General features: G+C 54.5%; 222 protein-coding genes, 3 tRNA genes and 1 riboswitch (2 of these 226 only partly in view). Of the genes, 124 read left to right on the forward strand and 101 right to left on the reverse strand.

What is annotated here, in order from left to right; genetic code table 11:
* The 3 genes from GG681_RS03825 to pnp form a co-directional block, all read left to right on the forward strand.
* Positions 1–467 carry the end of a GTP-binding protein gene (locus GG681_RS03825; RefSeq protein WP_153545291.1) on the forward strand. Its footprint begins 742 nt before the window's first position, so only the last 467 of its 1,209 coding nucleotides appear in the window; the start codon falls outside the window, past its left edge; the stop codon is at positions 465–467.
* Positions 468–469: 2 nt separating this feature from the next.
* Positions 470–778, forward strand: a complete 309-nt coding sequence (locus GG681_RS03830; protein WP_153545293.1) for a DUF6525 family protein — start codon at positions 470–472, stop codon at positions 776–778.
* Between the two features lie 231 nt (positions 779–1,009).
* The gene (pnp, locus tag GG681_RS03835; protein ID WP_153545295.1) at positions 1,010–3,142 is read left to right on the forward strand and encodes a polyribonucleotide nucleotidyltransferase; all 2,133 of its coding nucleotides are present in this window, start codon (positions 1,010–1,012) and stop codon (positions 3,140–3,142) included.
* Positions 3,143–3,231: 89 nt separating this feature from the next.
* Here pnp and GG681_RS03840 read toward each other — a convergent pair whose 3' ends face one another.
* Both GG681_RS03840 and GG681_RS03845 read right to left on the reverse strand, forming a co-directional pair.
* Positions 3,232–4,239, reverse strand: a complete 1,008-nt coding sequence (locus tag GG681_RS03840) for a polysaccharide pyruvyl transferase family protein (RefSeq protein WP_153545297.1) — start codon at positions 4,237–4,239, stop codon at positions 3,232–3,234.
* Positions 4,240–4,306: 67 nt separating this feature from the next.
* Positions 4,307–4,987, reverse strand: a complete 681-nt coding sequence (locus GG681_RS03845) for a hypothetical protein (protein WP_153545299.1) — start codon at positions 4,985–4,987, stop codon at positions 4,307–4,309.
* Between the two features lie 233 nt (positions 4,988–5,220).
* Here GG681_RS03845 and GG681_RS03850 point away from each other — a divergent pair, with 233 nt between their 5' ends.
* The gene (locus GG681_RS03850; protein ID WP_153545301.1) at positions 5,221–6,018 is read left to right on the forward strand and encodes a hypothetical protein; all 798 of its coding nucleotides are present in this window, start codon (positions 5,221–5,223) and stop codon (positions 6,016–6,018) included.
* Between the two features lie 341 nt (positions 6,019–6,359).
* Positions 6,360–6,866 carry a hypothetical protein gene (locus GG681_RS17865; protein ID WP_235899723.1) on the forward strand — a complete coding sequence of 169 codons (507 nt, stop codon included), beginning with the start codon at positions 6,360–6,362 and terminating at the stop codon, positions 6,864–6,866.
* A 38-nt stretch (positions 6,867–6,904) separates the two neighbouring features.
* On the opposite strand, the gene GG681_RS03860 is transcribed toward GG681_RS17865, so the two are convergent.
* Positions 6,905–7,555 (reverse strand): peroxiredoxin, encoded by a 651-nt coding sequence (locus GG681_RS03860; protein ID WP_153545305.1) that lies wholly within the window; start codon positions 7,553–7,555, stop codon positions 6,905–6,907.
* Between the two features lie 217 nt (positions 7,556–7,772).
* Here GG681_RS03860 and GG681_RS03865 point away from each other — a divergent pair, with 217 nt between their 5' ends.
* Positions 7,773–9,212 carry an aldehyde dehydrogenase family protein gene (locus tag GG681_RS03865; protein ID WP_153545307.1) on the forward strand — a complete coding sequence of 480 codons (1,440 nt, stop codon included), beginning with the start codon at positions 7,773–7,775 and terminating at the stop codon, positions 9,210–9,212.
* 50 nt (positions 9,213–9,262) lie between these two features.
* Here GG681_RS03865 and GG681_RS03870 read toward each other — a convergent pair whose 3' ends face one another.
* The 4 genes from GG681_RS03870 to GG681_RS03885 all read right to left on the reverse strand — a co-directional run bounded on the left by GG681_RS03870 (position 9,263) and on the right by GG681_RS03885 (position 13,524).
* The gene (locus GG681_RS03870) at positions 9,263–9,916 is read right to left on the reverse strand and encodes an RluA family pseudouridine synthase (RefSeq protein ID WP_153545308.1); all 654 of its coding nucleotides are present in this window, start codon (positions 9,914–9,916) and stop codon (positions 9,263–9,265) included.
* 44 nt (positions 9,917–9,960) lie between these two features.
* Entirely contained in the window at positions 9,961–10,854 is an 894-nt protein-coding gene (gene rarD, locus GG681_RS03875) for an EamA family transporter RarD (protein WP_153545310.1), read from the reverse strand.
* Positions 10,855–11,106: 252 nt separating this feature from the next.
* Positions 11,107–12,075, reverse strand: coding sequence for a GlxA family transcriptional regulator (locus GG681_RS03880; protein WP_153545312.1), 969 nt, complete (start codon positions 12,073–12,075; stop codon positions 11,107–11,109).
* A 276-nt stretch (positions 12,076–12,351) separates the two neighbouring features.
* The gene (locus tag GG681_RS03885) at positions 12,352–13,524 is read right to left on the reverse strand and encodes a thiolase family protein (RefSeq protein WP_153545314.1); all 1,173 of its coding nucleotides are present in this window, start codon (positions 13,522–13,524) and stop codon (positions 12,352–12,354) included.
* Positions 13,525–13,618: 94 nt separating this feature from the next.
* On the opposite strand from GG681_RS03885, the gene GG681_RS03890 reads away from it, so the two are divergent.
* The 3 genes from GG681_RS03890 (at position 13,619) to ggt (ending at position 16,139) form a co-directional block, all read left to right on the forward strand.
* Positions 13,619–13,963: an STAS domain-containing protein gene (locus tag GG681_RS03890; protein ID WP_153545316.1), complete on the forward strand. Its 345-nt coding sequence runs from the start codon at positions 13,619–13,621 to the stop codon at positions 13,961–13,963.
* 37 nt (positions 13,964–14,000) lie between these two features.
* Positions 14,001–14,438, forward strand: coding sequence for an ATP-binding protein (locus tag GG681_RS03895; RefSeq protein WP_153545318.1), 438 nt, complete (start codon positions 14,001–14,003; stop codon positions 14,436–14,438).
* A gap of 123 nt (positions 14,439–14,561) precedes the next feature.
* On the forward strand, positions 14,562–16,139 hold the full coding sequence (gene ggt, locus GG681_RS03900; protein ID WP_153545320.1) for a gamma-glutamyltransferase: 1,578 nt from the start codon (positions 14,562–14,564) through the stop codon (positions 16,137–16,139).
* Between the two features lie 40 nt (positions 16,140–16,179).
* Here the strand turns inward: ggt and hspQ are convergent, their stop codons facing one another.
* Complete coding sequence (hspQ, locus tag GG681_RS03905) at positions 16,180–16,506, reverse strand: heat shock protein HspQ (RefSeq protein WP_153545322.1); 327 nt, start codon at positions 16,504–16,506, stop codon at positions 16,180–16,182.
* 213 nt (positions 16,507–16,719) lie between these two features.
* Between hspQ and GG681_RS03910 the strand changes: the two genes are divergently transcribed.
* Positions 16,720–17,304 (forward strand): transglycosylase SLT domain-containing protein, encoded by a 585-nt coding sequence (locus GG681_RS03910; RefSeq protein ID WP_153545324.1) that lies wholly within the window; start codon positions 16,720–16,722, stop codon positions 17,302–17,304.
* 46 nt (positions 17,305–17,350) lie between these two features.
* Here the strand turns inward: GG681_RS03910 and GG681_RS03915 are convergent, their stop codons facing one another.
* The 4 genes from GG681_RS03915 to GG681_RS03930 all read right to left on the reverse strand — a co-directional run bounded on the left by GG681_RS03915 (position 17,351) and on the right by GG681_RS03930 (position 23,643).
* A complete protein-coding gene (locus GG681_RS03915; protein ID WP_153545326.1) occupies positions 17,351–17,941 on the reverse strand; it encodes a LolA family protein in 591 nt (196 codons plus the stop codon).
* Positions 17,942–18,018: 77 nt separating this feature from the next.
* Positions 18,019–20,919: a DNA translocase FtsK gene (locus GG681_RS03920; RefSeq protein ID WP_153545328.1), complete on the reverse strand. Its 2,901-nt coding sequence runs from the start codon at positions 20,917–20,919 to the stop codon at positions 18,019–18,021.
* Between the two features lie 109 nt (positions 20,920–21,028).
* Positions 21,029–22,210, reverse strand: coding sequence for an aminotransferase class I/II-fold pyridoxal phosphate-dependent enzyme (locus GG681_RS03925; protein WP_153545330.1), 1,182 nt, complete (start codon positions 22,208–22,210; stop codon positions 21,029–21,031).
* 104 nt (positions 22,211–22,314) lie between these two features.
* Positions 22,315–23,643, reverse strand: a complete 1,329-nt coding sequence (locus GG681_RS03930; protein ID WP_153545332.1) for an amidase — start codon at positions 23,641–23,643, stop codon at positions 22,315–22,317.
* 92 nt (positions 23,644–23,735) lie between these two features.
* On the opposite strand from GG681_RS03930, the gene GG681_RS03935 reads away from it, so the two are divergent.
* Positions 23,736–24,962, forward strand: a complete 1,227-nt coding sequence (locus GG681_RS03935; protein WP_153545334.1) for a UbiH/UbiF/VisC/COQ6 family ubiquinone biosynthesis hydroxylase — start codon at positions 23,736–23,738, stop codon at positions 24,960–24,962.
* A gap of 30 nt (positions 24,963–24,992) precedes the next feature.
* Here the strand turns inward: GG681_RS03935 and GG681_RS03940 are convergent, their stop codons facing one another.
* From GG681_RS03940 to GG681_RS03950, 3 genes are read right to left on the reverse strand one after another with little or no spacing between them, the layout of a single operon-like run.
* Positions 24,993–25,184 (reverse strand): Trm112 family protein, encoded by a 192-nt coding sequence (locus tag GG681_RS03940; protein ID WP_153545336.1) that lies wholly within the window; start codon positions 25,182–25,184, stop codon positions 24,993–24,995.
* A complete protein-coding gene (locus tag GG681_RS03945) occupies positions 25,181–25,822 on the reverse strand; it encodes an LON peptidase substrate-binding domain-containing protein (protein WP_153545338.1) in 642 nt (213 codons plus the stop codon). The genes GG681_RS03940 and GG681_RS03945 overlap by 4 nt, the downstream gene beginning before the upstream one ends.
* Before the next feature lie 30 nt (positions 25,823–25,852).
* Complete coding sequence (locus tag GG681_RS03950; protein ID WP_153545340.1) at positions 25,853–26,779, reverse strand: thioredoxin family protein; 927 nt, start codon at positions 26,777–26,779, stop codon at positions 25,853–25,855.
* A gap of 73 nt (positions 26,780–26,852) precedes the next feature.
* Here GG681_RS03950 and GG681_RS03955 point away from each other — a divergent pair, with 73 nt between their 5' ends.
* The gene (locus GG681_RS03955) at positions 26,853–27,374 is read left to right on the forward strand and encodes a DUF6653 family protein (RefSeq protein ID WP_153545342.1); all 522 of its coding nucleotides are present in this window, start codon (positions 26,853–26,855) and stop codon (positions 27,372–27,374) included.
* A gap of 79 nt (positions 27,375–27,453) precedes the next feature.
* Here GG681_RS03955 and xth read toward each other — a convergent pair whose 3' ends face one another.
* Positions 27,454–28,242 carry an exodeoxyribonuclease III gene (xth, locus tag GG681_RS03960; protein WP_153545344.1) on the reverse strand — a complete coding sequence of 263 codons (789 nt, stop codon included), beginning with the start codon at positions 28,240–28,242 and terminating at the stop codon, positions 27,454–27,456.
* 142 nt (positions 28,243–28,384) lie between these two features.
* Positions 28,385–29,071: a response regulator transcription factor gene (locus GG681_RS03965; RefSeq protein ID WP_153545345.1), complete on the reverse strand. Its 687-nt coding sequence runs from the start codon at positions 29,069–29,071 to the stop codon at positions 28,385–28,387.
* 170 nt (positions 29,072–29,241) lie between these two features.
* Between GG681_RS03965 and ribA the strand changes: the two genes are divergently transcribed.
* Both ribA and GG681_RS03975 read left to right on the forward strand, forming a co-directional pair.
* Positions 29,242–30,330, forward strand: coding sequence for a GTP cyclohydrolase II (gene ribA, locus GG681_RS03970; protein ID WP_153545347.1), 1,089 nt, complete (start codon positions 29,242–29,244; stop codon positions 30,328–30,330).
* The gene (locus tag GG681_RS03975) at positions 30,327–30,827 is read left to right on the forward strand and encodes a L,D-transpeptidase family protein (protein ID WP_328593255.1); all 501 of its coding nucleotides are present in this window, start codon (positions 30,327–30,329) and stop codon (positions 30,825–30,827) included. The genes ribA and GG681_RS03975 overlap by 4 nt, the downstream gene beginning before the upstream one ends.
* Here GG681_RS03975 and GG681_RS03980 read toward each other — a convergent pair.
* From GG681_RS03980 to GG681_RS03990, 3 genes are all read right to left on the reverse strand, one after another.
* Positions 30,811–31,470, reverse strand: coding sequence for a YggS family pyridoxal phosphate-dependent enzyme (locus GG681_RS03980; protein WP_153545349.1), 660 nt, complete (start codon positions 31,468–31,470; stop codon positions 30,811–30,813). The two genes, GG681_RS03975 and GG681_RS03980, sit on opposite strands and share 17 nt — an antisense overlap.
* 105 nt (positions 31,471–31,575) lie before the next feature.
* Positions 31,576–32,541: a porin gene (locus GG681_RS03985; protein WP_153545351.1), complete on the reverse strand. Its 966-nt coding sequence runs from the start codon at positions 32,539–32,541 to the stop codon at positions 31,576–31,578.
* Positions 32,542–33,120: 579 nt separating this feature from the next.
* On the reverse strand, positions 33,121–34,065 hold the full coding sequence (locus GG681_RS03990; protein ID WP_153545353.1) for a porin: 945 nt from the start codon (positions 34,063–34,065) through the stop codon (positions 33,121–33,123).
* Between the two features lie 592 nt (positions 34,066–34,657).
* Here GG681_RS03990 and GG681_RS03995 point away from each other — a divergent pair.
* The 5 genes from GG681_RS03995 (at position 34,658) to GG681_RS04015 (ending at position 39,999) form a co-directional block, all read left to right on the forward strand.
* The gene (locus GG681_RS03995) at positions 34,658–35,161 is read left to right on the forward strand and encodes a DUF3576 domain-containing protein (RefSeq protein WP_153545355.1); all 504 of its coding nucleotides are present in this window, start codon (positions 34,658–34,660) and stop codon (positions 35,159–35,161) included.
* Positions 35,162–35,260: 99 nt separating this feature from the next.
* Positions 35,261–37,816: a leucine--tRNA ligase gene (gene leuS / locus GG681_RS04000; protein WP_153545357.1), complete on the forward strand. Its 2,556-nt coding sequence runs from the start codon at positions 35,261–35,263 to the stop codon at positions 37,814–37,816.
* Positions 37,803–38,312: an LPS assembly lipoprotein LptE gene (lptE, locus tag GG681_RS04005; protein WP_153545359.1), complete on the forward strand. Its 510-nt coding sequence runs from the start codon at positions 37,803–37,805 to the stop codon at positions 38,310–38,312. Before leuS ends, lptE begins: the two co-directional genes overlap by 14 nt.
* On the forward strand, positions 38,309–39,337 hold the full coding sequence (gene holA / locus GG681_RS04010) for a DNA polymerase III subunit delta (RefSeq protein WP_153545361.1): 1,029 nt from the start codon (positions 38,309–38,311) through the stop codon (positions 39,335–39,337). Before lptE ends, holA begins: the two co-directional genes overlap by 4 nt.
* Before the next feature lie 71 nt (positions 39,338–39,408).
* On the forward strand, positions 39,409–39,999 hold the full coding sequence (locus GG681_RS04015) for a glutathione S-transferase family protein (RefSeq protein WP_153545363.1): 591 nt from the start codon (positions 39,409–39,411) through the stop codon (positions 39,997–39,999).
* Here the strand turns inward: GG681_RS04015 and GG681_RS04020 are convergent.
* Positions 39,972–41,186 carry a TIGR03862 family flavoprotein gene (locus GG681_RS04020; protein WP_235899724.1) on the reverse strand — a complete coding sequence of 405 codons (1,215 nt, stop codon included), beginning with the start codon at positions 41,184–41,186 and terminating at the stop codon, positions 39,972–39,974. The two genes, GG681_RS04015 and GG681_RS04020, sit on opposite strands and share 28 nt — an antisense overlap.
* Positions 41,187–41,238: 52 nt before the next feature.
* Here GG681_RS04020 and GG681_RS04025 point away from each other — a divergent pair, with 52 nt between their 5' ends.
* Entirely contained in the window at positions 41,239–41,532 is a 294-nt protein-coding gene (locus GG681_RS04025) for an HNH endonuclease (protein WP_153546117.1), read from the forward strand.
* On the opposite strand, the gene GG681_RS04030 is transcribed toward GG681_RS04025, so the two are convergent.
* The gene (locus GG681_RS04030; protein WP_153545365.1) at positions 41,529–42,140 is read right to left on the reverse strand and encodes an enoyl-CoA hydratase/isomerase family protein; all 612 of its coding nucleotides are present in this window, start codon (positions 42,138–42,140) and stop codon (positions 41,529–41,531) included. The genes GG681_RS04025 and GG681_RS04030 overlap by 4 nt on opposite strands.
* Entirely contained in the window at positions 42,137–42,886 is a 750-nt protein-coding gene (locus tag GG681_RS04035) for an SDR family oxidoreductase (protein WP_153545367.1), read from the reverse strand. The genes GG681_RS04030 and GG681_RS04035 overlap by 4 nt, the downstream gene beginning before the upstream one ends.
* A 129-nt stretch (positions 42,887–43,015) precedes the next feature.
* Between GG681_RS04035 and GG681_RS04040 the strand changes: the two genes are divergently transcribed.
* From GG681_RS04040 to lpxK, 5 genes are all read left to right on the forward strand, one after another.
* Positions 43,016–44,542 carry a DUF2125 domain-containing protein gene (locus GG681_RS04040; protein WP_153545369.1) on the forward strand — a complete coding sequence of 509 codons (1,527 nt, stop codon included), beginning with the start codon at positions 43,016–43,018 and terminating at the stop codon, positions 44,540–44,542.
* Positions 44,543–44,660: 118 nt separating this feature from the next.
* Positions 44,661–46,007, forward strand: coding sequence for a TldD/PmbA family protein (locus GG681_RS04045; protein WP_153545371.1), 1,347 nt, complete (start codon positions 44,661–44,663; stop codon positions 46,005–46,007).
* The gene (locus tag GG681_RS04050; protein ID WP_153545373.1) at positions 45,994–46,776 is read left to right on the forward strand and encodes an inositol monophosphatase family protein; all 783 of its coding nucleotides are present in this window, start codon (positions 45,994–45,996) and stop codon (positions 46,774–46,776) included. Before GG681_RS04045 ends, GG681_RS04050 begins: the two co-directional genes overlap by 14 nt.
* A gap of 39 nt (positions 46,777–46,815) precedes the next feature.
* Positions 46,816–48,009: a 3-deoxy-D-manno-octulosonic acid transferase gene (locus tag GG681_RS04055; RefSeq protein WP_153545375.1), complete on the forward strand. Its 1,194-nt coding sequence runs from the start codon at positions 46,816–46,818 to the stop codon at positions 48,007–48,009.
* On the forward strand, positions 47,996–48,997 hold the full coding sequence (gene lpxK / locus GG681_RS04060; protein WP_153545377.1) for a tetraacyldisaccharide 4'-kinase: 1,002 nt from the start codon (positions 47,996–47,998) through the stop codon (positions 48,995–48,997). Before GG681_RS04055 ends, lpxK begins: the two co-directional genes overlap by 14 nt.
* A gap of 19 nt (positions 48,998–49,016) precedes the next feature.
* Here the strand turns inward: lpxK and GG681_RS04065 are convergent, their stop codons facing one another.
* Positions 49,017–49,682: a DsbA family protein gene (locus GG681_RS04065; RefSeq protein WP_153545379.1), complete on the reverse strand. Its 666-nt coding sequence runs from the start codon at positions 49,680–49,682 to the stop codon at positions 49,017–49,019.
* A 1-nt stretch (position 49,683) separates the two neighbouring features.
* Positions 49,684–50,205: a DUF721 domain-containing protein gene (locus GG681_RS04070; protein WP_153545381.1), complete on the reverse strand. Its 522-nt coding sequence runs from the start codon at positions 50,203–50,205 to the stop codon at positions 49,684–49,686.
* A gap of 84 nt (positions 50,206–50,289) precedes the next feature.
* Here GG681_RS04070 and mutY point away from each other — a divergent pair, with 84 nt between their 5' ends.
* Both mutY and GG681_RS04080 read left to right on the forward strand, forming a co-directional pair.
* Positions 50,290–51,369 (forward strand): A/G-specific adenine glycosylase, encoded by a 1,080-nt coding sequence (mutY, locus tag GG681_RS04075; protein ID WP_153545383.1) that lies wholly within the window; start codon positions 50,290–50,292, stop codon positions 51,367–51,369.
* A 54-nt stretch (positions 51,370–51,423) separates the two neighbouring features.
* A complete protein-coding gene (locus tag GG681_RS04080; protein WP_153545385.1) occupies positions 51,424–52,566 on the forward strand; it encodes an alkane 1-monooxygenase in 1,143 nt (380 codons plus the stop codon).
* 88 nt (positions 52,567–52,654) lie between these two features.
* Here the strand turns inward: GG681_RS04080 and GG681_RS04085 are convergent, their stop codons facing one another.
* From GG681_RS04085 to GG681_RS04095, 3 genes are all read right to left on the reverse strand, one after another.
* The gene (locus tag GG681_RS04085) at positions 52,655–53,758 is read right to left on the reverse strand and encodes a site-specific DNA-methyltransferase (protein ID WP_153545387.1); all 1,104 of its coding nucleotides are present in this window, start codon (positions 53,756–53,758) and stop codon (positions 52,655–52,657) included.
* Positions 53,759–53,866: 108 nt separating this feature from the next.
* On the reverse strand, positions 53,867–54,484 hold the full coding sequence (locus GG681_RS04090) for a ribonuclease HII (RefSeq protein WP_153545389.1): 618 nt from the start codon (positions 54,482–54,484) through the stop codon (positions 53,867–53,869).
* A 106-nt stretch (positions 54,485–54,590) separates the two neighbouring features.
* The gene (locus GG681_RS04095; protein ID WP_153545391.1) at positions 54,591–55,073 is read right to left on the reverse strand and encodes a hypothetical protein; all 483 of its coding nucleotides are present in this window, start codon (positions 55,071–55,073) and stop codon (positions 54,591–54,593) included.
* A gap of 182 nt (positions 55,074–55,255) precedes the next feature.
* Between GG681_RS04095 and GG681_RS04100 the strand changes: the two genes are divergently transcribed.
* From GG681_RS04100 to GG681_RS04140, 9 genes are all read left to right on the forward strand, one after another.
* Positions 55,256–55,549: a hypothetical protein gene (locus tag GG681_RS04100; RefSeq protein ID WP_153546119.1), complete on the forward strand. Its 294-nt coding sequence runs from the start codon at positions 55,256–55,258 to the stop codon at positions 55,547–55,549.
* Positions 55,521–56,222, forward strand: coding sequence for a winged helix-turn-helix domain-containing protein (locus tag GG681_RS04105; protein ID WP_153545393.1), 702 nt, complete (start codon positions 55,521–55,523; stop codon positions 56,220–56,222). Before GG681_RS04100 ends, GG681_RS04105 begins: the two co-directional genes overlap by 29 nt.
* A gap of 82 nt (positions 56,223–56,304) precedes the next feature.
* A complete protein-coding gene (locus tag GG681_RS04110; RefSeq protein WP_153545395.1) occupies positions 56,305–57,876 on the forward strand; it encodes a DUF427 domain-containing protein in 1,572 nt (523 codons plus the stop codon).
* A gap of 122 nt (positions 57,877–57,998) precedes the next feature.
* Positions 57,999–58,085: transfer RNA gene (locus GG681_RS04115), tRNA-Leu, on the forward strand.
* 165 nt (positions 58,086–58,250) lie between these two features.
* Complete coding sequence (locus GG681_RS04120; protein ID WP_153545397.1) at positions 58,251–59,090, forward strand: flagellar motor protein MotB; 840 nt, start codon at positions 58,251–58,253, stop codon at positions 59,088–59,090.
* Between the two features lie 111 nt (positions 59,091–59,201).
* Positions 59,202–60,530: a flagellar hook protein FlgE gene (locus tag GG681_RS04125; protein ID WP_194287136.1), complete on the forward strand. Its 1,329-nt coding sequence runs from the start codon at positions 59,202–59,204 to the stop codon at positions 60,528–60,530.
* Positions 60,531–60,568: 38 nt separating this feature from the next.
* Positions 60,569–62,017, forward strand: coding sequence for a flagellar hook-associated protein FlgK (flgK, locus tag GG681_RS04130; RefSeq protein WP_153545398.1), 1,449 nt, complete (start codon positions 60,569–60,571; stop codon positions 62,015–62,017).
* Positions 62,018–62,020: 3 nt separating this feature from the next.
* On the forward strand, positions 62,021–63,028 hold the full coding sequence (locus GG681_RS04135) for a flagellin (RefSeq protein WP_153545401.1): 1,008 nt from the start codon (positions 62,021–62,023) through the stop codon (positions 63,026–63,028).
* A complete protein-coding gene (locus GG681_RS04140; RefSeq protein ID WP_153545403.1) occupies positions 63,025–64,128 on the forward strand; it encodes a flagellar basal body P-ring protein FlgI in 1,104 nt (367 codons plus the stop codon). Before GG681_RS04135 ends, GG681_RS04140 begins: the two co-directional genes overlap by 4 nt.
* Before the next feature lie 44 nt (positions 64,129–64,172).
* Here GG681_RS04140 and GG681_RS04145 read toward each other — a convergent pair whose 3' ends face one another.
* From GG681_RS04145 to GG681_RS04160, 4 genes are all read right to left on the reverse strand, one after another.
* On the reverse strand, positions 64,173–65,198 hold the full coding sequence (locus GG681_RS04145) for a LacI family DNA-binding transcriptional regulator (RefSeq protein WP_328593256.1): 1,026 nt from the start codon (positions 65,196–65,198) through the stop codon (positions 64,173–64,175).
* 518 nt (positions 65,199–65,716) lie between these two features.
* Positions 65,717–67,222 (reverse strand): heme biosynthesis protein HemY, encoded by a 1,506-nt coding sequence (locus GG681_RS04150; RefSeq protein WP_153545405.1) that lies wholly within the window; start codon positions 67,220–67,222, stop codon positions 65,717–65,719.
* A gap of 11 nt (positions 67,223–67,233) precedes the next feature.
* Positions 67,234–68,514, reverse strand: coding sequence for a COG4223 family protein (locus GG681_RS04155; RefSeq protein ID WP_153545407.1), 1,281 nt, complete (start codon positions 68,512–68,514; stop codon positions 67,234–67,236).
* Between the two features lie 57 nt (positions 68,515–68,571).
* Complete coding sequence (locus GG681_RS04160) at positions 68,572–69,297, reverse strand: uroporphyrinogen-III synthase (protein ID WP_268968981.1); 726 nt, start codon at positions 69,295–69,297, stop codon at positions 68,572–68,574.
* A 73-nt stretch (positions 69,298–69,370) separates the two neighbouring features.
* Between GG681_RS04160 and tsaD the strand changes: the two genes are divergently transcribed.
* The 5 genes from tsaD to GG681_RS04185 all read left to right on the forward strand — a co-directional run bounded on the left by tsaD (position 69,371) and on the right by GG681_RS04185 (position 72,577).
* Positions 69,371–70,468, forward strand: coding sequence for a tRNA (adenosine(37)-N6)-threonylcarbamoyltransferase complex transferase subunit TsaD (tsaD, locus tag GG681_RS04165; protein ID WP_153545411.1), 1,098 nt, complete (start codon positions 69,371–69,373; stop codon positions 70,466–70,468).
* Positions 70,465–71,421 carry an NAD(P)H-dependent glycerol-3-phosphate dehydrogenase gene (locus tag GG681_RS04170; RefSeq protein WP_153545413.1) on the forward strand — a complete coding sequence of 319 codons (957 nt, stop codon included), beginning with the start codon at positions 70,465–70,467 and terminating at the stop codon, positions 71,419–71,421. Before tsaD ends, GG681_RS04170 begins: the two co-directional genes overlap by 4 nt.
* A gap of 1 nt (position 71,422) precedes the next feature.
* Positions 71,423–71,695: a YciI family protein gene (locus GG681_RS04175; RefSeq protein WP_153545415.1), complete on the forward strand. Its 273-nt coding sequence runs from the start codon at positions 71,423–71,425 to the stop codon at positions 71,693–71,695.
* Positions 71,695–72,117, forward strand: coding sequence for an EVE domain-containing protein (locus tag GG681_RS04180; RefSeq protein ID WP_153545417.1), 423 nt, complete (start codon positions 71,695–71,697; stop codon positions 72,115–72,117). Before GG681_RS04175 ends, GG681_RS04180 begins: the two co-directional genes overlap by 1 nt.
* Before the next feature lie 61 nt (positions 72,118–72,178).
* Complete coding sequence (locus GG681_RS04185; protein WP_153545419.1) at positions 72,179–72,577, forward strand: DUF1761 domain-containing protein; 399 nt, start codon at positions 72,179–72,181, stop codon at positions 72,575–72,577.
* Positions 72,578–72,844: 267 nt separating this feature from the next.
* Here GG681_RS04185 and GG681_RS04190 read toward each other — a convergent pair whose 3' ends face one another.
* From GG681_RS04190 to GG681_RS04200, 3 genes are all read right to left on the reverse strand, one after another.
* Entirely contained in the window at positions 72,845–73,186 is a 342-nt protein-coding gene (locus GG681_RS04190) for a DUF2853 family protein (protein WP_153545421.1), read from the reverse strand.
* A 172-nt stretch (positions 73,187–73,358) separates the two neighbouring features.
* Positions 73,359–74,744 (reverse strand): adenosylhomocysteinase, encoded by a 1,386-nt coding sequence (gene ahcY / locus GG681_RS04195; RefSeq protein ID WP_153545423.1) that lies wholly within the window; start codon positions 74,742–74,744, stop codon positions 73,359–73,361.
* 98 nt (positions 74,745–74,842) lie between these two features.
* Positions 74,843–75,157 carry a hypothetical protein gene (locus tag GG681_RS04200; RefSeq protein ID WP_153545425.1) on the reverse strand — a complete coding sequence of 105 codons (315 nt, stop codon included), beginning with the start codon at positions 75,155–75,157 and terminating at the stop codon, positions 74,843–74,845.
* A 200-nt stretch (positions 75,158–75,357) separates the two neighbouring features.
* Here GG681_RS04200 and GG681_RS04205 point away from each other — a divergent pair, with 200 nt between their 5' ends.
* Positions 75,358–75,951 carry an HD domain-containing protein gene (locus tag GG681_RS04205; RefSeq protein WP_153545427.1) on the forward strand — a complete coding sequence of 198 codons (594 nt, stop codon included), beginning with the start codon at positions 75,358–75,360 and terminating at the stop codon, positions 75,949–75,951.
* Here GG681_RS04205 and GG681_RS04210 read toward each other — a convergent pair.
* From GG681_RS04210 to GG681_RS04220, 3 genes are all read right to left on the reverse strand, one after another.
* The gene (locus GG681_RS04210; RefSeq protein WP_328593257.1) at positions 75,948–77,105 is read right to left on the reverse strand and encodes a glycosyltransferase family 61 protein; all 1,158 of its coding nucleotides are present in this window, start codon (positions 77,103–77,105) and stop codon (positions 75,948–75,950) included. The two genes, GG681_RS04205 and GG681_RS04210, sit on opposite strands and share 4 nt — an antisense overlap.
* Before the next feature lie 9 nt (positions 77,106–77,114).
* Positions 77,115–77,669 (reverse strand): ActR/PrrA/RegA family redox response regulator transcription factor, encoded by a 555-nt coding sequence (locus GG681_RS04215; protein ID WP_153545431.1) that lies wholly within the window; start codon positions 77,667–77,669, stop codon positions 77,115–77,117.
* A gap of 85 nt (positions 77,670–77,754) precedes the next feature.
* Positions 77,755–78,372 carry an SCO family protein gene (locus GG681_RS04220; protein WP_153545433.1) on the reverse strand — a complete coding sequence of 206 codons (618 nt, stop codon included), beginning with the start codon at positions 78,370–78,372 and terminating at the stop codon, positions 77,755–77,757.
* Between the two features lie 95 nt (positions 78,373–78,467).
* On the opposite strand from GG681_RS04220, the gene regB reads away from it, so the two are divergent.
* The 8 genes from regB to trxA all read left to right on the forward strand — a co-directional run bounded on the left by regB (position 78,468) and on the right by trxA (position 90,343).
* A complete protein-coding gene (gene regB, locus GG681_RS04225) occupies positions 78,468–79,865 on the forward strand; it encodes a sensor histidine kinase RegB (protein ID WP_153545435.1) in 1,398 nt (465 codons plus the stop codon).
* A gap of 86 nt (positions 79,866–79,951) precedes the next feature.
* The gene (locus GG681_RS04230) at positions 79,952–81,502 is read left to right on the forward strand and encodes a PAS-domain containing protein (protein WP_153545437.1); all 1,551 of its coding nucleotides are present in this window, start codon (positions 79,952–79,954) and stop codon (positions 81,500–81,502) included.
* 45 nt (positions 81,503–81,547) lie between these two features.
* Positions 81,548–82,033: a tRNA (adenosine(37)-N6)-threonylcarbamoyltransferase complex ATPase subunit type 1 TsaE gene (gene tsaE / locus GG681_RS04235; RefSeq protein WP_153545439.1), complete on the forward strand. Its 486-nt coding sequence runs from the start codon at positions 81,548–81,550 to the stop codon at positions 82,031–82,033.
* The gene (locus tag GG681_RS04240) at positions 82,020–83,015 is read left to right on the forward strand and encodes an aminoglycoside phosphotransferase family protein (RefSeq protein WP_153545441.1); all 996 of its coding nucleotides are present in this window, start codon (positions 82,020–82,022) and stop codon (positions 83,013–83,015) included. Before tsaE ends, GG681_RS04240 begins: the two co-directional genes overlap by 14 nt.
* Positions 83,012–83,695, forward strand: coding sequence for a nucleotidyltransferase family protein (locus GG681_RS04245; protein WP_235899726.1), 684 nt, complete (start codon positions 83,012–83,014; stop codon positions 83,693–83,695). The genes GG681_RS04240 and GG681_RS04245 overlap by 4 nt, the downstream gene beginning before the upstream one ends.
* Entirely contained in the window at positions 83,688–86,618 is a 2,931-nt protein-coding gene (gene addB, locus GG681_RS04250) for a double-strand break repair protein AddB (RefSeq protein ID WP_153545443.1), read from the forward strand. Before GG681_RS04245 ends, addB begins: the two co-directional genes overlap by 8 nt.
* Entirely contained in the window at positions 86,615–89,962 is a 3,348-nt protein-coding gene (addA, locus tag GG681_RS04255; protein ID WP_153545445.1) for a double-strand break repair helicase AddA, read from the forward strand. The genes addB and addA overlap by 4 nt, the downstream gene beginning before the upstream one ends.
* Positions 89,963–90,022: 60 nt before the next feature.
* Entirely contained in the window at positions 90,023–90,343 is a 321-nt protein-coding gene (gene trxA / locus GG681_RS04260; protein WP_153545447.1) for a thioredoxin, read from the forward strand.
* Between the two features lie 124 nt (positions 90,344–90,467).
* Here the strand turns inward: trxA and GG681_RS04265 are convergent, their stop codons facing one another.
* A complete protein-coding gene (locus GG681_RS04265; protein WP_153545449.1) occupies positions 90,468–90,662 on the reverse strand; it encodes a DUF1127 domain-containing protein in 195 nt (64 codons plus the stop codon).
* 276 nt (positions 90,663–90,938) lie between these two features.
* Here GG681_RS04265 and hslV point away from each other — a divergent pair, with 276 nt between their 5' ends.
* The 4 genes from hslV (at position 90,939) to GG681_RS04285 (ending at position 95,095) form a co-directional block, all read left to right on the forward strand.
* Positions 90,939–91,496 carry an ATP-dependent protease subunit HslV gene (hslV, locus tag GG681_RS04270; protein ID WP_153545451.1) on the forward strand — a complete coding sequence of 186 codons (558 nt, stop codon included), beginning with the start codon at positions 90,939–90,941 and terminating at the stop codon, positions 91,494–91,496.
* Entirely contained in the window at positions 91,493–92,560 is a 1,068-nt protein-coding gene (locus GG681_RS04275; RefSeq protein ID WP_153545453.1) for a hypothetical protein, read from the forward strand. Before hslV ends, GG681_RS04275 begins: the two co-directional genes overlap by 4 nt.
* Before the next feature lie 12 nt (positions 92,561–92,572).
* Positions 92,573–93,883: an ATP-dependent protease ATPase subunit HslU gene (gene hslU / locus GG681_RS04280; RefSeq protein ID WP_153545455.1), complete on the forward strand. Its 1,311-nt coding sequence runs from the start codon at positions 92,573–92,575 to the stop codon at positions 93,881–93,883.
* Between the two features lie 81 nt (positions 93,884–93,964).
* Positions 93,965–95,095, forward strand: coding sequence for an alpha/beta hydrolase (locus GG681_RS04285; RefSeq protein ID WP_153545457.1), 1,131 nt, complete (start codon positions 93,965–93,967; stop codon positions 95,093–95,095).
* On the opposite strand, the gene GG681_RS04290 is transcribed toward GG681_RS04285, so the two are convergent.
* From GG681_RS04290 to GG681_RS04300, 3 genes are read right to left on the reverse strand one after another with little or no spacing between them, the layout of a single operon-like run.
* Positions 95,087–95,674 (reverse strand): Smr/MutS family protein, encoded by a 588-nt coding sequence (locus GG681_RS04290; RefSeq protein ID WP_153545459.1) that lies wholly within the window; start codon positions 95,672–95,674, stop codon positions 95,087–95,089. The two genes, GG681_RS04285 and GG681_RS04290, sit on opposite strands and share 9 nt — an antisense overlap.
* Entirely contained in the window at positions 95,674–96,726 is a 1,053-nt protein-coding gene (gene mltA / locus GG681_RS04295; RefSeq protein ID WP_153545461.1) for a murein transglycosylase A, read from the reverse strand. The genes GG681_RS04290 and mltA overlap by 1 nt, the downstream gene beginning before the upstream one ends.
* Entirely contained in the window at positions 96,723–97,379 is a 657-nt protein-coding gene (locus GG681_RS04300; protein ID WP_153545463.1) for a Tim44/TimA family putative adaptor protein, read from the reverse strand. The genes mltA and GG681_RS04300 overlap by 4 nt, the downstream gene beginning before the upstream one ends.
* 113 nt (positions 97,380–97,492) lie before the next feature.
* Between GG681_RS04300 and GG681_RS04305 the strand changes: the two genes are divergently transcribed.
* A complete protein-coding gene (locus tag GG681_RS04305; RefSeq protein WP_153545465.1) occupies positions 97,493–98,002 on the forward strand; it encodes an FxsA family protein in 510 nt (169 codons plus the stop codon).
* Between the two features lie 80 nt (positions 98,003–98,082).
* Positions 98,083–98,580: a protein-export chaperone SecB gene (secB, locus tag GG681_RS04310; protein WP_153545467.1), complete on the forward strand. Its 498-nt coding sequence runs from the start codon at positions 98,083–98,085 to the stop codon at positions 98,578–98,580.
* Between the two features lie 51 nt (positions 98,581–98,631).
* Here the strand turns inward: secB and dnaQ are convergent, their stop codons facing one another.
* The 4 genes from dnaQ to GG681_RS04330 are packed head-to-tail and all read right to left on the reverse strand — an operon-like array spanning position 98,632 to position 101,375.
* The gene (gene dnaQ / locus GG681_RS04315; protein ID WP_153545469.1) at positions 98,632–99,363 is read right to left on the reverse strand and encodes a DNA polymerase III subunit epsilon; all 732 of its coding nucleotides are present in this window, start codon (positions 99,361–99,363) and stop codon (positions 98,632–98,634) included.
* On the reverse strand, positions 99,356–99,949 hold the full coding sequence (gene coaE / locus GG681_RS04320; protein ID WP_153545471.1) for a dephospho-CoA kinase: 594 nt from the start codon (positions 99,947–99,949) through the stop codon (positions 99,356–99,358). Before coaE ends, dnaQ begins: the two co-directional genes overlap by 8 nt.
* On the reverse strand, positions 99,946–100,779 hold the full coding sequence (locus tag GG681_RS04325) for a shikimate dehydrogenase (RefSeq protein WP_153545473.1): 834 nt from the start codon (positions 100,777–100,779) through the stop codon (positions 99,946–99,948). The genes coaE and GG681_RS04325 overlap by 4 nt, the downstream gene beginning before the upstream one ends.
* A complete protein-coding gene (locus tag GG681_RS04330; RefSeq protein WP_153545475.1) occupies positions 100,776–101,375 on the reverse strand; it encodes a Maf family protein in 600 nt (199 codons plus the stop codon). Before GG681_RS04330 ends, GG681_RS04325 begins: the two co-directional genes overlap by 4 nt.
* Before the next feature lie 407 nt (positions 101,376–101,782).
* On the opposite strand from GG681_RS04330, the gene GG681_RS04335 reads away from it, so the two are divergent.
* From GG681_RS04335 to GG681_RS04365, 7 genes are all read left to right on the forward strand, one after another.
* Positions 101,783–102,238 carry a CopD family protein gene (locus GG681_RS04335; protein ID WP_153545477.1) on the forward strand — a complete coding sequence of 152 codons (456 nt, stop codon included), beginning with the start codon at positions 101,783–101,785 and terminating at the stop codon, positions 102,236–102,238.
* Positions 102,239–102,364: 126 nt separating this feature from the next.
* On the forward strand, positions 102,365–103,636 hold the full coding sequence (gene rho, locus GG681_RS04340) for a transcription termination factor Rho (protein ID WP_153545479.1): 1,272 nt from the start codon (positions 102,365–102,367) through the stop codon (positions 103,634–103,636).
* Positions 103,637–103,667: 31 nt separating this feature from the next.
* On the forward strand, positions 103,668–104,951 hold the full coding sequence (gene mnmE / locus GG681_RS04345) for a tRNA uridine-5-carboxymethylaminomethyl(34) synthesis GTPase MnmE (RefSeq protein WP_153545481.1): 1,284 nt from the start codon (positions 103,668–103,670) through the stop codon (positions 104,949–104,951).
* A gap of 12 nt (positions 104,952–104,963) precedes the next feature.
* Entirely contained in the window at positions 104,964–106,844 is a 1,881-nt protein-coding gene (mnmG, locus tag GG681_RS04350) for a tRNA uridine-5-carboxymethylaminomethyl(34) synthesis enzyme MnmG (protein ID WP_328593259.1), read from the forward strand.
* The gene (rsmG, locus tag GG681_RS04355; RefSeq protein WP_153545483.1) at positions 106,837–107,454 is read left to right on the forward strand and encodes a 16S rRNA (guanine(527)-N(7))-methyltransferase RsmG; all 618 of its coding nucleotides are present in this window, start codon (positions 106,837–106,839) and stop codon (positions 107,452–107,454) included. Before mnmG ends, rsmG begins: the two co-directional genes overlap by 8 nt.
* A complete protein-coding gene (locus tag GG681_RS04360; RefSeq protein WP_328593260.1) occupies positions 107,447–108,256 on the forward strand; it encodes a ParA family protein in 810 nt (269 codons plus the stop codon). The genes rsmG and GG681_RS04360 overlap by 8 nt, the downstream gene beginning before the upstream one ends.
* A gap of 20 nt (positions 108,257–108,276) precedes the next feature.
* On the forward strand, positions 108,277–109,170 hold the full coding sequence (locus GG681_RS04365) for a ParB/RepB/Spo0J family partition protein (RefSeq protein ID WP_153545487.1): 894 nt from the start codon (positions 108,277–108,279) through the stop codon (positions 109,168–109,170).
* Here GG681_RS04365 and GG681_RS04370 read toward each other — a convergent pair.
* Genes GG681_RS04370 through rph form a run of 4 tightly spaced genes read right to left on the reverse strand, consistent with a single transcriptional unit; the run spans position 109,160 to position 111,986 of the window.
* The gene (locus GG681_RS04370; RefSeq protein WP_153545489.1) at positions 109,160–109,513 is read right to left on the reverse strand and encodes a YbaN family protein; all 354 of its coding nucleotides are present in this window, start codon (positions 109,511–109,513) and stop codon (positions 109,160–109,162) included. The genes GG681_RS04365 and GG681_RS04370 overlap by 11 nt on opposite strands.
* A gap of 1 nt (position 109,514) precedes the next feature.
* The gene (gene hemW, locus GG681_RS04375) at positions 109,515–110,669 is read right to left on the reverse strand and encodes a radical SAM family heme chaperone HemW (protein WP_328593261.1); all 1,155 of its coding nucleotides are present in this window, start codon (positions 110,667–110,669) and stop codon (positions 109,515–109,517) included.
* Entirely contained in the window at positions 110,662–111,276 is a 615-nt protein-coding gene (rdgB, locus tag GG681_RS04380; RefSeq protein ID WP_153545493.1) for an RdgB/HAM1 family non-canonical purine NTP pyrophosphatase, read from the reverse strand. Before rdgB ends, hemW begins: the two co-directional genes overlap by 8 nt.
* On the reverse strand, positions 111,273–111,986 hold the full coding sequence (rph, locus tag GG681_RS04385; RefSeq protein WP_153545495.1) for a ribonuclease PH: 714 nt from the start codon (positions 111,984–111,986) through the stop codon (positions 111,273–111,275). Before rph ends, rdgB begins: the two co-directional genes overlap by 4 nt.
* Positions 111,987–112,139: 153 nt before the next feature.
* On the opposite strand from rph, the gene hrcA reads away from it, so the two are divergent.
* Positions 112,140–113,204, forward strand: a complete 1,065-nt coding sequence (gene hrcA, locus GG681_RS04390) for a heat-inducible transcriptional repressor HrcA (RefSeq protein WP_153545497.1) — start codon at positions 112,140–112,142, stop codon at positions 113,202–113,204.
* 9 nt (positions 113,205–113,213) lie between these two features.
* Positions 113,214–113,774 carry a nucleotide exchange factor GrpE gene (locus GG681_RS04395; RefSeq protein ID WP_153545499.1) on the forward strand — a complete coding sequence of 187 codons (561 nt, stop codon included), beginning with the start codon at positions 113,214–113,216 and terminating at the stop codon, positions 113,772–113,774.
* Between the two features lie 105 nt (positions 113,775–113,879).
* Here GG681_RS04395 and mutS read toward each other — a convergent pair whose 3' ends face one another.
* A complete protein-coding gene (gene mutS / locus GG681_RS04400) occupies positions 113,880–116,513 on the reverse strand; it encodes a DNA mismatch repair protein MutS (RefSeq protein WP_153545501.1) in 2,634 nt (877 codons plus the stop codon).
* 83 nt (positions 116,514–116,596) lie between these two features.
* Positions 116,597–117,442, reverse strand: a complete 846-nt coding sequence (locus GG681_RS04405) for a flagellin N-terminal helical domain-containing protein (protein WP_153545503.1) — start codon at positions 117,440–117,442, stop codon at positions 116,597–116,599.
* Positions 117,443–117,779: 337 nt separating this feature from the next.
* Between GG681_RS04405 and GG681_RS04410 the strand changes: the two genes are divergently transcribed.
* Complete coding sequence (locus GG681_RS04410) at positions 117,780–120,035, forward strand: NADP-dependent malic enzyme (protein WP_153545505.1); 2,256 nt, start codon at positions 117,780–117,782, stop codon at positions 120,033–120,035.
* A 5-nt stretch (positions 120,036–120,040) separates the two neighbouring features.
* Complete coding sequence (locus GG681_RS04415) at positions 120,041–120,919, forward strand: ribokinase (protein WP_153545507.1); 879 nt, start codon at positions 120,041–120,043, stop codon at positions 120,917–120,919.
* 17 nt (positions 120,920–120,936) lie between these two features.
* Here GG681_RS04415 and msrA (GG681_RS04420) read toward each other — a convergent pair whose 3' ends face one another.
* The 4 genes from msrA (GG681_RS04420) to GG681_RS04435 form a co-directional block, all read right to left on the reverse strand.
* Complete coding sequence (msrA, locus tag GG681_RS04420) at positions 120,937–121,602, reverse strand: peptide-methionine (S)-S-oxide reductase MsrA (protein ID WP_153545509.1); 666 nt, start codon at positions 121,600–121,602, stop codon at positions 120,937–120,939.
* A gap of 119 nt (positions 121,603–121,721) precedes the next feature.
* Positions 121,722–122,516 carry a M48 family metallopeptidase gene (locus GG681_RS04425; RefSeq protein ID WP_194287138.1) on the reverse strand — a complete coding sequence of 265 codons (795 nt, stop codon included), beginning with the start codon at positions 122,514–122,516 and terminating at the stop codon, positions 121,722–121,724.
* A 234-nt stretch (positions 122,517–122,750) separates the two neighbouring features.
* Positions 122,751–123,794: a YjgN family protein gene (locus GG681_RS04430; protein ID WP_153545513.1), complete on the reverse strand. Its 1,044-nt coding sequence runs from the start codon at positions 123,792–123,794 to the stop codon at positions 122,751–122,753.
* A 134-nt stretch (positions 123,795–123,928) separates the two neighbouring features.
* Entirely contained in the window at positions 123,929–125,155 is a 1,227-nt protein-coding gene (locus GG681_RS04435; protein ID WP_153545515.1) for an argininosuccinate synthase, read from the reverse strand.
* Between the two features lie 136 nt (positions 125,156–125,291).
* On the opposite strand from GG681_RS04435, the gene GG681_RS04440 reads away from it, so the two are divergent.
* A complete protein-coding gene (locus tag GG681_RS04440) occupies positions 125,292–126,050 on the forward strand; it encodes a hypothetical protein (RefSeq protein ID WP_153545517.1) in 759 nt (252 codons plus the stop codon).
* 66 nt (positions 126,051–126,116) lie between these two features.
* Positions 126,117–127,343: a threonine ammonia-lyase IlvA gene (gene ilvA / locus GG681_RS04445; RefSeq protein WP_153545519.1), complete on the forward strand. Its 1,227-nt coding sequence runs from the start codon at positions 126,117–126,119 to the stop codon at positions 127,341–127,343.
* A gap of 4 nt (positions 127,344–127,347) precedes the next feature.
* On the opposite strand, the gene GG681_RS04450 is transcribed toward ilvA, so the two are convergent.
* Positions 127,348–127,671 (reverse strand): Hpt domain-containing protein, encoded by a 324-nt coding sequence (locus GG681_RS04450; RefSeq protein ID WP_153545521.1) that lies wholly within the window; start codon positions 127,669–127,671, stop codon positions 127,348–127,350.
* A gap of 221 nt (positions 127,672–127,892) precedes the next feature.
* On the opposite strand from GG681_RS04450, the gene GG681_RS04455 reads away from it, so the two are divergent.
* Positions 127,893–129,125 carry a fused response regulator/phosphatase gene (locus GG681_RS04455; protein ID WP_153545523.1) on the forward strand — a complete coding sequence of 411 codons (1,233 nt, stop codon included), beginning with the start codon at positions 127,893–127,895 and terminating at the stop codon, positions 129,123–129,125.
* A gap of 3 nt (positions 129,126–129,128) precedes the next feature.
* On the opposite strand, the gene GG681_RS04460 is transcribed toward GG681_RS04455, so the two are convergent.
* Positions 129,129–129,572 carry an NUDIX domain-containing protein gene (locus GG681_RS04460; protein WP_153545525.1) on the reverse strand — a complete coding sequence of 148 codons (444 nt, stop codon included), beginning with the start codon at positions 129,570–129,572 and terminating at the stop codon, positions 129,129–129,131.
* 77 nt (positions 129,573–129,649) lie between these two features.
* On the opposite strand from GG681_RS04460, the gene hslO reads away from it, so the two are divergent.
* The 8 genes from hslO to GG681_RS04500 all read left to right on the forward strand — a co-directional run bounded on the left by hslO (position 129,650) and on the right by GG681_RS04500 (position 138,891).
* Positions 129,650–130,636 (forward strand): Hsp33 family molecular chaperone HslO, encoded by a 987-nt coding sequence (gene hslO, locus GG681_RS04465; RefSeq protein ID WP_153545527.1) that lies wholly within the window; start codon positions 129,650–129,652, stop codon positions 130,634–130,636.
* Positions 130,629–131,219, forward strand: a complete 591-nt coding sequence (locus tag GG681_RS04470) for a CoA pyrophosphatase (RefSeq protein WP_328593262.1) — start codon at positions 130,629–130,631, stop codon at positions 131,217–131,219. Before hslO ends, GG681_RS04470 begins: the two co-directional genes overlap by 8 nt.
* Positions 131,219–132,382 carry a CCA tRNA nucleotidyltransferase gene (locus GG681_RS04475; protein WP_153545531.1) on the forward strand — a complete coding sequence of 388 codons (1,164 nt, stop codon included), beginning with the start codon at positions 131,219–131,221 and terminating at the stop codon, positions 132,380–132,382. The genes GG681_RS04470 and GG681_RS04475 overlap by 1 nt, the downstream gene beginning before the upstream one ends.
* Positions 132,383–132,542: 160 nt before the next feature.
* The gene (locus GG681_RS04480) at positions 132,543–134,381 is read left to right on the forward strand and encodes an ABC transporter ATP-binding protein (protein ID WP_153545533.1); all 1,839 of its coding nucleotides are present in this window, start codon (positions 132,543–132,545) and stop codon (positions 134,379–134,381) included.
* Positions 134,378–136,216, forward strand: coding sequence for an ABC transporter ATP-binding protein (locus GG681_RS04485; RefSeq protein ID WP_153545535.1), 1,839 nt, complete (start codon positions 134,378–134,380; stop codon positions 136,214–136,216). Before GG681_RS04480 ends, GG681_RS04485 begins: the two co-directional genes overlap by 4 nt.
* Before the next feature lie 38 nt (positions 136,217–136,254).
* Entirely contained in the window at positions 136,255–137,496 is a 1,242-nt protein-coding gene (locus GG681_RS04490) for a class I SAM-dependent RNA methyltransferase (RefSeq protein WP_153545537.1), read from the forward strand.
* A gap of 26 nt (positions 137,497–137,522) precedes the next feature.
* Entirely contained in the window at positions 137,523–138,311 is a 789-nt protein-coding gene (locus GG681_RS04495; RefSeq protein ID WP_153545539.1) for an ion transporter, read from the forward strand.
* A 58-nt stretch (positions 138,312–138,369) separates the two neighbouring features.
* A complete protein-coding gene (locus tag GG681_RS04500) occupies positions 138,370–138,891 on the forward strand; it encodes a L,D-transpeptidase family protein (RefSeq protein WP_153545541.1) in 522 nt (173 codons plus the stop codon).
* Between the two features lie 76 nt (positions 138,892–138,967).
* Here the strand turns inward: GG681_RS04500 and dalA are convergent, their stop codons facing one another.
* Positions 138,968–139,462 carry a divisome-associated lipoprotein DalA gene (gene dalA, locus GG681_RS04505; protein WP_153545543.1) on the reverse strand — a complete coding sequence of 165 codons (495 nt, stop codon included), beginning with the start codon at positions 139,460–139,462 and terminating at the stop codon, positions 138,968–138,970.
* A gap of 148 nt (positions 139,463–139,610) precedes the next feature.
* Here dalA and GG681_RS04510 point away from each other — a divergent pair, with 148 nt between their 5' ends.
* Positions 139,611–140,249 carry a L,D-transpeptidase gene (locus GG681_RS04510; protein ID WP_408057651.1) on the forward strand — a complete coding sequence of 213 codons (639 nt, stop codon included), beginning with the start codon at positions 139,611–139,613 and terminating at the stop codon, positions 140,247–140,249.
* Between the two features lie 132 nt (positions 140,250–140,381).
* Positions 140,382–140,564 carry a hypothetical protein gene (locus GG681_RS04515; protein WP_153545545.1) on the forward strand — a complete coding sequence of 61 codons (183 nt, stop codon included), beginning with the start codon at positions 140,382–140,384 and terminating at the stop codon, positions 140,562–140,564.
* 69 nt (positions 140,565–140,633) lie between these two features.
* Here GG681_RS04515 and hemH read toward each other — a convergent pair whose 3' ends face one another.
* Together hemH and GG681_RS04525 are read right to left on the reverse strand one after the other, a co-directional pair.
* On the reverse strand, positions 140,634–141,695 hold the full coding sequence (hemH, locus tag GG681_RS04520) for a ferrochelatase (protein ID WP_153545547.1): 1,062 nt from the start codon (positions 141,693–141,695) through the stop codon (positions 140,634–140,636).
* Between the two features lie 96 nt (positions 141,696–141,791).
* Positions 141,792–142,625: a methyltransferase domain-containing protein gene (locus GG681_RS04525; RefSeq protein WP_153545549.1), complete on the reverse strand. Its 834-nt coding sequence runs from the start codon at positions 142,623–142,625 to the stop codon at positions 141,792–141,794.
* Positions 142,626–142,639: 14 nt separating this feature from the next.
* Here GG681_RS04525 and GG681_RS04530 point away from each other — a divergent pair, with 14 nt between their 5' ends.
* From GG681_RS04530 to GG681_RS04545, 4 genes are all read left to right on the forward strand, one after another.
* Positions 142,640–143,380 (forward strand): ComF family protein, encoded by a 741-nt coding sequence (locus tag GG681_RS04530; protein WP_153545551.1) that lies wholly within the window; start codon positions 142,640–142,642, stop codon positions 143,378–143,380.
* 87 nt (positions 143,381–143,467) lie between these two features.
* Positions 143,468–143,725 (forward strand): glutaredoxin 3, encoded by a 258-nt coding sequence (grxC, locus tag GG681_RS04535; protein ID WP_153545553.1) that lies wholly within the window; start codon positions 143,468–143,470, stop codon positions 143,723–143,725.
* 16 nt (positions 143,726–143,741) lie between these two features.
* A complete protein-coding gene (locus GG681_RS04540; RefSeq protein ID WP_153545555.1) occupies positions 143,742–144,572 on the forward strand; it encodes a carbon-nitrogen hydrolase family protein in 831 nt (276 codons plus the stop codon).
* Positions 144,572–145,012, forward strand: a complete 441-nt coding sequence (locus GG681_RS04545; protein WP_153545557.1) for a MarR family winged helix-turn-helix transcriptional regulator — start codon at positions 144,572–144,574, stop codon at positions 145,010–145,012. The genes GG681_RS04540 and GG681_RS04545 overlap by 1 nt, the downstream gene beginning before the upstream one ends.
* A 245-nt stretch (positions 145,013–145,257) precedes the next feature.
* Here the strand turns inward: GG681_RS04545 and ubiG are convergent, their stop codons facing one another.
* Positions 145,258–146,007: a bifunctional 2-polyprenyl-6-hydroxyphenol methylase/3-demethylubiquinol 3-O-methyltransferase UbiG gene (gene ubiG, locus GG681_RS04550; protein WP_153545559.1), complete on the reverse strand. Its 750-nt coding sequence runs from the start codon at positions 146,005–146,007 to the stop codon at positions 145,258–145,260.
* Between the two features lie 49 nt (positions 146,008–146,056).
* On the opposite strand from ubiG, the gene pip reads away from it, so the two are divergent.
* From pip to infB, 6 genes are all read left to right on the forward strand, one after another.
* A complete protein-coding gene (gene pip, locus GG681_RS04555; protein WP_153545561.1) occupies positions 146,057–147,037 on the forward strand; it encodes a prolyl aminopeptidase in 981 nt (326 codons plus the stop codon).
* Complete coding sequence (locus tag GG681_RS04560; RefSeq protein ID WP_153545563.1) at positions 147,034–147,861, forward strand: ABC transporter substrate-binding protein; 828 nt, start codon at positions 147,034–147,036, stop codon at positions 147,859–147,861. Before pip ends, GG681_RS04560 begins: the two co-directional genes overlap by 4 nt.
* A gap of 161 nt (positions 147,862–148,022) precedes the next feature.
* Entirely contained in the window at positions 148,023–148,616 is a 594-nt protein-coding gene (gene rimP / locus GG681_RS04565; RefSeq protein WP_153545565.1) for a ribosome maturation factor RimP, read from the forward strand.
* The gene (gene nusA, locus GG681_RS04570) at positions 148,616–150,229 is read left to right on the forward strand and encodes a transcription termination factor NusA (protein ID WP_153545567.1); all 1,614 of its coding nucleotides are present in this window, start codon (positions 148,616–148,618) and stop codon (positions 150,227–150,229) included. The genes rimP and nusA overlap by 1 nt, the downstream gene beginning before the upstream one ends.
* Before the next feature lie 23 nt (positions 150,230–150,252).
* Positions 150,253–150,873, forward strand: a complete 621-nt coding sequence (locus tag GG681_RS04575) for an RNA-binding protein (RefSeq protein WP_153545569.1) — start codon at positions 150,253–150,255, stop codon at positions 150,871–150,873.
* Positions 150,874–150,881: 8 nt separating this feature from the next.
* On the forward strand, positions 150,882–153,365 hold the full coding sequence (gene infB / locus GG681_RS04580) for a translation initiation factor IF-2 (protein WP_153545571.1): 2,484 nt from the start codon (positions 150,882–150,884) through the stop codon (positions 153,363–153,365).
* Between the two features lie 445 nt (positions 153,366–153,810).
* On the opposite strand, the gene mutT is transcribed toward infB, so the two are convergent.
* Genes mutT through GG681_RS04595 form a run of 3 tightly spaced genes read right to left on the reverse strand, consistent with a single transcriptional unit; the run spans position 153,811 to position 156,286 of the window.
* Positions 153,811–154,209 carry an 8-oxo-dGTP diphosphatase MutT gene (mutT, locus tag GG681_RS04585; protein ID WP_153545573.1) on the reverse strand — a complete coding sequence of 133 codons (399 nt, stop codon included), beginning with the start codon at positions 154,207–154,209 and terminating at the stop codon, positions 153,811–153,813.
* Positions 154,206–155,432 carry a bifunctional glutamate N-acetyltransferase/amino-acid acetyltransferase ArgJ gene (argJ, locus tag GG681_RS04590; RefSeq protein ID WP_153545575.1) on the reverse strand — a complete coding sequence of 409 codons (1,227 nt, stop codon included), beginning with the start codon at positions 155,430–155,432 and terminating at the stop codon, positions 154,206–154,208. The genes mutT and argJ overlap by 4 nt, the downstream gene beginning before the upstream one ends.
* Positions 155,433–155,434: 2 nt before the next feature.
* Positions 155,435–156,286 (reverse strand): peptidylprolyl isomerase, encoded by an 852-nt coding sequence (locus tag GG681_RS04595; protein WP_153545577.1) that lies wholly within the window; start codon positions 156,284–156,286, stop codon positions 155,435–155,437.
* Between the two features lie 178 nt (positions 156,287–156,464).
* Here GG681_RS04595 and secA point away from each other — a divergent pair, with 178 nt between their 5' ends.
* The 3 genes from secA (at position 156,465) to GG681_RS04610 (ending at position 161,696) form a co-directional block, all read left to right on the forward strand.
* Positions 156,465–159,152, forward strand: coding sequence for a preprotein translocase subunit SecA (gene secA, locus GG681_RS04600; protein ID WP_153545579.1), 2,688 nt, complete (start codon positions 156,465–156,467; stop codon positions 159,150–159,152).
* 101 nt (positions 159,153–159,253) lie between these two features.
* A complete protein-coding gene (locus GG681_RS04605; protein WP_153545581.1) occupies positions 159,254–160,123 on the forward strand; it encodes a hypothetical protein in 870 nt (289 codons plus the stop codon).
* A 22-nt stretch (positions 160,124–160,145) separates the two neighbouring features.
* On the forward strand, positions 160,146–161,696 hold the full coding sequence (locus GG681_RS04610) for a phosphate ABC transporter substrate-binding/OmpA family protein (RefSeq protein WP_153545583.1): 1,551 nt from the start codon (positions 160,146–160,148) through the stop codon (positions 161,694–161,696).
* Here GG681_RS04610 and radC read toward each other — a convergent pair.
* From radC to dnaK, 3 genes are all read right to left on the reverse strand, one after another.
* Positions 161,693–162,451, reverse strand: coding sequence for a RadC family protein (gene radC / locus GG681_RS04615; protein ID WP_153545585.1), 759 nt, complete (start codon positions 162,449–162,451; stop codon positions 161,693–161,695). The two genes, GG681_RS04610 and radC, sit on opposite strands and share 4 nt — an antisense overlap.
* A gap of 113 nt (positions 162,452–162,564) precedes the next feature.
* Positions 162,565–163,734: a molecular chaperone DnaJ gene (dnaJ, locus tag GG681_RS04620; RefSeq protein WP_153545587.1), complete on the reverse strand. Its 1,170-nt coding sequence runs from the start codon at positions 163,732–163,734 to the stop codon at positions 162,565–162,567.
* Positions 163,735–163,809: 75 nt separating this feature from the next.
* On the reverse strand, positions 163,810–165,732 hold the full coding sequence (gene dnaK / locus GG681_RS04625; RefSeq protein WP_153545590.1) for a molecular chaperone DnaK: 1,923 nt from the start codon (positions 165,730–165,732) through the stop codon (positions 163,810–163,812).
* A gap of 210 nt (positions 165,733–165,942) precedes the next feature.
* On the opposite strand from dnaK, the gene GG681_RS04630 reads away from it, so the two are divergent.
* Positions 165,943–166,545, forward strand: a complete 603-nt coding sequence (locus tag GG681_RS04630) for an alpha-ketoglutarate-dependent dioxygenase AlkB family protein (RefSeq protein ID WP_153545592.1) — start codon at positions 165,943–165,945, stop codon at positions 166,543–166,545.
* On the opposite strand, the gene GG681_RS04635 is transcribed toward GG681_RS04630, so the two are convergent.
* A complete protein-coding gene (locus tag GG681_RS04635) occupies positions 166,542–167,366 on the reverse strand; it encodes an ABC transporter permease (protein ID WP_153545601.1) in 825 nt (274 codons plus the stop codon). The genes GG681_RS04630 and GG681_RS04635 overlap by 4 nt on opposite strands.
* Before the next feature lie 121 nt (positions 167,367–167,487).
* Between GG681_RS04635 and cysQ the strand changes: the two genes are divergently transcribed.
* From cysQ to GG681_RS04670, 7 genes are all read left to right on the forward strand, one after another.
* The gene (cysQ, locus tag GG681_RS04640; protein WP_328593263.1) at positions 167,488–168,285 is read left to right on the forward strand and encodes a 3'(2'),5'-bisphosphate nucleotidase CysQ; all 798 of its coding nucleotides are present in this window, start codon (positions 167,488–167,490) and stop codon (positions 168,283–168,285) included.
* 353 nt (positions 168,286–168,638) lie between these two features.
* Entirely contained in the window at positions 168,639–169,532 is an 894-nt protein-coding gene (gene galU, locus GG681_RS04645; RefSeq protein ID WP_153545605.1) for a UTP--glucose-1-phosphate uridylyltransferase GalU, read from the forward strand.
* Positions 169,533–169,577: 45 nt separating this feature from the next.
* The gene (gene galE, locus GG681_RS04650; protein WP_153545607.1) at positions 169,578–170,561 is read left to right on the forward strand and encodes a UDP-glucose 4-epimerase GalE; all 984 of its coding nucleotides are present in this window, start codon (positions 169,578–169,580) and stop codon (positions 170,559–170,561) included.
* Positions 170,561–171,598, forward strand: a complete 1,038-nt coding sequence (locus tag GG681_RS04655) for a glycosyltransferase family 2 protein (protein ID WP_153545609.1) — start codon at positions 170,561–170,563, stop codon at positions 171,596–171,598. The genes galE and GG681_RS04655 overlap by 1 nt, the downstream gene beginning before the upstream one ends.
* 172 nt (positions 171,599–171,770) lie before the next feature.
* Positions 171,771–172,760, forward strand: coding sequence for a glycosyltransferase family 2 protein (locus GG681_RS04660; protein WP_153545611.1), 990 nt, complete (start codon positions 171,771–171,773; stop codon positions 172,758–172,760).
* Positions 172,757–174,457, forward strand: a complete 1,701-nt coding sequence (locus GG681_RS04665) for a DUF5927 domain-containing protein (RefSeq protein ID WP_328593264.1) — start codon at positions 172,757–172,759, stop codon at positions 174,455–174,457. Before GG681_RS04660 ends, GG681_RS04665 begins: the two co-directional genes overlap by 4 nt.
* A complete protein-coding gene (locus GG681_RS04670) occupies positions 174,454–175,869 on the forward strand; it encodes a sulfotransferase family 2 domain-containing protein (protein WP_153545613.1) in 1,416 nt (471 codons plus the stop codon). Before GG681_RS04665 ends, GG681_RS04670 begins: the two co-directional genes overlap by 4 nt.
* A 5-nt stretch (positions 175,870–175,874) precedes the next feature.
* Here the strand turns inward: GG681_RS04670 and GG681_RS04675 are convergent, their stop codons facing one another.
* The 6 genes from GG681_RS04675 to GG681_RS04700 form a co-directional block, all read right to left on the reverse strand.
* Positions 175,875–176,339 carry a PTS sugar transporter subunit IIA gene (locus GG681_RS04675; RefSeq protein ID WP_153545615.1) on the reverse strand — a complete coding sequence of 155 codons (465 nt, stop codon included), beginning with the start codon at positions 176,337–176,339 and terminating at the stop codon, positions 175,875–175,877.
* Between the two features lie 43 nt (positions 176,340–176,382).
* On the reverse strand, positions 176,383–176,946 hold the full coding sequence (gene hpf, locus GG681_RS04680; protein WP_153545617.1) for a ribosome hibernation-promoting factor, HPF/YfiA family: 564 nt from the start codon (positions 176,944–176,946) through the stop codon (positions 176,383–176,385).
* Positions 176,947–177,218: 272 nt separating this feature from the next.
* Positions 177,219–177,977 carry an LPS export ABC transporter ATP-binding protein gene (gene lptB, locus GG681_RS04685; RefSeq protein ID WP_153545619.1) on the reverse strand — a complete coding sequence of 253 codons (759 nt, stop codon included), beginning with the start codon at positions 177,975–177,977 and terminating at the stop codon, positions 177,219–177,221.
* The gene (locus GG681_RS04690) at positions 177,977–178,480 is read right to left on the reverse strand and encodes an LptA/OstA family protein (protein WP_235899753.1); all 504 of its coding nucleotides are present in this window, start codon (positions 178,478–178,480) and stop codon (positions 177,977–177,979) included. Before GG681_RS04690 ends, lptB begins: the two co-directional genes overlap by 1 nt.
* Before the next feature lie 12 nt (positions 178,481–178,492).
* Positions 178,493–179,092: an LPS export ABC transporter periplasmic protein LptC gene (gene lptC, locus GG681_RS04695; protein WP_153545621.1), complete on the reverse strand. Its 600-nt coding sequence runs from the start codon at positions 179,090–179,092 to the stop codon at positions 178,493–178,495.
* A 21-nt stretch (positions 179,093–179,113) separates the two neighbouring features.
* Positions 179,114–179,728, reverse strand: coding sequence for a ribonuclease D (locus GG681_RS04700; RefSeq protein WP_153545623.1), 615 nt, complete (start codon positions 179,726–179,728; stop codon positions 179,114–179,116).
* Between the two features lie 608 nt (positions 179,729–180,336).
* On the opposite strand from GG681_RS04700, the gene GG681_RS04705 reads away from it, so the two are divergent.
* A complete protein-coding gene (locus GG681_RS04705; protein WP_235899727.1) occupies positions 180,337–181,104 on the forward strand; it encodes a helix-turn-helix domain-containing protein in 768 nt (255 codons plus the stop codon).
* Between the two features lie 7 nt (positions 181,105–181,111).
* Here GG681_RS04705 and GG681_RS04710 read toward each other — a convergent pair whose 3' ends face one another.
* From GG681_RS04710 to GG681_RS04720, 3 genes are read right to left on the reverse strand one after another with little or no spacing between them, the layout of a single operon-like run.
* Positions 181,112–184,237: an efflux RND transporter permease subunit gene (locus GG681_RS04710; RefSeq protein WP_153545624.1), complete on the reverse strand. Its 3,126-nt coding sequence runs from the start codon at positions 184,235–184,237 to the stop codon at positions 181,112–181,114.
* A 7-nt stretch (positions 184,238–184,244) separates the two neighbouring features.
* Positions 184,245–185,477: an efflux RND transporter periplasmic adaptor subunit gene (locus GG681_RS04715; protein ID WP_153545626.1), complete on the reverse strand. Its 1,233-nt coding sequence runs from the start codon at positions 185,475–185,477 to the stop codon at positions 184,245–184,247.
* Positions 185,474–186,052 (reverse strand): hypothetical protein, encoded by a 579-nt coding sequence (locus GG681_RS04720; protein ID WP_153545628.1) that lies wholly within the window; start codon positions 186,050–186,052, stop codon positions 185,474–185,476. Before GG681_RS04720 ends, GG681_RS04715 begins: the two co-directional genes overlap by 4 nt.
* 326 nt (positions 186,053–186,378) lie before the next feature.
* On the opposite strand from GG681_RS04720, the gene GG681_RS04725 reads away from it, so the two are divergent.
* A complete protein-coding gene (locus GG681_RS04725; RefSeq protein ID WP_153545630.1) occupies positions 186,379–187,236 on the forward strand; it encodes a MipA/OmpV family protein in 858 nt (285 codons plus the stop codon).
* Positions 187,237–187,413: 177 nt separating this feature from the next.
* Here the strand turns inward: GG681_RS04725 and GG681_RS04730 are convergent.
* A tRNA-Leu gene (locus GG681_RS04730) sits at positions 187,414–187,500 on the reverse strand.
* A gap of 207 nt (positions 187,501–187,707) precedes the next feature.
* Here GG681_RS04730 and GG681_RS04735 point away from each other — a divergent pair.
* On the forward strand, positions 187,708–188,697 hold the full coding sequence (locus tag GG681_RS04735) for a complex I NDUFA9 subunit family protein (RefSeq protein WP_153545632.1): 990 nt from the start codon (positions 187,708–187,710) through the stop codon (positions 188,695–188,697).
* Between the two features lie 53 nt (positions 188,698–188,750).
* On the opposite strand, the gene GG681_RS04740 is transcribed toward GG681_RS04735, so the two are convergent.
* The gene (locus GG681_RS04740; protein WP_153545634.1) at positions 188,751–189,554 is read right to left on the reverse strand and encodes an undecaprenyl-diphosphate phosphatase; all 804 of its coding nucleotides are present in this window, start codon (positions 189,552–189,554) and stop codon (positions 188,751–188,753) included.
* A 230-nt stretch (positions 189,555–189,784) separates the two neighbouring features.
* Between GG681_RS04740 and GG681_RS04745 the strand changes: the two genes are divergently transcribed.
* The 5 genes from GG681_RS04745 to queG all read left to right on the forward strand — a co-directional run bounded on the left by GG681_RS04745 (position 189,785) and on the right by queG (position 198,536).
* Complete coding sequence (locus GG681_RS04745) at positions 189,785–191,227, forward strand: NAD(P)-dependent oxidoreductase (RefSeq protein ID WP_328593265.1); 1,443 nt, start codon at positions 189,785–189,787, stop codon at positions 191,225–191,227.
* 70 nt (positions 191,228–191,297) lie between these two features.
* Positions 191,298–195,830 carry a glutamate synthase large subunit gene (gene gltB, locus GG681_RS04750; protein ID WP_153545638.1) on the forward strand — a complete coding sequence of 1,511 codons (4,533 nt, stop codon included), beginning with the start codon at positions 191,298–191,300 and terminating at the stop codon, positions 195,828–195,830.
* Positions 195,831–195,938: 108 nt separating this feature from the next.
* Positions 195,939–196,667, forward strand: coding sequence for a monofunctional biosynthetic peptidoglycan transglycosylase (gene mtgA, locus GG681_RS04755; protein ID WP_153545640.1), 729 nt, complete (start codon positions 195,939–195,941; stop codon positions 196,665–196,667).
* A 64-nt stretch (positions 196,668–196,731) separates the two neighbouring features.
* Positions 196,732–197,397 carry an FtsZ-binding protein FzlA gene (gene fzlA / locus GG681_RS04760; protein ID WP_328593266.1) on the forward strand — a complete coding sequence of 222 codons (666 nt, stop codon included), beginning with the start codon at positions 196,732–196,734 and terminating at the stop codon, positions 197,395–197,397.
* Between the two features lie 71 nt (positions 197,398–197,468).
* The gene (gene queG / locus GG681_RS04765; protein ID WP_153545641.1) at positions 197,469–198,536 is read left to right on the forward strand and encodes a tRNA epoxyqueuosine(34) reductase QueG; all 1,068 of its coding nucleotides are present in this window, start codon (positions 197,469–197,471) and stop codon (positions 198,534–198,536) included.
* 9 nt (positions 198,537–198,545) lie between these two features.
* Here the strand turns inward: queG and msrA (GG681_RS04770) are convergent, their stop codons facing one another.
* The 5 genes from msrA (GG681_RS04770) to ade all read right to left on the reverse strand — a co-directional run bounded on the left by msrA (GG681_RS04770) (position 198,546) and on the right by ade (position 203,369).
* A complete protein-coding gene (gene msrA, locus GG681_RS04770; RefSeq protein ID WP_153545642.1) occupies positions 198,546–199,049 on the reverse strand; it encodes a peptide-methionine (S)-S-oxide reductase MsrA in 504 nt (167 codons plus the stop codon).
* Complete coding sequence (gene msrB, locus GG681_RS04775) at positions 199,049–199,495, reverse strand: peptide-methionine (R)-S-oxide reductase MsrB (RefSeq protein WP_153545644.1); 447 nt, start codon at positions 199,493–199,495, stop codon at positions 199,049–199,051. Before msrB ends, msrA (GG681_RS04770) begins: the two co-directional genes overlap by 1 nt.
* A gap of 176 nt (positions 199,496–199,671) precedes the next feature.
* A complete protein-coding gene (locus GG681_RS04780; protein WP_153545646.1) occupies positions 199,672–199,965 on the reverse strand; it encodes an HU family DNA-binding protein in 294 nt (97 codons plus the stop codon).
* A 141-nt stretch (positions 199,966–200,106) separates the two neighbouring features.
* A complete protein-coding gene (locus tag GG681_RS04785; protein ID WP_153545648.1) occupies positions 200,107–201,570 on the reverse strand; it encodes an AMP nucleosidase in 1,464 nt (487 codons plus the stop codon).
* Entirely contained in the window at positions 201,567–203,369 is a 1,803-nt protein-coding gene (gene ade, locus GG681_RS04790; RefSeq protein WP_153545650.1) for an adenine deaminase, read from the reverse strand. The genes GG681_RS04785 and ade overlap by 4 nt, the downstream gene beginning before the upstream one ends.
* A gap of 89 nt (positions 203,370–203,458) precedes the next feature.
* Here ade and arsC point away from each other — a divergent pair, with 89 nt between their 5' ends.
* From arsC to GG681_RS04810, 4 genes are all read left to right on the forward strand, one after another.
* Positions 203,459–203,884, forward strand: coding sequence for an arsenate reductase (glutaredoxin) (arsC, locus tag GG681_RS04795; protein WP_153545652.1), 426 nt, complete (start codon positions 203,459–203,461; stop codon positions 203,882–203,884).
* A gap of 105 nt (positions 203,885–203,989) precedes the next feature.
* A complete protein-coding gene (locus GG681_RS04800; protein WP_153545654.1) occupies positions 203,990–204,289 on the forward strand; it encodes a SelT/SelW/SelH family protein in 300 nt (99 codons plus the stop codon).
* Positions 204,290–204,346: 57 nt separating this feature from the next.
* On the forward strand, positions 204,347–205,168 hold the full coding sequence (locus GG681_RS04805; protein WP_153545656.1) for an SDR family oxidoreductase: 822 nt from the start codon (positions 204,347–204,349) through the stop codon (positions 205,166–205,168).
* A gap of 158 nt (positions 205,169–205,326) precedes the next feature.
* Positions 205,327–205,542, forward strand: a complete 216-nt coding sequence (locus tag GG681_RS04810; protein ID WP_153545658.1) for a tautomerase family protein — start codon at positions 205,327–205,329, stop codon at positions 205,540–205,542.
* A 30-nt stretch (positions 205,543–205,572) separates the two neighbouring features.
* Here GG681_RS04810 and dxs read toward each other — a convergent pair whose 3' ends face one another.
* The 6 genes from dxs to GG681_RS04840 form a co-directional block, all read right to left on the reverse strand.
* Positions 205,573–207,474, reverse strand: a complete 1,902-nt coding sequence (gene dxs / locus GG681_RS04815; RefSeq protein WP_153545660.1) for a 1-deoxy-D-xylulose-5-phosphate synthase — start codon at positions 207,472–207,474, stop codon at positions 205,573–205,575.
* A gap of 19 nt (positions 207,475–207,493) precedes the next feature.
* Positions 207,494–208,363 carry a polyprenyl synthetase family protein gene (locus GG681_RS04820; RefSeq protein WP_153545662.1) on the reverse strand — a complete coding sequence of 290 codons (870 nt, stop codon included), beginning with the start codon at positions 208,361–208,363 and terminating at the stop codon, positions 207,494–207,496.
* A 4-nt stretch (positions 208,364–208,367) separates the two neighbouring features.
* Positions 208,368–208,610: an exodeoxyribonuclease VII small subunit gene (locus GG681_RS04825; protein ID WP_153545664.1), complete on the reverse strand. Its 243-nt coding sequence runs from the start codon at positions 208,608–208,610 to the stop codon at positions 208,368–208,370.
* Positions 208,607–209,533, reverse strand: a complete 927-nt coding sequence (locus GG681_RS04830) for a histone deacetylase family protein (protein WP_153545666.1) — start codon at positions 209,531–209,533, stop codon at positions 208,607–208,609. The genes GG681_RS04825 and GG681_RS04830 overlap by 4 nt, the downstream gene beginning before the upstream one ends.
* A gap of 94 nt (positions 209,534–209,627) precedes the next feature.
* On the reverse strand, positions 209,628–210,326 hold the full coding sequence (locus GG681_RS04835) for a response regulator (protein WP_153545668.1): 699 nt from the start codon (positions 210,324–210,326) through the stop codon (positions 209,628–209,630).
* On the reverse strand, positions 210,323–210,835 hold the full coding sequence (locus tag GG681_RS04840; RefSeq protein WP_153545670.1) for a MarR family winged helix-turn-helix transcriptional regulator: 513 nt from the start codon (positions 210,833–210,835) through the stop codon (positions 210,323–210,325). The genes GG681_RS04835 and GG681_RS04840 overlap by 4 nt, the downstream gene beginning before the upstream one ends.
* A 160-nt stretch (positions 210,836–210,995) precedes the next feature.
* Here GG681_RS04840 and GG681_RS04845 point away from each other — a divergent pair, with 160 nt between their 5' ends.
* Complete coding sequence (locus tag GG681_RS04845) at positions 210,996–211,862, forward strand: branched-chain amino acid aminotransferase (protein ID WP_153545672.1); 867 nt, start codon at positions 210,996–210,998, stop codon at positions 211,860–211,862.
* A gap of 52 nt (positions 211,863–211,914) precedes the next feature.
* Here the strand turns inward: GG681_RS04845 and GG681_RS04850 are convergent, their stop codons facing one another.
* Both GG681_RS04850 and GG681_RS04855 read right to left on the reverse strand, forming a co-directional pair.
* Entirely contained in the window at positions 211,915–212,859 is a 945-nt protein-coding gene (locus GG681_RS04850; protein WP_153545674.1) for a DMT family transporter, read from the reverse strand.
* Between the two features lie 50 nt (positions 212,860–212,909).
* Complete coding sequence (locus GG681_RS04855; protein ID WP_153545676.1) at positions 212,910–213,536, reverse strand: cation transporter; 627 nt, start codon at positions 213,534–213,536, stop codon at positions 212,910–212,912.
* A 71-nt stretch (positions 213,537–213,607) separates the two neighbouring features.
* Here GG681_RS04855 and GG681_RS04860 point away from each other — a divergent pair, with 71 nt between their 5' ends.
* A complete protein-coding gene (locus tag GG681_RS04860) occupies positions 213,608–214,027 on the forward strand; it encodes a MerR family transcriptional regulator (RefSeq protein WP_153545678.1) in 420 nt (139 codons plus the stop codon).
* 32 nt (positions 214,028–214,059) lie between these two features.
* On the opposite strand, the gene aroC is transcribed toward GG681_RS04860, so the two are convergent.
* Together aroC and GG681_RS04870 are read right to left on the reverse strand one after the other, a co-directional pair.
* Positions 214,060–215,166, reverse strand: coding sequence for a chorismate synthase (aroC, locus tag GG681_RS04865; RefSeq protein WP_153545680.1), 1,107 nt, complete (start codon positions 215,164–215,166; stop codon positions 214,060–214,062).
* Positions 215,167–215,263: 97 nt separating this feature from the next.
* The gene (locus tag GG681_RS04870; protein ID WP_153545682.1) at positions 215,264–215,719 is read right to left on the reverse strand and encodes a 6,7-dimethyl-8-ribityllumazine synthase; all 456 of its coding nucleotides are present in this window, start codon (positions 215,717–215,719) and stop codon (positions 215,264–215,266) included.
* A gap of 77 nt (positions 215,720–215,796) precedes the next feature.
* Positions 215,797–215,945: riboswitch (FMN riboswitch) on the reverse strand.
* Between the two features lie 142 nt (positions 215,946–216,087).
* Between GG681_RS04870 and GG681_RS04875 the strand changes: the two genes are divergently transcribed.
* The 4 genes from GG681_RS04875 (at position 216,088) to GG681_RS04890 (ending at position 219,624) form a co-directional block, all read left to right on the forward strand.
* Positions 216,088–216,684 carry a glutathione S-transferase gene (locus tag GG681_RS04875; RefSeq protein WP_153545684.1) on the forward strand — a complete coding sequence of 199 codons (597 nt, stop codon included), beginning with the start codon at positions 216,088–216,090 and terminating at the stop codon, positions 216,682–216,684.
* A gap of 227 nt (positions 216,685–216,911) precedes the next feature.
* Positions 216,912–217,469 (forward strand): ubiquinol-cytochrome c reductase iron-sulfur subunit, encoded by a 558-nt coding sequence (gene petA / locus GG681_RS04880; RefSeq protein ID WP_328593267.1) that lies wholly within the window; start codon positions 216,912–216,914, stop codon positions 217,467–217,469.
* Positions 217,470–217,482: 13 nt separating this feature from the next.
* Complete coding sequence (gene petB / locus GG681_RS04885; RefSeq protein WP_153545686.1) at positions 217,483–218,811, forward strand: cytochrome b; 1,329 nt, start codon at positions 217,483–217,485, stop codon at positions 218,809–218,811.
* 18 nt (positions 218,812–218,829) lie between these two features.
* Positions 218,830–219,624, forward strand: a complete 795-nt coding sequence (locus tag GG681_RS04890) for a cytochrome c1 (RefSeq protein WP_153545688.1) — start codon at positions 218,830–218,832, stop codon at positions 219,622–219,624.
* Positions 219,625–219,667: 43 nt separating this feature from the next.
* Here GG681_RS04890 and mtaB read toward each other — a convergent pair whose 3' ends face one another.
* Positions 219,668–220,933 carry a tRNA (N(6)-L-threonylcarbamoyladenosine(37)-C(2))-methylthiotransferase MtaB gene (gene mtaB, locus GG681_RS04895; protein ID WP_153545690.1) on the reverse strand — a complete coding sequence of 422 codons (1,266 nt, stop codon included), beginning with the start codon at positions 220,931–220,933 and terminating at the stop codon, positions 219,668–219,670.
* Positions 220,930–221,775, reverse strand: coding sequence for a diaminopimelate epimerase (gene dapF, locus GG681_RS04900; RefSeq protein ID WP_153545692.1), 846 nt, complete (start codon positions 221,773–221,775; stop codon positions 220,930–220,932). Before dapF ends, mtaB begins: the two co-directional genes overlap by 4 nt.
* 209 nt (positions 221,776–221,984) lie before the next feature.
* Here dapF and GG681_RS04905 point away from each other — a divergent pair.
* Positions 221,985–222,060: transfer RNA gene (locus GG681_RS04905), tRNA-Lys, on the forward strand.
* Positions 222,061–222,528: 468 nt separating this feature from the next.
* Here GG681_RS04905 and fliP read toward each other — a convergent pair.
* The 4 genes from fliP to fliF are packed head-to-tail and all read right to left on the reverse strand — an operon-like array spanning position 222,529 to position 225,839.
* Positions 222,529–223,272, reverse strand: a complete 744-nt coding sequence (fliP, locus tag GG681_RS04910; RefSeq protein WP_153545694.1) for a flagellar type III secretion system pore protein FliP — start codon at positions 223,270–223,272, stop codon at positions 222,529–222,531.
* Positions 223,269–223,565, reverse strand: coding sequence for a FliM/FliN family flagellar motor switch protein (locus GG681_RS04915; RefSeq protein ID WP_153545696.1), 297 nt, complete (start codon positions 223,563–223,565; stop codon positions 223,269–223,271). The genes fliP and GG681_RS04915 overlap by 4 nt, the downstream gene beginning before the upstream one ends.
* Positions 223,558–224,157, reverse strand: coding sequence for an ABC transporter ATP-binding protein (locus GG681_RS04920; protein WP_153545698.1), 600 nt, complete (start codon positions 224,155–224,157; stop codon positions 223,558–223,560). Before GG681_RS04920 ends, GG681_RS04915 begins: the two co-directional genes overlap by 8 nt.
* Positions 224,157–225,839: a flagellar basal-body MS-ring/collar protein FliF gene (gene fliF / locus GG681_RS04925; protein WP_153545700.1), complete on the reverse strand. Its 1,683-nt coding sequence runs from the start codon at positions 225,837–225,839 to the stop codon at positions 224,157–224,159. Before fliF ends, GG681_RS04920 begins: the two co-directional genes overlap by 1 nt.
* Before the next feature lie 103 nt (positions 225,840–225,942).
* On the opposite strand from fliF, the gene GG681_RS04930 reads away from it, so the two are divergent.
* From GG681_RS04930 to motA, 4 genes are all read left to right on the forward strand, one after another.
* Positions 225,943–226,473 (forward strand): flagellar basal body-associated FliL family protein, encoded by a 531-nt coding sequence (locus GG681_RS04930; protein WP_153545702.1) that lies wholly within the window; start codon positions 225,943–225,945, stop codon positions 226,471–226,473.
* Between the two features lie 9 nt (positions 226,474–226,482).
* Positions 226,483–226,923, forward strand: coding sequence for a hypothetical protein (locus GG681_RS04935; protein ID WP_153545704.1), 441 nt, complete (start codon positions 226,483–226,485; stop codon positions 226,921–226,923).
* Positions 226,923–227,531: a MotE family protein gene (locus tag GG681_RS04940; protein ID WP_153545706.1), complete on the forward strand. Its 609-nt coding sequence runs from the start codon at positions 226,923–226,925 to the stop codon at positions 227,529–227,531. Before GG681_RS04935 ends, GG681_RS04940 begins: the two co-directional genes overlap by 1 nt.
* Before the next feature lie 78 nt (positions 227,532–227,609).
* Positions 227,610–228,308: the 5' portion of a flagellar motor stator protein MotA gene (gene motA / locus GG681_RS04945; RefSeq protein ID WP_153545708.1), read on the forward strand. 171 nt of this gene lie beyond the right edge of the window; the window shows 699 of its 870 coding nt (coding positions 1–699); it begins with the start codon at positions 227,610–227,612; its stop codon lies beyond the right edge, outside the window.

A 228,308-nucleotide genomic window follows, 5' to 3' on the forward strand; every position in this document is an offset into this window, starting at 1 on the left:
TTGCCAATCACACGCCCGAAACCGAAGAATATGGTATTACCTCATATACTTATCGGGAACGCGCGCCATTTGATCCGGTGAAAATCCATGATTTCCTGCAAGGGGACCTGCCCGGCGTGTTGCGCGCCAAAGGGCATTTCTGGATTGCATCACGCCCGAAATGGGTGGCCGAGTTCTCCCTTGCTGGCACCATGTCGAGCGTTGCACCGCTTGGCACGTGGTGGGCATCTGTGGCCCCTGAAACCTGGCCCGCAGCGGCGCAGGAATACATCGACGAGCACTGGCAGCTGCCCTTTGGTGACCGCCGTCAGGAGCTTGTGTTTATTGGTGCAGACATTGACTGGCCCAAGCTGAAGGCTGCGTTGGATGACTGTCTGATAACCACCGTAACCCCCGATGATTTTGACGAACTGGCCGGGATGGAAGATCCCTTCCCACGTTGGCGCCTGGCTGAGGAGGCCGCCTGAACATGAGCAGCCCGGCACGAGCAAACAACCGTGGATCCACCGGCCTGCGCACCCGCGCGCGCCGGGGCAACCCCATGGAAATCTATGATCGCTTGCCGGGTGATCTACGCCAATGGATGGCTGGGGCGTGTTTGCCCTGGTCGCCAAGCTCATGCCTGAAGATCTGGCGCAATGCCCGTGCTCGCGGGCTGCCGGTTGAGGAACGGCTTGCGCTTTTGAACCGGATCGAACAGGCAACTCTGAAGAAAACCAACAGCCCGTTCAGCGAGGCCAGCAGCGACTGTGGCTCCATGAGCGGATGCGGCGGTTAACCAGCAGATAAATTGCGCTACAAAAAGAGCGTTTACGCGCGCGTTACGCACACAAACAAATGCTTTCTTTGCAAAGAGCCGAATTTCAGCTAAGGACCAAATATCTGAGACGACGTGCCAAGACCCGGACACGCGAAAGAAAGATAAATTGGGTCGGCGGCAATGGGGCCGCCATGCAAACGGGAGACCCGGGATACGCCTGGGAGTGCTCCCAATTAGGATACGAAACGTATGTTCGACGTTACCAAAAAATCGATGCAGTGGGGCGAAGAGACGCTGACACTGGAAACCGGCAAGGTTGCGCGCCAGGCTGACGGCACTGTGATTGCCACCCTGGGCGAAACCTCCGTCATGGCCAACGTGACCTTTGCCAAGGAACAAAAGCCCGGTCAGGATTTTTTCCCGCTGACCGTGCACTACCAAGAAAAATACTATGCTGCCGGCAAGATCCCCGGCGGTTTCTTTAAGCGCGAAGCGCGCCCGACCGAAAAAGAAACCCTGACCGCGCGTCTGATCGACCGTCCGATCCGCCCGCTGTTTGTCCCTGGCTTCAAAAACGAAGTTCTGGTGATGTGTACCGTTCTGTCGCACGATCTGGTCAATGACCCGGATGTTGTTGCGATGATCGCGGCTTCTGCTGCGCTGACCCTGTCGGGCGCACCATTCCGCGGCCCGATCGCGGGTGCACGTGTGGGCTACGTTGACGGTGAATACGTTCTCAACCCGACCGTAGACGACATGCAGGACCTGCGCCTGAACCCTGAGCAGCGTCTTGATCTGGTTGTCGCGGGCACCAAAGACGCGGTGATGATGGTTGAATCGGAAGCCTATGAGCTGACCGAAGAAGAGATGCTGGGTGCGGTGAACTTCGCACATGAGCAGATCCAGCCGGTGATCGATCTGATCATCTCGCTCGCGGAAGATGCGGCAAAAGAGCCGTTTGATTTCCAAGCGCCTGACTATTCTGAACTGTTCGATGTGGTGAAAGCTGCAGGCGAAGAGAAGATGCGTGCCGCTTATGCCATCTCTGACAAACAAGAGCGCGTTGCAGCCGTTTCTGCCGTCAAAGAAGAGATCATCGCTGGTCTGTCTGACGAGCAGAAAGAAGATGCAAACCTCGGCTCCGCTCTGAAGAAGCTGGAATCCGGTGTTCTGCGTGGTGACGTTGTGAAAAACGGCCGCCGCATCGATGGTCGTGCACTGGATCAGGTTCGTGGGATCGAATGTGAAACCGGCATGCTGCCGCGTACCCATGGTTCTGCCCTGTTCACCCGTGGTGAAACCCAGGGTCTGGTTGTGACCACTTTGGGCACCGGCGACGATGAGCAGTTCATCGACAGCCTGCACGGCAACTTCAAATCCAACTTCCTGCTGCACTACAACTTCCCTCCCTATTCGGTTGGTGAAGTGGGTCGCGTAGGCTCCCCCGGTCGTCGTGAAATCGGTCACGGTAAACTGGCATGGCGCGCGCTGCAGGCGGTTCTGCCAGCTCCGACCGATTTCCCCTACACCGTGCGTGTTGTTTCCGAGATCACCGAATCCAACGGTTCGTCCTCCATGGCATCTGTCTGTGGTGGCTCACTGTCGATGATGGACGCAGGCGTTCCGTTGAAAGCGCCGGTTGCTGGTGTTGCAATGGGTCTGGTTCTGGAAGAAGACGGCTCCTACGGCATCCTGACCGACATCTTGGGTGACGAAGACCACCTGGGCGATATGGACTTCAAAGTTGCCGGTACCGAAGCAGGTATCACCAGCTTGCAGATGGACATCAAGGTTGCAGGTATCACACCTGAAATCATGAAATCCGCTCTGGCACAGGCAAAAGACGGCCGCCTGCACATTCTGGGTGAGATGGCAAAAGCACTGACCGAAGCGTCGGAGTTCTCAGCGCATGCACCGCGCATCGAGACCATGAACATCCCGACCGACAAGATCCGTGAAGTGATCGGCTCCGGTGGTAAGGTGATCCGTGAGATCGTTGAAACCTCGGGTGCAAAAGTCGACATCAACGACGACGGCGTGATCAAGATTGCTTCTGCCGATGGCGAAGCGATCAAGAAAGCCTACGACATGATCTATTCGATCGTAGCTGAGCCAGAAGAAGGCAAAGTTTACACCGGTAAGGTTGTGAAGATCGTCGACTTTGGTGCCTTTGTGAACTTCTTTGGTAAGCGCGACGGCCTGGTACACGTGTCCCAGATCCTCAACAAACGCCTGAACCACCCTTCGGACGTTCTGAAAGAAGGTCAGGAAGTAAAAGTGAAGCTTCTGGGCTTTGACGATCGCGGCAAGGTTCGCCTGTCGATGAAAGTTGTTGATCAGGAAACCGGCGAAGAAGTCGCTCCTGAGAAAAAAGAAGACTAATCATTTAGTCTTTTGACATCCGGGAGCTCCGCCTTTGGCGGGGCTCTCAACATTTTAAGGGCTGTATTCAGCCCCCCCCACCAGATTGATTAAGCGCGGCCCTCAGGCCCCTGCGCGATGGTTTCAAACATCCGCGCGGCGTTTTCCTGCGCAACCACCAAAGTGGAGCGAATATTGTCCAGTTCTGCTGGGGAAAACGCCCAATCTGTTGTGGCAAGCGCATCTTGAAGGTCTTGCGCTGGTACAAGCCGGGTCGTTGACAGGCCAAGGTCAGCCAAAAGCGTTTCAATCTTCCACGAGTTTGATTGCAGCGTCACAAATGGTGTCTGGGTCAGCAGAGAGAAACACACCCCATGGAAACGCCCGGTGACATGCAATTCAGCATAGGAGAGGCGGTCTGCGTAATCTTCTGCGGTCCTGGATAAATAGAGCGGCGGAAACTCGCGCTGCGCGCGGTGTTCGTAGCGCGAAATATAGTATTCACGCAGAAAGCGGCTGAAAAAATTGCGCCCTTTGGGTTTTTTCAGATGGCTAAGGCTGGGAATAAAAGCTGCATCCAGTTGCTGCGCCAACGCGCGCAATGCTTTTGAAACATTGTGATCGACGCTGTCACCCACAATGGTCCCCGAGCGCTTGGATGGAAGATCAGGCAGCGCGCCTCCGCACAGGGTAAGATCAGGCAGCACCCCATTGCAATGCACCCCGGATGCCGCCAATTCATCTGCGCTGCGGCTGTCACGCACCCAGATTCCTGCGAAGTCTTGCAGATGGCTGTGCCAGTCTTGTGGGTTCTCCTGATACAGCGCATTCACCAGATAGACCGGCGCACGGCAGGCCTCATGTCTGACCACTTTCAGAAGATCGAGGCCTGCGGGGCGGCCGTGATGCAACGTGCCTTCGCCGTTGATCACCACCCTGTCGGCCTGTGCAAGGTGATGTAAGAACGCGCAATCTTCCCACCACTTATGCCGCAACGGGCTGCGTGCAGTCACCGTCAGACCTTGCGCCGCAAGCCCCTGTTCCAGCACGCTCATCACGCGGGAGCAGCCGTGGTGGAAATCCGCTCGTGTATCGTTGAGTATTACCGCTGTTGTCATACTGCCCCCTTGGGTGGTTTGGCCCCTTGGATGGTTTGGTCGCAAAACACCCTGCGCAGCCTCGCATTCACCTGTTCAGATACTGCCCTTGGAGCGCCGCTTCAACCGCCGGGCCGAGCACCACAGATTTGCCAGCTAGACGCGCGTCATCGATCAACTGTTGGGCAATTTTGCGTTCTGCGTCGGGATCATGGTGTGCCAGATGTTTAACACGTGCTATACTGTCGGCATCACTTTTGTCGCGATCATCATAACCGGGCTGATACTTCGTCTGGAAAAAGGTAAACCCTCCGATCACCAGCCTATCCGTGTTGCATTTGAGCAGATAGTTCAGACAGGTCAGCCCAGTGGTTGGCGAAAAACCACCTAGGCGCGCGGACAATGTTTGATAGCACTCAGGCGCAATCAGATTGATGCTCCGGCTCTCAGATCCCAATGCGCGTGACGCATCCAAAGTCAGTGGGAAACGCCCTTTGCCTGTGGTGCGATGCACAAGATGGCGTACGGCAGCTGTATCCAGTGCCTGCGGTGTAACCGGAGTGATATCCTCCGTGAGACTGTGAAACAGCACATCACAGCGCAACGTGTGCCCACGCTCAAATGGCAGCGGTACAAACAGACCATTGTTCATTTTCACAATGATATCAAAGTCCGTCGCACTTAGACCTTTGAGATCCGCCTCCAACGTACGTGCAGGACCAGCCAGCAGCACCGACTTCCCCGCAAAGCGGCTCTCATCCAACAACATGTTGGACGCGTATATGCGGTAGAGGAGCTTATATCTTAGCACCTCAAGAAGTTTTGGGCATCGTCTACGAGCTGGTGTCATGCCCAAACCTTTTTTCGATTAAGTACCGAACCAGTCACCGCCGCACGCGATGGGCTGGCTCAAGTCTATAATGCTTTCATCTTCGGAGTGCGAGCTTGCACAAGCGACTTTTTTCTGCGCATTTCAGGAGCAACCCGAGAAAGATCAACCAAATGCCATCCTCTACCCAAAACGACAGCGCACCGGTGCTCATCCTGACCATGAAATGGGGCACCATGTATGGGCCACATTATGTGAACAATCTGGCGCGGGGGGTAAAAAAACACCTAAACCGACCGCATCGCTTTATCTGTTTCACCGATGACACTCAGGGGTTGGATGCAGGGATCGAAACTTTCCCTCTGCCCGAGCTCGGACTGCCAGAAGGGCATAGCGACACCCGGTGGCGTAAGCTCGCCCTGTTTCGTGAGGATCTGTTTGGCCTCAATGGCACCGCGCTATTTCTTGATCTCGATCTGATCATTGTGGATGATCTCGAGCCGCTGTTTGAACTGGAAGGCAACTTCCATATCATTCGCGACGATGATCTGTTTCGCCCCAAACCCCTGCGCAAGATTAACCCAAAGCGGGATGCGTTTTTGCATTCAGTCGGCAATAGTTCAGTGTTTCGCTATGAGGTTGGCGCACATAGCTATATCTTGGATGAATTTGTCAAAGACCCGGCAGCGGCAACGGCCGGGTATGAGATCAGCCAGCAATTTCAAAGCGCGCAACTCGCCAAACAGGGCAACCTGAACTACTGGCCGGTGGAATGGTGCGTGAGTTTTAAAAATCACTGTGTGCCGCGCAATTTCCGCAGCTTTTTCAGCGATCCAACCCTGCCGCAGGGCGCGCGCATTGTTGTATTTGCGGGCTCACCCAAGATGGATGACGCGCTGAATGGCAAAGGTGGGAAATGGTATCGCCGCATTGGTGATGTGGCCTGGTTGAAATCTCTCTGGGAAGACTGAGCAGACTGATGTCGCAGAAATCCTGGTTCGCACATCTAAAGTGGCTCTATCGTATTCGGGCCTGTAAACAAGAACTAAGCGGCCGAGGAGTCGCCGCGCAGCCCCATGGGCTGGATGCACCACTTGTGGTTTCCCTCACCAGCTTTCCGCCAAGGTTCCCACAGCTGCACCTTACCTTGCAGTGCCTGTTGAAACAGAGCATCGCGGCAGATGAAACCATTTTATGGATCGCTCATCGGGATATGGCTCAGCTCACGCAGGAAATTTTGTCATTGCAGGATGCAGGGCTGACCATTCGTGCCTGCGACGACACCAGATCATACAAAAAATTGGTGCCAGCCTTGGTTGAAGATCCCAACCGCTACCTCGTAACTGCAGATGATGATTGCTATTATCGCGCAGATTGGCTGGAGGGTTTGGTCAATTCCAGCAAGGATAGTCCCAAGGCGGTTGTATCACATCGTGCGCATCGAATGGTTTTGAAAGCCGATGGAAGCTGTGCCCCATACGAACGCTGGACAAAGAATATTGATCAACTGGCAGAGGGGCCGGAAGTTTTTGCCACGGGTGTTGGCGGTGTCCTTTACCCACCTCATGCATTGGATGCACGCGCCACTGATAGCGAGCTGTTCCAGAAGATTTGCCCAAATGCCGATGATGTTTGGTTTTACTGGATGGCACGGCTGAATGACCGGTACGTCCGCCATGTTGGCCCCAAAACACGAATTTTGGAATGGGCTGGGACACAGGATGTCAGCCTGCGCAGTATCAACCATGGGCCTGAGGCTGATAATGGCAATGACCGGGCGATTGCGGCCATGATTGCAGAATTTGGCCTGCCCAAGTGATGAGGCGCGACAAAAGTTGGCGCGCCCCAAGAACTCGCTTATTCCGGCGCTTTGGTTTTGCGCAGGTACGGGAAGATGGTTTCGAATTCACCAAACTTCGCCTTAGCATCTTCATTAGATACGGCTGGTGGAATGATCACATCTTCGCCTGGAACCCAGTTCGCAGGTGTTGCAACACCCTTGGATGACATCTGCAGACCATCCAGCGCACGCAGGATTTCAGCAAAGTTACGGCCCACAGTCATCGGATAGGTCATCGACAGCTTCAGTTGCTTGTCAGGACCAATAATAAAGACAGAGCGCACGGTTGCGCTGTCTGCCGGCGTGCGGCCATCTGGCAGATAGGCTTCGGCGGGCAGCATGTCGAAGGCTTTGGAAATCTCAAGCTCTACATCGGCGATGATCGGAAAGCCCGCTTCGGTCTTGGCGTAGCTTTCAATGTCACCTTTCCACTTGCGGTGATCTTCGGCGCTGTCGACCGAAACACCAATTACCTTGGTGTTGCGTGCGGCCCATTCATCGTTGAGCTGGGCAACTGCGCCGAACTCGGTTGTGCAGACCGGGGTGAAGTCTTTGGGGTGGCTGAACAGGATCGCCCAGCTGTCACCAATCCAGTCGTGGAATGTGATGCTGCCCTGATCGGTTTCAGCGGTGAAATTTGGAACGGTATCGTTAATGCGCAAACCCATTGCGTCTCTCCCTATGGCGGAACCAAAGCGCAAATTTACTTTGGTTGAGTCATATATAGGCTCGCGCGACGTCACAGGGAACCGGGCAGCCACAGAGGAATGGATTTTTCACGTCAGGTGATTTGTGTTTTTTGATCAAATTTTTATGGCAGCACTTGCTCACATGAAACTGCGGTGCCACAGTGACGCAAACATGAACCCAACCGGGAGTGAAACGATGATCGAGAAGCGTGATTTTTACATTAATGGTCAGTGGGTTAATCCTTCTGAGACACGGGATCACCTGGTTATTGACCCTTCCACGGAATCCCCATGTGCGGTGATTTCACTGGGATCACAGGCAGATACGGATGCGGCTGTGGCGGCCGCCAAAGCAGCGCTGCCGGGCTGGATGGACACCCCGGTAGCCGAGCGTATCGCCAAGGTGGAAACCCTGCTTGAGATTTATCAGCGCCGTTCCGAAGATCTGGCGCAGGCGATGTCGCTGGAAATGGGCGCACCGCTGGATCTGTCGCGCGGATCGCAAGCAGGGGCCGGCAGCTGGCATCTGCAAAACTTCATCGCCGCGGCGAAGGAATACAACTTTGATCATCCGCTGAATGATGCCAGCCCCAATGACCGTATCATCCATGAAGCCGTGGGCGTCGCGGCCTTGATCACACCGTGGAACTGGCCGATGAACCAGGTCACGCTCAAGGTTGGTGCGGCTGCTATTGCGGGCTGTACCATGGTGCTCAAACCTTCGGAAGAAAGCCCGCTGAACGCGATGATCTTTGCCGAGATGATGGATGAAGCAGGCTTCCCGGCGGGTGTATTCAACCTTGTGAACGGGGATGGCGTTGGTGTGGGAACCCAGCTTTCCACCCATAAAGACGTGGATATGGTGTCCTTTACCGGTTCAACCCGCGCAGGCACCGCCATTTCCAAAGCCGCAGCGGATACATTGAAGCGGGTACATCTGGAGCTGGGCGGCAAAGGGGCCAATCTGATTTTTGAAGATGCGGATGAAAAAGCGGTGAAACGCGGCGTGCTGCATATGATGCAAAACACCGGCCAGAGCTGTAATGCCCCCAGCCGCATGCTGGTTGCCCGCGGCATCTATGACAAGGTTGTGGAAGAGGCCGCGCAAGTGGCCCAATCCATTACCGTCGGCCCAGCCTCCGAAGAAGGCCGCCACATTGGTCCGGTAGTCAATGAGCTACAGTGGGGCAAAATCCAGGCTCTGATCGAGGAAGGCATCAAGGAAGGCGCCCGGTTGGTTGCTGGGGGCCCGGGCCGTCCGGATGGATTGAACAAAGGCTTCTATGTACGCCCGACTGTCTTTGCCGATGTAAACAATCAGATGACCATCGCACGTGAAGAGATTTTTGGCCCGGTGCTGTCGATCCTGCCGTTTGACAGCGAAGAAGAAGCGCTGGAGATCGCAAACGACACGCCATACGGGCTGACAAACTATGTGCAGACCCAAGACAGCGCCCGCGCCAATCGTCTGGCACGGCAGCTGCGCTCTGGCATGGTAGAGATCAACGGCAAATCCCGCAGCGCTGGTGCGCCTTTTGGCGGCATGAAACAATCCGGCAATGGCCGTGAAGGTGGCAGCTGGGGAATCGAAGACTTCCTGGAGGTCAAAGCCGTAGGTGGATGGTCACCGGAATAAGCCAATCCAGAGAAAACCGTACAGAAACCGCCCTGATGGGCGGTTTTTTTCTAAAACGGTGCTTTGGCTCGGAAACGCAGGGATTCACCACTGTTGGGGTGTTTGATGCGCAACTCTTCGGAATGGAGCATCATGCGATCATGTTCGAGCGCCGCGCCACTGGCATAAAGCGGATCACCCAGGATTGCATGTCCCAGTGACAGCATATGCACCCTCAGCTGGTGCGAGCGCCCGGTTTTTGGCGTGAGGCGCACACGGGTTTCCGCGTCATTGGATTTCACCACTTTCCAATCGGTCACCGCCGGTTTGCCGGTGTCATGGCAGACCATCTGGCGCGGCCGGTTGGGCCAATCCACGATAAGCGGCAGATCAACGGTGCCAGAACGTGGTTCGAGCTGCCCGCTAAGACGGGCCACATAGGTCTTTTTGGTGGTGCGCTTTTCAAATTGCATCGACAGGTGGCGCTGCGCATGTGGTGTGAGCGCAAAAACCATCACGCCAGAGGTGTCACGATCGAGGCGGTGCACCAGCAGCACTTCGGGGAACACCTGCTGGATACGGGCAATCAAACAATCCGCCAGATGCTCACCCCGTCCCGGAACAGAGAGCAGGCCTGCGGGTTTGTTCACCACCAGAATTTCAGCATCGTGGTGCAAAATATCCAGCGGATCCTGCGGCGGGTTATAATCGCTTGTGACTGTCATGGGCGCTGCCTAGCCCGCAGTGTGGCAAAGGGCAAGGCAGCGTATCAGGCCTTGGCCCGCATTTGGCGCACCAGAGACACCGAATAGATCACCAGCGCAGCCCAGATCATCGGAAAGGCAATCTGGCGGGCCCGGTCGAATTCTTCGCCAAAGACAAACACTGCAACCAGAAAGATCATGGTAGGCGCGATGTACTGAAGGATGCCAATCGTGGTGAGGCGCAAAAGTTTTGCACCATTGGCGTAGGTGATCAGCGGTACAGCTGTGACCACACCGCAGCCCATCAACAAGAACGTATCGCGCCAAGACAATGAGAAATGCCCTTCACCTTGCACGGCTAAAAATACCAGATACCCTAGCGCAGGGATTGTAAGGATCAACACCTCAAGCAAGAAACCCTGATTTGGGCCGATCGGCAGGGACTTTTTGCAATAAGCATAAAACCCCCAGGTAACCGTCAGCCCGACGGCAACCCAAGGCAACGATCCTGCCTGTATCGTCAAAATGACCACAGCCGCGGCTGCAAGCGCAATTGCCAGCAACTGCGCACCCTGGGGCCGCTCGCCGAGCAAAACCGCTGCCATTGCAACGCTGAACAAGGGGTTGATGTAATATCCCAAAGCCGCATCAAGCGCATGGCCCGAGCCAATTGCCCAAACATAAATCCCCCAATTCAACGACACCAGCGCCGCCGTAATCAGGGCCATCAGCAACATGCGCGGATTTCGCAAGGCGTCCATCAAATCGCCGGTGCGCCGCAGAACAATCAGCAGCCCCCCTGCAATCGGAACCGACCAAAGAACACGATGCGCCACGACTTCAGCCGGGGGGATATGCGCCACCATTTTCATATAAAGCGGTAAAAAGCCCCACATGAAGTACGCCGCCAATGCAAATCCCAGTCCTGCAGGGGTATCTTTGTTCTCTGATGTCGTCATTTTACGCACTCTCCCTATGAAAGGTGTAAAACACTCATGTCGTGAGCGACATCAACGCTTTGTGGGTGGACCCATCACAGACGTTCATCAATCCCCCTCAAGTTGCAGACGTGCCTGGAGTAGATCCACCAGCCGCGGCACCAGCTGCGTCAACTGCGAAGGTCACATACTCGAATGGGGCCATAGGACGTGGGGGATCTATCGGGCCCAGGGCGATTGTCAAAATCTACATGTGTGCAGCCGATGGGACCCTCAAAACGCCTTTGCAGGAGCCAGACGTTTGCGGCGCCGTGCGGCTGGGGTCAAACCAAAGAACGCTTTATACAGGCCAGAAAACCCGTTGGGAAATCCACACGCCAGCCCCACATCACGCACTGACATATTGGTATTGAGCAAAAGATTGTTGGCCCGATGCATACGAATTTCTCGGTAAAACCGCTTTGGCGATACGCCGAGCTGTGATTGAAACTTCCGTTCAAGCGTTCGCAGCGACACCCCAATGGTTTCAGCAATACGCGACATGCTCAGCGGGTGTTCAATGTTTTGCTGCATCAATGCCACACAGCTGTCGATCTCAGGATCACTAGCACCGGGTGTCGCCATCGCGGTCGGCGGCTGCAGCGTGGAAGGATCGCGCACTTTGTCATGAAGCAATATATTAGCAACCGTGGTTTGCGCCGCCAGGGACAGCAGCTCGCCCAGCAGCACAAGTACTATGTCGACTGTCGCCTCAAGGCCCGCGCAGGTTACAATCTGCCCGTCTTGTGCCGACAATTGATTGCCGATCTCGATATAGCCAAGCCGCTCACGCAGTAAGGTAGAGTTCTCCCAATGGGTAGTGTGATGGGATTCAACGCCTTCTTCGCGAATGTAACGCGTGGCCGCCTCAGACAGCAAAAAGATCCGTGCACCTGCATAAGCATAGCGTCCCAGAACTGGTCGCATTGCCAAATCGGGATGGTGCGGATCGGAATTGCCCAACACAAACAGAAAATCCGCCTGTGGTCTTTGCGGGATATCACTGGTCTCGACCATCACGCCGCAGGGGTTTTTGCGAATGCCACCACCTTCGGAATGAAACGACCAGGAAAAAGACGCAGGCGCAACAGTGCGATTGCTGATCCGCAGCGTATCAATGATCGCCGCGAGCTCGGTCAAAACAAAGCCGTCGCACAAAACAATATCAAAGTGCCAGCCTTTGGGAGAAGACTGAATATTCATACCGGATCCTTTGACAACCACCTGTGGCAGCGATCAATGCACAGGCAGGATGGATAGATTGTAATTGGATGCGTCGGGTGAAATATGCCTGCGCAGTTGCTTGACGGTGTGAACAGGCAAATCAGCCTTGCCCACAACAGTCTTAGCGATGGCTCTTATGAAATATAAAGAGGTGCTTTTGCAATCACATAGCGCCGATATCACCCAAACAGGCTGCGACTTTTCTTGTGATGCACAGGCGAAAAAAGGCGCAGCCTCGCAGCTGCGCCTTGTGTCTTAGGGACGTTCAATTGCGATGGCAGTGCCTTCGCCGCCGCCAATACATATCGCAGCAATACCGCGCTTCAGGCCGCGTTTTTCCAGCGCGTTCAGCAAGGTCACAATGATGCGCGAACCGGATGCACCAATCGGGTGACCAAGCGCACAAGCACCACCATTCACATTGACCTTATCGCGGGAAACACCCAGCTCACGCATAAAGGCCATCGGAACCACAGCAAAGGCTTCATTGATCTCCCAGAGATCGACGTCATCCACACCCCAGCCGAGTTTATCCAGCAGTTTTTGCGCCGCAGGAACGGGTGCGGTTGTGAACCAACCCGGTGCCTGCGCATGGCTTTCATGGCCAACAATATGGGCGCGAATCGGCAAGTCCTGCTCTTTCGCCACGCTCTCTGACGCCAGAACCATCGCTGCAGCACCATCGGAAATAGATGAAGCATTTGCCGCGGTAATGGTCCCTTCTTTACGGAAGGCCGGGCGCAGAGTTGGGATCTTTTCGGGACGCGCGGCTTTAGGTTGTTCATCTTCCGCAACCGTCAGCTCACCTTTGCGAGTCTTGACCGTCACCGGTGCAATTTCAGTATCAAATGCGTTGGCTTCCTGCGCTGCCAAAGCATTCGAAAGAGATTTCAGTGCGTATTCATCCTGCTCTTCGCGGGTGAACTGGTATTTCTCGGCGCAATCTTCAGCAAAGCTACCCATCAGGCGACCCTGATCGTAGGCGTCTTCCAGACCATCCAGGAACATATGATCCTGTACCTGACCGTGACCGATTCGTGCGCCATCACGCATTTTCGGCAACAGATATGGGGCATTGGTCATGCTTTCCATACCGCCCGCAACCATTGCTTTGGTGTGACCAAGCGCAATCTGATCAAAGGCCATCATGGTGGTTTTCATGCCGGAACCACACATTTTGTTCAGGGTTGTGGCAGGAACCTCTTCTCCGAGACCTCCCCCAATTGCAGCTTGGCGCGCCGGGGCCTGACGCAGGCCTGCCGCCAACACGCAGCCCATCAGCACTTCGTCTACGGTGGACAGTTTTGCATCTTCCAGCGCAGCACGGATCGCGGTTGCCCCGAGATCAATTGCCGATACATCCGAGAACGTGCCCTGAAACCCACCCATCGGGGTTCGACCTGCACCACAAATAACTACTTTTTCCATTCCAACTCCTCCAATTTTAAGCGAAACTCTTACCCATTAGAAAGCTTTAGCGGGTAAATTGCGCTAAACATCTCTACCTACTCCGGGGGACAGTATGACACTGACCAGCACTATCGTGGATGGCACTCAAGTTGTGACAGTCAACGCAGAACGCATTGACGCAGCGATGGCAATCCAATTCAAAGAAGACATGCGTTCGCAAACCGACAACAACCATGAGCGTGTAATTCTAGACCTTTCCGAAGTTAAATTTATTGATTCGAGTGGCCTTGGGGCCATCGTCGCAGCAATGAAACAGCTTGGCGGAGCACGCAAGCTTGACCTTGCGGGACTTACACCTGTGGTTGATAAAGTTTTTCGCCTGACACGTATGGATACAGTTTTTAGTTTGTACGCCACCCTAGAGGAAGCGACCTCCGGCCTGCAGGTAGAGACCTGAAAAGCCGCGTTTTGTTTTGTCTCAAAGAGTGTTTTCTATGGAAGAAACCATCGCCTGCTCTTTTTCGGCTACTGAGCTCGAAGCACGTTCTGGCATCAGCTCGATCGTAGATCAGCTGCGCAACCGTGGTGTACCCCAACCACGCGTTGAAGAGGTGCAAATTGCCTTAGCTGAGGCTGTGAACAACGTTGTTGAACACGCCTATGCAGATAATCAGCCTGGTGACGTAAATATACGTTGCCAGCTCAATGCTGATACGCTGTCGATTTACATTCGTGACGCGGGTCAACCGCTTCCCGATGAAAAACTGCCCGAAGGGAAACCTCAGTCGCTTGATGGCGCGATTGAGGATTTGCCAGAGGGTGGCTTTGGCTGGTTCTTGATCCGCGAACTGACCAGTGACATCCAATATGAACGCAGCGAGGGAGAAAATAACCTCGTGCTCAGCTTTGAAATTCAAGTCCGCCCAGCATAAATCCTGATGCGGGTGCTATAACAGCAACCTCCGCGGTTTTCGCGTAGGCGCATGACCTCGCGTAAAGATCGACATCTCAACATAAAGTCGCTTTTATAAAGCGTCACTGTGGGAGAGTTTCCGATGCGCGATTTTCACAAACCTCAACGTTCTTCGGTTTGGGCGCAAAACGGGATGTGCGCAACGTCTCACCCGCTTGCTGCGCAAACAGCAATTGAGATTTTGAAGCAAGGCGGCAACGCCATGGATGCGGCCATCGCTGGCGCAGTGCTTTTGGGCATATGCGAGCCACAGATGACCGGCATCGGCGGCGACTGTTTTGTTCTATTCAACCGCGCCAGCAGCAATACAATCCATGCCCTAAACGGATCTGGCCGTGCGCCCGGTGCTGCAAATGCCCAAGCGCTCCGTGCCAAGGGGTTTAGCACTGTTCCACTCAACAGCGCAGATGCGGTTACGATGCCCGGCGCAGTGGATGCCTTCTGCCAGCTTGCAGAACACGAAGGCAAATTGGGGATCGACCAGATCCTGCAGCCTGCAATCCGCTATGCCGAGGAAGGGGTTCCAGTTGCACCGCGCGTGGCGTTTGACTGGAAAAACGACGTTGAAACCTTACAAGGCGCGGCGCGTGACTGGTATCTGGTGAATGGATCAGTCCCAAGTGTCGGCCAGAAATTTGCCCATGCGGGTCAGGCCGAGGTATTGCGCCGTATTGCCAGCAAGGGCCGCGACGGATTTTATAGCGGCGAGGTTGCAGAAGATATGTTGGCGGCGCTCAACAGCCGCGGCGGTGTGCACACCGCAGATGATTTTGCCGCTGTGTCTGCAAGCAAAGACATCCCAATCAGCGGCCACTACAAAGATCTGGAACTGCTGGAGCATCCGCCCAATGGCCAGGGTGCAACTGCGATTTTGTTGCTGAATATCCTGAAGCAATTTGACCTGGACAGCTTGGATCCTTTTGGAGCCGAGCGGATCCACATAGAGGCTGAAGCCAGTAAGCTCGCCTATGATGCGCGCAATCGCTTTCTTGCGGATCCGGATCACACCACGCAGCTTGAACATATGCTGTCGCCACAAACAGCTGTGCAACTGGCACAACAGATCGATCCAAAGCGCGCGATGAACTGGCCCCTGCCAGCAAACAGCGCAGTGCATAAGGACACGGTTTACATCACCGTTGTCGACAAGGATCAAATGGCAGTGTCTTTGATCTATTCAATCTTTCACGGTTTTGGCTCTGGTATCGCCTCAGATAAATTTGGCATCCTGCTGCAAAACCGTGGGGCCGGCTTCACCCTGGAAGAAAGGCACCCCAATGAATTGGCGGGTGGCAAACGGCCGATGCACACGATCATCCCCGCCATTTTACGCCAGAATGGAAAAGTAATGATGCCCTTTGGTGTTATGGGCGGTGCTTACCAGCCCACTGGCCATGCGCGGTTTGTCTCAAACATCTGCGACTATGGCCTGGATCCGCAGGCCGCAATGGACGCACCACGCGCCTTTGCCGATGCTGATGTGCTCAAGCTTGAGCGCGGATATGGCGGCGATGTTGCTGAAAAATTGCAAGATTTAGGGCACAAGGTTGTTGTGCCGGATACACCCTTGGGAGGCTCACAGGCGATCAGAATTCACGACTCTGGCGTGTTGGAGGGGGCAAGTGATCCACGCAAAGATGGTTGCGCGCTTGGATACTAGTTGCAGGTAAGTCTGCACCAACTCAGCGGCAAAAGTTTGATCAATTCATCTGGTAGTGCAGCGTGTAGGCGGCACCATCAAACTGGTCAAACATATCACCAACATCGGGATGCTCTACTGGCTCACCGGAGTAGTCGGCAACAAGGTTCTGCTCTGACACATAGGCCACATAAAAGCTTTGATCGTTTTCGGCGAGCAGGTGATAAAAGGGCTGTTCCTTGACCGGGCGGCTATCTTCGGGAATGGCTTGATACCACTCTTCAGTGTTGGAAAACTGCGGATCAACATCGAACACTACGCCGCGAAACGGATGTTTTCGATGGCGTACCACTTGACCAAGTTTGTACTTCGCACGTGTTCGTAACATTGCTCATCTGCCTTTTTATGTTGATATTCTATACCAATTATTAAGAACTTGTCCAACTTTTGCCGTATTGGCAGTTGGAAACAATCTGTGACGAAGGGAGTGACAGTGAGGTCTGATCAGCGCCTGAGGAAACCCTGCACCGGGGCTGTTGAAAACAGTTTATATCCATCCCACTTGTTGTAAAATGCCAATCAAACAACAAAAGGCAGGCAAATGAGCAGACTGATCGGCACCATATTTCTGGTGCTGTTTGTAGCGTCCTGTGGTGGCGGAAATACGCCGCCACGCAATCTGGACAACGCGTGCAGCATCATCTCACAACGGCCAGAATACCTGAAAGCGTTCCGCGCCACAGAGCGTAAATGGGGGGTCCCCGTCCATGTTCAGATGGCCACCATTCACCAAGAGAGCAAGTTTGATTCCAAAGCGCGCACTCCACATCAGTTCATTCTGGGTGTGATTCCGGCCGGTCGGCAATCCAGCGCGTATGGCTATAGCCAGGCCTTGGACGGCACCTGGGATGACTACCGCGCCTCAACCGGTAAACGCTTTGCCCGGCGCGACCGCATTCAGGACGCAACCGATTTTATGGGCTGGTACATGAACCAGACCAAAGAGCGAAACGGCGTGTCATTGTGGGATACCCGCAACCAGTATCTGGCCTACCACGAGGGCCACAGCGGCTTTGCCCGTGGTACCTACAACAGAAAAAGCTGGTTGTTGCGTGTTGCGAGCAAAGTTGAAGCGCGCGCTTTTGAATATCAGGCGCAGCTCGCCACCTGCCGCCGCATTAGATAGTCAACAAAGGCCCGCACAATCGCGGGCCTTTTTTTCGACGAGGAGTTTAGCGCTCGTTTTTGTTTAGCTCGGTGTCAAACAAACGCGAGCTGAGCTTTACGCCGGTTTCCAGCGCACCAAGCACCACGGTGGTTTGACCACCCGCATCATCGTTGATCACCCATTTGCGCAGCTGCACCGGGCTATCGGTGAACATCAGGTCGATACTGCCATATTCCGGGTGTTCCGGATCTTGTGCGCGCACAATCGTGGCGGTGCCGTCGAAACTGTGTCCGACCACCATATTGGCGCGAGCCAGATCTACATTGCGCGCCAGAATGACCGACAGTGGCGTGCGCCGCAGCGGATAGGTTTCCGGACGCTGGTTTGACTTGGGATCAAAGATCACAACCGCACCGGCGCCTGCCACAACAACACCCGCATCCGGGCCATCATATTCAAACCGCATCTTTCCCGGGCGATGCATAAAAAGCTTACCGGTAGAGAGGCTGCCATCATCATTGATCTGGGTGAAACTTGCCTGAGCGGTCTTGAGACCGTTCAGATAAGACGAAACCTCAGTCAGGCTGAGCTTATCAGCCGCCCAGGCCGCAGGGGCGCAGGCTGTCAGTGCAAGAGCATAAAGAATCTGTTTCATAGTCCAAAACATATGTCTCCCCGGCGCGAATGAAAGCCTGTCGGCTTAAACTCGCGCATGGGGCGTGGTGAGCAGGGTTAAACTTCCTGCTCAGGTACAAGAATTTCGCGTTTGCCCACGTGGTTTGCAGGGGTAACCAGACCGTTGTCTTCCATCTGTTCAACAAGGCGCGCCGCTTTGTTGTAACCGATCGCCAACTTGCGCTGGATGTAAGAGGTGGAACATTTGCGATCTTTGATCACAATCGCCACCGCCTGATCATACAGCGCGTCTTCGCCGCCGGTATTGCCGCCAGTGTTCAGGCCAAGCACCGCATCGATATTGCCCGCCTTCTCATCATCCGGGCCTTCAACCACACCACCAACATAATCGGGTGGGCCAAATTGTTTGAGGTGGTTCACAACCTCTTCAACCTCTTCGTCTGAAACGAACGGGCCATGACAACGGGTGATTTTGGAGCCACCTGCCATATAAAGCATGTCACCCATCCCCAGGAGCTGCTCCGCGCCCATCTCACCCAGAATGGTGCGACTGTCGACTTTGGAAGTCACCTGGAACGAGATCCGGGTGGGGAAGTTTGCCTTAATGGTGCCGGTGATCACATCCACCGACGGGCGCTGTGTCGCCATCACAAGGTGAATACCAGAGGCACGCGCCATCTGTGCAAGACGCTGAATACAGGCTTCGATCTCTTTACCTGCAACCATCATCAGGTCTGCCATTTCATCCACGATCACAACGATATAGGGCAGTTTCTTGGGTTCGAACTCTTCGGTTTCAAACACCGGCTCACCGGTGTCATCATCAAAACCGGTTTGAACCGTGCGGCTGAACAGTTCCCCTTTGGAGAGAGCATCTTCGACCCGGCCGTTATAGCCCGCGATATTGCGCACGCCCATTTTGGACATTTTGCGGTAGCGATCTTCCATCTCGCCCACGACCCATTTCAGCGCAACAACCGCTTTTTTCGGATCGGTCACAACCGGTGACAGCAGATGCGGGATACCATCATAGACGCTGAGTTCCAGCATCTTGGGGTCGATCATGATCAGGCGGCAATCATCCGGGCTGAGTTTATAAAGCAGCGACAAGATCATGGTGTTGATCGCGACCGACTTACCCGAACCCGTGGTACCCGCAATCAGCAGGTGAGGCATCTTGGCAAGGTTTGCCACAACCGCACCACCGCCGATGTCTTTGCCTAAGGCAAGCGGCAGCGCCTGATTGCCATCGCCGTAATCACGGCTCGACAGGATCTCGCGGAAGCTGACCATCTCACGGTGCTCATTGGGCAGTTCAATCCCGATAACAGAGCGGCCCGGAACGGTGGACACACGTGCAGAGAGCGCAGACATTGAACGCGCGATGTCATCTGCCAGACCAATCACCCGGCTGGCCTTCAGACCCGGAGCGGGCTCCAGCTCATACATGGTGACAACTGGGCCAGGACGGACCGAGACGATCTCACCTTTGACGCCATAGTCATCCAGCACCGATTCGAGCATGCGGGCGTTTTCTTCCAGCGCTTCATCGCTGAGCACGTGCCGCTCGATATTGGTTGGGTTGGTCAAAAGATTCAGGGGTGGCAGTTCAAAATCGCTATCGGAGCTATCAAACGCAAGGCGTGGTTCAGCTTCGGCCTTGGCGCGTACCGATTGTGCGGCGGCCTTGTGAATGGTTTTCTGCACCACAGGCTTGCGCTCTTCTGCTTTGGGCAGCTCAACAATCGGAGCGCTGACACGGGGTGCAGGCTCCGAAATCGGGTCTTCGAAAGGCTCATCATCTTCGTAGGCCTCTGCCACGGGCGCATCCTGAATATACTCATCCACCGGATCTTCTGCGGTAAACGTGTACTCTTCGGGGGCTTCTGGCACAGACAATCCCGCGGTCACCGGCGGCTCGGCCCGGCCCGTATCAAAATCTGCAGCCGGGTTGAAAATCAGCGGCTCAGGCCGTTTGCCCCGGCCTTTGGTCAGCGGCAGATTTGGGTCCTCTTCCGGCGGGACATCTGCCGCGCGGCGGACCTGCACCGCTTTGGCGATCTTGGCCGAGATACGATCTTCGCCGGGCAGCTCATCAAACTCTTCCAGTTCATCATCGGTTTCGACCAAAACGTCTTCTTCAGGCTCGCTGCGGCGGATCAGATTGGGAACACGGGCAAAGAGGCCCGTTTTGGCTGGCACGCTGGGCTCTTCATCCACATAGGGCTCATCATCGATCAATGAATCAGCTGAAGCCATTTCATCAGAGGCCAGCTGCTGTTCTTCCAGCAGACGTTCCTGGCGGCGTTCTTTTGCAGCTTTTGCAGCGGCCACACCGGACGACGCTCCGCGCCCCACCAGTGACGCCAGCGTCCCATAGGTCATGATAACCCCAACCACGAGGAAACGCGCAAAACGGCCCAGCTCACTGCGGGTAAACCCAAGGCTAAAGGCAGACAGGAAAAACAGCGCAACCGCCAGCGTAAGCGACAGAAGTTTCACCCCAACGATAGGTGCGATGGGCAAAAGCAGCAGCAACATGGCAAGGAAGAAATCCCCCATCAGCCCACCAAGCCCACTGTTGTGTTCCTGGCTCCAGGCCGCGCCGGGCGGTAGGGTCGACATGTAGATTGCCAGAACGATCGGCAACAGCAGCGAGATCAGCAACCACGGCACCGCGCGTTCTTCGCCACGGTGAAGCAGGAAACGCGCGCCCCAGACCACCGGCGGCACCACAATAGCCCAAGCACCGTAACCAAGCCCAAGATACAGAATATGGGCAATCGACGCGCCAAAGCTACCCATCCAATTGCGCGCAGGGGTATCCGTGGACACATACCAATTGGGGTCTTCTGGCGTGTAAGAGACAATCATTGCGGCAACTGCCAGACCCAAAAGCACAAGCAAGAAGCCAAAAAGCTCCTTGCCTCGTTTTTCAACAGCTGCCTGCATATCACTATCCAGCAGCGGATCCCGGCCTCGCGTTTGAAATGCCATGCCTACCTCGGTTCCTCATTCACTGGTCCTGCTGTTTAAATACAGCTTGGTGGACCTTGTTGTTTTATCTGTCCCACGGCGCAAATTGCCTGCAGCGCCATGGGGTATGTCAGCCGTATAAACAGCCTTTGAGCGCGTTGAGCGCCTTGCGGGTTTCATCCGCAGGCGCAACCAAAGCGACACGTATATATCCAGTACCCGGATTGTCTGCGCCTTCGCCTTGCGCAAAATAGGCACCGGGCATCACCCGCACGCCGGTTTCTTTCCAAAGCTTCAGCGCCGCGGCTTCGCCGTCTTGCACTGGCAGCCACAGAAAGAAGCCTGCCTTCGGGGATATGTAGTCTTCGACGTCCGCGAAGATCTCATCTGCGATCTGGAATTTCTCCTGATAAAGCGCGCGGTTTTCAACCACGTGCTCTTCGTCCGCCCAAACCCGCGCCGCGGCTGCCTGTAGCGGTGCAGGCATCGGTGCACCCGCATACGAGCGCAGTTTTTTCACCCGGTGAATGGTGTCTGGACCACCTGCGATAAAACCCGCGCGAAGCCCGGCCAGATTGGAACGTTTGGAAAGTGAATTGAACAGGGTGACCCGCTCTGGATCGATGCCCATTTCCTGCGCCACTGTCAGCGCGCCAATGGGGGCTTGGTCGCGGTAGATTTCAGAATAGCATTCATCCGCAAAGACGCGGAAATCGTATTTTTCTGCCAAAGCAAAAAGCGTCCGCCAGTAGTCTTTGCTGGCCACAGCCCCCTGCGGATTGGCCGGTGAGCAAATATAAGCCGCAACGGTACGGTTCAAAATCTCAGGCGACAGGCTAGCATAATCCGGCAAATGACCGGTTTCCGCAGTGGCTGGTACAAACACCGGCTCACCTGCAATGGAAAGCGTGGCCACCATATAGACCTGATAGAACGGGTTCGGGATCAAAACGACAGGTTTCTGGCCGTTCTTCTGCTCAGGGCATAGCGCCATCGCAGCGTTATATAGGCCTTCACGCGTGCCATTCAGCGCCATTACGTTTTGCTGAGGATCCAGCGACACGCCGTAGCGGCGATCAATCCACGCGGTAATCGCGCTCAACAGTTCCTCTGATCCTTCATTGGGAGGATAGCCCTGAAACTGCGCCGCGTTCTCCATGATCACGTCGCTGACCCAGGCCGGAAAATCATGTTTCGGCGCGCCAATCGTCATATGCACCACGTCGCCGCCGGGCGCGTGATGGTCAAGCAGCTCCCGCAAACGCGGAAACGCATAGGTCGGCAGATTGGCAAACCGCTCAGGAGTATTCATATCAAAGGCCTCGGATCGGGATCATGTCGCCCCGTTTTTGACAGGTTATAGGCGCTAGATCAAAAAATCCAGCGCCCAACGCGCGTGCATTTGAGATGTTGTAATCACGCCAGAGCGGATTCAATCGCGGCACCAACACGCAATAGCGCCTCTTCGGTCATCGGAGCGGCAAGAACCTGTAACCCGCAGCTTGGGAAACCCGTGGGCAGTGAAAGGCCACAAGACCCCATCATATTGCCGATCCGCGTGTTGCGCAGCGCCAAAATATTGACGTGGGTGAAATAGGCGTGATCCTCCATCAAACGTTTCAGGTTTGGCGGCAACAGCGGCGAGGTTGGCAGCAGCACGCCATCATATCCAGCCGTGGCCTGTTGCCATGCACCGCGAATCTCACGCATTTTGACCCAGGCCGCGACATAATCAGCGCCCGAATATTCAGCCCCTGCGCGGAAGCGTTCAAGAATCTCTGCAAACATCAGCTCAGGCGCGGCTTCTATCTGCTCTTTCCACATGCCGTAGGCTTCGGTGGTATATAGGATCCGTTCCAACGCAACAGAATCGTGGACCTCTGGCACCTCGAGCGGCTCGATACGTGCACCTGCGGCCTCGAGGCGTTTCAGCGTTTGGGCATAGGCGTCGGCCACTTCTGGCTCAAGATCATCCAAAACCAGTGTCTGAAGCGCCGCAAACCGCATCCCATCAAGGCGCGCACCTTTCAGATCAATGCTCTGCCCCTGCTCGACCATCCCCAGATAAAGCGCTGCATCTTCCACAGTACGTGCAAGCGGGCCGATGGTGTCAAATTCAGGACACAATGCAACAACCCCATCCGTCGATATCCGGCGCGATGTGGTTTTCAACCCAACGAGATCGTTCCAACCCGCGGGAATACGCACAGACCCACCGGTATCAGAGCCTATCCCACAAACCGCCAAACCATGCGCAACTGAGGCCGCCGCACCCGAGGATGAACCGCCAGGAACCGCATCAGGGAAATTGATGCAGGGCGGCGTTTCTTTCACCGGGTTCAGGCCAAGGCCGGAAAAGGCCAGCTCGCTCATATGGGTTTTACCAAGACACACCGCGCCAAGCGCTGTTGCACGCTGCAAAACCGTTGCATCCAGTGTGGGCACCCGGCCTTTCAGCAGGTCTGAGCCCGCTTCGGTTGCTGTGCCAGCACTATCAAACAGATCTTTCCAGCTGATCGGCACCCCATCCACCAATGAGCGGCGCTGCCCCAGTTTCGCACGGGTTTCTGCTGCATCGGCCTCCGAGCGGGCACGCTCTTTGGTGACAACCGTGTAGATCCGGTCGCGCGCGTCATGGGCGGCGATGGCGTCAAGATAGGTCTCGGTCAAAGCACGTGGAGAAATGTCACCTGCGGCAATTCCACGACCCAGATCCCCCGCGCTCATTTTCAACCAGCTTTCCATTGCACGCTCCTTTGATAGTTTTTCGGGAAGATCTGTCGCCAGAGGCACCATGGCTCATGGACAAACCGCTCCACAAGCGCATATTGCACATCATGACCCAGAGAAGTGATATCATCATCGTGGGCGGCGGCCTCAACGGTCCTGCATTGGCCCTGGCGCTGGCCCAAAACGGCCATAGCGTGCGTGTGATTGACGCGTTGCCAGTGGCTGCGCGCGAAGACGACAGTTTCGACGGGCGCGGATATGCGCTGGCGCTGGCCTCCCAGAAACTGCTGGTACAGCTAGGGATCTGGCGCGACGTGGCAGACCACAGCCAGCCCATGAATGAAATCAAGGTGAGCGACGGCGGCCCCGGTCGGGTGACATCTCCGTTTTTCCTGCACTTTGATCACACTGAGATCGAAGAAGGCCCAATGGGCTATATGGTCGAGGACCGCTTCCTGCGCCGCGCGCTGATGTCGGCGGTGGATGCCCATGAAGCAATCACGGTGCACAATGATTGCCGGGTGGTTGCGCAGGCGGCAGACCGCGATTGCATTTCCGTCACCCTTGATACTGGCGAAACCTTTGAAGCGACCCTGCTGGTTGGGGCCGATGGGCGCGCCAGTGGCACCTGCGCCCGTGCAGGCATCAAGCGCAGCGGCTGGGATTATGGCCAAACCGCGCTGGTTTGTGCATTGGAACATGACCTGCCCCACGGCGGCATCGCACATCAGCATTTCATGCCTGCAGGGCCTTTGGCCATCCTACCCCTGCCCGGCAATCAAAGCTCAATCGTGTGGAGCGAGCGCACCGCGCGGGCCAAAGAAATTCACCAAATGGATGATGCCGGGTTTCTTGCCGCGCTCCGTCCAAGCTTTGGTGATTTTCTTGGCGATATTCGTCTGGTTGGCAAGCGTTTCACCTATCCGCTCAATCTCACGATCGCCAATAGCTTTATTGCTGATCGTATGGCGCTTGTTGGTGATGCGGCCCATGGCATGCACCCGATTGCAGGTCAGGGATTGAACGCAGGCCTGCGCGATGTGGCTGCGCTTGCCGAAGTCCTCACCGAAGCGAAACGGCGCGGCGAAGACATCGCTAGCCCGCTGGTGCTGGAACGCTATCAACAATGGCGCAGGTTTGACACCGCAACGCTTGCCTCGGCAACCGATGTGTTCAACCGGCTGTTCTCCAACGATAACCCGCTACTGCGCGCAGGGCGCGACCTTGGCATGGGATTGGTGAATTCGGTGCCAGCACTTAGACGCAATTTCATGCGCGAAGCCGCAGGGCTGACCGGAGATCTGCCACGGCTGTTGCAAGGCAAACCGATCTAAAAACAACGCCCGCCATTGGCGGGCGTTTTGTTAATCTTCCAGCGCGCGGGCCTCATCCACCAACATCACCGGGATGCCATTGCGAATGGGAAACGCAAGTCCTGCTGCCTTAGACACAAGCTCTTGTGCCTCGGCGTCATATTCCAAAAGACCCTGCGTACGCGGACAGACCAGCACCTCTAACATGCGGCGGTCAAAGGCGGGGGTTGTGGTTTCACTCATTGCAATATCTCTTCGTGTGTACCGCCGCGCAGGGCGAATTCAATAAGGGTTGTAAGGGTTTCGCGGCGGGTTGCGAGGCACGGCGCTTCGAGCAGCGCCTGTTTATCCTCTGGTTCAAAATCCAGCATCATCGACAGGGAGTTTATCAGCAGCTCTTCATCGGCTTCTTTCAAGGCGTCCCAATCTGCAGACAGGCTGCGCGCATCCAAAAACCGCTCCAGAAGGTCCATGAATGCCACACGATCAAAACGCGCATCGTCCTCGGTACGGCCAAGATCGCGATCAAAACCCGACCAGAGCACGCTACAGCGTCGATACGGCGTAAACCCGCTGACCTCGCAATCCATGCGAAACCGCGACACACCCGACAGCGTGATCATATAACGCCCGTCCTCGGTTTCTGAAAACTGGGTGATCCGGCCAGCACAGCCAATGCGATGGAGCGCATCTGCACCTTCTTTGCCTGGGCAAGGCTGGATCATACCAATCAGCCGTTCGCGCGTTTTAAGCGCATCTTCAAACATCTGCAGATAGCGCGGTTCAAATATATGGAGCGGCAAACGGGCCCGCGGCAACAACAGCGCCCCGGGCAAAGGAAACACGGCAAGCGTGTCAGGAAGATCAGCAGCCTTAATCATGATGCCAAGAACTCTAGCGCGGTTGCGCCATTAGGCAAATATCATTGAACTCAGCTTGCGACGGCCGTTCAAAACAACCGGATCATTCGGCTTGAGCGCCTCGAAAATGGTAAAGAGCTGCGCCCTGGCAGCGCCATCGTTCCATTCACGATCACGGCGGAACAGCTCCAGCAGCTCATTGACCGCTTCTTCTGCATCACCTGCAGCATGCAGCGCCTGTGCCAGTTCAAATCGCGCCTGATGATCCTCAGGTGCCGCATCAACCTTAGCCCGCAGATCACCCAAGGGGCCTGCGTTTTCAGCCTGACGCGCCAATTCAATCTGCGCCCGAGCTGCCTCAATTTCAGTGGCCTCTGCAATATCAGCAGGTGCGCCGTTCAAAACCGCCTCGGCCTGATCGAGATCACCGCCAGCAATGTGGCAACGCGCCAAACCTGCGTAGGCTCCTGCGGATTTATCATCTTCACCAATGATTGCGGAAAATGTCTGCGCCGCATCATCCACCGCGCCCTCTTCGAGCATCTGTTCAGCCGCTTCCAGCGCATCACTCAGCCCGCCATCAGCGGAACCACCGGCAGATTCCGCCAGACGTTTTACAAAGGCTTCGATTTCAGACTGTGGTACAGCGCCCTGAAACATATCCACCGGACGCCCCTGATAGAAGGCCACAACGGTTGGGATCGACTGCAGCGGCAGGCCCTGTTGTGCCAGTGCGGCAGCAAGCTGCTGGTTCTCATCCACATTGAGCTTGGCCATCAGCACAGCGCCCTTGGCCTTAGTGACCGCCGCCTCAAGCATGGGGCCGAGGGTTTTACAAGGCCCGCACCAGGGTGCCCAGAAATCCACGATCACCGGTGTCTGCATCGACGCATCCACAACATCCTGCATGAAGGTTGCTTCGCTTACGTCCTTGATCAACTCCACCGCATCTGCGGGGGTGCCCAGAATATCCATCATCTGCTTGCTCTCCACTTGGAACTTGCCCCCTATATGAAAGCAGATGGTCCAGAAACCAAGAGGGAGTTGGGAAATGGCCAAAAGATGGGCGCAAATCCTTGATCTCAGCAGCCGGGCAATGGCGATGGATGATGCCAGCTGGCGGCGGCATGCCAACCCGCTCAGCGTTTACAGCCGTATGACGGTGCTGCCACTGATGACGCTTGCCGTGCTGTCGCGAATCTGGCTCGGCTGGGGATGTGTGCTGCTGGTGGCGCTGGTCTGCCTCTGGGTCTGGTGGAACCCACGCGCCTTTGGCGTACCGCATAGCACGCAAAACTGGGCCTCACGCGCGACCTTTGGCGAACGCGTGCTGCTCAATCACAAAAACATCGCCGTACCCGACCATCATATGAGCTGGGCACAGGCGCTTGGCACGCTGGCAGGTCTGGGCCTTATCCCCTGGATCTACGGGCTTTGGCTAGTGGATCCGGGCTTTATCCTGCTTGGGTTAACACTCTCCATGGGGGCAAAGCTCTGGTTCGTAGACCGCATGGTCTGGCTCTTTCAGGATATGAAGGCCGCAGATAGCACTTACGCTGCGTGGGAGTACTGATGCGCCGCGCATCTGCGCGGCGCTTGGCCCAACGGGAGCTCGACAATTTCAATTGTTGAGCGACGGGCGGGAGAGCTCCCTAAAGATCAAACGTCGCAAACACCGGCGCATGATCGCTTGGCTTTTCCCAACCGCGCGCATCACGCAGAACCCGGCTTGAATGGGCCGCATTAGAAATATCTTTACTGGCCCAGACATGATCCAGACGCCGGCCTTTGTCGGCCGCATCCCAGTCACGCGCGCGATAGCTCCACCAGCTGTAGAGCTTTCCTTCGGGGATGTCTTGACGGGTCACATCCACCCAATTTCCCGAATCCTGCACTTCTGCCAGTTTTTCCACTTCAATGGGCGTGTGGCTGACGACCTTCAGCAGTTTTTTGTGATCCCACACATCGTCCTCACGCGGAGCGATATTGAGATCCCCCACCAGAATCGATTTTTCTGGCGCATTCTGCGTAAACCAGTCGCGCATCTCTGCAAGATAGTCGAGCTTCTGGCCAAATTTCTCGTTTTTCTCACGATCCGGCACATCCCCACCCGCTGGCACATAGAAATTATGTACGGTGGTGCCGTTTTCCAGCCGACCAGCGATGTGGCGCGCATGTCCCAATGAGGCAAAATCTTCGCTGGCCACTTCTTCGATCGGCAGGCGCGACAGGATTGCCACGCCATTGTAGCCCTTTTGGCCGCGCGCAACCATGTGGCCATAGCCAAGGGCTGCAAAATCTTCGAGCGGGATCTTATCAACCGGAGATTTGGTTTCCTGCAGGCACAATACGTCCGGCCCTTCCTCCTGAAGCAATTTCTGCACAATCGGCGAGCGCAGACGCACTGAGTTGATATTCCAAGTAGCCAATGTAAACGCCATGGGCGATCCAAATCCTTGATGTTGTCTTTTGCGCGATACTGCCGGTTTTGATGTGATTTCGCCAGCCATCGCCTGACAAAATAAAACCGCAGCTGGATGGCACACACAGCTGCGGTTCTATGCGGTTTGCATATCGCTCGATTTAGGACACCAGACGGTAGCCACCAGATTCGGTGACCAGCAGGCGCGCGTTGGAAGGATCGGGCTCAATCTTCTGACGCAGACGATAGATATGGGTTTCCAGCGTATGGGTGGTTACACCCGCGTTGTAGCCCCAGACTTCATGCAGCAGCACATCACGCGGCACCACACCATCTGTGGAGCGGTAGAGAAACTTCAAAATATTGGTTTCTTTTTCGGTCAGACGGATCTTGCGATCATCTTCTGTCACCAGCAGTTTCATTGCGGGTTTGAACGTATACGGCCCAAGCACAAAAACCGCATCTTCTGACTGCTCATGCTGGCGCAGCTGCGCCCGGATCCGGGCAAGCAGTACCGGGAATTTGAACGGTTTGGTGACATAATCATTGGCACCCGCATCCAGCCCCAAAATGGTATCAGCATCACTGTCATGACCGGTCAGCATCAGAATCGGTGATTTCACACCTTGCTTGCGCATCAGGCGACACAGTTCGCGCCCATCGGTATCAGGCAGACCAACATCAAGGATGATCAAATCATACAGCGCCTCTTTGACGCGCTCCATTGCGGTTTGGCCAGATTCAGCTTCGAAGACATCAAAGTCCTCGGTCATGATCATCTGTTCACTTAATGCTTCGCGCAGGTCTTCATCATCATCGACCAGCAGGATCTTTTTCAATTGTGCCATCGGCGAACCTCCATTTTCATCACACATGCGGGGCCGGCCCGTGATCGACAAGCTTTCTGTCACTCCCCTCACGTCGACGTGTCCGTGGTGGTAGAAATATTTCACTTTCCTTGCAAACATCGTAAGGACAGCTAGCTATCATTGCATTGTTGCACCGCGGAGACAAATTGATGAGTCTATTGCCCACCATGATCGAACTGCTGGCCCGTGCCCGCGTTGATCTGCGCATGGGGTTGCCTGTTGTGATTCAGGATGAAACGTCAGCTGTTCTTGCAATCGCCGTCGAAAGCCTGACGACGGAACGGTTGATTGAAATGCGCACCCTGGGAAATCCGATCCTGGCGCTCACCGCGCGCCGGGCGCAAACACTTAAAGCGAATGTTTATGATGATGACATCTGCCGCGTGATTGTGCCAGATGGACGTCCTCTGGGCTGGATCCAGTCTTTGGCCGATCCAAGCGACGATCTGCGATCCCCCATGAAAGGCCCACTGCAAAGCCAGCGGAGCGGGCGGCCAAATCTGGCACAGCTCGCTATCGCGATGACAAAATCTGCGCGATTGCTACCCTCTGCTCTGCTGGTCACGATCAACAACCCATCTGACTTTGCGGCCAGCAATGGGCTGACACTGCTGGATCATGCCTCAACGACACCGCTGCTAGATGAAAGCTCCCCCTTGCACCCGGTTGCCGCCGCACGGCTTCCGATAGAGGCATCGCAGGCGGGACGTTTGCATATTTTCCGCCCCGAAGACGGCAACGAAGAGCATTATGCCATCGAAATTGGCCAACCTGATCGCAACAAGCCGGTGCTGTCACGCCTGCACTCGGCCTGTTTTACCGGGGACGTTCTGGGCTCGCTCAAATGCGATTGCGGACCGCAGCTTCAGGGTGCCCTTGCGCAGATGGGCGAAGAAGGTACGGGTGTATTGCTCTACCTCAACCAAGAAGGTCGCGGCATCGGGCTTGCCAATAAGATGCGTGCATATTCACTGCAAGATCAAGGCTTTGACACGGTTGAGGCAAACCATCGCCTTGGTTTTGAAGACGATGAACGCGACTTCAGACTTGGCTCTGCAATCCTCAAAGAACTGGGGTTCTCATCGGTGCGATTGCTGACCAACAACCCAAATAAGATCGCAATGATGGAAAGCACCGGCATCGCTGTCGCCGAGCACGTTCCATTGAAAGTTGGCCTCAACCCGTTCAATGAAAACTACCTTGCGACCAAAGCGGCGAAATCAGGTCATATGTTGTGACGCCATATGACCTGGTTCTAACCCCGCGCGGTGTGCGTTTTATGGGGCGCCTGTTTCCCTGTTCAATCGGCAAAGGTGGCATCACCAACACAAAACGCGAAGGTGATGGCGCCACGCCAAGTGGTGTGCATGAGATCGTTGGCATGCTGCACCGCGCAGATCGCACGGCAGCGCCTTCGCCAATGTCCGAAGTGATCGGCCCAGGTGATCTTTGGTCCGATGCTGCGGACGACCCGCTGTACAATCAAATGGTGCGCAGGCCGTACAATCATAGCCATGAGAGGCTTTTCAGGGCGGACCCGCTTTATGATCTGGTACTGGTGACAGCTTGGAATTGGCCAGTGTCCACCCCTGGCCGAGGTTCAGCTATCTTTATTCACCAATGGCGCAGGCCGGGCTACCCAACTGAGGGTTGCGTGGCCTTCCGGCGAGAGCACCTGCATTGGATCGCCAAAAATCTGCGCGCTGGTAGCCGGTTAATTATTCCTCAGGCTTGACCCGCGCGCCAAAGATCGCAGATCCAACCCGCACATGGGTTGCCCCCAAAGCAATAGCCTTTTCAAAATCACTGCTCATCCCCATGGAGAGCCCTTCAAGCCCGTTGCGCGCTGCGATTTTCGCCAGGAGAGCAAAATGAAGGCTCGCCTCTTCCTCAACCGGGGGGATGCACATCAGGCCTTTCACCGGCAGATCCAGCGCTTTGCATTCTGCAACAAACGCATCTGCGTCTTTGGGCATCACGCCTGCTTTTTGCTCTTCCTCGCCGGTGTTGATCTGCACAAACAGGTCCGGGCAATTCCCAATTTCCTGCGCCAATCGCGCGATTGTATTGGCGAGTTTTGGGCGATCAACTGAGTGAATGCTGTTAAACAGCTCCATCGCTTGTCGTGCTTTGTTGGTCTGCAACGGTCCAATAAGATGCAGGTCAAGATCCTGATATTTATCGGAAAAATCTGGCCACTTGCCAATCGCTTCCTGCACGCGATTTTCGCCAAAGCAGCGGTGGCCTTCTTCAAGCACCGCCTCAACCCGCTCATTTGGTTGCACCTTGGAAACTGCAATCAGTTTAACGGATCCCACCGTGCGGCCAGCCGCAGCTTCTACTGCAGAAATACGGGATGTGATTTCAGAAAGGGACATGGGCGACCTCATCTTTTGCTTGGCGCAGACAAACACGGTTTTCACCCAAAAGAAAAGGGCGAGCCTGTAATAGGCCCGCCCCAAAATTAGATATGTCGGCTCAACTTAGAAGTCGAAGCGGATACCCAGGTCAGCCAGGTCATTGCCTTCGCTGTCTTGTGCAACACCACCGCGCAGGGATACGCCGCCGCCCAGTTTGTGGCGGAAGCCCAGACCAAACGCTTCGTCACCACCGTCGAGGTCTGCCAGACCACCGCCCGCAACCAATGCGCGGATTTCGGTTGCGCTGGAAACTTTGTACGCTGCGGAGATCGAGTAACCTACGTCTGCGTCACCTGCGTCGAGCGCGTCGGAATCACCAACCAGTACGTTGTAAGACAGGTTGCCGAAGTCGCCAGATACGTTTGCAACCCAGTAGCTGGTTTCTGCGGCGTCGTCGCGCTCACCGAATGCCGCACCAACAGCGAATGTACCGAAGTCATACGCCGCACCGATCTGGTAGTAGGAGTAGTCTTCTTCTTCAGCCACCGCGTCGGCACTGTCGTTTTCTTCAGTAAACGACGCAGCAACGGTGAAATCACCAACAGAGTAGCGTGCTTTTACAGTTTGACGGAAGATGTCTTCTTCGCCAAAGCCTTCTGCGTCGATCACACCGTCCAGAGTGTTGTCGGATTCGATCAGGTCGGTCAGACCGATGCCGTGACCAAAGAAGTCAACAACATCACCAGAGTCGATAACGTCGGATACGTGACCGAGGTCCAGGCGGAAGCCTTCATAGGATACTGCAAAACCAGCAGCACCAGGACCGTCACCTGCAGCGCCACCAGAAGAACCTTCGTTGGATTCGAGCTGGAAGCGACCTTCAACTTTCACGCCTGCATCGGTTTCAGCAGATGCGGAGATGTTGATGCGGAAACGCTGCTCGAGACGCGTTTCTTTACGTGTGCCAGTTGCACCGTCGTTGTACGCAAGACCAAAACGGCCATAACCGCCGAGTTTTACGTTGGATTCAGCAGCTGCAACGCCAGCAGTTGCGATAAGCGCGGTAGTCGCGAAGAGAATCTTTTTCATGATTTTCCCTCGGGTTTAGATTTCCTTGCCTAAACCCTTGCGGAGGACATGAGTCTAGGTACGCATACGGTTTGTCTCTTTTCAGAGCGCGTGCGCAACCTCGGGCCTCACCACCCGAACCGATAGAAAAAAAATGATGCAGCAATGCAACAGGTGAAAACGCCAAAATCACAGCGCCACCAGCATAAATTCTCAAGAAGAACTGAGACTTAAGTTACATATCTGCCAACCACAGTGTGATAGCCATGTATTTGCACAACACTGACTATCCGAGGTTGAAGTTCATCACTGCCCTCGTCGCGAATATACCCTTCCATCTTTAGAACTGGCGTTTTTCCGTTGTGAATCTTCTTCACGGCGGAATCAAAACATCAGGCCACTGGTTAAAACAACGCCACCCCATTCGAACAATCAGGTGGCCCTTTGTGAAATAGATTACACAGACAACATTTCAGTTCAATAAAAATCTCACAAGCCCGTGAGCTATATGGCAATTTTAAGAACCCCCAAAACAGCAAAGGCCCCCAATATGGGAGCCTTCACCGTTAAATCCGAAGGATTTAAGAATATTCGATCGACTTAGAAGTCGAAGCGGATACCCAGATCTGCCAGGGTGTCGCCGTCGGTTTCTTGACCAACACCACCGCGCAGGGAAACACCGCCACCGAGGCTGTGCTTGAAGCCAACGCCGTAAACTTCGTCCAGGGAGTCAACACCGCTGTCTGCAACAACTGCAGTCAGAGTAGTTGCGGAAGAAACATCATAAGCAACGGACAGACCATACGCTACTTCGTCAACCAGATCGTCTTCGCCAACAGTCAAGTTGTAAGACAGCTGACCCAGCTCACCGGAAACACCGATAATCCAGTAGCTTGTGTCTTCAAGAAGATCAAATGCTGCACGATCGGAGTCGCGGTCACCGTATACGATACCAGCGCTTACAACACCAAAATCATACGCGAAACCAATCTGGTAGTAGCTCCAGTGATCTTCCAGATCTACAGCTGCGTCTTCCGACTCTTCGGTGAAAGAGACCGCTGCAGTGAAATCACCTACGGTGTAGCGTGCCTTTACGGTCTGACGGTCAGGGTTACCTGAGCCAAAGCCGTTCGCGTCACCACCGAATGCGTCGGACTGCTCTACAAACGCGGTCAGGCCAACGCCGTTGCCGTAGAAGCTGACGATGTCGCCGGAGTCCAGAACGTCGGAGGTGTTACCCAGGTCCAGACGGAAGCCGCCGGTGGATACCCAGAAGCCAGCTGCGCCAGGACCTGAGCCCGCTGCACCACCGGTTGATTTCTCATCAGATTGCAGACGGATGCGACCACCGAATTCAACACCAGCATCGCTCTCTGCGGTTGCGGTGATGTTCAGACGGAAGCGCTGCTCCAGACGAGTTTCTTTTGCTTCATTGCCTTCATCGTAGAACAGACCAAAACGGCCGTAACCGCCAAAGCTTACGTCTGCAGCTGCAACACCTGCGGTGGCGATCAGCGCGGTGGTAGCGAAGAGAATCTTTTTCATGATTTTCCCTCGGGTTGTAGATTTCCTATCCCAAACAGCACATCCCGCGCTTGTCTGAGTACGAGAGTGTTATCGCACCTCCAAAAGTTTTCACAACTGCGTGACGGCTTGAGTGAATTCAATCACACAAAGATGATGCATCGATGCCACAGTTGTTACCATCGATGTCACACCCCTGACACACAACTGCGCTTGACGAAGGCATTGTTTTAATTTGATTTTATCAGCTATTTCGCAACTGCCGCCATCCCCCAACCGGGGCAAGCAAGTTTTTGCCAACTGAAATCTGCCCCCCTCAAAGCGGGAGATTTTCGCAGAATCGAACAGCTCAAAGCAGGTGAGAGTTGTTAGCGCCCATACAGTTCAGCCAAAACGATACCGCAGAAAGCGTATATATATAATGTGTCGCCAACCACCGCTCAAAACAGCGATGGCCAGAATCGATTCCGCGCTCAATCACCGCTGCAAGCCCCATCAACGGCCTAAAGAACCACATGCTAGGCCAATCGGCCGCAAGAATAGGCTTGTTGCATTGCTCAGGGTTGTCTAGGACTTGAAGGCAATCGAAATGACGAACGGAAGCTGCCGAAAAATGCGTTGGATTGTGAATTTGGCACTGGTCGCAACTCTGGCCATTACGGCAGGCTGCGGTGTCTTGGGAAAGCGTGACGAGGCCAAGAAAGCCACGGGAAACTCGGGTGAGTTCCTCGATCGGGAACGCGCCATCGAAGAAGGCCTGCCTGTTGAAGGCCGCACCACCCTGTTTGATGCCTTCAAACGCGGCAAAGGTGAACAGAGCGTTCAAGTGAACCGCTATCTCTGGGCGGCCTCGCTGGAAGTTCTGGATTTTCTGCCCGTTCAATCCGTTGATCCTTTCACCGGCGTTATTGTCACCGGATTTGGCAACCCGCCCGGCGGCAACCAAGCTTATCGTGCAACTGTGCACATCAAAGACCCAGCGCTTGATGCGCGCTCGCTGAATGTTGCACTGCAAACCCGCAATGGCCGTGCGGTCAGCGCAGGCACCGCACGTGCGGTAGAAGATGCAATTCTGTCGCGTGCACGTCAGCTGCGCATTGCCGATAAAAAGTTCTGATCCCGGCAAAGTATGTGGCGGACTGGATTCGCCGAACAAACACACGTATTACAGCGCCGGGTCATGCACCCGGCGTTTTCATGCAAAGGACCGCTCAAGATGTCGCGTTACGAAGCCTCGCAAGTCGAAGCGAAATGGCAGGAGGCCTGGGAAGCGGCCTCGATCTTTGAAGCCAAGCCAACGGCGGATAAGCCGAAGTACTATGTGCTAGAGATGTTCCCCTACCCCTCCGGGAAGCTGCACATGGGACACGTGCGCAACTACACGATGGGCGATGTCATCGCGCGCTATAAGCTGTCTACCGGGCACAATGTGCTGCACCCGATGGGGTTTGATGCCTTTGGCATGCCCGCGGAAAACGCCGCGATGGCCATTGGTGGCCACCCGAAGGAATGGACCTACAACAATATTGACACGATGGTTGAGCAGATGAAGCCGCTTGGCCTCTCGCTTGATTGGTCGCGCATGTTTGCCACCTGTGATGTGGAATATTACGGCCAGCAGCAGTCGTTGTTCCTCGACTTCCTCGAAAAAGGTCTGGTCTACCGCAAAAACGCGGTGGTGAACTGGGATCCGATTGATATGACCGTGCTTGCCAACGAGCAGGTGGAAAATGGCCGGGGCTGGCGTTCGGGCGCACTGGTTGAGCGTCGCGAGCTGACTCAATGGTTCTTTAAGATCGCGGACCACTCCGAAGAACTGCTCTCCGCGCTGGATACCCTTGAAAACTGGCCGGCCAAGGTCCGTCTGATGCAGGAAAACTGGATCGGCAAATCCCGTGGTCTGCAATTTGGGTTTGAACGTCTGGACGGCGGCGCGCCGATCGACGTTTACACCACCCGTCCCGACACCTTGATGGGTGCGTCCTTTGTTGGCATCTCTCCAGATCACCCGATTGCCAAAGAACTGGAGGCTGCGGACCCAAAAGTCGCCGAGTTTGTCGCCGAATGCCGCAAAGGCGGCACCACCGAAGAAGCGATTGAAACCGCTGAGAAGCTTGGCCTTGATACCGGCATCCGCGTGAAACACCCGCTGGACCCCAACTGGGAGCTGCCGGTCTGGATCGCAAACTTCATCCTGATGGATTATGGCACCGGCGCGATTTTTGCCTGCCCGGCGCATGATCAGCGCGATTTTGAATTTGCGACCAAATACGATCTGCCAATCATTCCAGTGTTTGAAGATCCGGCAAACCCTGGTGAGCTGAGCGAAGCTTATGTTCCAACCAAGGCGGAAAAAGTTCGCTATGTAAAAGGTTTCGCAGGCGAGGCTGAGCAAACAGGCGAAGCAGGTGTGAACACTGCTGTCGATAAAGCCGAAGCTGAGGGCTGGGGCGAAGGCGTCACCAAATACCGCCTGCGTGATTGGGGCCTGTCGCGTCAGCGCTATTGGGGCTGCCCAATTCCGGTGGTGCATTGTGAAAAATGCGGCGTGGTTCCCGAGAAGAAAGAGAACCTGCCAATTGAGCTGCCCGATGATGTGACGTTTGATCAGCCGGGCAACCCGCTAGACCGTCATCCGACCTGGCGCCAGTGCAAATGCCCGGCATGTGGTGAACCTGCGCTGCGCGAAACCGACACGATGGACACATTTGTCGATTCGAGCTGGTATTTCGCCCGTTTCACCGCGCCACACGCAAACACGCCCACCGATATGGCCGAGGCCGAATATTGGATGAACGTGGATCAATACATCGGTGGTATCGAACACGCGATCCTGCACCTGCTGTATTCACGCTTCTTTGCCCGTGCGATGCAGATCTGTGGCCACCTGCCGGAAAAATCGATTGAACCGTTTGATGCGCTCTTCACGCAGGGCATGGTGACCCACGCGATCTTTGAAAACGCCGAGCGCAAGGATGAAAACGGCCGCACCCTTTATCACTATCCGGCAGAAGTCGAAGAGCGTGATGGTGGCACCTTTGTCAAAGAGACCGGTGAAAAGATCAAAGTGATTCCATCGGCAAAGATGTCCAAATCCAAAAACAACGTGGTGGATCCGCTGGCGATTATCTCTGCCTATGGTGCCGATACCGCGCGTTGGTTTGTGCTGTCTGATTCCCCGCCGGAACGGGATGTGGAATGGACTGCATCCGGGGCTGAGGCCGCACATAAACACCTGTCGCGCGTCTACCGTATCGCAGCTGATGCTGCTGCGCTGGACGCTGGTGAAGGCAAAGATGATGATGCGCTCTTACGTGAAATGCACAAAGCCATCCGGGATGTCACCTTGGGCGTCGAGAGCTTTGGCTTTAACGCCTCAATCGCAAAGCTTTATGGTTTCACCAACACATTGGCGAAATCCAAGGCGGGCGGCACGGCAAAACAACAGGCCGCCAAGGTTCTCGCGCAGCTGATGTCACCGATGACCCCGCACCTGTCCGAAGCCATCTGGGAAATGCTTGGGGGTGAAGGTTTGATTGCAAAAGCTCCATGGCCCATTGCAGATGAGGCGATGCTGGTTGAAGACACCGTGGTCATGCCAATTCAGATCAACGGTAAGCGCCGGGGTGAAATTGAAGTGGCTAAGGATATGGATAAATCCGAGGTTGAAAAAATCGCCCTCGCCCATGAAGCTGTGCAAAGAACACTGAATGGCAACGCGCCGAAGAAGGTGATCGTAGTTCCGGGTCGTATCGTCAATGTCGTGGCTTAAACATATACTGCTTCTGCCGCTGGTGCTCCTTGTGGGTGCCTGCGGCTTTACTCCGGTGCATGCGCCGGGCGGTGCAGGGCATGCACTGTATGATCGGGTGCTGGTTGCCGCGCCTGAAAAAGTGAAATCCAACAGCGATGTCGCTGCCTATGCATTGGTGCGCTCACTGGAGGAAAAACTCGGTCGTGGCACCTTGCAGGCCTATCAGCTTGATCTTGAGCTTGAGCAAAAAAGCGAAGGTCAGGCGATTACCGCAGACAATGACATCACGCGCTTCTCTGTGGAAGGCACCGCAAAATACACGCTGACACGTCTTTCTGATGGGGTTGTGATGGCCAGCGGCACCGCCAAAAACTTCACTGGCTACTCAGCCACAGGTTCAACTGTGGAAACCCTTGCCGGAGAACGCGACGCCGAAGAACGCCTGATGGAGATCTTGGCCAATCAAATCGTAACACGGCTCTATTCAAACGCTGATATTGCGGCGGCGCAATGAAGCTCAACACCCGCGAGGCAGATGGCTATTTCGCACGACCAGATGCCGACAAAACCGGCATTCTGATCTATGGTGCCGATGCCATGCGGGTGGCGCTTAAACGTCAGCAGTTGCTTGCCGCTCTTCTTGGCCCAACCGCCGAAGAAGAAATGCGTCTGGCGCGCATGCCGGGAACAGATTTACGCAAAGATCCCGCACAGCTGCTCGATGCGGTAAAGGCGGTTGGTTTTTTCCCCGGCCCACGTGCGGTCTTTGTCGAGGGGGCCAATGACAGTGCCACCCCCGCAATCCTCAGCGCGCTGGAAGAATGGGCGCCGGGAGATGCGCAGATTGTCATCACTGCAGGGCAGCTCAAAGCCTCATCCAAGCTGCGCAAAGCCTTTGAAACTCACAATAATGCCTTTGCGGTAGGGATCTACGATGATCCCCCCTCCCGCAGTGAGATTGAACGTATTCTGGGCGAGGCGCAGATCAAAGACGTCCCCAATGACAGCATGTCGGCACTTGTGGATATCGCCAATGACATCGGCCCCGGCGATTTCTCCCGCATGATCGAAAAGCTGGCACTGTATAAACATGGCGACAATAGCGCGCTGGCGATCGAAGATATTGATGCGGTCGCGCCGCAATCGACCGAGGCTGCGCTGGATGATTTGCTGAACATCGTGGCCGAAGGGCGCACCACTGAAATCGGCCCGGTTCTGGGGCGGCTGCAGGCGCAGGGCACACAGGCCGTGTCATTGTGCATTGGCGCGACGCGGCATTTCCGCAGGCTTTATACTGTGGCCTCAGATCCCGGTGGCCCGGCACAGGGCATTGACCGCCTGCGCCCCCCGCTTTATGGCAAACGCCGCGACCGGGTGTTGCGTCAGGCGCAGGGCTGGGGCGCAAACCGGCTTGAAACCGCGCTTACTGTGCTGACAGACGCAGACCTACAACTGCGTTCCGCCGGGCAAACCGCACCGGCGCTGGCGCTGATGGAACGCGCTTTGATCCGGCTCTCAATACTGAGCCGCGCCCGTTAACGCGAGGTCGCACTTGATTGGCGGCGCCCTCATGCCCATCGTTATGCAAACGTCAGAGCGATGAGGCTAAAATGTATACTGTGATTGGATTGCCAGCGACCCGCGCTGCCCGTGTTCTTTGGGCGCTTGAGGAACTGGAGCAGCAATATCAGCTGGAACCACATCCCCCACGCAGTGACGCGGTGCTTGCAATCAGCCCATCCGGCAAAATCCCCATTCTGCGTGATGGTGATTTCACGCTGACTGACTCCTCGGCCATCATGCAATATCTGGCCGATAAGCACAGCGGGCTTTTGGCGGCAGCGGGCAGCCAGCAACGGGCGCTCCAAAACGCAATGATCTTTCGCCTGATGGATGAAATTGATGCGCTGCTTTGGGTCAATGCGCGCCACAAGATCATCCTGCCCGAAGAGCACCGGGTGCCCGCGCTTAAGAACAGCATTGTCTGGGAACTGAACCAAAACATTGATCGTCTCGCTCAGGAAAAGAACGGCCCGTTTCTGTGTGGCGAAGACTTCACCGCCGCAGACATCATTTTCACCCACTGCATGGGATGGGCAAAGTCAGCCAATATTGAGATAAGCAACAAAGAGATGCTGGAACACGCCAAAGAAATGCGCGCGCGCCCTGCGTTTCAGCGAGTTTTACCGCTGCTCAAGTAACGCAAAACGCCCGCACCCGCGCAGCGCCCAGTGGCAAAACAACCGGTGAGCAAATAACCACCGGTGGGCGCTTCCCAGTCGAGCATTTCTCCGGCGCAAAAAGTGCCGGGGAGCGCGGCCAGCATCAGATCATCTGTCACCGCAGATTGGCACACCCCACCCGCAGTCGAGATCGCCTCATCCAACGGGCGGATATCCCAGCCTTTGATCGGTAGACGTTTCACCAAGGCAGGCCAATCCTCGGGCGCAAGCTTCTGCCCGGCATTCATTTCATTAAACAACGCCACTTTGGCCGGTGGCAGGCGAAGAGTCTTTTTCAACCACGGCGACAGGCGCGCTTTTTGTAGCGATTTTGGCAAGCGTGCGCGCACCGCGTCCAGTGTCACATCGGGCATTAGATCCACGTGAAACGTTGCACCCTGCCGCAAAGCAGGCGTCAGCGAATAAAGCCCGCCCCCTTCCAGGCCTCGCGCGGATAGGATCGCCTCACCCCGGCTGCTAAGATCGCCCGCATGCCATCGCACCGATTTGAGCGCTGCACCAAAATGGGGCTGCATGTGATCACTCCAGCGCAGCGACAGCGCGGCGTTTGCCGGGGCAAATTCTGTGCACTCCACGGCGCGATCGCGCAAAATATCCGCCCATGCGCCATCTGATCCCAGCCGCGCCCAGCTTGCCCCGCCCAGCGCCAGAACGGTTGCGCGCGCAGAAATCAGCTGCTCCCCATCCGGGGTCGAAAATCGCAGCGCATCACCGTCCCACCCGTTCCAATACCAACGGGTGCGGATCTCAACACCCTGGCGCTGCAATCGCACGACCCAATTGCGCAACAGCGGTGATGCCTTCATGACCTTTGGAAACACTCGGCCGGTTGAACCAGTAAAAAGCTCCTGCCCAAGACCGCGTGCCCAGCTTTGAACAGCATCAGCATCAAAGGCGCGCAACATGGGCGCAAGCCAGTCTTGCGCCGTGCCAAAATGCGAAAGCAGATCGCATAGGGGTTCATCCTTGGTAAGATTGAGCCCAGACTTTCCGGCCATCAGAAACTTGCGCGCAATCGATGGTTTCGCCTCAAGCACCAGAACCCGACGACCTGCGGCAGAGATCACATCTGCGGCCATCAGCCCCGCCGGACCGGCACCAATCACAACTGCATCCCATTCCATCGGTTTTTCTGCTCTTGTCATATCGCGTTGTTCCATCATGTAATGGAAGACACCGTTTTTGACGAGACCTGCCATGGAAGAGCCGATCTGCCCGCTCTGTGAACGCCCGATCCCAGCGCATGTGCCGCAAAGCCAGCATCACCTGATCCCCAGGCTGAAGGGCGGCAAGGGCGGACCAACGGTCTTGCTGCACCACATCTGCCACAAAGAGATTCACGCGAGCCTGACTGAAACTGAGCTCGCGCGTGACTATTCAACAATTTCTGCCCTGCGCAGCCACCCAAGGCTTGCGAAATTCATCAACTGGGTGTCAAAGCGCCCAGCTGACTTTCAATCGCGCGTGCCCGGAAAACGACGAAACCGCTAGCGGCAGCTTTGGATAATGCCCTTGGCGATTTCAGGATCCGCAGCAAGACTGTCTTGCAAGAGTTCGGATGCAGTGTCTAACAAGGCGTCGGGCGCAACAATACGATCAATCAGCCCCCATGACAGCGCTTCTTCGGCCAGCACCTTTTGCCCGGCGGCCAAAATCATCTTAGCGCGTGAGGAACCAATAAGGTTCTTCATCCGCACCACGTCTGAAGGCTGAGGCATATAGCCAAGCTTCATCACCGGATAAAAGAACTTGGCCGTTGGCACCGCAATCCGCAGATCACAGGCCAGCGCCATACCATTCGCCCCACCGGCCAAAGTGCCGTTCAGAGCTGCGATTGACAGGCACGGCAGCGCTGCAACAGCGGCAGAGAGTTCTTCCCACAAAGGCGACACCGCCAGCCCCTTTGCTGCCTCCTCGAGATCAGCACCAGCGCTGAAGACCTTGCCGCGCCCGGTCAGGATCAGGCCCCGCGCCGCATGGGCGTCCTGCATGATAGCGATAAGTTCACTCAGCATCACGGATGTAAGCGCATTGGCTTTGTCGGTCCGGTCGAGCGTCACAACCCAGAGACCGTTATCAGATTTTTCAACGTTGATCATAGCAACCCCACACGGTGGCGAATAGTTTCTTCACGAAGGGAAATTTCTGTTCCCAGGAATTCATCGGCATCTTGAGTGCACATCCACAGCAACGTGCGCGCGGGCCATTCTGGCGGGACGTGATCTTCCCAATCCAAATCGCTCACCGGGTTGATGCCGCTTGCCTTGATGTCGCGTTGCATCTGGGTGGCCACGGTGCCGGGCGACAAGCCCATGATGCGCAGGCCCGATGCGCGTTCTTCCAAATCCAGCGCACGGGTCAACATCGCAGCGCCAGCTTTGGAGGTACAATAGGCGCTCCAGCCTTCCAGCGGGCGATGCGCAGCACCGGAAGACACGGTGATAATCGTGCCCGCGTTCACTGCTTTCATATGCGGCAGCACCGCGTGCATGCCATTGAAAACACCGTTGATATTAACGTTGATCAGTTGCGCCCAGTCAGCGGGATCCGCGTTTTCCAGACGGGCGATCGGGTCAATCATGCCGGCATTGTTGATCAATACATCCACCCGGCCCCATTTATCTACAGCTTTGGAAACAGCCGCAGATACGGACTGATAATCCCCAACATCACACTGCAATGGTAACGCCGCGTCGCCGATTTCTGCCGCCAGAGCAGCAAGCGCAGCCTGATCACGGGCCAAAAGCGCCACATTTGCACCCGCTTCGGCAAAGATCCGCGCAGCCGAGGCACCTATTCCGCGGCTTGCACCGGTGATAATCACCGTTTTGTCGTTGAAATCCATAGGCCGCTACTCCAATTCTTTGATATTGAAACGTGGTAATTTGCCAATGGGGTTTGGTCCAGCCTTACCCCACGGCCAGCGCCAGCGAAATCAGATCTTGCGCAATAGATCACAAGGAAAGGTATTCAAATGTCCGTCAATTTTAAGCGTGGCTGTAGCATTGCTGCTCTCACCGTTTTTCTGGCCCCAAATGCCTGGGCAGATGTCTCCCCTCAGGACGTGTGGTCCGAATGGAAGTCCTATATGGAAAGCAGCGGCTACGTGGTCCAAGCGAGCGAAAGCCAAAAGGGCGACACGCTGACTGTTTCCGATGTCTCCTTTGATATCGCGATCCCGGATCTAGATGGTAAGGTTTCTATGTCGCTGCCTGACCTTGCATTGGTCGACAATGGCGACGGCTCTGTCAATGTGACAACACCAGAAGAGTTTGAAGTAACGTTCACCATCCCAACCGATGATGACACGATCGAAGGCGTTGTTGCCTTCCGCACCGATGGTGCGCCGGTTGTGGTCAGCGGTGATCCCGATGACATGAGCACACGCTACGAATCGGAGTTTAACGAATTCTCTCTCGTTAAATTCAGCTCTAAAGATGAAGAGATCCCAGCCGATGCGGTGAAAACCGCGTTTATTGCCAAGGAAATCCTGTTTGACGCTCAAACCAAAATTGGCGAGCAGCGCAATATCACGCAAGAAGGCACCATTGGCTCGCTGTCCTATGACGTCAGCTTCAAAGATCCCGAAAATGAAAACAACTTCGGCTCCTTTGTGGGTGAACTGAAAGACCTCGCCTATATTGCGAACAGTGCGCTACCTGAAAAATTCGACGCCGCAAACATCTTTACATCGCTGCGCTCTGGCGCCGCGTTTGATGGCTCTTTCACCTTTGGCAGCGGCCAGAACAAAGTATCCGGCAAAGATGGGTCGGACGAGTTTGAAGCCACATCCTCGTCGCAGGGTGGCGTGTTCAAGTTTGTGCTGAACGAAGACACTCTGGTCTACGACCTTATTCAAAACAAAAGCGATGTGTCGGTTTTTGCAAGCGACCTTCCCCTGCCAATTGCATTTTCTGCTGATCAGATCGGTATGAAACTGCAGATGCCAACTGGCGTTTCAGAAGAAGACAAAGACTTTGGTCTGGGCATCACGCTGAAAGACTTCAACGTGCCAGAAGCAATCTGGGCGATGGCAGACCCCACCGGTACGCTGCCGCATGATCCGGCATCTTTGGTGGTTGATCTCACCGGTAAGGGTCGCCTGTTGATCGATGTCTTTGATCCGGACACCGCTGCAACCGCGCAGGTTGATGATGATGTGCCTGCGTTGTTCAACTCGGTCAAAATCAACGATCTGTTGCTGCGTGCAGCGGGTGCAGAGCTCACCGGGACCGGTGATTTCGAACTCGATAACGCCGATTTGGAATCCTACGATGGCATGCCCGCACCTACAGGATTGGCAAAACTGAAGCTCGTTGGTGCCAATGGTCTGATCGACAACCTGATCAAGATGGGCCTGATGAGCGAAAGCGATGCTGGCGGGGCACGTCTGATGATGGGGCTCTTGGCCGTTCCGGGCGAAGGCGACGACACGCTGACTTCGGAAATCAAGTTCGAGACCGGTGGTAAAATCATCGCAAACGGCCAGCGCATCAAATAAACGCGCTATACTTCTAAACAAACGGGCCGCCATTTGTGCGGCCCGTTTTGCAAAACTGGGCTTGCAGGGCTTAAGCTGGCTGGCTAGCTCTGTAGGAGAAACAGATGAGCAGGTTGATATGACAGACACGCCCGAAACGCTGTGCCACGCGTTGATTGATGCCGCCAAAGCTGCAGGTGCCGAAGCCGCTGATGCAATTGTTGCCGAAGGGCAATCCCTCTCGATAGAGGTGCACGGTGGCAAGCTTGAGCATGCAGAACGGTCTGAAGGCGTCGATCTGGGCCTGCGGGTGTTCATCGGAAAACAGCAGGCGCTGGTGTCAACCTCGGACGCACGACCCGAAACAATCCAAACCATGGCTGAACGCGCGGTGGCGATGGCCAAGGAATCTCCCGAAGATCCCTACACTGGGCTGGCGACAGCTGATCAGCTGGCATCAAACCGCGATTGGGCCACGCTTGAACTCTTTGATGACAGCCCCGAACCTGCACCAGATGCGTTACAGGCAGATGCATTGGCAGCCGAAGCCGCGGCACTGGCCGTTTCAGGCGTGACACAGGTGCAATCTGCGGCGGCGGGATACGGGCGTCACCGCGTTCACCTGGCCACCAGCAACGGGTTTTCTGGCGGCTACGCGCGCTCCAGCCGATCCCTGTCCTGTGCCGCGATTGCGGGAAGCGGAACTGACATGGAACGCGACTATGATGGCGATTCCCGTGCATTTCAGGCAGATCTGCGCAGCGCTGCCGAAATCGGCACCACCGCAGGGGAACGCGCTATTGCACAGCTGAACGCAAAGAAACCAGAAACCGGCAGTTTTCCTATTCTGTTTGATGAACGCATTTCATCCTCGCTGATTGGGCACCTCTTGGCCGCCTCCAATGGTGCCGCCATTGCACGGGGCGCATCTTGGCTCAAAGATCATCTGGGTGAACAGGTACTGCCCGCATCGCTGTCTGTCATCGAAGACCCGTTTCGCCCACGCATGGCCGGGTCGCGCCCCTTTGATGGCGAAGGCCTGCCCACCCAACGACGAGAGATTGTAAAAGATGGGGTTCTGACCGGCTGGACGCTTGATCTGGCCTCTGCGCGCAAGCTTGAACTTGAAAGCACTGGCAATGCGGCCCGTGGCATCGGATCGGTACCTTCACCGGCCAACTGGAACATCACCCTTACCCCCGGCGCGCAAAACCGTGATGATCTAATCCGCGATATGGGCACCGGGCTTTTGGTGACATCGATGATTGGCTCCACCATTAACGCCAATACCGGCGATTACTCACGCGGTGCATCGGGTTTCTGGGTAGAGAACGGCGAAATCCAATACCCGGTGAACGAATGCACGATCGCTGGCAATCTAAAAGACATGCTGCGCAACATGATCGCCGCCAATGATGGCCGGGCCTATCTGTCCCGCGTGGTGCCGTCGCTGTTGATCGAAGGGATGACCATTGCCGGCAACTGACCTGCCCTTTCTGATCGAAGCGGCAGAAAAAGCCGGTGATATCGCAAGCCAATATAGCGGTCCAAACGCCAAACGTTGGGACAAGCCGGATGGCGCTGGACCGGTGACAGAGGCCGATCTGGCGGTTGATGCATATTTGCTCGAAACCTTGATGGCACAGCGCCCGAATTATGGCTGGCTGTCAGAAGAGACCGAAGACAACACTGAGCGCTGCCAGAAGTCCTGCGTCTTTATCGTGGATCCCATCGATGGCACCCGCAGCTTTGCTGAAGGGTCACGCACCTGGGCCCACTCGATTGCGGTTGCACAAGACGGCGAAGTCACCGCAGCCGTGGTGTATCTGCCCCAGCGCGAATTGATGTTTGTTGCAGCCAAAGGAGAAGGCGCCCGCTGCAATGGGGAGCCCATCTCGGTGTCACAGCGCAACGGGCTGACAGGCGCATCGATCCTTGCAACAAAGAACAACCTTGATCCCATGCATTGGCGCAACGGCGATGTTCCTGCGATTGAGCGCGCGCATAGACCATCCCTTGCCTATCGGCTCGCTCGTGTGGCGCAGGGCCACTATGATGCCATGCTCACCCTGCGCCCCAGCTGGGAATGGGACATCGCAGCCGGGGATCTTTTGATCCGCGAAGCCGGTGGCATCAGCACCACACGCAGCGGCGAAGCATTGAAATTCAACAATCTTATCCCTCAATTGGACGGCGTTATAGCGGCCAATCCAACCCTTCATAAAAACCTGCATCAACAGCTCAAACCCGTTTGAGCCTTGCTGCCAAGATCAATTTAAAGGACGTGACGTGCGATGGCCTTGCGCCGAGTAAACGCATCAGATGTAGCAGAACAGATCCGCCCCGAAGGGAAGCTGATCTGGGTCTATGCAACCACGACCCAACGCATTCTTGCACTGCGTGATCTGACACAGCGGCTGCGCAATCATTTCCCCGACCTGACGCTGCTCACCACCTGGCCTGCTGACCTCAACCCGCCGCCGCATGATCCGGCGTATGAAATTATTCATGGCGAGCTGCCAGAGGATAGCTATGCCGCCTACCGCCAGTTTCTGGACCGCTGGCAGCCGGACCTTTGCATCTGGTCTGGCGGGGACATGCGCCGTGGGTTGAACCGAGTTTTGCGGGAAAATGACATACCCTCATTGCTCGTGGATGTGCTGATGGAGGAGCTGCCAAACCGCACCTCGCGTCTGTGGCCAGATTCGCGCGGCAAGGTTTTTAACGGATTCGCTGAAATCCTGACCCCGCAGAAACTGGTGGCGGAACATCTTATCCGTACCGGTGTGCCGGATCACCGCATCACGGTCACCGCCCCGCTGAGCCTTTCAGCCTGTCCGCCAAGCTGTGCAGATGAAGACCTTTCTACCATGCAAAAGGTTCTTGCAGGACGCCCAATCTGGCTTGCGTCACATGTAAAGCTGCAAGAGCTGACTACGATCCTCAATGCGCATCGCAAGGCGCTGAAACTTTTGCACCGCCTGCTATTGGTGGTGTCACTCGAAAACTGGTCTGATCTTGAAGCAGCACGCGCCATTATCCGTGGTGCCGGACTAAGCTTTGCGGATTGGGAAATTGGCGAAGAACCGGAAGAGCACAATCAGGTGCTGCTGTGTGATAGCGAAGATCTTGGCCTGTGGTATCGGCTTGCACCGGTGACACTTATCGCAAGCTCACTGGAACGGGTGTTTTGTGGCCAATCGCCGCTGGATGCAGCTGCACTTGGATCTGCGATCCTTTTTGGCAAGGGCATCAGCGAACATACCGAGGCTTATGAACAGCTCAAAAACTGTGGCGCAGCACAACAGGTGCGCTCTATGGGAGAGCTTTCTGACGCTGTTATCACCCTGTCGGCACCCGATCTTGCCGCACAAATGGCACTGGCGGGCTGGACATTTGTGACCAAAGGCGCAGAAACCACCGACCAACTGTTGGAAATAACGCAGGATCTGCTGGATATGCCGGATATGGGCGATGAAACCACCTGAGTTTTGGAACAAACCACCACAAGAAAGCGACCTGCGAAAGCTGCTACTGCGGCCGCTGGGGGCTCTGTACGCACGTGCAACCCGAAAACGTCTGCAATCTGGCACGCCCCACAAGCTCGATATCCCCGTAATTTGCGTCGGCAATCTAAACGCAGGTGGCACTGGTAAAACCCCCACGGTCATCTGGCTGGTGCAGACACTACAAAACATGGGGCATACGCCCGTTGTGCTGAGCCGCGGCTATGGTGGCAAACTGGAAGGTCCCATTCTGGTCGACCCCAACCAGCATAACGCCGCAGATGTTGGTGATGAACCCTTGCTGATCGCGGCCTTTACCACGGTCTGCGTGTCGAAAGATCGCGCTGCCGGGGCCAAAATGGCTGAGAAATCCGGTGCAACTGTGCTGATCATGGATGACGGGTTTCAAAACCCAAGTGTTCACAAAGATTTCTCCATCATTGTGGTGGATGCGCAAAAGGGCTTTGGCAACGGGCACTGCATGCCCGCAGGCCCCCTGCGAGAGCCTGTGCCCGAGGGGATGAAGCGCGCAGATCTGGTCCTGTCCATTGGTCGGACGACCGCACAAGATCGGTTTTCAGAACTTTGGCAACACCACATCCCTATCGCCCACGCCAAAGGCTGGCTTGCCCCGTTGCAAACCGGGATGATGTGGCAGGGCACACGGTTTCTGGCCTTTGCTGGAATCGGCCATCCTGAGAAATTCTTTGCCACCCTGCGCGCGCTTGGTGCGGATGTTGTGAAAACAGAGGCGCTGGACGACCATCAACCTCTGTCAGCGCCCTTGATGGCCCGATTGGAAAACGAGGCAAAACTATTGAGCGCGCAGCTTGTCACCACGGAAAAAGACGCGGTGCGCTTGCCAGATAGTTTTCGCATGAAAGTGCTGACTTTGCCGGTGCGCCTGGACCTTTTTGAAGAGGCGGGCCTCAGCGCAAAGCTGAAAGAAATTGCACCGCCCCCAAACTAGGGACGGTGCAAGGAATACATTAGCTGCCAAGCTCGGCTTCGATCAGCTTCTTGAATGCATCATAGGGCTGGTTACGAATGAGTTCGCCGTTCAGCACAAAGCTAGGAGTTGCCTCTACTTTGTCGGCCGTGGCGTTTTCCTGATACCAGCTCACCAGCGTCTGCGCCTTGGTGCTATCTTGCAGGCAGGCGTCCAGCTGCTCGTTCTCAATACCTGCCAGCAAGCCAATTTTACGCAGCTCGTCTACGATCTCAGTCGGTCCACCAGCGCGGGCCCAATTGGATTGCTCTTTGAACAGCAAGTCCGTGATCCCAAAGAATTTGTCACCGCCACCACAACGCGCAATCATGGATGCCCACAGGCCATAGCGGTCAAAGTAGACCTCGCGGTAGATGAACTTCACCTTGCCGGTGTCGATAAATTCTTCTTTCAGCTTCTTATAACCATCCTCATGGAAACGCGCGCAATGCGGGCAGGTGTAGGACGCATATTCGACCAATGTGACCGGCGCGTCTTCGGCACCTTGAACCATTTCAACAATGGTGGATGTATCGACCTCAGCTGCGTCCTGCGCATAAGCAGCACCAGCCAGCGGTGAGCCACCCTGGCCCGAAACAGCATTAAAACCAACTGTTGCGAAGGTGAACGCCGCAGCGGCCAACAATCCAGATTTAAGACGGGTCATGTTACCCTTTCCCTTGTGATTTTTGTTTGGTTAAGAAACTGCGCGCGAGATTTTCCAGTGCTGCGCGCAATTCGCTGTCTTGGGCACCTTCTGCAACGTGGGTTGCCTCATTTCGCACCTCAGGATCCGCAGGCTTTGGCTTTTTCTCAGCCTGCGCGTGCTGAAACACCGCCTGACCTTCTGCAAACCCTGTGGGCGCAGTTTGGGTGATCCGGATCTTTGAGATCGCATTATAGCCGTAAACCGCATTTACCCGCGACCTAAGCTGCTCTTTTTGCATCTCGAGCATGGGCGCCTGTGCGCCGGTCGTCAAAACCGTCAGCGTTGCACCAAAGGATCCGCGCCCATAGCCAATGTTTACGGGACGTGCCACCGCCGCAATATCTGCGCCAACGGTTTCCTCCCAATGGGTCAAAAGCTTAGACACCGCAAAGCCACGGGTTTCGCCCGCTTTGCGAATCTGCTCGTTGAGAACCGAGCCTGTGCGTTTAAAACCGCGTGTTGATGATCGTCTGAATGACATATCAATGGTTTTGCTAGACCTAGAGCACTAATGTAAAGAGCCAGCACCCGAGAACAAGATATTCAGCGGCATAGGGCATAACGAATGCGTGATTTTGGGATTGTTCCCACCGAGATGAGCGGCACTTTGCTGCAATGGTATGACCAACACGCACGTGAAATGCCCTGGCGTGTGCCTCCGTCTGAACGGCTGCGCGGGGTTGCGCCTGATCCCTATCGGATCTGGCTTAGCGAAGTGATGTTGCAGCAAACCACCGTCGCAGCAGTACGCGACTATTTCATGCGCTTCACCACACGTTGGCCCAAAGTCACCGATCTCGCGGCTGCCGCAGATGAAGACGTAATGGCCGAATGGGCAGGCCTTGGATATTACGCGCGGGCGCGCAACCTACTGAAATGTGCGCGCGTTGTAGCGGATGACCACGGCGGCGTTTTCCCAGACAGCTACGATGGTTTGATCGCGCTACCGGGCATCGGCCCTTATACGGCAGCAGCAATTGCATCGATCGCATTTGATAGATCCGAAACCGTGCTGGATGGCAATGTGGAGCGGGTTATGGCGCGCCTGCATGATTGTCATGAGCCCTTGCCCGGCTCAAAACCCGTACTCAAAGATTATGCCAGCCACCTGACACCAGATACACGTCCAGGCGATTATGCGCAGGCGGTGATGGACCTTGGCGCAACGATCTGCACCCCGAAATCCCCGGCCTGCGGTATCTGCCCCTGGCTGTCTCCCTGTCAGGCGCGAAAATCTGGCACCGCGTCTGAGCTGCCAAAGAAAACACCAAAGGCGCCAAAGCCAACCCGCTATGGCCATATCTATCTTGCACGATCAGAGGCAGGTGATTGGTTGTTGGAACGGCGCCCCGACAAGGGATTGCTTGGTGGAATGCTGTGCTGGCCCACCAGCGAATGGGGAGATGCGCCAACAGACTCCCCACCTTTTGCAGCCGAATGGCAGGAGCTTGGTGCCGAAGTTCGCCACACCTTTACCCATTTCCATCTGATCCTGCGTGTTCATACCGCCAAGCTTCCCGAGGACTACCATCCAGACGCGCCGCGTCTGATGGTTTCGCGGCATCAGTTTGATCCCAAGGATATGCCAACGGTTATGCGCAAGGCCTTTAAAATATGTCGCACAGATAAGGGCTTGGGCTTGTGAGACTTACGGACTAAGGTCGCCTCCAACGCGCGCCAATCTGCTGGAGTGTGAGCCATGCCAGACCCAAAACCACAACGACCGCTGTCCCATTGGCGCAGCGCTTTGCCGTTTTGGATGTCATTTCTTCTGATCCCGCTGATCTGGAACGCCGCCATTTTGGGTGGATGGTGGATCCTGCTGCCACCACTGGCCACGTGGTATCTCTTTGCCGCACTTGATGCGGTATTGGGGCTGAACCTAGAAAACGCAGCCCCCGAAACCGAGGATACGCAGCTCATCTGGTATCGTCGCCTTACAATGGTCTGGATGCCTGCGCAATTTATCACGCTCTTTGGTCTCATTGCATATGTCAGCCAGGCCGCCCATCTAGACGGGCTTGAAAAGTTTGGCATCTTCTTTGGCATGGGGGTGATGAGCGGGACAATTGGCATCAACTACAGCCATGAGCTCATGCATCAGAGCAACAAACTGGAACGTTGGCTCGGGGATATTCTTCTGGCTATGGTGATGTATTCCCACTTCCGTTCAGAACATCTGCTGGTGCATCATCGCTATGTGGGCACGCCCAAGGATCCGGTGACCGCGCGCTACAATGAAGGGTTTCACCGGTTTTACCCGCGCGTTTTGCGACAAAGCTGGCATTCCGCGTTTCATGCTGAAAGGGCTCTTTTGGCGCGCAAGGGTCTACCCTGGTATCACCGCCGCAACCCGTTTTTACGGTACTGGGCGCTGCAGGCATCTATGATGGCACTTGCGCTCATGGTCGCGGGCTGGACAGGTCTGCTGCTGTTTCTGGTGCAGGCAGGCATCGCGATCTGGCAGCTTGAGGTAACCAATTACGTCGAGCACTACGGTCTGACGCGTCTGCACCTTGGCGATGGCAAATATGAGCCGGTCAAACCACGCCATTCCTGGAATGCCGCCCATAAGGCCACCAATTGGCTCTTGATCAATCTGCAGCGCCATTCCGACCATCATACCAAGCCTGATCGCCGCTTTCCGCTGTTGCAGAACTACAAAGAAGACGAAGCGCCCCAGCTGCCCTATGGCTATCCGATTATGACCCTAGCCGCGATGATACCGCCGGTTTGGCGACGCATCATGAACCCCAAGGTGCGCGCCTGGCGCAAGCAGTTCTATCCTGATGTAACGGATTGGACAGATTACAATCGCGCCCAGAATCCACTGCCACGTTAAATGAAAAAGGCCCCGCCAAAAGGCGGGGTCAGGTGTGGTGCATCTCACGCAGAGGCGCACCGGCGGTATCTGGTTGTTCAGCTAGATATCAGTTTTGCATTTCCGCCCGGATCTGCTGACGCAGAACATCGATGGGAACGGTTTTGCCTTCGCGTTTGAAACACCAATAGGTCCAGCCATTGCAGCTGGGGGCGTTTTCAAGATGCGCACCAACCTGGTGGATCGATCCTTTGACATTGTCACCCACCAAAGTGCCATCAGCGCGCACTTTGGCCTTGTGACGGCGGTTCATCGAAAACAGCTCTTCGCCCGGGCGCAGCAGACCACGTTCAACCAGCTGGCCAAACGGAACCCGCGGTTCTGCGCGTTTTGAGGCGGTTACCTGCAGCGCTTCGCGGTCGAACTTACGCACCGCTTTGATGCGCTTTTCAGCAACTTCGCGGTAGGATTCTTCGCGTTCAATACCGATGAATTCACGGCCCAGCATCTTGGCAACGGCACCGGTGGTGCCAGTGCCAAAGAACGGATCCAGCACAACATCACCAGGGTTGGTGGAACCGATCAGGATGCGATGCAGCAGGGATTCGGGTTTCTGGGTCGGATGCGCCTTGTCGCCATTGGCGTCTTTCAGACGCTCGTGGCCGGTGCAGATCGGCAATACCCAGTCAGAGCGCATCTGAATGCCTTCATTCAGAGATTTCAGCGCCTCATAGTTGAAGGTGTATTTTGCACCTTCTTTCTTGGAGGCCCAGATCATCGTCTCATGGGCATTGGTGTACCGCTTGCCACGGAAATTCGGCATCGGGTTGGATTTGCGCCACACCACATCGTTCAGGATCCAATAGCCTGCATCTTGGATCGCCGTGCCGACACGGTAAATATTGTGGTAAGAGCCAATCACCCAGATTGAGCCGTTGGGCTTCAGCACCCGGCGCGCAGCAGCCAGCCAGTCGCGGGTGAACTGATCATAGGCCGCAAAACTGGAGAACTGGTCCCAGTGATCATCAACCGCATCAACCTTACTGTTGTCGGGGCGGTGGAGCTGGCCTTTGAGCTGCAAGTTATAGGGCGGATCTGCAAAAATCAGATCAACCGAATTTTCGGGAAGACTGTTCATTACTTCGATACAGTCGCCACCAATAATCGTGTTTAAAGGGAGCGCTGCCGCGCCCTTTTCGATGGTGTTATTCATTGTCTCTGCCTCAAACCACGGCGCCTTTTGACGCTCATTTTGGTTATCAACAGGATGGGTGATCGGGCGAACTAGGTCAATTTGTTTTTTATTCTGATGGGTTACGCTTTACTCTTGATACAAGATCTTGTGTACGGGCTTAAAACTGCGCCGATGATGTGGTGTCACACCTAGTGTCTTTAATGCATCACGGTGTTGCTTGGAGGGGTACCCTGCATTCTTCTCCCATCCAAATCCTGGAAACTGTTGCCCCAAGTCCACCATAATTCTGTCACGTTCTTCCTTGGCAACAATCGACGCTGCTGCGATCGAAAGAGATTTTGCATCCCCTTTGATGACAAATTCAGCAGGCAATTTCAGATCCTTGGGGATGAGGTTGCCATCGATCAGCAAATAATCCGGTGCCGGATCCAAGGCTGCAACCGCGCGCTCCATCGCCAGATGCGATGCACGCAAGATATTCAATTCATCAATTTCTTCGACACTGGCATGGGCAATCGCCACCTGCGACTTGGCGAGGATTTCCTGCTCGACCAAAGCCCGTTTTTTTGCGCTCAGCTTTTTGGAGTCATTCAACCCTTCGGGCAAAACCGCTAGATCTAGCACCACCGCGGCCGCAGTAACCGGACCGGCAAGCGGGCCGCGACCCACTTCATCCACACCAGCAATTCGAAGATAGCCGCGCTCTATCGCGGCCTGTTCAAGAGAGTAATCAGGCTGTTCCATCCCAAATGGATGCGCGATCCTGGCATTTTGCGCAACAAAAAGGGGAGGACTAAGCCTCCCCTTTTCCACCCACGATCCGTGCGCAAACGGGCCTCAATGTGGTTGGTTAGCGGCTTACCAGACGGTAGCCATGATTTTGCAGGCAGCGGGTTTTATACGCCTTGCGATGTCTATCACCTGCCCGAACAGAGATACCGCATTTAGACGGCAGGCTTTGGACGTGGCCATAATTGCGCTTCAGGCAGCGATGCGAGACCACGGTGCGGCTGTGGCTATACTGTGGGACAATTTTCACACATTGGCTGGGCAGGTCATAGCGTGCGACCGGCGCGGGCAGTGGCCGGGGACGGTGACCATTATTGTGATTGTTGTGGTAATGGGTCTGGCGTTTATGGCGGCGCTTTTCATCTTTGCGCGCCTCATTGATCGCTGCACCAACAAGGCCCAGAACCACGGCACCTGCGATGAATTTTCCAACATCATCCCCCGCACGCGCCGGTGCGGTGCTGAAACCGGTGACACCAATGGAAAGGGCCAGAATAACTGCGATGAACTTCAGGTGGGGCTTGGGGCTATTTGGGGTTTTCATGGGTCTCAACCTTCTAAATCTGTCTGGGCAAAGCGCGTCACTCAAACATGCGCCTCGGTGCTGAAGACAGATTGGGGTTTTGCCCCTCAGACAGGCAATATCGCCCCCTTGTTATCCAATATCATTGCCATCAACCCCCTGTGGTTATTGAATATCGCGGCAACAACACGCATGGTGGAGTCATGTTGCAAAAAACCCTGTTCCTTATTGTCACCACCTGCACTCTCGCACTGGCTGCCCCCAGCCATGCAGAGGAATGTTTTGCCGATTATAAGGCAAAAAAAGATAGCCCCTTGCGCCTGCACTACGGCGTGGTTCAATTGAGGGGCCCCTGCAAGAAGGGGGCAGCCAAAGGTGAAATCGCACAGCGCATCTCCGCAGATGGATGGACATTGCTCAACGTGCTTTCGGTTTTTGGCCCTGATGGCTTGCAGCAAAGGAAGGGCAATGCAGGACCCTACTATCTCCGTTTCTGAGATCCGCAAAACCGGCAGTCGCATCATCTATCTTGGCATTGCTGCGGTGGTGGGGCTGTTGGCCATTGCCGGCACTTTCTTGCTGCTGACGCTGCCAGATGCAAATGCGTTTAATGCCCGCGTTGAACAGCTCTTTGTGGAAAATGATCTCACCACCCAGGCCGAAATCAAACTGCTCGAAATTCTCGCGCAGTCCGGTACAGCCTTTGCCGATACGCTCAGCAGCTACCGTATGGTGATTTTTGTTCTTTTGATCTTTGCCACCGCAATGATGATGGCCGCATTGGTGGTTTTGGCACTGCTCGTCACCATGAACCGACGCATGGCACAGATTGAGCGCGACGGCATTCAGGTCAGCGAGCTCTTGATCAGCCGTGATGAAAACATGGTCTATCTGAACAATATGGGCTTCAAGCTGACGCCTGCTGCGATGGAAACTCTGGCCGTGCTGGCCGAGGCCCGCCTCGATGGGGATGTCTTATCTGGCGTAGAGATTGAGGCGGTGATTTCTGGCCGAGACAGCACCGATTGCGAAGAGGCCGCGGGCGCCACAAGGATCAAACGTCTGCGCGATACATTGGGCAATCAGATGGTCAGCGAGCTGTTGGTGAAAAACATCGCCAAACGTGGTTATGTGCTGGCGATCAGTAAAGATGTCATTCGCATGATCTAAATGCGCCGAATGTTCTGGAAAAACCATATAAGACATCCCATATTTAGCTGATTGCGCCAGGTTGCAGCAAAGGATCCGGGACATGGATGTGCACCTCCCCCCCAACCGAAGCGGCTACGGTATTCTTGTTGAAGATCTTACGCATCCGGTTTTTGTCCGCCACAATGGTATTTTGATTGCGAAGTGCAATCGCGCCAAGGTCATGTATGAGACACGGCAAGCGCCCTCTGTCTACCTGCCGATCCGTGATTTGAAATCATCGCTGGTCAAACGCGATGATCTGCGCACCTTCTGCCCCTTCAAAGGCACCGCGCGGTATTATGATCTGAACACCGAAACAACCAATATCGACAATGCAGCCTGGTGCTATGAGCGCCCGATGCCAGAAGTGGAAGAGGTCAACCGTTTCGTCAGTTTTGCCAAGGATTGCGGCCTGGACATTGATCTTGGTGACAATCAGATCGTGAGCCCTTCCTATGATAATATTTCGGGCCCAATGATTGATTGGCTGTTGCGTGAAGCGGCCTTCATCCAGACGCCAGAAGATTTCACCAGTGCATTGGCCCATAAAATGCGCAGCCAAGGTATCAGCCTGTCGCGCCTGTCGGTCATGTCCTGGTCGCTACATCCGATGATTGCTGGAAAGAACTTCATCTGGTCGAAACAGACCGACAAGGTAACGATCTATACGCCGTCGTATGAAATCTATGATGAGCCCGCCTATCACAACAGCCCCATCCGCCACGTTTCAAAAGGATTGGGTGGGGTACGGCATCGCCTAAGAGAAGAATCAGACATTGCAGCCTTTCCCATTCTCGAAGATCTGCAACGTGATGGTGCAACAGATTATGTGGCCATGCCGCTGCCGTATTCGGACGGGCGCATCAATGTTCTGACCGTTGCTTCAGACCACCCGGATGGGTTCAGCACCGATGATCTGGGTCTGATCTTTGAATGCTCTGCGGTTGTTGCCCGTTTCTATGAAGTGTTCTCCCAACGTGAAAACGCGCGATCCCTGCTTGAAACCTATGTGGGCAAACGCTCTGGCTCTCGCGTGCTGGGTGGTGAAATTCGTCGCGGGGAAGGCGACGAAATCGACGCCGCAATCATGTTTTGCGATTTGCGCCGTTCCACACGGCTGCAGGAAACACTTGGGCGAACTGCCTATATCGCCCTGCTCAATCGGTTCTTTGAAAGCACTTCAGACATCGTGCATGAAAACGGCGGCGAAGTGTTGAAATTCATAGGCGATGCGGTTTTGGCCGTCTTTCCGGCCGGAGACAACGCAGACCTAGCCCGCGCCAAAGCCGTGAAATCCGCGCGCAAAAGCACAATGTCGCTGATGAAGATGCGCAAAGACACGGATGTGGCAGATCTCGATTGCGCCATAGGAATCGCATTTGGATCAGTTATTTACGGCAACGTCGGCTCAAGAGAGCGGCTAGATTTCACCGTGGTTGGGCAGGCGGCGAATATCGCGGCACGGCTTGGCGACTATGGCAAAAAGATTGGCGCTCAGATTGTGGTGAGCGAAGACAGCCTATGCAAGAAATGCACCGCACGCCCGTTGGGGGCGCTGACACTGCATAATGTTGGCCGTACCGTCGAAAGCTATGCTGTACCCGTAGAAGAAGCGATCCCCGAGCTGAGCTGATAGCCCAACATAAAGTGCACCATGTCCCACAGCTTTTAAATTGTGCCTGCACAGGCACAAAATCACATTTAGCGCTTGCAGGCACTTTATTGTCTGCGTATATGACGCTCCACGACATCTGTGCCCAGATGGCGGAATTGGTAGACGCGCTAGCTTCAGGTGCTAGTGTCCGTATGGACGTGGAGGTTCGAGTCCTCTTCTGGGCACCATATCCCCCTATATTTTGCAAAACCCACCATTTCGCGCGTTTTACGCACAAATGATCCGTGCAATCACCATCCAGAGATCTTAACTGCCGGCAAATTTATCTGTTAAGACCTGTTTAACGCCCCACCTGTTATCCCGGTTATGGGTGAAAAAAAGTGGTGGTGACTATGAGCGCACAAGACAATATGGCGCCCATTATCATCAAGAAGAAAAAAGGCGGCGGTGATCACGGTCACCACGGGGGCGCTTGGAAAGTGGCCTATGCCGACTTTGTGACAGCCATGATGGCGTTCTTCTTGTTGATGTGGCTCCTTAACGCAACAACAGAAAAACAACGTAAAGGCCTGGCGGATTATTTTTCGCCGTCCATTCCGTTGAGCCGCGTTTCAGGTGGCGGCAATGGCGCCTTTAATGGCGACAGTATGTTCACCGAAGAGATCAAGCCTCAGACCGGTACCGGTGCAAGCGCTGAGCATCCCGAAGATGCGCAACAGGCGCAGGGCAATTCCGGCGTCGAGAAAGACGACGAAGCGAAAAAGGCTGAGGATGAAAAGCTTCAGGCGGTTCAGGATGCGCTTGCCGGTCGCAGCGGTGAAAGCATGGTGTCGATCGAAATGGCGCGCCATATTATCACCCGCGTTTCCGACGAAGGGCTGATCATTGAATTGTTTGATACTGAGAATGCGCCACTGTTTGAACCAAACAGCGCAACCCCGACTCCGCTGTACCGGGATCTGGTGCGCATGGTTGCAAGAGTAGCCGGTGTTGTTGGCAACGACATAGCGATCAGCGGTCATACCCGTTCGCAGCCGGTAGTGGTGGCCAATAACCCGATTTGGGAAATTTCTCATGACCGCGCAGACGCAACACGAAAACTGCTCGAATCAGGTGGGATGTCCCCAAAACGAATCCATCGTGTCACTGGCCATGCGGACCGCTCCCTGTCTCAAACCAACCCGATGTCGGTGAAAAATAACCGGGTTGAAATCGTGCTACTGCGCGACTGAGCATGAAAAACACCTAGTTTAGAGGCCAATTGGGCTAACGGATATCTCAGATTTTATCTGTTAGCCCAGTATTAATGCCCATTCGATACTCCTGACTGCAGAAGAGAATTGATGCAGCAGAAAGGCGTATCCATGACCATTTCTTCGTCGTTGAGTGCGGGCGTTTCGGGTCTGACCTCCAACGCAACGCGTTTGGCGTCCATTTCCGACAACATCGCGAATTCGTCGACCTATGGCTACAAGCGGGTCCAGACCGATTTCAATTCCCTGGTGATCGGGAGAAACGGCGGCGGCTACACAGCTGGTGGCGTACGTGCGTCATCGATGCGCATGATTGATCAACGTGGGTCCCTTGTGCCAACGAACAACGCAACCGACCTCGCCATTCGTGGCCGTGGCATGCTGCCGGTGGCAAGCATTGCAGAGGTTGAGAACGGCACGCTGAGCCCGTCAATGCTTTTGACATCAACTGGATCTTTCAACACCAATGATGATGGGTTTTTGACCACTGACTCCGGTCTTGTTCTCATGGGTTGGCCCGCGCTTCCGGATGGATCAATCCCCAACTTCCCGCGGGACACCACCGATGGGTTGGAGCCAATCCGGCTGAACCGAAGCCAGCTTTCCAGTGAACCAACCACCGAAGTGAAGCTTGGGATCAACCTGCCCGCAACCTCGACCGAGGCTGGCGGCACACCTGATCCGGCCGATACAACCACCACAATTGCGTACTATGACAACCTCGGTCGTTCCGAAGGGATCACCGTAGAGTTTGAAGCAACAGTACCCGCAAGCGGCACGTCAAACCAATGGACGATGCGCCTGTTTGACTCGGCAAGCGGTGGTGCGCAAATCGGTGAATACGATCTGACATTCAATAGCAGCCAGACCGATGGCGGCTCGCTTGCCTCTGTAACGCCTGTTTCAGGCGGCGCCTACGATCCCGCAACGGGTTCTGTGGTGGTCAACGTGGACGGTGGTCCAATTGAGGTCGACATCGGATTGTTGGGCCGCTCCAACGGCTTGACCCAACTGGGTGATGATTGGGTCGCTGCCAATATCTCTCGTGATGGTGCCCCAGCGGGTAACATCGTGAGTGTCGAAGTGGATGAAAACGGGTTTGTGCGTGCTTCCTATGATTCCGGCATCATCCGCACCGTTTATCAGGTTCCACTGGTGGATCTGCCCAATATGAACGGCCTGCAAACCATGGATCGTCAGACCTTCATCCCAACAACCGAAAGTGGCTCTTTCTTCTTGTGGGATGCGGGCGATGGGCCAGTGGGTGATATTGCATCTTACGCGCTGGAAGAATCGACAACTGATGTCGCCGGTGAACTAACCAGCATGATCCAGACCCAACGGGCCTATTCCTCCAATGCAAAAGTCATCCAAACCGTGGATGAAATGCTGCAGGAAACCACCAACATCAAGCGCTAATAGCGCTTGATCCCCCACACTAAGAAATGGTCTGATCGATGACTCTGAACAGTGCTATTACCGCTGCCGTTTCAGGCATTTACGCAGCATCGCGCGCATCCTCTGTTGTTTCTGACAACCTCTCGAATGCGCTTACACCAGGCCATTCACGCCGTGTGTTGTCGCTGTCATCCAATGGCCCCGGCATTCCCGGGGTCAAGGTTGGCAATATACAATTGGTAAAAGATCCCGGGCTCCTGGCGTCTCGCCGGGTGTCCGAATCTGAATATGCTGCTGCGGAACAGACTGCCAATTTCTTCAGCCGCATGGCCGATGCCGTTGGAACGGTTGACGATCCATTTTCACTCGCATCACGCCAATCCGCCCTTGAATCCGCTTTGGTTGAGGCAATTTCACGCCCAGATTCAGGCCCGCGGCTAAACGAGCTGTCGGTGCGTGCGAACCAGTTGGCAGATTCGATCAATTCTGCGGCCAGCGAGCTCCAAAATCAGCGGCAAATAGCTGAAAATTCGATCGACACACAGATCACTCAGCTGAACCAGGGCCTCAAAGATATTGAGCGCCTGAACGCCAAAATCGTCATTGCAAATGCATCAGGTCACGATCCGGTTGGCCTGATTGATCAACGTGATCAGGTTGTTGACCAAATAAATCAGATTGTTCCGCTGAATGTTGTGACACGCGACAATGGTCAAGTTGCACTTTTCTCGGAAGGTGGGGAAATCCTACTGGAGGGAACGGCCTCTCAATTCAGCTTCGTCAAGAACCGCATCATTCTGCCCCATATGACAATCGATAACGGTCTGCTGTCCGGCTTGGAAATTGACGGTCGTCCTATTGGCACCGGGCCTGAAGGACGCTTGCGAGGCGGCACATTGACTGCTGCATTTCAGATTCGCGACGACCACGCGGTAAGCGCCCAAAAAGATCTTGATACCATGGCCCGCGACCTGATTGAACGCTTTCAGGACCCTGCTGTTGATCCAAGCCTTTCTGCAACGGATGCCGGTTTGTTTACAGACGCTGGTGCCGCATTTGACCCAGCCAACGAACTGGGCATCGCCAACCGTATCAGCCTCAACGAGAAAGTTTCACTCAATGGCGATGCTGAGACCTGGCGCTTTCGCGATGGGCTCAACGCTGCTGCCCCCGGTGATCCGGGCGACGCGAGCTTGCTGCGCGCTTACAGTGATGCGCTCAATCAAACGCGTACGATTTCCACACCCAGCCTTGGCACGATCGATATCTCTGCCTCGACACTTGCGGCAGATCTCATCTCTCGGTTTGCTCAGGACAATGAAACCAGCACCAACCGCGTGACATTCACTGCCGCAGGCTTTCGCGAAGCAAGTGAAGCGGAGCAATCTCAAGGTGTTGATACCGACGTAGAGCTGCAAAATCTTCTGATCATTGAGCAAAATTACAATGCAAACGCGCGCGTGATCACCGTTGTAAATGAACTTATGGACACACTTCTGAGGATCTAACTTATGCTATCTGCTTCTTATGGCGATATCGCCCAGTACACTTTTCTGCGGATGCGCAACTCGGATCTGAAATCCCAGGTTCAGACCCTTGGTCAAGAGCTGACCACAGGGCGTACATCCAATGTCACCGAACGCTTGGGCGGTGATTTCACTTATCTGTCCGGCATCGAACACACCTTGAGCAAGCTCGACAGCTACAAGGTTGCGGTCAGCGAAGTCACCGTTCTTGCGGTTTCAATGCAATCCAGCATTCAAAAAGTGCACGACAATGTTGAACAAGCGCGCAACAGCCTGCTGACGCTTTCAACCAGCCTGACCATCACCAACGCTCAGGATGCCGCCGACGATGCCCGTTTGCAGCTCGACAACAGTATCGATGCGATCAACTCCAGCGTTGGCGGGCGCAATTTGTTCTCCGGCACGGCAACAAGCAGCAGCTCGCTGCTGGATGGACAGACAATTTTGTCAGCGCTGAGCACCGAGATTAGCGGTCTGACCAGCACCACTGATATCATCACAGCAATCGATAATTGGTTCGATGACCCCGCCGGGTTTGATTCAGTTGTATATCAAGGGTCAGATACCGCGCTGGCCCCGATCGATGTCGGCGAAACAGATCAGGTCACTTTGGATGTTCTCGCCACCGATCCCGCGTTCAAACAAAGCCTGAAAGCTTTTGCTTTTGCAGCAATCACCACTGAACCTGGCGTCACTATGGATGACGGCGTTGCGATCGAATTGGTACGCCACGCACGGGATGAATTTGTCGGAAGCAGCGACTCTCTTATCGAACTGCAATCCGATATTGGGTTCATGGAAGGTCGGATCGAAAACGCCCGCACACGCAACGAGGCGCAGATTACCACGCTGTCCATCACCAAAAACAAGATGCTGGAAGCCGATCCCTACGAAACATACGCCAAGCTCGAAGAAGCCCAGAACCAGCTCCAAAGCCTGTATGTGGTAACCCAGAAATCGTTTGAGCTGTCACTCCTGAGATACATATCATGATGAAATACCTTAGACTTCTGTGCCTATTTTTGTTTTTGCCGATGGTGGCGCATGCCAATGCCATCCGGCTGAAAGACCTGGTGGAATTTGATGGAGTTCGCGGCAATGACCTCGTGGGCTATGGTCTTGTTGTTGGTCTGAACGGAACCGGCGATGGGCTGAGAAACTCTCCCTTCACCGAAGAAATCATGACCAACATTCTGGAACGGCTCGGCGTCAATGTGACTGGTGAACAGTTCCGCCCGAAAAACGTTGCCGCTGTGTTTGTCACCGCGACGCTGCCACCGTTTGCGCGTGTTGGTGCAACACTGGATGTGACCGTGTCGGCCATTGGGGATTCCAGCAGCTTGCTTGGTGGTACTTTGATCATGACGCCGCTGAATGCGGCCGATGGTCAGATTTATGCCGTTGCGCAGGGCTCAATTCTCGCAGGTGGTGCCGTTGCCGAAGGCGAAGCGGCCAGCGTCACACAGGGCGTTCCCACCGCTGGGGTGATCCCATCAGGCGGCCGCATCGAGCGTGAGATCGAATTTGATCTGGCGTCTTTGTCGACCATGCGCCTCGCGCTGCGTGAGCCCGATTTCACCACTGCAAACCGGATTGAACGGGCTATTAACTCTGAATTTGGGCGTAACGTGGCCCTTATGCGGGACTCGGGAACTGTTGAGGTGGACGTTCAACGCACCAATACGCGTTCTACCGCACATGCAATTGGCCGGATGGAAAACATCCTGGTTGAGCCCCAGCGCAAAGCGCGCGTGGTTGTCGACCAACGTTCGGGCACCATTGTGATGGGCAGCGATGTTCGTATTTCCCGTGTCGCCGTTGCCCAGGGCAATCTGACACTGCGCATTGAGGAGGCGCCACTTGTGGTGCAGCCGAACCCCTTTACCGATGCGCAGCCCGTTGTGGTGCCTCGTACTGGTGTTGGCATCGAGGAAGAAGAAGGCATCCAACTTGCGGAAGTTCCTGAAACCACATCCTTGTCGGAAGTTGTTTCGGGCCTCAATGCCTTGGGGGTCTCACCACGCGATATGATCGACATCCTCAAAAGCCTGAAAGCCGCCGGCGCACTTCACGCAGAGTTTGTTGTCCGATAACAAAAAGGGCCGCTCTATCCCGAGCGGCCCTTTGCAATCTGTTCTTACCAACGTTTTAGCGTATCGCCGTAGTCAATGGTTGGAACCAGAGTAACGTTTTTCTCGATCTCAGCCTCTGGATTGTCCAACCGCAACGCGATGATCTCCGCAGCCTTGCGCCCGATTTCCTGACGGCACGCATCCATCGTGGCCAATCTGCGCGGCAGCCCATCCAGCAATTCAACGCCATTAAAGCCCGCAAGGCCAATTTCGCCGGGCACGTCCACCTTCTGATCCATCAGATGCAGCAAACCACCTGCGCCGATCATATCATTGGAATAATAGAGAAAATCGAGATCTGGCGAGCGATCAAGCATATCGCGTGTCATCTCACGCCCTTTCGCCAGCGCTGAGCCGCCGGAATAAAAGGCACGATCTTCGATCTCTACGCCCTCTTTTGCCAGTGCCTCGGTAAAGCCTTCAAAGCGTTTGCGCGCCCGGTGATCAAGCGGCATTTTGGTGCCCAGAAAACCAATATGCTCATAGCCAGCTTTCAGGATGGCCTTCGCCATCTCACGCCCGGCGCGACGGTGAGAAATCCCGACCATCGCATCAACCGGTTTGCCATCGGTATCCATGATTTCAACCACCGGAATACCAGCTGCTGACAACATCGCACGGCAGGCATCTGAATGTTCAAGCCCGGCAATGATGACACCAGAGGGACGCCAGGACAGCATCTCATAGAGAACTTTTTCTTCTTTTTCGGGTTGATAATCCGTCACCCCAACCACCGGCTGTAGATCGGTGTTTTCCAAGACACGGTTGATACCGGTCAGAACTTCGGGAAACACCATATTGGAGAGCGACGGGATAATCACCCCAACAAGGTTTACGCGGCTTGATGCAAGTGCGCCTGCGATCTTATTGGGCACGTACCCTAGTTCCTTAGCAGCGGCGAGCACCTTTTCCCGTGTTTTATCAGATACATCTCCGCGGTTTCGCAGCACTCGGCTGACGGTCATTTCGGACACGCCAGTGGCTTCGGATACATCACGGAGGGTCAGCGGGCGATGGGTGTCATTCGTCACTCTGAAACTGCCTTATATTGCTATTTTTTTCACGTTACCCCACTCCATACAAAAAGCACAATGGGGCGATCAGAAGTGCGGTTAAGGAGCGATGAAACAGCCGCATAAAAGCGCGTATCATGTTCATATCCGCGCGTTTGATCCATATTTTCAAATAGAAAAATACACGTAATGATTGCGTCTCTACTTTAGCATCACGCAAAACTTCGTATTAGCTTCGGCCATAAGCCACGTTTCGCATCCAGACGCCGAGCCATTTTTTAATTTCTGATTATGCCACTGGGCGACTTGTCGACAATAGATCCCCTCATACAGGTTCCATCACGGTGTATTCCCCACTGTCGGGGGGATCAAAGGCTTGGCATGCCATCGGTAATTGTCGCTGGTCTAAGCAACCCAACAATAGCGTTTTCTGGCGCTATGTTATGGGTATCGCCACCTTGGATCTGCGGCGCAAAAGGCTGGCGGCATTCAACAGCTAGAAAAAAGCCCCGCTGTTTGAGCGGGGCCTTGGTAGATTAGCTTGCCTTTTTCTCTGGCTCAGAGATGTCATCTGGGGTCGCTTCGGCAACAACCTCGACAACCTCTGCGTCGCTGACGGCTTCTTCGGCTGGCTCATCAGCAGGAGCTTCTTCGGTCTTGTCTTCCAAAGCCCCGACAATCAATGGCAGCATATGCGCGCCTGTTACGCTGCTGACCTCTGCCACCTCTGGTGATTTCCAGGTCAACGTATCAAAGCTGCCGCAGTTTTCGCAGATCGGTGCCCATTCCGGATGGATGTGATTACACACATCACAGACCCACTGCGGCCCGCGCGGGGCGCTCAGGGCGCGGGTCAGCCAGGCACGCACAACGCTGTCATCAGAGCCTTCACCACGTTCAATCGCCGCCATCAAAGTCAGCGCACGCGCATCCGGTGCACGCTCTGGCAAATCACCCAGGGCGCGACGTGCAGCAGGGAATTCTTCCGCCACAACATAAAGCTCAGCTGAGACCAGACGATTTTCATCATGTCCCGGTTTCATACGCAGGAACGGCTCAAACCGTTTGATCCGTGCGGCCGGTGTTTCATCGGGCTCAATCGCTGCAAAAGCATGCGCTAGATCCGGATGAGGCTGTGCCTCCCAGGCTTTTTTGAGCAAACGGATCGCAACACGTTTTTTGCCCTTCTCAACATATGCACCAGCCGCAAGCACTGCAGCGGGGATCAGGTCAGGCGACAGCGTGTTGGCTTCGATCGCTTTTTCCTGCTGCTCAACGGTTGCGCCTTCGTCCAGCAAAGCTTTGGCCGAAGACAGCGCCAGAACAGCGTCGCGACGTTTGAATACATCACGCGGCAAAGTGCCGGTTTTCAGCTTGGTCGAAAGCGTCTTGCGCGCGCCCGCCCAATCCTGCGCCTGCGCCTGAAGCTGCAACAGCGTATCTTGCACTTCTTCATGCTTGGGCCGCAGCGCCAGGGCTTTTTCTGCCAGCGCCAAAGCGGTTTCCTTATCGCCTTCTGACAGCTTCTGCTTCATGATCCCGCGCACCCCAACAAAGCGGGTGGATTGGTTGGACAGCAAGCGTTTGTATGCCTCAGAGGCCTTACGGGTATCGCCGGACATTTCCGCAGCCTGTGCCACAATCAAATCAGTAAGCTGCGGGTTTTCAAGGTATTTTTCAGCTCGCGTTGCCTTGGCCATAGCCAGACGGCCCTCGCCCGCAGACAGCGCCATCATCCCCTCGGTCAACGCTTTATAACCTTTGCGCTCGCGGCCTTTGTCAAACAGGCGGGTCAACGCTGTTTCATCACCATTGATAAAGCGCAGCGTTGCAACCGACAGCGACGCCAGTTTCAAAATCAGCCAGAGCGCAACAAGCAGTACCGCAATGGCCAATACAGATTGCAGCGCACCCAGCGTGAATTCGGTGTCGGCGACCGTGATCTGAACACCACCAGGTGTGTCCAGCAACAAAACGACGCCAAAGCCAAGCGCGCCAACAATCGCCACAAAAATAAGGACTTTAAGAAGAGACCAGAGCATACAGAAATTCCTTATTTGGCATTCAGACTGTTGGAGAGCGCATCAGCCGCAACAATTGTATCCAGCCGCGCTTGTGTTGCAGCGATCCAATCCGCCATCGGTTTGGCCGCAGTTTCTGGCAGGGCTACTGCTTCCGACAGGGCAGTTTGCAAATCACCTGCATTCACTGCCGCTTCAATACGCGACAATACCGCATCAGTGTCAGCCCCCTCTTTTGGCGCAACAGAACGCGCCCCAAGATGACGTTTTACATATTCCGCAAAGCCGCTTTGACCAGCAGTTTCAGAACGATCCGCCGCCAATGCTTCACGTGCAACAGGCGCAAACCCATCGCCCAGCGCAGCAAGCGACAGAACACCGTTTTTGGCGCTGGCCGACAAAGCTGCCGGGACTGCTACACCCACGGCTTTCAGCTCATCAATTTGTGAGGCAAAGGGCTGCCCCGCATCCACAGCTGATCGGAGCCGCGCCAGAACGGTCTGGGCGCTTGCAATCTTGGCAGCAGCGGCGCTTGCCTCTTCCAAGGCACGGGCCTGGGCAAACATATCGGCCACTTCATCGCGCTGCGCAGCAAAACTTTGCTGCAATCTTTGCATCTCTGCTTCAAAAGCAGCCGACGTTTCGGGGGAGACCGCTGCAGAAACCGGACGCGCCGCCAATTCAACCAGCTGCGCTTCCAGACCGGCCAGTTTGTTTTCAAGCGGGGTCAAATCGGTAGATGCGCTATCGGCATCTGCTTCCAACGCATCGATGCGCACAGCAAGCGGATCAAGATCGGGAATTTGCAGCGCCGACACTTGCTGGGCCAGTTGGTCCAATGTGGATTTCAGGTTCGCTTGCTCAGCGCCCAGCGCTTCAACCTGTTCGTTTCCTGCGCCAAATCCAGCGGGCAGGTACGGATCCAAAATTTCGGTTTTGGCGATACCAAATCCAATAGCCGCCGCTGCAACACCACCCAAGAAGGTCGGGACAAAGCCGCCGCGTTTTTCAATGACGCGTTCAACCGTTGCTGGTTGTTCTGTCGCTGGCTCCAACGCTACAAATTCTGCGGTCTCGGTCTCGGTCTCGGTCTCGGTCTCGGTCTCGGTCTCGGTCTCGGTCTCGGTCTCGGTCTCGGTCTCGGTCTCGGTCTCGGTCTCGGTCTCGGTCTCGGAAGAAATCGTCACTTCGACCTCTTCACTGTCAAGCGCGTCTATATCTTCAACGCTTGTCTCAACCTCAGTATTCTCTGCGTCTTGAACTAGCTCTGGCGCTGGCTCTACCACTTCGTCTCGGTTCTTTTGATCTGCCACGCCGAACTTCCCTTCCAAATCTCAATAACCTTGTTGGTCAAACATTTTGCGGCGACACTACTGTGCCCGTTGACTACGCTCAAGTTGGAGCAACTCATTTGTTACGTCACAAACGCTTTTAATCATCGACATCACATCCGGCATTTGTGCTATTTTCAGTCCCCTATAGCCCAAACTATTCAAAGGTTCCGCAACAGCTGTGCTGAGTGCGACAAAATATACATGTTTTGTCTCGGTGCATTCATAAACAAATTGTTGGCTGCTGCGCGGGGAAAAAAGCGGAACTAAGCACAATTGCCCATCCTCTAGGCAGTCTTTTGCCTCAGCAGTCAGCTCTTGCGCTTGCTGATCGTATATTTCCATGCCTGCGCAGGAATGCCCTGCCGCCCGAAGCCGCGCTACAATATGGCCACGGGTGTGCCGCCCATGAAGGTGCAAAAGAACTTTGGGAGCTTCCTCTTTGCTCAGCGATGCAACCAGCTCATCCGCTGTGCGTCCCAAACATGTGGCCCGCCAGCCAAGCGCGCGGGCCTGTTCAGCCGTACGCTCACCCACGCAATAGGCCATTTTGCGCAGAGCTGTAGAACGGGAGGCGATGTCCGCCCCGTTTGAGGACGTAAATATCACCGCATCACAGGTGCTGATATCCAGTTCCTGCACCAATGGTTCAATCTTGAGAAGCGGAGAGAATACCGGGTTCACCTGCGAACGTAGCTCCGCAGGCAATTGCTCCCAAAACCGCTGTGATGCGGCGGCGGGGCGTGTCAGAAGCAGGCAAACCATCAACACCTCCCGGGATTGTTTGCAGGCGCTTATGGTGGTAGCCCCCGGACCAATTGGATGCAATGGTAACACAATGACAGAGAGTTTGACCGTACTAGGGATCGAGAGCAGCTGTGACGACACAGCCGCCGCTGTTTTGCGCAAAGCCACAGGTGAAAAAACGCAGATTCTTTCCTCTGTTGTGTTTGGCCAAACCGAACTGCACAGCCCCTATGGCGGCGTGGTGCCGGAGATTGCCGCGCGCGCCCATGCGGAAAAGCTCGACCTCTGTGTGAAAGACGCATTGAAGGAAGCGCAGCTAGGTCTGTCAGATCTGGATGCCATCGCGGTCACCTCGGGCCCCGGTCTGATCGGCGGCGTTATATCAGGTGTGATGTGTGCCAAAGGCATAGCCGCAGCCACTGATTTGCCTTTGATTGGGGTCAACCATCTGGCGGGCCACGCGCTGACCCCACGCCTGACAGACAATGTGCCTTATCCCTATCTGATGCTATTGGTGTCTGGCGGGCATTGTCAGTTTCTTCTGGTACGCAGCCCGGATGATTTCACCCGTCTCGGCGGTACAATCGATGACGCCCCGGGGGAAGCTTTCGACAAAACCGCACGCCTGCTGGGCCTGCCGCAACCCGGCGGTCCCTCGGTGCAAAAAGATGCAGAAACTGGTGATCCCAAACGATACCGCTTCCCGCGCCCATTGCTGGATCGCGATGATTGCAACATGTCCTTTTCGGGCCTGAAAACCGCATTGATGCGGATGCGCGATCAGGTCGTCTCTGAAAAAGGTGGGCTCACCCGGCAGGATCGCGCGGATCTTTGTGCGGGTTTTCAGGCGGCTGTTGTTGATGTCATGGTGGCAAAAACCCGCAAGGCGCTGGTGACCTATCTTGCGCAATCCCCCACCCAACCAACAATTGCAGTTGCTGGTGGCGTCGCCGCGAACACCGCCATTCGTGCCGGGCTTGAAACGCTATGCGCGGAACATGGCACCACGTTTCTGGCCCCACCTTTGGCCCTTTGCACCGATAATGCTGCGATGATTGCATATGCTGGTCTTGAACAGCTGCTTTCGGGCGCGGCCCCCGGCACAAACCTGACCGCAAGACCGCGATGGCCGTTGGATCAAAGCAGCCCGGCCCTGCTGGGAAGTGGTAAAAAAGGAGCCAAAGCATGAGCATCACGGTAATCGGTGCTGGCGCATTTGGCACTGCTTTGGCGATCTCCATTGGGGAATCCGCCACGCTTTGGTGTCGCGATGAAACACACGCGGCTGAAATGATTGATCACGCTGAAAACCAGCGCCGCCTGCCAGGAGCGCCTTTGCCCAGCGGCCTGACTGTGACTGCCGACCTCAGCAAAGCCTGCCAGCCGGATATCATTCTTCTTGCGGTGCCGACGCAGAAGCTGCGCAGCTTTCTGACCGAAAACGCGGCCCTGATGACGCATAAAAAGCTGGTCGCCTGCTGCAAAGGGATTGAACGTTCCAGCGGGTTGGGCCCGATTGGCGTGATCGAAGACTGTGTACCAGACACGCAGGCTGCAATTTTGACCGGGCCAAGTTTTGCTGCAGATATTGCGCGGGGCCTTCCCACTGCACTGACCCTGGCCTGCCGCAATGAGGAAACCGGCAAAACGCTGCAAGCTGCGCTTACCACCCGCAATATGCGGCTGTATCGCACCACAGATACCATTGGCGCAGAATTGGGCGGCGCTTTGAAAAACGTCATTGCCATCGCCTGTGGGGCTGTCATGGGCGCGAAACTTGGCGAAAGCGCCCGCGCAGCGCTGATGACACGGGGTTTTGCCGAAATGCAGCGCATGGCCTTGGCACTGGGCGCGCAGGCAGAAACCCTTGTTGGTTTGTCTGGGTTTGGTGATCTGGCGCTGACCTGCTCATCGGCGCTGTCGCGCAATTATCAGCTTGGGCTGGCGCTTGGCAGCCGTGACAATTTTGATCCTTCTATCACCGTTGAGGGCGCAGCCACCGCGCGCGCCGTTGAAATGCAGGCGCAATCACTGGGCATCGACATGCCGGTGACGCAAACAGTGGTCGCTTTGCTGGATCAACGCTTGACGATTGAGGACGCCGCTGCGCAACTACTTACAAGACCATTAAAAGAGGAATAAAATGCTCGTAGCTTTGATTGCGCGTGACAAGACAGATCATCTGCAAACACGCATGGACAACCGCGAAGCGCATCTGGCCTATATTCAAGAGACCGGCGTTGTTGCGCAGGCGGGCCCGCTGTTGGATCAAGACGGCAAGATGGTTGGTTCCCTGATCATTCTCGATGTCGAAGACATGGCTGCAGCCCAAGCCTGGGCCAACAGCGACCCCTATGCCAAGGCCGGCTTGTTTGAAGCGGTTGAGCTGATCACCTGGAAAAAGGTTATCGGCTGATGCGTTACTGGCTGTTCAAATCTGAACCTTCAACCTGGAGCTGGGACGACCAGCAGGCCAAGGGGGACGTAGGTGAAGAATGGGACGGCGTACGCAACTATCAGGCGCGTAACTTTATGCGAGAGATGAAGCACGGTGATCGCGGCTTTTTCTATCACTCGCAAAAGGAAAAATCAGTGGTGGGCATCGTAGAAATCTGTGCCGAAGCCCACCAAGACAGCACAACGGAAGATGCGCGCTGGGAATGCGTAGACATCAAAGCGGTGCGCGGTTTCACCAAACCGGTGACACTGGCGCAGATCAAAAGTGAAGAGGCGCTCTCCGAGATGGCATTGGTGAAAAGCGCGCGCCTTTCGGTTCAACCTGTTTCAGAAGATGAATGGCACCTTATCTGCCAGATGGGTGAGACCCGCGCCGACTGATCTGTCAGGCAATCCCCCAATTAGGGAACACTGGCTGCTCTAACACACAGGGGAAGGTGTAATGGACTATATCGGAATTTTTGCTGCCGCCGCCGCAGGTTTCATACTGGGCGCGGTTTGGTATGGGGCCCTATCAGGCCCATGGGTCAAAGCATCCGGTGTGGAATGTGGCCCTGATGGCAAACCCAAAGGTGGGATGTCGCCGATAATCTTCGCCATCAGTTTTGTTATTCAATTGGTGGTCGCAGGAATGATGCGGCACGTGTTTGCACTGTCAGGAATTGACACCCTGGGGGCTGGCTTGCTGGCCGGCGCCGGTGTTGGCGCGTTTTTCATCAGCCCGTGGATCGCATTGAATAATATGTACGCCATGCGTCCAATTACCCTGACGGCGATTGATGCGGGCTATGCCACATTGGCCTGCAGCGCGATTGGGCTGGTACTGACACTGTTTCTGTAACACATGCAAAAAGCGGTGCAGAAATCAAAATAAAAAAGGGAAGGTTCCGGGACGAACAGAACCTTCCCTTCCACCCCGCGTGCTCCGTATCCACCACACGCGTATGAAATTTCGGTTCAGCCATCCTAGCTGATAATTCAACCTACCCCGAAAGGGGCCGTTCTGCAAAAGAATAGCCCAGACAAAGCGTTTCAAATTCAGGGGATATGGACAGCAGAAAATGCGCCATGAATATCCCACCCGCATACAACGGGTGGGATTAAAGGATCAGCTATATACAGCTTCTTTTCCGAAATGCTTGGTCAGCATGTAATAGACCACAGCGCGGTATTTATTGCGCTCGGATTTGCCATAGGTCTCAATCACGGAATCGATCGCTTCCTTCAGCTCTGGCCCATCGGACAGGCCCAGTTTTTTAATCAGGAAGTTTTCTCTGACGGTCTCAAGCTCACTTTCTTGAGTGGCCGCAACAGTGGATGCATCCGCATTGTAAATCGCCGGACCACATCCAATGGTCACTTTGGTCAGCAGATCCATATCTGGATCAATGCCACATTTGTTCTTCAGATCATCTGCATACTGCGCGATCAGATCGTCTCTCTTACCCATTGCATTCTCCCAACAAAACCAGGTGCTCTTTGCGAACAATGGGCAAAGACTAGGCGCAAACCTGCGCAATACAAAGGAAAAGATTGGCCGCACTTTCCCCGGTGTTGCATTCAGAATCAAAAACCGCCCGATGTGGCACACCGGGCGGTTTTCTCAGGCAATTCAGCGCTGATTAGTAACGGTAGTGTTCCGGCTTATACGGACCTTCTGGCGTGACGCCGATGTATGCGGCCTGCTCAGGTGTCAGCTTTGTCAGCTTGGCGCCAACACGCTCCAGGTGGAGAGCCGCAACTTTTTCATCCAGATGCTTGGGCAGGATGTAGACGTCGTTGTTGTAGTCATCACCTTTGGTCCACAGCTCGATCTGGGCCAGAACCTGGTTGGTAAAGGATGCAGACATCACAAAGGACGGGTGACCAGTGGCGTTACCCAGGTTCAGCAGACGGCCTTCTGAAAGCAGGATGATGCGGCTGCCGGATGGCATCTCGATCATATCTACCTGCTCTTTGATGTTGGTCCACTTGTGGTTCTTGAGCGCGGCAACCTGGATTTCATTGTCGAAGTGGCCGATGTTGCCCACAATCGCCATGTCTTTCATCTCGCGCATATGTTCGATGCGGATGATGTCTTTGTTGCCGGTGGTGGTGATGAACACATCCGCGTCCAGCGCCTCTTCCAGCAAGACAACCTCAAAGCCATCCATCGACGCCTGCAGCGCGCAGATTGGATCGGCCTCGGTGATTTTTACCCGCGCACCTGCACCCGCCAGAGACGCAGCAGAGCCTTTGCCCACGTCACCATACCCACAGACAACAGCAACTTTACCGGCCAGCATGGTGTCAGTCGCGCGGCGGATACCATCCACCAGCGATTCCTTGCAGCCGTATTTGTTGTCGAACTTCGACTTGGTGACCGAGTCGTTCACATTGATCGCAGGGAACGGCAGCTGGCCGTTTTTCTGCAGTTCATACAGACGGTGCACGCCGGTGGTGGTTTCTTCGGACACACCAAGGATCGCATCACGGGTCTTGGTGAACCAGCCGGGGCTTAGTTTCATGCGTTTGGCGATCTGGGCCTTGATCACCTCTTCTTCTTCAGACTGCGGCACGGGAATGATGTCTTCACCCGCTTCGGCACGTGCACCAAGCAGCACATAAAGGGTCGCATCACCACCATCATCGAGGATCAGATTTGGACCTTCCGGGAACATGAAGGAGCGGTCCAGATAGTCCCAGTGCTCTTCCAGAGACTGGCCCTTGATTGCAAACACCGGGATATCTGCCGCAGCAATTACAGCTGCTGCGTGATCTTGTGTCGAAAACACGTTGCACGACGCCCAGCGCACATCAGCGCCCAGCTCCACAAGAGTTTCGATCAAGACAGCAGTCTGGATCGTCATGTGAAGCGAGCCAACAATGCGGGCACCCTTAAGTGGCTTACTGTCGCCGTATTCTTTGCGCAGAGACATCAGCCCCGGCATTTCGGTTTCAGCAATATCCAGCTCTTTTCGGCCGAATTCAGCCAGTGCGATGTCCTTGACGATATAGTCCCCGGCCATTGTAAGCTCCATTCTGGTTACGGGTTAGCTTAGGCAGGGCGTAACATCACAATGGTTTACAAGCAACGAACATGACCGGTGAAAGTACGTGCTGGTGCTTAGCTCGGAGAGCCCAGTGGCATTTTTGCAGGCAAGGCTTCAAAGAAGTCCGTTCCTGCAGCCAAAACACAGCTGACGCCGTTGGGATATGTGACGAGGAGGGTAAATGTGCCGGTTTCTTTGGAGGACCAAACTTCAACCAGCGTACTGCCCTGCTGGTCGCTTCGTAACCCACCTGCCGTCAAATGTTCTGAATATCTATCAGCCAATCTCTCTATTACCGTAGATCGGTCTGCACAATTTGCGGCCAAGGCAGGTGGTGCCGTTGCGGCCATGCCAAAAACCATACACAGGCTCAACAATCGCTTGAACATGACAAGCTCCTTTCGCTAGAGGTCAGTCTCTAGAGACGGGGCTCGCTGAGAGGTTACGCCGCCCCTCTCCATAAAAGTATTATGTGTACTTTCGGTGTAGGTTTCAATCACATCCAAGTCACACTCATGTATAACGTCAGGTTCCAATGGTGGTACGAGTCCCACCTGATGAGCGTTAAGGTTTTGGGGAGAAAGCATAAATGGCAGTCGAAGCGCGCGCGTGGCAACGGATGCTTTCTGGTCGCCGTCTGGACCTGCTGGACCCCACTCCGGTTGATATTGAAATCGAAGACATCGCCCATGGGTTGGCTTTTGTCGCCCGCTGGAACGGGCAAACGCGCGGTGATTTTGCGTATTCCGTCGCCGAACATTCCTTGCTGGTCGAAACCCTCTACGCGCGCCTCTATCCCAAAGCGCCGGTGAAATGGCGCCTGGCGGCACTGCTGCATGACGCACCCGAATATGTCATTGGCGATATGATTTCCCCGGTGAAGGCTGCGGTGGGTTCTGGCTATGATGAGCTGGATCAACGGCTGACATCTGCAATTCACATCCGTTTTGGCCTGCCTGCAGCGCTGCCCAAAACAGTTAAATCGCAGATCAAACGCGCCGACAAAATCAGCGCCTGGATGGAAGCGGTGCAGATCGCAGGCTTTTCAGAGAAAGAAGCCAACAAATTTTTTGGCCGCCCCAAACCGGAAATTATTGCAGGCCTCAGCATTGATCTGCGCCCGCCCGTCGAGACACGCACTGATTTTGTTGCCCGTCACGAAGAGCTGTTGCAGGCGCTTTAATCCTGTTCCGCAATGCGCTTGCGGCGTGCATCCTCTAGGCGCTGTTGTTTGAATCTCCGGGCTTCTACAAAGTTTTCACCTGCCCGAATGCCCTTGTTCAAAAGCATCTGTTTGCGGCGCTGCCCATTGAACGAAGACCATCTGGTGTCAGCCTCTATAAAGCCGTGTTGGGCTAGCGCCGTGCCAATCCGTTCAAGATCAAGCTCACCAAAGCTTAGCCGGCTGGAACGCTGCTGCGCCACTGGCAGCCATTCGCTGCGCAGGGCATTGATGACCAGCGGATCATTCTGGCAAAAAGCGCGCACATTTTGCACCAACTGGGCGCTGGCACCGGACTCCCGGCGCTGTATCATCGCAAGCTTCTGATCCGCACGCCCCACCATCGCAAAGAGATGCACTGCCGACCCATCTGCAGCAATAATCTGGCGCGCGGCCTTATAGCGCGCAATTTGCTCCACCAGGCTGTGCTCTTGTGGGTGGAAAATCTCATAGCCCTGTTTTTTGAGCCGCCGTTCCAATATGGCTTCGCCAATCATGCCCCCCTTGCCTAATCCAAGTTTAGAACGCGAGAGGTAGATGCGTTGAGGGCCATTCGGCTGAACGGCTTGGGCAAAATTACTTTGAAGCGCTGCTCGAAACTTTGGCGTTCCCGAAACAATCGGCCCAATGCCAAACCCTTGCCCCGGCACTATCAATTCTTCAACTTGCAAGGGCGTGCGGGTAACTTTCACATCCGTGCCAGCTGCATAATGCGCCAAAAAATCGCGCTGAAACCCACGCAGTTCGCCATCCGCAGCGGGGCGTTTTGGAATAAACAAAATCCCATCAATGGGTTTGCCCAGATGCGCCAAGGCCCAAAGCCGCGCGGTGCTTTCGACCAGAAAATGCCCGAAGTGCGCCCAAAGGACACCACCCCAGAGCCAGCGTCCTTTTAGTGTTTTGGATCTGGAAGGGAGTTCGGGTTTAACCGTGATTGGTCGATACCGCCGCCACAGCGCTGCGTGATGGCAATAACTTCCATCGGAATAAAGAACACCTGCGGCTTGTATCAGCCCGCTGGTGTTAGGGGGAACCACATGCGCCTGGGCCAAGGTGACGATTTCCTCAGACCAACCGCCTGCTGGCTGCGGTTGACCTGATGAAAACGCTCCCACACTCAATTCCTAGCGCGGGCTACGTTTGGCCAGGATCCGCTGCAAAGTGCGGCGGTGCATGTTCAGGCGGCGCGCAGTCTCGGATACATTTCGGTCACACAGCTCATAGACGCGCTGAATATGCTCCCAGCGCACCCGATCTGCGCTCATTGGGTTTTCCGGCGGCGGCGGCAATTCATCATCACCCGCCAACAACGCGCTCATGATATCTGAGGCATCCGCAGGCTTTGACAGATAATCCGTTGCGCCGATTTTCACCGCAGCAACCGCAGTGGCGATTGCACCATATCCGGTCAGCACTACAACACGGCTGTCAGGGCGTTTTTCGCGAAGCACTTCAACAACGTCGAGGCCATTGCCATCTTCAAGACGTAGATCCACAACTGCATAGGCAGGGGGGCGTGCAGTGGCGATCGCGGTTCCCGCCGCAACGGATCCCGCTGTTTCCACTTCAAAGCCGCGCTTTTCCATGGCCTTGGCCAAGCGCCGCAAAAACGGCTCGTCATCATCGACAAGCAGAAGTGTCTTATCGGGCCCAATGAGGTCTGGATCAGTTTCGGCCATGTGCTCTTTTTCTCCCAACCGGTCAGCAGCGGTTGCTGATCAGAATATTACGTAGAGCTTTCAAAGGTCAAACTGAAGCACACCATTAAGCATTCTCGACGAAGCAACCCACCCGATCTGCCATCTGTTGTGCAGTTTCTTCCCGCTTGAAGAAGTCTACAAAGCCAAGTTCTGGTAAGACCAAATAAGTGTAAGTGGAATGGTTGACCAGATAATATTCATCGTCACCATCTTGTTTTTGGTAATACGTCTTATACGCTTTGCTGGCCGCTTTGACCTGTTCGGCAGATCCTGTGAGGCCGATCAGCTTGTCGTGGATGATCTCGGAGAAGTCGGCCATAACTTCGGGCGTGTCGCGTTCAGGATCGATCGAAATAAAGACAGGTGTCGCGGATACGCCTTTTTGTGCAAGAATATCAATCGCTTCAGCATTGCGCGCATTGTCTAGTGGGCAAACATCAGGACAGAAGGTATAGCCGAAATAGATCAGCGTTGGCTCTGTCACCACGTCGGTGTCTGTAACGATCTGCCCTTTGGTATTCACCAGCTCGAACGGCCCACCAATCGCACCGGCACCGCCGGCAATCGTACTGGTGCGGCAATTTGCAAACGCATCGGTGTTCTGATTTTGCGTTGCAATCCAAGCGGCCCCAAGGCCCGCAATTGCAACACTTGCGGCCACTACGGCGAAAATTCGAGACATGGCATCCTCATATAATTTCTGCGCGGGTTGATTGAACGTTTCCCCCGCGAGACCTATCAGTATTTTTGACAGTTTCAACCGGAGCACATGGTCACATGGCTGACATACACATCAGTTTGATGAGCGGACAGGAGCGCAGCCACTGGATTCGCCTGCGCACTTTGATTCTTTTGCGCTGGGTTGCAATTTTTGGCCAGATTGCAGCGCTTTTTGGGGCGCAGCTGATATTCAAGATCGATTTCCAGGTTGAACTCACCTATCTGGCCGTAAGCATTTCGGTGATCAGCAACCTGATCGCGACCTTCGCATTCCCTGAAAACAAGCGTCTATCGGAATTCGAAAACCTGCTGTTGATTCTGTTTGATCTGCTGCAGCTTGGAATTCTGCTCTATTTGACCGGAGGCTTGAACAACCCGTTCTCGCTGCTTGTGCTAGGCCCTGTGACGATTTCCGCCACGATGATGCGCCTGCGCTCCACAATGATTGTTGGCAGCACTGCAATTCTGTTGGTGACGGCTATTTCGCAGCTTTATCGTCCGCTTGTGACCCAATTTGGCACCGAACTCCAAATGCCGGGCATCTTTATCTTTGGCAACTGGGCGGCGATTGTGATCGCGATCATGTTTATCGGTGCCTATTCCTATCGCATCAGCTCCGAAATCCGTTCCATGTCTGACGCGCTCTCGGCCACGCAGATGGCGCTCTCGCGTGAACAAAAGCTCACCGATCTTGGCGGGGTCGTCGCGGCAGCTGCGCATGAACTTGGGACACCGCTGGCAACGATCAAACTGACCAGCGCCGAGCTGATCGACGAATTGGATGACCGCCCTGATCTGCGCGAAGACGCAGAATTGATCCGCGAACAAGCCAACCGGTGCCGCGATATCCTGCAAGGCATGGGGCGCGCCGGAAAATCAGATGTGCATATGCGTCAGGCGCCACTTTCGACGGTAATTCACGAAGCCGCGGAGCCACATATGCATCGGGGCAAGACATTGCATATGGATGCGGCACCGCTGAACGGCGGCGACCTGCTGCACCCAAAGATCTTGCGCAAACCCGAAATCATTCATGGATTGCGCAATCTTGTGCAAAATGGCGTCGACTTTGCCCGCAAGGAAGTCTGGGTTCAGGCCCGTTGGGACAAAAACCAAATTGTTGTTACGATCAGCGATGATGGTCTGGGGTATCCGTCGCATCTTCTGGGACGTATTGGCGATCCCTTTGTACGCCGTCGCCGCAGCGAAAACGAACGCAGTCAACGCCCGGAATATGAAGGAATGGGCCTTGGTCTGTTTATCGCCAAAACCCTGCTGGAACGCACCGGCGCAAAGATGCAATTTGTAAATGGCAGCGATCCCTACCAAGAGCTCATTATTAAAGCCCAAGGCAAAGGTGCCATTGTCCAAGTATCCTGGCCAAGAAACAAAGTAGACGCCACACTGGGCGACAAAGCAGAACTAAAAGGAAGTAATAAAAGGATTGAAATTTAAACTATTCATATTTGATCAACCAGTTAAACTTCATTTAACCATTATGAACAACGATGCGGTATATGTGAACAAATCAAGGCAGAGACATGCAAGATATCGTTTCGGTTGAATGGCTGGTTTTGGCGGCGCTGTGCACCGCAACTGCGGCGCTTGCTGTAAAGTGGCTCTCGCCGACGCAGCAGCCAAAGCGTATGGAACATGACCTGTTGATCGGGGATGGGCGCACGGATGCCGTGTTCCTCTTTGACGACACAACGCTGATTGGCTGGTCCTCAGGCGCACGCAAGTTCATTGGTGAACACGCTGAAGAGTTCAGCTGGTCCAAACTGCGCGACCAGCTTGCCCGCAGCTATCCCGGCCTGCCACAATCCCCTTCGTTTCTGAAAGACGTGGGACCGCTGGTTCTTTCGGGCACCGAAGGCGCCGACAGCCGCGAAGCTCATTGTGAATGGATTGATGGTGTCATCCGCGTGCAACTGCGTCGCAGCACGTTGGAAGAACAGAATAAATCGCTCGACCAGGAACTGACCACACTGCGCGCGGCCGTTCATCAGGCACCCTATCCAGTTTGGCTGCAATCCGAAGAGGGCGACGTCACCTGGACCAACCTCGCTTATGATGATCTCAGCCACAAAATTCACGGGCGCGATGTGGACATGGTTGAACCGATGTTTGCCGAACTCGATGAGCCCAAATCCAGCGGCCGCCCCGAGCGCACGTCGATCACCCTTCCTGACAGCGATAAAAAGCTCTGGTATAATGTTTCAACCACAGAAACCGAGGCAGGCTGGCTTTGTCATGCCGTCGATGTAAACGCTGTGGTTGATGCTGAAATTGCTCAGCGCAACTTTGTGCAGACATTGGCAAAGACCTTTGCACAGCTTTCGATTGGTCTCGCAATTTTTGACCGCAATCAACAGCTTGTCCTGTTTAACCCGGTATTGATCGACCTGACAGCGCTGCCGGCAAGCTTCCTCAGCTCACGCCCTGATATGCTGACATTCTTTGACCGGCTGCGTGATCAACGTATGATGCCCGAGCCCAAGAACTACACCAGCTGGCGCCACCAAATGGCTGATCTTCTGGAAGCCGCTGCAGAGGGTCGCTATCAGGAAACTTGGTCAATGCCCTCTGGGTCTGTCTATTCGGTCTCTGGCCGCCCACACCCGGATGGGGCCATTGCCTTCCTGTTTGAAGATATCACCGCAGAAATCACCCTGACCCGCCAGTTTCGAACCGAATTGGAAGTGGGCCAGTCAATTATGGACCAAATGGAAGAAGCCATTGCAGTCTTTAACAAAGATGGCACCATGTCCTTTTCCAATGAGGCCTATCACGCGCTGTGGAATGTGGATCCCGAAGCCAGCTTTGCCAAAACCTCGATCATTGACGCCTGCCGCATCTGGCAGGACGTGACAGTGGCCACATCGGCCTGGGGTGCAGTACGTGATTTTGTCCTGGGAACCGAAGATCGCAACCCGTGGTGGAGCACAATCCAGCTGCGCTCTGGTGAAACGCTGACCTGCCGCGTCTGTGCTCTGCCCAATGGCACCACTTTGATCCGCTTTCACCCACAAGACCCCGTGACGCTGCCACCTGAAGAGCAGAAGTTTTTGCCTAACTCAGCCACGGAATAGCAGGATCCGCTTGCGGCTTGGGCGGGACAGGGTCATTTTGGCTCCATGACAGTTTCTGCCTTAACGCTCATGATCCCTAGCCCGGATCACATGACCAAATTGGCCCAAACAATCGCCAGCGCGCTCCGCCCTGGCGATTGTATTTTGCTGAGCGGTGATATTGGTGTCGGCAAAAGCCATTTTGCCCGTGCCGCAATACAATCACTATTGCCAACGCCCGAGGATGTGCCCTCTCCGACGTTCACCTTGGTTCAGGTCTACGACGGCCCCCTTTGTGAAATCTGGCACAGCGACCTTTATCGCCTCAGCGCCGTAGATGAGATCTATGAACTTGGCCTGGTTGATGCGTTTGATCATCACATCACATTGGTGGAATGGCCGGACCGGCTTGAAACTGAAACACCAGACCACGCGCTTAATATAGCATTTGATCTTTGCACCGTTTCAGATGACGCACGCCATCTTTCGCTGACTTGGAGCCACCCAAAATGGGCACCACTTATGAAGAAAATAACCGATGACCACGCGTGACACTCTCAAACAGAGCTTTTTGAACACAACACAATGGGCCTATGCGCGCACGTCCTCGATGACGGGTGATGCCTCAAACCGTCGCTACGACCGACTCACGCTGGGGCAAGACACTGCCATTTTGATGGATGCCGCGCCTGAGCGTGGGGAAAATGTGCGCCCCTTTATTGCGATCGATGAATACCTGCGCCAACAGGGGTTCAGCGCGCCTGAGATCTATGCGCAAGACTGCGCCAATGGGTTTCTCTTGATCGAAGATCTTGGCAATGCACGTTTCAAAGAACATGTTGCCGCGCATCCAGAAGACGAAAACCGGCTCTATCGTGCGGCGGTGGATGTCTTGTTGCATCTGCACCAGTGCCCAGTTCCCGAAGTTCCACCCTATGATACCGCAAAAATGATCGGGGTCTGCGCCCCGGTATTTGAAATCTACTGCGCCAAAACTCGTGGGGGGATTGCACCAGCCGACAGGCAGCGTCTTGAACAGGCGCTGGCGCATCTGCTGGATCAACACGCTGCTTCACCAAAGGTTCTGGTACAACGCGACTATCACGCGGAAAACCTGCTGTGGTTGCCAGATCGGGATGGAGTCGCCCGTGTGGGGCTATTGGATTTTCAGGATGCGATGATTGGCCACCCTGCCTATGATCTGATGTCCTTGTTGCAAGATGCGCGCCGGGACGTGCCTGAAACGCTCGAGCAAGAGATGCTCAGCTATTATATCAAAAACTCGGATATCGACGCAGAGGCATTTGAAAACGCTTATTGGACACTGGGTTTTCAACGGAATTTCCGCATTATCGGAGGTTTCGCCCGCCTGTCTGCAGAACGCGGCAAACCCGCGTATTTAGACTTTATGCCACGGGTTTGGGGCTATCTCGAGCGGGTGCTGAAACAGCCACTATTTGCGGAGTTTGCTCCGATGTTTTACCAACTCATCCCCGCCCCAACAGAAACAGCGCGAAAGACTCTGCTGCCATGAACGCGTTCCCAGTGATGATATTTGCAGCTGGCTTTGGCACCCGGATGGGAGAGTTGACCCAACACCAGCCAAAACCCTTGATCAGGGTAGCAGGCAAAGCGTTGATCGACCACGCCCTTGATCTGATCAAAGCCGCGCCCAGCACTCATAATCCAATAGTCGCCAACACACATTATCTGGCAGATCAGCTTCATGACCATCTGGAAGGTGTCCTGATCAGCCACGAGGCGGATGAAATCCTTGAAACGGGGGGTGGGTTACGTAAGGCATTGCCTTTGTTAGGCTCTGATACTGCGATCACCATGAACCCCGATGTGATCTGGCATGGCCCCAATCCGTTTCACGCGCTGATCAATGCCTGGCGCCCGGACGACATGGATGCGCTGCTACTATGTGTTCCGATTGAACGCACCCTGGGTCGTATCGGCGGAGGTGATTTCACCCTGGATAATCAGGGGCGGCCAAGCCGTGGGGGCAATATGGTCTATGGTGGGCTTCAAATCATCAAAACCGAAAAGCTTGCAGAAATCCCGGATACCGCGTTTTCATTGAACAAGGTCTGGGATCTGATGGCTCAGGAAAACAGGCTCTATTGTGCCGAATATGATGGAAAGTGGTGTGATGTTGGGCGTCCGGATTGCATTCCTCTGGCTGAAGAATTGATCGCATCAGATGTTTGAACACACTCAAAATCCGCGCATATTTGCAGTGCCTTGCGGCGTCGATTTCCCGCAGGCTCTTGTTGAAGGTCTGATCGCGCGCAGCAATCATCTGCCGCCGCAGGATCTGGCGCGATGCGAGGTGATTGTGAACACCTCACGCATGGCACGTCGTGTGCGGCAATTGTTTGAAACGGGGCCCGCCTTGCTGTTGCCGCGCGTTTCACTGCTTGGTGAGCTCGCAGCGCGTCATATACATTCTGATCTGCCGGACGCCCTGCCCCCGCTGCGCCGGCGGCTTGAACTTTCGCAACTGGTGTCAAAACTTCTGGATGCCCAGCCCGATCTGGCGTCACGTGCATCGCTTTATGATCTCTCAGACAGCCTCGCCACGTTAATCGATGAAATGCAGGGCGAAGGGGTCAGCACCGATACCATTCGCGCGCTGGATGTGTCGAGCATGTCTGATCACTGGGCCCGTGCGCAGGCATTCATTGGCATCGCTGATGACCTTGTGAACCTGCATGATGATGCGCTCGACAAGGAATCGCGTCAGCGCCAGATCGTGCTGGATTTGATTGCCCGCTGGGAACAGACCCCGCCCCAACACCCAATCATCCTGGCGGGGTCCACCGGATCACGCGGCACCACGCTTTTGCTTATGGAGGCCATCGCGCGCCTGCCCCAAGGTGCTGTGATCCTGCCCGGATATGATTTTGATCAACCCGATCACGTCTGGGCTGAGCTGCAGAACCCGCTGACATCAGAAGACCACCCGCAATACCGGTTCTATAAGCTCATCCAGAATCTTGATCTTTCCCCCGCGGATGTTCACCCCTGGACTGCAGCTGCCCCATGTTCTCCAGCGCGCAATCGGCTGGTATCGCTCGCCCTGCGCCCTGCACCTGTGACGGATGCGTGGATGCGCGAAGGGCCCAGATTAACAGATCTGGATAAGGCAACTGAACAGCTTACCCTGGTTGAAGCAGACAGCCCCCGCGCCGAGGCATTGGCAATTGCGTTGCGCCTACGGCAAGCTGCGGAAGATGGACAAACCGCAGCGCTGATCACACCCGATCGGATGCTGACGCGACAGGTGGCTTCTGCACTGGATCGATGGGATATCTTGCCGGATGATTCTGCAGGCTTGCCGCTGCAGCTCTCCCCTCCCGGTCGCTTCCTGCGTCATGTGGTTGCGCTGTTTACCAAACAGCTCAACCCGGATGCTTTGCTGACACTGCTTAAGCACCCGCTCACCCACAGTGGCCATGATCGCGGCACCCACCTGCTGCACACGCGCGACCTTGAGCTGAACATCCGCCGCAATGGCCCGCCCTTCCCGGATGCGGATAGTTTTGCCGCATTTGCCCACGGGCGCACGTTGACGGAAGGCTGGATTGATTGGCTCAGCGCGTGTTTTGCGGAAACACATATCTTGGGTGATCTGCCGCTGACCAAGTGGTGCGCGCACCTGCGCAGCTGCGCTGAAAAGATTGCGCAAGGCTGCAATGATGAAGGCAGCGGCGGCCTGTGGGATCAAAAAGCCGGCCGAGAAGCCGCCCGTATTCTCGAAGAACTCGAAGCATCCGCCCAATACGGCGGCGATATGTCGGCCCGTGACTTTGCCGATCTTCTTGGCGCACTCCTTGCGCAGGGTGAGGTCCGCGACCGTGATGCGCCCTATGGCTCTATCATGATCTGGGGCACGCTTGAGGCACGCGTTCAAGGTGCAGATCTTGTCATCCTTGGCGGCCTGAATGAAGGCAGCTGGCCCGAAGCCGCAAGCCCCGATCCCTGGCTCAATCGACAGATGCGCAGCCAGGCCGGGCTATTACTACCAGAGCGACGCATCGGCCTGGCCGCGCATGATTTTCAGCAGGCCATCGCCGGGCGTGAGGTCTGGCTTACCCGTTCGGAACGCTCTGACGAAGCAGACACGGTGCCATCACGCTGGCTGAACAGGCTGACAAATTTGCTTACAGGTCTGCCAGATCAAGGGGGGCGTGATGCGCTGGCAACGATGCGCACACGTGGGCAAAAATGGCTGTCCTGGGCCAAAACGCTTGAAGCGCCAACCGCTATACCACCCGCACACCGCCCTGCCCCACGCCCACCGGTGACTGCACGCCCACGCCGACTAACCGTCACCGAAATCCCAAGGTTGATCCGTGACCCCTATGCGATTTACGCGAAACATGTGCTGCGGCTGAAACCGCTGAACAGTCTGGTACACGAACCTGACGCCTTGCTGCGCGGTATTGTGGTGCACCAGGTGTTTGAAGATTTCATCAAAGCAGCCTGGGATATTCCCGCGTTGCTCACCCCGGAACGGCTGATAGAAACCGCGCGCCAGCAGCTTGAATCTGACGTGCCTTGGCCCATCGCACGCAAACTTTGGCTTGCGCGGCTGGAAGCGCTGGCCGGTGATTTCATCAATGCCGAAGCTGGTCGCCAAGCGCGCGCCGCTGATATCGCATTTGAAAGCAAGGGTGAAATCCGGCTTGATCCGCTTGATTTCTCCATCGCCTGTCGGGCTGACCGGATAGATGTGGATCAGTACGGATTTGCCCATCTGTTTGATTACAAAACCGGAAAACCACCCAGCCAGCCACAGCAGAAGAAATTCGAAAAGCAGCTGTTAATAGAGGCCGCCATGGCCGAAAATGGCGCCTTTGAAAGCGTAGGACCAACCGAGGTAAAAAGCGCAACCTTCCTAGGTGTGGGCGCAGGTCTCAGCGAAGTCACCGCCCCCTTGGACAGCGAAACCCCGGCAAAGGTCTGGGAGGAATTGCGCACCCTGATTAAGGCCTATTTCGACCCTAATCAAGGCTACAGTAGCCGCCGCATGATGCACAAAGACGACATCGCAGGAGATTACGACCACCTCGCCCGATACGGCGAATGGGATCGCAGCTCAGATACCGTGCCCGAGGTTTTGACATGAACACCCGCAATGCAGCCTCTGAGGCACAGTTTCGCGCTGCCCGCCCCGATGCCTCAACCTGGCTATCCGCCAATGCGGGCTCTGGCAAAACCAAGGTTCTGACTGATCGCGTGGCGCGCCTCTTGCTAAAAGGGGTGCAGCCGCAGCATATCCTTTGCCTGACCTACACCAAAGCCGCCGCCAGCGAGATGCAGAACCGCCTGTTCAAACGGCTCGGTGAATGGGCAATGTTGTCAGATGCCAAACTGATTGAGGCCCTCACCGACCTTGGGGCCGGCGATGCCGTCAACGAGGAAGGACTGGCGCAGGCACGTACCTTGTTTGCCCGCGCGATTGAAACGCCGGGTGGTTTGAAAATTCAAACAATCCACTCGTTTTGCGCGGCGCTCCTGCGCCGTTTCCCACTCGAAGCAAAGGTCAGCCCGCAGTTTTCCGAAATGGAAGATCGCGCCATTGCCTTGTTGCAGGCGGAAATCGTCGAAAGCTTTGCCGATGGGGCTGAAGCGCAGCTGATTGAGGCGCTTGCCCCCCATGTAAGTGACGGTGATTTTTCCTCGCTCACCAGCGCCGTTGCGCACAAACGCCAGCATTTTGAAACGCCATTGTCACGTGCTGATCTATGTGCGCTGTTTGATCTACCAGAAGGCTATGATCACGCGGCGCTTCTGGCGGATGTGTTCATTGGCGGCGAAGAAGAGCTGTTAGAGCGTTTGATCGAAGTGCTGAACACTGGCGGCGCAAATGACCAAAAGGCTGCGGCAAAGCTAAGCACGATAAAATCCGTCGAACTATCGGTTTTATCCTTGTTAGAGAGTGTTTTCCTAACCGGAGCCAGTGCCAAAGAGCCATTCAGCGCCAAAGTCGGCAGTTTTCCCACCAAAAAACTACGGGTTGAGCATCCAGATCTTATGAGCCGAGTGGAGCCGTTTATGTTGCGGGTAGAAGATGCGCGCAGCAAACGATTGGCCCTCGCAGCGGTGCAGAAAACGCATCTTCTGCATCAATTCGCGGCGCTATTTCTGCCCGAATATGAGCGGCGCAAACAGTTGCGCGGCTGGCTCGATTTTGACGATCTCGTGCTTAAGGCCCGCCAGTTGCTCAATGATCCCGCTGTGGCCGCATGGGTGCTATATCGATTGGACGGCGGCATCGATCATATCCTTGTCGATGAGGCACAAGACACCAGCCCGGTACAATGGGATGTGGTGGAAAAACTCGCACAGGAATTTACTGCGGGTGAAGGCGCGCGCTCACAAGTGGAGCGCACGATCTTTGTTGTGGGCGATATGAAACAGTCGATCTACTCCTTCCAAGGGGCTGATCCGGACGCGTTCTTGCGGATGCAGCAGGAGTTTGGCCACCGCCTGTCTGAGGTGGGATCGCAGCTGCAAACCACATCGCTTGAATATTCCTTCCGTTCCTCTGCTGCGATCCTTGGATTGGTGGATGAGATTTTTCAGGGCAACACCGGTGCGGGCTTTCAAAAAGATGCACTGCACCGCGCGTTCAAAACTGACTTGCCGGGGCGGGTTGATATTTGGCCCGTGGTTGAAAAGGTCACAGACGACGAAGATCAGGATTGGACCGATCCGGTTGATCGCCCCGGAAAACGCCACCATACGGTGATCCTTGCAGAAAATATCGCTCGTGAAATCAAACGGATGATCGATGATCGCGAGACCATCCCCTGTGATGGCACCGAACGGGGAAGTTTTGCGCGCCGTCCGGTTGAGCCCGGCGATTTTCTCATCCTGGTGCAACGCCGATCAGAGCTGTTTTCCGAAATCATCCGTGCCTGTAAGGCCGCTGATCTGCCAATTGCCGGCGCCGACCGGTTAAAAGTTGGTGCGGAACTGGCGGTAAAAGACATCGCGGCGCTGCTTTCGTTTCTGGCGACACCTGAAGACTCGCTCTCGTTGGCTGCAGCTTTGAAATCGCCGCTGTTTGGCTGGAGTGAGCAACAGCTCTTTGACCTCGCGCACCGACGCGACACGCCATATCTTTGGACGGCTTTGCGCGGGCGCGCAGATGAGTTTCCCGAAACGCTTGCAGTCCTAAATGATCTGCGCGATCAGACCGATTTCTTACGCCCCTTTGATCTTATTGAGCGCATTCTGACGCGCCATGATGGACGCAGACACCTGCTTGGTCGTCTTGGCATCGAGGCAGAAGATGGGATCAACGCGCTTTTGTCACAGGCGCTTTCCTATGAGCGCAGCGAAGTGCCCAGCCTCACCGGTTTTCTCACCTGGATGCAGGCGGATGATTTGGAAATCAAACGTCAGATGGGCGCAGTTGGTAATATGGTCCGGGTGATGTCGGTGCATGGTTCCAAAGGGTTGGAAGCCCCGATTGTAATCTTACCAGATACGGCAAAACGCCAGGCCCCCCGGGATGATGAAATCCTTCTGGCCCAAAATACGCCTGTGTGGAAACTGCCCAAGGAGCAGATGCCACAAGCAATGCGTTCAGCACGCGATGCCGCGCAGGAGAAGCTCACCAATGAACGGCTCCGCCTGCTATATGTGGCTCTAACTCGGGCGGAAAAATGGTTAATCGTAGCCGCCGCCGGCGATCTCTCAAAAGAGGGAGACAGCTGGTACCAGCTTGTTGAAGCCGCAGCGCGTGCACGTGGTGCCACGGAAAATGGCGAACAAGGCCTGCGGCTGAGCCATGGTGATTGGGAGGGGCTGGAGCTAATTTCCCCAACCACGCACGAAGAAACCACCCTGCCCTTGCCAGGTGTTTTCACCCAATCTGCCCCAGATTATCACCCGCCAACCGCAACGATCAGCCCCTCGGATCTTGGGGGCGCAAAGGCGCTATTTGGCGAACAGGGATTGGATGAAGAGGCCGCCAAGGCACGCGGCTCGGCACTCCACCTTTTGCTTGAGCACCTTCCAGATACCGCACCAGAAAACTGGGACGCTTTGGCGCATCGCTTGATTGGAGATCGCGATGACCTGGACGAGCTGTTGGCAGAGGCGCGCAACGTGGTCACGGCGCCAGAATTGGCACAGATCTTTGCCCCTGACACTTTGGCCGAAGTTCCGATGAGTGCTAATTTTTCTGGTCGACGCATGTACGGGATTATCGACCGGATTGTGATCCAGGATGACTGCATTCTGGCAGTGGATTTCAAATCAAACGCGGTGGTTCCAACGACAGCATCGCAATGCCCTGAAGGAATTTTGCGGCAGATGGCAGCCTATGCGCATGGGCTGCGGCAAATCTATCCGGATCATAAAATTGAAACCGCGATCCTCTGGACGCGTGATGCCAAACTCATGAGACTTCCACACGATCTTGTGTCAGAACCCCAGTTCCAGCCTCTGGAACCTTGACGATCTGGGGCGCGCTACCTAGGTTCCAGTTTCAGTTGCCAACTCTCAGGAGACAATCCTATGTCGACCGTTGCCGTAACCGACGCAACCTTTGATGCCGAAGTTAAAAACTCTGATGTGCCCGTAGTGGTAGATTTCTGGGCCGAATGGTGCGGCCCCTGTAAACAAATTGGTCCGGCTCTCGAAGAGCTGGCAGCCGAATACGATGGCAAGGTGAAAATTGCCAAAGTAGATGTAGACAGCAACCCGAACGCTGCCGCCGCAATGGGCGTGCGTGGCATTCCTGCGCTGTTCATCTTCAAAGACGGCCAGGTTGTATCCAACCGCGCCGGCGCAGCACCCAAAGCTGCTCTGCAAAGCTGGATCGACGAATCCATCTAAGTTTTGCAACAATGATCGGAATTCAGGGCGTCTCTTGGCGCCCTTTTTCTTTGCCCAGTCCTAAGGCTAGGCAAAATAAAAGCCGCCTCAAAATGGGCGGCTTGAAGATTTTTTGAAATCTTTCTTACAGATCGTAAAGATCTGCGCGGCACAGTCCAACGTCATCAAGCTGTCTGTCGCTCAGACGAGAAAGTTCTTTACGCGTAATGCGTTTCTGGTTCCAGCGGATCACTGCTTTTTCCGCAGCGATTACTGTATCTACCACACGGAGAATAGAGACTGCTCCGAGCGGCGCGTGTGTATTGCTAATAGTAGCCATCAGCGCTGATCCTTATATGAAACAGCCGACCCAGTGTCGGTTGTATCAGCGCTAGTTATGCGTCGTTCCTGAGTCTCACAATTGCTGATTTTTCAGGCCTGATCTGCACTCATTGCATAACAAATAGACAGTTTATGAATTACCTCAGCCATAGAAGTTTGATGTTTCTCCCCTGCAAGCCTCGCTAAATCGCTGATATCCAACCCTCAAACCAGTGCTCTCTTGTGCCATAGCAGGTCGCGATCCATATAGAGGGCAAGAAAAGCGGAGATAAACATGGCAGACACGGATTTTCCCGGATGGCACGGGACCACTATCATCGGTGTGAAAAAAGACGGCGAAGTGGTGTTGGCCGGCGATGGCCAGGTGTCGCTTGGCCAGACCGTGATCAAAGGCAGCGCGCGCAAAGTTCGTCGTCTGTCACCAGGGGGATATGATGTTGTGGCGGGCTTTGCCGGCTCCACTGCAGATGCATTCACCCTGCTGGAACGGCTCGAAGCAAAGCTTGAGGCGACCCCAGGCCAATTGGCGCGGGCAAGTGTTGAGCTGGCCAAGGACTGGCGCACCGATAAATACCTGCAAAAACTGGAAGCCATGCTGATCGTGACCGATGGCAGCGATATGTTTGTCATTACCGGTGCTGGTGATGTGCTGGAGCCAGAGCATGATGTGGCAGCGATTGGTTCCGGTGGGAATTTTGCATTGGCGGCTGCACGGGCCATGATGGACAGCGATAAATCCGCAGAGGCCGTGGCCCGGGATGCGATGGCGATTGCAGCAGATATTTGCGTTTACACCAATGGCAATCTCACCGTGGAAAGCATTGGAAAATGATCAATTCTGACGATCTTCGCGCAGCGGTAGGATCTGGATTGCTGAATGAGGCCCAGGCAGCCTCGCTCAAGGCGCTGGCGGATTCTCGGCGCGGTGCGCGTCAGGATCTATCGGAAGGCGATGAACCGTTTGAGCTGTTCAAAGGCTTCAACGAGATATTTATCGTTGTTGGCCTGGCAATCCTGACCTCTGGTTGGGTTGGTATCAACAGCATCGCCTTGGTTGCCACAGCCGGCGATGTCACCGGCCGGATCATCCTGTCTGTGGTGATTGCAGCTGCGGTACTGTGGGGATTATCAGAATATTTCATCCGCAAACGCCGAATGGTTGCGCCAGCAATTGCGCTGTCGCTTTTGTTTGCCGCAAACGCCGGGGTCGGCTTTAACGCCTGGCTGGCACAGCCGTTTATGATCGCGCAGCAAGACTATACGAGCCTTTTGATGCCTATCGCGCTCAGCACTGGTGCGATTTTCATCTATTGGCTGAGGTTCAAAGTCCCCTTTGCCATGGCCTTGATCGCGTTTGGCATCTTTGGCTTTGCATTTCTTGTGGGTGGGCTTCAGGCCGGCAGCGCACCAAGCGATTTCAGCGATCTGTTTCTATTGTCCGCTGCCGGGCCCTTTGCGTTTATCACCCTAGCGGTGGGTGCATTCGTCTTTGCTGTCGCTATGTGGTTTGACATGAGCGACCCCCATAGGGTTACACGCCGCTCGGCACAGGGGTTCTGGCTCCATGTGATTGCCGCGCCGGCACTGGTGAACACTATTGCGCTTAGCTTGCTGCAAAACGACACATCAGTCGCCAACCTGATGTTGCTGGGGATATTGCTCCTATTTGCTTTTGTAGCGATCCTGATCGATCGTCGTTCGTTCCTAATTGCCGCAATTGGGTATATCGTAACTTTGGCCGCCACTGTGTTTGAAGGTGACGGCGCCGCGATGATAATCTTTTTGCTGGGCATTTTTCTTGTGGTGCTGGGTGCGTTCTGGACACGTATCCGTGCCGCGCTACTCTCTCTCGTTTCTGGCGCGATACCGGTTCACCGGTTGCCGCCATCTCACTAAGTCAGGAAAACCATGACAGATCTTACGCCTCGTGAAATCGTCTCGGAACTGGACCGGTTTATCATCGGTCAAAACGAAGCCAAACGCGCAGTGGCGGTTGCATTGCGTAACCGCTGGCGGCGCAAACAGCTGTCCGATGAAATCCGCGATGAAGTATATCCCAAAAACATCCTGATGATTGGCCCCACCGGCGTTGGTAAAACCGAAATTTCACGTCGCTTGGCCAAGCTTGCACGCGCGCCTTTTATCAAGGTCGAAGCAACCAAATTCACCGAAGTGGGCTATGTCGGCCGCGATGTGGAACAGATCGTGCGCGATCTGGTTGATACCGCGATTTTGCAAACCCGCGAGCTGATGCGCGAAGACGTGCGTGCCAAAGCGCGTAAAGCTGCCGAGGATCGTGTGCTTGCGGCTATTGCCGGCGAGAACGCCCGTGAGAGCACGCTGGAAATGTTTCGCAAAAAGCTGCTAACCGGCGAGCTTGATGACAAAGAGATTGAGCTCGATATCGCGGATAGCTCAAATCCGATGGGTGGCATGTTTGAAATTCCGGGCCAGCCCGGTGCCAATATGGGCATGATGAACATTGGTGATCTGTTCGGCAAAGCCATGGGCGCACGCACCGTGCGCAAAAAAATGACCGTTGCAAACAGCTATGATGTGTTGATTGAAGAAGAAGCTGACAAAATTCTTGATGATGAAACCGTGACCCGCACGGCGCTGGAGTCAGTTGAACAAAACGGCATCGTGTTCCTTGATGAAATCGATAAGGTCTGCGCGCGGACCGATGCCCGCGGTGGCGATGTCAGCCGTGAAGGCGTGCAGCGCGACTTGCTGCCGCTGATTGAAGGCACCACCGTCAGCACCAAACATGGCCCGATCAAAACCGACCATATCCTGTTTATTGCCTCTGGTGCGTTTCACATCGCAAAACCCTCGGATCTGCTGCCCGAGCTTCAGGGCCGTCTGCCAATCCGGGTGAACCTGCGCGCGTTGACCGAGGCTGATTTTGTTCGCATCCTCACCGAAACCGATAATGCGCTGACCCGTCAGTACAGTGCATTGATGGGCACGGAAGAAGTCACTGTGACCTTTACCGATGATGGGATTTCCGCGCTTGCTAAAATGGCGGCTGAGGTGAACCAAAGCGTTGAAAACATCGGGGCACGCCGACTCTATACTGTAATGGAACGCGTGTTTGAGGAGCTGTCCTTTAGTGCTCCTGATCGCGGCGGTGAGGAAATCACCGTTGATGCGAAATTTGTCAGCAACAACTTGGCTGAACTCAGTCGTTCCAGCGATTTGAGCCGCTACGTGCTCTGATTTAAAACCTGATTGTGAAACACTGGACATTGACGACAGCGCGGATAGCCTGTCGTCAATTCTGTTTTTCGGATTGGGTACATGCGGCGCAGCTTTTCAGTCATTCTTGGTCTCTGCCTTATGGTTTTGGCATCATGCGCCCAGGATCGAGACGCGGCACCGCTATTGCATGCCGCAACATCAGTTGGCAGCCAAGAGATTGTCTTTGGCGCAACCAGCCGCAAGGCGATGGGATCTGAATTTGGGTTCGAGCGGGCTGAAGCCCTTAGCCTGCTTGAATTGGACGTCTCCATTCCGCCCGATCGGGAAAAAGGGACCCTGTCATTGGGCGGCGCGACCCCTGATCCGACCACCGACTTTGTGCTTACTTCCCAGACGCTTCATAGTGATGAAAGTTTCAGACGCCGCATCTCTGACGTGCTCAAAAAGGAACCTGCTCCGCTGCGCGAAATCACCATTTTTGTGCATGGTTTCAACAACACCCATGCAGAAGCCGCATTTCGCACGGCCCAGCTCAAACACGATATCGAAATACCAGGAGCCACCATTTTCTATTCCTGGCCCAGCCGCGGTGCACCGCTTGGCTATGCCTACGATGAAGACAGCGCCTTGTTTGCCCGAGATGGGCTTGAACGGCTCCTGCGTCAAACGCGCAAGGCAACTGGTGTTCCGGTGATTATTGTGGCTCATTCGCTTGGTACACAAGTCACCATGGAAACGCTGCGCCAGATCGAAATTCAATCACCGGGCTGGTCTAGCCGCAATCTGTCGGCCATCATATTGATGTCGCCGGATCTAGATGTCGACCTGTTCAAAAGCCAGCTTAAGCGGTTTCAGAGCGTTCCTCAGCCATTTTTGATCTTTGCCAATAGCCGCGATCGGGCTTTGGGGCTTTCGCAACGGCTGCGTGGCACCAATACGCGGGAACGTCTGGGCAATATCAGATCACTTGAACGGCTCAAAGATCTGCCAGTACAGGTGATCGATACCTCAGATCTCAAACGCAGTCGCGATCTCAATCATTTCCCGGTTGCCAATTCTCCCGAACTTATTGCGCTTCTCAGACGGTTAAGAACAGCAGCAGACACATTGGATGGTTCGCAAACACATCTCGCACGTCTGTTGCCCGGACGTTTCAGCAAACTTGGCGGGGCAGTCAGAGTGAAGCTTGAAGACCCCGCGCAGCCGGCAGTGCCCCAATCCTCACCGTGAACGGCGCAGATAGACGTAATACGCACCTTCGCCGCCATGTGAAAGATGCGCGGGTGTGACCTGCAGCACAGCCTGCGCCAAAGGCGGTAGCGAAAGCCACTGCGGCACCTTATGGCGCAAAACCCCACGTGGAATCGGCATGGGCCCAGGCTCATCGCGATGCTTTCCCTTGCCGGTGATCACCAACACCAGCCGCTTTCCAGAAGCCTGCGCCGACAGAATAAACCGTGTCAGGGCAGGGTGGGCCGTATCGATGCGCATCCCGTGCAGATCAAGCTTGCCCTCGGGCTTTAATTTGCCGCGCTTCATCCGGCGAAAAGCTTTTTCATCCATTTGCACACCGCGATCTGACAGCGCACTGGCAATAGAAGGTTTCAGATTGTGTTTCGGTGCCGGAGCCTGAGCCTTAGAGCCAACCTCAAACGTTTCCCCCCGAAAGGTAACCGGCTTTTGGGGTTTGGGCTTGGGCAATGATTTTGGATGGGGCGAAGGCGCCACTTCGGGATGCATCCGCTCAGTCTGTTTGGCGACCTTCTTCCAAAGGTCGATTTCCTCATCCGTTAATTTGCGCCGGGTCATTAGAGATCTTCCGCCAATAGCGCATAGGCGCGTTGAATGGGCAAAAGCACATACATACGCCCCGGATCACGCAATTTTCCCGCAGCAAGGCCGGCTGCATCACCGGTGCCAAAAAAGATATCAGCGCGCTGCGCACCTTTGATCGCGGAGCCGGTATCCTGCGCAATCATCAAACGACGCAGGCTTTCGGCGCCGTCTTTTTCCACCCAAACCGGCGCTCCAAGCGGGGTATAAGCAGGATCCACTGCAATGCTGCGCATCGCTGTCACAGAACGGTTCATTGCGCCAAGCGGGCCTTTGCTGGCGCGAACCTGATTGACCTCACGGAAAAACACATATGACGGGTTGTGCATCAACAGCTCACGCCCCGCAGCTGGGTTGCGTTTGACCCAGTTTTTGATGACCTGCGCGCTGACCTGGTGGGCATTATAGACACCGCGACGCACCAGCTCTTGACCGATGGAACGGTACTCGTGACCATTTGCGCCACCGTATCCCACCCGCACCACGGAACCGTCACTCATACGGATGCGGCCAGATCCCTGAATTTGCAAGAAAAACAGTTCAACCGGGTCATCGACCCAGGCGATTTCCAGCCCGCGCCCATCCATCACGCCACTGGTCAAAATATCACGACGTGACAGCCATTTGCCGACACGGCGCGCCTCAGCTGGTAGACGATACACCGGATATTTATAGCGCGCAGATGGTCGCCGTGCCCCAGATAGCTCAGGCTCAAAATAGCCGGTAAACAGGGCCTTTTTCCCATCTTCCACCATTACCGGCCGAAAGAAGAGTTCAAAAAACGATTTGGCCGACTGCGCGCCCTGTGTCTGTGCAACTGCACAAAGCGCGCTCCAATCAGGATCATCTAGATCCGGGCAGGTCTCCATAAATGCATTAAAGGCCCGCGCGTGATCATCATTGCTCCACCCGTCAAGCTGAGAAAACTCCATCAGTTTGACGGTGGTTTCGGAACTCGCTCCGCCAGCACCCAATGTGGCGCCACAGAGGGCAGAAACACCCAATGCCGTGCGGAGCGTCTTCTTCATGCGTCTGTAGCAACCAGTTGCCAGTTGGGATCATTTTCACCCATTTGACGTGCAAAGACCCAAGTATTTTTCTGGCGTTTGATGGATTTGCTGTCGCCTTCGACGATTTCACCTTCGCTGTTTTTCACCACCGAGGTCAGCTCACCCACAAAGCGCATGGTGACTTCAGCTGTGCGGCTGCTTTCATCAAAGGTCGCGTTGACCAATGTGGTTTCGCGCACCCCAATGAAGTTGGCATCAATTGTCAGCCCCTGATCTTCGCGGGCCGCAACTGCATCAACAAAGCTCTCATACACGTCTTCCGCCAGGAAGGGTTGGATATCGGCAAGTTCGCCATTTTCAAATCCCATGAGGATCATTTCATAGGCACCCCGTGCACCCTGCACAAAGTCGCTGACGCTGAAGCTATGTTCAACACGCTTCATTGCAGCAAGTGCCAGAGCTTGTGGGCTTTCGGCATCCACGTGATCAATGATATCATTGTCTGGCCCGCCTTCGATCACTTCGAGGTCATGGCTGGCGCGATGGGTCTCGGTGGTCGGCACACGAGGTTTTTCAAAACCTTCGCGCGTGCCCAAAACGCTTTTTAGGCGCAGGATCAGGAAGATGGCGATACCGGCCAGGATCAAAAGCGAAATTACAGGCGAATCCATGTAAACCTCATGCTAGGTGTTCGTGCTTTGTTTGAAACCTTGTGTCTCAGATCTTATGTAGGTGAGCAACACTATCAAGTCTACCACCCCGTGTCCTATACAAGGAAACCGTGATGTATCTCTTTCTGGCCTTTGTTCTGGTGCCAATCATCGAAATCGCCCTGTTTATTCAAGTTGGCGGTGCAATTGGATTGGGTCCAACACTGCTGATTGTTGTGATTACCGCGGTTCTGGGCACATGGCTTGTGCGCAATCAGGGACAATTGGCGATGGGGCAACTGCGCCAGTCTTTCAACCATCTCTCTGATCCGACTGAGCCTTTGGCGCATGGGGCGATGATCCTTTTTTCGGGCGCTTTGCTTTTGACTCCCGGTTTTTTTACGGACGCGGTTGGTTTCGCGCTTTTGATCCCACGCGTGCGGGTTGCCGTTTTCAACTACCTACGCAGCAAAATCAAAGTGAGCAGCTTTCAGATGGGGGGCCAAATGGGCGGAATGCATCATTCGCGTGGTCCACAGGGCTTTCAGCAGGGCGATACAATTGACGGGGAATTTCACGAGGTTCAGCCAGATCAGCCCCGCACAGGCCCTTCCAAATGGGTTGATCACAAAAGTAAAGAATGAATGACATTTAGCCGGACCCGTTGAGCTGGCAATATCAAGCTGCTAAGCACACCCTAATAAATATTTCTAGGAGAGTATACATGGCCGAGAATGGCGCTGCAGACGCCCCGCAGCAACCGCAGGTTCAAATGAAGATTTTGGGTCAGTTCATCCGTGACATGTCGTTTGAAAACGTCATGGCGCAAAAAGGCGTTACCGGCGGTGAGGTTCAGCCAGATGTAAATGTTCAGGTTGCTCTGGATGCGAAAAAACGCTCCGTTGACAACCAGTTCGAAGTCATCACCAAGCTGACTGTTGAATCCAAGAACAAGAATGGCGAAGGCGTTCTGTTTGTTCTGGAGCTGGAATATGTTGGCATTTTCCACATCGAAGGTATCCCGGAAGATCAGCTGCACCCGTTCCTGCTGATCGAATGCCCGCGCATGCTGTTCCCCTTCCTGCGCCGCATCGTGTCGGACGTCACCCGCGACGGTGGCTTCCCGCCGTTGAACCTGGACAACATCGATTTTGTTGCAATCTACCGCAACGAACTGGCACGCCGTCAGGCTGCAGGCGAAGCACAGGCTCCGCAGGCCTAAGCGCCTTTTCAGTTTAATTCAAAAAAGCGCCGCTGGTTTCAGTGGCGTTTTTTATTGGCCTGCTGTTTTCCAGATCGCCTCATCGCCCAGTTTTTCAACAAAGGCGTCATGCGCAGCCTGTTCCTCAGCTGTAATACGTGCGGGCAGGGGTGTAGAGCGCGGCATTGGCCGCCAATCATCTGCTACTGCTGCCGGGCCTTCTTCTTTGACGGTGGCCAAGCCAAAATCTGGCTGCCGCCCACCGATAAGCTCCAGATAGACATCCGCCAGAATTTCAGAGTCAAGCAACGCGCCGTGCAGCGTCCGGTTGGAGTTGTCGATCCCAAAGCGGCGACACAATGCATCCAGCGTCGCCGGCGAGCCTGGGAATTTGCGCCGCGCCATCGTCAATGTATCAACGGCCTGATCCATTGGCAGTTGCCGCAAGCCCATCCATTTCAGTTCCGCATTGAGAAACTTCATATCAAAGCTGGCGTTGTGGATGATCATCTTGGAATCGCGCACAAAATCCAGAAATGATTGTCCGACCTTCGAAAACACCGGCTTGTCGCGCAGCGTTACCTGGCCGGCTGCGGGTTGTTGTGGCGGCTCCAAAAGATCCGGGCCAATCCCATGCACAGAGAACGCCTCTGCAGGCATTGAACGTTCCGGGTTGATATAGACGTGATAGGTTTCACCCGTAGGCATGTGGTTGAACAGCTCAACCGCACCGATCTCGACAATGCGATCACCGGAATTTGGGTCAAATCCGGTGGTTTCCGTATCAAGTACAATTTCACGCATGTTTCTGACCCGCTCTTATCTGGCGCAAGATAGCTGCCACCTGTTCTTTGGCATGTTCAACCGTATCGGTTTCGATCAGAAAATCCGAGCGGGCTTTTTTCTCATCGATCGGCATCTGTTTTGCACGGATCTGCTCGAACTGGGCTTGTGTCATGGTGCCCCGTGCAAGAACACGCCTTTGCTGTTCCTCTTCGGAGGTAAACACACAGGCAACCGCATCCATTTCCTGCTCACCGCCCGTTTCAAACAGCAGCGGAATATCAAACACCAATACATCTGCGTCGGCCTGCGCCTTAAACGCAGCCCGATCCGCCTGCACCAAAGGATGCACAATGGCCTCGATCTGGGGCAGGGCGGTTGGATCCGTCTGGATGATAGATCTCAGCACTGTGCGATCCACGCCTTCTGGGCCGATGGCATCAGAAAACAAATCACCAATAGGTGCAACTGCCACACCTTGCGGGCCATACAGGCGATGCACGGCCTGATCCGCATCCCACAATGCGCAGCCCTCAGCCACAAACATCTGTGCTGTGGTGCTTTTCCCCATGCCGATGGATCCGGTCAGGCCAAGGTGAAAACTCATCCCAAGATCGCCGCGCGAGTGTCTTCGGTGACGTCTGGCTTTGTACCAAACCAACGTTCAAATCCCGGAACCGCCTGATGGATCAACATGCCCAGCCCATCAACTGTGGTACAGCCAAGTTCTTCTGCTGTGGTCAGCAGGTCGGTTTTAAGAGGCGTATAGATGAGATCAGTCACAACAGCATCTTTGCGAATACCATCCAAAGGGATACGCAGTCGTGGTTTTCCAACCATACCAAGCGAGGTTGTATTCACCACAAGCTTCCCCTCTTCGAGCAGGTTGCCGGCCTGGACCCACTCTTCAACACGGACTTTTCCACCAAAATCGGATTTCAGCTGCTCTGCGCGATCGCGTGTGCGGTTGGTCAGGATGATCTCGGGCACGCCGGCTTCCAGCAGTGAAGCAATCACCGCGCGACAGGCACCGCCGGCCCCAAGCACAACCGCAGGTCCAGACTTTGGATCCCAATCAGGCGCGCCTGCTACGAGGTTGGTCAAAAAACCATAACCGTCTGTATTGTCGGCCATAATGCTGCCATCGGGACGGAAAATAAGTGTATTTGCCGCGCCCATCAGTTTGGCGCGATCTGTCACTTGATCGGCGATTTTCATTACCGCTTCTTTATGGGGGATGGTCACATTGGCACCAACAAACCCCATTTTCGGCATCATGCGAATGACCGCTTCGAGCTGATCTTCTTCGACATGAAGTGGCACGTAGTGGCCAGCTATACCCAGCGTCTTCAGCCAGTGGCCATGAAGAAGAGGTGATTTTGAGTGCGCGATCGGGTTTCCGATAACGCCGGCGAGTGGGATTTTTGCTTCGCTCATTGCTCAATCGCTCCCTGCAGTCCAAGATAATTAATCAGTTCCAATAGCGGCAAACCAAGGACATTGAAATATGAGCCCTCGATGTTTGTGAAAAGCCTTACACCTTCTTCTTCTAGCTTATAAGCACCAACACAATGGCGGATACTGTCCCAATTCCGCGCCACATAAGCCTGCAAGTAATCATCTGAGCACTGCCGCATCTGTAACCTGACCTGACCAACATGGCGCCAGATCGGCTCACCGGCGCGATAGATCACTGCGGCTGACAATAACATATGACGCTTGCCGCGCATCTCGCTCAGCTGGGTCAGCGCTTCTTCGGCTGATTTTGGTTTTGATAGGATCTTGCCGTTAAAATCCAGCACCTGATCACAGCCTAAAACCAATGCGTCCGGATGCTTGCCACTTACCTTGCGGGCTTTGGCCTCTGCCAGCGCATCCGCAATATCCCGTGGTGACGCCGCTTCTGCGAGCAAACTGGCCTTAATCGACGCTTCATCAACTTTAGCGGGTATTTGATCGATATCAATTCCCGCATTACGGAGGAGTTGGGCCCGAATTTCAGATCCAGAGGCTAAGATGATGTGGGCAGACATGTGGAAAACCCCATGGGTAAAATGAAGATCAGCTGAGAATGCTTTGTATGGATATCCCTACGCGCCGCAAGTCGTGAATAAAGTGGAAAATCTCAGGCTTTCGCCGGCAGATTCGCCCCACGTGGACGAGGATAACTCAAAAACAGTGGATATGTTGGTTGCCGGCGATTCCTCCAAGGTTTATCCCCAGCCTGAAGATCGTAAACAATTTCTTAAATGCCTTTATTTTATGGCGTTAAGAAAGAATTCACAGATGGACAACCTGTCACGCTGTCATTTTATCCTATGTGGGGATAATGCAGTGTGGGACTCGATTATCCACGGATTTCGACCCACACTACAAAAACATCATCCTCTTAAAATATAATTATATTTAAGGGGGATCAGAGCCAGGAAAGACCGAGGCCATGGATCGCACTGATCTCATGTACATGATCTACCCATATGCCAAATCACTTCACATCATGGCAGTACTGAGCTGGATGGCTGGTCTTTTCTATCTGCCACGTCTGTTTGTGTATCATGTGGAGCAGGCAGAGAAGGTGCAGGAATGCAAACCTGTGTTCCTCATCATGGAAGAGAAGCTCCTGAAGGTCATAATGCGCCCAGCAAGCGTTGTAGCGTGGCTTGCAGGGCTCTGGATGGTGTTTACACCCGGGATTGTCGACTGGAGCATGATCTGGCCCTGGACCAAGGGCGCAAGCGTGATTGCGATGACCTGGTTTCATCACTGGCTGCTCTATCGCTTTCGCGATTTCAAAGCCGGCAAGAACCGGCTCAACGGGCGTCAGTATCGCATGATGAATGAGGTGCCGACCTTGTTGATGGTTGTGATTGTGGTTTCTGTGATCTTCAAATTTTAGCAGAAGATTTGACTCGCCGGCAGCAACTGCCTATATGGGCTTTAAGCGGGCCCATCCGGGATTCCGATTTTTCCGTATTCATATAACGAACGCCCCATTCATCATGGGCATAGAGGCCGTGTAATCATGACCGTGCAAACTCTGAACCTGTCAGATCTAAAGGCGCAAAGCCCCAAGGCGCTTTTGGCCCAGGCCGAAGAGCTGGAGATCGAAAACGCCTCTACCATGCGTAAGGGTGAAATGATGTTCCAGATCCTGCGTGAACGCGCAGATGAAGGCTGGGAGATCGGTGGTGACGGCGTTCTGGAAGTGATGCAAGACGGCTTTGGCTTTCTGCGCTCCCCCGAAGCAAACTATCTGCCGGGTCCTGACGATATCTATGTTTCGCCGGAAATGATCCGCCAGTATTCGCTGCGCACTGGTGATACCGTTGAAGGTCAAATCAAAGCACCCTTGGAAACTGAGCGTTATTTTGCGCTGACCAATGTCACCAAGATCAACTTTGAAACGCCTGAAAAAGCGCGCCACAAGATCGCCTTTGATAACCTGACGCCGCTGTATCCCGATGAACGTCTGAAGATGGAGATCGAAGATCCCACCGTCAAAGACCGTTCGGCCCGTGTGATCGATCTGGTTGCTCCTATTGGTAAGGGCCAGCGTTCGCTGATCGTAGCTCCGCCACGGACTGGTAAAACGGTTCTGCTGCAAAATATCGCCCACTCGATCGAAAAGAACCATCCTGAGTGTTATCTGATCGTTCTCTTGATCGATGAGCGCCCCGAAGAGGTGACCGATATGCAGCGCTCTGTAAAAGGTGAGGTGGTGTCCTCAACCTTTGATGAGCCGGCCACACGCCACGTTGCAGTGTCTGAGATGGTGATTGAGAAAGCCAAGCGTCTGGTCGAGCATAAACGAGATGTTGTCATTCTTCTCGATTCTATCACAAGACTTGGTAGAGCGTTTAACACTGTGGTGCCATCTTCGGGTAAGGTTCTGACCGGTGGTGTTGATGCAAACGCCCTGCAACGTCCCAAGCGTTTCTTTGGTGCAGCCCGAAATATCGAAGAGGGTGGCTCGCTCACCATCATCGCAACCGCGCTGATCGATACCGGTTCGCGGATGGATGAAGTTATCTTCGAAGAATTCAAAGGCACCGGTAACTCTGAAATCGTGCTGGATCGTAAGATCGCGGACAAGCGCGTATTCCCGGCGATCGATATTCTTAAATCCGGTACCCGTAAGGAAGACCTGCTGGTGGATAAGGGCGACCTGGCGAAGACCTTTGTGCTGCGCCGCATCCTCAACCCGATGGGGACCACAGACGCGATTGAATTCCTGCTTTCCAAGTTGAAGCAGACCAAATCCAATGGCGAATTCTTCGATTCAATGAACACCTAGACCGCAGGCCGGCAACAGGAGAGGTCGACAGATGGATACGATCTTTGCGCTGGCTTCCGCCCAAGGAAAGGCCGGGGTTGCGGTGATCCGCATCTCTGGCCCTGACGCGTTTGTGGTGGGTGCTAAAATTTGCAGCTCGCTCCCAGCCGGCGGCAAAGGGCTGCGAAATCTCAAAACACAGGCCGGCGAGCTTTTGGATCAGGCATTGGTTTTAACCTTTTCCAATCCGGGAAGCTTTACTGGCGAGGATGTGGTTGAGCTGCAAACTCATGGCAGTGTTGCTGTCATATCTGCGCTTATGGCTGAGCTTGAAACCTATTCTGAGCTGAGGGTGGCTGAACCGGGAGAGTTTACCCGCAGGGCGCTTGAAAATGGGCAATTGGATCTGACTCAGGTGGAAGCCTTGGCCGATTTGATTGAATCTGAAACTGAAGCACAGCGCAAACAAGCGCAGGCGGTGCTTGCCGGCGGGTTGTCAACGCTTGCAGAGGCATGGCGCAGTAAACTCATTCGCGCAGCGTCCTTGATCGAAGTAACAATCGATTTTGCAGACGAAGAAGTACCGGTGGATGTAACGCCCGAGGTGATCACGCTCTTAGCTTCTGTCCATGAAGGTTTGGAAAAGGAAGTCGCCGGCGTTCAAATCGCTGAACGGATCCGTGATGGATTTGAAGTGGCAATTATCGGTGCCCCAAATGTTGGGAAATCCACCTTGCTCAATGCTCTGGCCGGCCGTGAGGCTGCTATCACTTCGGAATTTGCCGGCACCACACGCGACGTGATTGAAGTGCGGATGGATCTGGCTGGGCTACCTGTAACTTTGCTGGACACCGCCGGCTTGCGTGAGACTGATGATCACGTCGAAGGTATCGGGATTCAACGTGCACGCCAACGCGCTGAAGCAGCTGATATGCGGGTATTCATCGCTGAATCTGATGATGATCTGGATATCGAGAAGCGTGACGGAGATATCAGGTTTTCACCAAAAGCCGATATCAACCCAGACGCAAAAGATGCGATTTCTGGCAAAACCGGGCAGGGGGTTGAACAGTTGGTTCAGCATGTCTCATCGGTATTGGTCGAAAAGTCCAGTCATGCCGGCCTGGCGTCGCGCCAACGGCATCGTCTATCTTTACAAGCGGCGCTGCAATCGCTTCACTCCGCGCAGGACGTGGTGCAGCGCGGCCCCGAGTTTTATGATATAGCAGCAGAAGATATGCGTTCGGCCATTCGCCATCTGGAAATGTTGGTTGGTCGAATTGGAGTGGAAAATCTTTTGGACGAGATATTCTCCAGTTTTTGCTTAGGAAAATGAGGAGTGTTTCACGTGAAACATTCGAGCTATGACGTAATAGTTGTTGGCGGCGGGCACGCCGGCGCCGAGGCAGCCCACGCAGCCGCACGAATGGGTGCGCGCACGGCTCTTATCACGCTGAGCCGTGATGGTATTGGCGTGATGTCCTGCAACCCCGCTATTGGTGGTCTGGGAAAAGGCCACCTTGTTCGAGAGATCGATGCGCTAGATGGTGTCATGGGTACGGTTGCGGATGCTGCCGGCATCCAGTTTCGTCTTCTCAATCGCCGTAAAGGGCCGGCAGTGCAGGGGCCTCGTGCGCAATCTGATCGGGCAATCTATCGCAGCGCAATGTTGGCACTGACAGAAGCGCAGGAAAACCTCGATATTGTCGAAGGCGAGGCTGTAGATTTTCTAATGAGCGGACAGGCAGTCTGTGGTGTTCAACTTGCAGATGGCAGTGAAATTCAGGCTCATTCTGTCATCCTAACCTCGGGGACCTTTCTGCGCGGGGTTATCCATATTGGTGATGTATCACGTCCGGGTGGGCGCATGGGGGATAAGCCTTCGGTGCGTCTGGCTGAACGGTTGGACAGTTTTGCGCTGCCACTCGGCCGTTTAAAAACAGGGACTCCGCCAAGATTGGATGGGCGGACCATCAATTGGGACATTCTGGATGAACAGCCGGGCGATGAAGACCCAACGCTCTTCTCCTTTTTGTCGACGTCCACGCAAGCAAAACAAATCTCTTGCGGGATAACCCATACCAACGAACAGACGCATGATATTATCCGCGCCAACCTGGACCGCTCTGCGATGTATGGTGGTCACATCGAGGGGGTTGGCCCCCGGTACTGCCCATCGATCGAAGATAAAATCGTACGTTTCGCCGATAAAACATCCCATCAGATTTTTCTTGAACCTGAGGGTGTTACGGATCACACGGTATATCCAAATGGGATTTCGACCAGCCTGCCTGAAGAAGTGCAGCTGGATTATGTGCGCTCAATCGCGGGTCTCGAAAAGACTGAAATTATTCAGCCTGGATATGCGATTGAATATGATTATGTTGACCCGCGCGCCCTTACTTTGGACCTCTCGGTAAAGGATGTCCCAGGTTTGTATTTGGCCGGGCAGATCAACGGAACCACTGGTTACGAAGAAGCAGCTGCCCAGGGGCTGGTTGCCGGCCTAAATGCGGCGCGCCGCGCTCAGCAAAAAGAGCCGATTCATTTCTCGCGTTCGAATAGCTACATTGGCGTGATGATTGATGATCTGACAACCAGCGGCGTGAGCGAACCCTATCGCATGTTCACATCACGAGCAGAGTTCAGGTTATCTCTCAGAGCGGATAATGCCGATCAACGCTTAACACCTTTAGGGCTTGAGCTGGGCTGCGTTGGCGAAAAACGGTCTGAGATCTTTACCCAAAAGATGGAAAAGATTAGTACCGTTCGTGGTGCTTTGGACGGTGCAAGTTTTACGCCCAAAGAAGTTCTGGGGGCAGGGATTAAAGTGAACCAGGACGGTAAGCGTAGATCTGGCCTAGACGTACTTGGATTTCCCGACGTTTCGTTTGAGGACATTCTGCCGCTGCTGCCGGAACTAGATCAAACCGATGAACCGGTTCGACGCCAAATCGAACGAGACGCGTTATATGCCAATTACATCTCGCGGCAAGAACGCGAGATCGCAGCTATGAAGCGCGATGAAGGTTATCGCATTCCTGTTGATTTCGACTATGCGATGCTTGAAGGGCTTTCCAATGAGTTGACCCTGAAGCTTGAGCGCGCGCGCCCAGCAACGCTTTCGCAGGCATCGCGAGTTGAGGGGATGACTCCGGCCGCTCTGGCTTTGTTGTTGGCGCGCCTTCGTAAGGATACGGAGAAGAAGGCACGTGTGCAAAATGGATAAGGCTGAACTTTCGCAATTCGATGTTTCACGTGAAACAATGGAGCGCCTTGAGAAATTTGAGCAGGTTATTCTTAAGTGGAACCCGAAGATCAACCTGGTTTCGAAAAATAGCCTAAAAGATTTGTGGCGCCGACATATTGTCGATTCCGTCCAGGTGTTTCGAAGTGTTCCCAATCCAGTAGATCACTGGGTTGACATCGGATCAGGGGGCGGCTTTCCTGGCGCGATAGTTGGTATTCTTTGCGCGGCCGAAAGTCCGGATACCAATGTCACCTTGATTGAAAGTGATCAGCGAAAATGCGCTTTTCTTCGCAATGTTGCGCGGGAATGTAGTGCTCCTATCAAGGTGATCACTGGTCGTATTGAAGCAGTTGAACCGCAGAACGCTGACGTTTTGTCTGCCCGTGCTCTTGCTGATCTTTCGGATCTTTTGGAGTTTTCTGAGCGACATCTTGCTGAAAAAGGGCTCGCCGTGTTCCCAAAGGGGGAGACCTGGAAAAAAGAAGTGGATAACTCTCGAGCGCGATGGAGCTTTGATCTGGAAACGGTTAAAAGTCAGACAGAGCCAAGCGCCGTTATTTTGAAAATAAAGGGAGTTGCCCGTGTCTGACTACAGCCGCCCGGTTGGGCCTCGTATTATCGCGGTAGCAAACCAAAAAGGGGGCGTTGGCAAGACAACTACTACCATCAACCTCGCTGCTGCTTTGGTGGAAACCGGAATGCGTGTGCTTGTGGTTGATCTTGATCCGCAGGGTAACGCGTCTACAGGTCTAGGGATCGAAACAGTAAATCGGGAAAAGACGTCGTACGATCTATTGGTCGAAGATGCGCCTCTGCCAGAGGTCATCCAATCAACCGAGATTGAGGATCTTTGCATAATTCCTTCAACGGTGGATTTGAGCTCAGCTGATATTGAACTCTTCACCAATGAAAAGCGTAGCTTCCTATTGCACGACGCATTGCGGCAGGTGGCGATGGATGATTATGACTGGGATTACGTCCTGATCGATTGCCCGCCGTCTTTGAACCTTCTGACAGTAAATGCAATGGTTGCGTCTCATTCGGTTCTCATCCCGCTGCAGAGTGAATTCTTTGCGCTGGAGGGGGTCTCGCAGTTGATGATGACAATTCGCGATGTGCGGCAATCCGCCAATCCGAATTTGCGTATTGAAGGTGTTGTGCTCACAATGTTTGATCGGCGCAATAACCTATCACTTCAAGTCGAACAAGACGCGCGCGACAACCTTGGTGAGTTGGTCTTTGAGACAAAAATCCCGCGCAATGTTCGGGTCAGCGAAGCACCATCATTTGCTTTGCCGGTTTTGAACTATGATAGCAATTCTCTGGGGGCTAGAGCGTATCGCGCGTTAGCCGTCGAGATATTGGAAAAACATCAAAATATCGCGGCTTAACGCGGGCGGAGGCACACTATATGGCAAAAGAAAAAGGGAAACCCCGCGGTCTTGGTCGCGGACTATCGGCACTGATGGCAGACGTAAATCCTGAACCTGTGAGCACTGAAACACAGGCGCCGCGTAACGCGGAAATACTTGTTCCTATCGAGAGAGTTCAAGCAAACCCTGATCAGCCGCGGCGTCAGTTTGTTCAAGATGACCTCGATGACCTGACGGCATCTATCAAAGAAAAAGGCGTATTGCAGCCACTGATTGTGCGTCCGCGCAATGGTGGAAGCTACGAAATTGTAGCGGGTGAACGCCGCTGGCGCGCAGCTCAGGCGGCGCAGCTTCATGAAGTTCCGGTTCTTATTCGGGATTATTCTGATCTTGAAATGATGGAAGTGGCCATCATTGAAAACATCCAGCGCGCTGATCTCAATGCGATGGAAGAGGCGCTGAGCTATAAACAGCTGATGGAAAAGTTCGGCCACACCCAGGAGAAAATGGCAGACGCGCTTGGTAAAAGCCGCAGCTATATCGCCAACCTGGTCCGTCTGCTGCATCTTCCTGATGATGTGCAGCTTATGGTGCATGAGCGCCAGCTTTCGGCTGGGCATGCACGGGCGTTGATTACTTGTGACAATGCTTCTGATCTTGCGCGAAAGATTGTCAAAGGCGGTCTCTCTGTTCGCGCAACCGAGGCTTTGGTGAAAAAATCGGTTGCAGGAGACAAACCTGCTGCACCGCGTAAGGCCAAAGCAGCGGGTGAAAAGGATGCAGATACCCGCGCATTGGAAGATGATCTGTCAGCGGCACTTCGTATGAAAGTATCGATTGATCACAAACCTGGCGGCGAAGCGGGTTCGATCACTATCAGCTATAATGATTTGGATCAGCTGGATGAGCTGTGTAATCTGCTCAGCCGTTAGGGCGAGACCAGATAAAGATCAACACGCAGGACAGCGTCGCAGCTTGGATCAGAAGAATATGCTGCGCCAGCCCAGCAAAGGCTGAAATTAAAAAGACAGCGGCAACAGAAACTGTTGCCGCTTTTTTTGCGCCGGGTCGAATGGCACCGCTTTGCTGCCAATCAACGATTATCGGGCCAAACGTGTTGTGGCCAAGCAGCCAATTGTGAAGTCGCGAAGAGGATCGAGAAAAGAAGAACGCAGCCAGCAATAGAAATGGAACAGTAGGGAGGAGGGGGAGTATGACGCCAACCGCCGCGCAGGCCACGCAGAGCACACCTAATCCAGCATAAAAAAATCGCATATCAATCCACTAGCAATTCGCGGAGCACGGCGTTCAGAACCGCTCGCCCCTGATCGGTCGCGCATATTCTGTCATTAGAGATAGACAACATTCCAAGATCCACAAGATGTTCAATACGATCTTGTGGCAATTCGTAGCCAGCGAGCTGCTTGAAACGCGCCGGATCCAACCCTTCCTTCAAGCGCATTCCCATCATCAGGAACTCAACGGCTGCGTCCTCTCCGGGCAAGGCTTCTACGTGTGAATAGCCACTTCCAGCTTTTACAGCTGCCAACCATGCTCCTGGCGCACGGTGGCTTTCTGTTGCGTGGCGTTGACCGCCTTTTGTGATGCGGCCATGTGCTCCGGGCCCAATGCCTACATAGTCGCCATAGCGCCAGTAAATCTGGTTGTGCCGAGATTCAGCATCAGGGCGCGCGTGGTTGGAAATCTCATATCCTGGCAGGCCATGCGCGGCGCAAATCTCTTGGGTGGCTTGATACATATCGGCGGCATTGTCATCTGTTGGAAGATTGCGCAGTTTGCCGCGCGCGTAGCGATCACCAAAAGCGGTGCCTTCTTCGATGGTCAACTGATAAAGGGACAGGTGATCAATCGCCATCGACAGCGCTTCGTTTAGTTCTGATTTCCAGTCAGCAAGGCTTTGGCCCTGCCGGGCGTAAATCAAATCAAAGCTCACCCGATCAAAACACTGACGCGCCACATCAAAGGCGGCTTTAGCCTCAGCTGCGCTGTGTATTCGGCCAAGCCGGCGCAGATCCTGATCGTTGAGTGCCTGAATACCCATTGAAATCCGGTTTACACCGCCATCGCGATAGCCGGCAAAACGCCCAGCCTCGACAGATCCCGGATTAGCTTCGAGAGAGATTTCAATGTCATTGGCAAAGGGCCAGATGCTGCGAGCTTTTTCGATCACGCCGGCAACGGTTTCTGGCAGCATCAAACTGGGGGTGCCGCCACCGAAAAAGATAGAGTTCAGAACCCGACCGGAGAGCTCAGGCGCGATCCGATCAAGTTCTAGGCAATAGGCATCTAGCCATTGTTTTTGTTCGACCTGGCGCACAACATGGCTGTTGAAATCGCAATAGGGGCATTTGGCCTGACAGAAGGGCCAATGCACATAGAGACCAAATCCCCCATTTCGCCAATCATCCACCAAAACAGCCCTGAACAAATTTGGCGAGCGCACGGCCGCGATGGCTGATTTTATTCTTTTCGGACTTGTCCATTTCGGCGCAGGTTATGTCATATCCTTCGGGGACAAACATGGGATCATAGCCAAAGCCACCTTCGCCCCGGATAGGCCAGATCAGGGATCCTGGCATAACACCTTCGAACACCTCATCGTGCCCGTCCGGCCAGGCAATAACCAGCGTGCAGCGAAACTGTGCTGTGCGCGGTGCGTCGGCGCCCTTGGCAGTGATCTCATCATTGGCGCGGGTCATGGCCATCATGAAATCGCGACCGTTTTCAGTTTCTGCCCAGTCGGCGGTGTAAACACCAGGTGCGCCGTCAAGTGCATCAATGGTGATGCCGCTGTCATCAGACAGTGCAGGCAGACCCGTGGCTTTGGCAGCTGCGTGGGCTTTGATGCGCGCGTTGCCAACAAATGTATCTTCGGTTTCTTCCGGCTCTGGTAGGTTCATCTCGCCGGCACCAACAACGCTCACCCCAAACGGGGCGAGGATTTCGCTGATTTCGGTAAGCTTGCCTTTGTTGTGGGTGGCGACAAGAAGCTTGTCGCCTTTAAATTCCCGGCTCATTTCGCGGCTGCCTTCTGCATTTCAGCAAGTTCAGAGGTGCCCTTTGCGGCCAGATCCATCAGCTCGTTCATCTGATCGCGTGAGAACAGTGATCCTTCGGCAGACATCTGAACCTCAATGAGTTTGCCGGAACCGGTCATGATGAAGTTGCCATCCACACCCGCCTCAGAGTCTTCCGGATAGTCTAGATCAAGCACGGGCTGGCCCGCATAGATACCACAAGACACGGCAGCAACCGGGTCAATCAAGGGGTCAATAGTCACATCACCCGCTTTCATCAGCTTGTTCACTGCAAGGCGCAATGCAACCCAGCCGCCAGTGATCGAGGCACAGCGGGTGCCGCCATCGGCCTGCAATACATCACAGTCCACGGTGATCTGGCGCTCACCTAGGGCAACGCGATCAACACCTGCACGCAGCGCTCGCCCGATCAGGCGTTGAATTTCAACAGTGCGTCCGCCCTGTTTGCCGCTGGCTGCTTCGCGACGCATGCGGGTGTTGGTGGCGCGGGGCAGCATGCCATATTCAGCGGTGACCCAACCAAGCCCGGAGCCTTTGATAAACGGGGGAACCCGGTCTTCGATTGTAGCAGTGCAAAGCACATGCGTATCACCAACCTTGATCAGGCAGGAGCCCTCGGCATGTTTGGTAAAGCCAGTTTCAAAAGAGATGGCGCGCATTTCATCAAGCTGTCGTCCGGAGGGTCGCATGTGATATCCTTTATCTACTGTAGTTGGGATAGCCTTCGCACCCCGGTATTTGCAAGACGGATTGATCAAATGCTTGCCACTGGAGGATGACATCTCTTTGCATTCGGATTATTTATTTCTGGACCATTGGACTGCAATAGTGACAGCGCTCATATGACTGAAGATCAGCCTATCCTTGAACATCTGAACGATCGCTCCAGAGATGTGTTTCGCGCTGTTGTGGAGTCTTATCTAGACAGCGGCGATCCTGTAGGAAGCCGAACATTGACACGGTCGCTGAATGAAAAGGTTTCAGCCGCGACAGTGCGCAATGTGATGCAGGATCTTGAACACCTCGGCCTATTGGACAGCCCACATATTTCCGCAGGACGTATTCCCACCCAGCTTGGGCTGCGAATGTTTGTGGATGGGCTGCTGGAAGTTGGCGATCTGGGATCCGATGATCGCAAAAAGATCGACGCAACACTTGGTGAAAGCGCCGGTGATGTGGAAGGGCTGCTTGATCGTGTTGGTGCAGCGCTTTCTGGGGTGACGCAGGGGGCTTCGCTGGTTCTTACCCCAAAACACGAAGCAGAAGTGCGCCATATTGAATTTGTCTCACTGGCCCCTGATCGCAGTCTGGTTGTTTTGGTGTTTTCAGACGGTCACGTGGAGAACCGACTGTTCACGCCGCCGCCGGGTCAAACACCAAGTTCGATGCGGGAAGCCGCGAATTTTCTGAATTCGCTGGTCGAAGGGCGCACGCTGAGTGAAATCCGACGTGATATTCAAACCCAGGTAGACGCCCGTCGTCAGGAAATCGATGTCCTGGCGAGTGATCTGATCGAGAGCGGTTTGGCCCAGTGGGACAGCGACAATTCAGACAGCGCACGTTTGCTTGTGCGTGGGCGTTCGAATCTTCTGTCCGAAGGCGGCGCCGAAGAAGAGCTTGATCGGATGAAGGTTCTATTTGATGACCTTGAACGCAAGCGAGATATTGCTGATTTTCTCAAACTGACTGAAGAAGGCGACGGTGTGCGCATTTTTATCGGTTCTGAGAACAAACTTTTTTCACTTTCGGGTTCCTCTTTGGTGGTCTCTCCATATATGAACGCTGATCGAAAGATAATGGGTGCTGTTGGTGTGATTGGACCCACGCGCCTGAACTACGGACGAATTGTGCCGATCGTGGATTACACGGCGCAACTGGTCGGCAAAATCTTGTCCGACCGGAGTTAGAGGTGAAACATGGCAGAGCCCAAAAACGACGATTTTCTGGATGACATTGACGCCGCGGAAGCGGAAGAGCTGGCAAGTGAGATCGAAGAGATCGATGAGGAAGCGCTGGAAGTGGAAACACTGCGCGCTGAACGCGATGAGCTGAAAGACCGCTTTATGCGCGCGTTGGCTGATGCTGAAAACGCCCGCAAGCGTGGCGACAAAGCCCGCCGTGAAGCAGAGCAGTACGGCGGCTCCAAACTGGCGCGTGATCTGTTGCCGGTATTTGACAATATGAAACGCGCGGTAGAATCCGCCAGTGACGAGCAGAAAGAAGTATCTGCTGCGCTGATCGAAGGTGTTGAGCTGACCTTGCGCGCACTGCTTGATGTGTTTGGCAAACATGGCATGCGTATTGTAACGCCAGAAGTTGGTGACCGCTTTGATCCGCAGCTGCATGAGGCGATGTTTGAAGCGCCGGTGCCGGGGACAAAAGCTGGCGATATCATTCAGGTTTCTGCTGAAGGGTTTATGCTGCACGACCGTTTGCTGCGCCCGGCGCAGGTTGGAGTGTCTTCAACTCCGGCCTAGTACACTGGGTGAAAGCATAAGGAAAACGGCCCCGATGGGGCCGTGCCTTCGGCGAGAGTATTTGTGAAAAGATGAAGATGCGGCGGGGAATTCCCCGCCGTTTTACTATTTTGAGGTCACAGCGTCTTTCAGACGATAAAGCGCTTCAAGTGCGTCACGTGGCGACAGATCATCTGGATTGATCTCGGCCAGGATGGCATCAATTGGCGATGCTGTGGCCTTTGGTTGTGGAGCAGGCGCTGCTGCAAACAAGGGAAGGTCATCAATTTGGACGGAACCGCCACCACCTTCGCGGCTGCTTTTTTCCAGCATATCCAGCACGTCGCGCGCCCGTGTCACGACAGATGCTGGCAGACCCGCGAGCTGTGCAACCTGAACCCCGTAAGAGCGATCTGCAGCTCCTTTGCGGACCTCGTGTAGGAAGATGACTTCACCTTCCCATTCTTTGACGGAAACCGTTGCGTTGTCGACACCGGTGAGTTTCGCAGCGAGTTGGGTGAGCTCATGATAATGGGTGGCAAAAAGCGCTCGGGATCTGTTGACCTCATGCAGATGTTCGAGCGTGGCCCAGGCGATGGAGAGCCCGTCATAGGTGGCGGTTCCACGGCCGATTTCATCGAGGATGACCAGCGCGCGATCATCCGCCTGGTTCAAAATTGCGGCTGTTTCCACCATCTCTACCATGAAAGTAGAGCGGCCCCGTGCCAGATCATCAGAGGCCCCAACCCGGCTGAAGAGCTGGCTGACAAGCCCGATGTGGGCGCTGTTCGCTGGGACATAGCTGCCCATCTGCGCAAGTAGCGCGATCAATGCGTTTTGGCGCAGGAAGGTCGATTTACCGGCCATATTCGGGCCAGTCAGCAGCCAGACTGCTGCACCGTCACTGGCGGTGAGGTCACAGTCATTGGCGACAAAGGGATCCCCCCCTTGCTGGCGCAAAGCCTGTTCCACAACCGGGTGACGACCGCCTGAAATAGCAAAGGCACGGCTGCTGTCGACGGTTGGTTTGGTCCAGTTCTCGGCGCGGGCCAGATCGGAAAGCGCAGTGATCAAATCAAGCTCAGCCAAACCACGTGCCGCCTGGTTCAGCTGTGCCGCACTTTCCATAATTGCGGCAGAAAGCGCCTGATAGAGCCTCTTTTCTGTCTCTAATGCAAGGTTTCCGGCGTTTAGAATGCGGGTTTCCAGCTCGGAGAGTTCAACAGTGGTGAACCGTACCTGATTGGCGGTGGTCTGCCGGTGGATGTAAGTTTCCGACAGCGGAGCTGACATCATTTTTTCCGCATGCACGGCGGTGGTTTCGATGAAGTACCCCAGCACGTTGTTGTGTTTGATCTTCAGCGCGTTGACCCCGGTGTAGTCTGCGTATTTCTGTTGGAGCTGTGCAATGACGCTGCGACCTTCGTCACGCAGGGTGCGGGCTTCGTCCAGTTCCGGATCATAGCCTGGCGCGATAAAACCGCCATCGCGGGCCATCAAAGGTGGCTCGGCCACCAGCGCGGCATCCAGCAGCGCCAAGAGATCATCAAAGCCGGTCAGATTGTTTAACGCATCGACAATCAGGGCTGGCAGTTCGGCCGTATCACAAAGCGCGCGAATTTCTTCTGCCTGGGTGAGACCATTGCGGATCGCCGCGAGATCACGTGGCCCGCCGCGTTCCAATGCGAGGCGAGATAGCGCGCGATCAAGATCTGGGGTTTTGCGTAAAGCCGCGCGCAGATCTTCAGAGAGGGCGTGTTCAGCGACTGCAAAATCCAGCGCGGAGAGACGGGGGTGGATCACATCGAGACTGCGCGAGGGGCTGGACATGCGTTGTTCGAGCAGGCGTGCGCCGCCCGGGGTAACAGTACGATCAACGACAGAGAGCAGTGAGCCTGCGCGCCCACCAGAAAGAGAGCGCGTGAGTTCCAGGTTGCGCCGGGTGGCTGCGTCGATCTGAATGGTGCGATCTTCAGATTCCTGAACCGGCGGCTGCAGCAGCGGCAATTTGCCTTTCTGGGTGATCTCTAGATAGTCAATCAACGCGCCCATTGCTGAGATTTCTGCGCGTGAAAATGTACCAAACCCCGAAAGCGTGGACACGTTGAACAAGCTACAAAGCCGTTTTTCCGCTGCCGTGCTGTCAAAGCTGGCTTTGCCAATGGGCGTAAGCGGGATCTTATACTCGTCTGCAAGTGGGCGGCAGTGATCAAACACAGTGCCATCAGCCACAATCAATTCAGATGGGGCAAGGCGCGCCAGTTCAGGTGACAGGCGCACCTTGGCGATGGGCATCACGTGAAACGCACCAGTTGAAATATCTGCCCAGGCAAGCGCTGCTGCATCGCGAAGTTCTGTATAGGCGACAAGGAAATTGTGACGCCGCGCCTCAAGCAGTGAATCTTCTGTCAGGGTACCAGGGGTGACAAGCCGTACGACACCGCGTTTGACCACGGCTTTGTAGCCACGCTTTTTCGCTTCTGCTGGGCTTTCCAGTTGCTCGCCGACTGCAACGCGAAAGCCTTTGCGGATCAATGTCAGAAGATAGCCTTCTGCGGCGTGAACCGGCACGCCACACATTGGAATATCTTGACCTTCGTGTTTGCCACGTTTGGTCAATGCAATGTCGAGCGCCTCTGCTGCGTTGACGGCGTCGTCAAAAAACATCTCGTAGAAATCGCCCATACGATAGAAGAGCAGGGCATCAGGGTACTGCGCCTTGATGTCGAGATATTGTGCCATCATTGGCGTCACAGTCATATGGTTGTCCCCCGAAAATCCAATGCCAGAGATCTACAATGGCAGGACTCCGAGGGAAACCCGTATGTGTGTGAGTGAGGGCGTTAGTAGAGCGCCAGCAGAGTGGTAGGAGCGGAGTTTGCGATCGAAAGGGACGTAAGTCCGAGCTGCTGTTGCACTTCGAGAGCCTTCAGTTTCGCCGCGGATTCCTCAATATTTGTGTCTATTAACCCGCTTAGACCTTTCTTGGTTTCAAGCGCCTGTCTGGCAATGACGTCTTGCTGCTCGGAGATCCGTGATGCAGCCGCGCCCAGGCTTGCGGCACCGTCAACGGCAAATTGCAAGAAGCCTTCGATCTCATCCAGAGCTGTCCGCGCGCTGGCAGCATCGGTTACCGCGGTGCGACCATTGATATCAAAGTTTGGGCTGGATTCGAGATCAAGACTGTCCACCTGGATGTTGGAAAGGGTTGGCGTGCCGCCACCGGTTTTGTCCAAAGAGGCGGCAACCGTGATTGCGCTTGCGCCATTGCCATCGACATCAGTGCGAAGCAGATTAGCCCCGTTAAACTGCGACGACGAAATGACCGAGTTTATCTGATCGGTTTTCTGGGCAAGCTGCGCTTCTACTTTAGAAAAATCGACAACACCGCTGCTGCCCAAAATAGCTATTTGTTTCATTTCATTAAGGGTGTCTGTAACAAACTCAGCGCCAGCTGATGCCACCCCCAATGTGGCCTCGCCCAATGACAGGGCGTCAGACAGCCCACTATATCCGCTCAGGTCTGAATTCATCAGTTCAGAGATCGCCCATAAAGCAGCATTATCTTGCGGGCCATTTACCGTTTGCCCAGTGGAAATTTGATTGTGAGTGGTCTGTAGACTTTGGTTGGTACCACCCAACATCTGAAGCGCAGTCATGGCCCCAGTGTTGGTCTGAAAGTGGATCATGGCTTTCTCCTGTTCGGAAGACGAGACAACCGGGTTTTCCGGCAAAGAAGGCCTTTCTGGCTCTGGCGTGTTTGGCTTTTGCCCATCAGTGGCGTGTTAACGTTTCACAACTCGCATTAAGGATTGCTTTGGAATTGGCGCTTTGCGGTGTCTAAATTGTGGCAAAATTGTGTGGGTTGCCTGCAAATGAATCGATTTGTGACGTTTTGATTGCTCCAAGATCTTAGTTTTTGAAATTTTATTTCACGATAGGGCTAACATTTGACCCAGGTACATTGAGCAGCGTCAAAGCCTGCGGTAAGGATTGTGCAAACCACCAAAGGACGTCCTTCCTGCCATGCCCAAAGCAAAAATAACGCGCGAAGAAGCGCTTGCCTTCCACCTCGAGCCCACTCCCGGCAAATGGGAGGTACAGGCAACTGTGCCTATGACCACCCAGCGGGATCTGTCTTTGGCCTATAGCCCTGGCGTGGCCGTTCCGTGTGAAGACATCGCTGAAAACCCTGAGCTGGCGTATGATTACACCAACAAGGGCAACCTGGTTGCGGTGATTTCAAACGGCACAGCGGTTTTGGGCCTTGGTAACCTTGGAGCGCTGGGTTCCAAGCCGGTGATGGAAGGGAAGTCAGTCCTTTTTAAACGGTTTGCAGATGTGAACTCGATCGATATCGAGCTCGACACTGAAAACCCGGATGAGTTCATCAATGCGGTAAAACTGATGGGGCCAACCTTTGGCGGCATCAATCTTGAAGATATCAAAGCGCCGGAATGTTTCATCATTGAGCAGAAGCTCAAAGAAGAAATGGATATTCCGGTTTTCCACGATGACCAACACGGCACGGCAGTTATCTGTGCGGCGGGTCTGATCAATGCGTTGCATCTTTCGGGCAAAAAGATTGAAGACGTCAAAATTGTTCTGAACGGTGCAGGGGCCGCGGGCATTGCCTGTATCGAGCTCCTCAAGGCAATGGGCGCGCAGCATCAGAACTGTATCGTCTGTGACACCAAAGGCGTGATCTATCAGGGTCGTACCGAGGGTATGAACCAGTGGAAATCGGCCCATGCCATCACCACGGATCTGCGCACGCTTGAAGATGCGATGAAGGGTGCAGATGTCTTCCTTGGCGTATCTGTCAAAGGTGCGGTGACGCAGGAGATGGTCAAATCGATGGCCGACAATCCGGTGATTTTTGCCATGGCAAACCCGGATCCGGAAATCACCCCAGAAGAAGCCCATGAAGTGCGCGTTGACGCGATTGTTGCCACCGGCCGTTCGGATTACCCGAACCAGGTGAACAACGTTCTGGGCTTTCCGTATCTGTTCCGCGGTGCGCTTGATATTCATGCGCGTGCGATCAATGATGAGATGAAGATTGCCTGTGCACATGCGCTTGCAGGGCTTGCACGCGAAGATGTGCCAGATGAAGTTGCATTGGCATATGGCAAAACGCTGGCCTTTGGCCGTGACTATATCATCCCAACACCGTTTGATCCGCGCCTGATCCATCGTATTCCGCCAGCGGTTGCCAAAGCCGGCATGGAGACCGGGGTGTCGCGCCGCCCGATCATCGACATGGAAGCCTATGAGCTGAACCTCAAAAGCCGCATGGATCCAACCGCTTCGATCCTGCGCGGTCTGAATGCCCGCGCGCGCTCGTCGCAAAGCCGCATGATCTTTGCAGAAGGTGATGATCCACGGGTGCTGCGCGCAGCGGTGACCTACCAACGCTCAGGTTTTGGTAAGGCTCTGGTTGTTGGCCGCCCAGAAGATGTGAAACAAAAGCTCGAAGCCAGCGGCCTGGGCGATGCGGTGCGCGAGTTGGAGGTGGTCAACGCGGCCAATACAACCCAGTTTGAGACCTATAAAGAGTTTCTCTACAACCGCCTGCAGCGCAAAGGGTTTGACCAGAAAGACATTCACCGTCTTGCCGGCCGTGACCGCCATGTGTTCTCGGCTCTGATGCTGGCGCATGGTCAGGGTGACGGGCTGGTGACCGGTGCAACCCGCAAATCGGCCTATATTCTGGACCGGATCAACCATGTGTTTGATGCGGATGCCAATCATGGTGCAGCCGGCGTGACCGCGTTGTTGCACAAGGGGCGGATTGTTTTGATTGGCGACACATTGGTGCACGAATGGCCCAATGAAGAGGATCTGGCCAATATCGCAGAACGTGCTGCTGGTGTTGCACGCCACATGGGCCTTGAGCCACGTGTCGCATTTGTCAGCTTCTCGACCTTTGGTTACCCGGTTTCTGAACGGGCGGAGAAAATGCACCTCGCGCCGGCTGTGCTGGATAGACGCGGTGTGGATTTTGAGTACGAAGGCGAAATGACCGTTGATGTGGCATTGAACAGCCGTGCACAGGAAGCTTATCCGTTCCAGCGCCTGTCTGGCCCGGCCAATATCCTGATCGTGCCTGCGCGTCACTCTGCTTCGATCTCGGTCAAGCTGATGCAGGAGATGGGTGGGGCAACTGTGATTGGTCCAATCCTGTCTGGTGTAAACAAACCCATCCAGATCTGTTCTACGAATGCTACCGCCAATGATGTGTTGAACATGGCGATCCTGGCAGCAAGCAACGTGGGATAACACCAATGGCCATCTGGAACCTCGGCTCAATCAATCTGGACATCGTCTATTCCATGTCGCGCCTGCCCTTAGCGGGTGAAACATTGGCGGCAGATCGGGTCGAGCAGTTTCTGGGTGGCAAAGGTGCAAATATGTCTGTTGCGGCGGCACGCGCTGGCGCAACAGTTCACCATATCGGTGCCATCGGCCCCGATGGTGAAAATGCCCGGACAAAACTAGATAGTTTTGGCGTTGGGATTGATCACGTTGTGACGCTAGATCGGCCAAGCGGACATGCGATTATTGCCGTGGCTGCAGAGGATGGTGAAAACCAGATCATCCTTTTTGCTGGCGCCAATCGCGCCATCACAAAAGATCAGGTGCGGATGGCATTTGCAAATGCGCGCGAAACTGATCTGTTCATCACGCAGAACGAAACCAACATGCAGCTTGAGGCCGCAAAGGTCGCCAAGGAAAAAGGCCTGCGTGTGTGTTATGCGGCAGCACCGTTTGATGTGGAAGCCGTGCGCCAGATCCTGCCTTACCTGGATTTTCTAATCCTCAATGAAGTTGAGGCAGAGCAGCTCGAAGCAAGCATTGGCAAAGCACCACAACAGCTGGGGATCCGTGATGTGATCATTACCTTGGGTGCGGATGGTGCGCGTCATTTCGCGGGTGATACGGGCGAAATGCGTACTGTTGCAGCCCATAAGGTAGAAGCAGTTGATACCACCGGGGCCGGCGACACATTCACCGGCTATGTGCTGGCAGGGCTCGATCAGGGTCTGAGTATGGCTGATGCGATGGAGCAGGCCAGCCGCGCCGGCGCTTTGATGGTTATGCGCCACGGAACCGCTGATGTGATCCCAACTTTGGCTGAGGTCAAAGCAGCCTCTTTTGATTAAAAAGGCTGCTGCTTTAGCTAGTGCTTATCCGCAAAAGGCGCTGCATTACCCCAAAGCTGTTTAACGCGTGTATCTCGGCCACAGGCCTGACGATAGCGTTTGTAGGCCTCAGCCTGGCGTTTGGGGCCGAAGCGGGTGAATACGACTTTGTCCCCTTTGTAGTAATCTTGATGGTAGGCTTCGGCCTTGAAAAAGGTTCCCAGCGGTAAAACAGGGGTCACTACCTTTTGGCCGAGGTCAGATTGTGCTTTGGATATTGCGGCTTCGGCCAGTGCTTTTTCGCTGTTGCCAGATACAAAGACTGCGCTGCGATAGCTTTCACCGCGGTCGCAAAACTGGCCACCTGCATCGGTTGGATCAATGGAGCGGAAAAACAGATCCAGCAGTTTGGCGCGGCTCACTTTGGCGGGGTCAAAGGTGATTACGACCGCTTCGTAATGCCCGGTGCCACCTTTGCCGACCTGCTTGTAAGTTGGGTTTTCCAGCGTGCCGCCAGTGAACCCCGACACCGCACCAAGAACCCCAGGTACGCTTTCAAAGTCGCTTTCAACGCACCAGAAACATCCACCCGCCACAGTAAGCGTTTCCGGGCTGGCTGCGGATGCCTCATGGGATTTGGCAATCAGCGCGACCGAGATGAAAATTGTCAGTGCAACTGGCTTCCACTTGCGAAAAAGGGACATGGTGAACCTCAAAATCCTACGTCTGATCGCAAATTTGCAGGGTGGCTTTGAAATATCAAATCATGCTTTTGAGAGTAACTCGGACGTGATGGTCATGTGAAACTCTGTGATTTGTTGCTTTAGTGTCTATGCCGGTTCAATTCATCGATCTGTTCAATGCGGTCACTGTGTGTTGGGTGGGTTGAAAACCAGGCCGGCGGCTCCTCGCCATCGGAGAGATCCGCGAAGAAACGTTTGAACCCTTCGGAATCATATTCGCTCTTGTTGAGCAGGCGTACGGCAAAACGATCCGCCGACAGCTCATGTTTGCGCGAATAAGAAAGTGATGCAAACGCCTGCCCTTCAAGCAGGAGGTCTTCTAGAACAGGGCCAACATCACCCGCCATCATGGATATGATGAGATAGAGCGACAAGGAACGATAGACCTGTCTCAGCCCGTGTTCTTCCACCACATGGCCCATTTCATGTGCCAAAACGCCGGCGATAACATCGGGATCCGCGCCATAGCCTGATACGAGCGCATCGCTGATAATGATGGTTCCACCCGGTAGCGCGGCGGCGTTTGCACCCATTCCAGGCATATCCCGAAACACAAGTTTGAAGCTGTCTTCGGTGCCAAGCGCATGACGCAGATCGTCCAGAATGGCGTTTTGAGCATCTTTCTGCTCTTGCGACAGGCTGCTGGCTTCCAACATGGTGAAATCCATTGTTTCAAGCGTCGCGCGATCGACCTGCCGTATCATTGGTTCCGGTGTCATCCAAACCGCGATGGTCACCATAGCTGGGATGGCCCATTTCCATAATGCCATCGAACCAATCATACACAGCACAGCCAAGGCGATCAGGCGCGGGTGAAATTGTTCAAACAGCCGCAACAGGCGATGGCTGAGAGGCTCCTGCATCAATAAAGACACACGTGAATCCTCTGTTTGAAAGAGCCACCCGTCTGCGAAGTATAAGTTTCTAGTACCGCCACCCGCCGCTTGATCCAATGAGGTCTGGGATGGCTCAGATTTTGACAGAACGGTTTTTTCAACCGGGTCTATAAGAAAGATCCAGTCATCGCGCACATCGATTTGTGCCGCGAACCGTTCAGAAGAGCCGGGCTTGAACGCCCAGCCCTTCAAGGGGATGTCCGAAAAAGACATTTATACCGGAAGCCCATACTCCACGCCTTCCATATCGGAGAAAGCATCGCCAATGGCATTGGTTTCACTGATGATTTCACCTTTGAAGTCGTCAAGGGAACCGTTGGGTTTCAAAGCGCTGTTCTGTGCCAGATAGCGATGCATACGGACCTGCGCCCAGGGGAGCATAAAGCCAAGTGTCAACAACACAACAACAAGGTTGGATACTGCGATCCACAGCAAAGCAGAGGCTTTTACGGTGGATTGGAAGCCGTGCTGCTTTTCACCAAGCGTCGTGCTGGCAAAAATATGATTTCGGATCAACGCCTGATACATGACACCAGCAAAGGCAAATGAAATCAGCGCAATAAAGTAACCGATTACCAGATTGAGCGCGGCACCCACAGGCATCTGCTCAATGTCAAAGCCTGAGATGAGGAGCGGTTGCAGGAACACGGCGAAAGCAACGGCAAGGCCCGCGAGGCCAATCGCAAATGCCGCCAAAAATGCCATGTAAAAGGGTTTAATGCCTGAATCGAAATGGAACGGTGTTTTCCCAAGGCGGTGATTGTTGATGCCATATCTTTGCACAGCGCGCTGCAGGAAAGGCAGGGTTGTATAGGCGGTCAGCAATGACAGAATAGGGTAGATAAAGACCAGCAAATACAGTTTTCCCACTTTGCCAACAAAGTCAAAACGAACGTTTGACCAGCTGCTGTTGCGGGCGTTGAAGCGCATGCCTCGCAGTAAAATAACCGGAATTACAAGGGCATAGGCGATCAAAATGAACAGCGGAAAAACCGGGTGTAGAAGGACGCTCATCGAATACACCAATAATGCAGCCGCTACGAGGGCACGCCCGATCAGGATTTGCATACCGGTGGCGTGATAGTCAAAGTTACGACCGGCGACCCAGGTGTTTTGATAAAAATACTTTTTGGTGCGCACTTTTGCCCAGGCAGAATATATGCCGAGCGTTACAATCGAAAGAAGCAGGTTTACGATCCAGATCCCAAACCATTCTCGTGCGGATCCGCGGAATTCAAAATTCTCAGGCGTTTGCATGAGTTTTCCAGTCAATATCACAATCAAAAGCAACTACTATAAGTTGTTATGAAGGATTTGACTTCGTTTCGTGCAAACTGCAACAAAAAAAGCCGCCCCAAAGGTGGAGCGGCTTTAAACTGTTTGTTTCTTATTTAGCTTTTGACGCGCTTATTACGAGCTGCCAACAGTTTCAGGCGCAGCGCATTCAGCTGGATAAAGCCGGCCGCGTCGGTCTGATCGTAGGCGCCTGCGTCTTCTTCAAAGGTCACATGCGCTTCGGAATAAAGCGAGTGATCAGACCAGCGGCCTACGGTTTTGGCCGAGCCTTTGTAGAGCTTCAGCTTCACGGTGCCGGAAACGTGCTCTTGCGATTTGTCGATCAGCGCCTGCAGCATTTCGCGCTCTGGGCTGTACCAGAAACCATTGTAGATCAGCTCAGCATAGCGCGGCATGATCGAATCTTTGAGATGGCCTGCACCGGAATCCAGGGTGATCTGTTCGATACCCTTGTGCGCTTCGAGCAGGATTTCACCACCGGGGGTCTCGTAGATGCCGCGGGACTTCATGCCAACAAAGCGGTTTTCCACAAAATCAAGGCGGCCAATGCCGTGCTTGCGGCCATATTCATTCAGCTGTGTCAGAATGGTCGCCGGCGACATGGCTTCACCATTGATGGCAACAGCGTCGCCTTTTTCAAAGGTGATTTCGATGAATTCAGGGGTGTCAGGGGCATCTTCTGGGTTCACTGTACGTTGGAACACGTAATCCGGTGCCATATCGGCGGGATCTTCCAGAACCTTACCCTCGGACGAGGTGTGCAGCAGGTTCGCGTCAACAGAGAAGGGCGCTTCGCCACGTTTGTCTTTTGCGATTGGAATCTGATGCGCTTCGGCAAACTCAAGCAGTTTGGTGCGCGAGGACAGATCCCATTCACGCCATGGCGCGATCACTTTGATGTCGGGGTTCAGTGCGTAGGCCGACAGCTCAAAACGAACCTGGTCGTTGCCTTTGCCAGTCGCACCGTGAGACACCGCATCGGCACCCACTTCAGCAGCAATTTCAACCAGGCGCTTGGAGATCAGCGGGCGCGCAATTGAGGTGCCCAGCAGATAGAGCCCTTCGTAGACCGCATTGGCGCGGAACATCGGGAAGACGAAGTCACGCACGAACTCTTCGCGGATGTCTTCGATGAAGATGTTTTCTGGCTTGATGCCAAGCAGCTCAGCCTTTTTGCGGGCCGGCTCCAGCTCTTCGCCCTGACCGAGGTCAGCCGTAAAGGTAACAACCTCGCAGCCGTATTCGGTCTGCAACCATTTCAGGATGATCGATGTATCAAGGCCGCCAGAGTAGGCCAGCACAACTTTCTTGGGCGCGGACATGGGTTTTCCTCTTGATCAGAACGAATGCGAACTACCGCTTTTTCGACCTAAGGGCAAGGTTTTCAGGTTTTGCGATCATATGGCGTTACGGTAGACGGGATGTGCTATTGAAACTTATCGATATTGAAAGTCAAAAATGACAAAATCTGTTACAGCTTGGCATATTTTTCTACATTCTATCAATATGTTGCGTCGCAATAGAACTGAGGTCTTGAAGATTTTTGCGGCACCGGCCTTGTTGGCAGTTTTTCTGGTTGTCGTGGTTTTCTGGCGATTTGAGCTTGAAACAATATTCCAGATCTATTCGGGAAATGGCGCACGGGCCACCGGCAAGATTTTCATTTTGTTCTTTTTGGTGGTCCTGTGTAGCCTTATCCTCATATGGCCCGTTATCGTTTGGCATCGCTTCATCTTGCTCGAAATACCGGTCGGCTGGGTCAATCGAGTCGAAATTTCGGGTATTTTCAGGTATTTTTTCTACTATATTGGCATCCTCATCCTGGTGACTGTGCCATCGCTAATACTGCGGTACGCGTTCGCGGCGGTTGGATCAGGTTTGGTATTTTCTTTGGATGGTTTCTTTGATCTGGCTATTTCATCAATTATTGCATGGCTGAGCTACCGGCTGACACCAGTCCTGCCAGGTATTGCCCTTGGCCTAGAAGGTAATGGGCTTGGTGCCGCTTGGAAGGCAACCCAGCCTGGTGCGATGGTTTTATTCTTTCTCGCGATCATCTTTGCGATCTTTGGTCTGATAGAGGTGGGTATCGCATTGATGATCCCGGAGTACGGCTATCTATTCTTGAATATGGCTATCACAGTCGTATTGTTCTTTGTTCAGATCAGCGTCGCCACAACGATCTATGGCGTTTACGTGGAAAAGCGCGAAATCTAGCCAGCATTTCATGTTTGCTTTGCGCCTGCCCCTTGTCACAGGGGCGGGCTTGCGCCACCAAGAGATATGAGCGATTTTCAGTCCAAAGCCCGCACTGCAACCCAAGCCATGCGCGACGTGTTTCCCGCAACGCCACTCCAACGCAACGTCCTGCTGTCCGAACGCTATGGCGCAGACATCTATCTGAAGCGCGAAGATCTGAGCCCGGTTCGCTCATATAAAATTCGTGGTGCCCTGAACGCCATGCGCAAACAAACTGACCAAGAGCTGTTTGTGTGCGCCTCAGCCGGTAATCACGCGCAGGGTGTGGCCTTTATGTGCAAGGCGCAGGGTAAACGCGGTGTGATCTTTATGCCCGTGACCACACCACAGCAGAAGATCCAGAAAACCCGTATGTTTGGTGGCGACAATGTCGAGATCCATCTGATCGGAGATTTCTTTGATGATACGCTGGCGGCCGCGCAAAACTGGTGTCGTGAACAGGGTGGTCATTTCCTGTCGCCCTTTGACGATGATGATGTGATCGAGGGGCAGGCATCCATTGCTGTTGAGATCGAGGAGCAATTGGGCCGTTCGCCGGATCACATAATCCTGCCGGTTGGCGGTGGTGGCATGTCGTCAGGCGTATCCACCTATTTTGACGATGATGTGCACTGCCTGTTTGCGGAACCCTCTGGTGGGGCCTGCCTGCGTGCGGCGCTTGAGGCCAAGCAACCAGTTGCCCTGAAGCGTGTGGACACCTTTGTTGATGGCGCCGCGGTGGGTCGTATCGGGGCCAAACCGTTTGAGCTGTTGAAACATGTGCCGGTTCCAGATGCGCTGACGATTGATGAAGATCGTATCTGTTCCACCATTCTGGAAATGCTCAACGTGGAAGGCATAGTCCTTGAGCCCGCAGGTGCTCTCGCAGTGGAAGCGCTGGGCGATGTACAAAGCTGGATCCGTGGCAAAACTGTTGTCTGCCTGACATCTGGTGGCAATTTTGATTTTGAACGCCTTCCCGAGGTGAAAGAACGCGCTCAGCGATATGCGGGTTTGAAAAAATATCTGATGCTGCGACTGCCACAGCGACCAGGCGCGCTGAAAGAATTTTTGCAGATTCTTGGCCCTGAGGATGATGTGGCGCGCTTTGAGTATCTCAAAAAATCAGCCCGCAACTTTGGTACGGTTCTGATCGGGATTGAGACTAAGCGCCCGGAAAATTTTCATCATATTTTCGAACGCCTCGATGCGCAGGGTCTGGCCTATACTGACATCACCAATGATGAAACGCTGTCGCAGTTCCTGATCTGATTGCTCAGTACTTATTGGGAAGTTCCTGCAGAAAGTTGGTCTTTGAACTTTCATAAAGTGCAACGATTTCAACGAGGTTGACGGTATCCGCCTGACCTTGTGACGACAGGCGCTCGCCTTCTTGGCACTTTTCTGAGAAGGCCTGAAACCCAAGATTCAGGGCGCTGCCTTTGAGAAAATGCAAATCCTGCTCCAGCTCGCTGCGGTCATCAGCCCGCAGTCTATCTAAAACACCCTCGACTTCTTCCAAAAAGATTTCTACCACTTCTTCGAAGTCTTCAGCGCCGATTTCGTCACGTAGTTCTGTTACTCTGAACCAGTCAATCATGTCCGATCTTCCCTTGTTCACACTTTGCTCTTGGGGAGGTCATAAATTGACATCGGTAAAATTACAGTGAAAGTACAACATTTGATCAAGTTTTAGATTTCATCAACTGTTAAAGGTCTATCGGGATAGTAGCAGGTGAACAAAACAGAATTACCGCTTTTTACGAGGTATCCTTGGTGCTTCCTGACCGAAACATTGATGATGATTTGGAGTCTTCTGAGATGACTGGAACGATTCAGCGCGTTCTTGTTGTTGATGACAGCCGTCTCCAACGCAGAATTCTCGTGGCTTCCCTTAAAAAATGGGGTTTTGAGGTCGTCGAAGCGGACAGCGGCGAATCCGCGATGGAAATCTGTCGCGAGGAAGCCCCGGATCTGATTTTGAGCGATTGGATGATGCCCGGGATGAACGGGATCGAATTCTGTCGCAATTTGCGGAAGATGAATTCAGACAATTATAGCTATTTTATTCTGCTGACCTCCAAGAGTGAGAAGAATGAAATTGCAGAAGGTCTGCATTCTGGTGCGGATGATTTTCTCACCAAACCGGTGAGCTCTGATGAGTTGCGCGCGCGGATTTCCGCAGGTGAACGTATCCTGCGGATGCAGCGTGAACTTTCCGAGAAAAACCGGATTGTCTCGGAAACCCTTGATGAACTGCAGCGTGTCTATGACGCGATCGACAAAGACCTGATGCAGGCCCGCAAAATCCAGGAATCTCTGGTACCAGAGCTGAGCCGGGTCTACGGGGAATCCAAGGTAAGCCTCCTGCTGAAGCCCTGCGGCCATATCGGCGGCGATCTTGTGGGTATGTTCTCTCCCGGGGTGAACCGGTTGGGGTTCTATTCAATCGACGTGTCCGGACACGGGATCACTTCGGCAATGATGACTGCCCGTCTGGGTGGATATCTGTCATCGTCCCACTTTGATCAGAACGTGGCGATGGAGCAGCGTTTCAACCGATATTACGCGTTGAAGCCGCCTGAGGATGTGGCGAGCATTCTGAACGCGCGTCTCATCGCTGATACCGGAATCGAAGAATATTTCACCATGGCTTACTGCACCGTTGATCTGCGTAGCGGCCTTCTAAAGCTTGTGCAGGCGGGCCACCCGCATCCACTGCTTTTGCGCAAAGACGGCACCATGGAATATATCGGCCAGGGTGGTGTACCTGTAGGCCTTGTGCCCGATATTGAATATACGCGTGAAGAAGTGGTGCTGGAGCAGGGGGATCGCCTGCTTTTGTATTCCGATGGTTTCACCGAGGCGCGTCTTGAAAATGGTGAAATGCTTGAAGATGAGGGGCTGATGGACCTTGTCAGAAAATGCGATACCGGGCAGGGCGGTCAGGAATTTTTGGACGAGCTCTATTGGAACCTCACCCAGGTGATGTCCAAAGAGCACGGTCTGGAAGACGACGTCTCCGCGACGTTGTTCGAATATAACGGGGCGTAGGTCCTAGCCACGGCGCATGAGCTGTCTGACAAAATATCGATCGCCAGGGTTTCCTAAGCTTTCGGCTGCGACCTCGATCGGTGACCAAATAGGTTCGTGATCGGGTTCTACGGGCGGTCCCAGCTTGCGCAGCGGCTGTGCCAGGTAGATATGACAGATCTTTTCGGCAAAATACTTGTAGTCGGGTAGATAGCTAAACAAACGAAATATGCCGATTTTACGCGGGGTTGTGATGGCCCAACCGGTTTCTTCGTAAACTTCACGGTGGAGTGCTGGAACCATATGTTCGCCGCGCTCAACCCCGCCACCGGGCAGTTGCAGATCACGAATAGGCCGCATTTTCCCGGTTAACAGCAGGTGGCCGTTTCGGGGTAAAATCACATAGGCGCCGGGACGCGCACGGTATTTAACCCCGCTTAGGGGTGGTTCTCCAAATCGCGGGATCATGGACTGCCCTCTTCACACCAGCGCTGATAAGCCTATATAGGCCCGATATGCCAAACCCCGGCGCGCAAGGAAACCCCATGACACTCGCCTCTAAAATCGCGTGGGACGATACGGTCCTGCCTTTCCAGCTTGATGCCTCAGATATGCGCGGCCGTGTGGCGCGTTTGGATGGGGTGTTGGATGGAATCCTGAAACAACACGCATACCCCGCCGTTGTAGAGGCGTTGGTTGCGGAAATGGCGCTGTTGACCGCTTTGATCGGTCAGACGGTGAAACTGCAGTGGAAACTATCCTTGCAGGTGCAGTCCAAAGGGGCTGTGCGGATGATTGCCACAGATTACTATGCGCCTGAAAACGAAGGTGAGCCCGCCCGTATTCGCGCCTATGCCAGTTTTGATGCGGATCGTCTGACAGAGGGTGCGCCGTTTGATCAGGTCGGCGAAGGCTACTTTGCCATTATGATCGACCAGGGGCAGGGGATGAAACCCTATCAGGGCATTACCTCTCTGACGGGTGGTTCGCTTTCGGCCTGCGCCGAAGCCTATTTTGCCCAGTCTGAACAGCTGCCAACCAAGTTCCGCTTGGAGTTTGGCCGTTCTACCGCGCCGGGTGAGCCTGAAAGCTGGCGTGCCGGCGGGGTGATGTTGCAGCATATGCCCAAGGCTTCGCCTTTTGCAGCGCAAAGCGAGGGCACTGGAGATATCCTAAGCGCGTCCGATTTGATTGCGGGTGACAAAGAGGAAAATTGGAACCGGGTGAATATCCTGCTTTCAACCGTCGAAGAGCTGGAATTGGTCGGCCCGTCGGTTACGCCAACCGATCTTTTGCTCAGATTGTTTCACGAGGAACAACCGCGTGTCTATGAAACGCAGATGGTGAAATTTGGCTGCACCTGTTCCGAAGAACGCGTACGCGAAAGCCTGTCGATTTATTCCGCCAAGGACATTGAAAAGATGACCAATGACCACGGTCGGGTGACAGCGGATTGCCAATTCTGTGGCGCGTATTTTGACCTTGATCCCAAAACCGTTGGTTTTGAGGCGGAGCAGGCGGCAGGTGATTGATCTGATCACACAGGTTCAGGCCGCATTGGGGCGATCCGGCAAAGGGTCGTCCGATTTTGATCTGAACCCAGATGTGAAGCTGCCGGAAAATCGCAAACTGCGCCCGGCAGGTGTATTGATCCCGATTGATGTCACCGGTGCTGAGCCGCGGGTGATATTGACCAAACGGTCCTCGGCATTGAAACACCATCCCGGCCAGATCGCCTTTCCCGGTGGCAAGGTGGATGAAGCCGACGCAGATCCAATTGCCGCGGCGCTGCGTGAAGCCAACGAAGAAATTGGCCTGCCGCAGGCTGCTGCGCGCACCCTTGGTACGCTGCCAGAACATGAGACAGTCACCAGTTTTCAGGTAACGCCTGTGGTTGCCCTGGTGGAACAGCCGTTTCAGCTTTGCCCGGAACCCGGCGAAGTGGACGAGGTGTTTTCCGTGCCCTTGACCCATGTGATTGAACGCCAGAACTTTGCCATTCAGGGGCGGCGGTGGCGCGGGCAGAGACGGTATTACTACACCGTTCCTTTTGGCCCCTACTACATCTGGGGGGCATCCGCGCGCATGCTTTATTCCTTGGCGGAGCGCATGTGATGCAGCCGCGTATTGATCAGCCCTGGCTCCATGACAAGCACACGCAAAAGGTCTGCGCGGCGTTGACTTCCACAGGTGCAAAAGCATTTTTTGTTGGCGGCTGTGTGCGCAACGCGTTGATTGGCGCGCCGGTGTCTGATCTGGATATTTCCACTGATGCAACACCCGAACAGGTGATGCAGCTCGCCAAGGCTGCGGGCATCAAGGCCATCCCCACGGGCATAGACCACGGTACAATTACGCTGGTGTCTGGTGGTATCCCGCATGAGGTCACCACGTTTCGCAAAGATGTTGCCACCGATGGGCGGCGCGCGGTTGTCGCCTTTTCGTCCGATATGGCGGATGATGCGCGGCGGCGTGATTTCACCATGAATGCGCTTTATGCGGATCCCCAGGGTGTGGTGTATGATCCGCTTGGCGGATTTGGAGACTTAAACAAACGGCGCGTGCGTTTCATCGGCACCGCTGCGCACCGCATCCAAGAAGACTACCTGCGTATTCTGCGCTATTTCCGTTTCCATGCCTGGTATGGTGATCAGTCTGCAGGGTTTGATGAGGATGCGCTTGCCGCGATTGCCACAAACCTTGAAGGTCTTGCACAATTGTCGCGGGAACGGGTTGGTAGCGAGTTTTTGAAACTCCTTCGTGCGCCTGAGCCCGCGCCATCGGTAGCCTGCATGCGGCAGACAGGGGTGCTGCATACCTTGCTGAATGGGGTCGATGATCGCGCATTGGCGCCTTTGGTGCATTTGGAAACTGTAGGATCATCTGATGAGGTAGACCCGATCTTACGGCTTGCGGCACTTGGGGAAGATCTGTCAAAGCCCCTTCGCCTGAGTAACGCGCAGGATAAACATCTGCACATTTTGCGCACAGCGGCGCTGGGCACTGCAGGCGCGGCTGAGCTTTCTTACCGCTTGGGCGCACAAGATGCGCGCAAGGCGATGATCCTGCGTGCCGCCTTGCTCGAAACCCCGTTTGATCCGCATATGAATGACGATATCCAGCATGGTGCTGCAGCTAAGTTTCCGATTGCGGCACAGGATCTAATGCCTGCACTTTCTGGTGCGCAGTTGGGGCAGGCGCTGCGCCAGCTAGAGGGTGATTGGATCAAAAGTGGGTTTTCGCTGGACAAAAACGCGTTGTTACGCAGCTTAAAGTGACGTTTTACAAAAGCTTCTCAACGGTTGGGGGTGACGTCTTGGCGCGTTTTGCGTAGGTCTAACAGCATTCGACATCTATCGGGCGAATGGGGCGCGCTGAACAAAGTTGGGTTCGCCGTGCCATCTGTGGTCTTACGACATGCATCTGTGGAGTAGGGATATGTTTCGCATTTTTGAGAGTCTGGTTGACCCCTACACACCCTATTCAGAGGATGGTGTGCCGCCGAAAACCTTGGCGCATTTCTTCCGCTACTATTCCAAACCCTTTGCAAAGATCTTTGCCTTTACCGCGTTTATGTCGGTTGTGGTTGCCGCAATTGAGATCGGGCTGATCTATTATATGGGTCGTATTGTTGATCTGCTGGTTGGTGACCCGGCCGTGGTCTGGCAGACGCATGGAACTGAGCTGATCTTGGTGGCGCTGTTCATTCTGTTCATACGGCCAGCGCTGCAGTTGCTGGATGTTTTGTTGCTCAACAATGCGGTCATTCCGAATTTCGCCACCTTGATCCGTTGGCGCGCGCATAAACATGTTCTGCGTCAGTCCGTGGGCTGGTTTGAAAATGATTTTGCGGGCCGTATTGCCAATCGCATCATGGGCACACCGCCTGCTGCAGGCGAAGTGGTGTTTCAAGCCTTTGACGCTATTACCTTTGCGCTTGCCTATGTGATTGGAGCCGCCACGCTATTGTGGGCGGCAGATGTGCGCCTGCTTGTGCCGCTTGTCATCTGGCTGGTGCTTTATGGGATTTTCATGCGGTGGATGTTGCGTCGGGTGGGGCCGGCCAGTCAGGCTTCGTCTGATGCGCGTTCGATGGTGACAGGGCGGATTGTTGACAGTTATTCCAATATTCATTCCGTCAAAATGTTTGCCCATCACAATCGCGAACTGACCTATGCCCGCGAAGCAATTGAACAAACCCGCACCACGGTACAGACCGAGATGCGCATCTATACGTCGATGGATGCGGCGCTTGTGTTTCTCAACGGGTTGCTGATTGTTGGTGTTGTTGGCTGGGGCGTTGCGATGTGGATGCAGGGCAGTGCCTCTGCTGGGGTGGTGGCTTCGGCGACAGCGCTGACATTGCGGCTGAACGCGATGACCGGCTGGATCATGTGGGCGCTGACCACATTCTTTCGCCAGCTTGGCGTGGTTTCAGAAGGGTTGGAAACCATCGGCCAACCGATAGACCTGCTGGACGCAGAGAATGCAAAACCGCTTGAACTGCGTGAGGGTGGTATCGAGATTTCCAATCTCAGCCATCACTATGGGCGCGAGACAGGTGGGCTTGATCAGATTTCGCTCACGATCAAACCCGGCGAAAAGATTGGGCTCATTGGCCGCTCGGGCGCGGGGAAATCCACTTTGGTCAAACTGCTGTTGCGGTTTTATGATGCTGAGCGGGGCGTAATTTCCATTGATGGCCAGGACATCTGTCAGGTGACCCAGGACAGTCTGCGCAGCCAGATCGGTATGGTGCAGCAGGATTCCTCGCTGCTCCACCGGTCGGTGCGTGACAACATTCTATATGGCCGCCCCGATGCAACGGAGGATGAAGTTCTTGCCGCCGCCAAACAGGCCGAAGCACATGAGTTTATTCTCACGTTGGAAGACCCAGAAGGGCGCAGCGGCTATGACGCGCATGTGGGAGAACGCGGCGTTAAACTGTCAGGCGGGCAGCGCCAGCGGGTAGCATTGGCGCGGGTGATCTTGAAAGATGCGCCAATTCTTGTGCTTGATGAGGCCACATCGGCGCTTGATTCCGAGGTGGAAGCCTCAATCCAGCGCACGCTTTACGGCATGATGGCGGGTAAAACCGTGATTGCCATTGCGCACCGTCTGTCCACAATTGCCCAAATGGATCGCATTCTGGTTTTGGATGACGGAAAAATTGTTGAAGAAGGCGCCCATGAGGAGCTTTTGGAAAAACACGGCCTATATGCACAATTTTGGGATCGCCAATCCGGTGGTTTCCTGAACCTTGAGGCAGCGGAATGATCGTCGACAAACTTATTGATGCTTTTAAACCTGCAGAAGGCGCGCCTCCGCAAACCCTTGGTGCATTTATTCGCTGGTGCCTGTCGGGGGCCTGGCCCGCGCTGGGCGTGGCGACGGTGTTTTCAGCCACTGCCGGCGCGCTTGAGGCTGGGACCGCCTTTATATTGGGTCTGGTGATCGACACAGCAATTACCAGCGGTGCGGATCAGTTCTTCAGCGCCGCCAATATGTCGTTGATCGTTGGCGCGCTGCTGTTTTTCCTTGTGGTGCGACCAATCATGTTTGGCCTGTCGTCGATGTCGAATTCGATCATTGTCGGGCCCAATATCAACCCGCTTGTCCTGTCACGGCTGAACCGTTGGACGCTGGGGCAGTCGGTTGGCTATTTCGATGATGATTTTGCCGGCCGAATTGCCCAGAAACAGATGCAGACTGCAACGGCGGTGACATCTGTCACCAGCGAGATGATCAATGTTGTGGCCTTTGCCTTGGCGTCGCTTTTGGGGGCGATGGCGCTTTTGGCTACGGTTGATCTGCGCATATCGCTTCTGTTTGTGATCTGGCTTGCGGGCTATTTTGCACTGATCCGTTGGTTCATGCCGCGCATTCGCAAACGTTCTTCTGCACGGGCCGGGGCACGTGCGGCGGTTTCGGGGCAGGTGGTTGATACGCTGACCAATATCCGCACTGTAAAACTCTTTGCTCATGGCGATCACGAAGAGCGCAGCGCCGTGGATGCTATGGTGAATTTTCGCGAAAAGGCGCTGCATTTCGGCTATCTCTCCGCAAGCTTTCGGTTTTGCCTGATGGCACTCGCGGGTATTCTTCCGGTCCTGTTGATCGGTGCAACGCTTTACATGTGGCACCTTGGCCTCGCGAGCGAAGGGAAAATTGTGGCCGCGGGCACCGTGTCCATTCGGATTGCGCAGATGACAGGCTGGGTCAGCTTCACCTTGATGGCGATCTATTCAAACGTGGGTGAGATCGAAAACGGGATGAAGACGCTTGCGGTGTGCAAACGCATTCCCGATGACAGCGATGTGCCGCTTGAGGTAACAGGCGGCGCGATTGATTTTGACAAGGCAAGCTTTGCCTATGGGCGTGATGTTGGTGGGGTTCAGGAACTCGATCTGAAAATCGCGCCGGGTGAAAAGCTTGGCATTGTGGGGGCATCAGGCGCTGGGAAATCCACGCTCGTCTCGCTGCTGCTCAGGCTCTATGACACCGAATCCGGGCATGTTTTGATCGATGATCAGGATGTGTCAGCGGTGACCCAGGATTCCCTGCGGCGTCACATCGGCATGGTTACGCAGGAAACCGCGATGTTCAATCGCTCTGCGCGCGACAACATTTTGTATGGCAATCCGCACGCCAGCGAAGAAGAAATGATTGCCGCCGCCCAAAAAGCCGAGGCTCATGATTTCATTCAGGATCTGCAAGATGGTCAGGATCGCACGGGCTATGACGCCCATCTTGGTGATCGCGGTGTCAAAATCTCTGGCGGCCAACGTCAGCGGATCGCCTTGGCGCGCGCCATTTTGAAAGACGCACCGATCCTTGTTCTGGATGAAGCCACCTCCGCCTTGGATTCAGAAGTCGAAGCCTCGATCCAATCGGCATTGAGCCGGGTGATGGAAGGCAAAACCGTTCTTGCCATCGCGCATAGGCTTTCAACACTGAGCGAAATGGATCGTATCATTGTTATGGAGGCGGGGCGCATTATCGAAAGCGGCAGCCACGCAGAGCTATTGGCCGCAGACGGGCGCTATGCGCAGTTTTGGAACCGCCAATCCGGTGGCTTTATCAGTGTCGATGACAGTTTGGCGGCTGAATAGGCTTTTGTGTTGCAGATCTCTCCGCTATGACCGCGGACATGACGGAAGCAGAGCGTATCATTACAACGATTGAACGGCTTGGCCACCAGGGCGACGGGGTGGCCAAAGGGCCATTGTTTGCGCGCCGCACCTTGCCCGGTGAGGTGGTGAGCGGTATCGCCGATGGCCAAAACCTTACTGACATTCGCGTAGAAACCCCAAGTGATGCGCGCATCAAGGCAAGCTGCCGCCATTACAAATCCTGCGGCGGCTGCAATCTGCAACACGCGTCAGACGCATTTGTGGAAAACTGGAAGCAGGAGTTCGTGCGTCACGCTTTGACTGCGCAAGGGCTCGAGGCAGAATTTCGCCCGCTTTATACCTCCCCCGAACGCTCCCGGCGGCGCGCGACCTTTGCGGCGCGACGTACCAAAAAGGGCGCGCAGGTTGGGTTTTATACGGCTGGAACAGATATCATTACGCCGATCGTCGACTGCCAGGTGATGGTTCCCGATCTGGTAGAGGCACTGCCGTTTGTTGAACAGCTTGCGGTGCTGGGATCCAGTCGCAAGACACCACTGGCGGTGACTGTCACCAGCTCAATCGGCGGGCTGGACGTCTCTGTCAAACAGGGCAAACCGCTTGATGCGAAACTGCGTATGGAACTGGCGCAGCTTTTTGGCAGTTACCCGGTTGCGCGCCTGACTTGGGACGATGATCTGGTAGCGATGGAACAGCCACCCAGCCAAAGCTTTGGCGTGGCACAGGTAACCATCCCAGCTGGAGCGTTTTTGCAGGCCACCAAAGATGGCGAACTTGCACTGCTCAAATCGGTTCAGGAAATCACCCAGGGTGCCAAACGCATCATGGATCTCTTTGCAGGCTGTGGCACGTTTTCGCTGCCTTTGGCCAAACACGCGGAAGTACATGCGATTGAGGGCGAGCCCGAGATGATCGCCGCGCTGGATACAGGATGGCGGCGGGCGCAAGGCTTGCACAAGGTTACCGCGACAACACGCGATCTGTTCCGCCGTCCGGTACTGCCAGAAGAGTTCAACCCCTTTGGCGCAGAGTTTGATGCGGTGGTGATTGACCCTCCGCGCGCGGGTGCCGAGGCGCAGACAGCTGAGCTCGCGCGTTCAAATGTGCCGATTATTGCCTATGTCTCCTGTAATCCGGTTAGTTTTGCCCGCGATGCCCGCATTTTGGTCGATGCAGGGTATCGGCTGAATTGGATTCAGGTGGTAGATCAGTTCCGCTGGTCTGCGCATGCGGAACTGGTTGCTTCATTCACTCTGTAACAGTGTCTTCAGACGGACGAATTCAAATGCCTCTTCAACGCGTGTCAAACATTCTCGACAGCCTCGCCTTTAGCCGCTTTATCACCACCGTTATTATCATCAACGCCATTACTTTAGGGTTGGAGACATCCAACACATTGATGCAGGCGTTTGGTGGTATGATTCAACTGCTGGATAAAATCTGTCTTACGATTTTTATCGCCGAAATTGCTGCCAAACTGCTGGTGCGGAGATTGAAGTTCTTCACCAATGGCTGGAGCATCTTTGATTTTATTATCGTAGGTATTGCCATTGTCCCCGGAGCGCAGGGGCTGTCAGTTCTGCGTGCCTTGCGTATTTTGCGGGTCTTGCGGGTTATTTCTGTGGCACCCCGTTTGCGCCGGGTGGTCGAAGGTTTCATCAGCGCGCTGCCGGGAATGGCCTCTGTCTTCCTGCTGATGGCGATTATTTTCTATATTGGTTCGGTCATTGCGACCAAGCTCTTTGCCAGCGCATTCCCGGAATGGTTCGGCTCGCTTGGGCGTTCCGCTTATTCTCTGTTTCAGATTATGACGCTTGAAAGCTGGTCCATGGGCATCGTTCGACCGGTGATGGAGATCTACACCTACGCCTGGGCGTTCTTTGTGCCGTTTATTATGGTCACAACTTTTGCTGTGGTTAACCTTTTGGTAGGCTTGATTGTGAACTCTATGCAGGACGCCCACGGCGAAGAGGAACACAAGCAAACCGATGCATATCGCGACGATGTGCTAACGCGCCTCGATCGGATGGAGCAGCATTTGTCCGAACTCGCCCGGCAAAACGCGAAGAAGTGATTTTGGAAAACAATTTTAATCAGCTAATTCCAGTATGAGGCAATAACAGAGCAGAACAATGGACAGACGCGCCTTTACCGCAAGTGCAGCGGCGGGCCTCCTTCTTGGGGGCTGCGCATCGGCACCAAATGGAAAATTTCAGAACTACTATGGGCCCCGTGTCACCTCGGTGGTGGTCAATAAGGGCGCACGGAGAATGTATTTGCTCAATGGCAATGACATTCTGAAGAAATACACTGTGGACCTGGGCTTTGCGCCATTGGGTCACAAGCGGATCGAAGGGGACGGGAAAACCCCTGAGGGTCAGTATTTCATCAACCGACGCAACCCAGATAGCGCGTTCCACCTGTCGATTGGTATTTCTTACCCCAACGCGCAGGACCGTGCGCGGGCGCGGGCTATGGGGAGAAGTCCGGGTGGAGAAATCTTTATCCATGGCCAGCCCAACCTGCTGAAAGCCCGCAAACGGGCAGAGCGGGTCAGCGATTGGACAGCGGGCTGTATCGCAGTAAAAAATCGCGAAATGGAAGATATCTACGCCATGGTGAAAAATGGCACGCCAATCTTTCTGAACGCTTGAGAGACAGATCAGAATAAAAAAACGGGCGCAACTGACGCCCGTTTTTTGTTTTGAGAGATTGTTTACCGAACTCAGGTTAGCCGGCCATCACCAGTGTCCACCAGAGTTTGCCATTGGGTTCCTGAAACCAGAAAAAGCCCATGTCTGCCGCAGTTGGATCCAGAATCACCGAACGTGTTGCTGGATCTTCCATCCATGCTGTCAGGGTCTGGAGCTCGTTTTCATAGGTTTCCGAGATGGCTTCGCCGACCAGGGCACCGGGGTAACCCGTGCGGGCCACACGATCGAGCGGCGATGAGCCGTCTGAACCAAAATGCCAAGGGCGGTTTTGCACTGACATATCTCGGGAGTGAGTTGCAGCCGCTGCATTGAGCTGCGCGTTCAATTGTACAGGTGGTTGCCCTGCGGCTTCGCGTAGCGCGTTCACTGAATCCAACATGCGGAATTGCAGCTTGTCCGCGTTCCGGATGCGGTAAGCTCCATTCACGGCGGTCTCAACCGGTGTGGATGTGGCGCAGGCAGCAACAAAAGTGGACAGGCTCAACGCGAGGATCAGAAAAAATCGGGACATGTAGCACCTTGGGTAATCTGGACACATTGGCTTTAGCCTTCCTGTGGCGGATGCGCAAATGGGCTGGCAGTATAATGCCAGTCACAGTTTTGTTTGATTTGCGACTGCGTCTTTGAAGCCATATTATGTAACGCAGATGTTTTCGTAAATGATCCCGGGTGCAAAGCTTATGACACAATCACCTTTAGGTTCCCTAAAGCGCCGGCAATTTCTGGCCTCTGCGGCTGCCTTTGCTGCAACTCCGGCCATGGCGCAACCTCTTGAGCCAAATGTAGAACCTGCTTTTGATCCGCTGCGCCCGCCCCCCGAGCCCGAGCCGCCTGTTGCGCGCAATATTTCTGCGTTCCGTGCAAAGGACTGGCGTCCCTATTTTGATTCTCTTCGCAAGGGCGCAATTCTGGTGGATATCGACAGCCGGGCGCTGCATTACTGGTCAAGCGACGGGGAAACTTACAAGCTATTTCCCTCCTCTGTGCCGCTTTCTGATGATTTGACCCGCCGCGGACGCACGCAGATTATTCGAAAAGTTGAAGGTCCAAGTTGGGCGCCAACGCCAAATATGCGCAAACGCAACCCGGAATGGCCGCCATATATCCCGCCAGGGCCTGATAATCCGCTTGGAACCCATGCGCTTTACCTCAGTTGGAAGTATTATCGCATTCATGGCACCCACGATACGCGCAAAATTGGGCGTCGCTCGTCTAATGGTTGCATCGGCCTGTACAACGAGCACATCTCGGAACTATTTGCGATGGCAAAAGTTGGCACCCAGGTGTTGCTTATTTGACGACAAGCCCTTTAGGCTGGGTTCTGTGCGCGCAACAAGTGTTTGCAATTCCTTGGCTGGGGTGATTATTAGAATATCACGAAGTAATTCTTGGCGTGCACCGAAAGCTGTGTGCATTTACTGGAGGTTAACATGAAAAAACTCGTTCTTGCTGCTGCTCTGACCGTTGCTGCATCCGCCGCTGTTGCTGGTGGCCTGGCAGATCCGATCGTAGAGCCGCCGGTCATCGTTGAAGCTGCCGAAGGTTCTTCCTCCGGCATCCTGCTGCCACTGCTGCTGCTGGTTCTCGTTGGCGCAGCTGTTGCATCGAACTAAGTTCGACGTGATTATGTAAAAAAGGCGGTGGGTCAAACCACCGCCTTTTTTCATTTGGACATGGCTGAATTACTCCAGCCAGCCTTTTAAATTATTCTCGATAACACCAGCCAGCGCCGCAATATGCTCCGGGTTATCATTGAGGCAGGGGATATACAGAAAATCCTCACCGCCCGCTTCTTCAAAGCTTTCTTTGATCTCTTCATTGATCTCTTCGAGCGTCTCAATGCAGTCGGCGGAAAAAGCAGGTGCAATGACTGCAATGTTTTTCTGACCCTCTCGCGCAAGATCAGCGACATGTTCGACGGTGTAGGGGCGTAGCCATTCTTCTGGGCCAAACACTGACTGAAACGTTGTGGTGATCTGGCTGTCATCCCAGCCAAGGCGTTCCTTTAGCAGGCGCGTGGTTTTCTGGCACTGGCAATGGTACGGATCACCTTCCATCAGATAGCGCTTTGGCATGCCGTGATATGAGACCACCAGAAGATCGGGCTTTTTCTCGGCGGTGTCATAGGCGTCTTCGACAGATTTGGCCAAAGCGTCAATATAAGCAGGATCATCGAAGTATGGCGGAATGGTGCGCGCGGCCGGCTGCCATTTTTCCTTCATCAATGCGCGGAAGAACTGGTCATTGGCGGTGCCGGATGTGGCGCCCGCGTATTGCGGGTAGAGCGGTACAAACAAGATTTTCTGGCAGCCCGCTTCAACCATTTTCCGCACCTTGGAGTCGGTCGACGGGTTGCCGTAGCGCATGCAAAAATCCACCATCACCTGATCGCCGTAACGCGCATGAAGCGCGTCAGCCATTTTGGCGGTCTGATCTTTGGTGATCGTCATCAAAGGGCTTTCGCCTTTGTCGTGATTCCAGATCGATTTATAGGCTTCGCCAGAGGAAAACGGTCGTTTGCTCAGGATGATCAGCTGCAGCAGCGGTTGCCATTTCCAGCGCGGGTAGTCGATCACCCGCTTGTCTGAAAGAAACTCGCTCAGATAGCGGCGCATGGGCCAATAGGTGTAATCATCCGGTGTGCCAAGGTTGGCCAGCAGGATACCTACTTTTCCTGACTTGATTTTGGGATGCTCAGCTGGGGCGTGGGCTGTGCTACATTCGTTTTGCATATTGTCCAGCATTGTCAAAGTCCTGTGGGGGCCAAATATTGGTTGCCTTAAATAAAACCATACGAGGCGAAAAACCAATTGGATCACATTGGCGCATGTCTCGCGGGTCTAATCCTTGGGTAGCGGTTTTTCGGGCACTCGAAGCGCGTCAGCCAGGCGGGCCTTGGCGGATCCGGGGCGCAGCGGTTGGGGTTGGCTATCTGAAGGGCACCAGCCGGTGAGGCACACAAGCTCAAATGTCGCATGCAGACGCCCTGCGGGTGTTGAAAAATGCTGATGATACAGTGTGTCAGCATGTTCAAACAGGCGACGTGGGGTGAAGTTCTTCACACGTGAACTCAAGGCATTGCCTTCACCCATCAGGCGCAGATCACGCCCCAGATGGAAAATGTCGCGATACTCAGCATTCTGTGGCACGACATCCGCAACAGGAAGCGCAAACCCAGCGCGTTGCAACAGTGCGCCCATATCGCGAATTTCAGCCATGGGTGAAACTCGGGGTGACAATCCGCCGTTCAGCTGGCTTTCGGCCTCTGCCAGTACGGTGCGCAGCTCATGCAGGGTGCGCCCTCCCAAGGCCATTAGCAGCAAGAGACCATCTTCCTGAAGTGCGCGTCTGCATTGAATCAGCTGGCCTACGGGATCATTGGCCCAATGCAGTGACATGGCATGAATAACAAGATCATGTGCGCCTGGCTCAAGGTCAAGTACCTCAGAGTCCGTAACAATTTTGGCGCTTTGGCTAAAATTTTCCCAAATTTTGCCAAAACCACTAACAATCGCCGGCTTTGTAAAGGTCCTGTTAACCAATGTTAGCCGATCTTCTACTTCGTCACGGGCAAGCTGTTGAAGAAACATTGATTGCGGTTTGCTCCGGGCGCGATGGGCATCCAGAGCATGGCGATCAAAAAGATTGGGCTGGCTGTGCGGTGTCTCACTCATGGGAGATGTTTAAGATGTTGCACGCCCAGATTCAAACGGCTGTTTCGCTGGTCTACCCGCCACAGTGTTCGTGCTGTGATGCGCTGGTTGAAAGCGACGTGGGTCTTTGTGGTGCGTGCTGGCGGGAAATGAATTTCATTTCCGGTGCGGTTTGCGAAAGCTGCGGCTGTGCTTTGCCCGGTGAAAGTGATGGCTATCGGTTGGAATGTGATGACTGTTTGTCAAATCCACGACCGTGGAGCCAGGGGCGTGCGGCGCTTGAATATGAAGGTAAAGCCCGAGAGCTAGTGTTGGGATTGAAGCACGGAGACCGCACCGAGCTGGCCCCAATGGCGGCAGGTTGGATGCTGCGCGCAGCGCAACCGATCTTGCAGGACAATCCCATTGTGACCCCGGTGCCGCTTCATTGGAGCCGGATGTTACGGCGCAAATACAACCAATCGGCGCTTTTGGCGGAATCTTTTGCCAGACACGGGCGGTTGGATTACTGGCCTGATCTTCTGAAACGCACCCGGCTCACCCCGTCGCTGGATCGCAAATCCAAAGAGGATCGTTTCCGCATTCTTCGAAACGCCATTACCGCCCACCCCCGCCATTGCGAGCTGATTCATGGTCGGGTTGTGGTGCTTGTTGATGATGTAATGACTTCGGGAGCAACGCTGTCTGCCTGCACCGAAGCCTGCCTGCGCGCAGGGGCTGCGGATGTGCGGGTTGTGGTGCTCGCACGGGCGCGCAAATCGGTCACGCCACAGTGAACGGACCAGATTGCATCTGGAATTTAGGCATCGGCCATCCCAAATTGGCTGACGAACCTAAACCATGACCAATTTGGAGCGCTTTTCATGAAATCAGTCGAAATCTATACTTCCCCTTTGTGCGGCTACTGCCATCAGGCAAAAAAGCTGCTCAAGCAGAAAGGCGTCAAGTTTTCGGAAGTGAACGTGCTGACCCAGCCCAAACGCAAACAGGAAATGATCAAACGCGCCAATGGTGGCCGTACCGTGCCGCAGATTTTTATTGGCGACAAACATGTTGGCGGCTGCGATGATCTCTATGCGCTTGAGCGGGCGGGTAAGCTTGACCCGATTCTGGCAGCCTAAAGATCGAGAGATGTAAATGCGTGTTGCCCTGTTGCAGATGACCTCTTCGGATCAGCCCGAAGACAATATCAAAACCGCTGTTGATATGATCGCAGCGGCAGCAGCGGGTGGCGCGCGTTACGTATTAACGCCCGAAGTAACCAATTGCCTGTCATCAAGCCGTTCTCATCAGCAATCTGTCTTGCAGCAGCAGGAAGATGATCCAACGCTTGCAGCTCTGCGGGCCGCAGCGGCAGAGCATGAGATCTGGCTGACCATCGGATCGCTTGGGCTGAAGACCGGGGATGCGGATGGTCGCTTTGCCAATCGCCAGTTTCTGATTGCACCCAGCGGTGAGATTGCTGCGCAGTATGACAAGATCCACATGTTTGATGTGCAGGTGTCCGCAGAAGAGACCTACCGCGAATCAGATGGGTACCGCCCCGGTGGCAAAGCCGTCGTTGCACAGACGGATTTTGGCAAAATTGGCCTGACGATTTGTTATGATGTGCGCTTTCCCTATCTGCATCGGGCTTTGGCCAAGGCGGGCGCGCAGATCCTGACCGCACCAGCCGCGTTTTCCTACGTCACAGGCGCGGCGCATTGGCATGCCTTGTTACAGGCGCGTGCGATTGAAACCGGCTGCTTTGTTTTGGCGCCTGCGCAAACGGGCACACATGCGGCAACCCGTGGACCTAGTCGCAAAACCTATGGTCATTCGCTGGTTATTGCGCCCTGGGGTGAAATTTTGCTCGATGCAGGTGTTGATCCCGGCGTGAGTTTCGTAGATCTCGACATGGAGAAGGTGGCAGAGGCACGCAATCGTGTGCCCTCCCTGACCCATGATAGAGAGTTCGACGGACCCTGATGGAAGATAAATCCCCCCTTGCGGTATCGCTGTTCAGCGAGATCTTGATGGCTGATCAATTGGCGCGGGCCCGATTGAGCAAAGCTCTGCCCAAGGGAATGGAGCTGTCGCATTTCTCGGTGCTGAACCATTTGGCAGGTGTTGGGCTTGAACGCACGCCCGCGCAGCTTGCCAAGCTGTTTCACGTTACCCGTGGTGCCATGACCAATACGCTCAATAAGCTGGAAGTGGCAGGCTACATTCATATTCGCCCCGATTGGGATGATGCGCGCCGTAAATTTGTGGCAATCAGCCCCGCAGGCCGTCAGGCGCGGGATACCGCATTGGCAAGTATCATTCCGGTGATTTCCGAAGTGGTGAATGAGTTGGGAGAGGAGCGCGTTCGCGCAACGCTGCCCATTTTGCGCGAATTGCGCGAAAAGCTGGATCAGGCGAACTGATTCAGATGCATTCATCGGACACCTAAGATGGAAAAAAGGATGCCAAAATTGGCATCCTTTTAGGGGTAGGGGCTTTGAAATCTGCGCCCTTTGATGACCTTTGCCCCATCCTGACAAAGGTCCTTCGCGAGTGGTGGGTTCAGCAATATCTAGCCCTAACACCAGCTTATGCGAAATGGATCCAATTTTAAACAACGCAGAAGGATGTATGCTTATCCTTTAGAATAGGTCACGCGTTTCAGATCCTATGAGTTTGGTTTGATGCTGGAGGTTGTGTAATTTACGCTCAGATCGCGATCTGAAAGCGACCAGTTCCAGGAAATGGGATTGAAGACAAACCCCTTTCGATCCACTGGTTTCAGCCCGGCTTGCGTCAGCAGATCAAACAATTCGTCGGGGGTGATGAACTTTGACCATTCATGAGTGCCGCGCGGCAGCCATCGCATAATGACTTCGGCGCCTACAATTGCCATCGCATAGCTTTTTGCGTTGCGGTTGATGGTGGAACAGATCTGCAGCCCACCCGGGCGCAGCAACTGCTGAGCCGCGGTAAGATAGCTAAGCGGATCGGCCACATGCTCCACCACTTCCATATTCAGCACCACATCAAATTGTTCACCTGCCTCAGCCATGGCTTCGGCGGTGGTGTGGCGATAATCGATTTGCAGCCCGGACTGTTCCGCATGAAGGCGGGCAACGGGTAGGTTCTTTTCCGCAGCATCCGCACCCACCACGGTTGCCCCAAGGCGGGCAATCGGCTCGCTCAGCAGGCCGCCACCGCAGCCGATATCAAGCACGCGTAGCCCTTCAAAAGGGGCCTCAGCCGAGAGATCGCGACCAAATTCAGCTGCGATCTGATTGGTGATGTAATCCAGGCGACACGGATTCAGCATGTGCAGAGGCTTAAACTTCCCATGAGGATCCCACCATTCTGCGGCCATGGCCTCAAATTTTGCGATCTCTGAAGGATCAACGGTGGTGTGAGGCGCTTGCATTCCTGTCTCCGTATGTTCTTTTACCTTGTAGACGATATATAGGCCTGTAATGGACAAATACCCGGACCAAAAGCGCGCAGTGCAATATCTTTACCCGCCGATCGAACCTTTTGATCAGCGAATGCTGGATGTTGGCCAGGGACACCGCATTTATGTTGAACAATCCGGCAATCCCAAGGGCATTCCGGTTGTGGTCTGCCACGGCGGCCCTGGTGGTGGCAGTAGCCCTGCGATGCGGCGCTATTTTGACCCGGAAAAATACCGGGTGATCCTGTTTGATCAGCGTGGATGTGGCAGATCGCGGCCCTATGCGTCCTGCGAATCCAATACCACCTGGCATCTGGTTGCGGATATGGAGAAGATCCGCGTGCTGCTGGGGATCGAGCAATGGATAGTCTTTGGCGGCAGCTGGGGTGCAACGCTTGCCTTGGTCTATGCGCAATCGCACCCGGAATATGTGCGCAATATTATCCTGCGCGGTGTTTTCCTGATGACGCAGGCTGAGCTTGATTGGTTTTACAATGGTGGCGCAGCGCGGTTTTGGCCCGACACATGGGCGCGCTTTGTGAACCCAATCCCCGAAGATGAGCGCGGCAATCTTATTGAAGCCTATAATAAACGTCTTTTCAGCGGCAATCGTAGCGATGAGATCCGTTTTGGGCGCGCGTGGTCAGCCTGGGAAAACGCACTGGCCTCCATTGCATCAAACGGTGCCTCGGGTGAAGCACCGGGCGAATACGCTCGTGCCTTTGCCCGCCTGGAGAACCACTATTTCATCAATCGCGGCTTTTTGGATTTTGATGGGCAGATCCTCGCCAATATCGGGGCGATCTCCCATATTCCCGGCATCATTGTGCAGGGGCGATATGATATGATTTGTCCGCCACTGGCCGCCTGGCGTTTGAATGAACTGTGGCCAAACGCAGATCTTGTTATGGTGCGCGATGCCGGACATGCTTTGTCTGAGCCGGGAATCAGCAAAGAGCTGGTGCGTGCCATGGACCGAATTGCAGAGATGGAAGACGAATGAATCGCCTCGACCGCCGTGCCCTATTTGCCTCAGGTGCTGCCGCAGCTTTGCTGGCGGCCACCGGTGCTTCGGCATCTGGCGCGCCCAAGCGTGGCGGCACTTTGCGTCTGGCTGTTCCACGTGAAAACGACGTTTTGAATACACTGGCGCGCTGGGCGGTGCAGGATGCACTGGTGGAAATTGGCCCGGATGGCGTGGTGCGCGGCGAACTTGCTCAGCACTGGCAAAGCGATGCTGACGCAAAACGCTGGGAATTTGATCTCCACCCCGATGCACAGTTTCATGGTGTCGGGCCTGTGACTGCGGATCAGGTGGTTGCCTCGCTCACGCGTAGTTTGACGTTGCAATGTTCGATTGAACCTCTGGGGGCCAGAAAAATTGCCCTGACCCTGGCGGAACCTAACCCGCATCTGCCCTATGTTCTTGCACAGCAAAGCAATTTGATCACGCTGGCAGACACCGCGTTGCCAGAGCTGACAGGCAGCGGGTGTTATGAAGTGGTGCGCGCCACGGAAGGGCGCAACCTGCGCCTGAAACGTGTTGCGAAGCATTATCGCGATCTGCAGGTCGGCTGGTTTGATGCAGTTGATATTGGTGTCATCCCCAATCGCGACATTCGCGCAGAAGCGCTGCGTGATGGCTTTGTGGATGTGGCATTGTTTCCGCAGGGCGACATGCTGCGCAGCCGTCGCAATCTGGTGTTTCACCCTTCCGCCGATGACATGCAGATCGCGGCGCATCGCAATATTGCGATACCACCAAAAGTGGGGCAAAACACGGCAATTGATGACGGGCGCCTGCTTGAACGTTGGTGGATGCTTTAGGGCGCCAAATCCGGCTTGCGCTTCCCTTTTGATGTTTCCCTTGCAGATTCGTGGACTTCACTCTATACACCCCCTTAACAGCGGCGTGTCGAACTTCGGTTCGGGGCTCCACCGGGAATTTCGACGGGCCGCGCGCCCGTTTTTTTGTGTTTGGACCGCTTATGACAAACGACCTGATTGCCAAAGCCGCCATCGATCGCCGTCTGGCTGAAATCATCTCACCGGTGATTGAGGATCTCGGCTATGAATTGGTACGCATCCGCTTGATGTCTGGCAAAACCACCATCCTGCAGGTGATGGCCGACAAGCCCGAAGGCGGTATCGAGGTGGATGATTGCGCTGAAATTTCCAATGCGATCAGCGCGTCAATGGATGTGGAAGATCCCATTCTGGATGCTTACACCCTGGAAGTGTCGAGCCCCGGAATTGACCGGCCTCTGACCCGGTTGAAAGACTTCGATATGTTCGAAGGCTACGAAGCCAAACTGGAAACCACCGAGCTGATCGATGGCCGCCGCCGCTTTAAGGGGCAGCTTGCCGGTATTGAAGGCAATGACGTGCTGATCAATATCGAAGAGCATGGTGAGACCGTCACCATTGGTTTGGATTTCGACTGGCTGAGCGACGCCAAACTGGTGCTGACTGACGATCTGATTGCAGAAATGTTGCGCCAGCGCAAAGAGGCTGGAACACTTAACGAAGACGCATTCGACGAAATTGAGACCGAAGAAGGGTCCGAAGAGGAGAAGAAGTAATGGCGATTACCTCTGCAAACCAGCTGGAGCTGTTGCAAACCGCTGAGGCCGTGGCGCGTGAGAAAATGATCGACCCCGGTCTGGTGGTCGAAGCCATGGAAGAAAGCCTCGCGCGTGCCGCCAAGAGCCGGTACGGCTCTGAAATGGACATTCGGGTGTCGATCGACCGCAAAACCGGTCGCGCAACCTTTACCCGCGTGCGCACCGTTGTCGAAGAGGAAGAGCTGGAAAACTACCAGTCCGAAATGACTGTTCAGCAGGCCAAGCAATATATGTCGGAGCCTGAGATTGGCGACACATTTGTGGAAGAGATTCCACCGGTTGAGATGGGCCGTATCGCGGCACAATCTGCCAAGCAGGTGATCTTGCAGAAGGTGCGCGAAGCTGAGCGTGACCGCCAGTACAACGAATTCAAAGACCGCGCAGGCACCATCATCAATGGTCTGGTGAAGCGCGAAGAATACGGCAACGTTATTGTTGATGTGGGAGCCGGTGAAGCGATCCTGCGCCGCAATGAAAAAATCGGCCGCGAAGCCTATCGCCCGAATGACCGTATCCGCTGCTTTATCAAAGATGTGCGCCGCGAACAGCGTGGCCCGCAGATCTTCCTGTCGCGCACCGCGCCTGAGTTCATGGCTGAACTCTTTAAAATGGAAGTGCCGGAAATCTACGATGGCGTGATTGAAATCAAATCCGTTGCTCGTGACCCCGGCTCGCGCGCCAAGATCGCTGTGACCTCCTTTGATGGTTCCATCGATCCGGTTGGGGCCTGTGTGGGTATGCGTGGCTCTCGCGTGCAGGCGGTTGTGAATGAACTGCAGGGTGAAAAGATCGACATCATCCCGTGGAACGAAGATCAGCCAACCTTCCTTGTGAACGCGCTGCAGCCTGCAGAAGTATCAAAAGTTGTTCTGGATGAAGAAGCAGGCAAAATCGAAGTTGTGGTTCCTGAAGAACAGCTGAGCCTGGCCATTGGTCGTCGCGGCCAGAACGTGCGTCTGGCATCGCAGCTGACTGGTCTGGACATCGATATCATGACCGAAGCGGAAGAATCCGCGCGTCGTCAGAAAGAGTTCGAAGCCCGCACCGCGCTGTTCATGCAGACGCTGGATCTGGACGAATTCTTTGCCCAGCTGCTGGTTTCTGAAGGGTTCACCAACCTGGAAGAGGTTGCCTATGTTGAACTCGACGAGCTGTTGGTGATTGACGGTGTTGACGAAGGCACCGCGCAAGAGCTGCAGGCGCGTGCCCGTGACTATCTGGAAGCCCAGGCAAAAGCGGCGCTGGATGCGGCCCGCGCGTTGGGTGTTGAAGATGGGCTTATTGAATTTGAAGGTCTGACACCCCAAATGGTGGAAGCACTGGCAAAAGACGGCATCAAGACGCTGGAAGATTTTGCCACATGCGCGGACTGGGAATTGGCAGGTGGCTGGACCACTGTCGATGGTCAGCGCGTCAAAGACGACGGTATTCTCGAATCCTTTGGTGTCAGCCTCGAAGATGCGCAGGATCTGGTGATGACGGCTCGCGTCATGCTGGGTTGGGTTGATCCGGCTGAGCTGGAAGCCGCCGACGAGGAAGAAGAAGTCGAAACTGAGGAAGGCGAGGCCTGATTTCAGGTCTCGGGAAGCATATCATGACCCGTGGTGGAACAAAAAAAGACCTGGCTGAAGGTTCAGAGCGCAAATGCCTGGCCACAGGTGAGGTGCAGCCGCGTGACGGGTTGATACGTTTTGTATTGGGGCCTGATGCCTTAGTTTTTCCCGACATTATGGGCAAATTGCCCGGTCGCGGCGTCTATGTCGCGGCCAATCGCTCTGCTCTTGAAACTGCGGTGAAGAAAAAAGTTTTTGCTCGCGGTTTCAAAACCAAAGCCGTTGTTCAAGACGGTCTGGTTGCAGAGATCGAAACCCAGCTGGCGCGCCGTTTGGTTGAGCTGATCAGTCTCGCGCGCAAATCCGGTCGGGCTGTCTCGGGCTACGAGAAGGTCAAAGACTGGCTGATTAAAGAAGAAGCGCGGATCCTGATACAAGCGTCAGATGGATCTGGGCGTGGGAAGTCCAAACTGAGCACCCCTTATAAGGGAAAATTTATCGGATGTTTGACATCTAACGAGCTTGGGATGGCATTTGGACGCGAAACTGTCATACATGCGGCCCTCGCCTCTGGCGGACTCAGCAAACGTGTTGTAGAGGAAGCGCAACGACTACAAGGTTTGCGCGAGATGAAGGGCGGCAACGGCCGCACGGAAGGATAAAAAGCTTTATGAGCGATAATGACGGCAAAAAGACATTGGGTTTGCGTGGTTCCCGTCCGGGGAACGTGAAACAGAGTTTCAGCCACGGGCGGACCAAGAATGTCGTGGTGGAAACCAAACGCAAACGCGTGGTGGTTCCCAAGCCGGGCGCTGGAAAGTCTGGTGGCGGTGTCGGTGGTTCGGGTGATGCATCGCGTCGCCCCGGCGGCATTTCTGATGCGGAAATGGCGCGTCGCCTGAAAGCCCTGCAAGCAGCAAAAGCGCGCGAAGCCGAAGAAGCGGCTGAACGTGAAGCGGCCGAGAAAGCCCGTGCGGAAGAGCGTGAGCGTCGCCGCGCCGAGCTGGAAGCAAAAGAGCGCGAGCAGCGCGAAGCTGAAGAACGCGCCCGTCAAAAGGCAGCGGAAGAAGAGCGTAAACGCGCTGAAGCAGCAGAAGCACAAAAACGTGCTGCAGCTGCAGCTGCTGAAAAGACCGAAAAGAAAAAAGTTGAAAGCAGCGCCAGCCGTCCTGCGCCGAAGCCGGGTCAAGCGGCAACTCCGCGCAAGTCTGATCGTGAACGCGAAGAGCGTGGTCGTGGCAAAGGTCGTGATGAAGGTCGCCGCTCTGGCAAACTGACGCTGAGCCAGGCAACCGGTGGTGCAGGTGGGCGTCAGCGCTCGGTTGCATCTATGCGCCGTAAACAAGAACGTGCCCGTCAGAAAGCCATGGGTACGGTTGAGCGTGAAAAGGTAGTACGTGATGTGCAGCTGCCTGAGGCTATTGTTGTCTCAGAGCTTGCCAACCGTATGGCTGAGCGCGTTGCCGATATCGTTAAGTCGCTCATGAACATGGGCATGATGGTTACGCAAAACCAGACGATCGACGCGGATACCGCGGAACTGATCATCGAGGAATTCGGCCACAAAGTCGTTCGTGTTTCTGACGCCGACGTGGAAGATGTTATTCAGGACATTGAAGAGAAAGACGAAGATCTTCAATCACGTCCACCAGTGATTACCATCATGGGCCACGTTGACCACGGTAAAACCTCGCTGTTGGATGCGATCCGCGACGCCAAAGTTGTTTCTGGTGAGGCCGGTGGCATCACGCAGCACATTGGTGCGTATCAGGTGAAAACCGATGGTGGTACAACACTGTCGTTCCTCGATACTCCGGGTCACGCTGCCTTTACGTCCATGCGCTCACGTGGTGCGCAGGTGACTGACATCGTGGTTCTGGTTGTTGCAGCAGACGATTCTGTTATGCCGCAGACCATTGAAGCGATTGCCCACGCAAAAGCAGCTGAGGTGCCGATGATTGTTGCGATCAACAAAATCGACAAACCAGCCGCTGATGCGAACAAAGTGCGCGCAGAACTTCTGCAGCACGAGGTAATCGTCGAAGCCATGTCTGGTGAAGTGCAGGACGTCGAAGTTTCCGCGCATACGGGCCAGGGCCTGGATGAACTGCTGGAAGCGATCGCGCTGCAGGCGGAAATTCTGGAACTGAAAGCCAACCCGGACCGCGCCGCCCAAGGTGCTGTGATCGAAGCTCAACTCGACGTTGGTCGCGGCCCTGTTGCAACCGTTCTGGTTCAAAAAGGCACTCTGCGCCAAGGCGACATTTTTGTTGTGGGTGAGCAGTACGGTAAGGTCCGTGCGCTGATCAACGACAAGGGTGAGCGCGTAAAAGAAGCTGGCCCATCGGTTCCGGTTGAGGTTCTGGGTCTGAACGGCACACCCGAAGCGGGTGACGTTTTGAACGTGACCGAAACCGAAGCACAGGCACGTGAAATCGCGGAATACCGCGAGCAAGCTGCTAAGGACAAACGTGCCGCAGCTGGCGCAGCGACCACGCTGGAACAGCTGATGCAAAAGGCGAAGGACGACGAAAACGTTTCTGAGCTGCCGATCCTGGTCAAAGCTGACGTGCAAGGTTCTGCCGAAGCAATCGTTCAGGCGATGGAAAAAATCGGCAACGATGAAGTTCGTGTCCGTGTGCTGCACTCCGGTGTGGGCGCGATTACTGAAACTGACATCGGTCTGGCCGAAGCGTCTGGCGCGCCGGTTATGGGCTTTAACGTCCGTGCCAACGCATCTGCGCGTAACACCGCCAACCAAAAAGGCGTTGAGATCCGCTACTACTCGGTGATCTATGACCTGGTGGACGATGTGAAAGCGGCGGCCTCAGGTCTGCTGTCTGCCGAGATCAAAGAGAACTTCATCGGTTACGCCACCATCAAGGATGTCTTCAAGGTATCCAACGTTGGTAAGGTTGCGGGCTGTCTTGTCACCGAAGGTGTGGCACGCCGCTCGGCCGGTGTACGTCTGCTGCGCGACAACGTTGTGATCCACGAAGGCACGCTGAAAACGCTCAAACGCTTCAAAGACGAAGTGGCCGAGGTTCAGTCTGGTCAGGAATGTGGTATGGCGTTTGAAAACTACGATGACATCCGTGCAAACGATGTGATCGAGATCTTCGAACGTGAAGAGGTCACGCGTACGCTCGACTAAAGCGATCGTATATTTGAATTGAAAAACCCGGTCCTTGTGGCCGGGTTTTTTGTTCACGGTGTAAAGCGTCGAGGCCAAGAAAAAAGGCAGCCCAAAGAGCCGCCTTTTTCTATTCCGTGTGAGTGGTGGTCTTAAGCTGCCGATTGGACCGGCATGCCCTCATAAATTTTTTTGCCGACTCTGACTGCGATCTTCCCGCCAGGTAGTGAGCGCAGGTACACGCCTTGAACTGAAACGTAGGTACCCATCGTAATAGTTCGGATCATCAAACGCCCTCCCGTTAAGATCCATCATTTCGAAGTATGACCTTGCAGAGTCATGCTTGATGAAAGACCTTAACAAAAGGTTCACAAACTTAGCCAGAGAAACTTGTTTCCGAAGGGTGAAAAATACCATCAATAACGCGTTTTTGATGCCTCTACAAAAACAGCATTCGATCCGCGGATTATAGCCAGTCCCGCAATATCGGGATCAACGGAATGTCCGCGGGTGGCATTTCATAGTCGCGCAGGTCCTTGGCATAGACCCATTTCAGCGTCTGACCTTCGCGGCCTTGTGGAATACCTTCCCATTTTCGACAGGCGAAAAGCGGCATAAGGAGATGAAAATTCTCGTAACTGTGGCTTGCAAAGGTCAAAGGTGCCAAGCAAGAGGACCAGGTGTTGATCCCGAGTTCCTCTTGCAATTCGCGGATCAGCGCGGCCTCTGGGGTTTCTCCGGCTTCAATTTTTCCGCCGGGAAACTCCCACATACCAGCCATGGATTTGCCTTCCGGGCGTTGCGCAATCAACACACGCCCATCTGCGTCGACCAATGCCACGGCTGAAACGAGTACAGTTTTCATGATCTGTAGTCCGCATTTATGGTAATATATTGGTGGGTTAGGTCACAGGTCCAGACGGTTGCGGCGCCATTACCAAGGCCAAGATCGACGCTGAGTGTGATCTCTGATTTCTTCATTTCTGCCACGCCCAGCTCTTCGCGGTAGTTGGAAGATACCCAGCCTTTTTCAGCCACCAGTACTTCGCCAAATGAGATGGTCAGCAAATCGCGGTCCGCTTCGGCACCCGATTTGCCAATTGCCATGACAACACGGCCCCAATTGGGATCTTCACCAGCGATCGCGGTTTTGACCAATGGCGAATTAGCAATCGCCATCGCGTGGGTTTTGGCTTCTTGGTCTGATACGGCTCCGGTTACAGCGATCTCAACAAATTTGGTGGCGCCTTCGCCATCGCGTACAACCTGATGGGCAAGATCAAGCATCACCAAATTCAAAGCCGCTGCAAAATCAGCATTTCCAGCCACATCTACACCCGATGCGCCGGTTGCACAGAGCAACAGGCTGTCGGAGGTAGAGGTGTCGCTGTCGACGGTAATTGCATTGAAGCTGGTATCGTTGAGCGAAGACAGCAGCGTCTGCAACGCTGATTGTTCGCAGACCGCATCGGTAAAGATATAGACCAGCATAGTGGCCATGTCCGGTGCAACCATGCCGGATCCTTTGGCGATACCAGCGATCCGCACCTCTTTGCCACCAACCATCAGCGTCGCGCCAGCGCCCTTGGCAAAGGTATCTGTGGTCATGATGGCTTGTGCGGCTGCTTCGACCTGACCGGGTTCTAACGCAGCGGCCAATTTGTCGATCTGCGCAATAATCCGTTCATGGGGCAGCGGTTCGCCAATCACGCCAGTAGAAGCGGTGAACACGCGTTCGACCGGCACATTGACACGGGCTGCCACAGCGGTGGTGATTTCTTCAACCGAGGTCTGGCCGTAGTGGCCGGTAAAGGCGTTGGAATTGCCGGAGTTTACCAGAATTGCCGCGCCTTGGCTGTTGTCTCCACCCAGTTTTGCCTGACAGTCAAGAACAGGGGCTGAGCGGGTTTTGGAGCGCGTGAACACACCGGCAATAGCTGTGCCGGGTTGCAGTTCAGCCAACATCACATCGGTGCGATCGGTGTATTTAACCCCCGCAGAAGCAGTGGCAAAGCGCACGCCAGCAATGTCTGGCAGCTCTGGAAAGGCTTCAGGGGCGAGTGGTGAAACAGGGAGAGGTGCAGCCATAGTTAATTTCCGATCTGGCTCAGGTCTTTGATGATTGCCGGGTCAAAGTCTTTGAGGTCCGGACGGGTGATGTCTGCTTCGGCAGTCAGCGCGTCGACATGGGCTTCAATTGCGGCCTGACGCAGGTTGTTGGCAAGCTGTTCGCGTACGGTTTCAAATTCGGGCGCTTCCGCCTTGCGGCGTTCCGTGAGCAAAATCACGTGCCAGCCAAATTGGGTTTGGATTGGATCGGAGACTTCGCCGTTCTTCATGGCAAGCACGGCTGTTTCAAACTCTGGCACCATCTGGCCAAGACCAAACCAACCAAGCGCACCGCCGCCGGGGCCAGAAGGTCCAGTGGAACGCGCCTTCGCCATGGTGGCAAAATCGGCACCACCGTCGAGCTCTTTTTTAATGTCCTGCGCTTCGACCTCGGTCTCTACCAGAATGTGTGACGCATTAAATTCGTCGCCGCCATCACCGGTGGAATAGGCTTCATCATAGGCTGCGCGAATTTTATCTTCAGTCGCGGCATTCGCCATCACCTTCTGGATTACTTCCTGTGCCAGAAGCGTGCGCATTTCATTGTCGACGGTGAGCTGGACGTGCAGCGGAACTTCGCCACCGACCTCTTGGGACAGGGCCGTTTGTTGGATCAGCTGGTCCAGAATGGCCTTGAACAACACATCAATCGGCAGCTGTTTATACTGCGCGGGCAGGCTTTCATGGGCGATGATCATGTGGCCAATGGTGATCTCAGTGCCGTTTACGGTGGCGACAACGGAATTGGCGTCCGGCGCGGCTTTTGCGGGGGCGGACAGCGCCAGCATAGCTGCCACAGCCAGAGCTGGCAGAAAAGTGAGGCCTTTGCGCATGGAAATCTTCCTATTCTGTTATGACCGCGTGCCGCGGCGTTGACACTGAAATGGCTGCCCCTTACATCGCCTAAGGGCCTATGGCGGGACCGTCTTTTTCACCTTTGTTTATGGGTTGAAAGCTACGCGGGCAAGTCTGGCTTTTGAGACGACCAATTACAGACGTGTTGGAGAAGATATGCTGGGTTTCGGAACACTCGCCAAAAAGATTTTCGGTACGCCGAACGACCGAAAGATCAAGGCGACGCGGCCACTGATCGCCAAGATCAACGGGCTGGAGGCCGAGTTCGAAAAACTCAGCGATCAAGGCTTGATTGAAAAAACCGAAGAGCTGCGCAAACGTGCAAACGACGGTGAGAGCCTCGACAACCTGCTGCCCGAAGCCTTTGCGAACGTGCGTGAAGGCGCAAAACGGGCCTTGGGTCTGCGCGCCTTTGACACCCAGCTTATGGGCGGCGTCTTCCTGCACCAGGGCAACATCTCGGAAATGAAAACCGGTGAGGGTAAAACCCTCGTCGCAACCTTCCCGGCCTATCTGCATGCGCTGACTGGCAAGGGTGTGCATGTTGTGACGGTGAACGAATATCTGGCCAAACGCGACAGCGAGTGGATGGGCAAGGTTTTTGCCGCCGTGGGTATGACCACCGGCGTGATCTGGTCGGGCCAGCCTGACCCGGAAAAACAAGCCGCCTATGCGTCGGATGTGACCTATGCCACCAACAATGAGCTGGGCTTTGATTATCTTCGCGACAATATGAAGCCGAGCCTGGATCAGGTTTTCCAGAAATATCACAACTTTGCCATCGTGGATGAGGTCGACTCGATCCTGATCGACGAAGCGCGGACGCCGCTGATCATCTCTGGCCCGGCTGAAGATCGTTCTGAGCTTTACACGGCGATTGATGCGCTGATCCCGCAACTGAACGAAGATCACTATGAGATCGACGAAAAAACACGCGGTGTGACCTTTACCGAAGAAGGCAACGAAGCACTAGAAGAGATCCTGCGTGCACAGGGTCTGCTGGAAGCGGATGCATCGCTTTATGATCCCGAAAGCACGTCCATTGTGCACCACGTGAACCAGGCTTTGCGCGCGCATAAGCTTTTTGCCAAAGACAAAGAATACATTGTTCGCGGCGGTGACGTTATCCTGATCGATGAATTCACCGGCCGTATGATGCCGGGTCGTCGGCTGTCGGAAGGTCTGCATCAGGCGCTTGAAGCCAAAGAAAACGTGACGATCCAGCCGGAAAACACCACGCTGGCGTCTGTCACCTTCCAGAACTATTTCCGCCTTTATGATACGCTGTCTGGCATGACCGGCACGGCGATGACCGAAGCAGAAGAATTTGCCCAGATCTACGGTCTTGGTGTGGTTGAGGTTCCAACCAACCGTCCTATTGCTCGTAAAGACGAAGATGATCAGGTTTACCGTACCGCTGGTGAAAAATATCAGGCCATGATCAATGACGCCAAAGCGGCGCATGAAAAAGGTCAGCCGGTTCTGTTGGGCACAACCTCGATTGAGAAATCAGAGCTCCTCAGCCATATGCTGAAGAAGGAAGGCATTGAGCATAACGTTCTGAACGCCCGCCATCACGAGCAGGAAGCGCAGATCGTTGGGGATGCAGGTCGTCTGGGTGCGGTGACCATCGCAACCAACATGGCCGGTCGTGGCACCGATATTCAGCTTGGCGGTAACGTTGAGATTAAGGTGATGACCGCGCTGGAAGCCAATCCAGAGGCGGATCCGGCTGAACTGCGCGCATCAGAAGAAGCCAAACACGCGGAAGAGAAAGACAAAGTCCTATCTGTGGGTGGCCTGTGCGTACTGGCGTCAGAACGCCACGAAAGCCGCCGCATCGACAACCAGCTGCGCGGCCGTTCCGGTCGTCAGGGTGATCCGGGTCTGACACGTTTCTATCTCAGCCTCGAAGATGATCTGATGCGTATCTTTGGGTCAGAGCGGCTTGATAAAATGCTGTCGACACTGGGCATGAAAGAAGGCGAAGCGATTGTGCACCCTTGGGTCAATAAATCGCTCGAGCGCGCCCAGGCCAAGGTCGAGGGCCGCAACTTTGACATGCGCAAAAACGTGCTGAAGTTTGACGATGTGATGAATGATCAGCGTAAGGTGATCTTTAAGCAGCGTCGCGAAATCATGGCCTCCAAGGATCTGTCGGAAGTTGTGGCAGATATGCGCGAAGAGGTGGTTGATGATCTGTTGGATCAATTCATGCCTCCAAAATCCTATGCCGATCAGTGGGATACCGAAGGTCTGCAAGAAGCAGTTCGTGAACATCTGGCGCTGGATCTTCCGGTAAAAGACTGGGCCGCCGAAGAGGGTGTTGACGACGAACAGATCCGTGAACGCCTGCTGGAAGCGGCAGATGCGAACATGAAAGAAAAGGTGCAATCCTTTGGCGACGAAGGCATGCGCAACATCGAAAAACAGGTGCTGCTGCAGACCATCGATGCCAAATGGCGTGAACACCTGCTGCGCCTTGAACATCTGCGTTCGGTTGTGGCCTTCCGCGGCTATGCACAGCGTGATCCGCTGAATGAATATAAGAACGAAAGCTTCCAGCTGTTTGAAGGCATGCTCGACAGTCTGCGTGAGGATGTGACCAAGCAGATCAGCCACGTGCGTCCCATCACCGAAGAAGAACAGCGTCAGATGATGATGGAAATGGCTGCCCGTCAGGCCGCGATGCAGCCGGCAGCTGATGCCGCTGCAGAACCTGCTGGTGAGCCCGCAGAGGGATTTGTCGAAGATGATCCGCAAAGCTGGGGTCAGCCGTCACGCAATGATCAATGCCCCTGTGGCTCTGGCAAGAAATTCAAACATTGCCATGGCCGTCACTGATCAACAGATCTAGAGCTTGCACTATTTTGTCAGAAGGTGGCCACGTGTTGGCCACCTTTTTGCGTAAGGCTTCCTTAACCTGATGTGAGCGGGAGGCCAGAATGGTAAATCCACGTGTACTGATAACGGCAGGCATCTGCCTGTGTGCGGCGTTTGGCTATTCCTTGCAGCTTGGCCAAAAGGCTGCGGATGATTTGACTGCGGGGCAACAGCTCCCTGAAGAACCTGAAGCTCCGCTTGAGCTTGAAAACATAACTCTGACATCGGCATCGCCGGATCTGCCAAAGGCAGAGAATGCGCAGGGTTCTGCTGAACCTTCCTGCTTGTTTTCCGTCAGCTCAGCCGCGGGTGCAGGGGCGATGGTGCATCTGGATGTAAGCGCGCCTTGTGAACCCCATGCACGCGTGAGCATCCATCACAGCGGCATGTTGTTTTCCGCGCGCTTGAACAATGCTGGCACATTGTCGATGGAGGTGCCGGCGCTTAAGGCTTCGGGGATTTTTATTGTTGAGACCGAAGCAGGGCAGGCAGAGGTCATTTTGCAGCCGGTTACCGACCTTGATCTGGTGGAACGTGTGGCGCTGCAATGGCGCGGCAATAGCGGCTTTGAACTGCATGCGCGTGAATTTGGGGCTGACTACGGTGCCAAGGGCCATGTCTGGCACGGCAGCAGCGATGGTGCGGGCCGTATCTACCAGCTTGGCGACAGTGATATGGATACGCCCGAGCTGGTCGAAATCTACACCCTTCCGCACAATGCGCTGACAGCCTCGGGTGATATTGCACTGACGGTCGAAGCAGAGATCACCGCGCTGAACTGTGACAGCAGTATTTCGGCGCAGGTGCTTGATCTGCGCGCCGGTGCGCTGACAATTCGAGACCTTGTATTGGATATGCCAGACTGTGACGCCGCAGGTGACTTTCTGGTGTTGAATAATCTGGTCGAAAACCTGACAATCGCGCAAAACTAAACGCGAGTGGTCAGGGTCTCTTATGACAATTTTTCGTGCGGCGATCTGCGCGGCACTTTCTCTGTTGTGCAGCGCGATGAGCCTGTCTGCACAAGACGTGACATTGTCCTCACCAGATGGAGCAGTGGAAATCACCGGTAACCTGCTTGGTTTTGACGGGGAGTTTTACCGTGTGGACACGAAGTTTGGTGAATTGACCGTCGATGGATCCGGTGTGCGCTGTGACGGGCCGGGTTGTCCAAGCCTGTCAGATTTTATTGCGGAAATTACCCTGTCTGGTTCGGCTGCGATGGCAGAAATCCTGCTGCCCGCGCTGATCGAAGGCTATGCGCTGCGCAATGGGTATCAGACCCACCGCAATCACCTGCAGGGTGAAGATTTCGAATATCTTTTGCGTTCTTCAGGCGGTGCGACCATCGCCCGGTTTGTGTTTCACGTCGGCAATACAGATGCTGGATTTCGCGACCTTTTTGACAATGCAGCGGATATTGTCATGTCGCAGCGCGAGGTGCGCCGCGCTGAACTTGACCAGGCGCGATCGCTTGGCCTTGGGGATCTGACCCAGCCCAACCGCAGCCGGGTTCTGGCGCTTGATGGGTTGGTGCCGATCGTCTCGGCTCATAATCCCATTCAGCACATAACCTTGCCCCAGGTGGCACAGGTTCTGTCTGGTAACATTTCCAACTGGTCACAGCTTGGCGGGCCTGATGCGCCGATTTTGGTTCACCTTCCTTTTGCTGATACAGGTATGGCACAGGCGATTTCGGATCAGTTTCTGCCAGATGCACCCGTGATCAAAACCGCCGAGCGTCATGATCGCGTCGATACGCTTGCGCGTCATGTGGCAATTGATCCCTTTGCTTTTGGCATTGGGCTGTATTCAACACCTGCAGCTACACGGGTGCTGCAGATCAGCGGTGAATGTGGGTTTGATCTGCAGGCCAATCGGCGTTCGATCAAGACCGAAGACTACCCTATGACCGCACCTTTGTTTTTGTATCTGCCTGCACGTCGTCTGCCCAAGATCGGGCGTGAATTTCTTGCCTATGTTCGCGGCCCTGCAGCGCAGATCGTAATTCGACGCGCGGGTTTTGTGGATCAGGCGCCCGAGTTTGTTTCGATCGAAGCGCAGGGCAATCGCCTGGCCAATGCCATTTCTGCCGCTGGCGCAGAGGTGAAATTGGAAAGCCTGCACCGGATGGTCGCGGTATTGTCAGATCTTGAACGCCAGACAACAACCTTTCGGTTTGAACCGGGATCTACCCGGCCAGATGCGCAGTCGCGCAGCAATATTCAACAGCTGGCGCGTGAACTCGAAGCGGGTGTCTATGATGGGCGCAAGCTGGTGTTTGTTGGCTTTTCCGATGGTCAGGGCCCAGCTGAGGGCAATCAGAAGATTTCTCTCAAACGGGCGGGGGCAGTGCGTGATGCGGTGCTCAAGGCCGGAGAAACCGCCAATCTTGAGCGGGTCGATATTACAATCGAAGCCTTTGGTGAGGCCATGCCGATGGCCTGTGATGACAGTTCCTGGGGGCGCAAGGTCAACCGCCGCGTAGAGGTCTGGGTGCGCTAAAGCAGACCAGTTGCACGGAAACTCAGCTCATCGGATTTACCGATAATCAGGTGATCATGCACCGTTATGCTCAAAGGGGTCAGCGCGGCCGCAATCTGCGCGGTCATATCTATATCGCTGTCTGAGGGGCTGGGATCACCCGAGGGATGATTGTGGACCAAGATTATGGCGCTGGCGTTCAGTTCCAGCGCCCGCTTGGCCACTTCGCGTGGATAGACCGGTACGTGATCCACAGTGCCGCGCGCCTGTTCCTCGTCGGCGATCAGGGTGTTTTTGCGATCCAGAAACAGAATGCGAAATTGTTCAAACTCCAGATGGGACATGCTGGTATGGCAGTAATCCAGCAAGGCGTCCCAACTTGAAATCACCTGTCGCTGCATCACCCGCGCCCGCGCAAGACGCTGTGCAGCGGCCTCAAGCACCTTGAAATCGGTGATGATCGCAGCGCCAACCTCGCTGACCTCAGCAAGACGGTTTGGCGGCGCGGTGATAACCCGGTTGATATCACCAAAGGTGTCGAGCAGCCGCCGTGCCAAGGGTTTTACGTCTTTGCGCGGTACCGAGCGAAACAGGATCAGCTCCAGCAGTTCATAATCTGGAATGGCTGCCGCGCCACCGGACATAAAGCGGCTGCGCAACCGCGAGCGATGATCGCGAATATACGAGGGTTGCGTGCGTTGTTGTTCAACACAGCTTTCTTGCGCCTCTGAGAATAAAGGCAAAGATGATTCTGAAAATCGATCAGACTGGCCCATATGGCCAAGTTTGGCTGAATGTGTTGATAGAAGGTTAAGAGGCTGGATGCGCCCCTATGGATTTGTGGAGATTTATGGCGCAAAGAAAAACGCTCCCCGAAGGGAGCGTTTTATTAGCCTTTCATCCCGTCCCAGAAGCCTTTTACCGATGAGAAAAAGCTTCCACTTTCAGGGTTGGTGCGCTCTTCCGAGAGTTCTTCGAACTCCCGCAGTAGCTCTTTTTGCCGTGTGGTGAGATTCACAGGTGTTTCCACAGCAAGTTCGATGAACATGTCACCCACTCCACCGCCGCGAAGCGCCGGCATGCCCTTGCCACGCAGACGCATCTGGCGACCAGATTGGCTGCCTTCGGGGATTTGTACCCGTCCGCGTCCACCATCAATGGTCGGAACCTCAATGGCACCACCCAAAGCAGCTTTGGCCATTGAAACCGGAACCCGACAATAAAGATTATCGGCTTCGCGCTCAAACAGCTCATGCGCCGCCACTTCTACAAAGATGTAGAGATCACCGGGAGGGCCACCACGCATGCCTGCTTCGCCTTCGCCAGCGAGGCGAATACGTGTGCCAGTTTCAACACCCGCAGGGATGTTGACCGACAATGAGCGGTCCTTTTCGACCCGGCCATGACCGTGGCAGGATTTGCATGGGTTCTTGATGATTTGCCCCAGCCCCGAACAGGTCGGGCAGCTGCGTTCAACCGTAAAGAAGCCCTGCTGCGCGCGCACCTTGCCCATACCGTTACAGGTTGGACATGTGGTGGGTTCTGCGCCACCCTCGGCACCGGTGCCATCGCATTCGGTACAGGACACCGCAGTTGGTACTTTGATGGTTTTCTGGATGCCGGCAAAAGCATCTTCCAGCGTTACACGCAGGTTGTAGCGCAGGTCTGCGCCACGCGCCGCACGTTGACGCCCGCCACCGCCGCCACCACGACCGCCCATGAAGTCTCCGAAGAGATCATCAAACACATCCGAGAAGGCAGAGGAGAAATCACCGCCGCCACCGCCAAAGCCGCCAGGGCCGCGTGGTCCACCGCCGCCACCACCCATGCCGTTTTCAAAGGCGGCGTGGCCATAGCGATCATAGGCTGCCTTTTTCTCGGCATCCTTCAAAACCTCATAGGCTTCGTTCGCGTCCTTGAACATGGCTTCGGCGTCCGGATTATCCGCGTTGCGGTCCGGGTGAAGCTCTTTGGCTTTCTTGCGGTAGCCTTTTTTGATCTCATCGGCGCTGGCACCTTTGGCCACACCAAGAGTTTCGTAATAGTCACGTTTTGACATCAGTTACCCCTTCTGCCTCAACGAAAGCGGGCCGATCCGGGGTCCGGACCGGCCCGTCTTGGCAAAGCCAAGATGTTAGCGCTTGTCGTTGTCCAGGTCTTCGAACTCGGCGTCAACGATGTCATCTGCGCCAGGGCCAGATGCTTCATCAGCTGCTGCGGGCTCTTCGTCGCTGCCTTCTTCGGCTTGCGCTTTATAGATCGCTTCGCCGAGACGCATTGCCACTTCGGTGACGTTCTGGATACCAGCCTTGATCTTTTCGGCGGTCGATTTCTCGTTTTCCAGATCATCTTTCAGAGCTGCAACTGCCAGCTCGATCGCTTCAACAGTTGAAGGATCGACCTTGTCGCCGTGTTCTTCGACTGATTTCTCTGTCGAGTGCACAAGGCTTTCGGCCTGGTTCTTGGCTTCGATCAGCTCGCGGCGATCTTTATCCGCTTCCGCATTGTCTTCCGCGTCTTTGACCATCTGTTCGATGTCCGCATCCGACAGGCCACCCGAAGCTTGGATGGTGATCTGCTGCTCTTTGTTGGTGGCTTTGTCTTTGGCGCCAACCGACACGATGCCGTTGGCGTCGATGTCAAAGGTCACTTCGATCTGCGGCATGCCACGTGGTGCAGGCGGGATCTCTTCGAGGTTGAACTGACCCAGGATCTTGTTGTCCGCAGCCATTTCACGCTCACCCTGGAACACACGGATGGTTACGGCGTTCTGGTTGTCTTCGGCGGTTGAGAACACCTGAGACTTTTTGGTTGGGATGGTGGTGTTGCGATCGATCAGACGGGTGAAAACACCGCCCAAAGTTTCGATACCCAGCGACAGTGGGGTCACGTCCAGAAGAACAACGTCTTTAACGTCGCCTTGCAGAACGCCAGCCTGAATGGCCGCACCCATGGCAACCACTTCGTCAGGGTTCACACCTTTGTGGGGCTCTTTGCCGAAGAATTTGGTCACTTCTTCGATGACCTTCGGCATACGGGTCATACCACCAACCAGAACAACCTCATCAACGTCAGATGCAGAAAGGCCTGCGTCTTTCAGTGCTGCGGCGCAAGGCTTCAGGGAGTTCTTGATCAGGTCGCCAACCAGGCTTTCCAGTTTCGCACGGGTCAGTTTGATGACCATGTGCAGCGGCTGGCCCGAGGAAGGATCCATCGAGATGAACGGCTGGTTGATTTCGGTCTGGCTTGCCGAAGACAGTTCGATCTTGGCTTTCTCAGCGGCTTCTTTCAGACGCTGCAGGGCCATCTTGTCTTTGGACAGATCAACGCCGTTCTCTTTTTTGAACTCACCGGCCAGGTAAGAGACGATGCGCATGTCAAAGTCTTCACCACCCAGGAAGGTGTCACCGTTGGTGGATTTCACTTCAAAGAGACCATCGTCGATTTCCAGGATGGTCACGTCGAATGTACCACCGCCAAGGTCATAAACCGCAATGGTTTGTGTGTCTTCTTTGTCGAGACCATATGCCAGCGCAGCAGCAGTTGGTTCGTTGATGATTCGCAGAACTTCAAGGCCAGCGATCTTACCTGCGTCTTTGGTTGCCTGACGCTGCGCGTCGTTGAAGTAGGCCGGAACGGTGATAACCGCCTGGGTCACTTCTTCGCTGAGATAGCTCTCAGCGGTTTCTTTCATCTTGCCGAGGATGAAAGCAGAGATTTGCGAAGGAGAGTACTTTTCACCCTTTGCTTCGACCCATGCATCACCATTGCCACCGTTGATCACGGAAAACGGCAGGTGTTTTTTGTCTTTGGCCAGATCCGCGTCATCTGCGCGGCGGCCAATCAGGCGCTTTACGCCAAAAATAGTATTGTCTGGGTTGGTCACAGCCTGGCGTTTTGCCGGCTGGCCTACCAGTCGCTCTTCGTCGGTGAAGGCGACAATCGACGGGGTAGTGCGTGCACCCTCGGCGTTTTCAATCACGCGGGGTTGCGAGCCATCCATAATGGCCACACAGGAGTTTGTTGTACCCAGGTCGATACCGATAACTTTGCTCATCTTCGATCCCTTTTTTCCTTCAAGGCGATTACCCGAGGCCTGAACCCGTTTTGGCATCCTGACCCCGATGACGACAGGTTTGCACTAAACCTTGCCGCGTCGAAGGGTATATAAGGAGCGCAATTGGTCCCTGCAACCGCCTCAGCACGCCGCATTTCGCCGTTCTGTACGGTTTTTGCAAGGGATATGGTTAAGAATGGAATAACGCATATGGTTATGCTGCGGGTTCGTGGGTTTGAAATCCACAAAAGCTACCTCTCCCTGCAGGAGCAGCAGGCCTTGATTGAGGTGCTGCGCCCGGTGCTGAAGGCGGTGCCGCTGTTTTCGCCAACTGTAGCCAGTGGCGGCAAAATGTCTGTGCGCATGACCTCTGCGGGGCGCTATGGTTGGTATTCCGATGAACAGGGTCACCGCTATCAGGCGCATCATCCAAAAGGTCAGCATTGGCCAGAAATCCCGCCAGAAATACTAAATATCTGGCGTGCGCTCACACAAACAGATCGCGAACCAGAATGTTGTCTGGTGAATTATTACGGCGAAAATGCGCGTATGGGGCTGCATCAAGACCGGGATGAAGCGGATTTTTCTTACCCGGTGCTGTCGATCAGCCTTGGCGATGACGGGCTATATCGTATGGGCAACGAAACACGCGGCGGCAAATCCGAATCGCTTTGGCTGAATTCTGGAGATGTGGTGGTTATGGGTGGTGAGGCGCGGCTGAAATATCACGGGGTGGACCGCATCCGGTTTAAATCATCACGCCTTTTGCCCAAAGGGGGGCGTATCAATCTGACCTTACGCGTGGTGACTTAGCGGCGTGCGCTCCAGCTGATGGAAACATGGCGGCGGGTGTGAAATTCACCCATCAGACCAATCACGATCAGCACCAAGGCAACAGTCAGCGCATATTGCCAGCTGCTGAAATGCGGGTTGTAGTTCTTGAACATATAGCCGCGGGCCTGGTCGATGCAGTGAAACAACGGGTTCCAATCAAACATCACCAGCATGCTGCTCGGCAAAGTATTGGCCAGAAACATTTTGCCTGAGGCGATCATATTGGCGCGTTGGTAGATGGTTGAAAGCACGCCAACAAGCGAGGGAACCCACGGTTTAAGTACCAAGAGAACCAGCCCGACGCAGGAACCTGTTAGCCAAGCCAGAAGCATCATCGCGTAAGATGAGATCGGATCAACAATGACCACTGGGGTGAAGGCGACGTGGTAGCCAAACAGGATCAGCAGCATTGAAAGTGTCTGTAGATAAAGCGAGCCGAGTGCCGCCGAGAGAATCGCCACAATGGTATTCATAGGCGCGTGTTGCATCATAGGGCTGCTTGGGCCTTCGGCTCCAGCAACGGCGCTTACGGCTTTTGTGTGGGTCAGAAACAGGAAGATGCCCGACATCACATAGAGCAGGAAATCGCCCCGGATTGCGGCGCCACGCAGCCCCAGCAATGAGAACATAACGTAAAAGATCGCAACAAACATGATGGCTTGCAACATGTTTAGGCCCAAAGCGATGAGCGCGTTGTTATGTTTTGAACGCACGCTACGCACGATCGCGTGAAAGACCACCTCGAGCATGTCGAGGAGGCCGTGAATTACCGACGCTTTGCGTTGCTGCTGTTCAAACATGTGACCAATTTGGCTGATTGCTGCTCAAGATGACACGGAATTCTTGCTGTTCCGTTGCTGGAGCAGCATAAGGGGCGCGAAAATCGTTTTCAATTTCATGCCGTCGAAGCGGAGAATTAGTGTGACATATGACGAACTGATCCCAGTCATTCGCAAACTGGCGATCGAAGCGGGCGCCAAAATCATGGAAATTTACAATTCTGATGATTTTGAGGTGAAAGTAAAATCCGACGACAGCCCGGTCACAGAAGCCGATGAAGCGGCAGATGCGCTGATTTCTGCAGGCCTGCGCGCGGCGTTTCCGGATGTAATGCTGGTGACCGAGGAACAATCTGCGTCGCACAAGGAACGCGGTGACACCTTCCTCATCGTGGATCCGCTGGATGGCACCAAAGAGTTCATCAACCGTCGCGGTGACTTTACCGTCAATATTGCGCTGGTTGAAAAAGGTGAGCCCACCCGCGGTGTGGTCTACGCACCCGCCCGTGAGCGCATGTTCTTTACCCTGGCAGATGGCACAGCGGTCGAAGAAACAGGTGCCTTTGATCCTGAAACCATTGGTGAGACACGGCCAATCCGCGTAGCAGACAGTAACAATGATGCGCTGATGATTGTGGCCTCAAAGTCTCATCGTGATCAGGCGACTGAGGACTACATTAACAAATACCAGGTGAAAGATAGTAAAAGCGCAGGCTCATCTTTGAAGTTCTGCCTTGTTGCTACGGGCGAAGCAGACCTTTACCCGCGCGTTGGCCGGACCATGGAGTGGGATACCGCTGCCGGTCACGCAGTGTTGCTGGGTGCAGGTGGTCAGGTTGTGCGGTTCGATAATCACGAGCCCCTTCTGTATGGCAAAGAAGGTTATGCAAATCCCTTCTTCATCGCCCATGCGCCTGGTGTTGAACTGAAACAAGCCTGATCTCTGGCAGAGTGAGGACTTTGGGGAATCGCGGGTTGGAAACCCTTACTTGTTTCTTGCTGCGAGGCGGTGTCATTTGCTTTGGTATAGGTGCCCTGTTTTTGTGTGGTGAACAATTCTTACTAAGAAGATGGAATTTGCAGATAAAGTGTGTGCAATGGTGAATTTTCGCCAAGAAATCACCCATTTTCTCGTGCAAATGTACACAAAGGTTTAACCTATAGTACTAAGGACAAGATGAACTAAACCCGGTGTTCCTCCCCAATATGCCGGGGATATATATAAACGAAATTCGACTTTTCCTTGGCCTCGGTCAGGAACGGTCTTTGTGGTATGAAAAAAGAGAGCGAGTTATGCGCAAAAAGGTTACCAAAGCTATTTTTCCAGTTGCTGGACTGGGCACCCGTTTCCTTCCTGCGACCAAATCGGTTCCAAAAGAAATCATGACACTGGTGGATCGTCCACTTGTTCAATACGCAATTGATGAAGCGCGCGCGGCTGGCATCAAAGAATTCATCTTTGTTACCTCACGCGGTAAAGGCGCTTTGGAAGACTACTTTGACCACTCTCCGATCCTTGAAAAAGAGCTTGAGCGTAAGGGCAAGGATGAATTGCTGGCTGCGCTGCGCGAGACCAATATGGATTCTGGTGCCATCGCGTATATCCGTCAGCATCAGGCGCTTGGCCTTGGTCACGCAGTATGGTGCGCGCGTCGTCTGATTGCGGATGAACCGTTTGCAGTGATCTTGCCCGATGATGTTATCGCAGGTGAAACACCTTGCCTTAAGCAGATGATCGAAGCCTATGAAGAAACCGGCGGCAACATGGTTGCTGCGATGGAAGTGGCACCTGAAAAAGCCTCTTCTTACGGTGTTTTGGACGTGAAAAACGATATGGGTTCCGTCGTCGAAGCACGCGGTATGGTTGAAAAACCAAAGCAAGAAGAAGCGCCTTCCAATCTTGCTGTTATTGGCCGCTATATCTTGGCACCTTCGGTCATGAACAATCTGAATGACATGAAAGAAGGCGCTGGCGGAGAAATCCAGCTTACCGATGCGATTGCGGACGACATCAAAAAAGATGTGCCGGTTTACGGCTATCGCTTCCGTGGTCAGCGTTTTGACTGTGGCTCCAAAGCAGGCTTCTTGCAGGCAACTGTGGCCTTTGCTCTGGCACGTGAAGAGCTGCGCGATGAGCTGATGGGCTATATCCAGGAAGTGGCTCAGATGGATAAGGCTGCGCAATAAGCGCGGCCTGTTCACCACAACTCGGTGAAGTGAAGGACTGACAGGTTGAAGACTGTACTTGTAACGGGTGGCGCGGGATACATTGGATCCCACGCCTGCAAAGCACTGAAGGCGGCAGGCTATACACCTGTTACATACGACAATCTGGTTACAGGTTGGCAAGATGCGGTGAAGTTTGGTCCCTTTGAACAGGGTGATTTGACCGATCGCGCGCGCCTGGATGAGGTTTTTGCCAAATACAAACCCAGTGCTGTGATGCATTTTGCAGCATTGAGCCAGGTGGGCGAAGCGATGTCTGAGCCCGGTAAATACTGGGCCAATAATGTTGGTGGTTCTCTGAACCTGGTTGAGGCTGCCGTTGCGGCGGGGTGCCTCGATTTTGTGTTTTCGTCGACCTGTGCCACCTATGGTGAGCACGACAACGTCGTACTGGATGAGAACACGCTGCAGCAGCCGCTGAACGCCTATGGTGCCAGCAAACGCGCGGTTGAAGATATACTGAAAGATTTTGAGGCGGCCTATGGTCTGCGCTCGGTCATTTTCCGGTATTTCAACGTAGCGGGTGCGGATCCTGAGGCAGAAGTTGGTGAATTCCACCAGCCGGAAACCCATCTCATTCCATTGATGATTCATGCCATCAAAGGGGAGCGCGACGCGCTGACCGTCTTTGGCACCGATTACGACACGCCGGATGGAACCTGCATTCGTGACTATGTGCATGTGTGCGACCTGGTGGACGCGCATGTGCTTGGGGTGAAATGGCTGGAAGACGGAAAAGGCAGCCGGGTGTTTAACCTTGGCACCGGGTCCGGGTTCTCGGTGATGGAAGTGATTGATAATTCGCGTGGCGTTACCAATTGCGAAGTGCCCTATAATATCGGGCCACGCCGCGGTGGAGATTGCACCAAACTGGTGTCTGGATCGACGCGCGCGATTTCTGAATTGGGCTGGGAGCCGAAACGCTCAAGTCTGCAAGAAATGATTTCCGACGCCTGGCGTTGGCATCAGAGCGGCCACTACATCAAATAATGGCAGCGGCGGATTTACAACTGCCGCAACTCTCTTGGCGCGCTGCATATAGGCTGCGGCTGAAGCGCAAACAGCTTTTGTGGCGCGCATTTAGGGCGCGCCATCAGCTGACCGAAATTCAAAACAAAACCGCTTCTTTGACCCGCGATGACATTGTGGCTGTGGTGGTGCTGCGCAACGAAGCATCGCGATTACCGTATTTCCTAGAGTACTATCGCAAGCTTGGAATTGCGCAGTTTCTTGTGGTCGACAATGGCAGCGATGACGGCAGTTTTGAATATCTTAGCACCCAGCGCGACGTTTCACTTTGGCAAACACACCATAGCTATCGCGCGTCACGTTTTGGCTTGGATTGGCTGACTTGGTTGCAGCGGCAGTATTGTCACGGGCGCTGGTGCCTGCTGGTCGATGTGGATGAGCTGCTGATCTATCAGGGGGCAGATCAGCATGGCTTGCCTGCGTTAACGCGCAAGTTAGACGATAAGGGCCAAGCGGGTCTGGGTGCCTTGATGCTGGATCTCTATCCCAAAGGGGCGCTGGCAGATCGTGAATACCGGGTGGGGCAAGACCCGCTGGAGATTTTGAATTGGTTTGACGCGGCCCCTTATCGTGCCGCGCGCCAGATGCCTTTGGGCAATCTCTGGGTGCAGGGGGGTATGCGTGAACGGGTATTTTTTGCAGATACTCCCCGCAGGTCTCCCACGCTCAACAAGATCCCATTGCTGAAATGGGATCGATCTTATGCCTATGTGAACTCGACCCATTCCGTTTTGCCGCGCAGGCTAAATGCGCTCTATCACGGGCCCGGTACACAAGAATCATGTGGTGTTTTGCTTCACACCAAATTCCTGTCCGAGGTTGTTTCCAAATCCGAAACGGAACAACAACGACAGCAACATTTTCATACGCCAACAGATTTTGATGGGTACTATGAACGCATCATGGCGTCACCTGATCTCTGGTGTGAAGACTCCGTGCAATATGAGGGTGATGCACAACTGGTTGAGCTAGGTCTGATGTCCAAAATCCGCTGGTAGCCAGCTGCGCGCAAGTTCGGGATTTTACGCGGCTGCTAAGCTTTTCTAAATGCATTGAAACGCATGGTTTAACCATGACATATTGGCGAGAAATAGCGGTGTAGAGCAGTCTTGCCCGCGAATATGCGTTCAGCAGTGGGTGAAACCGGTGGGTCTTTGGGATTCTTATAAAATGCGTATCCGGCGAAAGCGCCGGCTTGTGCGTTGCCTGCGCAAATCCCGTGAACTGACCGCGCTGCAAGACAATACCAAACGTATTCGCCCTGATGACATCTTGCTGGTTGCAACCATGCGAAACGAAGCGGTGCGTCTGCCGTATTTCCTGGAGTATTACCGCAAACTTGGCGTCAATCATTTCCTATTTGTGGACAATGGCTCCAGCGATGGCACGCGTGAGCACCTTCAGGGCATGGAGGATGTTTCGTTCTGGCACACAAGCGCCAGCTATAAACGCGCGACCTTTGGGGTGGATTGGATGAACTACCTCAAGCGCCGCTATGCCCACGGGCATTGGGTGCTGGTGGTCGACCCGGATGAGCTGTTTGTTTATCCTTTCTGTGATACGCGCCCGTTGCGTGCACTGACGGATTGGCTGGATGACTCGGAAATCCGCAGTTTCGCGGCAATGCTGCTTGATGTGTATCCCAAGGGCGATCTGCGCACGCAGCCGGCTTATGTGGCCGGGCAAGACCCGCTGGATGTGGCCCATTGGTTTGACAGCGGCAATTATAGTGCGAGCCGCAATCCACAATATGGCAATCTTTGGATTCAGGGTGGTGTACGGGCACGCACCCTGTTTGCAGATACCCCCAAAAAAGCGCCCGCGCTCAATAAAATCCCCTTGGTTAAATGGGACCGGAAATATTGCTACGTTAGTTCCACCCATTCGATCTTGCCGCGGGGGCTAAACCAAACCTATGAAACCAACGGTGGTGAAAAGGCCAGCGGCGTGCTGCTGCACACCAAGTTTTTGAACACATTCTCTGAGAAAGCCGAAGAAGAGCGTAGCCGGAAACAGCATTACGCCAACTCAAGTGAATATGCGGCCTATGCGGATCTTTCGGATCAGCAGGCCGAACTTTGGTGCAAATGGAGCGAACGTTATATTAACTGGCGCCAGCTGGAAATTCTGGGGCTGATGTCCAAAGGGAACTGGGCGTGAGCACGCTGGGTATTGTGATGCTGGTGCACACGGCGTTGCCGAGGGCTGCACAGGTGGCACGGCACTGGACCGCGGCGGGATGCCCGGTGGTGATCCATGTGGATCGCAAGGTGGCGCCCGACAGCTACAATCAATTTGTAAAAACCCTCTCGGATGACCGGTTGGTGTCTTTTTGCAAACGGCACCGCTGTGAATGGGGCGGTTGGGGGCTTGTTGCTGCATCACAGGCCGGGGCAGAACAAATGCTGAAATCCTGGCCCGAGGTTGGACACGTCTACCTGACGTCCGGCTCCTGCCTGCCCTTGCGCCCGATCTGTGAGCTGCAAAGCTATCTGAGCGCGCGTGCAAAAACGGACTTTATCGAAAGCGCCACCACCGCAGATGTACCCTGGACTGTGGGCGGATTGAGCGCGGAGCGATTTACACTGCGCTTTCCCTTCTCTTGGAAGAAGCGACGTGCGTTGTTTGATGGCTATGTCAATCTACAACGCCGGATAGGGTTTCGCCGTCGTATCCCGGCTGGATTGGTTCCACATATGGGCAGCCAGTGGTGGTGTCTGACCCGGAAGACGCTGAGCGCGATTCTCAATGATGCTGATCGTGAGATCTATGAAAGTTATTTCCGCCGCGTGTGGATCCCGGATGAAAGCTATTTCCAGTCTTTGGCACGGCTGCATTCGGTGAATATCGAAAGCCGGTCTTTGACGCTGTCGAAGTTTGATTATCAAGGCAAACCACATGTGTTTTACGACGATCACCTGCATCTGCTGCGGCGGTCTGATTGTTTTGTTGCACGCAAAATCTGGCCACAGGCCGGGCGTCTCTATCAGGCGTTTCTAACCCCTGAGCGGGGTGAGCGACCCCCCACCGAGCCAAATCCGCGCAAAATAGATCGGGTGTTTGAAAAGGCGGTTGAGCGGCGCACACGTGGCCGCGCGGGTCTTTATATGCAAAGCCGTCAACCTCGCGAAGGGATGGAGAACGGCATTAGCGCTGCGAATTATTCGGTGTTCCAGGGGTTTTCTGAGCTGTTTGATGGGTTTGAACACTGGCTTGAGCAAGCGACCAAATCCAAAGTGCACGGGCATCTGTTTGCGCCTGAGCGCGTTGAATTTGCCGAGCATCAAAGTGTTTATGCCGGCGCTCTTAGTGATAGCGCGGCTTTGCGCGATTATGACTGCGAAGGCTTTCTCACCAATCTGATTTGGAACACACGCGGTGAGAGGCAATGTTTCCAGTTTGGTCCGCGGGATACCCAGGGCGTTGCACATATCATGGCGCGCGATACAAACGCGCAGATCTCGGTGATTTCCGGTGCTTGGGCGGTGCCTTTGTTTAAATCCGGCGGGGATTTTGACGCGCTGCGCCGTGAGGCTGCGCGCCTGCAAAGCATCGAAGCAGAGCATCTGCGTATTTTACGTTCGCATGGGGCCAAGGCGCGTATCAGAATCTGGTCGATGGCAGAATTTATTGAGATGCCCTCTGAGGCATTGCAGGTGATTGTAGATGAAATCACCCTTGGTGGGCGCGCGGATTTTGGAGATATGCCCAAGATGGTAGATCTCGATGGGTTTGGTCAGTTCCTGCAGAACCTGAAAAATCAGGGTATGCACCCCTATCTGATGGGGGATTTCCCGATCGAACCGCTCGCACAGAAGCGGCCCACTTTGGCACGGAAGGCATATGTGGTGCGATGACGGCAGCATTTGATTATTTTGTTATCTTTGCAGAGATGCGCACGGGTTCCAATTTTCTGGAAAGCAATCTCAACGCGCTAGCGGAGGTAAGCTGTCATGGCGAAGCTTTTAATCCCGTGTTTGTTGGCTACCCTAAATATGAGGATCTGTTGGGGTTGACGCTTGAAGCGCGTGACGCCGCCCCTTTTGAATTGCTAGATCGTATGAAAGCAGCAGAAGGGCTGAATGGATTTCGGTATTTCCATGACCATGATCCGCGTGTGTTGGAACATGTGCTGGATGATCCGCGCTGCGCCAAAATTGTGCTGACGCGAAACCCTCTCGAAAGCTATGTATCGCTGAAAATCGCCCGTGAGACCGGGCAGTGGAAACTCACCAATGTAAAGCGGCATAAATCAGCGTTGGTGGATTTTAATGCGGATGAGTTCAGTGCGCATTTGGAAGGGCTACAGCGCTTTCAAATCGAGCTGATGCAGGGGCTGCAACAGCGAGGGCAAACCGCCTTTTATCTTGCATATGAAGATCTTCAGAACCTTGAGGCGATGAATGGATTGGCGCAGTGGCTGGGGGTGTCAGATCGACTAAGCGCGCTTGATAACAAGCTTAAGCCGCAAAACCCAGATCCTATCCAAAGCAAGCTGAGCAATCCACAGGCGCTGGAAACGGCGTTTGACGCACTTGATGTGTTTAACCTGTCGCGCACGCCTTGCTTTGAGCCGCGCCGGGGCCCGGCGGTGCGCGACTATATCGGCGCAGCAGAGACCCCGCTTTTGTTCATGCCCATCGCAGGCGGGCATAATACACCGATTTTGCGCTGGATGGCGGCGCTGGACGGTGTCCAGTTGAATGACTTGAACGAGATCACAGGCCAGAAGGACCTGCGCGGTTGGATGCGTGCGCGTCCTGGCTATCGCAGTTTTACCGCGCTGAGCCACCCGGTTGAGCGCGCATTTGATGTGTTCTGTTCTGACGTTCTTCACAGCAAGGAGCCGCGCTACAAGAAGATACGCACGCTTTTGCGCGGCCACTACGCAGTGGAGCTGCCGGAGCGCGGTACTGCGGGCGCTTCTGCCTATCGCAGCGGGTTTGTTGCGTTTCTCGATTTGGTGAAACGTGCGTTGAACGGGCAGAGCGTTGTGCGCGTTGATCCACGCTGGGCGTCGCAGTCGCAGATATTGATGGGCTTCAAAGAGCTCTGCCCACCAGATTTCGTTTTCCGCCAGTCAGAGCTTGCGCTGGATTTGCCCTATTTGGCGCAAAAACTAGGGGTAGATGCGTCCGCTGATTTTATCACGGCTGAACGCGCCGAGCCTCATTTGGCTGAGGTCTATGATCAGACGGTAGAAGACGCTGCCCGCGCAGCTTACCGGCGGGATTATCTGTTGTTTGGGTTTCAAGATTGGGCTGAGTGATTTGCTCAGGCTGCTTGAACAGACTGGTTTTCAGTCAGGATGGTAAACAGCGTGCTTGGGTCTGGGTTGGAACGCAGCTTGGTGCAGTAATTCTGTTCACGCAGGGTGCGCGAAACCAGTGCCAGCGCTTTCAAATGATCCACGCCCGCGTTCTCTGGCGCAAAAAGCGCAAAGACAATATCCACAGGCTGCCGGTCAACCGCACCAAAATCCAGCGGTTTTTCCAAAACCATGAAGACACCAACAACCTGATCAAGCCCGTCCAGGCGTGCGTGGGGCAGGGCGACGCCATGTCCCACACCGGTTGGGCCAAGGCCCTCACGTTCAAGGAGGGCCTCAACTGTTTTATCTGCAGGTAGATCGTAGACCGACTGGGCAATCTCCGCGATTTCCTGAAACAATCGCTTCTTGCTTGAAGCAGAGCTTATGACACGCACTGCTTCCTGCTGGAGGATCTTGGAAATCTGCATCGTTTTGCTCCGCTCGGGTGCCTCTAACGCCCGTTAGGGGTGTTTACGGGTCGATCCAACCGATGTTGCCGTCTTCGCGGCGGTACACAACGTTCAGACCGTCTTTGTTCTCGTTTCGAAATACAAGAACAGGAGATCCAGCAAGTTCCATTTGCATGACCGCTTCACCAACTGACAAGGATGGAATTTTTGTTTCCATCTCTGCAACAATGATCGGCTGCAAAGTATCTGGCTCTGCGTCCTGTTCATTTGATTCCGAAGCCAAGATATAGGATGCGGCCCCCGAAAGTTCAACTGGCTCACTCCGCTCACGGTGGTGATCCTTCAAGCGACGCTTGTATCGGCGCAGCTGCTTTTCCATTTTCATATTGCAGCTGTCAAAAGCTGCATAAATATCAGTGGCATGCGCTTTGGCCTGCGCAGTAAGGCCGGTGGAGAGGTGTACGGTCGCCTCACAAACATATTCATGAGCCGATCGAGAAAAAACCACGGTCGCGTCGGTAGGTCGTTCAGCATATTTATTGACGACGCCGCCCAGTTCAGACTGAACGTGAAATTGCAGAGCTTCGCCAATGTCGATCTGTTTTCCGCTGATTTTATAACGCATGGGATCTCCTTGCTCTTTGCGCGTCCGAACGGTCGGGTGCAATACACCCGAGTATTAAAGCCGTATTCAGACAGGGAAGTATGGCGTGATGGATAGCAGCAGATCTGGGAGCCTTTGTATAAAGACTGCATCAGAGCTCGCTTGGGTTCGCATCTTTGCCATAAGACAATTCCATGACAGATGTGAGGGAGAGTCAATGGCAAACCTAAAATTGCATCTAGCAATCGTGGTTCTTGCTGAATGGCTGCGTCGATTTGTCGGCTGCTTCGCGCTCAGGAGATGCGGAAATTATCACCCAGATAGACGCGGCGCACATTTTCGTTCTCAACTACGTCTTCTGGTGTACCGGACATCAGTACCTGCCCGTCGTGCAGGATGTATGCGCGATCCACGATCTCAAGCGTTTCGCGGACGTTGTGATCGGTGATGAGCACACCAATGCCGCGGTTTTTGAGATCCGATACCAGGTGACGAATGTCGCCGACGCTGATCGGATCAACCCCGGCAAAGGGTTCATCAAGCAGCAGATAATTAGGGTTCGCGGCCAGGCAACGGGCAATTTCCACCCGGCGGCGTTCACCGCCCGAAAGCGCCAAAGCAGGGGCGCGGCGCAGGTGCTCAATCGAGAAATCTGATAGGAGTTCCTCAAGCCGTTCACGCCGTTTATGGGTGTGTTTTTCCGAGATATCGAGCACAGCCATAATATTGTCTTCGACCGAGAGCCCCCGGAAGATCGACATCTCTTGCGGTAGATAGCCGATTCCCATCCGAGCGCGCCGATACATCGGCAATGCCGTTACATTCTGCCCGTCAATGGTGACTGCGCCGGCTTCGGGGAAAACAAGCCCCGCGATAGAGTAAAACGTGGTGGTCTTGCCCGAGCCATTTGGCCCAAGCAACGCAACAACCTCTCCGCGATTGAGCGAAAGCGTCACATCCCGGATAACAACCCGGTTGCGGTAGGATTTGCGCAGTTTTTCAATGCGCAGGCCAGAGCCGCCTTCGGTTACTGTAAGCTTGGGTTTGGCCATCAATTTCCGCTTGGGCTAAGTATTGTTTTGACCCGGCCTGCCATTTTGGCGGTGCCGCTGCGCAGGTCGACGATCAATTGGTTCGAGGTCAGTGTTGCATCGCCCTGGTTCAATAGAACATTGCCACGCATGACAATCGTGCCACTATCGATATCATATTCAGCTTCATCTGCTTCGGCGGCGTCATTACCATTGACCAAAATAACGGCGCCTTTGGCATTCAAGCTCTTGATGCCGGTGCGTTGCGCATCGTCGCCTGTCTTGTAGACCACACGCACAAGTGCCGCAGACAGTCGCATTTCACCTTGAATGATAACCACGTCGCCGGTGAATTCAGCAGAGCCGTCGTTCTGGTTCACTTCGAGGTTCTCGGCGCTGACCTCAACCGGGGCACTTGGGTCAGTTTTGACCGAGCCAAATGCAATGGATCCCTGCGCGAGGCTTGCGCTTGGCAGGCTCGACATCATTGCAATCGCTGCAAGGGCAAAGGTGAAGGCGCGCATTCCCATAGTGGCTTATCTTTCCGGTTGCTTGGGGTCGTATACCAACTTCACCCCTTTGTTGAATAGTATATGGACCGATTTTCCTTGCGACTTCGTGTGTATTTGCATGGCTCCGGCGCTCAGCGTGCCAATTATTCCCGTTGCAGTGATGGGAGTTGGAGAAACGGCGAATATTTCGTCAAGATGCGCATCAAGCTGTTCCGTTTCAACCCTTGTGCCATCATAGGTCTGGATCAGAACGTCTCCGGAAAAATGTGCGATTTGTTTTGCTATCTCCAGCGACCCCAGATCGGACCTGAGAGAAATTTTCCCACCTTTGGACAGGCGCATCACAGCATATAACCCTTCGGATGTGCCCTCGTTGGTGGCGGCATCTCGTCGAATGTTTTGGGCGCTGACCAGAATTTCGTCACCCGCTTCGGTGCTGCCTGCAAAAAACGGCGCGGTGATCTGCTGTCCGCGCATGCGTTCTTCGATTTCGGTTTGCGCAAAGGGGATGGCGGCTTCTTGGTCGCTGCCGCGCGAGATCAAGAAGATGATCGACAAGAGTGCCAAAGCCGCCAACGGCAGGATGACTTTGAGCAGAGCAACAATGCGCGAATAACGATCCATGTGGTTTACTGTATTTGATCCTTAGGAATGCGAGAATATATCAACATCTGGCCAGCCTTCCAGATCGAGCCTGGCACGGGTCGGCAGGAAATCAAAACATGATTGGGCTAGATCCAGCCGATCTTCACGCTCGAGGCGCTCGTTCAGTTCGTTTCGTAATGCGTGCAGGTGCAAGACATCGGATGCCGCATAATCGAGCTGAGCCGTTGTCAGTTTGTCAGCTCCCCAATAGCTCATCTGTTGTTGTTTGGAGATATCGATCCCAAGCAGCTCTTGCGTCAGGTTTTTTAGGCCATGGCGATCAGTATAGGTGCGAACCATGCGGCTGGCGATTTTTGTGCAATAGACCGGCGCGGCTAAACTGCCGAACGCGTTTAGCAGTGCCGCAATATCAAAACGCCCGTAGTGGAACAGTTTCAACACATTGCGGTCTTCTAGAAGGCCCTGAAGGTTCGGCGCTTTGCGCTGACCTTTTGAAATCTGAACGATATGAGCATTCCCGTCACCGCTGGACAGTTGCACCACGCATAGCCTGTCGCGATGCGGGTTGAGGCCCATTGTCTCGCAGTCGATGGCAACGGTGTGACCAAGATCCAGACCATCCGGCAAATCGCCACTATAAAGATGGTTTGCCATCAGAGGTTTCCTTTAGATTGCTGAGCAGTGCTCCTGAAATAAGCGTGATCTTATAAGAACTCAATGTGCGCCGTGCTGATGTATTGCGGGGGTAAATTAGAGATTTGGCGCGGCGACCGGTGGTTTGGCTGGAACTTGCCCGGGGACAAGCTATGAGATCGGACGCAATCAGATGTCTTTCCTTGCTGGCGCGGACAGGAATATCATCCGGTTACAGGGCCTTCATGTGTTCCGATGATATAGTGCACGACACGATGGACGTCCGGAGAGCTTTTTATGTCAGTGAATTTGTTTGGGTTAATTGTAGTGGTTTTGCAGCTGGGGGTCGCGGTGTTCTGCGCCAATTTGCTGTTGTTGAGTCGAAATCAGCTAAGCCTCTTTTTGCCGCTTGCACTGTTTTTTGTGGCCCAAACGTTTGTCAGTATCACGGATGTTTTCTTTGTGCTCAATGATACCGAAAACCAGACCCGGATGCAGCTTGCGTGGCTTGGGGTGGCGGTGGTCGCAGCGTTTAGCCAGCCCTATCTGTTCTGGCATTGGTTTCGATTACGACCTTGCCAAGCGTATTCTTTGAGGCACCAGGCGCAGCTTTAGAAACGCTGAGCTTCATGCAGCTACTGCCGTTTTGGTTTTTACAGAGTATCGATTTGTCGTTCCAATTTGTGGTTGCTGTCTACCTCTGGCTGATCATCAATCAATTGAAATCATATACCAATCGGCTGAAGGATCTGTTCGCAACAACCGAAGACCGAGAGCTGTTATGGGTCTGGTGGATCGCGCTAGTGATTGGTGTCTATCTCGTGTTGAGCATGGCTGAAGTGATTGCAACATTTGCTGGCTTTGACGGAAGCATTCACCCAATTTTTGAAAGCGAGCATCCCGACAATCTGATCAGTCTCGCAATTACTTGGGTAATCGCCCTGTGGGGGTTGCGGCAGCAACCCGGGTTAAAACGAACACAGCCGAGCCTTGATGTCATTGTGGAGCAGGATACCGGGCCAAAATACGAGCGCTCCGCTTTGACCGAAGAGCATGCCCGTAAAATCGCCTCCAAAATTGAACGTGCTATGGTCAATGATCTGATCTATCGAGACCCAAATCTATCACTTTGGGATCTGGCAAAGCATATCGGTGTGACCTCGGCCTATGTTTCCCAGACACTCAATACGACGCTAAACTCGAATTTTTTCGACTATATCAACAGTTGGCGGGTGCGAGACGCGGTTGAGCAGCTGCGCAACTCGGATGAGACGATTTTGGTGATCACCTATGATGTTGGCTTCAATTCCCGATCTTCCTTCTACAAGGCGTTCAAACGGGAAATGGGAACAACACCTTCTGAGATACGTGCTGAACAGCGTCGGCAGGCGCAGTGATACGGCTCTAAATATGGCTATTCCTGCGTCTGAGGCGTTTGGGAAACCTCAGTCCACGTTCACTCAGAACGAGCATGGCGGGTGTGGCAATCAAAGTGAGCGGTGTTGCAACAATGAGCCCGCCTACAATGGAGGCGGATAATTCGGTCCACCATTGCGTCGATGGGGCGCCTATTTCGATGATGCCCGAGATGAGATCAAAGCTTGCACCAAACACCATTGGCAACAGTCCGAGAATTGTTGTCAAAGTGGTGAGCAATATTGCACGCAGCCGCAGAACGCCTGATCGGAGCGCGGCTTCTTTTGGACAGCACCCCTGTCGGCGCTGGGCGTTGTAAGTATCGATCAAGACGATATTGGTGTTCACGATGATGCCAGCAAGTGAGATCATCCCAATCCCCCCCATGACAATGCCAAACGGCTGCCCCAGCACAAGCTGCCCCAGCAAGACACCAGCGCTGGAAAAGGCAATTGCGGACATTACGATGAAAGTTTGGCGAAAACGATTGAACTGGGCCAGAAGCACAAGGAACATGAGAAAAACCGCCAGAGCAAAAGAACCGACAAGAAAGCTCTCGGTCTCATCCTGCTCTTCAGCATCGCCAGCAAAATTCCAGCTTACGCCTTGTGGTAAAGGAAGCTGGTTGAGTGCCGCGCGCAATCGTTTGGTTTGTTCTTCAACCGACGCGCCAATGCCAACATTTGCAGTAATCACTTCGGTGCGGTGTTGGTTCAGGCGTCGTATGCGGGCCTGACGCGGCGCGTGCTCAAACTCTAGAAAATGAGCAAGGCTGGTTTTGCCGTCAGTCGTTGGAAGGGTCAGGTTCTGAAGCGTGTCGAGGTTTCTGTCTTCAAGCGGCGCGCGCAGCCGGATATCGAGCGCGTGGTGGCTGTCTTCGGGGGTGTAGCTGCCAAGCATGATCCCGCGCGTCAAAAATTGAACGGCCTGGCCCAGTAATCTGGCATCTGCACCAGATTGCGCCGCTTTTATGTGATCCACGGCAAGCTGCCATTTCAGACCGGGGGCGTGGCGAGTGTCGGAAACATCCTCAAAGCGGCCCAGATCCATCATGGTTTGGCGTATCATGGCTATCGCCCGGTCTGCAGTTTCAGGGCTTTTTGCATTCACATGTATTTCGATTGGTTTGCCTGAAACCGGGCTTTCGTCGTCGGTCTCGATTGCAATTTCAATGCCGTGCAAATCGCGCAGATGGTGGCGAATTTCCTGCTTCAAGATTTCCGCAGGGCGTCTTTGGTTCCAGGGTACGAGTTCAATTTGAATGGAGCCAATAATGTCGCTGCCATCGCTCTCGTCTATTTGCGATTCTGAGTATACCGTTTTGATTTCAGGACGTTTCAGAAGGCGCTTTTCGACGGTGTGGATGATTTTGTCTCTACTATCGAGGGAATAGCTATCCGACGAGCGCAGCTGAACCTGCGCAAACTGCGGTTCAATGACCGGAAACAGGGAGGATCCTTGATTGAAGCGCGCATAGAGGCCGAGCGTCAGTAACAAGGCCGAAACAGAAAGAAGCACAATTGTGCCAGGGTAGTTTAGGGAGCTGGACAACATTCGTGCATAGACACCAGTTGCGCCTCGGCACTGTTTGGGATCTCCATGTTCTGCCTCAAACAAGACCGATTTCTGAACCGCACTGCGTGGCGCGCGTTGTCCAATGATGCTGCCCAGAACCGGTATGAAGATCAGCGCCATCATTAAAGATACACCCAGTACCAAAATGACGGTGATTGGCAGGAACTTCATGAATTCTCCTATCGTTCCGCGCCAGAATAATAGGGGGAGAAAAACACAGAGCGTTGTTGCGGTAGATGAAAACAGCGGCCAAGCCATGTTTTTTGCAGCCGCGCGGAAGGCCTCATATGGTCTCACGTTTTGCTGCATGTGCCGGTCGGCCTGCTCGGTGGTGACAATGGCTCCGTCAACAAGGAGCCCGACAACAAGTATCAGCGAGAATAGAACAACAATATTGAGCGTGTAGCCAAGCATCCAAAGGAGCCCGACGCCACCAAGAAAGCTTCCGGGAATGGAGAGGCAAACCAACAGGCTGCACCGCAGCCCAAGCGCGTATAGCGCTGCGATCAAAACAAGGACAATCGCCGTAATGATGTTGGCTTCAAGGTCGCTGACAACGGTTTGGATTTCCTGACTCTCATCAAAAAGATAATCGACGCGTGTGTTTGCGGGCCAATCAGCGCGCGCGTTCTCGACAACCGCTTTTATGGAGCGCACTGTCGAAAGGATGTTTGCGCCCCCGCGTTTGCTGATTTCAATCGCCACAGCAGGTTGACGGTTTAGCCGTGAATATCCCGTGGCACGCAGGAAGCTGCGGCGCAACGCGGCGATATCCGAAAGGGCTATGACATGCCGATCGCGCACAAGAACTGGCGATTGCATAAGAGTTGTGAGGTGGTTTTTCGAGACGTCTAACCCAACCTCTACTTCGGTACGCGTACCACCAATGCTTCCGGAGATTTGGGGAACTCTTTGTCGATCCAGCTGATTGATCAAGTGATCAAAGCTCAAATCATAGGCGTTTAATGTGTCAGGTGAGACGACCACCTCAAACAGCTCTTCGCGCCGGCCGGAGATATCCGCAGCCAGCACCCCGGGTAGTTTGGTGACACCTTCGCTAAGCTCTGTTGCAAGTGCGCCAAGCGTTTGTTCGGGCAATGGTCCGGATAGCACAACCGTGAGAATGGGGAACAGCTCGGTGTTGATGGCGACTGCGACGGGCGATGTCGTGCCTTTGGGTAGCTCCGATTGCAGCGTGGCCAAACGGCTGCGCACATTGTCTAAGGCCACATCTGTATTGGTTCCGGATAAAAACTCTAAGATGAGGCTTGCAGAACCGCGGGCAGCGATACCTTCCATCTTTTTCAGGTTCTTCAGGTTGCTGAGGTTTGTTTCGAATTTTTTAAGCAGAAGTTTCTCGGTGTCTTCGGCCGATGCTCCCTCCAGTTCGGCAACCACGTATATTGCTGGAATTGGGATGGCTGGTGAACTCTCGCGAGCGATCTGCCGGTAGGCGTTGGTTCCCAGCAGTATTATCATGCAAAAGAAAAGCAGCACCAAACGTGGCCGCGCGAATGCGGCATCTATCAGCTTGTTCATTTTGGGATCACTTGGTCCTGCCCGCGAGGATGGTATCTGTATTCGGGGTGATCAGATCACCATCACTGACCATGCCGCGTCCTGATGTGAGGTATTGGATTTCTTCTGGCAGCCCGCTCAGCCATAGGCCTGATTGTTCGGTTTTGATGATGGTGACGGGGTGGAACCGAACATGGTTTTCTGGGCCGACGATCTTGAGCCCAATCGCGCCCGCATCGCTGAGTGATAAGAATTCTGGCTTGATAAAATGCGCCCGCGATTGAGTGGCCGGGACAACAACGTTGGCATCGATCCCAACTGGAATATTGGCGCGTTGATTGGCAATGCGAATATCTGCGCGAAATTTGCGTGTTCCGGGGTCAGCGACGTTGGCAAGAAAGACAATTTCGCCAGTAAGGCTAGGGCCTGAGCTAAAGTGGATGTCCGCACTCATCCCATTGCGCAGATACTGACGTAGATCTTGCGGGACTTGTACCGGGATCAGCACCGAAGACAGGTCAGTGATTTGTAAAATCCGTGTGCCCTGCTGAAGCGTTTCGCCTTTCACCACATCCATCGTTTCTAACCGTCCGCCAAAGGGCGCGCGAACGCTATGCCGTTTCAGATTTTCTAGCGCCTGTTTCTGGTTTGCTGTGGCCGCCATATGGTTTGCACGTGCCTTGCTGACACGCAGCGCCGTGGCGGTATCTTTTTGGTGCAAAGCTTCGGCGATATTGAGCTCCAGCTTTGCCTGTGCGGTTTCTGCGCGCAGTTTTGCCAGTTCCGAAACGATTTGGCTGGCGTCGAATTTAGCGATCAGATCGCCTTCCTCCACATAGGCGCCTTTGGTCACAAGTAATTGGTTGATGGTCCCGGAAATCGGCGCGGTCAGTTCGATGGTCTGGAGCGGTTGTGTGGTGCCTCGACCCTCAAATACATGCCAAACCTCTTCGGCAGTGGATGGAAGGGTCGAGACCTCAACAGAGGGTAGTGTGTTGGAGTGGTCCGCTTCGTGTGGCCGAGATTGGGTCTCGCTGATCATGCCGATCAGCATCCAAAACGCGAGCAGAACACAGGCAACGATAGCAGAAAACGGGGCAAAGCGGTGCACCGGATCATCGTTAAACAAGCGTGCGCGGCGCAAGTTGGGGGTCTCAGCGCCGACACAATCATGCGTATTCTCATCTCCCTCGCGTACCCTGGTTTGTAGCACCACGGGTCCGCGATCGATGCGTTGATCTGTGTCGGGTCTGGCTGTCATCGTTTATTGCCCATGTGACGATGGGTAATATCCGATTCAATCACGCATGGGGTTTTGGTCCCCAACTTGCGCGCGAGCCCTTTTGAAAACGCCAGGGTTTGCAGCGCGCTTTGTTGGATTTGAGTATCGCTTAGAAGGTGTGTCTCAACTTCTGTGGTGATGGTCACACTGCCAAACAATGACCGTTCGACTTCGACGTATTTGCCCGTCCAATGGTTGGGGCCGTGTTTGGTCCAATTGACGTCAACTTCCCAAACATCGTTGAACTGCTTCAGTTCGAAAGGGTGCTTGAATGTGACATTTTCGGAGTAGAGAGTGTTGTCTTCTGCGTCAGAGCTAATCTCTGAACGTAGCTCTGGCGTGCAGCCACGAATATCACGGATACTTGCATTGCCGCTCCAAACACCGTCTCGCGGTGTGATTTCGCTTGCAGATGCCTGGTTGGTTGAGGCGATTACAGATGCCAGCAAAATCGCCAGCACCAGCGACACTGCTTTTGTTGTTGCGGTATCCCGGCAGTACTGCAGTTTCTGATGTTTGGATCCGCTAAGCCAGTTGCTTTGATTGTGTGCCATCTGATCAAGGCTTCCTTTCTCGAAGTGACGTTGATCGCGGTTTGCGCGACGTCTCTAGCGGTAGCTGGATTCGCGAAGATGGGGGTCTTCTCCCTTCGGCGAGAACAACAGAACCTGTCCACGACGGTTGGCGCGGAACCTTTTTTGCAAGACGGCAGCTAGGCTGCGACTGCGATTGGTCAGAGCTTTTGACGCAGATCAAGCGGCCGCTGCACGCGCGTTTTTAGTGCGGCAGCAGCCGCAATCTCTTGCTGAGCTGACGACCTGGGCGCTGGGCTGGTGGCAATCCGTCACCTCAGAAGAATTTATAAGAGTTGAGGAAATTCATGAAACCAAGATCTCACAGCCTTTGGGCGGCTACCGCATTTGGTCTTAGCGCTGCGACGCTGGCCAGCCAGGCGAGTGCACAGGACATCGGGCAGTACGTCGCCGATCAGGGGCAGTATATTGCTGAAGCGGAACATCAAAGCGATTGGGAGTTTTCGCTGGGAGCCGGTGTTGGCTATGTGCCGGAGTATCAGGGCTCAGACAAATATGAGGCCGTTGCGTTTCCGACTTTCGAAATCACATGGCGCGATGCGATAACGTTTTCAGGCGAGGGTCTAAGCGCGACAGTCTATGAGCGAGACAGCTTCAGCTTTTCTGCGACCCTCGGATATGGCGGTGGACGTGAAGAAAGCGATAGTGATTACCTGAATGGTTTGGGAGACATCGAGGATGGCACCATTCTCGCATTGGGCGCAGAGCTTGACCTTGGTGCATCAGTTGCAGCCACTGCGGACGTTCACAAGTTTATGGATGGCTCAAAAGGAACAGTCGTGTCTTTGGGTGTTCAAAGCGCAATCCCGCTGGGCGCTGGGCGTGGACTAAGGTCTTCGCCGTCTCAAATCGGGATGATGTTAATCGGGGGCCTTTCGGTTGATTGGGCCGATGATGACTACAATCAGAGCTTCTTTGGGGTTTCATCCACCCAATCAGCATCATCTGGTCTTCGGCAATATACAGCTGAATCCGGGCTCAACTCGGTGAATGCCGAGGTTGGTTTTATCAAACCTCTTGGAGGAAATTGGGGACTGACAGGTATGGTGCAATACTCGCAATTGCTTGGCGATGCCGCGGATAGCCCGATTGTGAAATCGAAAAATAACTACGGCGCAGTCCTGTTGGTTGGGTATAGCTTCTAGATGCTGCCAGATTGAAGGCGCATTTTCTGTGCTGGGCATGCATTGGCTGATCTTTTGGTATCCATTGCGACATGGCGCACCTGATTGTTCAAGCATGCCCAGCCATAACGTAGGCAACAACCCTTTGGGGAAGTCTGTAGGGTAATATTATTCACTGTGGGAATATTAAGGGGGATATGGTGCCCAGAAGAGGACTCGAACCTCCACGTCCATACGGACACTAGCACCTGAAGCTAGCGCGTCTACCAATTCCGCCATCTGGGCACAGATGTCGTGAGCCGGGCGTATAAGGGGAGTCGGAGGTGGCGTCAAACAGGTTTTTGCAAATTTTGCCATGGGCCGCTTTATTTCTCGCCCTGACTTGCAAGAATAGCACCTAAGAGAGTGCTGCTAATCAATTTTGGTTTTGCGCCTTGTTTGCATTTCGGTTGAGGGCTAGTTCTTTCCACAGCTAATTTTAGGAGCCAACATATGTCCAAACTGGTTACGATTTTTGGTGGATCTGGCTTTGTCGGGCGCTACATCGCGCGGCGCATGGCCAAAGAGGGCTGGCGGGTCCGTGTTGCCGTGCGTCGCCCAAACGAAGCGATGCATGTAAAACCCTACGGGGTGCCGGGTCAGGTCGAGCCGGTTTTTTGCAATATTCGTGATGATGCTTCGGTTGCCTCGGTTCTGGAAGGCGCAGATGCGGCTGTGAACTGTGTTGGTGTTCTGAACGGGCTGGGGAAGAATACCTTTGAGGCGGTTCAGGCTGAGGGAGCAGAGCGCGTAGCCCGTTTGGCGGCAGAGGCTGGGCTCAAGAATTTTGTGCATGTTTCGGCGATTGGCGCGGATGCGCAGAGCGCCAGTAAATATGCGCGTTCCAAAGCCGCAGGCGAAGCGGGTGTGCTAGAGCACCAGCCTGATGCGGTAATTTTGCGCCCTTCAGTGATCTTTGGCCCAGAGGATGAGTTCTTCAATCGCTTTGCGGCAATGGCGCGCTTGTCGCCGATGTTGCCGATCGCCTATGGCGCGACCAAGTTTCAGCCGGTGTATGTGGATGATGTGGCGCAGGCGGCTGCTATGGCGGTGCTTGGTGATGCCAAACCCGGGATCTATGAGCTGGGTGGGCCTGAGGCCGTATCATTTCGCGGCCTGATGCAGCGGATGCTTGCGGTCATCCACCGTAAGTCTTTGATCCTTTCAATGCCTGGCCTTGCCGCGCGTGCAATGGCGGGTGGTTTTGATTTGATGCAAAAGGCTTCGTTTCAGCTGATTGAAAACAAGATGCTGACCGTTGATCAGGTTAAGAACCTGCGCACGGATAATGTTGTGTCTCAAGATGCTTTGAGCTTTGCGGATCTGGACATTGCGCCGATCAACATGGAGGCCGTGTTGCCAGACTATCTGTGGAAATTCCGACCCTCTGGCCAGTACGACGAAATGGTTGGGTCTGCTCGCAATCTGCGCGACGAAAGCTAAAGGCTACACGCTCTTAAGAAAAAGGCGCTGATTACAGCGCCTTTTTTGTTTGTTCAGCTGTAGGCAATGACCAGCAATATGATGCCAAGGATCACCCTGTAGATCACATAAGGGGTGAAGCTGATGCTGCGCAAAAGCCGCATCATCAACACAAGCGCCAGCAGCGCTGACCCAAACGCCAATCCTGCCGCAATCGCCGCGTCGCGCATGATGGCTGCATTGGCCTCTACCGCCATTTCCGCTCCGAGCAACACGCCTGAGGCAATAATGGTTGGGATCGACATCAGCATTGCAATGCGCGCGCCTTCTTCGCGGGTATAGCCCAGTTGCCGGGCGCCGGTGATGGTAATGCCCGATCGCGATGTGCCTGGAATGAGAGCCAGCATTTGCCACAGCCCCATTATCAGCGCGTCTTTGACACCCCAGTCGCGTGCCTCTTTGGTTTCGGCGCCCCATTGATCGGCCACATAAAGCACAACGCCAAATCCGAGCATGGTCCACCCAATCACTGCCATTGAACGCAAAGCGTCGCTTAGCCCGGTGAAGTGTAAAAACGCACCAAAGATGACAGTTGGTATTGTGGCGATGATCAAACCAAGGGCCAAACGCGCGCCAGGTGTGTCGATGCGGCCGGTGAACACGCGTGGCAAACCGATCAGCCCGTCGCGGACATCGGACCAAAAATAGATGATGACCGCCAGCAAGGTGCCCACATGAACGGCGACGTCGATCAACTGCCCTTGGTCGTCCATCCCAGTGAGTTCAGGCAAGAGAATCAAATGACCCGATGAGGAAATCGGCAGAAACTCTGTAACGCCTTGGATAATCGCAACTATAAAGAGATGAAACAATGACATGGTAATTCCTGTAAGAGGATAGGCGCTGAATTTTCTACACTGTCTATAAGTCGTTGTGATGAAAAGAAAGTCATGCAGTAATGTCCGAATCGGACCTAAAACTTCTGTACATTGCCCCAAGAGATAGTATGACAAAGAGCGCTTTCTGAAATTTAAGTCAGTAAAGCTTACTAATTTTCGCATGCTACGTCGCACATCGCGACCCAGCCAGCCAGATGGAGTGTTCAGCCGTGGCCAAGCAACCGATGCTTAAATTCGTGCAGTTCGACCGCGATATGCCCGAAAAGCGGACCGCCAAGGAACGCAAAGAAGATTTCAACGAGATCTATGCTGAATTTGCTGCTGCTAAGGCAGAGGAGCAGGCCAGCCGTTGTAGCCAGTGTGGCGTGCCGTATTGCCAGTCCCACTGTCCGCTTCACAACAATATCCCTGATTGGCTGCGCCTGACCGCATCGGGTCGTTTGCAGGAAGCCTATGCAACCAGCCAGGCAACCAACACTTTCCCGGAAATCTGCGGCCGCATCTGCCCACAGGATCGTCTGTGTGAAGGCAATTGCGTGATCGAACAGTCTGGCCACGGCACCGTGACCATTGGTGCGGTAGAGAAATACATTACCGACACCGCATGGGAAGAAGGCTGGGTAAAGCCTTTTGCTCCTTTGGCGGAGCGCACTGAATCTGTTGGTATTATCGGTGCGGGCCCTGGTGGTTTGGCTGCTGCCGATATGCTGCGCAAAGCGGGCGTGCAGGTGACAGTTTACGATCGCTATGATCGTGCCGGCGGCCTGCTCACCTATGGTATTCCCGGCTTTAAGCTCGAGAAAGACGTGGTGATGCGCCGCAATAAACTGCTCGAAGACAGTGGCGTGCGGTTTGTGATGAACTGCGCAGTTGGTCAGGACATCACCTTTGAAGAGATCCGCAGCACCCATGATGCAGTAATCATTGCCACTGGTGTATATAAATCGCGTGATCTGGAAATGCCCGGCTCTGGTGCCAGCGGTATTGTTAAGGCGCTGGACTTCCTGACAGCCGCCAACAAGGCTTCTAACTTTGGTGACAGCGTTGCCGCCTTTGAAGATGGCAGCCTGAACGCCGAAGGTAAGCGCGTGGTGGTTATTGGCGGTGGTGACACCGCGATGGATTGCGTGCGCACATCTATCCGTCAGGGCGCGACCTCGGTGAAGTGCCTGTATCGTCGCGATAAGGCGAATATGCCCGGTTCGCAGCGCGAAGTGCAAAACGCCGAAGAAGAAGGCGTGATCTTTGAATGGCTTTCTGCCCCTAAAGGCTTTGCTGACAGCGATGGCAAAGTGTCCGGTGTGATGGTGCAGCGTATGCGCCTTGGTCAGCCGGATGCCTCTGGCCGTCAGGCACCCGAGGTTATCGAGGGCGCGGACTACGTCGAGGACGCGGATCTTGTGATCAAGGCTCTGGGCTTTGAGCCGGAAGATCTGCCAACGCTGTGGAACCAGCCGGAGCTGCCGGTCACACGTTGGGGCACCGTAAAAGCGGCTTTCCAGACCGGCGCGACCGAGATGGATGGCGTCTACGCTGTAGGTGACATCGTGCGCGGGGCCTCTTTGGTGGTTTGGGCCATCAAAGATGGTCGTGATTGCGCCGATGCGATCCTTGCACGCTTTGATGCCGCCGCCGCAGTCGCAGCAGAATAAAACACACATCCCAGATATGGCAGTGCGCCCCCGGAAGGGTGAGGCGCGGCCCCAGGAAACGGAGTTTAACATGACCAAGTATGACGCAGATTGGGTCCGGGCTGAGGAAGCCAAGCGTAAATGGATGGCCGAAAACGGTCTCTACACCGAGGAAGAAGAGCATTCTTCCTGTGGTGTGGGCCTTGTGGTTTCCATCGATGGCAAGAAAAGCCGCAAGGTGGTTGAGGCCGGTATCGAAGCGCTGAAGGCGATCTGGCACCGTGGTGCGGTTGATGCAGATGGTAAAACCGGCGACGGCGCAGGCATCCATGTGCAGATCCCTGTTGAGTTTTTCTACGATCAGATCAAACGCACCGGTCACGAGCCGCGCAAAGATGAGCTGGTTGCTGTTGGTCAGGTCTTCCTGCCACGTACTGATTTTGGCGCGCAAGAAACCTGCCGGACCATCGTGGAAAGCGAAGTTCTGCGTATGGGTTACTACATCTACGGCTGGCGCCATGTGCCGGTGGATGTGACCTGCCTGGGTGATAAGGCCAACGCGACACGTCCTGAAATCGAACAGATCCTGATTTCTAACTCCAAAGGTGTCGACGAAGAGACCTTTGAGCGTGAGCTTTATGTGATCCGTCGCCGGATTGAAAAAGCAGCTGCTGCCGCGCAGGTCGGTGAACTTTATATTGCGTCACTGTCGTGCCGCTCGATCATCTACAAAGGCATGATGCTGGCGGAGCAGGTTGCGGTATTCTACCCCGATCTGATGGACGAGCGTTTTGAATCTGCCTTTGCGCTCTATCACCAGCGTTATTCCACCAACACCTTCCCGCAGTGGTGGCTGGCCCAGCCGTTCCGCATGTTGGCCCACAATGGTGAGATCAACACGCTGAAGGGCAACGTCAACTGGATGAAAAGCCATGAAATCCGCATGGCGTCGGCGTCTTTTGGTGATCATGCTGAAGATATCAAGCCGATTATCGCTTCGGGTTCGTCAGATTCGGCGGCGCTTGATTCCGTGTTTGAAGTCCTGGTGCGCGCCGGTCGTTCTGCGCCGATGGCCAAAACCATGCTGGTGCCTGAAAGCTGGTCCAAACAAGCGCTGGAACTGCCCAAAGCCTGGCGTGACATGTATTCCTATTGCAACTCTGTGATGGAGCCATGGGATGGTCCGGCAGCGCTTGCGATGACCGACGGCCGCTGGGTCTGTGCTGGTCTGGATCGCAATGGTCTGCGTCCGATGCGCTATGTGGTGACTGGCGATGGTCTGGTGATTGCAGGCTCTGAAGCAGGTATGGTCCCGATCGATGAGGCCAATGTGGTGGAAAAAGGCGCGCTTGGTCCTGGTCAGATGCTGGCTGTGGATATGAAAAAGGGCCAGCTGTTCCACGACACCGAAATCAAAGACAAGCTGTCGCGCGCGCTGCCATTTGGTGACTGGGTTGCCAAGATCAACGATGTTGATACTGCGTTGGCCGAAGCCACAGAAGAGCCTCTGTTCACTGGTGAAGATCTGCGCCGCCGTCAGGTTGCAGCTGGCTATACCATTGAAGAGCTGGAGCAAATCCTGGCGCCGATGGCTGAAGACGGTAAGGAAAGCCTTGCATCGATGGGCGATGATACCCCATCTGCGGTTCTGTCCAATATGTACCGCCCGCTGAGCCACTTCTTCCGTCAGAACTTCAGCCAGGTTACCAACCCGCCGATCGACAGTCTGCGTGAATACCGTGTGATGTCGCTGAAGACGCGGTTCGGAAACCTGAAAAACGTTCTGGATGAAGACAGCTCGCAGACCGAAATCATCGTGCTTGAGAGCCCGTTTGTTGGCAATGCGCAATGGGCCAAGCTGGTTGCACAGTTCAACGCACCACTGGTTGAGATCGACTGTAGCTTTGATGCAGGCGAAGGCGCGTTGAATGCAGGTCTTGCCCGTATTCGCTCTGAGGCGGAAGAAGCAGTGCGTTCGGGTGCTGGCCATATTGTGTTGACCGATCAGCACTCCGGCGAAGGCCGCGTGGCGATGCCAATGATTTTGGCGACCTCTGCTGTGCATTCGCATCTGACCCGCAAAGGGCTGCGCACCTTCTGCTCGCTGAATGTGCGCTCGGCTGAATGTATTGATCCGCATTACTTTGCGGTGCTGATTGGCTGTGGTGCTACCGTTGTAAACGCATATCTCGCAGAAGATTCGCTGGCGGATCGTATTGAGCGCGGCCTGCTGGACGGAAGCTTGACTGAAAACATCGCCCGCTACCGCGAAGCGATTGATCAGGGCCTTCTGAAAATCATGGCCAAGATGGGGATTTCTGTCATTTCCTCATACCGTGGTGGTCTGAACTTTGAAGCTGTGGGCCTGAGCCGCGCGATGGTGGCCGAGTATTTCCCGGGCATGACCTCGCGCATTTCTGGTATCGGTATTCACGGCATTCAGAAAAAAGCCGAAGAAATTCACGCCAAAGGCTGGAGCGCCGCAGATGGTGTGTTGCCGATTGGCGGTTTCTACAAAGCGCGTAAATCCGGCGAGACCCACGCCTGGGAAGCAAGCTCGATGCATATGATGCAGATGGCGTGTAACCGCGCCTCTTTCGAGCTGTGGAAGCAGTATTCGGCCAAGATGCAATCGAACCCACCGATTCATTTGCGTGATCTTCTGGCCATCAAACCTATGGGTGAGGCCGTGCCGATCGAAGAGGTGGAAAGCATCACCTCGATTCGGAAACGTTTTGTCACGCCGGGCATGTCCTTGGGTGCGCTGAGCCCCGAAGCGCATAAGACGTTGAACGTTGCGATGAACCGCATTGGTGCAAAGTCCGACTCGGGTGAAGGTGGTGAAGATCCAGCGCATTTTGTGCCTGAGCCCAATGGTGACAACCCGTCTGCGAAAATCAAACAGGTTGCCTCGGGTCGTTTTGGTGTTACCGCCGAATATCTGAACCAGTGTGAAGAGCTGGAAATCAAAGTGGCCCAGGGTGCAAAACCCGGTGAGGGTGGCCAGCTGCCGGGCATGAAGGTCACCGATCTGATTGCGCGTCTGCGTCACTCTACCAAAGGTGTGACCCTGATTTCGCCGCCGCCGCACCACGATATCTATTCGATCGAAGATCTGGCACAGCTGATCTACGACCTGAAGCAGATCAACCCGCGCTGTAAAGTGACCGTGAAACTGGTGGCTGCCTCTGGTGTTGGTACAATTGCGGCGGGCGTTGCCAAGGCCGAAGCTGATGTGATCCTGATCTCTGGCCATAATGGCGGCACTGGTGCTTCGCCTGCGACCTCGATCAAATACTGCGGCTTGCCGTGGGAGATGGGCCTCACCGAGGCGCATCAGGTTCTGGCGATGAACAATCTGCGTGACCGGGTGACCCTGCGCACCGATGGTGGCCTGCGCACCGGGCGTGATATCGTCATGGCGGCGATGCTTGGGGCTGAGGAATACGGCATCGGCACTGCAGCCCTGATTGCGATGGGTTGCATCATGGTGCGCCAGTGTCAGTCCAACACTTGTCCGGTGGGTGTCTGTACCCAGGATGAGGCGCTGCGCGGCAAGTTTACCGGCAATGCAGACAAAGTGGTGAATCTGATCACGTTCTATGCGCAGGAAGTGCGTGAAATCCTGGCATCCATCGGCGCGCGTTCGCTGGATGAGGTGATCGGCCGTGCCGATCTTCTGGCACAGGTTTCACGTGGATCTGCGCATCTGGATGATCTCGATCTTAACCCGATGCTGATCACCGTCGATGGCGCACAAAACATCGTTTACAATCGCGACAAAGATCGCAATGCGGTGCCGGATACGCTGGATGCGGAAATTGTGCGCGATGCAGCACGGTTCCTGAAAGACGGTGAAAAGATGCAACTGTCTTATGCGGTGCAAAACACCCACCGTACCGTTGGCACCCGCACTTCGAGCCATATCGTTCAGAACTTTGGCATGCGTAATTCGTTGCAGCCTGACCATTTGACCGTGAAATTGCAGGGCTCTGCGGGCCAATCCTTGGGGGCTTTTGCAGCGCCCGGGCTCAAGCTTGAGGTGTCAGGGGATGCAAACGACTACGTGGGCAAAGGTCTGTCCGGTGGCACCATTACCGTGCGTCCGGCACAAGTCAGCCCGCTGAAAGCCAGCGAGAACACCATCATTGGTAACACAGTTCTGTATGGTGCAACGGATGGCTATCTTTTTGCGGCGGGTCGCGCTGGTGAACGGTTTGCTGTGCGTAACTCTGGTGCCAAAGTGGTGGTCGAAGGCTGTGGCTCGAACGGTTGTGAATATATGACCGGTGGCATTGCCGTGATTCTGGGCAGTATTGGTGCAAACTTTGGCGCGGGTATGACCGGCGGCATGGCCTATCTCTATGATCCTGAAGGCCTGGCATCAGAGCTGATGAACTTGGAATCATTGGTGATCAACCAGCTGGGCAATCAACATTGGGAAAACGAAGTCAAATCTCTGATTGAGCAGCATATAAGCGAAACAGGTAGCCGAAAGGCCGCAGAAATTTTGCAAAATTGGGACAATGAGCGACACAACTTCCTCCAAGTGTGCCCCAAAGAGATGCTAAACAAGCTCCCATACCCGTTGACGCAGGAAGATACAGCCATTCCGGCTGAGTAACTTAAAACACAGATCCCCAACTGGACCCGCAGGTATCGAACCTGCGGGTTATTTTTTGTCTAAATTGGCCCCTTGGTAACCGCTATCTGACTGCCGTATAGAAGAACTATGGCAACACAGGCGCAGAAGAAGAAATCAAAGACGCGGTCAGCAGCGCGGAAGTTTCAGCCCATCCGCTGGCTGCGGCGTTGGCTGTTGCGTGTGGCCTTGGGCGGCAGCGCGTTTTTGCTGGCTTTGGTCTTGCTGTATTCCGTGGTGAACCCACCGATTACCCATACCATCTGGATGGAAAAACGCCGTCTTGGCGACGTGGATCGTGAATGGGTTCCGATGGAGCATATTGCGCCAGTTGTGGCTCGTTCGATCGTCGCCGCCGAGGACGCAAATTATTGTCAGCACTGGGGGTTTGACCTCACAGCCATTCAGAACGCGCTCCAGGATGGAGCCAAACGCGGTGGTTCGTCACTGTCGCAGCAAGTGGTGAAAAACGTGTTCCTCTGGCAGGACCGTAGTTGGCTGCGCAAGACAATGGAAACCTTGCTGACGCCGATGGTTGAACTGTTCTGGAGCAAGCGCCGCATTCTGGAAGTCTATCTGAATGTCGCTGAAACCGATGAAGGTGTTTTTGGTGTAGAAGCAGGCGCGCGGCGCTATTTTGGCAAAGGCCCGGATGAGCTGAACGCCCGCGAAGCGGCGTTGTTGGCGGCGGTCCTTCCTAATCCCAAGCAGCGTTCAGCTGCGCGCCCGTCGCCCACTTTGCAAAAGCGTGCGGCCAGAATACGAGATGGCGCGGCTACGATCCGCGCAGATGGTCGTTCTGCGTGTTTCGAGGATTGAATCTCGCGCGGCTTTTAGGCATGTCTGCTACACTCATTCCCTTGTCTATATTGGAGGCTCCTAGGTGGCCCGTCTCTATCACGTTCCTCTTTCTCCCTTTTGCCGCAAAGTGCGGCTGTCGCTTGCGGAGAAGAAGATTGAAGTTGAGCTGATTGAGGAGCGCTATTGGGAGCAGGATCCTGATTTTTTACGCCGCAATCCCGCTGGCAAGGTACCGGTGGTGCGTCTGGATGGTAAGGTCCTCACGGAAAGCGCTGCAATCTGCGAATATATCGAAGAGACGCGGCCAACGCCTTCTTTGATGCCATCTGACCCCGAAGAGCGGGTCGAGGTGCGACGGCTCGTATCTTGGTTTGATGATAAATTCCATCACGAGGTGACTTCAAAACTGCTCTATGAGCGGGTGAACAAGAAGGTGACCGGAGAAGGCTATCCCGACAGCCGCAATGTGAAAGCCGGTGCCAAGGCGATTAAATACCATCTCGATTACATGGCTTGGTTGCTGGATCATCGACGTTGGCTGGCTGGGGACAATATGACATTGGCCGATTTTGCCGCTGCTGCGCATCTATCGTCGCTGGATTATATCTCCGATGTCGATTGGAACAGATCCGCGGTGGTCAAGGATTGGTACGCGAAAATCAAATCGCGCCCGGCGTTTCGCTCAATCTTGGCGGATCAGATTTCGGGCTTCCGCCCGCCCGCCCATTACGCGGACCTTGATTTCTGATATGAGGGTAGGGGGCTTCTGCCCTCTCTTGGCCCTCTGGGCCAATTCACCCCCGAGAGTATTTTGAAACGATGGATGCGAATTCAGATCTGAAAGCCAGGTTGGTGGCTCAGGCGCAGGCTGAGGGTTTTGTCTCTTGCCGGATTTGCCGCCCGTGGGATGTGCCAGAAGTTGCAGAGCGTCTGCAGGCGTTTCTGGATGCAGGGTTTCACGGGCAAATGGCGTGGATGGGGGAGCGTAGCCACTGGCGCGGCGACCCGGCGCAGCTGTGGCCCGAAGCGCGCTCCGTTATTATGCTGGCTGAAAGCTATACGCCGAAAGAAGATCCGATGGCGCTGTTGGGGCAGCACGATCGCGGGGCAATTTCTGTTTACGCGCGTAATAAAGACTACCATGATCTGGTGAAAAAGCGTTTGAAACGGTTGGCGCGCTGGCTGATTTCCGAGGCGGGTTCTGAAACTGAGGTGAAGGTTTTTGTTGATACCGCGCCAGTTCCAGAGAAGCCTTTGGCGCAGGCGGCAGGCCTTGGTTGGCAGGGTAAACACACCAATCTTGTCAGCCGTGATTGGGGCAATTGGGTCTTTTTAGGGTCTGTTTTTACCACGTTAGACTTGCCGGTTGATACGGTGGCAAAAGACAACTGTGGCTCATGCAAGGCCTGTTTGACGGCGTGCCCAACGGATGCGTTTCCGGCACCCTATCAGCTGGATGCACGCCGCTGTATTTCCTATCTGACTATTGAACACAAAGGCCCGGTTGATGAAGAGCTGCGCTCAAAGATGGGAAATCGGATCTACGGCTGTGATGACTGTCTTGCAGCCTGTCCGTGGAACAAATTTGCGGTTGAGGCCAGCGATCTGCGCTATGCGGCGCGGGAGGAGCTGATAAGTCCGAAACTTTCGGATCTGGCACAGCTTGATGACACCGCGTTTCGTACAAAGTTTTCCGGCTCACCCATTAAACGCATTGGTCGGGATCGATTTGTGCGAAATGTTTTATATGCGATCGGAAATTCAAATGATCAGTCGCTCTGCCCCGTGGCTGAGGGGCTGTGTGAAGATCCTGATGCGACCGTTGCAGATGCGGCGCGTTGGGCTGTTGTGCAGCTCAGGACGCGGCAGGGGCGCGCTGCGTCCTGATGCAGTTGTTTACGCTTTGCGCGCCAGCACCCAATCCGGGCGGGCAAAATGGCAGGTATAGCCGTTTGGAGTGCGTTCCAGGTAATCTTGATGCTCTGGCTCAGCTTCCCAGAAATCGCCAACAGGCTCAACTTCTGTCACGACTTTACCAGGCCATAGGCCCGAAGCGTTGACGTCTTCTATTGTTGTGAAGGCCTCAGCCTTTTGCGCATCATTGGTGTAGTAGATCGCTGAGCGGTAGCTCATTCCGGTGTCGTTGCCTTGACGATTTGGCGTTGTTGGATCGTGGATTTGGAAAAAGAACTCCAGCAATTTACGATAGCTGATCTGGCTGGGGTCATAGATGATTTCGATCCCTTCCGCGTGGGTGCCATGATTGCGATAGGTCGCGTTTTCGACATCCCCGCCGGTGTAGCCCACACGAGTCGTGATCACCCCTGGCATCTTGCGGATCAGATCCTGCATTCCCCAAAAACAGCCCCCGGCCAATACGGCGCGTTCTGAATGTGTCATCAGCGGTCCTCCACTTGGTTGAGATATGCGCCGTATCCTTCAACTTCCATATCGTTCAGATGAATGAAACGCAGTGAGGCAGAGTTGATGCAATAGCGGAGCCCACCGCGATCTTGAGGCCCATCCGGAAACACATGCCCAAGGTGGCTGTCCCCGTGGGTGGAGCGGACTTCGGTGCGGATCATGCCGTGCGTGGTGTCGCGCAGCTCTTGCAGGTGTTCAGGTTCAATCGGTTTGGTGAAACTGGGCCAGCCGCAGCCGGATTCATATTTGTCTGAGGAGGCAAACAGCGGCTCGCCAGAGACAATATCGACGTAGATACCCGGTTCTTTGTTTTGCAGGAGCTTGCCGGTTCCGGGGCGTTCTGTGCCCGCGTTCTGTGTCACGTGAAACTCTTCGTCCGAGAGTTTGGCAATTGCATCTGGATCTTTGAAATATTGTGACATGGGCACTCACGCTTGGATGGATCTTGGCTATTACATGGAGCGCCGCGCGGGAAATTCAAAGGTTGATTTTTGTGCAAAACGTTCAGTTTTTCTTGAGCGCTTTGACCGTGTGTCATCCACATACGCAAAAGGGCCGCCGAGTGAGGCGACCCTTACACGAAAGCTCTGGTTGAGCCTTAAGCTTCGCCGTTCACGCTGTCTTTCAGCGCTTTTGCGATGGTCATTTTTACAACCTTGTCAGCTTCTTTCATGAACTTCTCACCGGTGGCCGGGTTGCGCACTTCGCGCTCAGGACGTTCACGGCAGTAGATCTTACCCACACCAGGAAGGGTAACGGCACCGCCACCTGCGACTTCGCGGGTGATCAGGTTGCATACGGCTTCCAGAGCTGTGCCTGCAGTTTTCTTGTCGCTGCCCATCTCGTCTGCCAGTGCGGCGACCAGCTGAGTTTTGGTCATCGGTTTGGACATTATTAATTCTCCTTACGACTGCCCGATGTTTAGGGCCTCATCGCAAGATACTATCGGTATGTTGTGGTCGAACACAACGGATAGGCAGTCAAAACAAGAACATTTAGGCGGTTTTTCATGCGATTTTCTGCGGAAATTAGCCTATAAAAACGCGGTTTCATCGAAAGAACGTAGTTTTCGACTATGCAAACGTTCTAGTGGCATACTACGCAGGTCTTCCATAGCTTTGATCCCGATCTGCAAGTGGCGTGAAACCTGAGTGCGATAAAAATCAGACGCCATGCCCGGCAGTTTCAGCTCACCATGAAGCGGCTTGTCAGATACACACAGCAACGTGCCATATGGAACCCGGAACCGGTAGCCATTGGCGGCGATTGTTGCGCTTTCCATATCGAGGGCAATGGCGCGCGATTGGCTCAACCGCTGTACGGGGCCGGATTGGTCGCGCAGCTCCCAGTTTCGGTTGTCGATGGTGGCAACGGTTCCTGTGCGCATGATGCGCTTCAGATCATAGCCTTCCAGCGCGGTGACATCAGCGACGGCCTGCTCCAGCGCAACCTGAATTTCTGCCAAGGCCGGGATGGGCGTCCACACCGGCAGATCATCATCAAGCACATGGTCTTCGCGCAGATAGGCATGGGCCAGAACAAAATCACCAAGCGATTGCGTATTGCGCAGCCCAGCACAGTGGCCCACCATCATCCAGGCATGGGGGCGCAAGACCGCGATGTGATCCGTTGCTGTTTTTGCGTTTGAGGGGCCAACACCGATGTTCACCAGGGTGATGCCATTCCCATCCGCACGTTTGAGATGGTAGGTCGGCATTTGTGGTAGTTTGGCAGTTGGGGCTATGTCCGCATCGGCGTCAAAGATCTCATGATTGCCGGTGCTCACAAAGCTGCAATAGCCAGAGCTTGGATCCGCCAGCATTTCGCGCGCATAGCTTTCAAACTCGGTCACATAGAACTGGTAGTTGGTAAACAGAACATGGTTTTGAAAGTGCTCTGGATCTGTGGCCGTATAATGCGACAGACGTGCCAGTGAATAATCTACCCGCTGGGCAGTAAACAGCGCCAGCGGGCCAATGTCATCCTCGGGCTGATAGGTGCCATTGACGATATCGTCATTGGTTGTGGCAAGGTCCGGCACATCAAAGATGTCTCGCAACACAAACCCGGCTGCGCCTTCTTGTGGGACGGTGACATCGCTGCGATTGGCAACGGCAAAATGGATCGGGATCGGTGTATTGGAGGCACCAATTTCGACCGGTTGCCCGTGGTTGCGGATCAGCAATGTGATCTGTTGTGCGAGATAGTGTCGAAACAGATCTGGTCGCGTAATGGTGCTTGCATAGGTGCCGGGCGCAGAGACATGACCAAAGCTGAGGCGACTATCGACACGCGTGTAGGACGGATTGGTGAAACGGATTTCCGGATAGAAAGCGCGATAATGTACCCCATCCTGTGGACCGTTTTGGATCACGTCTTTGAAGGCTGTGCTTAAGAAGTCGGTCGCGAGTTCATAAAGCTCTATCAGGCGGGCAACGGCCGCATCGGCGTCGGTAAATTGTTCGGCAGCAGGGGCTTTGGGTGTCTTAATGGTCATTCAGTGCTTTCTATGACGGGAATCTTTTTGAATTGGGTGACATCCACCAATCCAAGGTCAGATATGCGCAGCTCTGGTATGACAACCAGCGCCAGAAGCGAGTGCTGCATATAGGCATTGTTGAGCGAGCAACCGCAGGCTTCCATCGCTTTGCCAAGCGCCTGTGCCCTGGCGGCGACCTCAGTGGCGGGGCTGTCAGACATGAGCCCGGCAATCGGGAGCTCTACGAGGGCAAGTTCTTCGCCATCGCGAAAAAGGGTCACGCCGCCGCCAACTTCGGCGAGGCGATTGGCGGCCAGCGCCATTTGGGTGCGATCAGTACCAACAACGATCATATGGTGGCTGTCATGGGCGACGGTTGATGCCATTGCCATCTTGCCCTGATAGCCAAAGCCCGAAACAAAGGCATTCGATACGCCACCAGTGCCGCGGTGGCGTTCCACCAGCGCGATCTGGCAGATCTCTCCGTTTGCTTCAATGCGCCCGTCTTCTACGGGCAGCTCTGCTTTCAGCGCTTTGGTCGGGGCCTGATTTTCCACCACACCAATGACATTCACCGTTGCAATATTTGCGCCCTTGGGAGCTGTGATTTCAAAATCATCTTCCCGTAGCTCATGGCCTAAATGGACGGTGCCCCGGGCATGGTCAGGCCAGTGCAGATGCGGACATTCCACCGTGATAGCGCCATTTTCTGCAACGATCTGCCCGCGGGCAATCACGGTTTCAATTGGCAGCTCGTTAAGATCAGACGTCAATATCACATCCGCGCGCCGTCCAGGGGTGAGCGAGCCAATCTCCCGTTCAAGCCCAAAATGCGTGGCAGTGTTGATCGTTGCCATCTGTAGGGCCACCACAGGGTCACAGCCACAGGCAATTGCGTGGCGCACGACCCGGTTCATATGCCCATCATGGACAAGCGTGCCAGAGTGGCAATCGTCTGTACATAAAATGAAGGAGCGACTGTCCAAGCCCTTTTCAGTGATCGCGGTGATCTGGCTTTCCACATCATACCAGGCAGAACCCAGCCGCATCATCGCGCGCATGCCCTGACGGGTACGGGTGATGGCATCAGCTTCCGAGGTGCCTTCGTGGTCATCTGCGGGCCCACCGGCCACATAGGCGGCGAAGTCTGGCCCAAGATCTGGCGAAGCGTAATGCCCGCCAACCGTTTTACCCGCGCGTTGGGCAGCGCCAATTTCTGCAAGCATTTTGGGATCTGCAGCGGCAACGCCAGGGAAATTCATCATCTCGCCAAGGCCGATGATGCCGGGCCATGACATCGCCTCAGTCACATCATCGGGGGTGATTTCAAACCCGGTGGTTTCCAGCCCCGGCGCTGATGGCGCACAGCTTGGCATCTGGGTGTAGATATTGACGGGCTGCATCAGCGCCTCATCATGCATCAGGCGCACGCCTTCGAGCCCCATGACATTGGCGATTTCATGGGGGTCGGTGAACATGGTGGTGGTGCCATGGGGAATAACCGCGCGCGCAAATTCCGCCGGGGTCAGCATACCGCTTTCGATATGCATATGAGCATCACAAAGCCCGGGGATCATAAATCGCCCCTTGGCCTCGATCACCTTGGTGTCTTGGCCGATGCAATAGGATGCGTCTGTTCCAACATAGGCAATACGTCCGCATTTGATTGCGATGTCGTGATCTGGCAGGATTTCACGGGTGTGTACATTCACCCATGTGCCGCCACGGATGACCGTGTCTGCTGGGGAACGACCTGCAGCGACATCAATCAGCTGCGGGGCAACATCGGGCCAACTCGGGAAAAGGGTCTCTGACATGGTGTATGTTCGTCTGTTTGCGCAATCAATTTCAAGCGCAACCTGCCGTGTTTCATCAAAAGGTCATGCAAAAATAGGAAGAAAGTCACATGGAAATCGTTATTCACCACAACCCCGCCTGTGGCACCTCTCGCAATGTGCTGCAACTGATCAAGGACGCTGGCTATACGCCCGTCGTTGTTGAATACCTTGATACCGGCTGGAGCCGCCCGCAGCTGCAGTCGCTTTTTGCTGCGGCCGGGCTGACCCCTCGTCAGGCTTTGCGTACCACCAAATCCCCCGCAGAAGAGCTTGGCCTACTGGACCCAACAGTCTCTGACGATGTGTTGCTGGATCAGATGTTGGAGCATCCTGTGCTGGTCAACCGTCCGATTGTGGCATGTAGAAACGGTGTGAAACTGTGTCGTCCCTCTGGCGCGGTGCTGGATCTTTTGGATAATTGGCCAACAGGGCCATGGGCCAAGGAAGATGGCAATCTTTTGATCGATGCCGATGGGAACCGCGTCAAAGAGTAGTTTCTTTGATGCGGCTTGTTATCGGATCCGCGATTGGATCTTTTTGGGGGGAAGGCCTATGCTTGCTCCACCGCGTGATCCGCCTGCCGATTGTATGAGGTCCAGATGTCAGAAGCTCCCAAACCCGTTGTTACCATTTCCTATTGTATTGGCTGCAATTGGATGTTGCGCGCGGGTTGGATGGCGCAGGAGCTATTGTCGACCTTTCAAGAGCAGCTTGGTGGCGTGACTTTGGTGCCAAGCGATATTGGCGGCACCTATGAGATCCGCATTGGCGATGCGGTGTTGTGGGAGCGTAAACGCGATGGTGGCTTTCCGGATGTGAAGGCGCTCAAATCTCGTGTGCGCGATCACATAAACCCTGATCAAGATTTGGGCCATTTGGACCGTAAACCCTCAGCATAACAAAAACCTACCTATTCACCGCTTGTCATAGGCGGGGCGTATGCGCATCTATGGCGCATGGGAAATACACTTCTTTGTCTTGGTTTTGGCTATTCTGCGCAGGCGCTTGCTCGAAAGCTTGTGCCAGATGGTTGGCGTGTTGTTGGAACCAATCGCACCGGTGAACATGCCGAGGGGTTCAAAACCGTCAGATGGCCCGGAAATGATCTGCCCTTAGACGGCGTGACCCACGTGCTGAGCTCTATCGCGCCAACAGCCGAGGGTGATCCAGTGCTGGCGGATTTGTTGCAACAGCTTGGCTCGTGTGCGCCTGACTGGGTTGGCTACCTTTCCACAACGGCAGTCTATGGTGATCACGATGGGGCTTGGGTTGATGAGGATACCCCACTGACCCCCGCAACCCGACGTGGGCATTGGCGCAAAGAAGCGGAAGAAGCCTGGCTCAGCAGTGGCCTGCCTGTGCATGTGTTTCGTTTGGCAGGGATCTATGGTCCTGGACGCGGGCCGTTTTCCAAGGTGAAATCCGGGCAGGCACGTCGCATTGTAAAGCCCGGACAGGTGTTTTCACGCATCCACGTGGAGGATATTGCGCAGGTTCTTGCAGCCTCGATCGCGCAGCCCAACCCGGGATCGGTTTACAATGTGTGTGACGATTTTCCGGCCCCGCCGCAGGATGTGATTGGCTATGCCGCTGAATTGCTTGGTCTGCCAAAGCCGCCAGAAGTCGATTTTGACACCGCAGATATGAGCCCGATGGCGCGCAGTTTTTACTCTGAAAACAAGAAAGTACAAAACGCGCGGATCAAATCTGAACTCGGTGTAGAGCTGCTGTACCCGGATTATCGTGTGGGTCTTCAGGCCTTGGCGCGTGATTCGTGATGGGTGCAGGTCAAATCACGATATAGTAACCGATATAATACCTTTTTGTAGGTTACATAAATTTTATGCCGACATATTTTGATATTGTCGGTTCAAACGCTGATCTCGCACAAGAGGCAGGAACCGGCAGTTAACGCAGCCAACTGTCAGGTGGAAACATGCCGCTTATCGAAGTCAAAGTATTCAAAGACGAATTGAACGAAGGTCAATCCGAAGAGCTTATCGCAAAAATCACCGATGCGGTGACCGAAGTCACCAGCGAGAAATTGCGTGATGTGACTTGGGTTGTGATCGAAGAAGTCAAAGACGGCCAATGGGGCGTAGGTGGTAAGGCGCTGGGCCTGCCCGACGTCAAAGCCTTGATGGCAAGCTAATTCAAAGATCCCCTGCTAGGCAGGGGATTTTTACTTCAGCAGATCCAGCACTTTGGCCGTGATGTGCTCTGCATTCATTGCCGCAACATCATACATGTCTTTTGGGCTGGCTTGATCGATGAAAATATCTGGCAACGTCATCGTGCGCAGTTTGAAGCCAGTATCAAACACAGCCTCATCCATCAGCAATTGCGCCACATGAGAGCCAAAGCCGCCAATTGCGCCTTCCTCAATCGTTATCATGGCGTCATGTTCTGCAACGAGCGATAAAATCATGTCCCGGTCGAGCGGTTTGGCAAATCGCGCGTCTGCAATTGTTGGTGTGATGCCCTGATTTTCCAGAGAGGCGGCTGCCTTTTGAACCTCTGACAAACGCGTGCCAAATGAGAGCAATGCGATGTTGCTGCCGCGCTGGATGATCCGGCCTTTGCCGATCTCAAGCACGTCTGGCGCGTCTGGCAATTCGACACCAACCCCTGCGCCGCGAGGATAACGGAAAGCTATAGGTCCGTCGTTATATGCGGCGGCGGTTTTGACCATATGCACCAGTTCAGCCTCATCTGCCGCAGCCATCACCACCATGCCCGGCAGATTGCTCATAAAGGCAATGTCAAACGAGCCCGCATGGGTTGCGCCATCGGCACCCACCAATCCAGCCCGGTCAATCGCAAAGCGCACTGGCAGGCGTTGAATGGCAACGTCATGTACCAGCTGGTCATAGCCACGCTGCAGGAAGGTGGAATAGATCGTGCAAAACGGCTTCATTCCACCAGCAGCAAGCGCCGCACTGAAGGTCACCGCATGTTGTTCAGCGATGCCAACGTCAAAGCAGCGCGACGGGTAGCGTTCGGCCATCAGGTTCAGCCCGGTGCCACCGGTCATTGCAGCAGTGATGGCGCAGATCTTGTCGTCTTTTGCCGCAAGTTCCACCAGGCTGTCGCCAAAGACTGATGAATATGAGGGCGCGTTGCTTGGCGTCTTTTTCTGTTCACCTGTGCCCACATCGAACTTGCCAGTGGCGTGGCCCTTGTCGGGCGCGCCTTCGGCGGGCGCGTAGCCTTTGCCTTTTTGAGTGACCACATGGATCAAAACCGGCCCACGTGCGTTTTCTTGTGCAGATCTCAGAACGGGCAGCAACTGTCCCAAGTCGTGCCCATCAATGGGGCCGATATAGGAAAACCCCAAAGCTTCAAACAAGCTGCCATCAACGGCGAGGTTCTTGATCACCTCTTTGGCGCGTTTTGCCCCTTCGCGCAGCGGCCCAGGCAGCAATGATGCTGCACCATCCGCCATCGATTTCAGGTTCTGCAGCGATGGATCTGAATAGGCCTTGGCAAGATAGGTCGACAGCGCACCAACAGGAGGGTCAATTGACATGCCATTGTCATTCAAGATCACAAACAATCGCCGCCCGAGGTCGCCTGCATTGTTCATAGCTTCAAACGCCATGCCCGCTGACATTGCGCCGTCACCAATTACGGCTATTGCATCGCCGCTGCCCTCAGGCAGATCGCCGCCCAGATCACCCGCAACTTTGAACCCTAGTGCGGCGGAGATTGAGGTGGAACTATGCGCCGTGCCAAACGGATCATAGGGGCTTTCGCTGCGTTTGGTGAAACCCGAAAGACCCTCTTTCATCCGTAAGGTGCGAATGCTGTCACGGCGTTCTGTCAGGATTTTATGGGGATAACACTGATGCGAGACATCCCAGATCAGCTTGTCTTTTGGTGTGTCAAATACCGCATGAAGCGCCACCGTGAGCTCGACCACTCCAAGGCCCGCACCAAGATGTCCGCCGGTTTCCGACACCGCAGAAATGGTCTCAGCCCGTAATTCATCCACCAGCTGTCGAAGCTCTGCATCCCGCAAAGCTCTTAGATCTGCGGGTCGGTGGATCCGATCCAGAAGGGGGGTATGGGGCCTGTCGGACATTGTGATCCTTATGCCGCGATCAGCTATCGCGCGAGATAACGAACTGAGCGGCCTGTTTCAGGGTTTCCGCCTCTGCTCCATAAGTATGTAGCGCGTCACAGGCCTGTTCCACCAAGGTTGCCGCGCGTTCTTTGGCCGCATCAAGCCCAAGCAGAGAGACAAAAGTGGCTTTGCCTGCGTCTTCATCCTTGCGCAGCGCCTTACCAACCTTATCGGCATCCCCCTCCACATCCAGGATGTCGTCGGCGATTTGAAACGCAAGGCCAAGCGCCTGTGCGTATGTCAGCAATGCAGTGGTATCTGCGCCTGCAAGCTGAGGCCCGGCAGTGGCAGACCATTCGATCAGGCAGCCGGTTTTACGCTGTTGCAGCAAGGTAATCTGGGGCAGGCCAAGCGGTTGTTTGGCGGTTTCGGCATTAATGTCAAGCATTTGGCCGGACACCATGCCGTCCTTACCTGACGCCTGCGCAAGGCTGCGGATCAGCTTGAGCGCATGCTGCCCAACAATCGGTTCTGCCAGCAGTTCAAACGCCAGTGTCTGCAGACTGTCACCCGCAAGCACAGCAGTGGCTTCGTTCCATTTGCGGTGAAGCGTGGGCTGGCCACGGCGCAGATCATCATCATCCATGCAAGGCAGATCGTCATGCACCAGCGAATAAGCATGTATGCATTCAATCGCGAGCGCTGCATTCAGCGCAGTGTCAGAGGGCACATGGTGCAGCCGCGCGCTCTCCAGCACCAGAAAGCCGCGCAGCATTTTGCCGCCCATAATGGCATAACGCATAGCCTCGTGCAGTTCGTCACGCCCGCTGATGCGGAACTTGGCGAATTCTGAAACTCTGGCCTGCGCCGCAGTCAGCGCTGATGCAAAGACGGGTGAGGCTGTCATCAGTTTAGTCCGCGTCCAGTGGTTGGGTGCCGCTTGGTGCGCCATTGGAATCCAGAGTAATGGCCGCAACCTTTTCTTCTGCGCGCTTCAGTTCATCCTCGCAGCGTTTTTTCAGGGCTGCACCGCGTTCATATAGTGCGATGGACGCATCCAGCGCGACATCTCCGCGCTCAAGCTGGTCAACCACGGTTTCCAGCTCACGCATCGCCTGCTCAAAGCTCATTTCTTCGACGGGGGTCTGGGTCATGATCCTGCCTTTATCAATTCGTCCACATGCGCCGAGGTTGCGGCGGTTAGCGCGTTCAGATCATATCCGCCTTCCAAAGTCGAGACGATACGGCCGTCGCAAATCTCATCGGCGATGGTGCAAAGTTTCTGGGTCAGCCAGGCATAGTCTGGGGTGGTCCAATTCAGCTGCGCAAGCGGGTCATCCCGATGCGCATCAAAACCTGCAGATATGATGATCAGTTCTGGCGCGAACTCCCGTAGGCGCGGAAATGCCTTGTCTTGGTAGGCGGCGCGCATCGCTGCACCGTCCGTTTCCGGTTTCAGTGGGATATTGACGATCTGCCCATAGGCACCATCTTCATCGGCGCGGCCTGTTTCGGGCCACAATGGCAGCTGCTGAGATGAGATAAACAGCGCGCGCTTTTCTGCCCAAAGGATATCTTGGGTGCCGTTCCCGTGGTGCACATCAAAATCAACCACGGCGACCCGCGACAGCCCGTGATGATCCAACGCGTATTTCGCCGCGAGCGCTGCATTGCCAAAGAGGCAGAACCCCATTGAGGTGTCGGTTTCTGCGTGGTGTCCGGGTGGACGAATGGCAGCAAAAGCGTTCTGAACCTCACCGGCCAATACCATATCCACCGCGCGCAACATTGCTCCTGCACCACGATAGGCTGCCTCAATTGAGCCGGGCGACAAGAATGTATCCGCATCGAGTTGAATGAGTCCGGCATCTGGCTGCGCATCACGCAAATCATCCAGGTAGGATTTAGGGTGAATGCGCAGTAGGTCGTCTTCAGCTGCAAGCGGAGCTGTGACCCGCTTCAGCTCTTTGCCTTCCAATCCATGCAACACATGTTCAAGCCGGGCGACGCGTTCAGGATGCCCTTCAGGCGTTATGTGACCCAAACAGGCGGCATGGGTGATCAAGGCGGTGGTCAAGGTGGCGTCCTCCCAAAACAAGTGCCGCAACCGTAAAAGCGCAGCCACATGAGGGGCAAGCCAAATGGCCGTAAGGTCTTAGCGAAATGAGCAATTAATCCGGAGCGAGCATATAACCAGCCCCGCGCACGGTTTGCAGATATTGCGGCTGTTTTGGATTGGGCTCAATCTTGCGACGCAGGCGGGTGATTTGAACATCAACTGCACGTTCTTGGGCCTGTCCGCGATCACGCCCCAACTCTTCCACCAGCTTGCTGCGGCTGACAGGTTCATTGGGCTGCGCCGAAAAGATCTTCATCAACTGGCTTTCAGTGCTGGTCAGTCGCACCAGATCCTGGCCTTGCCACATCTCGCCCCGGTCAATGTCATAACGAATGTCGCCCAGATGCAGCACCTTTGGCGCGGTGTCTTCGGGTTTTGCTTCGGGCATGCGGCGCAAAATAGCGTTGATGCGCAGCAGCAGCTCTTTGGGTTCAAACGGTTTGGCCAGATAGTCATCCGCCCCAGCTTCTAGCCCGGCAATGCGGTTTTCCGTTTCGCCCTGTGCGGTCAAAAGAAGAATGGGTGTTGTGTGGGTTTCGCGCAGTGCTTTGGTCAGCGAGACACCATCTTCGCCGGGCATCATCACATCCAGCACAATCAGGTCAAAATCCAAACCTGAAAGGACGCGGCGCGCGTGCTGTGCATCGCGGGCAGCGGTGACAAGAAAGCCCGAACGCATCAAGAATTTTTTGAGCAGATCCCGGATCCGCTCATCATCATCCACAATTAACAGGTGGGCATCGCAATTCATGTACTGGTTTCCCGAAGTTTGGTGTAAGCGCGGCGCATATCTGCATCCATCATGGCTTCTAACACCTTTCTAAACCCTTGTACCGCTTCAGGTCCTGCTTCTTTGTAAGCTGCGCGCATTCGCGCACGCTGCGCATTGGACAGTTCCGCCTCAAGCGTTTTGCCAGCTTCTGTCAGGTAAAGGTGGCGTTCACGTTTATCTTCGGTGCCCACACGGCTTTCGACCAGACCGTCTGCGATCAATGTGCGAAGTACACGGTTGAGGGACTGTTTTGTCACCCCCAAGAGCGACAGCAGATTGTTGACCGTTGTGCCTGGTGCGCGGTTGATAAAGTGTATCGCACGGTGGTGGGCGCGGCCATAGGCGAGCTTTGACAAGATGCGGTCCGGATCAGCAGTAAAGCCACGATAGGCAAAGAACATCGCTTCAATGCCTTGCCGCAGCTGTTCATCAGTCAGGAACAACAGGCCTTCACTGCCCATAAATTGCCCGCTCCGCCCCTCTGACATGGTGTGCCTCGTGTGTATTGTTTCACGCAGCTTATGTCAGCTATGTTGACATTCCAAGGGTGAAGATGTATCGAATCTCAGATTTCGCGCAATTATATGTCACTATGTGATGTGTTGAGCGCAATAATGTGTAAGGCATAAGCCCTCGGGAGGGTCTGGGATGGCAGCATATGATGACCGCGACGGTCAGATTTGGTTGGATGGTGAATTGATCAACTGGCGGGATGCAAAAGTGCATGTCCTGACCCACGCGATGCATTATGCCTCTTCCGTATTTGAAGGTGAGCGCGCCTATAACGGTAAGATCTTCAAAAGCCGTGAGCATTCGGTGCGTTTGATTGCATCCGCCGAAGCGCTGGATATGCCAATTCCTTACAGCATCGATGAGATCGAAGCGGCCAAGGAAGAAACGCTCAAAGCTTCTGGCCTGCAGGATGCCTATGTACGTGTTCTGGTATGGCGTGGCTCTGGCGAGGACATGGGTGTGGCCTCTGCCAAAAACCCTGTGCGCATGGCTGTCGCGATCTGGGGTTGGGGCGCCTATTACGGTGACGCCAAAATGCAGGGTGCCAAGCTCGACATCGCGGAATACAAACGCCCAAGCCCGGAAACCATTCCGGTACACGCCAAAGCGGCGGGGCTATACATGATCTGCACCATCTCCAAGCACAAGGCAGAAGCCAAAGGCTGCTCAGATGCGTTGTTCATGGACTACCGCGGTTATGTTGCTGAGGCGACTGGGGCGAATATTTTCTTTGTCAAAGATGGCGAAGTGCATACCCCGCTGGCAGATTGCTTCTTGAATGGCATCACCCGCCAGACCGTGATTGGCATGCTTAAAGATCGAGGTATTACCGTGCATGAACGTCACATCATGCCCGAAGAGATGGAAGGCTTTGAACAGTGCTGGCTGACCGGAACCGCGGCAGAAGTCACACCTGTTGGTGAAATCGGCCCTTACAAGTTTGAGGTCGGTACGCTGACACGCGACATTGCCGAAGCCTATGAAGCGCTTGTGCGCGCATAAACGCTAAGGCTTTTATGATTTGAAAGCGCCGGTCGGGTCCGGCGCTTTTTTGTCATCCGCCCTTCATGTCAATCATCGGGCGGGACTTGCCGCGTTTGAGGCCCAGTTTGTGCTCGCGCCACAGCACCAGACCGTTGCTTGCGATGACAATTGCAGCCCCGATCAGCATGACCGCGGTGGGCAGTTCGTGGAACCACACATAGCCCAGCACAATCGAAAACAGCATCGACACATAGTCATAAGGCGCAAGCAATGACGCAGGCGCAAAGCGGTAGGATGACGTGATGAAGATCTGCGCAACTCCGCCAATCAGCCCCGCACCAACAAGCAGCAACAGATCCTGTGTGCTTGGGATCACCCAGCCAAACAGCGGCCAGGTCATCAGCCCAAGCACAGAGGCGGTGATTGAGAAATAAAACACAATCGCAGCCGTGTGTTCCGTCTGAACCAGTTTGCGAATGTGGATCTGCACCAAACCACGCAGCATTGTTGCCATCAAAACAGACATTGCACCCAATGCGGCCGCCCCGGTGAGCCCATCAACACCACCCAGACGTGGCCACAGCATGATCGTTACCCCGAGTAGGCCAATTGCCACGGCTGAAATGCGGATAAATCGAATGGTCTCTCCCAGAAACATCGCTGCAAAAATCAGGGTGAATATTGGTGTGGCAAAACCAATAGCGGTGACTTCTGGTAGGGGCAGCAAACTAAGGCCCAGAAAGGTGAGCGCCATAGACGCCGTGCCAAACAGGCCGCGCCAGACATGGCCCAGTGGTCGCTTTGCCACCAATCCCTTGCGCAGCTCGCCGCGAATGCTCAACCACAAGACGATCACCGGAATGGCGCAGAAAGAGCGGAAAAACACCGCTTCGCCAATGGGGACGCTTTCTGTGGCTTCCTTGATCATGGCGGACATGATCGTAAAGCACGCGATTGCGATAACTTTCAGAGCAATACCCAGAGCAGGTCGGTGCGATGTGAGGGATGAAGACATCTGCCAAACCTGCACTGCCTTTGCATTCATCGCAATGGGGCAGGTGTAAATTACACCTTTGCTTGGTGCCAGTCTCGTTGTTCGGCAAGTGCTTGTATCAAAATGCGAATTGCCGAATTGACAAAAAGCGTAGCCATAAGGCCCGCTACAATCAGATCGGGCCAGCCGGTGCTGGTGCCCCAAACGCCAAGCGCTGCAAACATGACCGCCACATTGCCAATGGCATCATTACGCGAGCATAGCCAAACCGAGCGCACATTGGCATCGCCATCCTTATAGCGCACCAGTAAGAAGACAGAGGTGAGATTGGCCGCAAGCGCGAGAAATCCGATACTTCCCATGACTTCAGCCTGTGGAAGGCCCAAAACAAACACGTGGTAGATGGTGCTGCCAAAGACCCAAAGCCCCATGCCAAGCAGGCTCATGGCTTTCAGTAAGGCCGCTCGCGACCTCACAATCAGGCTCGACCCGATCACAGCAAGCGAAAGCCCATAGGTCAGCGCGTCGCCCAGGAAATCCAACGCATCCGCCTTGAGCGCCTGGCTTCCCGCCATTTGTCCCGCAGTCAGTTCAACGCCGAACATCACCGCATTGATGGCGATCACCAACCATAATCTGCGTTTATAGTCCGCGGAGAGCCCATCAAACTTTGCCCCATGTCCGCAACATCCAGCCATCTGTCTTGTCCTTGAAACACAACAATGGATAATGTGTAATTGCTCTAGTCACTGGAGGTTCAAGGGGTTTTATGGCTTTTTCGATTGGCGCGATGTCCAAGGCAACAGGGGTAAAGGTGCCAACGATCCGCTACTATGAGGAAATTGGTATTTTACCAGAGGCGCAGCGCAATGCAGGCAATCAGCGGCGCTATGATCAGGCCGCCTTGGATACGCTTGGTTTTATCAAACACGCGCGCGAGCTGGGATTCAGCCTAGAAAGCATCAAGGAGCTGATCGGCCTGGATGGTTGGTTGGATGAGGATTGCGCGCTCGCCAATGAAATCGCCAAACGCCAGCTGATCGAGGTGCGCGGCCGTATTTCGCGGCTCGAAAAAATCGCCAAGGAGCTTGAGCGTATCAGCACCCTTTGTGATGGCGCGCATGGTGGCCAATGCCGGGTGCTGACCGCGCTCGGTGATCACAGTCAGTGCGATGGTGATCATAAATAAAAAGCGCCGCAACGGGCGCTTTCTAGATTGGATTATTGGCCGATTGTGCCCTGGTTCTCACCGATCTGGCCGCGATGCAGCAGCAGGTGGTCCAGAATCACGCATGCCATCATGGCTTCGGCCACGGGCACCGCGCGGATACCTACACAAGGATCGTGGCGTCCTTTGGTGATGACCTCAACGCTTGAACCATCTTTGCGAATCGACTGGCGCGGGGTCAGAATCGACGAGGTTGGTTTCACCGCAAAACGCACAACCACATCCTGACCAGTGGAGATCCCGCCCAGAATGCCGCCTGCATGGTTTGATGAATATACGGGCTGGCCGTCATTGCCGAGGAAGATTTCATCGGCGTTTTCAGAACCTTTGAGACGCGCGGCATTCATGCCTTCGCCGATCTCCACTGCCTTGACCGCATTGATCGACATCATCGCCGCAGCAAGATCGGTGTCGAGTTTGCTGTAGATCGGCGCACCAATGCCTGCGGGGACGCCTTTGGCAACAATCTCAATCACGGCACCAACCGAATCGTGATCTTTGCGCAGTGCTTGCAGGTAGTCTTCCCAATCTTGCACCGCATCCGCATCAGGGATCCAAAAATCATTGGTATCAATCGCATCCCAGTCAAAACGGCTGCGGTCGATTTCCATTTCGCCCATCTGGGTCATGTAGCCTTTGATTTCCAGACCGGGCACAAGCGCTTTGATCGCTTCGCGCGCAACACCGCCAGCAGCAACCCGCGCCGCGGTCTCGCGCGCCGAAGAGCGTCCGCCACCGCGATAGTCACGGTTTCCGTATTTCTGGAAGTAGGTGATATCCGCATGGCCCGGACGGAAGGTCTGGGCAATTTCACCATAGTCACGGCTGCGCTGATCTGTGTTTTCGATCATCAGCTGAATAGGTGTACCGGTGGACTTGCCTTCAAACACGCCCGACAGGATTTTCACCGCATCAGGCTCTTTGCGCTGAGTGGTGTTTTTGTTCTGACCCGGACGGCGTTTATCGAGCCAGACCTGCAGCATCTCGGCCTCAATCGGCACATTGGGCGGGCAGCCATCAACGGTTGCGCCCAAAGCGGGGCCGTGGCTTTCACCCCAGGTGGTGACGCGGAAGAGGTGTCCAAAGCTGTTCATCGACATGGGGTGCGGTCTCCTTTGTGGGACGTGCTTACCCTTGCGCGCAGCTTGTCTCAAGAGGGAAGGGCGCGCCCAGACCTGCGCGCGCCCCTATAAACGGTTATTCAGCTGCAATTGCAGGGTTTGCTGCGATCTTGGCGCGTGTCTCCTGGATCATCAGTGCGGCCCGCGCGGCTTCTTTGCCTTTCAGCACGAAGTGTTCGGCGTAGATCGCATTGTGATGATCTGTTTCCTGGAAGTGATGCGGGGTGAGCGACACCGAAAGTACCGGAACGCCGGTATCTTGGCTTGCGCGCATCAACCCATCCACAACGGCTTGAGCGACAAAATCATGCCGGTAGATGCCGCCATCCACCACAAGCGCAGCGCAGGCGATGGCCGCATATTGCCCGGTTTTTGCCAGATCCTGCGCAATCAACGGCATTTCAAAAGCGCCCGGAACGTCAAATACATCCACCTGCTCAGCAGGGATGAGTTCCAAAAAGCCCTTGAGAGCCTGATCAACAATATCGGAATGCCAGTTTGCTTTTACAAAAGCGTAGCGGGTGTGTGTCATCGAAATCTCCTTTGGTTTGACACGTCACCCAAGGCGATAACGAACGACGTTAGGCACACTGATACAGTGGCCCAATCGCACGGTCTCTTTCATCCGGACTATAACCGTCGGCTCTGGAGTTGCACCAGATCTGCTGACGCCCGGCAATGCCGGGCCGCTCGCGGGCTTATGGGGGCGTGCCCCATTTACCGCCGGTGGGGAATTTCACCCCGCCCTGAGAACGCCGCGACACTGCCAATTTGAATGTTGGAATGCAAGAGAGAAGCACCAATATAGATCTGGTTCACTGAAACGGGATCGCTTGTAACAGTTGCTGTTTCTTTTTGGCGGAGCCCCTAAGTTAATCCTATCGAATCAGGAGATTTCCAATGCGTCTGTTTTTTGCGTCTGCCTCCCCATTTGTACGTAAAGTCATGATTGTGCTCGAAGAGACGGGACAAATGGACGATGTGAAGCTGGAGAAGGTTCAAACGACCCCTTTGTCTCCTGATCTGGGGCTGTCGTCGGCAAATCCGATGGCCAAGATACCCGCTCTTGAGCGCCCAAATGGGGCCACGCTTTACGATAGCCGGGTGATCTGTGAGTTTTTAAATGCCCGGGCGGACGCAACGTTATATGCGCGTGGTTGGGAAAGCAAAATTCTTGAAGCAACAGGTGACGGAATCGCGGATGCAGCTGTGCTTATGTCCTACGAAAAGCGCCTGCGCCCAGAGGGGTTGGTCTGGGATGACTGGCTGAAATCTCAGCTGGCCAAAATCCATGGCGCCTGTTCTGCATTGAACACGCGTTGGATGAGCCACCTGCAAGGGCCTTTGGACATTGGACAAATTGCCGTGGCTTGCGCCTTGGACTATGTTGATTTTCGCCATCCGGATGCAAATTGGCGACAAGGTAACGATGATCTGGCAAATTGGCTGGCGGAGTTCGCGCAACGCGAGAGCATGATTTCCTCTAGCCCGAGTTAAATACTCAAAAAAAGCGTTTTAGGGCTTGAACAAACATCAAAGACTCATCAAATAAGCCGTGTATTCGGTACCAGCCGACTTCGAATGTTACACCATGCAGCCCTGCGATGGTTTGACCGCTAGACGAATGCAACTCTCCAATATAAACACCCGTATAAGGCGCCGCCTTAACCGGTGGCGTTTGCATGTTTGCTCGTAATTAAGAGCGATGAAATTGGAGAAGCCTCGTGTCCCACGCAGAAGATACCGAAGGAACCCGGAGAGATTTCCTCTATTACGTCACTGGAACCGCCGGGGTTGTAACCGCTGGCGCCGCTATTTGGCCGCTGGTAAATCAGATGAACCCTTCGGCTGATGTTCAAGCCTTGTCTTCCATCCTTGTTGATGTGGGGGATGTTGAGGTTGGCACCCAGATTTCAGTGATGTTTCTAGGTAAACCGGTTTTTATTCGCCGTCGTACCCAAGAAGAAATTGATGAAGCACGCGCCGTTGATTTGGCTGAGCTTGTTGATGGCGTTGCCCGTAACGCCAACAAAGGTGATGTTGACGCGTCAGATGTAAACCGCAGCATGGATGAGGCGGGCGAGTGGCTGGTGATGATGGGCGTATGTACCCACCTCGGCTGCGTACCTCTCGGCAATGCGGGGGATTACCACGGCTGGTTCTGCCCATGCCACGGCTCCCACTACGACACATCTGGCCGGATCCGGAAAGGCCCTGCGCCTGAGAACCTGCCGGTGCCAGTCGCCGAATTCACCAATGAAACCACTCTCAAGCTCGGTTAAAGGAGGTCGCTAGATGTCTGGTATCCCGCATGACCATTACGAGCCAAAATCCGGTGGCGAAAAGTGGCTCCACAGCCGCCTGCCCATCGTTGGGCTGATTTACGACACGATTATGATTCCCACTCCAAAAAACCTGAATTGGTGGTGGATTTGGGGCATTGTGCTGGCCTTCTGCTTGGCGTTGCAAATTGTAACCGGCATTGTGCTGGTGATGCATTATACGCCGAATGAGCATCTCGCCTTTGCAAGCGTTGAACACATTATGCGCAATGTGAATGGCGGCTATATGATCCGCTATCTGCACGCAAATGGCGCATCGCTTTTCTTTGTTGCTGTTTACATCCACATTTTCCGCGGCCTGTTCTATGGCTCATACAAAGCCCCGCGCGAAATCACCTGGATCGTGGGCATGCTGATCTATCTTTTGATGATGGGCACCGCCTTTATGGGTTACGTTCTGCCGTGGGGACAGATGTCCTTCTGGGGCGCGACTGTTATCACCGGCCTGTTTGGTGCGATCCCGCTCGTGGGTGAGCCAATCCAAACCCTGCTTTTGGGTGGTCCAGCGGTAGATAACGCGACGCTGAACCGTTTCTTCTCCCTGCACTATCTGCTGCCATTTGTGATTGCAGCACTGGTCGTGGTGCATATCTGGGCGTTCCACACCACCGGCAACAACAACCCAACAGGTGTTGAAGTTCGTCGTGGGTCCAAAGAAGAGGCCGAAAAAGATACACTGCCGTTCTGGCCGTATTTTGTAATCAAGGATTTCCTGGGTCTGGCCGTTGTGCTGCTGATCTTCTGGGCGATCGTTGGCTTTATGCCAAACTATCTGGGTCACCCGGATAACTACATCGAAGCCAATCCGCTGGTGACACCCGCGCATATTGTGCCTGAATGGTACTTCCTGCCCTTCTATGCGATCCTGCGTGCCTTCACCAGTGAGGTCTGGGTGGTGCAGATTGCGTCCTTCGTGACGGGCGGCATTGTGGATGCCAAGTTCTTTGGTGTGTTGGCCATGTTTGGTGCGATCATTGCGATGGCGCTGGCACCTTGGCTGGACACTTCACTGGTGCGCTCAGGCAAATACCGTCCGCAGTTCAAATGGTGGTTCCTGCTTCTGGTTGTCGATTTCTTTGCCCTGATGTGGCTTGGTGCGATGCCTGCGGAAGAGCCCTATGCAAGCTTCTCGCTGATCGGCTCTGCTTACTGGTTTGGTTACTTCTTCGTGATCCTGCCGCTTCTGGGGGTCATCGAGAAACCGGATACACCGCCTGAAACCATCGAAGAGGATTTCAACAGCCACTACGGGCCGAAATCCGAAGCTACTCCTGCTGAATAAGAGGAAGGACAGCTACACATGTTCAAGAAACTTGCAACCGGTGCTGCCTTTGCCCTTGCGCTCATACCTGCTGCGTCCTTCGCAGCAGGTGGCGGAGACCAGCATATCGAGGATTATTCCTTCTCCTTTGAAGGGCCTTTTGGATCCTACGATCAAAATCAGCTTCAGCGTGGTCTGCAGATCTTCACTGAGGTTTGCTCGGCCTGTCATGGTCTGAAACAGGTTCCGATCCGCACATTGTCTGCTGAGACGGGCCCAGGGATCCCAGCGGATCAGGTGCGCGCCTATGCAGCGGAGAATTTCTCCGTATTCGACCCTGAGTTGGATGAGGACCGCCCAGCGAAGCCAACGGATCATTTCCCCGTAAATGATGCGGCAGGTGCGCCGGACCTCAGCTTGATGGCCAAAGCGCGTGCGGGCTTTCATGGTCCTGCGGGCCTTGGTCTGAATCAGCTGTTCAAAGGCATGGGGGGAGCGGAATATATTGCTTCCTTGATGACCGGCTATACAGGTGAGACCAAGGAAGAAGCAGGCACTCTGTTTTATGAAAACACGGCCTTCCCAGGCGGTTGGATCTCTATGGCTCCGCCGCTGTCGGATGAGCTGGTAGAGTTTACCGATGGTCATTCAAACGATCTGCATCACTTGTCTGAGGATGTCTCAGCCTTCTTGATGTGGGCGGCTGAGCCTAAAATGATGGAGCGTAAAAAGGCTGGTTTTGTTGGGGTTCTTATCCTGACGCTGCTTTCGGTTCTGCTTTATCTGACCAACAAGCGCCTTTGGGCACCTCACAAGGGCAAAAAGCTCTCATAAGCTAAGTTACAGAAAACCCCGCGTCGATGATGCGGGGTTTTTTTCAGGCAGCGACCAGTTGTGAGCCGTTGATATCAACAATGGTTGCGTCAATCAGGATGCCTTCGGTCTGAGCAGTGGCAAAGGTTACTTCGGTGAACTGCTCCGTGCGTCCCATGTGCTGATTTTCCATCAGTACGCGATGGCTGCGCCCGATCTGCGCAGCAAGATGGCGCTGCACCTGTTTCTCTCCCACTGCACGTAGACGGGCGGCACGCTCCTTGATCACAGCACCGTTGACTTGGTGTGGGATCTTCGCAGCAGGGGTGCCTTCCCGTTTTGAATAGGGAAACACATGCAACCAGGTCAGGTCGCATTGCTCCACCAGTTTTACAGAGTTCTCAAAATGCGCGTCCGTTTCCGTTGGAAAACCCGCGATGATATCAGCGCCAAAGGTCATTTCCGGGCGCAGCTTTCTTGCCTCTTCGCAGAAACGAATAGCATCATCGCGCAGGTGGCGGCGCGCCATGCGTTTTAGAATCAGGTCGTCACCATGCTGGAGCGACAGATGCAGATGTGGCATCAGGCGTTGCTCCGTTGCGATGGCCAGCATCAGATTCTCATCCACCTCAATCGAATCAATGGAGGAAATGCGCAGACGCGGCAGATCCGGCACCAGCTTGAGGATTCGCATCACCAGATCCCCCAGTTTCGGCTGTCCGGGCTGATCTGCGCCCCATGAGGTGAGGTCCACACCGGTCAACACCACCTCATTGTATCCCTTGTCCACCAGCCGCTTGATTTGATCCACCACAACACCTGCCGGCACCGAGCGGGAATTACCGCGGCCATAGGGGATGATGCAGAAGGTGCAGCGGTGATCGCATCCGTTTTGTACCTGAACATAGGCGCGCGAACGGCTGCCAAACCCATCGATCAGATGGCCTGCGGTTTCAGTCACTGACATGATGTCATCGACCTGAACCTTTTCGGTCTCTCCGATGAAATCTGGGCCTTTGCCCATCCGTTGCCAGGTGCCTGCCTGCATCTTCTCGGTGTTGCCGATGACTGTATCGACCTCACCCATCTGAGCAAAAGTTTCTGGTTCGGTCTGGGCGGCGCAGCCGGTAACAACGATGCGCGCATCTGGGTTTTCACGGCGCAGCCTGCGGATTTCCTGACGGGATTTGCGCACAGCTTCAGCAGTGACCGCACAGGTGTTGACCACCACAAGGTTATCGAGCCCAGCCTGCTGCGACAGCTCTTTCATCGCTTCGGTTTCATAGGCATTCAGACGGCAACCCAACGTGGTGAATTTGGGCGCGCTCATTCTGCAAGGCTTTCAAGGAATTGACGGGTGAATTCACCGTTGCAAACATGCATGGTCTCACCGGTCATCCAGACCCCGTCCTCGCGCCAGTCGATCCACAGCGTGCCCCCGTCCAGATCGATCTGCACCTTGCGTCCCGTCAGGCCGCGTCGTGCGGCTGCAACCGCAGTTGCGCAAGAAGATGACCCAGACGACAATGTAACGCCGACGCCGCGCTCCCAGACCCGCATACGGAGGTGATCGGGGCCAACAAGATGGGCGATCTGCACATTGGTGCGCTCGGGATAAAGCGGATGGTGTTCATAGCGTGGGCCAAATTCTTCCAGCGGGATGCGTTCAGCATCTTCGACGAAAAACGTACAATGCGGATTTCCCATGCCAGTGGCGCTCGGCCCGCCTTCGATTGGCAGTTCCAGGGTGTCGGCATCCTCGGCCAGGGGGATGTCAGACCATTGCAGCTGCGGATGTCCCATATTGACCGATGTCAGCCCATCTCCGGCATCAATTGCATAGAGGTCGCCGCGCTCGGTTGTGAGGTGCAGCTTTTCTGTGCTGAGATCATTCATCAGATAGCGCGCGACACAGCGGGTCGCATTGCCACACGCACCCGATGTTGACCCATCCGAGTTGTAAAAGACCAAATGCGCATCACCCGGACCGTTTGAGATTACTGTCAGCTGATCAAAACCAATGCCAAACCGACGATGTCCGATTCCCCGCGCCATGGCGGGGGTGATTTCAATGTCCGCCTTGCGCGCGTCTACAACAACGAAATCGTTGCCGAGCCCGTGCATCTTCATAAAGGGGAGGTGCTGATGTGTAACTGTGTCCATAAGCGGCATATAGCGGCGCTGTTTGAATGAATCCAGTCTTTGACAAGAAAGTTGAAAAAAGGGGTTGACCACTTCGGTGGTTATCCGTAGATACGCCGCCTATCGGGACAGCGCGACTGACCAAGTCAACCGGTTCCGAAGCGAATTAAGTGCTTGTACCTTCTAGGAAAAACACTTATGAAGCGCCACAGCAGCGAAGAGCTGCTGAAGAGAAGAGTGGGCCGTTAGCTCAGTTGGTAGAGCAACTGACTTTTAATCAGTGGGTCGCAGGTTCGAATCCTGCACGGCTCACCACTCCTCCTACGCCAGTTGGGATGTATATCCTGATATGGGCGTGTATCCATCGGGGCCGCTGAACGCGACATTTAAACCTGAAAACGAGTTAAATGTGCGCCTAGGTTGGTAGGATACGTATTTTCATCCGGTCGCCAAATTATAGTTCCTTCAATCCCTCGTCAGACGTGTTTTGAATGTGCTGCTTATGTACGATTTTCGCGAATCTACGAATGCGCAGAATCAATATGACCTGACCATGCTGACGAAATTTCTAGTCATATGTCTGCGAATCAAACCGGATATTTTTACCAGCGCGCAGGATCGACACCCAACTGTTGATTCTTATCGGGTGAGCAGAGCAACTTTGCCCCTAGATCAGGATATTTTTTGCGCACAGTTTTGGAGGCACAGCACTTCGTGCTCTTGGATGGTGCATATATCTGGCTCTGCACTAAAGGTGTTCCGCGCAGAGCCAAAGCATGAATTTTAACCTGAATAGCTGCGCACAAGCGAGCTGGCGATCAGGCTCCAGCCATCCGCGACCACAAAGAACGCAAGCTTGAAGGGCAGGGCCACCATGGCCGGTGGAACCATCATCATACCCATCGACATCAGCACAGCGGATACCACCATATCGATGATCAAAAAGGGTAGGAAAACCAGAAAGCCGATTTGGAAGGCACGCGCGATTTCTGACAACAAAAAGCTTGGAATGAGCACCGAAATCGGGGCGTCCGAGTTTGGATCAATGCCCGCGGTTTCCGGCCGCAAATCTGCGATTGCGTAGAAGGTATCCGGATCCAGCCTTGCTGCCATAAACACTTTAAACGGCTCTAATGAGCGCAAAAGTGCTGGACCAACTTCAATTTGCTCTTCCAGCAGCGGATTGATTCCCGTTGTCCAAGCTTCTTGAAAGACAGGCTCCATAACAAAATAGGTCAAAAACAACGCCAGGCTGATGATCAGCATATTGGGCGGCGCTTGTTGGAGGCCAATTCCTTGGCGAAGGATCGACAGCACGGTCACCATAAATGGGAAACTGGTGATCATCATCAAAATGCCCGGCACCATGCCAAGCACTGTGATCAGCAAGATGAGCTGGATGGAACGGGCAGAAACTGACTGCCCATCCGCCAGCGAAAGGCTCAATTCTTGAGCCGCAGCATGGCCGGGCAGGGCGGCCAAAACCACCCCTGCCATGGCCAGCCGCCATAGAGAAATTCGTGTCATCCCAGCCCGCTTTGAAGATCTGCGATTTCTGTTAGGCGCACGGCCAGTTGCCCAGCCTGATCACCTTCCATCTCTTCCAGTTGACCACGCGCAACCAAGCGATCCCCTACATAGAGATCAACGGGATCTTCGACCCGCTTATCCAGTGTTAGAATCGCGTTTTCCCCAAGATTCACCAGATCCTTGATCAAAGGTCGCGCCTTACCAACAGAGACGACCACTTCAACAGGAACAGAAACAAATGGGTTCCCAGCGTCGGTGGATTTGAGGTTCAGATCGGTTGCGTCATCCATAAAGGCTGTCCTCTTTGAATTGATAGGTGAAGGCATCAATGGAATCTTTGACTGATTCCAAAAGCGCCCCGCTGTTTAGCTCGCGTTCAGCAGCGCCCACTTGCAGATAGGCCTGCCCAGGTTCGAGATGTTCTTCTTCTTTGACCGAAACCGGGACAGAGAAATTCTCCGCGAGCAGTGCGCGCACTGCAGCCCCTTCACCCGCGGCCACAACGATGTTCATGCCCTGGTCGGTTTGATCTTTGGCCATATCATTAAGATGCTCCACCAGATGATGGCCAAAAGACGCAGCCATCGCATCGGGTAGCACCGCACTGGTGAGCACCTTGAACATGGGATCGAGCGATTCGATCAGCTGGTTTTGCGCTTCGTGATAGGTGAAGCTCAGGTCCTGCAAGGATGTGGCCAAAGTGGCGGAAATATTGGTGGCCTCCTGGTCTTTGGCAGAAACCGCATCTTCCCAACCGGCGCTATAGCCGGTTTCAAACGATTCGAGCCGCGTCTCTTCCAATGCAGTTTCTGAGATGGCGGGGCCAGCGAGTTGTGCGCTGGTGTTCATGCCAAAATCCTCAAGGAGGTGTGCAATAGTCATCAGGCTCTCTCCTCTTTTTCTTCAAGCCAGCCGCGCAGGATCTGAACGGTTTCTTCTTGGCGGTCGCCAATCATGGAACGCAGGCGATCTACGGGGTCACCACCGCCGCCTCCAAGTGCAGGAAGGCCACCGCCCATCCCACCGAGCTCTCCCATCGGTTCAAATTGACCGGTTTCGGAGTTCTCAATCTCGCCGTCTAGAGCGATTCCCGCGCCAAGATTTGGATTGGCCATAAAGCCATCACCACCGCCAAGCGCAGGTAGATCAGGCAGCCCACCCGCATCCGCGCCCATACCATCCGGGCCGGCCAAGGCACCAACCGATGCACCGTTGGATGACAGGATCGGGCGGACCACAAACAAACCTAGCACAAGCGCCACAATGGCCAGTGCAGCGATTTGGATCAGGGCCATGGCATCAATGTATATGTTGTCAAACATAGAGGCGCTGACAGTTGTACCCTGAGGTTCAATCATCGGCATTTCCATCGACTTGAGCGTGATGACATCACCGCGTTCTGCGTCAAAACCTACGGCTGCTGCAATCAACTCACGCAGTGCTTCCAGCTCTTCTGCAGGACGTGCCTGGAAGACGGTTTCACCCGCATCACTTGTGACCGATGTGCCATTGACCAAAACTGCGACGGTCAGGCGTTTGATTGCACCGGGCCCGCGCAGAATTTCGGTTTCGGTCTCGGAAATCTCATAGTTGATTCTTTCCCGAGTCGCGCTGGTATTGGCTTTGCTGCCCTCACCGGATGACGCGTCACCATCTGGAATATTTGAGGCAACCGTCACCTCTCCAGATTGATTGGTAGACGAATCGGCGCGCTCTTCCACATCTGTGCTCACAGCGACCCGGCTTTCGGGATCAATCCGTTTTTGGCGGATCGATTCTGTGTCGGTGATGGTTTCAACGCTGGCTTCCACCACCGCATTACCTTGACCCACACGAGCCTCAACCAGTCGCATCACACGATCTTTGATAGATTGGGAGCGATCATCATTGCCAGCCCCTGCCGCAGCGGCTGCCTCAGGTGTGCCGATAAGCGACCCGTTTGCATCAATCACGGCAACGTTTTCAGCCGCAAGGCCGGTTACAGCGGATGACACCAGGAAGCGAATCGCATTGGCCTGCGTTGGGGTTACACCGCCCCCCATAGGGGTAATGGACACCGATGCAGTTGGCTCAATCGTCCGCTGAAAGGGATTTGAGCCAGTGTTTGCTATGTGGACACGGGCCTGCGAAACATGGGGACTTGCCACAATTGTGCGGGCGAGCTCCCCTTCTTTAGCGCGCCAATAGGCGGCATCAAACATTTGCGAGGTGGTGCCAAATCCGCTGAGATTATCCAGCAGTTCATAGCCTTTCCCACCATTCGCCGGCAGCCCTTCGCTGGCCAGCGTCATGCGCAACTCATCACGTTGATTCGACGGAACATAAATTGACCCGCCGCGTACTTCATATTGGGTGCCGCGCTGATCCAGCGCACGTACCACATCTCCAGCGGACCCACTTTCGAGTCCCGCATAAAGCAGTTGCATTGTTGGACGACTCGCCATTTGCGACATCGCAAAGACCGCAACAAACATGAAAACCGTGGCACCCACGGCTATCAGTCGCTGTTTCGTCTCCAATCCTGCCCAGACATTCTTGATCTGCTGCACAATAACCTCCGTCATACCGGCTTTCTGTCCGGCGTATCTCCTTTTCTCCGATCTGCCTTAACATTCGGTTAGTCCATCGCAGGTTATGAAGAGATCACACGACGTTTTAGGGATAGCCATGACAGACGCTGTAGTTGATACAGAAGACGAAGTACCGGCCAAGAAAAGCAAACTGCCTCTGATTATCGGAGCAGTTCTTGGGCTGGCAGGGGCAGGCGGCGGATTCTTCGCCGCACAGTCAGGCCTTCTTCCCTTTGGTCAGTCAGACGCGCATGCAGAAGAAGATGCGCACATGGCCGAAGTGGCGCCAGAAGGCGTGGACACAGGTGAGTCGGCGGAAGAAATCGCCAATCTTGCCTTTATCGATATGGAACCGATTGTGATCTCTCTCCGAAAGGCGAGTGGTCTTAACCATCTGAGGTTCCGTGCTCAACTTGAAGTCAGCTTGGAGCACCAGGTTGAGGTTGAGAAAGTCCTTCCGAGGGTTGTCGATGTCCTCAACAGCTATCTCAGGGCTTTGGAGGTTGAGGATCTTACCGATCCTCTGGCGCTGCCAAAGCTGCGTTCGCAGATGCTGCGGCGAATCAATATCGCAACTGGCCAGGGCCGGGTGCGCGATTTGCTGATTATGGATTTCGTATTGAACTAGGAGGACAGGATGGACCTTATTGCAGATATCCTGCTGGCCGCTGGCGCATTAGGAGCAGGCTTTTATTGCTTTGTGCTTTCGCGTCGGTTGAAGCGTTTTAATGACCTGGAAAAAGGTGTTGGTGGCGCGGTTGCGGTGCTTTCATCGCAGGTTGATGATCTCAACAAATCTCTGCGGGATGCGCAGGCGGTTTCAAATAGCTCGAGCCAAGCGCTTGAACAGCTGACCGGCCGTGCAGAAACAGTTGCGCAGCGCCTGGAGCTGATGATGGCTTCTATGCATGATTTGCCCGATAGCGAGGTCGATGTGCCTGTCGCTGAGGAAAGTGATGCGCTTGCGGAAGCTTATGCAGCCGAAACCCAAGTGGAAGAGGTGCCAGCCGAAGAGCCCGAGGAAGCAAAACCCGCAGGGCTTATGTTTGTTCGCCACAATCGAAATCAGGTGGCGTGATGACCAAGGCAGCAAAAACCAAATCGCGCGCAAAGAGCAGCGCGCTCTTTGCCCTGGCTGTATTGCTGATCGGCTCTGCCGTGTTGCGAATCGGCCTGGAAGCTGGGCCTGCGATTGCCCGTGAAGTCGCAGGCATGGAGAAAAGCACCGAGGACGATATGAGCCATGGTGCAATGGCAAAGCAGGCCATGCCCTCATCCGCTGAAATGCAGGAAATGCTCGCGGCGTTTAAACAGCGTGAGAAGATGCTTTCAAAGCGCGAAGCAGAGATCCAAGACCGTATGAAAGCGCTCGAAATTGCGGATAAGGCAATTGAGCAAAAACTTGCGGCATTGGAGCAGGCAGAAGAAAAGCTGCGCGAGACCGTGGCTTTGGCAGATGGCGCAACAGAGGCTGATGTGGACCGCCTGACGACGGTCTACGAGCAGATGAAACCCAAAGATTCAGCCGCGCTGTTTGAAGAAATGGACCCGACATTTGCAGCTGGTTTCTTGGCGCGGATGCGTCCCGAGGCCGCAGCTGGGATCATGGCAGGGCTGAGCCCCGAGGCCGCGTATACAATCAGTGTTGTACTGGCGGGACGCAACGGATCGGTCCCCAAAGAATAACTTCGGTGCCTTTGCTCAGCCTTTGTTAAGGCGACTCGGGCTACCCTCATTAAAGACACGAATTTTTGGAGTGAACCTATGATCGGCATTGTAGGTATAGCCACCATTTTTGTGATGGTGTTCGGGGGCTACCTCGCTGCGGGCGGCAAGATGGGCATCATCATCAAGGCGCTACCGTTTGAAATGATGATGATTGGCGGCGCTGCCGTCGGCGCTTTCCTGATCGGCAACGATATGGGAGGGGTCAAACATACGATGAAAGACATCGGGAAGGTCTTTAAGGGGCCGAAATGGAAGCCCGATGATTACCGTGATCTTCTGTGCTTGCTGTTTGCGCTTATCCGGATCCAAAAGGCCAACCCGGTTGAGGTGGAACAACATATTGAGGATCCGGAAAACTCTTCGATCTTCAATAAGTACCCTAAAATCTTAGCAGACAAAGAAGCGGTAAATCTAATCTCTGACACCATGCGATCGGCATCGATGAACTATGATGATCCGCACCAGGTGGAAGAGGTGTTAGAAAAGCGCATCGAAGCAAACCTGCACCACGCCATGCATTCTAGCCATGCGTTGCAGACGATGGCAGATGGTCTACCCGCCTTGGGAATTGTTGCGGCGGTTCTGGGTGTGATTAAAACCATGGCCTCGATTGACCAGCCACCAGAAGTTCTGGGTAAGATGATCGGTGGCGCTCTTGTGGGTACATTCCTTGGGGTTTTCTTGGCATACGGTCTCGTTGGTCCTTTTGCGGGCAAGGTGAAATCCGTTGTGGAA

The organism is Tritonibacter aquimaris (assembly GCF_009617595.1).
Taxonomy (GTDB): domain Bacteria; phylum Pseudomonadota; class Alphaproteobacteria; order Rhodobacterales; family Rhodobacteraceae; genus Epibacterium; species Epibacterium aquimaris.

Excerpts from the sequence above, each read along its gene's own strand:
- GG681_RS03930 (WP_153545332.1), bottom strand. The coding sequence starts at position 23,643 with ATGGAAAGCTGGTTGAAAATGAGCGCGGGGGATCTGGGTCGTGGAATT.
- dalA (WP_153545543.1), bottom strand. The coding sequence starts at position 139,462 with ATGTCCCGATTTTTTCTGATCCTCGCGTTGAGCCTGTCCACTTTTGTT.
- GG681_RS04160 (WP_268968981.1), bottom strand. The coding sequence starts at position 69,297 with ATGGTTTGCCTGCTTCTGACACGCCCCGCCGCCGCATCACAGCGGTTT.
- secB (WP_153545467.1), top strand. The coding sequence starts at position 98,083 with ATGGCCGAGAATGGCGCTGCAGACGCCCCGCAGCAACCGCAGGTTCAA.
- GG681_RS04810 (WP_153545658.1), top strand. The coding sequence starts at position 205,327 with ATGCCGCTTATCGAAGTCAAAGTATTCAAAGACGAATTGAACGAAGGT.
- fliP (WP_153545694.1), bottom strand. The coding sequence starts at position 223,272 with ATGACACGAATTTCTCTATGGCGGCTGGCCATGGCAGGGGTGGTTTTG.
- ahcY (WP_153545423.1), bottom strand. The coding sequence starts at position 74,744 with ATGGCCGGGGACTATATCGTCAAGGACATCGCACTGGCTGAATTCGGC.
- argJ (WP_153545575.1), bottom strand. The coding sequence starts at position 155,432 with ATGGCTGCACCTCTCCCTGTTTCACCACTCGCCCCTGAAGCCTTTCCA.
- GG681_RS04405 (WP_153545503.1), bottom strand. The coding sequence starts at position 117,442 with ATGATCCACTTTCAGACCAACACTGGGGCCATGACTGCGCTTCAGATG.
- GG681_RS04415 (WP_153545507.1), top strand. The coding sequence starts at position 120,041 with ATGGCCATCTGGAACCTCGGCTCAATCAATCTGGACATCGTCTATTCC.
- mutT (WP_153545573.1), bottom strand. The coding sequence starts at position 154,209 with ATGAAAACTGTACTCGTTTCAGCCGTGGCATTGGTCGACGCAGATGGG.
- GG681_RS03910 (WP_153545324.1), top strand. The coding sequence starts at position 16,720 with ATGAGCAGACTGATCGGCACCATATTTCTGGTGCTGTTTGTAGCGTCC.
- lptC (WP_153545621.1), bottom strand. The coding sequence starts at position 179,092 with ATGGATCGTTATTCGCGCATTGTTGCTCTGCTCAAAGTCATCCTGCCG.
- hspQ (WP_153545322.1), bottom strand. The coding sequence starts at position 16,506 with ATGTTACGAACACGTGCGAAGTACAAACTTGGTCAAGTGGTACGCCAT.
- GG681_RS04245 (WP_235899726.1), top strand. The coding sequence starts at position 83,012 with ATGAACGCGTTCCCAGTGATGATATTTGCAGCTGGCTTTGGCACCCGG.
- GG681_RS03880 (WP_153545312.1), bottom strand. The coding sequence starts at position 12,075 with ATGAATATTCAGTCTTCTCCCAAAGGCTGGCACTTTGATATTGTTTTG.
- GG681_RS03965 (WP_153545345.1), bottom strand. The coding sequence starts at position 29,071 with ATGGCACAATTGAAAAAGATCCTGCTGGTCGATGATGATGAAGACCTG.
- GG681_RS04595 (WP_153545577.1), bottom strand. The coding sequence starts at position 156,286 with ATGCGCAAAGGCCTCACTTTTCTGCCAGCTCTGGCTGTGGCAGCTATG.
- GG681_RS04670 (WP_153545613.1), top strand. The coding sequence starts at position 174,454 with ATGACGGCAGCATTTGATTATTTTGTTATCTTTGCAGAGATGCGCACG.
- GG681_RS04480 (WP_153545533.1), top strand. The coding sequence starts at position 132,543 with ATGTTTCGCATTTTTGAGAGTCTGGTTGACCCCTACACACCCTATTCA.
- GG681_RS04395 (WP_153545499.1), top strand. The coding sequence starts at position 113,214 with ATGGCAGAGCCCAAAAACGACGATTTTCTGGATGACATTGACGCCGCG.
- GG681_RS03850 (WP_153545301.1), top strand. The coding sequence starts at position 5,221 with ATGCCATCCTCTACCCAAAACGACAGCGCACCGGTGCTCATCCTGACC.
- GG681_RS04610 (WP_153545583.1), top strand. The coding sequence starts at position 160,146 with ATGACAATTTTTCGTGCGGCGATCTGCGCGGCACTTTCTCTGTTGTGC.
- msrB (WP_153545644.1), bottom strand. The coding sequence starts at position 199,495 with ATGTCACAATATTTCAAAGATCCAGATGCAATTGCCAAACTCTCGGAC.
- GG681_RS04840 (WP_153545670.1), bottom strand. The coding sequence starts at position 210,835 with ATGTCAGAGGGGCGGAGCGGGCAATTTATGGGCAGTGAAGGCCTGTTG.
- GG681_RS04720 (WP_153545628.1), bottom strand. The coding sequence starts at position 186,052 with ATGGCACACAATCAAAGCAACTGGCTTAGCGGATCCAAACATCAGAAA.
- nusA (WP_153545567.1), top strand. The coding sequence starts at position 148,616 with ATGGCGATTACCTCTGCAAACCAGCTGGAGCTGTTGCAAACCGCTGAG.
- GG681_RS04575 (WP_153545569.1), top strand. The coding sequence starts at position 150,253 with ATGACCCGTGGTGGAACAAAAAAAGACCTGGCTGAAGGTTCAGAGCGC.
- GG681_RS04065 (WP_153545379.1), bottom strand. The coding sequence starts at position 49,682 with ATGACCCGTCTTAAATCTGGATTGTTGGCCGCTGCGGCGTTCACCTTC.
- GG681_RS04030 (WP_153545365.1), bottom strand. The coding sequence starts at position 42,140 with ATGATCAACGTTGAAAAATCTGATAACGGTCTCTGGGTTGTGACGCTC.
- lptE (WP_153545359.1), top strand. The coding sequence starts at position 37,803 with ATGTCGTGGCTTAAACATATACTGCTTCTGCCGCTGGTGCTCCTTGTG.
- rsmG (WP_153545483.1), top strand. The coding sequence starts at position 106,837 with ATGGATAAGGCTGAACTTTCGCAATTCGATGTTTCACGTGAAACAATG.
- GG681_RS03990 (WP_153545353.1), bottom strand. The coding sequence starts at position 34,065 with ATGAAAAAGATTCTCTTCGCTACCACCGCGCTGATCGCCACCGCAGGT.
- GG681_RS03925 (WP_153545330.1), bottom strand. The coding sequence starts at position 22,210 with ATGAATACTCCTGAGCGGTTTGCCAATCTGCCGACCTATGCGTTTCCG.
- queG (WP_153545641.1), top strand. The coding sequence starts at position 197,469 with ATGGATGCGAATTCAGATCTGAAAGCCAGGTTGGTGGCTCAGGCGCAG.
- GG681_RS03935 (WP_153545334.1), top strand. The coding sequence starts at position 23,736 with ATGACCCAGAGAAGTGATATCATCATCGTGGGCGGCGGCCTCAACGGT.
- GG681_RS04180 (WP_153545417.1), top strand. The coding sequence starts at position 71,695 with ATGCGTTACTGGCTGTTCAAATCTGAACCTTCAACCTGGAGCTGGGAC.
- GG681_RS04335 (WP_153545477.1), top strand. The coding sequence starts at position 101,783 with ATGGATCGCACTGATCTCATGTACATGATCTACCCATATGCCAAATCA.
- GG681_RS04515 (WP_153545545.1), top strand. The coding sequence starts at position 140,382 with ATGAAAAAACTCGTTCTTGCTGCTGCTCTGACCGTTGCTGCATCCGCC.
- GG681_RS04725 (WP_153545630.1), top strand. The coding sequence starts at position 186,379 with ATGAAACCAAGATCTCACAGCCTTTGGGCGGCTACCGCATTTGGTCTT.
- GG681_RS03895 (WP_153545318.1), top strand. The coding sequence starts at position 14,001 with ATGGAAGAAACCATCGCCTGCTCTTTTTCGGCTACTGAGCTCGAAGCA.
- mtaB (WP_153545690.1), bottom strand. The coding sequence starts at position 220,933 with ATGAGCGCGCCCAAATTCACCACGTTGGGTTGCCGTCTGAATGCCTAT.
- GG681_RS04220 (WP_153545433.1), bottom strand. The coding sequence starts at position 78,372 with ATGTCTCGAATTTTCGCCGTAGTGGCCGCAAGTGTTGCAATTGCGGGC.
- lpxK (WP_153545377.1), top strand. The coding sequence starts at position 47,996 with ATGAAACCACCTGAGTTTTGGAACAAACCACCACAAGAAAGCGACCTG.
- GG681_RS03940 (WP_153545336.1), bottom strand. The coding sequence starts at position 25,184 with ATGAGTGAAACCACAACCCCCGCCTTTGACCGCCGCATGTTAGAGGTG.
- dnaQ (WP_153545469.1), bottom strand. The coding sequence starts at position 99,363 with ATGCGTGAAATTGTACTTGATACGGAAACCACCGGATTTGACCCAAAT.
- GG681_RS04715 (WP_153545626.1), bottom strand. The coding sequence starts at position 185,477 with ATGACAGCCAGACCCGACACAGATCAACGCATCGATCGCGGACCCGTG.
- GG681_RS04410 (WP_153545505.1), top strand. The coding sequence starts at position 117,780 with ATGCCCAAAGCAAAAATAACGCGCGAAGAAGCGCTTGCCTTCCACCTC.
- GG681_RS04705 (WP_235899727.1), top strand. The coding sequence starts at position 180,337 with ATGCAGCTACTGCCGTTTTGGTTTTTACAGAGTATCGATTTGTCGTTC.
- arsC (WP_153545652.1), top strand. The coding sequence starts at position 203,459 with ATGGAAATCGTTATTCACCACAACCCCGCCTGTGGCACCTCTCGCAAT.
- GG681_RS03865 (WP_153545307.1), top strand. The coding sequence starts at position 7,773 with ATGATCGAGAAGCGTGATTTTTACATTAATGGTCAGTGGGTTAATCCT.
- GG681_RS04045 (WP_153545371.1), top strand. The coding sequence starts at position 44,661 with ATGACAGACACGCCCGAAACGCTGTGCCACGCGTTGATTGATGCCGCC.
- GG681_RS04710 (WP_153545624.1), bottom strand. The coding sequence starts at position 184,237 with ATGAACAAGCTGATAGATGCCGCATTCGCGCGGCCACGTTTGGTGCTG.
- GG681_RS04100 (WP_153546119.1), top strand. The coding sequence starts at position 55,256 with ATGTTGCAAAAAACCCTGTTCCTTATTGTCACCACCTGCACTCTCGCA.
- GG681_RS04450 (WP_153545521.1), bottom strand. The coding sequence starts at position 127,671 with ATGATTGACTGGTTCAGAGTAACAGAACTACGTGACGAAATCGGCGCT.
- GG681_RS04475 (WP_153545531.1), top strand. The coding sequence starts at position 131,219 with ATGCAGCCGCGTATTGATCAGCCCTGGCTCCATGACAAGCACACGCAA.
- GG681_RS04655 (WP_153545609.1), top strand. The coding sequence starts at position 170,561 with ATGGCAGCGGCGGATTTACAACTGCCGCAACTCTCTTGGCGCGCTGCA.
- GG681_RS04265 (WP_153545449.1), bottom strand. The coding sequence starts at position 90,662 with ATGGCTACTATTAGCAATACACACGCGCCGCTCGGAGCAGTCTCTATT.
- GG681_RS03890 (WP_153545316.1), top strand. The coding sequence starts at position 13,619 with ATGACACTGACCAGCACTATCGTGGATGGCACTCAAGTTGTGACAGTC.
- ubiG (WP_153545559.1), bottom strand. The coding sequence starts at position 146,007 with ATGCAAGCGCCTCACACCACCGTTGATCCTTCAGAGATCGCAAAATTT.
- GG681_RS04120 (WP_153545397.1), top strand. The coding sequence starts at position 58,251 with ATGAGCGCACAAGACAATATGGCGCCCATTATCATCAAGAAGAAAAAA.
- GG681_RS04125 (WP_194287136.1), top strand. The coding sequence starts at position 59,202 with ATGCAGCAGAAAGGCGTATCCATGACCATTTCTTCGTCGTTGAGTGCG.
- GG681_RS04325 (WP_153545473.1), bottom strand. The coding sequence starts at position 100,779 with ATGAGCGAAGCAAAAATCCCACTCGCCGGCGTTATCGGAAACCCGATC.
- GG681_RS04215 (WP_153545431.1), bottom strand. The coding sequence starts at position 77,669 with ATGGCCGAAACTGATCCAGACCTCATTGGGCCCGATAAGACACTTCTG.
- GG681_RS04660 (WP_153545611.1), top strand. The coding sequence starts at position 171,771 with ATGCGTATCCGGCGAAAGCGCCGGCTTGTGCGTTGCCTGCGCAAATCC.
- GG681_RS03950 (WP_153545340.1), bottom strand. The coding sequence starts at position 26,779 with ATGATGGATATTCTGGGCACCCCCGCAGATGCGGTGGAGTTGATCAAG.
- gltB (WP_153545638.1), top strand. The coding sequence starts at position 191,298 with ATGACCAAGTATGACGCAGATTGGGTCCGGGCTGAGGAAGCCAAGCGT.
- hrcA (WP_153545497.1), top strand. The coding sequence starts at position 112,140 with ATGACTGAAGATCAGCCTATCCTTGAACATCTGAACGATCGCTCCAGA.
- hslO (WP_153545527.1), top strand. The coding sequence starts at position 129,650 with ATGACACTCGCCTCTAAAATCGCGTGGGACGATACGGTCCTGCCTTTC.
- GG681_RS04230 (WP_153545437.1), top strand. The coding sequence starts at position 79,952 with ATGCAAGATATCGTTTCGGTTGAATGGCTGGTTTTGGCGGCGCTGTGC.
- holA (WP_153545361.1), top strand. The coding sequence starts at position 38,309 with ATGAAGCTCAACACCCGCGAGGCAGATGGCTATTTCGCACGACCAGAT.
- GG681_RS04080 (WP_153545385.1), top strand. The coding sequence starts at position 51,424 with ATGCCAGACCCAAAACCACAACGACCGCTGTCCCATTGGCGCAGCGCT.
- GG681_RS04085 (WP_153545387.1), bottom strand. The coding sequence starts at position 53,758 with ATGAATAACACCATCGAAAAGGGCGCGGCAGCGCTCCCTTTAAACACG.
- GG681_RS04780 (WP_153545646.1), bottom strand. The coding sequence starts at position 199,965 with ATGTCCAAACCGATGACCAAAACTCAGCTGGTCGCCGCACTGGCAGAC.
- GG681_RS04495 (WP_153545539.1), top strand. The coding sequence starts at position 137,523 with ATGCCTCTTCAACGCGTGTCAAACATTCTCGACAGCCTCGCCTTTAGC.
- GG681_RS04095 (WP_153545391.1), bottom strand. The coding sequence starts at position 55,073 with ATGAAAACCCCAAATAGCCCCAAGCCCCACCTGAAGTTCATCGCAGTT.
- GG681_RS04845 (WP_153545672.1), top strand. The coding sequence starts at position 210,996 with ATGGCAGCATATGATGACCGCGACGGTCAGATTTGGTTGGATGGTGAA.
- GG681_RS04055 (WP_153545375.1), top strand. The coding sequence starts at position 46,816 with ATGGCCTTGCGCCGAGTAAACGCATCAGATGTAGCAGAACAGATCCGC.
- GG681_RS04300 (WP_153545463.1), bottom strand. The coding sequence starts at position 97,379 with ATGGATTCGCCTGTAATTTCGCTTTTGATCCTGGCCGGTATCGCCATC.
- GG681_RS04485 (WP_153545535.1), top strand. The coding sequence starts at position 134,378 with ATGATCGTCGACAAACTTATTGATGCTTTTAAACCTGCAGAAGGCGCG.
- radC (WP_153545585.1), bottom strand. The coding sequence starts at position 162,451 with ATGGGCCAGTCTGATCGATTTTCAGAATCATCTTTGCCTTTATTCTCA.
- GG681_RS04940 (WP_153545706.1), top strand. The coding sequence starts at position 226,923 with ATGACCAAGGCAGCAAAAACCAAATCGCGCGCAAAGAGCAGCGCGCTC.
- galU (WP_153545605.1), top strand. The coding sequence starts at position 168,639 with ATGCGCAAAAAGGTTACCAAAGCTATTTTTCCAGTTGCTGGACTGGGC.
- GG681_RS04205 (WP_153545427.1), top strand. The coding sequence starts at position 75,358 with ATGGCAGTCGAAGCGCGCGCGTGGCAACGGATGCTTTCTGGTCGCCGT.
- GG681_RS04850 (WP_153545674.1), bottom strand. The coding sequence starts at position 212,859 with ATGTCTTCATCCCTCACATCGCACCGACCTGCTCTGGGTATTGCTCTG.
- dapF (WP_153545692.1), bottom strand. The coding sequence starts at position 221,775 with ATGCCGCTTATGGACACAGTTACACATCAGCACCTCCCCTTTATGAAG.
- GG681_RS04890 (WP_153545688.1), top strand. The coding sequence starts at position 218,830 with ATGTTCAAGAAACTTGCAACCGGTGCTGCCTTTGCCCTTGCGCTCATA.
- tsaD (WP_153545411.1), top strand. The coding sequence starts at position 69,371 with ATGACAGAGAGTTTGACCGTACTAGGGATCGAGAGCAGCTGTGACGAC.
- aroC (WP_153545680.1), bottom strand. The coding sequence starts at position 215,166 with ATGTCGATGAACAGCTTTGGACACCTCTTCCGCGTCACCACCTGGGGT.
- GG681_RS04150 (WP_153545405.1), bottom strand. The coding sequence starts at position 67,222 with ATGCTCTGGTCTCTTCTTAAAGTCCTTATTTTTGTGGCGATTGTTGGC.
- GG681_RS03860 (WP_153545305.1), bottom strand. The coding sequence starts at position 7,555 with ATGGGTTTGCGCATTAACGATACCGTTCCAAATTTCACCGCTGAAACC.
- GG681_RS04020 (WP_235899724.1), bottom strand. The coding sequence starts at position 41,186 with ATGACAAGAGCAGAAAAACCGATGGAATGGGATGCAGTTGTGATTGGT.
- GG681_RS04090 (WP_153545389.1), bottom strand. The coding sequence starts at position 54,484 with ATGGAACAGCCTGATTACTCTCTTGAACAGGCCGCGATAGAGCGCGGC.
- rho (WP_153545479.1), top strand. The coding sequence starts at position 102,365 with ATGACCGTGCAAACTCTGAACCTGTCAGATCTAAAGGCGCAAAGCCCC.
- GG681_RS04820 (WP_153545662.1), bottom strand. The coding sequence starts at position 208,363 with ATGACAGCCTCACCCGTCTTTGCATCAGCGCTGACTGCGGCGCAGGCC.
- coaE (WP_153545471.1), bottom strand. The coding sequence starts at position 99,949 with ATGAGTTTTCACCTTGGCCTGACCGGATCCATCGGCATGGGGAAAAGC.
- GG681_RS04525 (WP_153545549.1), bottom strand. The coding sequence starts at position 142,625 with ATGAGTGAGACACCGCACAGCCAGCCCAATCTTTTTGATCGCCATGCT.
- GG681_RS04170 (WP_153545413.1), top strand. The coding sequence starts at position 70,465 with ATGAGCATCACGGTAATCGGTGCTGGCGCATTTGGCACTGCTTTGGCG.
- GG681_RS04435 (WP_153545515.1), bottom strand. The coding sequence starts at position 125,155 with ATGTCCGCGCCCAAGAAAGTTGTGCTGGCCTACTCTGGCGGCCTTGAT.
- trxA (WP_153545447.1), top strand. The coding sequence starts at position 90,023 with ATGTCGACCGTTGCCGTAACCGACGCAACCTTTGATGCCGAAGTTAAA.
- leuS (WP_153545357.1), top strand. The coding sequence starts at position 35,261 with ATGTCGCGTTACGAAGCCTCGCAAGTCGAAGCGAAATGGCAGGAGGCC.
- GG681_RS04040 (WP_153545369.1), top strand. The coding sequence starts at position 43,016 with ATGTCCGTCAATTTTAAGCGTGGCTGTAGCATTGCTGCTCTCACCGTT.
- petB (WP_153545686.1), top strand. The coding sequence starts at position 217,483 with ATGTCTGGTATCCCGCATGACCATTACGAGCCAAAATCCGGTGGCGAA.
- GG681_RS04490 (WP_153545537.1), top strand. The coding sequence starts at position 136,255 with ATGACGGAAGCAGAGCGTATCATTACAACGATTGAACGGCTTGGCCAC.
- secA (WP_153545579.1), top strand. The coding sequence starts at position 156,465 with ATGCTGGGTTTCGGAACACTCGCCAAAAAGATTTTCGGTACGCCGAAC.
- GG681_RS04365 (WP_153545487.1), top strand. The coding sequence starts at position 108,277 with ATGGCAAAAGAAAAAGGGAAACCCCGCGGTCTTGGTCGCGGACTATCG.
- hemH (WP_153545547.1), bottom strand. The coding sequence starts at position 141,695 with ATGCTGGACAATATGCAAAACGAATGTAGCACAGCCCACGCCCCAGCT.
- GG681_RS04200 (WP_153545425.1), bottom strand. The coding sequence starts at position 75,157 with ATGTTCAAGCGATTGTTGAGCCTGTGTATGGTTTTTGGCATGGCCGCA.
- GG681_RS04675 (WP_153545615.1), bottom strand. The coding sequence starts at position 176,339 with ATGCAGATTTCCAAGATCCTCCAGCAGGAAGCAGTGCGTGTCATAAGC.
- mtgA (WP_153545640.1), top strand. The coding sequence starts at position 195,939 with ATGGCAACACAGGCGCAGAAGAAGAAATCAAAGACGCGGTCAGCAGCG.
- ade (WP_153545650.1), bottom strand. The coding sequence starts at position 203,369 with ATGTCAGAGACCCTTTTCCCGAGTTGGCCCGATGTTGCCCCGCAGCTG.
- rimP (WP_153545565.1), top strand. The coding sequence starts at position 148,023 with ATGACAAACGACCTGATTGCCAAAGCCGCCATCGATCGCCGTCTGGCT.
- GG681_RS04460 (WP_153545525.1), bottom strand. The coding sequence starts at position 129,572 with ATGATCCCGCGATTTGGAGAACCACCCCTAAGCGGGGTTAAATACCGT.
- GG681_RS04785 (WP_153545648.1), bottom strand. The coding sequence starts at position 201,570 with ATGACCATTAAGACACCCAAAGCCCCTGCTGCCGAACAATTTACCGAC.
- pip (WP_153545561.1), top strand. The coding sequence starts at position 146,057 with ATGGACAAATACCCGGACCAAAAGCGCGCAGTGCAATATCTTTACCCG.
- fliF (WP_153545700.1), bottom strand. The coding sequence starts at position 225,839 with ATGACGGAGGTTATTGTGCAGCAGATCAAGAATGTCTGGGCAGGATTG.
- hslU (WP_153545455.1), top strand. The coding sequence starts at position 92,573 with ATGACAGATCTTACGCCTCGTGAAATCGTCTCGGAACTGGACCGGTTT.
- GG681_RS03870 (WP_153545308.1), bottom strand. The coding sequence starts at position 9,916 with ATGACAGTCACAAGCGATTATAACCCGCCGCAGGATCCGCTGGATATT.
- GG681_RS04455 (WP_153545523.1), top strand. The coding sequence starts at position 127,893 with ATGACTGGAACGATTCAGCGCGTTCTTGTTGTTGATGACAGCCGTCTC.
- addA (WP_153545445.1), top strand. The coding sequence starts at position 86,615 with ATGAACACCCGCAATGCAGCCTCTGAGGCACAGTTTCGCGCTGCCCGC.
- GG681_RS03915 (WP_153545326.1), bottom strand. The coding sequence starts at position 17,941 with ATGAAACAGATTCTTTATGCTCTTGCACTGACAGCCTGCGCCCCTGCG.
- GG681_RS04240 (WP_153545441.1), top strand. The coding sequence starts at position 82,020 with ATGACCACGCGTGACACTCTCAAACAGAGCTTTTTGAACACAACACAA.
- GG681_RS04630 (WP_153545592.1), top strand. The coding sequence starts at position 165,943 with ATGGTTATGCTGCGGGTTCGTGGGTTTGAAATCCACAAAAGCTACCTC.
- GG681_RS04530 (WP_153545551.1), top strand. The coding sequence starts at position 142,640 with ATGTTGCACGCCCAGATTCAAACGGCTGTTTCGCTGGTCTACCCGCCA.
- GG681_RS04370 (WP_153545489.1), bottom strand. The coding sequence starts at position 109,513 with ATGCGATTTTTTTATGCTGGATTAGGTGTGCTCTGCGTGGCCTGCGCG.
- GG681_RS04825 (WP_153545664.1), bottom strand. The coding sequence starts at position 208,610 with ATGACCCAGACCCCCGTCGAAGAAATGAGCTTTGAGCAGGCGATGCGT.
- GG681_RS04430 (WP_153545513.1), bottom strand. The coding sequence starts at position 123,794 with ATGCAAACGCCTGAGAATTTTGAATTCCGCGGATCCGCACGAGAATGG.
- GG681_RS04875 (WP_153545684.1), top strand. The coding sequence starts at position 216,088 with ATGCGTCTGTTTTTTGCGTCTGCCTCCCCATTTGTACGTAAAGTCATG.
- lptB (WP_153545619.1), bottom strand. The coding sequence starts at position 177,977 with ATGGCCAAACCCAAGCTTACAGTAACCGAAGGCGGCTCTGGCCTGCGC.
- GG681_RS04175 (WP_153545415.1), top strand. The coding sequence starts at position 71,423 with ATGCTCGTAGCTTTGATTGCGCGTGACAAGACAGATCATCTGCAAACA.
- ggt (WP_153545320.1), top strand. The coding sequence starts at position 14,562 with ATGCGCGATTTTCACAAACCTCAACGTTCTTCGGTTTGGGCGCAAAAC.
- GG681_RS03945 (WP_153545338.1), bottom strand. The coding sequence starts at position 25,822 with ATGATTAAGGCTGCTGATCTTCCTGACACGCTTGCCGTGTTTCCTTTG.
- GG681_RS03830 (WP_153545293.1), top strand. The coding sequence starts at position 470 with ATGAGCAGCCCGGCACGAGCAAACAACCGTGGATCCACCGGCCTGCGC.
- GG681_RS04915 (WP_153545696.1), bottom strand. The coding sequence starts at position 223,565 with ATGGATGACGCAACCGATCTGAACCTCAAATCCACCGACGCTGGGAAC.
- xth (WP_153545344.1), bottom strand. The coding sequence starts at position 28,242 with ATGGCGTTTACATTGGCTACTTGGAATATCAACTCAGTGCGTCTGCGC.
- GG681_RS04070 (WP_153545381.1), bottom strand. The coding sequence starts at position 50,205 with ATGTCATTCAGACGATCATCAACACGCGGTTTTAAACGCACAGGCTCG.
- GG681_RS03955 (WP_153545342.1), top strand. The coding sequence starts at position 26,853 with ATGGCCAAAAGATGGGCGCAAATCCTTGATCTCAGCAGCCGGGCAATG.
- GG681_RS04855 (WP_153545676.1), bottom strand. The coding sequence starts at position 213,536 with ATGGCTGGATGTTGCGGACATGGGGCAAAGTTTGATGGGCTCTCCGCG.
- grxC (WP_153545553.1), top strand. The coding sequence starts at position 143,468 with ATGAAATCAGTCGAAATCTATACTTCCCCTTTGTGCGGCTACTGCCAT.
- GG681_RS04015 (WP_153545363.1), top strand. The coding sequence starts at position 39,409 with ATGTATACTGTGATTGGATTGCCAGCGACCCGCGCTGCCCGTGTTCTT.
- GG681_RS04635 (WP_153545601.1), bottom strand. The coding sequence starts at position 167,366 with ATGTTTGAACAGCAGCAACGCAAAGCGTCGGTAATTCACGGCCTCCTC.
- mutY (WP_153545383.1), top strand. The coding sequence starts at position 50,290 with ATGCGTGATTTTGGGATTGTTCCCACCGAGATGAGCGGCACTTTGCTG.
- tsaE (WP_153545439.1), top strand. The coding sequence starts at position 81,548 with ATGACAGTTTCTGCCTTAACGCTCATGATCCCTAGCCCGGATCACATG.
- GG681_RS04930 (WP_153545702.1), top strand. The coding sequence starts at position 225,943 with ATGACAGACGCTGTAGTTGATACAGAAGACGAAGTACCGGCCAAGAAA.
- infB (WP_153545571.1), top strand. The coding sequence starts at position 150,882 with ATGAGCGATAATGACGGCAAAAAGACATTGGGTTTGCGTGGTTCCCGT.
- GG681_RS04805 (WP_153545656.1), top strand. The coding sequence starts at position 204,347 with ATGGGAAATACACTTCTTTGTCTTGGTTTTGGCTATTCTGCGCAGGCG.
- GG681_RS04935 (WP_153545704.1), top strand. The coding sequence starts at position 226,483 with ATGGACCTTATTGCAGATATCCTGCTGGCCGCTGGCGCATTAGGAGCA.
- hslV (WP_153545451.1), top strand. The coding sequence starts at position 90,939 with ATGGCAGACACGGATTTTCCCGGATGGCACGGGACCACTATCATCGGT.
- GG681_RS04135 (WP_153545401.1), top strand. The coding sequence starts at position 62,021 with ATGCTATCTGCTTCTTATGGCGATATCGCCCAGTACACTTTTCTGCGG.
- GG681_RS04190 (WP_153545421.1), bottom strand. The coding sequence starts at position 73,186 with ATGGGTAAGAGAGACGATCTGATCGCGCAGTATGCAGATGATCTGAAG.
- GG681_RS04560 (WP_153545563.1), top strand. The coding sequence starts at position 147,034 with ATGAATCGCCTCGACCGCCGTGCCCTATTTGCCTCAGGTGCTGCCGCA.
- ribA (WP_153545347.1), top strand. The coding sequence starts at position 29,242 with ATGAGTCTATTGCCCACCATGATCGAACTGCTGGCCCGTGCCCGCGTT.
- dnaJ (WP_153545587.1), bottom strand. The coding sequence starts at position 163,734 with ATGTCAAAACGTGACTATTACGAAACTCTTGGTGTGGCCAAAGGTGCC.
- rph (WP_153545495.1), bottom strand. The coding sequence starts at position 111,986 with ATGCGACCCTCCGGACGACAGCTTGATGAAATGCGCGCCATCTCTTTT.
- GG681_RS04290 (WP_153545459.1), bottom strand. The coding sequence starts at position 95,674 with ATGACCCGGCGCAAATTAACGGATGAGGAAATCGACCTTTGGAAGAAG.
- GG681_RS04105 (WP_153545393.1), top strand. The coding sequence starts at position 55,521 with ATGCAGGACCCTACTATCTCCGTTTCTGAGATCCGCAAAACCGGCAGT.
- GG681_RS03920 (WP_153545328.1), bottom strand. The coding sequence starts at position 20,919 with ATGGCATTTCAAACGCGAGGCCGGGATCCGCTGCTGGATAGTGATATG.
- GG681_RS04440 (WP_153545517.1), top strand. The coding sequence starts at position 125,292 with ATGACAAAATCTGTTACAGCTTGGCATATTTTTCTACATTCTATCAAT.
- GG681_RS04185 (WP_153545419.1), top strand. The coding sequence starts at position 72,179 with ATGGACTATATCGGAATTTTTGCTGCCGCCGCCGCAGGTTTCATACTG.
- GG681_RS03840 (WP_153545297.1), bottom strand. The coding sequence starts at position 4,239 with ATGACAACAGCGGTAATACTCAACGATACACGAGCGGATTTCCACCAC.
- rarD (WP_153545310.1), bottom strand. The coding sequence starts at position 10,854 with ATGACGACATCAGAGAACAAAGATACCCCTGCAGGACTGGGATTTGCA.
- GG681_RS04110 (WP_153545395.1), top strand. The coding sequence starts at position 56,305 with ATGGATGTGCACCTCCCCCCCAACCGAAGCGGCTACGGTATTCTTGTT.
- ilvA (WP_153545519.1), top strand. The coding sequence starts at position 126,117 with ATGAGCGATTTTCAGTCCAAAGCCCGCACTGCAACCCAAGCCATGCGC.
- GG681_RS04545 (WP_153545557.1), top strand. The coding sequence starts at position 144,572 with ATGGAAGATAAATCCCCCCTTGCGGTATCGCTGTTCAGCGAGATCTTG.
- GG681_RS03885 (WP_153545314.1), bottom strand. The coding sequence starts at position 13,524 with ATGGAAAAAGTAGTTATTTGTGGTGCAGGTCGAACCCCGATGGGTGGG.
- GG681_RS03980 (WP_153545349.1), bottom strand. The coding sequence starts at position 31,470 with ATGTCCCTTTCTGAAATCACATCCCGTATTTCTGCAGTAGAAGCTGCG.
- msrA (WP_153545642.1), bottom strand. The coding sequence starts at position 199,049 with ATGACACATTCAGAACGCGCCGTATTGGCCGGGGGCTGTTTTTGGGGA.
- GG681_RS04835 (WP_153545668.1), bottom strand. The coding sequence starts at position 210,326 with ATGAATTGCGATGCCCACCTGTTAATTGTGGATGATGATGAGCGGATC.
- GG681_RS04740 (WP_153545634.1), bottom strand. The coding sequence starts at position 189,554 with ATGTCATTGTTTCATCTCTTTATAGTTGCGATTATCCAAGGCGTTACA.
- GG681_RS04735 (WP_153545632.1), top strand. The coding sequence starts at position 187,708 with ATGTCCAAACTGGTTACGATTTTTGGTGGATCTGGCTTTGTCGGGCGC.
- regB (WP_153545435.1), top strand. The coding sequence starts at position 78,468 with ATGGCTGACATACACATCAGTTTGATGAGCGGACAGGAGCGCAGCCAC.
- GG681_RS04275 (WP_153545453.1), top strand. The coding sequence starts at position 91,493 with ATGATCAATTCTGACGATCTTCGCGCAGCGGTAGGATCTGGATTGCTG.
- GG681_RS03845 (WP_153545299.1), bottom strand. The coding sequence starts at position 4,987 with ATGTTGTTGGATGAGAGCCGCTTTGCGGGGAAGTCGGTGCTGCTGGCT.
- GG681_RS04605 (WP_153545581.1), top strand. The coding sequence starts at position 159,254 with ATGGTAAATCCACGTGTACTGATAACGGCAGGCATCTGCCTGTGTGCG.
- GG681_RS04510 (WP_408057651.1), top strand. The coding sequence starts at position 139,611 with ATGATCCCGGGTGCAAAGCTTATGACACAATCACCTTTAGGTTCCCTA.
- GG681_RS04860 (WP_153545678.1), top strand. The coding sequence starts at position 213,608 with ATGGCTTTTTCGATTGGCGCGATGTCCAAGGCAACAGGGGTAAAGGTG.
- GG681_RS04140 (WP_153545403.1), top strand. The coding sequence starts at position 63,025 with ATGATGAAATACCTTAGACTTCTGTGCCTATTTTTGTTTTTGCCGATG.
- GG681_RS03995 (WP_153545355.1), top strand. The coding sequence starts at position 34,658 with ATGCGTTGGATTGTGAATTTGGCACTGGTCGCAACTCTGGCCATTACG.
- mltA (WP_153545461.1), bottom strand. The coding sequence starts at position 96,726 with ATGAAGAAGACGCTCCGCACGGCATTGGGTGTTTCTGCCCTCTGTGGC.
- GG681_RS04700 (WP_153545623.1), bottom strand. The coding sequence starts at position 179,728 with ATGGCAAACCATCTTTATAGTGGCGATTTGCCGGATGGTCTGGATCTT.
- GG681_RS04285 (WP_153545457.1), top strand. The coding sequence starts at position 93,965 with ATGCGGCGCAGCTTTTCAGTCATTCTTGGTCTCTGCCTTATGGTTTTG.
- dxs (WP_153545660.1), bottom strand. The coding sequence starts at position 207,474 with ATGTCCGACAGGCCCCATACCCCCCTTCTGGATCGGATCCACCGACCC.
- GG681_RS04870 (WP_153545682.1), bottom strand. The coding sequence starts at position 215,719 with ATGACACACACCCGCTACGCTTTTGTAAAAGCAAACTGGCATTCCGAT.
- GG681_RS03985 (WP_153545351.1), bottom strand. The coding sequence starts at position 32,541 with ATGAAAAAGATTCTCTTCGCGACTACCGCGCTTATCGCAACTGCTGGC.
- hpf (WP_153545617.1), bottom strand. The coding sequence starts at position 176,946 with ATGCGTTATAAAATCAGCGGAAAACAGATCGACATTGGCGAAGCTCTG.
- GG681_RS04540 (WP_153545555.1), top strand. The coding sequence starts at position 143,742 with ATGCGTGTTGCCCTGTTGCAGATGACCTCTTCGGATCAGCCCGAAGAC.
- GG681_RS04305 (WP_153545465.1), top strand. The coding sequence starts at position 97,493 with ATGTATCTCTTTCTGGCCTTTGTTCTGGTGCCAATCATCGAAATCGCC.
- rdgB (WP_153545493.1), bottom strand. The coding sequence starts at position 111,276 with ATGAGCCGGGAATTTAAAGGCGACAAGCTTCTTGTCGCCACCCACAAC.
- GG681_RS04025 (WP_153546117.1), top strand. The coding sequence starts at position 41,239 with ATGGAAGAGCCGATCTGCCCGCTCTGTGAACGCCCGATCCCAGCGCAT.
- dnaK (WP_153545590.1), bottom strand. The coding sequence starts at position 165,732 with ATGAGCAAAGTTATCGGTATCGACCTGGGTACAACAAACTCCTGTGTG.
- GG681_RS04690 (WP_235899753.1), bottom strand. The coding sequence starts at position 178,480 with ATGCGCGCCTTCACCTTTGCCCTTGCAGCGATTGCAATGATGTCGAGC.
- GG681_RS04330 (WP_153545475.1), bottom strand. The coding sequence starts at position 101,375 with ATGTCTGCCCACATCATCTTAGCCTCTGGATCTGAAATTCGGGCCCAA.
- msrA (WP_153545509.1), bottom strand. The coding sequence starts at position 121,602 with ATGTCCCTTTTTCGCAAGTGGAAGCCAGTTGCACTGACAATTTTCATC.
- GG681_RS04035 (WP_153545367.1), bottom strand. The coding sequence starts at position 42,886 with ATGGATTTCAACGACAAAACGGTGATTATCACCGGTGCAAGCCGCGGA.
- flgK (WP_153545398.1), top strand. The coding sequence starts at position 60,569 with ATGACTCTGAACAGTGCTATTACCGCTGCCGTTTCAGGCATTTACGCA.
- mnmE (WP_153545481.1), top strand. The coding sequence starts at position 103,668 with ATGGATACGATCTTTGCGCTGGCTTCCGCCCAAGGAAAGGCCGGGGTT.
- GG681_RS04800 (WP_153545654.1), top strand. The coding sequence starts at position 203,990 with ATGTCAGAAGCTCCCAAACCCGTTGTTACCATTTCCTATTGTATTGGC.
- pnp (WP_153545295.1), top strand. The coding sequence starts at position 1,010 with ATGTTCGACGTTACCAAAAAATCGATGCAGTGGGGCGAAGAGACGCTG.
- addB (WP_153545443.1), top strand. The coding sequence starts at position 83,688 with ATGTTTGAACACACTCAAAATCCGCGCATATTTGCAGTGCCTTGCGGC.
- GG681_RS04500 (WP_153545541.1), top strand. The coding sequence starts at position 138,370 with ATGGACAGACGCGCCTTTACCGCAAGTGCAGCGGCGGGCCTCCTTCTT.
- GG681_RS04920 (WP_153545698.1), bottom strand. The coding sequence starts at position 224,157 with ATGACTATTGCACACCTCCTTGAGGATTTTGGCATGAACACCAGCGCA.
- mutS (WP_153545501.1), bottom strand. The coding sequence starts at position 116,513 with ATGACTGTGACGCCAATGATGGCACAATATCTCGACATCAAGGCGCAG.